The 228,687-nt window shown below is 55.8% G+C and carries 213 protein-coding genes, 3 tRNA genes, 2 rRNA genes and 3 pseudogenes (1 of these 221 only partly in view); 123 read left to right on the top strand and 98 right to left on the bottom strand.

All coding sequences use genetic code 11. The annotated features are described in order from the left end of the window. Positions 1-120 precede the first annotated feature (120 nt). From ABTW00_RS18890 to dkgB, 4 genes are all read left to right on the top strand, one after another. Positions 121-3,028, top strand: a 23S ribosomal RNA gene (locus ABTW00_RS18890). Between the two features lie 92 nt (positions 3,029-3,120). Next, positions 3,121-3,236 (top strand): 5S ribosomal RNA (rrf, locus tag ABTW00_RS18885). A gap of 192 nt (positions 3,237-3,428) precedes the next feature. After that, positions 3,429-3,505, top strand: a tRNA-Asp gene (locus ABTW00_RS18880). Positions 3,506-3,669: 164 nt separating this feature from the next. Beyond that, entirely contained in the window at positions 3,670-4,473 is an 804-nt protein-coding gene (gene dkgB / locus ABTW00_RS18875; RefSeq protein ID WP_433636862.1) for a 2,5-didehydrogluconate reductase DkgB, read from the top strand. Between the two features lie 86 nt (positions 4,474-4,559). On the opposite strand, the gene yafC is transcribed toward dkgB, so the two are convergent. Then, on the bottom strand, positions 4,560-5,453 hold the full coding sequence (gene yafC / locus ABTW00_RS18870) for a DNA-binding transcriptional regulator YafC (protein ID WP_433636860.1): 894 nt from the start codon (positions 5,451-5,453) through the stop codon (positions 4,560-4,562). Positions 5,454-5,557: 104 nt separating this feature from the next. Here yafC and ABTW00_RS18865 point away from each other — a divergent pair, with 104 nt between their 5' ends. Next, entirely contained in the window at positions 5,558-6,733 is a 1,176-nt protein-coding gene (locus ABTW00_RS18865) for an MFS transporter (RefSeq protein WP_433636857.1), read from the top strand. A gap of 142 nt (positions 6,734-6,875) precedes the next feature. Beyond that, the gene (locus ABTW00_RS18860; RefSeq protein ID WP_433636854.1) at positions 6,876-7,670 is read left to right on the top strand and encodes an endonuclease/exonuclease/phosphatase family protein; all 795 of its coding nucleotides are present in this window, start codon (positions 6,876-6,878) and stop codon (positions 7,668-7,670) included. A 56-nt stretch (positions 7,671-7,726) separates the two neighbouring features. Here ABTW00_RS18860 and mltD read toward each other — a convergent pair whose 3' ends face one another. Continuing rightward, entirely contained in the window at positions 7,727-9,088 is a 1,362-nt protein-coding gene (gene mltD, locus ABTW00_RS18855) for a murein transglycosylase D (protein WP_065357899.1), read from the bottom strand. A 71-nt stretch (positions 9,089-9,159) separates the two neighbouring features. Continuing rightward, on the bottom strand, positions 9,160-9,915 hold the full coding sequence (gloB, locus tag ABTW00_RS18850) for a hydroxyacylglutathione hydrolase (protein ID WP_064547639.1): 756 nt from the start codon (positions 9,913-9,915) through the stop codon (positions 9,160-9,162). A gap of 30 nt (positions 9,916-9,945) precedes the next feature. Here gloB and ABTW00_RS18845 point away from each other — a divergent pair, with 30 nt between their 5' ends. After that, positions 9,946-10,671, top strand: coding sequence for a class I SAM-dependent methyltransferase (locus tag ABTW00_RS18845; RefSeq protein ID WP_064547641.1), 726 nt, complete (start codon positions 9,946-9,948; stop codon positions 10,669-10,671). Here the strand turns inward: ABTW00_RS18845 and rnhA are convergent. Continuing rightward, on the bottom strand, positions 10,668-11,246 hold the full coding sequence (gene rnhA / locus ABTW00_RS18840; protein ID WP_164092403.1) for a ribonuclease HI: 579 nt from the start codon (positions 11,244-11,246) through the stop codon (positions 10,668-10,670). The two genes, ABTW00_RS18845 and rnhA, sit on opposite strands and share 4 nt — an antisense overlap. Between rnhA and dnaQ the strand changes: the two genes are divergently transcribed. Both dnaQ and ABTW00_RS18830 read left to right on the top strand, forming a co-directional pair. After that, positions 11,200-11,931, top strand: a complete 732-nt coding sequence (gene dnaQ, locus ABTW00_RS18835) for a DNA polymerase III subunit epsilon (RefSeq protein ID WP_064547680.1) — start codon at positions 11,200-11,202, stop codon at positions 11,929-11,931. The genes rnhA and dnaQ overlap by 47 nt on opposite strands. Before the next feature lie 129 nt (positions 11,932-12,060). After that, a tRNA-Asp gene (locus ABTW00_RS18830) sits at positions 12,061-12,137 on the top strand. Between the two features lie 88 nt (positions 12,138-12,225). Here ABTW00_RS18830 and ABTW00_RS18825 read toward each other — a convergent pair. Together ABTW00_RS18825 and fadE are read right to left on the bottom strand one after the other, a co-directional pair. Then, on the bottom strand, positions 12,226-12,996 hold the full coding sequence (locus ABTW00_RS18825; RefSeq protein WP_271447774.1) for an amidohydrolase: 771 nt from the start codon (positions 12,994-12,996) through the stop codon (positions 12,226-12,228). Positions 12,997-13,126: 130 nt separating this feature from the next. After that, positions 13,127-15,571, bottom strand: a complete 2,445-nt coding sequence (gene fadE, locus ABTW00_RS18820; RefSeq protein WP_065357897.1) for an acyl-CoA dehydrogenase FadE — start codon at positions 15,569-15,571, stop codon at positions 13,127-13,129. Positions 15,572-15,809: 238 nt separating this feature from the next. On the opposite strand from fadE, the gene lpcA reads away from it, so the two are divergent. Beyond that, positions 15,810-16,391 (top strand): D-sedoheptulose 7-phosphate isomerase, encoded by a 582-nt coding sequence (gene lpcA, locus ABTW00_RS18815; RefSeq protein WP_065357896.1) that lies wholly within the window; start codon positions 15,810-15,812, stop codon positions 16,389-16,391. A gap of 41 nt (positions 16,392-16,432) precedes the next feature. Next, positions 16,433-17,200 carry a class II glutamine amidotransferase gene (locus tag ABTW00_RS18810; RefSeq protein WP_064547651.1) on the top strand — a complete coding sequence of 256 codons (768 nt, stop codon included), beginning with the start codon at positions 16,433-16,435 and terminating at the stop codon, positions 17,198-17,200. Here the strand turns inward: ABTW00_RS18810 and dpaA are convergent. Continuing rightward, a complete protein-coding gene (dpaA, locus tag ABTW00_RS18805; RefSeq protein ID WP_064547653.1) occupies positions 17,171-17,911 on the bottom strand; it encodes a peptidoglycan meso-diaminopimelic acid protein amidase in 741 nt (246 codons plus the stop codon). The two genes, ABTW00_RS18810 and dpaA, sit on opposite strands and share 30 nt — an antisense overlap. 559 nt (positions 17,912-18,470) lie before the next feature. Between dpaA and ABTW00_RS18800 the strand changes: the two genes are divergently transcribed. From ABTW00_RS18800 to ABTW00_RS18760, 9 genes are all read left to right on the top strand, one after another. Then, a complete protein-coding gene (locus tag ABTW00_RS18800) occupies positions 18,471-19,814 on the top strand; it encodes a Na(+)-translocating NADH-quinone reductase subunit A (protein WP_433636847.1) in 1,344 nt (447 codons plus the stop codon). 3 nt (positions 19,815-19,817) lie between these two features. Then, entirely contained in the window at positions 19,818-21,056 is a 1,239-nt protein-coding gene (locus tag ABTW00_RS18795; protein WP_065357905.1) for an NADH:ubiquinone reductase (Na(+)-transporting) subunit B, read from the top strand. Then, positions 21,049-21,843, top strand: a complete 795-nt coding sequence (locus tag ABTW00_RS18790; protein WP_064547657.1) for a Na(+)-translocating NADH-quinone reductase subunit C — start codon at positions 21,049-21,051, stop codon at positions 21,841-21,843. Before ABTW00_RS18795 ends, ABTW00_RS18790 begins: the two co-directional genes overlap by 8 nt. Further along, positions 21,836-22,474: an NADH:ubiquinone reductase (Na(+)-transporting) subunit D gene (locus ABTW00_RS18785; protein WP_064547659.1), complete on the top strand. Its 639-nt coding sequence runs from the start codon at positions 21,836-21,838 to the stop codon at positions 22,472-22,474. Before ABTW00_RS18790 ends, ABTW00_RS18785 begins: the two co-directional genes overlap by 8 nt. A 6-nt stretch (positions 22,475-22,480) precedes the next feature. Next, positions 22,481-23,077 (top strand): NADH:ubiquinone reductase (Na(+)-transporting) subunit E, encoded by a 597-nt coding sequence (nqrE, locus tag ABTW00_RS18780; protein ID WP_064547661.1) that lies wholly within the window; start codon positions 22,481-22,483, stop codon positions 23,075-23,077. 12 nt (positions 23,078-23,089) lie between these two features. Further along, positions 23,090-24,313, top strand: a complete 1,224-nt coding sequence (gene nqrF, locus ABTW00_RS18775; RefSeq protein WP_065357895.1) for an NADH:ubiquinone reductase (Na(+)-transporting) subunit F — start codon at positions 23,090-23,092, stop codon at positions 24,311-24,313. A 2-nt stretch (positions 24,314-24,315) separates the two neighbouring features. Then, positions 24,316-24,531 carry a (Na+)-NQR maturation NqrM gene (gene nqrM / locus ABTW00_RS18770; protein ID WP_064547684.1) on the top strand — a complete coding sequence of 72 codons (216 nt, stop codon included), beginning with the start codon at positions 24,316-24,318 and terminating at the stop codon, positions 24,529-24,531. 95 nt (positions 24,532-24,626) lie between these two features. Further along, on the top strand, positions 24,627-25,682 hold the full coding sequence (gene dinB / locus ABTW00_RS18765; protein WP_064547664.1) for a DNA polymerase IV: 1,056 nt from the start codon (positions 24,627-24,629) through the stop codon (positions 25,680-25,682). 2 nt (positions 25,683-25,684) lie between these two features. Continuing rightward, positions 25,685-26,128: a GNAT family N-acetyltransferase gene (locus ABTW00_RS18760; RefSeq protein WP_433636842.1), complete on the top strand. Its 444-nt coding sequence runs from the start codon at positions 25,685-25,687 to the stop codon at positions 26,126-26,128. A gap of 69 nt (positions 26,129-26,197) precedes the next feature. Here ABTW00_RS18760 and pepD read toward each other — a convergent pair whose 3' ends face one another. Then, complete coding sequence (pepD, locus tag ABTW00_RS18755) at positions 26,198-27,655, bottom strand: cytosol nonspecific dipeptidase (RefSeq protein ID WP_433636839.1); 1,458 nt, start codon at positions 27,653-27,655, stop codon at positions 26,198-26,200. Between the two features lie 256 nt (positions 27,656-27,911). On the opposite strand from pepD, the gene gpt reads away from it, so the two are divergent. The 3 genes from gpt to crl all read left to right on the top strand — a co-directional run bounded on the left by gpt (position 27,912) and on the right by crl (position 30,180). Continuing rightward, positions 27,912-28,370: a xanthine phosphoribosyltransferase gene (gene gpt / locus ABTW00_RS18750; RefSeq protein WP_064547670.1), complete on the top strand. Its 459-nt coding sequence runs from the start codon at positions 27,912-27,914 to the stop codon at positions 28,368-28,370. 106 nt (positions 28,371-28,476) lie between these two features. Continuing rightward, positions 28,477-29,721, top strand: coding sequence for an esterase FrsA (gene frsA / locus ABTW00_RS18745; protein ID WP_433636835.1), 1,245 nt, complete (start codon positions 28,477-28,479; stop codon positions 29,719-29,721). A gap of 57 nt (positions 29,722-29,778) precedes the next feature. Next, positions 29,779-30,180 carry a sigma factor-binding protein Crl gene (gene crl, locus ABTW00_RS18740; RefSeq protein ID WP_065357890.1) on the top strand — a complete coding sequence of 134 codons (402 nt, stop codon included), beginning with the start codon at positions 29,779-29,781 and terminating at the stop codon, positions 30,178-30,180. Between the two features lie 141 nt (positions 30,181-30,321). Here crl and phoE read toward each other — a convergent pair whose 3' ends face one another. Next, on the bottom strand, positions 30,322-31,413 hold the full coding sequence (gene phoE / locus ABTW00_RS18735) for a phosphoporin PhoE (RefSeq protein WP_433636831.1): 1,092 nt from the start codon (positions 31,411-31,413) through the stop codon (positions 30,322-30,324). A gap of 287 nt (positions 31,414-31,700) precedes the next feature. Here phoE and proB point away from each other — a divergent pair, with 287 nt between their 5' ends. The 4 genes from proB (at position 31,701) to ABTW00_RS18715 (ending at position 35,584) form a co-directional block, all read left to right on the top strand. Next, positions 31,701-32,804, top strand: a complete 1,104-nt coding sequence (gene proB, locus ABTW00_RS18730) for a glutamate 5-kinase (protein ID WP_185669662.1) — start codon at positions 31,701-31,703, stop codon at positions 32,802-32,804. A 10-nt stretch (positions 32,805-32,814) separates the two neighbouring features. Beyond that, on the top strand, positions 32,815-34,065 hold the full coding sequence (gene proA, locus ABTW00_RS18725) for a glutamate-5-semialdehyde dehydrogenase (RefSeq protein ID WP_433636827.1): 1,251 nt from the start codon (positions 32,815-32,817) through the stop codon (positions 34,063-34,065). Positions 34,066-34,178: 113 nt separating this feature from the next. Beyond that, positions 34,179-34,254 (top strand) — tRNA-Thr (locus tag ABTW00_RS18720). Between the two features lie 163 nt (positions 34,255-34,417). Then, positions 34,418-35,584, top strand: coding sequence for a tyrosine-type recombinase/integrase (locus tag ABTW00_RS18715; protein WP_160180599.1), 1,167 nt, complete (start codon positions 34,418-34,420; stop codon positions 35,582-35,584). Between the two features lie 15 nt (positions 35,585-35,599). On the opposite strand, the gene drt4 is transcribed toward ABTW00_RS18715, so the two are convergent. The 4 genes from drt4 to ABTW00_RS18695 form a co-directional block, all read right to left on the bottom strand. Then, the gene (gene drt4, locus ABTW00_RS18710; RefSeq protein ID WP_433636824.1) at positions 35,600-37,216 is read right to left on the bottom strand and encodes an antiviral reverse transcriptase Drt4; all 1,617 of its coding nucleotides are present in this window, start codon (positions 37,214-37,216) and stop codon (positions 35,600-35,602) included. A gap of 504 nt (positions 37,217-37,720) precedes the next feature. After that, on the bottom strand, positions 37,721-38,287 hold the full coding sequence (locus tag ABTW00_RS18705; protein WP_433636822.1) for a phage polarity suppression protein: 567 nt from the start codon (positions 38,285-38,287) through the stop codon (positions 37,721-37,723). 15 nt (positions 38,288-38,302) lie between these two features. Then, positions 38,303-38,542 carry an ogr/Delta-like zinc finger family protein gene (locus ABTW00_RS18700; RefSeq protein ID WP_433636819.1) on the bottom strand — a complete coding sequence of 80 codons (240 nt, stop codon included), beginning with the start codon at positions 38,540-38,542 and terminating at the stop codon, positions 38,303-38,305. A 3-nt stretch (positions 38,543-38,545) separates the two neighbouring features. Continuing rightward, a complete protein-coding gene (locus ABTW00_RS18695; RefSeq protein ID WP_433636817.1) occupies positions 38,546-39,289 on the bottom strand; it encodes a capsid protein in 744 nt (247 codons plus the stop codon). A gap of 550 nt (positions 39,290-39,839) precedes the next feature. Here ABTW00_RS18695 and ABTW00_RS18690 point away from each other — a divergent pair. From ABTW00_RS18690 to ABTW00_RS18665, 6 genes are all read left to right on the top strand, one after another. Further along, complete coding sequence (locus ABTW00_RS18690; RefSeq protein ID WP_170974233.1) at positions 39,840-40,106, top strand: helix-turn-helix transcriptional regulator; 267 nt, start codon at positions 39,840-39,842, stop codon at positions 40,104-40,106. Then, positions 40,103-40,654 (top strand): host cell division inhibitor Icd-like protein, encoded by a 552-nt coding sequence (locus ABTW00_RS18685; RefSeq protein WP_433636815.1) that lies wholly within the window; start codon positions 40,103-40,105, stop codon positions 40,652-40,654. Before ABTW00_RS18690 ends, ABTW00_RS18685 begins: the two co-directional genes overlap by 4 nt. Continuing rightward, the gene (locus ABTW00_RS18680; protein WP_433636813.1) at positions 40,651-40,878 is read left to right on the top strand and encodes a hypothetical protein; all 228 of its coding nucleotides are present in this window, start codon (positions 40,651-40,653) and stop codon (positions 40,876-40,878) included. The genes ABTW00_RS18685 and ABTW00_RS18680 overlap by 4 nt, the downstream gene beginning before the upstream one ends. Next, positions 40,875-41,195, top strand: coding sequence for a DUF5375 domain-containing protein (locus ABTW00_RS18675; RefSeq protein ID WP_433636811.1), 321 nt, complete (start codon positions 40,875-40,877; stop codon positions 41,193-41,195). Before ABTW00_RS18680 ends, ABTW00_RS18675 begins: the two co-directional genes overlap by 4 nt. Before the next feature lie 14 nt (positions 41,196-41,209). Then, positions 41,210-43,543, top strand: a complete 2,334-nt coding sequence (locus ABTW00_RS18670; RefSeq protein ID WP_433636809.1) for a primase-helicase zinc-binding domain-containing protein — start codon at positions 41,210-41,212, stop codon at positions 43,541-43,543. Positions 43,544-43,651: 108 nt separating this feature from the next. Beyond that, positions 43,652-44,209 carry a hypothetical protein gene (locus tag ABTW00_RS18665; protein ID WP_433636807.1) on the top strand — a complete coding sequence of 186 codons (558 nt, stop codon included), beginning with the start codon at positions 43,652-43,654 and terminating at the stop codon, positions 44,207-44,209. A gap of 1,627 nt (positions 44,210-45,836) precedes the next feature. Here the strand turns inward: ABTW00_RS18665 and ABTW00_RS18660 are convergent. Further along, positions 45,837-46,021: pseudogene (locus ABTW00_RS18660) on the bottom strand (hypothetical protein); the annotation flags it as partial. Positions 46,022-46,162: 141 nt separating this feature from the next. Here ABTW00_RS18660 and ABTW00_RS18655 point away from each other — a divergent pair. Both ABTW00_RS18655 and ABTW00_RS18650 read left to right on the top strand, forming a co-directional pair. Further along, complete coding sequence (locus tag ABTW00_RS18655) at positions 46,163-47,134, top strand: fatty acid desaturase (protein ID WP_433636805.1); 972 nt, start codon at positions 46,163-46,165, stop codon at positions 47,132-47,134. After that, positions 47,127-47,927, top strand: a complete 801-nt coding sequence (locus tag ABTW00_RS18650; protein WP_433636803.1) for a phosphate/phosphite/phosphonate ABC transporter substrate-binding protein — start codon at positions 47,127-47,129, stop codon at positions 47,925-47,927. Before ABTW00_RS18655 ends, ABTW00_RS18650 begins: the two co-directional genes overlap by 8 nt. 4 nt (positions 47,928-47,931) lie before the next feature. Here ABTW00_RS18650 and ABTW00_RS18645 read toward each other — a convergent pair whose 3' ends face one another. The 23 genes and pseudogenes from ABTW00_RS18645 to lsrA form a co-directional block, all read right to left on the bottom strand. Beyond that, the gene (locus ABTW00_RS18645; RefSeq protein ID WP_433636801.1) at positions 47,932-49,248 is read right to left on the bottom strand and encodes an LLM class flavin-dependent oxidoreductase; all 1,317 of its coding nucleotides are present in this window, start codon (positions 49,246-49,248) and stop codon (positions 47,932-47,934) included. A gap of 54 nt (positions 49,249-49,302) precedes the next feature. Further along, entirely contained in the window at positions 49,303-50,193 is an 891-nt protein-coding gene (locus ABTW00_RS18640) for an ABC transporter substrate-binding protein (protein WP_433636799.1), read from the bottom strand. A gap of 29 nt (positions 50,194-50,222) precedes the next feature. Further along, positions 50,223-50,900, bottom strand: coding sequence for an ABC transporter permease (locus tag ABTW00_RS18635; RefSeq protein ID WP_433636797.1), 678 nt, complete (start codon positions 50,898-50,900; stop codon positions 50,223-50,225). Continuing rightward, positions 50,900-51,529, bottom strand: a complete 630-nt coding sequence (locus ABTW00_RS18630; RefSeq protein WP_433636795.1) for an ABC transporter permease — start codon at positions 51,527-51,529, stop codon at positions 50,900-50,902. The genes ABTW00_RS18635 and ABTW00_RS18630 overlap by 1 nt, the downstream gene beginning before the upstream one ends. After that, positions 51,522-52,610 carry an ABC transporter ATP-binding protein gene (locus tag ABTW00_RS18625; protein WP_433636793.1) on the bottom strand — a complete coding sequence of 363 codons (1,089 nt, stop codon included), beginning with the start codon at positions 52,608-52,610 and terminating at the stop codon, positions 51,522-51,524. The genes ABTW00_RS18630 and ABTW00_RS18625 overlap by 8 nt, the downstream gene beginning before the upstream one ends. Positions 52,611-52,870: 260 nt before the next feature. Continuing rightward, a pseudogene (locus ABTW00_RS18620) lies at positions 52,871-52,945 on the bottom strand (SAM-dependent methyltransferase); the annotation flags it as partial. 44 nt (positions 52,946-52,989) lie between these two features. Further along, positions 52,990-53,537: pseudogene (locus ABTW00_RS18615) on the bottom strand (GNAT family N-acetyltransferase). A gap of 11 nt (positions 53,538-53,548) precedes the next feature. Continuing rightward, entirely contained in the window at positions 53,549-53,806 is a 258-nt protein-coding gene (locus tag ABTW00_RS18610; RefSeq protein ID WP_433636791.1) for a YjhX family toxin, read from the bottom strand. Between the two features lie 340 nt (positions 53,807-54,146). Then, positions 54,147-54,623 carry a GNAT family N-acetyltransferase gene (locus tag ABTW00_RS18605; protein ID WP_433636789.1) on the bottom strand — a complete coding sequence of 159 codons (477 nt, stop codon included), beginning with the start codon at positions 54,621-54,623 and terminating at the stop codon, positions 54,147-54,149. Between the two features lie 142 nt (positions 54,624-54,765). After that, positions 54,766-55,548: a DeoR/GlpR family DNA-binding transcription regulator gene (locus ABTW00_RS18600; protein ID WP_433636786.1), complete on the bottom strand. Its 783-nt coding sequence runs from the start codon at positions 55,546-55,548 to the stop codon at positions 54,766-54,768. 16 nt (positions 55,549-55,564) lie between these two features. Beyond that, positions 55,565-56,197, bottom strand: a complete 633-nt coding sequence (locus ABTW00_RS18595) for a ribulose-phosphate 3 epimerase family protein (RefSeq protein ID WP_433636784.1) — start codon at positions 56,195-56,197, stop codon at positions 55,565-55,567. Positions 56,198-56,208: 11 nt separating this feature from the next. Then, positions 56,209-56,640 carry an SgcA family PTS sugar transporter subunit IIA gene (sgcA, locus tag ABTW00_RS18590; protein WP_433636781.1) on the bottom strand — a complete coding sequence of 144 codons (432 nt, stop codon included), beginning with the start codon at positions 56,638-56,640 and terminating at the stop codon, positions 56,209-56,211. A gap of 130 nt (positions 56,641-56,770) precedes the next feature. Next, on the bottom strand, positions 56,771-57,577 hold the full coding sequence (gene sgcQ / locus ABTW00_RS18585) for a BtpA family protein SgcQ (RefSeq protein WP_044710995.1): 807 nt from the start codon (positions 57,575-57,577) through the stop codon (positions 56,771-56,773). Between the two features lie 11 nt (positions 57,578-57,588). Then, a complete protein-coding gene (gene sgcC, locus ABTW00_RS18580) occupies positions 57,589-58,902 on the bottom strand; it encodes a PTS sugar transporter subunit IIC SgcC (RefSeq protein ID WP_433636777.1) in 1,314 nt (437 codons plus the stop codon). Positions 58,903-58,912: 10 nt separating this feature from the next. Further along, positions 58,913-59,191, bottom strand: coding sequence for a PTS sugar transporter subunit IIB SgcB (gene sgcB, locus ABTW00_RS18575; protein ID WP_433636774.1), 279 nt, complete (start codon positions 59,189-59,191; stop codon positions 58,913-58,915). Next, positions 59,188-60,309 carry a M42 family metallopeptidase gene (locus tag ABTW00_RS18570; protein ID WP_433636772.1) on the bottom strand — a complete coding sequence of 374 codons (1,122 nt, stop codon included), beginning with the start codon at positions 60,307-60,309 and terminating at the stop codon, positions 59,188-59,190. The genes sgcB and ABTW00_RS18570 overlap by 4 nt, the downstream gene beginning before the upstream one ends. Positions 60,310-60,711: 402 nt before the next feature. Beyond that, the gene (locus tag ABTW00_RS18565; RefSeq protein ID WP_433636770.1) at positions 60,712-61,455 is read right to left on the bottom strand and encodes an epimerase; all 744 of its coding nucleotides are present in this window, start codon (positions 61,453-61,455) and stop codon (positions 60,712-60,714) included. Positions 61,456-61,466: 11 nt separating this feature from the next. Next, positions 61,467-61,757 (bottom strand): (4S)-4-hydroxy-5-phosphonooxypentane-2,3-dione isomerase, encoded by a 291-nt coding sequence (gene lsrG / locus ABTW00_RS18560; protein ID WP_433636768.1) that lies wholly within the window; start codon positions 61,755-61,757, stop codon positions 61,467-61,469. 51 nt (positions 61,758-61,808) lie between these two features. Further along, positions 61,809-62,684 (bottom strand): 3-hydroxy-5-phosphonooxypentane-2,4-dione thiolase, encoded by an 876-nt coding sequence (lsrF, locus tag ABTW00_RS18555; RefSeq protein ID WP_286584785.1) that lies wholly within the window; start codon positions 62,682-62,684, stop codon positions 61,809-61,811. Positions 62,685-62,712: 28 nt separating this feature from the next. Continuing rightward, positions 62,713-63,735, bottom strand: a complete 1,023-nt coding sequence (lsrB, locus tag ABTW00_RS18550; protein ID WP_433636766.1) for an autoinducer 2 ABC transporter substrate-binding protein LsrB — start codon at positions 63,733-63,735, stop codon at positions 62,713-62,715. A 26-nt stretch (positions 63,736-63,761) separates the two neighbouring features. Further along, entirely contained in the window at positions 63,762-64,760 is a 999-nt protein-coding gene (gene lsrD, locus ABTW00_RS18545) for an autoinducer 2 ABC transporter permease LsrD (protein WP_433641089.1), read from the bottom strand. After that, positions 64,760-65,809: an autoinducer 2 ABC transporter permease LsrC gene (lsrC, locus tag ABTW00_RS18540; RefSeq protein WP_433636764.1), complete on the bottom strand. Its 1,050-nt coding sequence runs from the start codon at positions 65,807-65,809 to the stop codon at positions 64,760-64,762. Before lsrC ends, lsrD begins: the two co-directional genes overlap by 1 nt. Beyond that, a complete protein-coding gene (lsrA, locus tag ABTW00_RS18535; protein ID WP_433636762.1) occupies positions 65,803-67,350 on the bottom strand; it encodes an autoinducer 2 ABC transporter ATP-binding protein LsrA in 1,548 nt (515 codons plus the stop codon). The genes lsrC and lsrA overlap by 7 nt, the downstream gene beginning before the upstream one ends. A gap of 255 nt (positions 67,351-67,605) precedes the next feature. On the opposite strand from lsrA, the gene lsrR reads away from it, so the two are divergent. The 3 genes from lsrR to ABTW00_RS18520 all read left to right on the top strand — a co-directional run bounded on the left by lsrR (position 67,606) and on the right by ABTW00_RS18520 (position 70,624). Further along, entirely contained in the window at positions 67,606-68,562 is a 957-nt protein-coding gene (gene lsrR, locus ABTW00_RS18530) for a transcriptional regulator LsrR (RefSeq protein ID WP_433641087.1), read from the top strand. Positions 68,563-68,668: 106 nt separating this feature from the next. Continuing rightward, complete coding sequence (gene lsrK, locus ABTW00_RS18525; protein ID WP_433636760.1) at positions 68,669-70,261, top strand: autoinducer-2 kinase; 1,593 nt, start codon at positions 68,669-68,671, stop codon at positions 70,259-70,261. A 12-nt stretch (positions 70,262-70,273) separates the two neighbouring features. Beyond that, positions 70,274-70,624: a cupin domain-containing protein gene (locus tag ABTW00_RS18520; protein ID WP_433636758.1), complete on the top strand. Its 351-nt coding sequence runs from the start codon at positions 70,274-70,276 to the stop codon at positions 70,622-70,624. 154 nt (positions 70,625-70,778) lie between these two features. On the opposite strand, the gene ABTW00_RS18515 is transcribed toward ABTW00_RS18520, so the two are convergent. The 3 genes from ABTW00_RS18515 to ABTW00_RS18505 form a co-directional block, all read right to left on the bottom strand. Further along, positions 70,779-71,171: a VOC family protein gene (locus ABTW00_RS18515; protein ID WP_433636756.1), complete on the bottom strand. Its 393-nt coding sequence runs from the start codon at positions 71,169-71,171 to the stop codon at positions 70,779-70,781. Between the two features lie 24 nt (positions 71,172-71,195). Further along, a complete protein-coding gene (locus ABTW00_RS18510; RefSeq protein WP_433636753.1) occupies positions 71,196-72,452 on the bottom strand; it encodes an MFS transporter in 1,257 nt (418 codons plus the stop codon). A 178-nt stretch (positions 72,453-72,630) separates the two neighbouring features. Then, positions 72,631-73,203 (bottom strand): DUF1349 domain-containing protein, encoded by a 573-nt coding sequence (locus tag ABTW00_RS18505; RefSeq protein ID WP_433636751.1) that lies wholly within the window; start codon positions 73,201-73,203, stop codon positions 72,631-72,633. Between the two features lie 307 nt (positions 73,204-73,510). On the opposite strand from ABTW00_RS18505, the gene ABTW00_RS18500 reads away from it, so the two are divergent. From ABTW00_RS18500 to ABTW00_RS18485, 4 genes are all read left to right on the top strand, one after another. Next, a complete protein-coding gene (locus ABTW00_RS18500) occupies positions 73,511-74,074 on the top strand; it encodes a DUF2975 domain-containing protein (protein WP_433636749.1) in 564 nt (187 codons plus the stop codon). A 13-nt stretch (positions 74,075-74,087) separates the two neighbouring features. Next, positions 74,088-74,306: a helix-turn-helix domain-containing protein gene (locus ABTW00_RS18495; RefSeq protein WP_065358431.1), complete on the top strand. Its 219-nt coding sequence runs from the start codon at positions 74,088-74,090 to the stop codon at positions 74,304-74,306. 120 nt (positions 74,307-74,426) lie between these two features. Further along, positions 74,427-74,756 (top strand): hypothetical protein, encoded by a 330-nt coding sequence (locus tag ABTW00_RS18490; RefSeq protein WP_433636746.1) that lies wholly within the window; start codon positions 74,427-74,429, stop codon positions 74,754-74,756. 100 nt (positions 74,757-74,856) lie between these two features. Next, positions 74,857-76,287: an aspartyl protease family protein gene (locus ABTW00_RS18485; RefSeq protein ID WP_433636744.1), complete on the top strand. Its 1,431-nt coding sequence runs from the start codon at positions 74,857-74,859 to the stop codon at positions 76,285-76,287. Positions 76,288-76,447: 160 nt separating this feature from the next. Here ABTW00_RS18485 and ABTW00_RS18480 read toward each other — a convergent pair whose 3' ends face one another. Next, the gene (locus ABTW00_RS18480) at positions 76,448-76,657 is read right to left on the bottom strand and encodes a zinc ribbon domain-containing protein (protein WP_240492992.1); all 210 of its coding nucleotides are present in this window, start codon (positions 76,655-76,657) and stop codon (positions 76,448-76,450) included. A gap of 337 nt (positions 76,658-76,994) precedes the next feature. On the opposite strand from ABTW00_RS18480, the gene ABTW00_RS18475 reads away from it, so the two are divergent. Continuing rightward, positions 76,995-77,621: a DUF1062 domain-containing protein gene (locus tag ABTW00_RS18475; protein ID WP_065358427.1), complete on the top strand. Its 627-nt coding sequence runs from the start codon at positions 76,995-76,997 to the stop codon at positions 77,619-77,621. Positions 77,622-77,737: 116 nt separating this feature from the next. Here ABTW00_RS18475 and ABTW00_RS18470 read toward each other — a convergent pair whose 3' ends face one another. Then, complete coding sequence (locus ABTW00_RS18470) at positions 77,738-78,079, bottom strand: DHCW motif cupin fold protein (RefSeq protein WP_064547702.1); 342 nt, start codon at positions 78,077-78,079, stop codon at positions 77,738-77,740. A gap of 500 nt (positions 78,080-78,579) precedes the next feature. Here ABTW00_RS18470 and atzF point away from each other — a divergent pair, with 500 nt between their 5' ends. Genes atzF through urtA form a run of 4 tightly spaced genes read left to right on the top strand, consistent with a single transcriptional unit; the run spans position 78,580 to position 86,030 of the window. Next, positions 78,580-80,382: an allophanate hydrolase gene (gene atzF, locus ABTW00_RS18465; RefSeq protein WP_433636740.1), complete on the top strand. Its 1,803-nt coding sequence runs from the start codon at positions 78,580-78,582 to the stop codon at positions 80,380-80,382. Beyond that, the gene (uca, locus tag ABTW00_RS18460) at positions 80,375-84,007 is read left to right on the top strand and encodes an urea carboxylase (RefSeq protein WP_433636738.1); all 3,633 of its coding nucleotides are present in this window, start codon (positions 80,375-80,377) and stop codon (positions 84,005-84,007) included. Before atzF ends, uca begins: the two co-directional genes overlap by 8 nt. Beyond that, a complete protein-coding gene (locus ABTW00_RS18455) occupies positions 84,004-84,702 on the top strand; it encodes a GntR family transcriptional regulator (protein ID WP_065358424.1) in 699 nt (232 codons plus the stop codon). Before uca ends, ABTW00_RS18455 begins: the two co-directional genes overlap by 4 nt. Before the next feature lie 56 nt (positions 84,703-84,758). After that, the gene (gene urtA / locus ABTW00_RS18450) at positions 84,759-86,030 is read left to right on the top strand and encodes an urea ABC transporter substrate-binding protein (protein WP_064547711.1); all 1,272 of its coding nucleotides are present in this window, start codon (positions 84,759-84,761) and stop codon (positions 86,028-86,030) included. A 710-nt stretch (positions 86,031-86,740) separates the two neighbouring features. On the opposite strand, the gene iutA is transcribed toward urtA, so the two are convergent. After that, entirely contained in the window at positions 86,741-88,942 is a 2,202-nt protein-coding gene (iutA, locus tag ABTW00_RS18445; protein WP_065357996.1) for a ferric aerobactin receptor IutA, read from the bottom strand. A gap of 540 nt (positions 88,943-89,482) precedes the next feature. Between iutA and urtB the strand changes: the two genes are divergently transcribed. Genes urtB through urtE form a run of 4 tightly spaced genes read left to right on the top strand, consistent with a single transcriptional unit; the run spans position 89,483 to position 93,644 of the window. Next, the gene (gene urtB, locus ABTW00_RS18440) at positions 89,483-91,084 is read left to right on the top strand and encodes an urea ABC transporter permease subunit UrtB (protein WP_433636735.1); all 1,602 of its coding nucleotides are present in this window, start codon (positions 89,483-89,485) and stop codon (positions 91,082-91,084) included. Then, on the top strand, positions 91,084-92,160 hold the full coding sequence (gene urtC, locus ABTW00_RS18435) for an urea ABC transporter permease subunit UrtC (RefSeq protein WP_271448088.1): 1,077 nt from the start codon (positions 91,084-91,086) through the stop codon (positions 92,158-92,160). Before urtB ends, urtC begins: the two co-directional genes overlap by 1 nt. Next, entirely contained in the window at positions 92,153-92,944 is a 792-nt protein-coding gene (urtD, locus tag ABTW00_RS18430; RefSeq protein ID WP_065357998.1) for an urea ABC transporter ATP-binding protein UrtD, read from the top strand. Before urtC ends, urtD begins: the two co-directional genes overlap by 8 nt. Before the next feature lies 1 nt (position 92,945). Further along, positions 92,946-93,644, top strand: coding sequence for an urea ABC transporter ATP-binding subunit UrtE (gene urtE / locus ABTW00_RS18425; protein WP_064547719.1), 699 nt, complete (start codon positions 92,946-92,948; stop codon positions 93,642-93,644). Between the two features lie 88 nt (positions 93,645-93,732). Here urtE and ABTW00_RS18420 read toward each other — a convergent pair whose 3' ends face one another. Next, positions 93,733-94,641 (bottom strand): LysR substrate-binding domain-containing protein, encoded by a 909-nt coding sequence (locus tag ABTW00_RS18420; protein ID WP_064547721.1) that lies wholly within the window; start codon positions 94,639-94,641, stop codon positions 93,733-93,735. Positions 94,642-94,777: 136 nt separating this feature from the next. Here ABTW00_RS18420 and ABTW00_RS18415 point away from each other — a divergent pair, with 136 nt between their 5' ends. Together ABTW00_RS18415 and ABTW00_RS18410 are read left to right on the top strand one after the other, a co-directional pair. Then, complete coding sequence (locus tag ABTW00_RS18415; protein WP_433636731.1) at positions 94,778-95,974, top strand: MFS transporter; 1,197 nt, start codon at positions 94,778-94,780, stop codon at positions 95,972-95,974. 12 nt (positions 95,975-95,986) lie between these two features. Continuing rightward, positions 95,987-97,168, top strand: a complete 1,182-nt coding sequence (locus tag ABTW00_RS18410) for an amidohydrolase (RefSeq protein WP_433636729.1) — start codon at positions 95,987-95,989, stop codon at positions 97,166-97,168. A 61-nt stretch (positions 97,169-97,229) separates the two neighbouring features. Here ABTW00_RS18410 and ABTW00_RS18405 read toward each other — a convergent pair whose 3' ends face one another. Continuing rightward, the gene (locus ABTW00_RS18405) at positions 97,230-99,488 is read right to left on the bottom strand and encodes an FAD-dependent oxidoreductase (RefSeq protein ID WP_433636727.1); all 2,259 of its coding nucleotides are present in this window, start codon (positions 99,486-99,488) and stop codon (positions 97,230-97,232) included. A gap of 62 nt (positions 99,489-99,550) precedes the next feature. On the opposite strand from ABTW00_RS18405, the gene ABTW00_RS18400 reads away from it, so the two are divergent. Further along, positions 99,551-100,243 carry a hypothetical protein gene (locus tag ABTW00_RS18400; protein ID WP_064547732.1) on the top strand — a complete coding sequence of 231 codons (693 nt, stop codon included), beginning with the start codon at positions 99,551-99,553 and terminating at the stop codon, positions 100,241-100,243. Here ABTW00_RS18400 and ABTW00_RS18395 read toward each other — a convergent pair. The 3 genes from ABTW00_RS18395 to ABTW00_RS18385 all read right to left on the bottom strand — a co-directional run bounded on the left by ABTW00_RS18395 (position 100,215) and on the right by ABTW00_RS18385 (position 103,834). Next, entirely contained in the window at positions 100,215-101,546 is a 1,332-nt protein-coding gene (locus tag ABTW00_RS18395) for an MFS transporter (RefSeq protein WP_065358002.1), read from the bottom strand. The two genes, ABTW00_RS18400 and ABTW00_RS18395, sit on opposite strands and share 29 nt — an antisense overlap. A 386-nt stretch (positions 101,547-101,932) precedes the next feature. Next, positions 101,933-102,823, bottom strand: coding sequence for a dihydrodipicolinate synthase family protein (locus tag ABTW00_RS18390; protein WP_433636723.1), 891 nt, complete (start codon positions 102,821-102,823; stop codon positions 101,933-101,935). Between the two features lie 123 nt (positions 102,824-102,946). Next, complete coding sequence (locus tag ABTW00_RS18385; RefSeq protein WP_064547738.1) at positions 102,947-103,834, bottom strand: MurR/RpiR family transcriptional regulator; 888 nt, start codon at positions 103,832-103,834, stop codon at positions 102,947-102,949. Positions 103,835-104,155: 321 nt separating this feature from the next. Between ABTW00_RS18385 and ABTW00_RS18380 the strand changes: the two genes are divergently transcribed. Genes ABTW00_RS18380 through nanQ form a run of 4 tightly spaced genes read left to right on the top strand, consistent with a single transcriptional unit; the run spans position 104,156 to position 107,722 of the window. Further along, positions 104,156-105,646 (top strand): MFS transporter, encoded by a 1,491-nt coding sequence (locus ABTW00_RS18380; RefSeq protein WP_065358005.1) that lies wholly within the window; start codon positions 104,156-104,158, stop codon positions 105,644-105,646. Positions 105,647-105,696: 50 nt separating this feature from the next. Continuing rightward, positions 105,697-106,386, top strand: a complete 690-nt coding sequence (locus ABTW00_RS18375; protein ID WP_064547743.1) for an N-acetylmannosamine-6-phosphate 2-epimerase — start codon at positions 105,697-105,699, stop codon at positions 106,384-106,386. After that, positions 106,383-107,258, top strand: a complete 876-nt coding sequence (gene nanK, locus ABTW00_RS18370) for an N-acetylmannosamine kinase (protein WP_433636720.1) — start codon at positions 106,383-106,385, stop codon at positions 107,256-107,258. Before ABTW00_RS18375 ends, nanK begins: the two co-directional genes overlap by 4 nt. Continuing rightward, positions 107,255-107,722: an N-acetylneuraminate anomerase gene (nanQ, locus tag ABTW00_RS18365; protein WP_433636718.1), complete on the top strand. Its 468-nt coding sequence runs from the start codon at positions 107,255-107,257 to the stop codon at positions 107,720-107,722. The genes nanK and nanQ overlap by 4 nt, the downstream gene beginning before the upstream one ends. An 87-nt stretch (positions 107,723-107,809) precedes the next feature. Here the strand turns inward: nanQ and ABTW00_RS18360 are convergent, their stop codons facing one another. Together ABTW00_RS18360 and hpaR are read right to left on the bottom strand one after the other, a co-directional pair. After that, on the bottom strand, positions 107,810-109,078 hold the full coding sequence (locus ABTW00_RS18360; RefSeq protein WP_433636716.1) for an MFS transporter: 1,269 nt from the start codon (positions 109,076-109,078) through the stop codon (positions 107,810-107,812). Positions 109,079-109,395: 317 nt separating this feature from the next. Beyond that, positions 109,396-109,809: a homoprotocatechuate degradation operon regulator HpaR gene (gene hpaR, locus ABTW00_RS18355; protein WP_064547751.1), complete on the bottom strand. Its 414-nt coding sequence runs from the start codon at positions 109,807-109,809 to the stop codon at positions 109,396-109,398. Between the two features lie 264 nt (positions 109,810-110,073). Between hpaR and hpaG the strand changes: the two genes are divergently transcribed. From hpaG to ABTW00_RS18305, 10 genes are all read left to right on the top strand, one after another. Further along, the gene (hpaG, locus tag ABTW00_RS18350) at positions 110,074-111,351 is read left to right on the top strand and encodes a 4-hydroxyphenylacetate degradation bifunctional isomerase/decarboxylase (protein ID WP_433636713.1); all 1,278 of its coding nucleotides are present in this window, start codon (positions 110,074-110,076) and stop codon (positions 111,349-111,351) included. Then, positions 111,348-112,814: a 5-carboxymethyl-2-hydroxymuconate semialdehyde dehydrogenase gene (hpaE, locus tag ABTW00_RS18345; RefSeq protein WP_065358011.1), complete on the top strand. Its 1,467-nt coding sequence runs from the start codon at positions 111,348-111,350 to the stop codon at positions 112,812-112,814. The genes hpaG and hpaE overlap by 4 nt, the downstream gene beginning before the upstream one ends. Before the next feature lies 1 nt (position 112,815). Beyond that, a complete protein-coding gene (hpaD, locus tag ABTW00_RS18340; protein WP_065358012.1) occupies positions 112,816-113,667 on the top strand; it encodes a 3,4-dihydroxyphenylacetate 2,3-dioxygenase in 852 nt (283 codons plus the stop codon). Between the two features lie 9 nt (positions 113,668-113,676). Then, complete coding sequence (locus ABTW00_RS18335) at positions 113,677-114,057, top strand: 5-carboxymethyl-2-hydroxymuconate Delta-isomerase (protein ID WP_433636708.1); 381 nt, start codon at positions 113,677-113,679, stop codon at positions 114,055-114,057. Between the two features lie 107 nt (positions 114,058-114,164). Beyond that, positions 114,165-114,968 (top strand): 2-oxo-hept-4-ene-1,7-dioate hydratase, encoded by an 804-nt coding sequence (gene hpaH / locus ABTW00_RS18330; RefSeq protein ID WP_065358014.1) that lies wholly within the window; start codon positions 114,165-114,167, stop codon positions 114,966-114,968. Between the two features lie 14 nt (positions 114,969-114,982). Then, entirely contained in the window at positions 114,983-115,774 is a 792-nt protein-coding gene (gene hpaI / locus ABTW00_RS18325) for a 4-hydroxy-2-oxoheptanedioate aldolase (RefSeq protein WP_433641084.1), read from the top strand. Between the two features lie 113 nt (positions 115,775-115,887). Continuing rightward, entirely contained in the window at positions 115,888-117,264 is a 1,377-nt protein-coding gene (gene hpaX, locus ABTW00_RS18320; protein WP_433636706.1) for a 4-hydroxyphenylacetate permease, read from the top strand. A 12-nt stretch (positions 117,265-117,276) separates the two neighbouring features. Next, positions 117,277-118,167: a 4-hydroxyphenylacetate catabolism regulatory protein HpaA gene (gene hpaA, locus ABTW00_RS18315; RefSeq protein WP_064547754.1), complete on the top strand. Its 891-nt coding sequence runs from the start codon at positions 117,277-117,279 to the stop codon at positions 118,165-118,167. Between the two features lie 259 nt (positions 118,168-118,426). After that, complete coding sequence (hpaB, locus tag ABTW00_RS18310) at positions 118,427-119,989, top strand: 4-hydroxyphenylacetate 3-monooxygenase, oxygenase component (RefSeq protein ID WP_065358016.1); 1,563 nt, start codon at positions 118,427-118,429, stop codon at positions 119,987-119,989. Positions 119,990-120,008: 19 nt separating this feature from the next. After that, a complete protein-coding gene (locus ABTW00_RS18305; RefSeq protein ID WP_433636703.1) occupies positions 120,009-120,524 on the top strand; it encodes a 4-hydroxyphenylacetate 3-monooxygenase reductase subunit in 516 nt (171 codons plus the stop codon). Between the two features lie 71 nt (positions 120,525-120,595). On the opposite strand, the gene ABTW00_RS18300 is transcribed toward ABTW00_RS18305, so the two are convergent. Together ABTW00_RS18300 and ABTW00_RS18295 are read right to left on the bottom strand one after the other, a co-directional pair. Further along, on the bottom strand, positions 120,596-121,339 hold the full coding sequence (locus ABTW00_RS18300) for an SGNH/GDSL hydrolase family protein (protein WP_433636701.1): 744 nt from the start codon (positions 121,337-121,339) through the stop codon (positions 120,596-120,598). A 198-nt stretch (positions 121,340-121,537) separates the two neighbouring features. After that, positions 121,538-121,762: an ECs_2282 family putative zinc-binding protein gene (locus tag ABTW00_RS18295; RefSeq protein WP_164092409.1), complete on the bottom strand. Its 225-nt coding sequence runs from the start codon at positions 121,760-121,762 to the stop codon at positions 121,538-121,540. Positions 121,763-121,917: 155 nt separating this feature from the next. Here ABTW00_RS18295 and ABTW00_RS18290 point away from each other — a divergent pair, with 155 nt between their 5' ends. Next, positions 121,918-123,222, top strand: coding sequence for a sensor domain-containing diguanylate cyclase (locus tag ABTW00_RS18290; RefSeq protein ID WP_433636699.1), 1,305 nt, complete (start codon positions 121,918-121,920; stop codon positions 123,220-123,222). Here ABTW00_RS18290 and ABTW00_RS18285 read toward each other — a convergent pair whose 3' ends face one another. Continuing rightward, positions 123,223-124,428: a multidrug effflux MFS transporter gene (locus tag ABTW00_RS18285; protein WP_064547764.1), complete on the bottom strand. Its 1,206-nt coding sequence runs from the start codon at positions 124,426-124,428 to the stop codon at positions 123,223-123,225. Positions 124,429-124,616: 188 nt separating this feature from the next. Here ABTW00_RS18285 and ABTW00_RS18280 point away from each other — a divergent pair, with 188 nt between their 5' ends. From ABTW00_RS18280 to tauD, 7 genes are all read left to right on the top strand, one after another. Continuing rightward, the gene (locus tag ABTW00_RS18280) at positions 124,617-125,738 is read left to right on the top strand and encodes a cupin domain-containing protein (RefSeq protein ID WP_065358020.1); all 1,122 of its coding nucleotides are present in this window, start codon (positions 124,617-124,619) and stop codon (positions 125,736-125,738) included. Between the two features lie 325 nt (positions 125,739-126,063). Next, positions 126,064-127,473: an S-methylmethionine permease gene (gene mmuP / locus ABTW00_RS18275; protein ID WP_065358021.1), complete on the top strand. Its 1,410-nt coding sequence runs from the start codon at positions 126,064-126,066 to the stop codon at positions 127,471-127,473. Continuing rightward, positions 127,460-128,392, top strand: a complete 933-nt coding sequence (gene mmuM / locus ABTW00_RS18270) for a homocysteine S-methyltransferase (RefSeq protein WP_065358022.1) — start codon at positions 127,460-127,462, stop codon at positions 128,390-128,392. The genes mmuP and mmuM overlap by 14 nt, the downstream gene beginning before the upstream one ends. Positions 128,393-128,640: 248 nt before the next feature. Continuing rightward, positions 128,641-129,606 (top strand): taurine ABC transporter substrate-binding protein, encoded by a 966-nt coding sequence (gene tauA / locus ABTW00_RS18265; RefSeq protein ID WP_065358023.1) that lies wholly within the window; start codon positions 128,641-128,643, stop codon positions 129,604-129,606. Positions 129,607-129,616: 10 nt separating this feature from the next. Beyond that, entirely contained in the window at positions 129,617-130,384 is a 768-nt protein-coding gene (tauB, locus tag ABTW00_RS18260; RefSeq protein WP_065358024.1) for a taurine ABC transporter ATP-binding subunit, read from the top strand. Further along, positions 130,381-131,208, top strand: coding sequence for a taurine ABC transporter permease TauC (tauC, locus tag ABTW00_RS18255; protein ID WP_271447576.1), 828 nt, complete (start codon positions 130,381-130,383; stop codon positions 131,206-131,208). Before tauB ends, tauC begins: the two co-directional genes overlap by 4 nt. Further along, entirely contained in the window at positions 131,205-132,056 is an 852-nt protein-coding gene (tauD, locus tag ABTW00_RS18250; protein ID WP_065358026.1) for a taurine dioxygenase, read from the top strand. The genes tauC and tauD overlap by 4 nt, the downstream gene beginning before the upstream one ends. 36 nt (positions 132,057-132,092) lie before the next feature. Here the strand turns inward: tauD and ABTW00_RS18245 are convergent, their stop codons facing one another. The 9 genes from ABTW00_RS18245 to hypA all read right to left on the bottom strand — a co-directional run bounded on the left by ABTW00_RS18245 (position 132,093) and on the right by hypA (position 142,491). Continuing rightward, the gene (locus ABTW00_RS18245; RefSeq protein WP_433636693.1) at positions 132,093-132,968 is read right to left on the bottom strand and encodes a [formate-C-acetyltransferase]-activating enzyme; all 876 of its coding nucleotides are present in this window, start codon (positions 132,966-132,968) and stop codon (positions 132,093-132,095) included. Next, positions 132,934-135,231: a formate C-acetyltransferase gene (locus ABTW00_RS18240; protein WP_065358028.1), complete on the bottom strand. Its 2,298-nt coding sequence runs from the start codon at positions 135,229-135,231 to the stop codon at positions 132,934-132,936. Before ABTW00_RS18240 ends, ABTW00_RS18245 begins: the two co-directional genes overlap by 35 nt. A 240-nt stretch (positions 135,232-135,471) precedes the next feature. Next, complete coding sequence (locus tag ABTW00_RS18235) at positions 135,472-136,407, bottom strand: alpha/beta hydrolase (protein ID WP_433636689.1); 936 nt, start codon at positions 136,405-136,407, stop codon at positions 135,472-135,474. Between the two features lie 203 nt (positions 136,408-136,610). After that, entirely contained in the window at positions 136,611-138,692 is a 2,082-nt protein-coding gene (flhA, locus tag ABTW00_RS18230; RefSeq protein WP_433636687.1) for a formate hydrogenlyase transcriptional activator FlhA, read from the bottom strand. A 181-nt stretch (positions 138,693-138,873) separates the two neighbouring features. After that, complete coding sequence (gene hypE, locus ABTW00_RS18225) at positions 138,874-139,884, bottom strand: hydrogenase expression/formation protein HypE (protein WP_433636685.1); 1,011 nt, start codon at positions 139,882-139,884, stop codon at positions 138,874-138,876. Beyond that, a complete protein-coding gene (gene hypD, locus ABTW00_RS18220) occupies positions 139,881-141,002 on the bottom strand; it encodes a hydrogenase formation protein HypD (protein WP_433636683.1) in 1,122 nt (373 codons plus the stop codon). Before hypD ends, hypE begins: the two co-directional genes overlap by 4 nt. Beyond that, positions 141,002-141,274 carry a HypC/HybG/HupF family hydrogenase formation chaperone gene (locus tag ABTW00_RS18215; protein ID WP_064547776.1) on the bottom strand — a complete coding sequence of 91 codons (273 nt, stop codon included), beginning with the start codon at positions 141,272-141,274 and terminating at the stop codon, positions 141,002-141,004. The genes hypD and ABTW00_RS18215 overlap by 1 nt, the downstream gene beginning before the upstream one ends. After that, the gene (gene hypB, locus ABTW00_RS18210; RefSeq protein WP_433636680.1) at positions 141,265-142,137 is read right to left on the bottom strand and encodes a hydrogenase nickel incorporation protein HypB; all 873 of its coding nucleotides are present in this window, start codon (positions 142,135-142,137) and stop codon (positions 141,265-141,267) included. The genes ABTW00_RS18215 and hypB overlap by 10 nt, the downstream gene beginning before the upstream one ends. Positions 142,138-142,140: 3 nt before the next feature. Continuing rightward, positions 142,141-142,491 carry a hydrogenase maturation nickel metallochaperone HypA gene (gene hypA / locus ABTW00_RS18205; protein ID WP_064547780.1) on the bottom strand — a complete coding sequence of 117 codons (351 nt, stop codon included), beginning with the start codon at positions 142,489-142,491 and terminating at the stop codon, positions 142,141-142,143. 215 nt (positions 142,492-142,706) lie between these two features. Here hypA and hycA point away from each other — a divergent pair, with 215 nt between their 5' ends. From hycA to hycI, 9 genes are all read left to right on the top strand, one after another. Further along, on the top strand, positions 142,707-143,174 hold the full coding sequence (gene hycA / locus ABTW00_RS18200) for a formate hydrogenlyase regulator HycA (protein ID WP_064547782.1): 468 nt from the start codon (positions 142,707-142,709) through the stop codon (positions 143,172-143,174). 83 nt (positions 143,175-143,257) lie between these two features. Then, positions 143,258-143,866: a 4Fe-4S dicluster domain-containing protein gene (locus ABTW00_RS18195; protein WP_163447245.1), complete on the top strand. Its 609-nt coding sequence runs from the start codon at positions 143,258-143,260 to the stop codon at positions 143,864-143,866. After that, positions 143,863-145,689: a formate hydrogenlyase subunit 3 gene (gene hycC, locus ABTW00_RS18190; RefSeq protein WP_433636677.1), complete on the top strand. Its 1,827-nt coding sequence runs from the start codon at positions 143,863-143,865 to the stop codon at positions 145,687-145,689. Before ABTW00_RS18195 ends, hycC begins: the two co-directional genes overlap by 4 nt. A gap of 2 nt (positions 145,690-145,691) precedes the next feature. Further along, positions 145,692-146,615: a respiratory chain complex I subunit 1 family protein gene (locus tag ABTW00_RS18185; protein WP_064547788.1), complete on the top strand. Its 924-nt coding sequence runs from the start codon at positions 145,692-145,694 to the stop codon at positions 146,613-146,615. 16 nt (positions 146,616-146,631) lie between these two features. Next, entirely contained in the window at positions 146,632-148,341 is a 1,710-nt protein-coding gene (gene hycE / locus ABTW00_RS18180) for a formate hydrogenlyase subunit HycE (protein WP_064547790.1), read from the top strand. Between the two features lie 167 nt (positions 148,342-148,508). Then, positions 148,509-149,051, top strand: a complete 543-nt coding sequence (locus ABTW00_RS18175) for a formate hydrogenlyase complex iron-sulfur subunit (RefSeq protein WP_064547792.1) — start codon at positions 148,509-148,511, stop codon at positions 149,049-149,051. Then, positions 149,051-149,818, top strand: a complete 768-nt coding sequence (locus ABTW00_RS18170; RefSeq protein WP_433636674.1) for an NADH-quinone oxidoreductase subunit B family protein — start codon at positions 149,051-149,053, stop codon at positions 149,816-149,818. Before ABTW00_RS18175 ends, ABTW00_RS18170 begins: the two co-directional genes overlap by 1 nt. Then, positions 149,815-150,225, top strand: coding sequence for a formate hydrogenlyase maturation HycH family protein (locus ABTW00_RS18165; RefSeq protein ID WP_065357866.1), 411 nt, complete (start codon positions 149,815-149,817; stop codon positions 150,223-150,225). Before ABTW00_RS18170 ends, ABTW00_RS18165 begins: the two co-directional genes overlap by 4 nt. 21 nt (positions 150,226-150,246) lie before the next feature. Continuing rightward, a complete protein-coding gene (gene hycI, locus ABTW00_RS18160) occupies positions 150,247-150,720 on the top strand; it encodes a hydrogenase maturation peptidase HycI (protein ID WP_433636672.1) in 474 nt (157 codons plus the stop codon). A 41-nt stretch (positions 150,721-150,761) separates the two neighbouring features. Here the strand turns inward: hycI and ABTW00_RS18155 are convergent, their stop codons facing one another. Further along, on the bottom strand, positions 150,762-152,468 hold the full coding sequence (locus tag ABTW00_RS18155; protein ID WP_433636670.1) for a lysophospholipid acyltransferase family protein: 1,707 nt from the start codon (positions 152,466-152,468) through the stop codon (positions 150,762-150,764). 110 nt (positions 152,469-152,578) lie between these two features. After that, positions 152,579-153,553: a porphobilinogen synthase gene (gene hemB, locus ABTW00_RS18150; RefSeq protein WP_065357864.1), complete on the bottom strand. Its 975-nt coding sequence runs from the start codon at positions 153,551-153,553 to the stop codon at positions 152,579-152,581. A 530-nt stretch (positions 153,554-154,083) separates the two neighbouring features. Between hemB and ehaB the strand changes: the two genes are divergently transcribed. Next, on the top strand, positions 154,084-157,008 hold the full coding sequence (ehaB, locus tag ABTW00_RS18145; protein ID WP_433636668.1) for an autotransporter adhesin EhaB: 2,925 nt from the start codon (positions 154,084-154,086) through the stop codon (positions 157,006-157,008). Positions 157,009-157,100: 92 nt separating this feature from the next. After that, the gene (locus tag ABTW00_RS18140) at positions 157,101-157,727 is read left to right on the top strand and encodes a helix-turn-helix domain-containing protein (protein ID WP_065357862.1); all 627 of its coding nucleotides are present in this window, start codon (positions 157,101-157,103) and stop codon (positions 157,725-157,727) included. Here ABTW00_RS18140 and ampH read toward each other — a convergent pair. Further along, positions 157,724-158,887: a D-alanyl-D-alanine-carboxypeptidase/endopeptidase AmpH gene (gene ampH / locus ABTW00_RS18135; protein WP_064547807.1), complete on the bottom strand. Its 1,164-nt coding sequence runs from the start codon at positions 158,885-158,887 to the stop codon at positions 157,724-157,726. The genes ABTW00_RS18140 and ampH overlap by 4 nt on opposite strands. 331 nt (positions 158,888-159,218) lie before the next feature. Here ampH and sbmA point away from each other — a divergent pair, with 331 nt between their 5' ends. Together sbmA and ABTW00_RS18125 are read left to right on the top strand one after the other, a co-directional pair. Further along, on the top strand, positions 159,219-160,442 hold the full coding sequence (gene sbmA, locus ABTW00_RS18130) for a peptide antibiotic transporter SbmA (protein WP_271447582.1): 1,224 nt from the start codon (positions 159,219-159,221) through the stop codon (positions 160,440-160,442). Positions 160,443-160,475: 33 nt separating this feature from the next. Further along, positions 160,476-161,582 carry a DUF1615 domain-containing protein gene (locus ABTW00_RS18125; protein ID WP_064547811.1) on the top strand — a complete coding sequence of 369 codons (1,107 nt, stop codon included), beginning with the start codon at positions 160,476-160,478 and terminating at the stop codon, positions 161,580-161,582. Here the strand turns inward: ABTW00_RS18125 and ABTW00_RS18120 are convergent. Then, positions 161,579-161,881 (bottom strand): DUF2755 family protein, encoded by a 303-nt coding sequence (locus ABTW00_RS18120; protein WP_064547813.1) that lies wholly within the window; start codon positions 161,879-161,881, stop codon positions 161,579-161,581. The two genes, ABTW00_RS18125 and ABTW00_RS18120, sit on opposite strands and share 4 nt — an antisense overlap. Before the next feature lie 249 nt (positions 161,882-162,130). Between ABTW00_RS18120 and ABTW00_RS18115 the strand changes: the two genes are divergently transcribed. After that, a complete protein-coding gene (locus ABTW00_RS18115) occupies positions 162,131-162,325 on the top strand; it encodes a DUF2754 family protein (RefSeq protein WP_065357860.1) in 195 nt (64 codons plus the stop codon). 47 nt (positions 162,326-162,372) lie between these two features. Here ABTW00_RS18115 and ddlA read toward each other — a convergent pair whose 3' ends face one another. After that, the gene (gene ddlA / locus ABTW00_RS18110; protein ID WP_065357859.1) at positions 162,373-163,473 is read right to left on the bottom strand and encodes a D-alanine--D-alanine ligase; all 1,101 of its coding nucleotides are present in this window, start codon (positions 163,471-163,473) and stop codon (positions 162,373-162,375) included. A 276-nt stretch (positions 163,474-163,749) separates the two neighbouring features. On the opposite strand from ddlA, the gene ABTW00_RS18105 reads away from it, so the two are divergent. The 4 genes from ABTW00_RS18105 to ABTW00_RS18090 all read left to right on the top strand — a co-directional run bounded on the left by ABTW00_RS18105 (position 163,750) and on the right by ABTW00_RS18090 (position 167,456). Next, positions 163,750-164,949 carry a multidrug efflux MFS transporter gene (locus ABTW00_RS18105; protein ID WP_064547818.1) on the top strand — a complete coding sequence of 400 codons (1,200 nt, stop codon included), beginning with the start codon at positions 163,750-163,752 and terminating at the stop codon, positions 164,947-164,949. A gap of 302 nt (positions 164,950-165,251) precedes the next feature. Then, positions 165,252-165,512 (top strand): sigma-S stabilization anti-adapter protein IraP, encoded by a 261-nt coding sequence (locus ABTW00_RS18100; protein ID WP_065357857.1) that lies wholly within the window; start codon positions 165,252-165,254, stop codon positions 165,510-165,512. A 100-nt stretch (positions 165,513-165,612) separates the two neighbouring features. Continuing rightward, positions 165,613-167,022, top strand: a complete 1,410-nt coding sequence (phoA, locus tag ABTW00_RS18095) for an alkaline phosphatase (RefSeq protein WP_065357856.1) — start codon at positions 165,613-165,615, stop codon at positions 167,020-167,022. Between the two features lie 98 nt (positions 167,023-167,120). Then, positions 167,121-167,456, top strand: a complete 336-nt coding sequence (locus ABTW00_RS18090) for a PsiF family protein (protein WP_064547824.1) — start codon at positions 167,121-167,123, stop codon at positions 167,454-167,456. 56 nt (positions 167,457-167,512) lie between these two features. On the opposite strand, the gene proC is transcribed toward ABTW00_RS18090, so the two are convergent. Then, on the bottom strand, positions 167,513-168,322 hold the full coding sequence (proC, locus tag ABTW00_RS18085) for a pyrroline-5-carboxylate reductase (protein WP_064547835.1): 810 nt from the start codon (positions 168,320-168,322) through the stop codon (positions 167,513-167,515). 158 nt (positions 168,323-168,480) lie between these two features. Between proC and ABTW00_RS18080 the strand changes: the two genes are divergently transcribed. The 4 genes from ABTW00_RS18080 (at position 168,481) to ppnP (ending at position 171,053) form a co-directional block, all read left to right on the top strand. After that, the gene (locus ABTW00_RS18080) at positions 168,481-168,933 is read left to right on the top strand and encodes a YaiI/YqxD family protein (protein WP_433636661.1); all 453 of its coding nucleotides are present in this window, start codon (positions 168,481-168,483) and stop codon (positions 168,931-168,933) included. Positions 168,934-169,205: 272 nt separating this feature from the next. After that, positions 169,206-169,730: a shikimate kinase AroL gene (gene aroL / locus ABTW00_RS18075; RefSeq protein ID WP_271447473.1), complete on the top strand. Its 525-nt coding sequence runs from the start codon at positions 169,206-169,208 to the stop codon at positions 169,728-169,730. Positions 169,731-170,012: 282 nt separating this feature from the next. After that, a complete protein-coding gene (locus ABTW00_RS18070; protein WP_433636658.1) occupies positions 170,013-170,690 on the top strand; it encodes an AroM family protein in 678 nt (225 codons plus the stop codon). 78 nt (positions 170,691-170,768) lie between these two features. Then, entirely contained in the window at positions 170,769-171,053 is a 285-nt protein-coding gene (gene ppnP / locus ABTW00_RS18065; protein ID WP_064547831.1) for a pyrimidine/purine nucleoside phosphorylase, read from the top strand. 44 nt (positions 171,054-171,097) lie between these two features. Here the strand turns inward: ppnP and rdgC are convergent, their stop codons facing one another. Next, positions 171,098-172,009 carry a recombination-associated protein RdgC gene (rdgC, locus tag ABTW00_RS18060; protein WP_064547833.1) on the bottom strand — a complete coding sequence of 304 codons (912 nt, stop codon included), beginning with the start codon at positions 172,007-172,009 and terminating at the stop codon, positions 171,098-171,100. An 87-nt stretch (positions 172,010-172,096) separates the two neighbouring features. On the opposite strand from rdgC, the gene mak reads away from it, so the two are divergent. Continuing rightward, positions 172,097-172,999, top strand: coding sequence for a fructokinase (mak, locus tag ABTW00_RS18055; RefSeq protein ID WP_433636654.1), 903 nt, complete (start codon positions 172,097-172,099; stop codon positions 172,997-172,999). 80 nt (positions 173,000-173,079) lie between these two features. On the opposite strand, the gene sbcC is transcribed toward mak, so the two are convergent. Both sbcC and sbcD read right to left on the bottom strand, forming a co-directional pair. Next, on the bottom strand, positions 173,080-176,220 hold the full coding sequence (sbcC, locus tag ABTW00_RS18050) for an exonuclease subunit SbcC (RefSeq protein WP_433636652.1): 3,141 nt from the start codon (positions 176,218-176,220) through the stop codon (positions 173,080-173,082). Further along, entirely contained in the window at positions 176,217-177,419 is a 1,203-nt protein-coding gene (gene sbcD / locus ABTW00_RS18045; RefSeq protein WP_433636650.1) for an exonuclease subunit SbcD, read from the bottom strand. Before sbcD ends, sbcC begins: the two co-directional genes overlap by 4 nt. 191 nt (positions 177,420-177,610) lie before the next feature. On the opposite strand from sbcD, the gene phoB reads away from it, so the two are divergent. The 5 genes from phoB (at position 177,611) to malZ (ending at position 184,798) form a co-directional block, all read left to right on the top strand. Beyond that, positions 177,611-178,300, top strand: coding sequence for a phosphate response regulator transcription factor PhoB (gene phoB / locus ABTW00_RS18040; RefSeq protein ID WP_035895131.1), 690 nt, complete (start codon positions 177,611-177,613; stop codon positions 178,298-178,300). Positions 178,301-178,321: 21 nt separating this feature from the next. Continuing rightward, a complete protein-coding gene (gene phoR, locus ABTW00_RS18035; protein WP_433636645.1) occupies positions 178,322-179,617 on the top strand; it encodes a phosphate regulon sensor histidine kinase PhoR in 1,296 nt (431 codons plus the stop codon). 409 nt (positions 179,618-180,026) lie between these two features. Continuing rightward, positions 180,027-181,346, top strand: a complete 1,320-nt coding sequence (gene brnQ, locus ABTW00_RS18030; protein ID WP_064547843.1) for a branched-chain amino acid transporter carrier protein BrnQ — start codon at positions 180,027-180,029, stop codon at positions 181,344-181,346. A gap of 127 nt (positions 181,347-181,473) precedes the next feature. After that, complete coding sequence (gene proY / locus ABTW00_RS18025; RefSeq protein ID WP_064548121.1) at positions 181,474-182,826, top strand: proline-specific permease ProY; 1,353 nt, start codon at positions 181,474-181,476, stop codon at positions 182,824-182,826. A gap of 154 nt (positions 182,827-182,980) precedes the next feature. Beyond that, the gene (malZ, locus tag ABTW00_RS18020) at positions 182,981-184,798 is read left to right on the top strand and encodes a maltodextrin glucosidase (protein WP_433641080.1); all 1,818 of its coding nucleotides are present in this window, start codon (positions 182,981-182,983) and stop codon (positions 184,796-184,798) included. On the opposite strand, the gene ABTW00_RS18015 is transcribed toward malZ, so the two are convergent. Continuing rightward, positions 184,792-185,694 (bottom strand): LysR family transcriptional regulator, encoded by a 903-nt coding sequence (locus tag ABTW00_RS18015; protein ID WP_433636643.1) that lies wholly within the window; start codon positions 185,692-185,694, stop codon positions 184,792-184,794. The two genes, malZ and ABTW00_RS18015, sit on opposite strands and share 7 nt — an antisense overlap. A 273-nt stretch (positions 185,695-185,967) precedes the next feature. Here ABTW00_RS18015 and ABTW00_RS18010 point away from each other — a divergent pair, with 273 nt between their 5' ends. Genes ABTW00_RS18010 through ABTW00_RS18000 form a run of 3 tightly spaced genes read left to right on the top strand, consistent with a single transcriptional unit; the run spans position 185,968 to position 189,099 of the window. Then, positions 185,968-186,609 (top strand): hydrolase, encoded by a 642-nt coding sequence (locus ABTW00_RS18010; protein ID WP_003021513.1) that lies wholly within the window; start codon positions 185,968-185,970, stop codon positions 186,607-186,609. Positions 186,610-186,668: 59 nt separating this feature from the next. After that, the gene (locus ABTW00_RS18005; RefSeq protein ID WP_065357845.1) at positions 186,669-187,211 is read left to right on the top strand and encodes an antibiotic biosynthesis monooxygenase; all 543 of its coding nucleotides are present in this window, start codon (positions 186,669-186,671) and stop codon (positions 187,209-187,211) included. 19 nt (positions 187,212-187,230) lie between these two features. Beyond that, positions 187,231-189,099, top strand: coding sequence for an amidohydrolase (locus ABTW00_RS18000; protein WP_433636638.1), 1,869 nt, complete (start codon positions 187,231-187,233; stop codon positions 189,097-189,099). Positions 189,100-189,168: 69 nt separating this feature from the next. On the opposite strand, the gene ABTW00_RS17995 is transcribed toward ABTW00_RS18000, so the two are convergent. Further along, positions 189,169-189,771, bottom strand: coding sequence for a peroxiredoxin (locus ABTW00_RS17995; RefSeq protein ID WP_064547849.1), 603 nt, complete (start codon positions 189,769-189,771; stop codon positions 189,169-189,171). Between the two features lie 171 nt (positions 189,772-189,942). Further along, the gene (gene acpH / locus ABTW00_RS17990) at positions 189,943-190,524 is read right to left on the bottom strand and encodes an ACP phosphodiesterase (RefSeq protein WP_064547851.1); all 582 of its coding nucleotides are present in this window, start codon (positions 190,522-190,524) and stop codon (positions 189,943-189,945) included. Between the two features lie 91 nt (positions 190,525-190,615). Between acpH and queA the strand changes: the two genes are divergently transcribed. The 7 genes from queA (at position 190,616) to ABTW00_RS17955 (ending at position 196,925) form a co-directional block, all read left to right on the top strand. Next, entirely contained in the window at positions 190,616-191,686 is a 1,071-nt protein-coding gene (gene queA / locus ABTW00_RS17985) for a tRNA preQ1(34) S-adenosylmethionine ribosyltransferase-isomerase QueA (RefSeq protein ID WP_064547853.1), read from the top strand. Positions 191,687-191,741: 55 nt separating this feature from the next. Beyond that, positions 191,742-192,869 carry a tRNA guanosine(34) transglycosylase Tgt gene (tgt, locus tag ABTW00_RS17980; RefSeq protein ID WP_433636635.1) on the top strand — a complete coding sequence of 376 codons (1,128 nt, stop codon included), beginning with the start codon at positions 191,742-191,744 and terminating at the stop codon, positions 192,867-192,869. A 22-nt stretch (positions 192,870-192,891) separates the two neighbouring features. Further along, positions 192,892-193,224, top strand: coding sequence for a preprotein translocase subunit YajC (yajC, locus tag ABTW00_RS17975; RefSeq protein ID WP_002890398.1), 333 nt, complete (start codon positions 192,892-192,894; stop codon positions 193,222-193,224). Between the two features lie 27 nt (positions 193,225-193,251). Further along, on the top strand, positions 193,252-195,099 hold the full coding sequence (gene secD, locus ABTW00_RS17970) for a protein translocase subunit SecD (protein WP_271447482.1): 1,848 nt from the start codon (positions 193,252-193,254) through the stop codon (positions 195,097-195,099). A 10-nt stretch (positions 195,100-195,109) separates the two neighbouring features. Then, complete coding sequence (secF, locus tag ABTW00_RS17965; RefSeq protein WP_064547857.1) at positions 195,110-196,081, top strand: protein translocase subunit SecF; 972 nt, start codon at positions 195,110-195,112, stop codon at positions 196,079-196,081. Between the two features lie 115 nt (positions 196,082-196,196). Next, entirely contained in the window at positions 196,197-196,544 is a 348-nt protein-coding gene (gene yajD / locus ABTW00_RS17960) for an HNH nuclease YajD (protein WP_035895149.1), read from the top strand. A gap of 291 nt (positions 196,545-196,835) precedes the next feature. After that, on the top strand, positions 196,836-196,925 hold the full coding sequence (locus ABTW00_RS17955) for a type I toxin-antitoxin system toxin Ldr family protein (RefSeq protein WP_064547859.1): 90 nt from the start codon (positions 196,836-196,838) through the stop codon (positions 196,923-196,925). A 104-nt stretch (positions 196,926-197,029) separates the two neighbouring features. Here the strand turns inward: ABTW00_RS17955 and ABTW00_RS17950 are convergent, their stop codons facing one another. Together ABTW00_RS17950 and ABTW00_RS17945 are read right to left on the bottom strand one after the other, a co-directional pair. Further along, complete coding sequence (locus ABTW00_RS17950) at positions 197,030-197,893, bottom strand: nucleoside-specific channel-forming protein Tsx (RefSeq protein WP_433636630.1); 864 nt, start codon at positions 197,891-197,893, stop codon at positions 197,030-197,032. A gap of 293 nt (positions 197,894-198,186) precedes the next feature. After that, positions 198,187-198,729, bottom strand: a complete 543-nt coding sequence (locus ABTW00_RS17945; protein WP_064547863.1) for a DUF3251 domain-containing protein — start codon at positions 198,727-198,729, stop codon at positions 198,187-198,189. A gap of 155 nt (positions 198,730-198,884) precedes the next feature. On the opposite strand from ABTW00_RS17945, the gene nrdR reads away from it, so the two are divergent. The 6 genes from nrdR (at position 198,885) to pgpA (ending at position 202,969) form a co-directional block, all read left to right on the top strand. Beyond that, the gene (nrdR, locus tag ABTW00_RS17940) at positions 198,885-199,334 is read left to right on the top strand and encodes a transcriptional regulator NrdR (RefSeq protein WP_061282153.1); all 450 of its coding nucleotides are present in this window, start codon (positions 198,885-198,887) and stop codon (positions 199,332-199,334) included. A gap of 3 nt (positions 199,335-199,337) precedes the next feature. Continuing rightward, positions 199,338-200,441, top strand: a complete 1,104-nt coding sequence (gene ribD / locus ABTW00_RS17935; RefSeq protein WP_433636626.1) for a bifunctional diaminohydroxyphosphoribosylaminopyrimidine deaminase/5-amino-6-(5-phosphoribosylamino)uracil reductase RibD — start codon at positions 199,338-199,340, stop codon at positions 200,439-200,441. 85 nt (positions 200,442-200,526) lie between these two features. After that, positions 200,527-200,997 (top strand): 6,7-dimethyl-8-ribityllumazine synthase, encoded by a 471-nt coding sequence (ribH, locus tag ABTW00_RS17930; protein ID WP_001021161.1) that lies wholly within the window; start codon positions 200,527-200,529, stop codon positions 200,995-200,997. A gap of 19 nt (positions 200,998-201,016) precedes the next feature. Then, a complete protein-coding gene (nusB, locus tag ABTW00_RS17925; RefSeq protein ID WP_064547866.1) occupies positions 201,017-201,436 on the top strand; it encodes a transcription antitermination factor NusB in 420 nt (139 codons plus the stop codon). 74 nt (positions 201,437-201,510) lie between these two features. Further along, positions 201,511-202,485: a thiamine-phosphate kinase gene (thiL, locus tag ABTW00_RS17920; RefSeq protein WP_065356896.1), complete on the top strand. Its 975-nt coding sequence runs from the start codon at positions 201,511-201,513 to the stop codon at positions 202,483-202,485. Next, positions 202,478-202,969 carry a phosphatidylglycerophosphatase A gene (gene pgpA, locus ABTW00_RS17915; RefSeq protein WP_433636623.1) on the top strand — a complete coding sequence of 164 codons (492 nt, stop codon included), beginning with the start codon at positions 202,478-202,480 and terminating at the stop codon, positions 202,967-202,969. The genes thiL and pgpA overlap by 8 nt, the downstream gene beginning before the upstream one ends. A gap of 99 nt (positions 202,970-203,068) precedes the next feature. On the opposite strand, the gene ABTW00_RS17910 is transcribed toward pgpA, so the two are convergent. The 4 genes from ABTW00_RS17910 to xseB all read right to left on the bottom strand — a co-directional run bounded on the left by ABTW00_RS17910 (position 203,069) and on the right by xseB (position 207,130). After that, positions 203,069-204,043: an aldo/keto reductase gene (locus ABTW00_RS17910; protein WP_065356894.1), complete on the bottom strand. Its 975-nt coding sequence runs from the start codon at positions 204,041-204,043 to the stop codon at positions 203,069-203,071. A 63-nt stretch (positions 204,044-204,106) separates the two neighbouring features. After that, on the bottom strand, positions 204,107-205,969 hold the full coding sequence (gene dxs, locus ABTW00_RS17905; protein WP_433636620.1) for a 1-deoxy-D-xylulose-5-phosphate synthase: 1,863 nt from the start codon (positions 205,967-205,969) through the stop codon (positions 204,107-204,109). Between the two features lie 18 nt (positions 205,970-205,987). Further along, on the bottom strand, positions 205,988-206,887 hold the full coding sequence (ispA, locus tag ABTW00_RS17900; protein WP_064547875.1) for a (2E,6E)-farnesyl diphosphate synthase: 900 nt from the start codon (positions 206,885-206,887) through the stop codon (positions 205,988-205,990). Further along, the gene (xseB, locus tag ABTW00_RS17895) at positions 206,888-207,130 is read right to left on the bottom strand and encodes an exodeoxyribonuclease VII small subunit (protein ID WP_064547877.1); all 243 of its coding nucleotides are present in this window, start codon (positions 207,128-207,130) and stop codon (positions 206,888-206,890) included. Between the two features lie 190 nt (positions 207,131-207,320). Between xseB and thiI the strand changes: the two genes are divergently transcribed. After that, positions 207,321-208,769, top strand: coding sequence for a tRNA uracil 4-sulfurtransferase ThiI (gene thiI, locus ABTW00_RS17890; RefSeq protein ID WP_433636618.1), 1,449 nt, complete (start codon positions 207,321-207,323; stop codon positions 208,767-208,769). 54 nt (positions 208,770-208,823) lie between these two features. On the opposite strand, the gene ABTW00_RS17885 is transcribed toward thiI, so the two are convergent. Genes ABTW00_RS17885 through panE form a run of 3 tightly spaced genes read right to left on the bottom strand, consistent with a single transcriptional unit; the run spans position 208,824 to position 210,821 of the window. Beyond that, on the bottom strand, positions 208,824-209,300 hold the full coding sequence (locus ABTW00_RS17885; RefSeq protein ID WP_433636616.1) for an SRPBCC family protein: 477 nt from the start codon (positions 209,298-209,300) through the stop codon (positions 208,824-208,826). Between the two features lie 53 nt (positions 209,301-209,353). Further along, on the bottom strand, positions 209,354-209,947 hold the full coding sequence (gene yajL, locus ABTW00_RS17880; RefSeq protein WP_433636614.1) for a protein deglycase YajL: 594 nt from the start codon (positions 209,945-209,947) through the stop codon (positions 209,354-209,356). Then, positions 209,910-210,821, bottom strand: a complete 912-nt coding sequence (panE, locus tag ABTW00_RS17875) for a 2-dehydropantoate 2-reductase (protein ID WP_433636612.1) — start codon at positions 210,819-210,821, stop codon at positions 209,910-209,912. The genes yajL and panE overlap by 38 nt, the downstream gene beginning before the upstream one ends. A gap of 166 nt (positions 210,822-210,987) precedes the next feature. On the opposite strand from panE, the gene ABTW00_RS17870 reads away from it, so the two are divergent. Next, a complete protein-coding gene (locus ABTW00_RS17870) occupies positions 210,988-211,479 on the top strand; it encodes a YajQ family cyclic di-GMP-binding protein (RefSeq protein WP_064547885.1) in 492 nt (163 codons plus the stop codon). 42 nt (positions 211,480-211,521) lie between these two features. Here the strand turns inward: ABTW00_RS17870 and ABTW00_RS17865 are convergent, their stop codons facing one another. The 8 genes from ABTW00_RS17865 to ABTW00_RS17830 form a co-directional block, all read right to left on the bottom strand. Further along, a complete protein-coding gene (locus ABTW00_RS17865) occupies positions 211,522-212,886 on the bottom strand; it encodes an MFS transporter (protein WP_167576502.1) in 1,365 nt (454 codons plus the stop codon). A gap of 156 nt (positions 212,887-213,042) precedes the next feature. Then, positions 213,043-214,053, bottom strand: a complete 1,011-nt coding sequence (locus ABTW00_RS17860; RefSeq protein ID WP_433636609.1) for a Gfo/Idh/MocA family protein — start codon at positions 214,051-214,053, stop codon at positions 213,043-213,045. Continuing rightward, the gene (locus tag ABTW00_RS17855) at positions 214,050-215,414 is read right to left on the bottom strand and encodes an MFS transporter (protein ID WP_065356887.1); all 1,365 of its coding nucleotides are present in this window, start codon (positions 215,412-215,414) and stop codon (positions 214,050-214,052) included. The genes ABTW00_RS17860 and ABTW00_RS17855 overlap by 4 nt, the downstream gene beginning before the upstream one ends. A 13-nt stretch (positions 215,415-215,427) precedes the next feature. Further along, entirely contained in the window at positions 215,428-216,231 is an 804-nt protein-coding gene (locus tag ABTW00_RS17850) for a sugar phosphate isomerase/epimerase family protein (protein ID WP_433636606.1), read from the bottom strand. 75 nt (positions 216,232-216,306) lie between these two features. Next, positions 216,307-218,001, bottom strand: a complete 1,695-nt coding sequence (locus ABTW00_RS17845) for an FAD-dependent oxidoreductase (RefSeq protein ID WP_433636604.1) — start codon at positions 217,999-218,001, stop codon at positions 216,307-216,309. A 10-nt stretch (positions 218,002-218,011) separates the two neighbouring features. Then, a complete protein-coding gene (locus ABTW00_RS17840; RefSeq protein ID WP_064547897.1) occupies positions 218,012-218,332 on the bottom strand; it encodes an NIPSNAP family protein in 321 nt (106 codons plus the stop codon). Continuing rightward, complete coding sequence (locus ABTW00_RS17835) at positions 218,329-220,023, bottom strand: FAD-dependent oxidoreductase (protein WP_433636602.1); 1,695 nt, start codon at positions 220,021-220,023, stop codon at positions 218,329-218,331. The genes ABTW00_RS17840 and ABTW00_RS17835 overlap by 4 nt, the downstream gene beginning before the upstream one ends. Beyond that, entirely contained in the window at positions 220,020-220,841 is an 822-nt protein-coding gene (locus ABTW00_RS17830; RefSeq protein WP_433636599.1) for a shikimate dehydrogenase family protein, read from the bottom strand. The genes ABTW00_RS17835 and ABTW00_RS17830 overlap by 4 nt, the downstream gene beginning before the upstream one ends. A 152-nt stretch (positions 220,842-220,993) precedes the next feature. On the opposite strand from ABTW00_RS17830, the gene ABTW00_RS17825 reads away from it, so the two are divergent. Continuing rightward, positions 220,994-221,752 carry an IclR family transcriptional regulator domain-containing protein gene (locus ABTW00_RS17825; protein ID WP_065356881.1) on the top strand — a complete coding sequence of 253 codons (759 nt, stop codon included), beginning with the start codon at positions 220,994-220,996 and terminating at the stop codon, positions 221,750-221,752. 76 nt (positions 221,753-221,828) lie between these two features. Here ABTW00_RS17825 and ABTW00_RS17820 read toward each other — a convergent pair whose 3' ends face one another. The 7 genes from ABTW00_RS17820 to ampG all read right to left on the bottom strand — a co-directional run. Then, positions 221,829-221,984 (bottom strand): Hok/Gef family protein, encoded by a 156-nt coding sequence (locus tag ABTW00_RS17820; protein ID WP_064547905.1) that lies wholly within the window; start codon positions 221,982-221,984, stop codon positions 221,829-221,831. 312 nt (positions 221,985-222,296) lie between these two features. Next, entirely contained in the window at positions 222,297-223,184 is an 888-nt protein-coding gene (cyoE, locus tag ABTW00_RS17815; RefSeq protein WP_064547906.1) for a heme o synthase, read from the bottom strand. Between the two features lie 11 nt (positions 223,185-223,195). Next, complete coding sequence (locus ABTW00_RS17810) at positions 223,196-223,525, bottom strand: cytochrome o ubiquinol oxidase subunit IV (RefSeq protein WP_064547908.1); 330 nt, start codon at positions 223,523-223,525, stop codon at positions 223,196-223,198. Next, a complete protein-coding gene (locus ABTW00_RS17805) occupies positions 223,525-224,136 on the bottom strand; it encodes a cytochrome o ubiquinol oxidase subunit III (protein WP_064547910.1) in 612 nt (203 codons plus the stop codon). The genes ABTW00_RS17810 and ABTW00_RS17805 overlap by 1 nt, the downstream gene beginning before the upstream one ends. Next, complete coding sequence (gene cyoB, locus ABTW00_RS17800) at positions 224,126-226,117, bottom strand: cytochrome o ubiquinol oxidase subunit I (protein ID WP_064547912.1); 1,992 nt, start codon at positions 226,115-226,117, stop codon at positions 224,126-224,128. The genes ABTW00_RS17805 and cyoB overlap by 11 nt, the downstream gene beginning before the upstream one ends. Before the next feature lie 19 nt (positions 226,118-226,136). After that, a complete protein-coding gene (cyoA, locus tag ABTW00_RS17795; RefSeq protein ID WP_064547914.1) occupies positions 226,137-227,084 on the bottom strand; it encodes a cytochrome o ubiquinol oxidase subunit II in 948 nt (315 codons plus the stop codon). A 464-nt stretch (positions 227,085-227,548) separates the two neighbouring features. Further along, positions 227,549-228,687, bottom strand: partial view of a muropeptide MFS transporter AmpG gene (gene ampG / locus ABTW00_RS17790; protein ID WP_433636595.1) — the 3' portion only. The gene runs 346 nt beyond the window's last position; the window shows 1,139 of its 1,485 coding nt (coding positions 347-1,485); its start codon lies off the right edge, out of view — the gene reads right to left on this strand; its stop codon occupies positions 227,549-227,551.

Raw genomic sequence — 228,687 nt, 5'->3', positions numbered from 1 at the left:
GGATCAAGCTGAAAATTGAAACGACACACTGTGTCTGTTCTCCGTAATAAGAACAGATAAGCGGTGTGTTCGAGTCTCTCAAATTTTCGCAATCAGAAGTGAAACATCTTCGGGTTGTGAGGTTAAGCGACTAAGCGTACACGGTGGATGCCCTGGCAGTCAGAGGCGATGAAGGACGTGCTAATCTGCGATAAGCGTCGGTAAGGTGATATGAACCGTTATAACCGGCGATTTCCGAATGGGGAAACCCAGTGTGTTTCGACACACTATCGTTAACTGAATACATAGGTTAACGAAGCGAACCGGGGGAACTGAAACATCTAAGTACCCCGAGGAAAAGAAATCAACCGAGATTCCCCCAGTAGCGGCGAGCGAACGGGGAGCAGCCCAGAGTCTGAATCAGCTTGTGTGTTAGTGGAACGGTCTGGAAAGTCCGACGGTACAGGGTGATAGTCCCGTACACCAAAATGCACAGGTTGTGAACTCGATGAGTAGGGCGGGACACGTGGTATCCTGTCTGAATATGGGGGGACCATCCTCCAAGGCTAAATACTCCTGACTGACCGATAGTGAACCAGTACCGTGAGGGAAAGGCGAAAAGAACCCCGGCGAGGGGAGTGAAAAAGAACCTGAAACCGTGTACGTACAAGCAGTGGGAGCACCCTTTGGGGTGTGACTGCGTACCTTTTGTATAATGGGTCAGCGACTTATATTCTGTAGCAAGGTTAACCGTATAGGGGAGCCGAAGGGAAACCGAGTCTTAACTGGGCGTTAAGTTGCAGGGTATAGACCCGAAACCCGGTGATCTAGCCATGGGCAGGTTGAAGGTTGGGTAACACTAACTGGAGGACCGAACCGACTAATGTTGAAAAATTAGCGGATGACTTGTGGCTGGGGGTGAAAGGCCAATCAAACCGGGAGATAGCTGGTTCTCCCCGAAAGCTATTTAGGTAGCGCCTCGTGAACTCATCTTCGGGGGTAGAGCACTGTTTCGGCTAGGGGGTCATCCCGACTTACCAACCCGATGCAAACTGCGAATACCGAAGAATGTTATCACGGGAGACACACGGCGGGTGCTAACGTCCGTCGTGAAGAGGGAAACAACCCAGACCGCCAGCTAAGGTCCCAAAGTCACAGTTAAGTGGGAAACGATGTGGGAAGGCTCAGACAGCCAGGATGTTGGCTTAGAAGCAGCCATCATTTAAAGAAAGCGTAATAGCTCACTGGTCGAGTCGGCCTGCGCGGAAGATGTAACGGGGCTAAACTGTGCACCGAAGCTGCGGCAGCGACACTATGTGTTGTTGGGTAGGGGAGCGTTCTGTAAGCCTGCGAAGGTGTCTCGTGAGGGATGCTGGAGGTATCAGAAGTGCGAATGCTGACATAAGTAACGATAATGCGGGTGAAAAACCCGCACGCCGGAAGACCAAGGGTTCCTGTCCAACGTTAATCGGGGCAGGGTGAGTCGACCCCTAAGGCGAGGCCGAAAGGCGTAGTCGATGGGAAACAGGTTAATATTCCTGTACTTGGTGTTACTGCGAAGGGGGGACGGAGAAGGCTATGTTAGCCGGGCGACGGTTGTCCCGGTTTAAGCATGTAGGCGGAGCGTTTAGGTAAATCCGGACGCTTACTAACGCTGAGGTGTGATGACGAGGCACTACGGTGCTGAAGTAACAAATGCCCTGCTTCCAGGAAAAGCCTCTAAGCATCAGGTAACATCAAATCGTACCCCAAACCGACACAGGTGGTCAGGTAGAGAATACCAAGGCGCTTGAGAGAACTCGGGTGAAGGAACTAGGCAAAATGGTGCCGTAACTTCGGGAGAAGGCACGCTGATATGTAGGTGAAGTGGTTTACCCATGGAGCTGAAATCAGTCGAAGATACCAGCTGGCTGCAACTGTTTATTAAAAACACAGCACTGTGCAAACACGAAAGTGGACGTATACGGTGTGACGCCTGCCCGGTGCCGGAAGGTTAATTGATGGGGTTAGCTGTAAGGCGAAGCTCTTGATCGAAGCCCCGGTAAACGGCGGCCGTAACTATAACGGTCCTAAGGTAGCGAAATTCCTTGTCGGGTAAGTTCCGACCTGCACGAATGGCGTAATGATGGCCAGGCTGTCTCCACCCGAGACTCAGTGAAATTGAACTCGCTGTGAAGATGCAGTGTACCCGCGGCAAGACGGAAAGACCCCGTGAACCTTTACTATAGCTTGACACTGAACACTGGTCCTTGATGTGTAGGATAGGTGGGAGGCTTTGAAGCGTGGACGCCAGTCTGCGTGGAGCCAACCTTGAAATACCACCCTTTAATGGCTGGTGTTCTAACGTAGACCCGTAATCCGGGTTGCGGACAGTGTCTGGTGGGTAGTTTGACTGGGGCGGTCTCCTCCTAAAGAGTAACGGAGGAGCACGAAGGTTAGCTAATCCTGGTCGGACATCAGGAGGTTAGTGCAAAGGCATAAGCTAGCTTGACTGCGAGAGTGACGGCTCGAGCAGGTGCGAAAGCAGGTCTTAGTGATCCGGTGGTTCTGAATGGAAGGGCCATCGCTCAACGGATAAAAGGTACTCCGGGGATAACAGGCTGATACCGCCCAAGAGTTCATATCGACGGCGGTGTTTGGCACCTCGATGTCGGCTCATCACATCCTGGGGCTGAAGTAGGTCCCAAGGGTATGGCTGTTCGCCATTTAAAGTGGTACGCGAGCTGGGTTTAGAACGTCGTGAGACAGTTCGGTCCCTATCTGCCGTGGGCGCTGGAGAATTGAGGGGGGCTGCTCCTAGTACGAGAGGACCGGAGTGGACGCATCACTGGTGTTCGGGTTGTCATGCCAATGGCATTGCCCGGTAGCTAAATGCGGAAAAGATAAGTGCTGAAAGCATCTAAGCACGAAACTTGCCCCGAGATGAGTTCTCCCTGACCCTTTAAGGGTCCTGAAGGAACGTTGAAGACGACGACGTTGATAGGCTGGGTGTGTAAGCGTAGCGATACGTTGAGCTAACCAGTACTAATGAACCGTGAGGCTTAACCTTACAACGCCGAAGATGTTTTGGCGAAGAGATGATATTCAGCTTGATTACAGATGACATTAACCGGCGAAAAGCGGGTTAATAAACAGAATTTGCCTGGCGGCTGTAGCGCGGTGGTCCCACCTGACCCCATGCCGAACTCAGAAGTGAAACGCCGTAGCGCCGATGGTAGTGTGGGGTCTCCCCATGCGAGAGTAGGGAACTGCCAGGCATCAATTTAGCAGTATGGCACTAAAATTCGGGGCAGTTCGCTACTCGACAGAGAGTAGGACAAAAGCGAAAGCTTTTGAACGTTGCAAAGCAACGGCCCGAAGGGTAAATCACGAAGTGATTTATAAACTGCCAGGCATCAAATTGCAGTAAACCGGGATGAATAATCCGGGTAGTGACAAAGAAATTCGGTGGAGCGGTAGTTCAGTCGGTTAGAATACCTGCCTGTCACGCAGGGGGTCGCGGGTTCGAGTCCCGTCCGTTCCGCCACTTATTAAGAGCCCTGAGCATTTGCTCAGGGCTTTTTTCTTTGCGTATCGTTTCATTATTGCTGTTTTAGCAAAAATCCTCTGCATTTCACGATCTTTTTCTCGATCCTCACCTTCGTCATAATGGTTCCAGTTAACCCATTTTGATAAATAAAGAGGAAAATCATGACAATCCCTGCATTTGGTCTCGGTACCTTCCGCCTGAAAGACGACGTTGTTATTGCATCTGTAAAAACCGCGCTGGAGCTTGGCTACCGTACTATCGATACCGCACAGATCTATGACAACGAAGCGGCCGTAGGCCAGGCCATTGCCGAAAGCGGCATCGCGCGTGATGAACTGTTCATCACCACCAAGATCTGGATTGAAAATCTGAGCAAAGACAAGCTGGTCGCCAGCCTCAAAGAGAGCCTACAGAAGCTGCGTATCGACTATGTTGACCTGACGCTGATCCACTGGCCGTCGCCGAACGACGCCGTGGCGGTTGAAGAGTTTATGGCTGCGCTGCTGGAAGCGAAAAAACAGGGTCTGACTCGCCAGATCGGGATCTCTAACTTCACGATTCCGCTGATGAAGCGCGCTATTGCTGCCGTAGGCGCAGAGAATATCGCCACTAACCAGATTGAGCTGTCACCGTACCTGCAAAACCGCAAAGTCGTTGATTGGGCTACTGAGCACGGTATCCATATCACTTCTTATATGACGCTGGCATACGGTAAGGCACTGAAAGATGAAGTGATTGCAGCCATCGCGAAGAAACATAATGCGACGCCTGCGCAGGTTATTCTGGCCTGGGCAATGGGTGAAGGCTATGCGGTCATTCCATCTTCTACCAAGCGTGAGAACCTGGCAAGCAACCTGCTGGCGCAGGATCTGAAATTGGATGCCGAAGATAAAAAAGCCATCGCCGCGCTGGACTGCAATGACCGCCTGGTCAGCCCGGAAGGTCTGGCTCCTGAGTGGGACTAATGACCCTTTAACCCTCTGAAGCCCTCTGGTAGCCCGGACGAAACGCTCATGTCGATTCCGGGCCTCCCAATCAGCCGTGCGATTCGTTACCGATTTTCCTTCACATACTCGCTCAGAAAATCAATAAATGCCCTGATACGGGTGCTGACTGCCCGGTCACTGTAGTAAACCGCGCTAAACGGCATCTCCACGGGCAGCCGCTTGTCGGCCAGTAGCTCAACAAACTCTCCGCTCGCAATCTCTTTATCCACCATGTAGTCCGACAGACAGGCAATACCATTGCCGTTCAAACATAGCTGTTTGATTGTTTCTCCGCTGTTGGATGTAATTTCGCAGCTGACTTCCATAAACTGCCCATCGCAGCAGTACACGGGCCACGTGTTCAGCGAAGAAGGTTCGGTGAAACCAAGGCACTGGTGCTCTTTCAAATCTGCAACGTTCTCCGGCTTGCCATGGCGGGCAATATACTCCGGGGATGCGATGATCTTACGATAGCTGTTAAACAGGGGGCGCGCACGCAGGCTGGAGTCGGTTAATGTCCCCGCCCGGATAGCAACGTCTACCTTACGCTCAATCAGGTTGATAAAGGTCTCAGACGACACCAGCGAGAGCGTCATATCTGGATAGCGTTCGCGAAACGGCTTAATCAGCGGCATCAGGAAGTGCAACATCACCGGCGTGGCCGCGTCAACCCGCAGCAGACCCCGCGGGGTATTGCGCGTATCCAGCAGCTCATTTTCTGCAGCGGCCATCTCTTGTAGCACAACCTGCATGCGGCGGAAGTAGCGTTCCCCCTCTTCGGTCAGATTAAGCTGACGTGTGGTACGGTTTAGCAGGCTCACGCCGAGCTTGGATTCCAGCTTCTTAACCGCCCGGCTCACCGCCGAGTTAGCCAGGCCCAGTTGCTCTGCTGCCCGGCTAAAACTACCGCTTTCAACCACCGCCACGAAAATGGCGATCTCTTCTGATGTTGCTCTCATTGTTGCACCTGACGCAAAATTCTATTGAGATTTTGAATATTTTTGTTATTTAAACACCCCGGCATACTACGTGTCATCTTAATACTGATGATGTGGAGTAAATTATGCCGCTGGCGCTACTTGCCTTAACGATCAGTGCCTTCGCTATTGGCACAACCGAATTTGTGATTGTCGGACTGGTTCCGACGATCGCTGAACAGCTCGCCATCTCCCTGCCTTCCGCTGGGATGCTGGTTTCCATTTATGCTCTGGGCGTGGCTATCGGCGCGCCGGTGCTCACGGCCCTGACGGGCAAATTGCCGCGCAAACAGCTGCTGCTAGCCTTGATGGTGCTGTTTACCGTCGGTAACCTGCTGGCCTGGCAGGCGCCAGGATACGCCACATTAGTTGTCGCGCGTCTGCTCACCGGTCTGGCCCACGGCGTGTTCTTTTCCATTGGCTCAACCATTGCCACCAGCCTGGTGCCAAAAGAGAAAGCCGCCTCGGCGATTGCCATTATGTTTGGTGGCCTCACCGTGGCGCTGGTCACCGGTGTGCCGCTGGGCACCTTTATCGGTCAGCACTTTGGCTGGCGCGAAACTTTCCTTGCTGTTTCTTTACTGGGCGTGATTGCGCTGATTGCCAGCGCCATACTGGTACCGGGTAATATCCCAGGTCGTGCACCAGCAAGTTTAGCCGACCAGTTGAAAGTGCTGACTCACCCGCGTCTGCTGATGATTTACGCGATTACCGCGCTGGGCTATGGCGGCGTCTTTACCGCCTTCACCTTCCTGGCACCGATGATGCAAAATCTGGCAGGCTTTACCCCGAACGCGGTCAGTTGGATCCTGTTAGGCTACGGTGTGGCGGTCGCAGTAGGGAATATCTGGGGTGGTAAACTGGCCGATAAACACGGTGCGGTACCGGCACTGAAATTTATCTTCGCCGCGCTGGCGGCGCTGCTGGTCGTCTTCCAGTTCACGGCGTCAATTCAGTATGCTGCACTGGCAACGGTATTGGTGATGGGCGTGTTCGCTTTTGGTAACGTGCCCGGTTTGCAGGTCTACGTGGTGCAGAAAGCCGAGGAGTATACGCCAGCTGCCGTTGATGTGGCATCGGGCCTGAACATCGCTGCTTTTAATGTCGGAATTGCTATCGGCTCAGTCGTGGGGGGCCAAACCGTCGAACACTATGGTCTGGCACAAACGCCGTGGATTGGCGCGCTGATTGTCGTGGGGGCGCTGCTGTTGACCGGCCTGAGTGGTCGCCTGGACAAGCCCACTCGTGTGGTGCCAGGTTAGAATTTTGTCGGTAAGCACAGGCTTACAGAAGTTCACCCAGCTTTATAACAAATAGCGTTGAAACCGCGGGCAAAAGCCCCTATAACTGAGGAACCTTCCTGGAATCAGGCGGGTTCTTTGCTTATTGAGGTTATAAAAGAAAGTGCGAAAAAACACCTACGCCATGCGCTACATTGCCGGACAGCCAGCGGAGCGGATCCTCCCGCCACCAGGCACGTATTCCGGGTTGAGCGAGGCATTATCGGTGGGTAAGCCGTTAAGCACTGAAGAGAATATTCGCATCCTGGTGTGGAATATCTTTAAGCAGCAGCGCGCTGAATGGCTGTCGGTGCTGAATAAGTACGGTAAAGATGCGCACCTGGTACTACTGCAAGAAGCGCAAACCACGCCAGAACTGGTAAAGTTTGCGACCACTAACTATCTCGCGGCCGATCAGGTTCCCGCGTTTGCGCTGCCGCATCATCCCTCCGGCGTGATGACGCTGTCCGCCGCTCAGCCCGTCTACTGTTGCCCACTGCGTGAACGCGAGCCGATTCTGCGGCTGGCGAAATCGGCGTTAGTGACCGTTTACCCACTTCCTGATTCGCGGTTGCTGATGGTCGTGAATATTCACGCCGTTAACTTTAGCCTTGGCGTTGATGTCTACAGTAAACAGCTGATGCCCATCGGCGAGCAGATTGCCCAACATCATGGCCCAGTGATCATGGCCGGGGATTTCAACGCCTGGAGTCGTCCGCGTATGAACGCGCTGTACCGTTTTGCGCGCGACATGTCGTTGCGTCCGGTACGCTTTGACGACGATCAGCGCCGCCGGGCGTTTGGTCGTCCGCTGGATTTCGTCTTCTATCGTGGGTTGAACGTGAATGACGCTTCCGTTCTGGTGACTCGCGCATCGGATCACAATCCGCTGATCGTAGAATTCAGCCCCAGCAGGTAGGGCTGAAGACATAAAAAAGGCACCGGGGGAACGGTGCCTTTTTTATTGTATGCCTGTCAGGAGTCAGGACGGTCGCTATTCTTAACAAACAGCGTGAGCTGATCGCCCGGCTGCAGGTTGCCAGCGTCACTGTTCCAGCGCATCACATCTTTGATGTTAACGCCGTGACGTTTTGCAATGCTCGACAACGAATCGCCTTTACGTACGCGGTACGTAATGCTGCTGTTATCAGCAAGACGCGCAGCGCTGCTGCCCGCACCTACCGTTAAGCTCTGACCCACTTTCAGGTTGCTACCACGCAGGTTGTTCCACTGCTGCAGGTCCTTCGTCGTCACGCCTAAGCGTGATGCGATACCCGACAGCGTGTCGCCTGAGCGAACCTGATAGCTGCGGCTGGACATCGGCGTATTGTCAGCAACCAGCGTAGGCTGGAGGTCGGCAATTTCACCGGAGGCCAGGGATTCACGCAGCTGGTCTGCATGCTTCTGTGGCACCATCACGTACTTCGGACCGCTTGCGCCGAGCGTAGAGCCTTTGACGCCAGCATTGAAGGTCTTCAGCTTGTTGACCGGCATACCAGCCATGTCTGCGAGCTGAGAGATCTCAACCGGGCTATCGAGGCGAACGCGCGCCAGCGCACGGCTTTCGTCGGTTGTTGGCAGACGAACGCCATAGCGTTTGCTGTTTTTGAGGATGTCGCTCAAAGCCAGCATCTTCGGTACGTAGACCTTAGTTTCCTGAGGCAACGGAAGAGACCAGAAGTCCGTAGGCTTACCACGGGCTTTGTTCGCTTTCATTGCTTTCATTACACGGCCTTCACCGCTGTTATACGCCGCCACGGTTAATAACCAGTCGCCGTCGAACATTTTGTTCAAACGCTGCATCATATCCAGTGCTGCCGTTGTGGAAGCAACGACGTCACGACGTGCGTCATAACTGCGGGTCTGTTTCAGACCATAATTGCGCCCTGTGCTCGGAATGATCTGCCAGATGCCTGCGGCATTGGCGCCAGACGTTGCGTGCGGGTCAAAAGCGCTCTCCACTATGGGTAGTAATACCAGTTCCATAGGCATGTTACGTTTCTTAACTTGCCCGGCTATCCAGTACATATACGGCTCTGCCCGTAAAGTTACATCGTGGAGATAGCTCTTATTTCGTAAGTACTTCTGTTTCTGTTCGCGAACCCGGGAGTTATCCGGGATTCCCATCTTTAGCTCGTCGCCAATATAAGCCCACAGGTTCTGATTCTGCATGTCGAATGTCCCATCGTCCATCCAACGTGCTTGACTTGCGAACTTACTTGCTTCCCCTTGACTAGCCGCAGAAAGGCTCTGTGCGTGCTGTTGGACGTTGCCCTGCTGTGACGCCTGGCACCCCACGAGCAGGACAGAGGCGAGTAATATCGCTTTTGCCTTCATGTGTGTGTCAATAGTTGCTTAAAAGACGACCGATAATAACGACGAACTTTCGAAAACGCAACCCGGAAGTATCAGAAGTTATCTTTCTTTGACCGTAACCATGCAAAACGCTCTTCAGATTGTAGCAATTTTGTTTCTTTGTTTATTTTATTAATTAAATCAATATCATCCGTTCTTAAAAAGAGATTAATTTGGCGCTCATTTTTCAGAGTTGTGGGGAGTGTCATTTGATTTTTTGCGCGTAACTCCTTCACTTCTCGATAGTATTCGTTAATGAACAAATCATGCGGTAAAACGCTCAGGGCGAACTTCATGTTGGAGAGCGTATATTCATGTGCGCAACAAATTAGCGTCTCTTCCGGCAGGGTGTTAATGCGCTGCAACGAGCGGTACATCTGGGCTGGCGTGCCTTCGAATAAACGTCCGCAGCCCCCGGAAAACAGGGTATCGCCGCAAAAAAGCCACGGCGCGCTGTAGAAACAGACATGTCCTAAAGTGTGCCCCGGTGTAGCGAAAACGTGAAATTCCTGGTCGAGTACGCGGATCCGATCGCCATCGGCGACAATTTTTGTCGTTCCTTTGTGACGCGTCTCTTCTGGACCGTAAACGATCAGATTCGGATAATGCCTATGCAGATCCGACACGCCGCCAACGTGATCGTTGTGGTGATGGGTTAAGAGGATCGCTTCTGGCTGCCAGCCGTTTTCGGTAATTGCCGCCAGCACCGGGGCCGCTTCACCGGGATCGACAATCAGACAGCGGCCCGTTTCATCATTAAGAACCCAGATGTAGTTGTCCTGAAACGCCGGAATACTGTTAAGATTCATTAGTTACCTCTTAAGCGTAGGGAAGGTGTGATGAAACCGGCAAGGATACCTCAAACAGTGTCAGCGCCTGTCTCGTGGGCGCAATTGCCCTGGGGTGAATATTATCGCGAGGCTATCGATCGTCAACTGAAACCCTGGCTCGGAAAGCTGTACGGCTTTCACCTGCTCAAGATCGGCAACCTGAGCGCGGAGATCAATACTGAAGCCTGCGCGATCTCCCATCAGGTCAATATCTCGCTGGAAGGCAGCCCAATGCAGGTGCTGGCCGATCCGCTGCATCTACCGTTTGCTGAGAAATCGGTCGATGCCTGCCTGCTTGCTCATACCATGCCCTGGTGTAGCGATCCGCACCGTATGCTGCGCGAGGCCGACCGCGTGTTAATCGATGATGGCTGGCTGATTATCAGCAGCTTTAATCCGGTGAGCCTGATGGGGCTGCGCAAGCTCTTTCCCGTGCTGCGTAAATCCGTCCCTTACAACAGCCGAATGTTTACCATGACCCGCCAGCTCGACTGGCTGGCGCTGCTGAATTTTGAAGTGCTGCACCAGAGCCGTTTTCAGGTGCTGCCCTGGGCGAAGCAGGGGGGCGTTATGTTGAGCACCCATTTGCCTGCGCTGGGGTGCTTGCAACTGATTGTCGCCCGAAAACGCACCATTCCGCTGACGCTGAACCCGATGCGGCAAAATAAGGCAAAAAGCCGTATCCCGCAGGCGGTCGGTGCGACCCGCCAGTACCGTAAACCGCCGGACGCTTAGGCTTCCGGCTGGTAGCCGACATCATCGTGGGTGGGTGCGGAGGCTGCCGCTCGCGCCAGCTCATCGCAGCGTTCGTTCTCCGGATGCCCGGCGTGGCCCTTCACCCATTCCCAGCGAATTTCATGCTGGCCAAGGGCCGCATCAAGCCGTTTCCAGAGATCGACATTCTTCACCGGCTTTTTATCCGCCGTCTTCCAGCCACGTTTTTTCCAGTTGTGGATCCACTGAGTGATCCCCTGGCGTACGTACTGGCTATCGGTACTCAGCACCACGGTGCACGGTTCTTTCAGCGCTTCCAGCGCGACGATCGCCGCCATCAGCTCCATCCGGTTATTGGTGGTCAGGCGATAGCCTTCATTAAAGGTTTTTTCCCGCTGGCGATAGCGTAAAATAGCGCCATAGCCGCCGGGGCCTGGGTTACCAAGGCAAGAGCCATCGGTGAAAATTTCTACCTGTTTAAGCATCTCTGGTAGACTTCCTGTATCTGCAATCGAAAGTAAAACGGCAAGTCTGACATAAATGACTGATATGAGCACTGCAATTACGCGACAGATCGTTCTGGATACCGAAACCACCGGTATGAACCAGATCGGCGCGCACTATGAAGGTCACAAGATCATTGAGATCGGTGCCGTCGAAGTAATCAACCGTCGTTTGACCGGCAACAACTTCCACGTTTATCTCAAGCCCGACCGGCTGGTGGACCCTGAAGCCTTCGGCGTTCACGGTATCGCCGACGAATTCTTGCTGGATAAACCCACCTTTGCCGAGGTTGCCGATGAGTTTCTTGACTACATCCGCGGCGCGGAGCTGGTCATCCATAACGCATCGTTCGATATCGGCTTTATGGACTATGAGTTTAGTAAGCTCAATCGCGGTATTCCAAAAACCGATACCTTTTGTAAAGTCACCGATAGTCTGGCGCTGGCGAGGAAAATGTTTCCCGGCAAGCGTAACAGCCTTGATGCGTTGTGCTCGCGCTATGAAATAGACAACACCAAGCGTACGCTGCACGGCGCGCTTCTCGATGCCCAGATCCTGGCAGACGTCTATCTGACGATGACCGGTGGGCAGACGTCGATTAAATTTGCGATGGAAGGCGAAGGGCAGCAGCAGGTAGGCGATACCGGAATTCAGCGTATTGTCCGCGCGGCGAGTAAACTGCGCGTTGTTTATGCGACCGATGAAGAGCTGATGAACCATGAATCGCGCCTTGACCTGGTACAGAAGAAAGGTGGAAGCTGCCTCTGGCGGGCATAAAACGGTTATTTTGCTGTGAAAATAAGCGTATGGGCGAATTTTGCAGCAAACGATTCAAAAACAGAGAAAAAGCGTTGACGGTTTCCGAGGGAATCCGTAATATTCGCCTCGTTCCCAAGGGAACACAGCGGAGCGGTAGTTCAGTCGGTTAGAATACCTGCCTGTCACGCAGGGGGTCGCGGGTTCGAGTCCCGTCCGTTCCGCCACTATTCAGAAAGCCCGAATCAGCAATGATTCGGGCTTTCGTCGTTTTAGCCTTCCAGATTTTTTCGGCACAACTTTGCCGTCCTTTCATTACCCTAGCGCAAACGGATCGGCATCCTGCCAGGCAGGGAAATTCTCGCGATACTCCTGGAGTTGCGACAGAGAAAGTTCCCCATCGATACGGGTAGCCAGGTGCGGCTCGGCGGTGGCAAGAATCTCGCCCTGTGGGGTGATGATACGGCTATCTCCGCGGTAGTGATGGCCGTTGCCGTCGGTTCCAACACGGTTACAGCCCGCGACGTAAGCCTGGTTCTCAATGGCGCGTGCCGTCAGCAGCGCCTGCCAGTGCAGTGAACGCGGCGCGGGCCAGTTCGCAACGTACAGCGCCAGGTCGTAGTCATTGCGGTTGCGCGACCACACCGGGAAACGCAGGTCATAGCAGACCAGCGGCAGAATGCGCCAGCCGCGCCACGTCAACACCACGCGCTGGTTACCCGCAATATAGTGGTGATGCTCATCGGCCATACGGAACAGATGGCGTTTGTCGTAGACGTGGACCTGACCTTCAGGTTCCACGAGCAGGAAACGATTGACCGCCCCCAGCGGCGTTTGCAGCGCGGCGCTGCCGGCAACCAGCGCATTGGTGCGCAGCGCCTGTTCTCGCATCCAGGCGACAACATCTTCCTCTGCCATCGACTGCTCGGCGGCTTCCATGGCAAAACCAGTCGTAAACATTTCCGGCAGTACAATCACGTCGCGCCCGACAATCTCTTCCATCTGCCGGTCAAAGTGTCGCAGGTTGGCAGGTCCGTCCATCCAGACCAGCGGTTGTTGTAAAAGGGTAATCTTCAAGCCAGGCACGTGATGAACTCCTTTATTGCAGGACGTAAATCTAACTGTAACACCTTATCAGGACGTTGCCGCGGTGGGGACCATCTGGATAAAAAAAAGCGGAGCCAGGCTCCGCTTTGGGGATAATGAATCGAAGGGATTACGCGGCTTCAACCTTGCGCACGTTGTCCGGCAGCTTTACCGGCTTGGTCGCCAGCTCGTCCGCAGCAAAATCATCAACGTTGATGCTGCGCAGACGGCTTTCTTCCGCTTTGATCAGAATGGCCGCTTCGGTCTGATCGATAAGCCCTTTTGCCAGCGCGTTACGAGCCAGTTCGTCCAGACGGGTAAACGGCAGGTTTTTGCCAATTTCTTTACAGATACGCTGGTGGATAGGGTCCGCCGCCATCACGTCAACCAGCGCTTCTTCCAGCAGACCCACCGGGTTATGTTCACTCGGGGTCAGGTACTGGCCGCGGCCAATACGAGAGCGGGTGGCGCTCGGCGTTTGCAGAATCTTCGCCACGCTGTGGTCCAGCTTATCGGACGGCGCATCATAATGACGGCCGGTCGGGAAGATGGCGACGCGCAGGGCGCCAGCGACAAAACGGTTCGGGAAGTTCTTCAGCAGATCGTCAATCGCCTGCTCTGCCTGATGAAGCGCATCCTGCACGCCCCAGTGCACCAGAGGTAAATCGGCCTCATGGCGACCTTCATCGTCATAGCGTTTCAGTACCGCAGAAGCGAGGTACAGCTGGCTCAGCACGTCGCCCAGACGCGCGGAGATACGCTCACGACGCTTCAGGCTGCCGCCCAGTACCGCCATGGAAACATCGGACAGCAGGGCCAGGTTGGCGCTTAGACGGTTCAGATGCTGGTAGTAACGTTTCGTCGCATCACGGGTCGGCGTCGAGCTGGTTAAGCCGCGAGTGACACCTAACCAGAAGCTACGCACTTTATTGCTGCCGACGTGGCCGATGTGTTTAAACAGCAGTTTGTCGAAGGCGTTAACGTCTTTGTTCTGCGCGGCGGCCATCTCTTCCAGCACGTACGGATGGCAGCGAATGGCGCCCTGGCCGAAGATCATCATGCTACGGGTCAGGATGTTCGCCCCTTCCACGGTGATGGCAATCGGCGCGCCCTGGTAAGCACGGGCCAGGAAGTTGCCTTCGCCCAGCATAATGCCTTTGCCCCCGGCGATATCCATGGCGTCAACAATGGACTGCTGGCCGCGATGGGTGCAGTGGTACTTGACGATAGCCGACAGGACCGCCGGTTTTTCACCGAGCATAATGCCGTAGGTAATCAGGGTCGCGGCGGCGTCCATCACGTAGGCGTTGCCTGCGATACGCGCCAGCGGCTCTTCAATACCTTCCATTTTACCAATGGACACTTTGAACTGACGGCGAATATGCGCGTAGGCACCGGTGGCCAGCGCGACGGATTTTACGCCGCCGGTGGAGTTCGACGGCAAGGTGATGCCGCGGCCTACGGACAGACACTCAACCAGCATACGCCAGCCCTGACCGGCCATTTTTGGCCCACCGATGATGTAATCGATTGGAACAAAGATGTCCTGACCGCGGGTTGGGCCGTTCTGGAACGGCACGTTCAGCGGGAAGTGACGACGGCCAATTTCCACGCCGGGGGTGCTGGTGGGGATCAGCGCACAGGTAATACCTAAATCTTCCGCGCCGCCCAGCAGTTTATCCGGATCGGAGAGTTTAAACGCCAGCCCCAGTACGGTAGCGATTGGGGCCAGCGTAATGTAGCGTTTGTTCCAGGTCAGGCGCATACCCAGCACCTGTTCACCCTGCCATTCGCCCATGCAGACGACGCCGGTATCCGGAATCGCACCGGCGTCAGAACCGGCTTCCGGGCTGGTGAGCGCGAAGCAGGGGATTTCCTGACCACGCGCCAGGCGCGGCAGATAATGATTTTTCTGTTCTTCAGTACCGTAGTGCTGCAACAGCTCGCCCGGCCCTAAGGAGTTCGGTACGCCGACGGTAATCGCCAGGATCCCGGAAACGCCGGAGAGCTTCTGCAGGACGCGCGCCTGAGCATAAGCGGAGAATTCCAGGCCGCCGTACTCTTTCTTAATGATCATCGCGAAGAAGCGGTGTTCTTTCAGGTACGCCCACAGCTCCGGCGGCAGATCCGCCATTTCGTGGGTGATCTGGAAATCGTTCGCCATACGGCAGGCTTCTTCAACCGGGCCATCAATAAAGGCTTGTTCTTCGGCAGTCAGTTGCGGACGCGGATAGTTGTGCAGCTTTTTCCAGTCCGGGTTGCCGCGGAACAGATCGCCTTCCCACCAGGTGGTACCGGCATCGATCGCTTCTTTTTCGGTGCGCGACATCGGCGGCATCACCTTACTGAACATGCGGAATACCGGCGCGGAAATCAGCGCTTTACGCATTGGCGTAAAGTTGAACGGCACCAGAATGATCGCCAGCGGCACCAGCAGCCACAAATTCCACAGACCCGCAGCGCCGAGCGCCGCGGTCCAGGCCAGTAAAATCAGGCTACCGAGCGTCAAACTGACGCGGTGATAGAAGAGCACACCGAGTAAAGCAATGGTTAAAACAATACTCAAAATCATCATAGAGAAATGCCCCTGTCTTGTAGGAGGTCTGACCACTTGTGATGATATGGTTGTAGTTGATGTGATTTTAATTAGCAATGTGTTTACAAAATAATTACAACACCGCTCACATTGTTGATGCTTTTTAGCGCACCAAAAATTCAAACATCTGCTGAATAGGTTGGCCCTTGCTTCTCTGCGCTGGCGCTATCCGGTACACTACTGACGACAATTTTATTAATGCTGAAGGATTATCCTCATGTACCAGGATCTTATTCGTAACGAACTGAATGAAGCGGCCGATACGCTGGCAAACTTTCTGAAAGATGAAGCCAATATCCATGCCATTCAGCGTGCAGCAGTCCTGCTGGCGGATAGCTTTAAGGCCGGTGGTAAAGTGCTTTCCTGCGGTAACGGCGGCTCTCATTGCGATGCGATGCACTTTGCCGAAGAGCTGACCGGTCGCTATCGTGAAAACCGTCCGGGCTACCCGGCGATTGCGATCTCTGACGTCAGTCATCTCTCCTGCGTGAGCAATGATTTCGGCTATGAATATGTTTTCTCTCGTTACGTTGAATCCGTGGGGCGCTCGGGCGACGTGCTGCTGGGTATTTCCACTTCTGGCAACTCAGCTAACGTGATCAAAGCGATTGAAGCGGCGCGTGCGCAAGGCATGAAGGTCATCACCCTGACCGGTAAAGACGGCGGCAAAATGGCCGGTTCTGCTGATATCGAAATTCGCGTACCGCACTTTGGTTACGCCGATCGCGTGCAGGAAATTCACATTAAAGTGATTCACATTCTGATCATGCTGATCGAAAAAGAGATGGTTAAGGCATAAGTTTCACGGGGCTTCGGCCCCGTTTGCTGTGGAGGTGTGATATGTGCGAACTGCTCGGGATGAGCGCTAATGTGCCAACCGATATTTGCTTCAGTTTCACCGGGCTCGTTCAGCGCGGTGGCGGCACCGGGCCGCATAAAGACGGCTGGGGTATCACCTTTTACGAAGGAAAAGGGTGTCGCACCTTTAAAGATCCGCAGCCCAGCTATCAGTCGCCGATTGCCAAACTGGTTCAGGATTATCCTATCAAGTCCTGCTCGGTGATCGCGCATATCCGCCAGGCGAACCGCGGCATGGTGGCGCTGGAAAATACCCATCCGTTTACCCGCGAGCTGTGGGGACGCAACTGGACCTATGCCCACAACGGGCAGCTCTCTGGCTATAAAACGCTGGAGACCGGACAATTCCGCCCGGTTGGTGAAACCGACAGCGAAAAGGCATTTTGCTGGCTGCTGCACAAGCTGACCCAGCGCTACCCGCGTACGCCCGGAAATATGCAGGCGGTGTTTAAGTATATTGCGTCACTGGCGGAAGAAATGCGCGCGAAAGGCGTGTTCAATATGCTGCTGTCTGACGGGCGTTACGTCATGGCGTTCTGCTCCACTAATCTGTACTGGATTACCCGTCGGGCGCCATTTGGCGTGGCGAAGCTACTGGATCAGGACGTGGAAATTGATTTTCAGCAGGAAACGACCGCAAACGATGTGGTGACCGTGATTGCCACCCAACCGCTGACGGGGAATGAAACCTGGCACAAGATCATGCCAGGCGAATGGCGCTTATTTTGCCTCGGGGAGCGCGTAGTTTGACGCCAGCTGCGGCTGAACCACTTCGTGGCTCAGCGGCTTGCTCACGACATAGCGGCCATCGACGACCGAAACCATCGGCGGTTTGTGCGTCTGCTGGAAGTAGTCGTAGCCCGGCTTAAGCTGCTGCCAGAAATCTTTATAATAGGAATATTTATGGCGTTCCATGTTGGCATCGGTCATGCGGAACGGATAGATGCTGACCTGGACGCTGGACTGCCCGAAGACCAGCGCGCCGGTCACGAACTGGAATATTTCATCAATACCCGAGTCGGTCATGGCATAGCAGCCAACTGATACGCAGGCCCCGTGAATCATCAGGTATTTCCCTTCATAGCCGTGCGCGCGGTCATAGGCGTTCGGGAAGCCGATATTAATCGCTTTATAGAAGCGGCTGTCTGGCTTTAATTGGCTGCGCTGTACTGAATAAAACCCTTCCGGGCTTTTGAAATCGCCCTGACGCTGCTTCGGCCCTAAGCCGCCGGAGTAGTTACAGATTTTATAGCTATCAAGGAGTTGGTAGGTTTCACCCATTTTCACATAGAGGTCGAGCGTGCGCTCTTCCTTGAAAATCTGGATGTAGACTGGGGAGCCCATCAATTGCTGCTTATATTCTTTGCTGACTGGCGTCGTCGGGCTGTTGCTGCTCATTAACCCAGCAAACGAAACGCACGGCATTAAAAGCATCGCAATAAATAATGCGATTTTGCGCATACTACTTGTTCCTTGATAAAAAATAACTACACGCCAGGAGAGGCAACAGAGAGAAAAAAGCAGACAAATCTGTTTTTTGTGCGCTCACCTTAGCACCACCGCATTTTTTCGCAAGTGGGGCGTTTGGCGTTTACAATTTCGTGTTGTATTCCTGCGGTGGGGCGGTGTGTTGTGCTGATCGCCCGCGCATGGGAAGCCTGTAAAAGAGTGTAGGATAAGCTGATGATTCGCTAGCTATCTTTGTCCGAATCCATAGCAGTTTGCGTCTCAGCTCGCAATTTAGTGGCTAGAAAAGCGGAACTGCTGCATCGACGAAGGATAAAATGGTAAACTTTCGTTACGTAATCATTCAGGCTGAAAATGGGTAAAACGGATACTCGCTGGATGATTCAGGTAGTAACTCTCTAAACAGTGTAAGAAAGGATGCTTCAGATTTTCATCATGCCTGGTGATGGAATACGATTGGCCTTCAGGCGAACCTCCTTTCTTTTGTCTCGTTAACCAAACGCTGGCCTCAGCGCTGAGTTGACGCCGTCGTTAACGGATACCTGCGAACAGTATGATTAAAATAACCAAAGGCCTCGATCTGCCTATAGCTGGATTGCCCGACCAGCAACGTATTGATGACGTTGCCGTGAGCCGCGTGGCGGTAAAAGGCGAAGAATATAACGGACTGCGTCCTTCGATGGCGGTAAAAGAGGGCGATAGGGTCGTAAAAGGGCAACTGCTCTTTGAGGACAAGAAAATTCCCGGCGTCCGTTTCACCGCGCCCGCCAGCGGTACGGTTAGCGCTATTCACCGTGGCGAACGCCGCGTCCTGCAGTCGGTAGTCATTGACGTCGATGGCGACGAGTCGTTGAGCTTTACGCCCTATCCGGCCGATGCGCTGACGACGCTGCCGCGCGAAGCGGTGGTTGCGCAGTTGGTGGAGTCCGGGCTGTGGACGGCTATGCGCACGCGCCCGTTCAGCAAAACCCCTGCGCCGGGTTCGGTACCGGCGGCGATTTTCGTGACCGCCATGGACACGAACCCGCTGTCCGCCGATCCACAGCCAATTATCCTCGCCCAGCGCGAGGCGTTTGATGCCGGCCTGACGGTGCTGACGCGTTTGACTGACGGTAAAGTCCACGTCTGTCAGAGCAGCGGCGGCAAATTAGGCGGCCACCCGCAGGGGCAGGTAACGTTCAATCAGTTCACTGGCCCGCATCCAGCAGGGTTAGTCGGTACTCACATTCATTTCCTGGAGCCGGTCAGCTTGCAAAAGCAGGTATGGCATCTGAACTACCAGGACGTGATTGCCTACGGCAAGCTGTTCCTTGACGGTGTTATCTGGACCGAGCGCATCATCGCCCTTGGTGGTCCTCAGGTGAAGCATCCTCGCCTGCTGCGTACCTGCCTGGGGGCGGATCTCGATGCCCTGCTGGTGGGAGAACTGCACGAAGGTGAAAACCGCATTTTGTCCGGCTCCGTACTTAACGGCACCAAGGCATCGGGCCCGCATGCGTTTCTTGGCCGCTTCCACCTGCAGGTGAGCGTGCTGAAAGAAGGGCGCGAAAAAGAGCTGCTTGGCTGGGTTGCGCCGGGGCGCGACAAGTTTTCGATTACCCGCACTACGCTGGGCCACTTCCTCAAGAAGAAGCTGTTTAATCTCTCGACGGATACCCACGGCGGCGAGCGTGCAATGGTGCCTATCGGCAACTACGAGCGGGTCATGCCGCTGGATATTCTGCCCACTATGCTGCTGCGCGACCTGCTGGCGGGCGATACCGACAGCGCGCAGGCATTGGGCTGTCTGGAGCTTGATGAAGAAGACCTGGCGCTTTGCACCTATGTCTGCCCAGGAAAATACGAATACGGGCCGGTGTTACGCCACGTCCTAACGCAAATTGAGCAGGAAGGCTAAGTGATGGGCTTAAAACAGCTACTGGAAAAAGTTGAGCCGCACTTCACGCAGGGCGGCAAGCTGGAAAAATACTACCCGCTATATGAAGCGACGGCGACGTTGCTCTATACGCCGGGGCATGTCACTAAGGGCGCAGCGCACGTGCGTGACGCCATCGACCTTAAGCGCATGATGATCCTCGTCTGGTTCGCCGTTTTCCCGGCGATGTTCTGGGGGATGTACAACGTCGGGCTGCAAACCATCCCGGCGCTGCACAAATTGTACGGCGCCGAACAGCTGCAGCAGGTGATTGCCAGCAACTGGCACTACAGCGTGGCGCAGGCGCTGGGCGTGAGCTTCGCGCCGGACGCCGGCTGGATCAGCATGATGATGCTGGGCGCGGTGTTCTTTGTGCCGATTTACGCCACGGTCTTTTTGGTTGGCGGTTTCTGGGAAGTGCTGTTCGCGATTGTGCGCAAGCATGAGGTGAACGAAGGTTTCTTCGTTACATCAATTTTGTTTGCGCTGATTGTCCCGCCAACCATGCCGTTATGGCAGGCGGCACTCGGCATCTCCTTTGGCGTGGTGATTGCGAAAGAGATCTTTGGCGGCACCGGCCGCAACTTCCTTAACCCAGCGCTGGCCGGGCGTGCGTTCCTGTTCTTCGCCTATCCGGCGCAAATCTCCGGCGATCTGGTCTGGACTGCCGCCGACGGTTTCTCCGGGGCGACACCGCTCTCCCAATGGGCGAGCCATGGCGGTGAAGCGCTGGTCAACGTCGTCAGCGGGCAGCCGGTGAGCTGGATGGATGCCTTTATCGGCAATATTCCGGGCTCCATCGGTGAAGTCTCCACGCTGATGATCCTGCTCGGCGGGGCGCTGATTATCTTTGGCCGCGTTGCCTCCTGGCGCATCGTGGCCGGGGTCATGGTGGGCATGATTGCCTGCGCCACGCTGTTTAACCTGATTGGTTCCGAGACCAACCCGATGTTCGCCATGCCGTGGTACTGGCACCTGGTGCTCGGTGGTTTTGCCTTCGGCATGATGTTTATGGCAACCGACCCGGTTTCCGCCTCGTTTACCGATAAAGGTAAATGGTGCTACGGCGCGCTGATTGGCGCAATGTGCGTGCTGATTCGCGTCGTCAACCCAGCTTATCCAGAAGGGATGATGTTGGCCATTCTGTTCGCCAACCTCTTTGCGCCACTGTTCGATTACCTGGTGGTGCGAGCCAATATTAAGCGGAGGAAGTCGCGTGGCTGAGAAGAAAAGTAACGATAGCATCGGCAAAACGCTGCTGGTGGTGCTGGTGCTTTGTCTGGTTTGCTCCATTGTGGTCGCCGGTTCTGCCGTTGGCCTGAAGCCGCTCCAGCAGGAGCAGCGCGCATTGGATAAGCAACGCAATATCCTGGCGGTAGCCGGCCTGATGCACGACAAAATGTCGGCAGATGAAGTGGCGGAGGTGTATACCAGCCGCGTAACGCCGCGGCTGGTGGACCTGAAAAGCGGCGCGATACTTGATGCTGACCCGGCAAAGTTTAATCCGAGCCAGGCCCTGAAGGACCCACAGCAAAGCATTGCGCTGGCCTCAAGCGAAGATCCTGCCGGTATTCGTCGCCGTAGCAACGTCGTGGAAATCTACCTCATCAAAGATGAAAAGCAGCAGGTTCAGGAGATCGTCCTGCCGGTTTACGGCAACGGCCTGTGGTCGATGATGTATGCGTTTGTGGCGCTGGACACTGACGGGCGCACCATTAAAGGCATCACTTACTACGACCAGGGAGAAACCCCGGGGCTGGGCGGCGAGATTGAAAATCCGAACTGGCGTGCGCAGTTTGTCGGTAAACGCGTCATCAACGACGAAGGCCATCCGGCGCTGAAAGTGATGAAGGGGGCTGCGCCACAGGGCGATCTGTACGCGGTGGACGGTCTATCTGGCGCGACGCTCACGGCCAACGGCGTGCAGCACAGCTTTGATTTCTGGATGGGCGAACTGGGCTTTGGCCCGTTCCTGAAACAGGTGCGTGAAGGAGGGCTGAACCATGGCTGAACAGGGTGAAATGAAAGAGATGAAACGCCTGTTGGTGGGGCCGCTTATTGCCAATAACCCGATCGCGCTCCAGGTGCTTGGCGTCTGTTCGGCGCTGGCGGTCACCACCAAACTGGAGACGGCGTTTGTGATGACCATTGCGGTCACGCTGGTGACGGCGTTTTCCAGCATGTTTATCTCGATGATTCGCCACCATATTCCTAACAGCGTACGTATCATCGTACAGATGGCGATTATTGCCTCACTGGTTATCGTGGTCGATCAACTGCTGCGCGCGTTTGCCTATGAAACGTCAAAACAGCTGTCGGTCTTCGTCGGGCTTATCATCACCAACTGTATTGTGATGGGGCGCGCGGAGGCGTTCGCGATGAAGTCGCCGCCGCTGGCAAGCTTTATGGACGGCATCGGCAACGGTCTGGGCTATGGCGCTATTCTGCTGGTTGTGGGTTTCCTGCGCGAGCTTATTGGCAGCGGCAAGCTGTTTGGCGTCACGGTGCTGGAGACGATACAGAACGGCGGCTGGTATCAGCCGAACGGCCTGTTCCTGCTCGCGCCGAGCGCGTTTTTCATTATCGGTCTGCTGATCTGGGCGCTGCGTAGCTGGAAGCCGGAACAGCAGGAAAAGGAGTAACCGATCATGGCTCACTACATTAGCCTGTTTGTCCGCGCCGTGTTCGTTGAAAACATGGCGCTGGCCTTCTTCCTCGGGATGTGTACCTTCCTCGCGGTCTCGAAGAAGGTGTCTACCGCTTTTGGCCTTGGCGTGGCGGTAACGGTCGTTCTCGGCCTTGCGGTACCGATCAACAACCTGGTCTACAACCTGGTGCTGCGCGACGGCGCGCTGGTTGACGGCGTGGATCTCAGCTTCCTCAACTTCATCACCTTTATCGGGGTGATTGCGGCGCTGGTGCAGATTCTTGAGATGATTCTCGATAAATACTTCCCGTCGTTGTATACCGCGTTGGGTATCTTCCTGCCGCTGATTGCGGTGAACTGCGCCATCTTTGGCGGCGTGTCGTTTATGGTGCAGCGTGACTATAACTTCAGTGAATCCATCGTCTACGGTTTTGGATCCGGTATCGGCTGGATGCTGGCAATCGTTGCGATGGCGGGAATTCGCGAAAAGATGAAGTATTCAAATGTGCCAGCGGGACTGCGCGGCTTAGGGATCACCTTTATCACCACCGGGCTGATGGCGTTAGGTTTTATGTCATTCTCCGGTGTGCAGCTATAAGGGCCGTTAATCATGGAAATTATACTTGGCGTAGTCATGTTTACGCTTATCGTGTTGGTGCTGTCGCTGCTGATTTTGTTTGCTAAATCGAAGCTGGTTAACGCCGGTGACGTGGTGATTGAAATCAACAACGAAGCGGATAAGCAGATCAAAACTCCGGCGGGCGACAAGCTGCTGAATACGCTGTCCAGCAACGGTATTTTTATCTCCTCCGCCTGCGGCGGCGGCGGCTCCTGCGGCCAATGCCGGGTGACGGTGAAAGAGGGCGGTGGTGAAATTCTGCCTACCGAACTGTCACACATTACCAAGCGCGAGGCCAAAGAGGGCTGCCGTCTGGCCTGTCAGGTCGCCGTGCGTCAGGACATGAAAATTGAGCTGCCGGACGAAGTCTTTGGCGTGAAAAAGTGGGAATGCGAAGTTATCTCTAACGATAACAAAGCCACTTTTATCAAAGAGCTGAAGCTGGCGATTCCCGCGGGGGAAAGCGTGCCGTTCCGCGCCGGGGGCTATATTCAGATTGAGTGCCCGCCGCATAAAGTCGCGTACGCCGACTTTGACGTGCCGGAGGAATACCGCGGCGACTGGGATAAATTCAATCTCTTCCGCTATGTCTCCGACGTGAAAGAACCGACGCTGCGCGCCTATTCAATGGCTAACTACCCGGAAGAAAAGGGCATCATTATGCTCAACGTGCGTATCGCCACGCCGCCGCCGTCTGCGCCGGATGCGCCGCCGGGGATTATGTCCTCGTATATCTGGTCGCTTAAGGCCGGTGACAAGGTGACCATTTCCGGGCCGTTCGGCGAGTTCTTCGCCAAAGACACCGACGCTGAAATGGTGTTTATCGGCGGTGGTGCAGGGATGGCGCCGATGCGTTCCCATATCTTCGATCAGCTTAAGCGTCTGCATAGCCATCGTAAAATCAGCTTCTGGTACGGCGCGCGTTCACTGCGTGAAATGTTCTATGAAGAGGAGTTTGAGCAACTGGCGCGTGATAACCCGAACTTTACCTTCCATATTGCGCTTTCTGACGCGCAGCCGGAAGATAACTGGACGGGCTACACTGGCTTTATTCATAACGTCCTGTATGAGAACTATCTGCGTGACCATCCGGCGCCGGAAGACTGTGAGTTCTATATGTGTGGGCCGCCGATGATGAACGCTGCGGTCATTAAGATGCTCAAAGAGTTAGGCGTGGAGGATGAAAACATCATGCTCGACGACTTTGGAGGCTGATGATGTTAACGGTATTTCTGGCGACGTTCTGCATTTTTGCCCTCGTGATCCTCGGCATGTCGCTGGGGTATCTGGTGAAGCGGAAAAGCCTGCAGGGCAGCTGCGGCGGCATCTCTTCGCTGGGGCTGGAAAAAGTGTGCGACTGCCCGGAACCGTGCGATGCGCGTAAAAAGCGGATGGCTCGCGAGGCACAGCGTCAGCAGAACCGCATCCTGTAGTCTCTTTCCCGCCCGGCTTTGCCGGGCGGTTTGCAACACTTCTCATTTGCCAAAGTTATGCTGTATACTTATCCAGTGGTAAGTGAGGGCTAACGATGCGCAAAATAATCCATATTGATATGGACTGCTTCTTCGCCGCGGTGGAAATGCGCGACAACCCCGCCCTGCGCGATATTCCTATCGCCATCGGCGGCAGCCGGGTGCAGCGTGGCGTCATCAGCACGGCAAACTATCCCGCGCGTAAATTCGGCGTGCGCAGTGCGATGCCAACGGCAATGGCGCTGAAGCTTTGCCCCCATCTCACGCTGCTTCCCGGGCGCTTTGAAGCCTACCGCGAAGCCTCCAACCACATTCGGGAAATTTTCTCCCGTTACACCTCGCTGATTGAACCGCTCTCGCTGGATGAAGCCTATCTGGACGTCAGCGATAGCGTGCACTGCCACGGCTCGGCCACGCTGATGGCGCAGGAAATTCGCCAGACCATCTTCAACGAGCTGGCGCTGACGGCCTCTGCGGGCGTTGCGCCGGTGAAGTTTCTGGCTAAAATCGCCTCCGATCTGAACAAACCCAACGGCCAGTTCGTTCTTACGCCCGCCGAAGTCCCGGCATTTCTGAAAACGCTGCCGCTGGCGAAAATTCCCGGCGTGGGTAAAGTCTCGGCGGCAAAACTGGAAAGCATGGGGCTACGCACCTGCGAAGACGTGCAGAACAGCGATCTTGCGATGCTGCTCAAGCGCTTTGGTAAATTCGGGCGGATCCTCTGGGAGCGTAGTCATGGGATCGACGAACGTGAGATCCACAACGATCGCCAACGCAAGTCGATCGGCGTGGAGCGTACGCTGGAAGAGGACATCCATGAATGGGTCGACTGCGAAGCCATCGTCGAGCGTCTCTACCCTGAACTCGAACGGCGGTTGGCGAAAGTCCGACCCGATCTGCGTATTGCCCGTCAGGGAATTAAACTCAAATTCAATGACTTTCAGCAGACCACCCAGGAGCACGTCTGGCCGCAGCTTAACAAAGACGATCTGATCGCTACCGCGCACAAAGCCTGGCACGAGCGGCGATCGGAACGTGGCGTACGGCTGGTTGGTTTACATGTCTCACTGCTGGATCCACAGCTGGAACGTCAGCTTCTGTTAGGAATTTAACGATGCACATTCGGGCCTATCGCGACGATGATTTCACAACCTTATGCCAGATTTTTCTGCGTGCGGTACGGGAAACCGCCAGCCAGCACTATGCCCCCGCGCAAATCGACGCCTGGGCTCAGGTGGATGAAGCTCGCTGGCGGCAAAAACTGGCGGCCTCGCGAGTGCTGGTCGCAGAAAAAGAGGGAGAAGTCGTCGGTTTTATTACCGCCGTGGATCGCTATATTGACCTGCTGTTTGTTACGCCGACGCATTCCCGACAGGGCGTTGCCAGCGCGTTGTTGGCCGAGTTGTTCGCTTTGATACCAACGGGAACATTAACGGTGGAGGCAAGTATCACTGCCAGGCCGTGTTTTGAGCGTATGGGGTTTCAGGTTATCGCAGAACAGCGGGTAGTGGCGCGTGGGGAGGCGTTTGTGAATTATCGGATGGAGAAACGCCGGTAAACTATTCCCGGCATTACGTTACATGGCCGGACTACCTGACAGGTAGACCGGCCAAGCGAGGCATAGAACTTACTTCGTCGGAATCGCTTTCAGCAGTTCCGTCAGCAACTGCCAGTACTGGCCAACGCTCTCGATATGAACCTGTTCATCCGGCGAGTGCGGCCCGGTGATGGTTGGCCCAATGGAGACCATATCCATGTTCGGATACGGTTTCTTGAACAGACCACATTCCAGACCCGCGTGGATAATCTGAATGTTCGGCACCTTGTTGAACAGGCGCTGATAGGTTTCACGCACCAGCTTCATGACCGGAGAGTTCGCGTCCGGCTGCCAGCCTGGGTAGCCGCCTTTCGGTTGGGTTTTGGCACCCGCCAGCGCACCCAGTGATTCCAGCATGCTCACCACGTAATCTTTACCGCTGTCGAGCAGGGAACGGATCAGGCAGTGAATAGTGGCGGTATCTTCCGTCATGGAAACCACGCCCACGTTGAGTGAGGTTTCGACGACGCCTTTTGCCACGTCGGAGTTACGAATCACACCGTTCGGCGTTGCGTTCAGCAACTGCGTGAATGCATCGCGAGATGCTGCGGTCAGCGCTTTACCTTCAACGGTCGTGTTTTCCAGTACCAGCGTCAGGTTCTTCTCTTTGGCAGACAGCTCGTTTTGCAGAATGCGCAGATAGGTCTCTACCAGCCCTTTCAGCGCGTCAACTTTGTCTGCCGGAATAGCGATAGCGGCGAAGGCTTCACGTGGGATCGCGTTACGCAGGGTACCGCCGGTGAAGTCAACCAGACGCAGATCCAGTTCCGCCGCGTGGGCCACCAGGAAGCGTGCCAGCAGCTTGTTGGCGTTGCCGAGGCCGAGGTGAATATCACCGCCGGAGTGGCCGCCCTTCAGGCCTTTCAGCGTCAGCTTGAAGGTCTGGAAACCGGTCGGAATAGCTTCACGGGTCAGCGGCAGGTTGCTGGTGAAGTCGATACCACCGGCGCAACCCATGTAGATTTCACCTTCTTCTTCCGAGTCGGTGTTGATCAGGATGTCGCCCTGCAGCCAGTTAGGTTGCAGACCAAACGCGCCGTCCATGCCGGTCTCTTCAGTCATGGTCAGCAGCACTTCCAGCGGGCCGTGTTCAACGGACTCATCAGACAGCACCGCCAGCGCGGAAGCCATACCGATACCGTTATCGGCACCCAGCGTGGTACCACGGGCTTTCACCCATTCACCGTCGATGTACGGCTGAATCGGGTCTTTAGCGAAGTCGTGTACGGTGTCATTGTTTTTCTGCGGCACCATATCGAGGTGAGCCTGCAGCACAACCGGTTTACGGTTTTCCATACCCGGAGTCGCGGCTTTGCGAATTAGAATGTTGCCAACCTGGTCGCGCTCGGCGTGAAGGCCTTTTTCTTTCGCCCAGCCGACGATATGCGCGGCGAGCTGCTCTTCATGATGAGAAGGGTGCGGAATAGAACAGATTTTGGCAAAAATATCCCATAAAGGCTGTGGGGATAATTGAGACAGTTCAGACACGATGAGTCTCCTTACGGCTTTCTGCAAAAGTCGCTTGCAGGTAAAGGGTTAGCATAGACATATACCACAAGCCTGGCTTGCGCGATGGGGTTGAGAATACCACTTTCTGCCCTTTCCGGTAGAACAAACCACGTAAAAAGAGCCGGGGATTCCGCTTAACACTGGTTTTTAGTGCGTCAGATCTCTATAATCTCGCGCAACCTATTTCCCCCTTGAACACTTTTTAAGCCGTATAACACAGGCTGGGACACTTCACATGAGCGAAAAATACGTCGTCACCTGGGACATGTTGCAGATTCACGCGCGCAAGCTGGCTGCACGCCTGATGCCATCTGAACAGTGGAAAGGCATCATCGCCGTTAGCCGCGGTGGTTTGGTACCGGGCGCACTGCTGGCACGTGAACTGGGCATTCGTCATGTCGACACCGTATGCATCTCCAGCTATGACCACGACAACCAGCGCGAGCTGAAAGTCCTGAAGCGCGCAGAAGGCGATGGCGAAGGCTTTATCGTGATTGACGATCTGGTCGACACCGGCGGTACGGCCGTCGCGATTCGCGAAATGTACCCAAAAGCACATTTCGTCACCATCTTCGCTAAACCGGCAGGTCGCCCGCTGGTTGACGATTATGTTGTTGATATCCCGCAGGATACCTGGATTGAACAGCCGTGGGACATGGGCGTGGTATTTGTACCGCCTATTTCTGGCCGTTAATTCAGTCAATAAATGCGCTTCCAACGCCCGGTCATGCCGGGCGTTGTTTTTTTTAATGTCCCACGCGTTACAATGGATTAAAGATCGTATCCATGGAGGTTTTGTGATGCCAGAAGCTAATCTCAGCGAAACGCTATTTAAGCCGCGTTTTAAACACCCTGAAACGTCCACGCTGGTACGCCGATTCAGTAGCGGTGAGGCTCCAAGCATGCAGTCTGCGCTGAGCGGCAGCACCGTACCGCACTGGTATCGCATGATTAATCGCCTGATGTGGATCTGGCGGGGCGTCTCGCCGCAGGAAATTCTCGATGTACAGGCACGCATCGTGATGAGTACAGCCGAACGTACCGACGATGAGCTGTACGACACCGTGGTGGGCTATCGCGGCGGCAACTGGATTTACGAGTGGTCAACGCAGGCGATGCAGTGGCAGCAGAAGGCCATGCAGGAGGAAGATGAAACCCTTAGCGGTCGTCACTGGCTGCACGCCTCTAATCTTTATAGTATTGCCGCCTATCCGCACCTGAAGGGCGACGACCTCGCCGAACAGGCTCAGGCGCTGGCTAATCGTGCTTATGAAGAGGCCGCCAAACGTCTGCCTGGATCAATGCGCGAACTGGAGTTTGCGATTCCCGGCGGCGCGCCGATTACCGGCTTCCTGCACATGCCTAAAGGCGATGGGCCGTTCCCGACGGTGCTGATGTGCGGTGGGTTAGATGGCCTGCAAAGCGACTATTACAGCCTGTACGAGCGTTACTTTGCCCCGCTCGGCATTGCGATGTTGACGGTGGACATGCCGTCGATCGGTTTTTCTTCCAAATGGAAGCTAACCCAGGACTCCAGCATGCTGCATCAGCACGTGATTAAGCAGCTGCGCGATGTTCCCTGGGTGGATCACACCCGCGTCGCGGCCTTTGGTTTCCGCTTCGGCGCTAACATCGCCGTACGTCTGGCCTATCTGGAAGCGCAGAACCTGAAGGCCGTGGCCTGCCTTGGGCCGGTGGTCCATAGCCTGCTGAGCGACCCGCTGCGTCAGGGGCGCGTGCCGGAAATGTACCTCGACGTCCTGGCCTCGCGTTTAGGCATGCACGATGCCTCTGATGAAGCGTTGCGCGTGGAGCTGAACCGCTACTCGCTGAAAACCCAGGGTTTACTGGGGCGCCGCTGCCCGACGCCGATGCTTTCCGGCTACTGGGATAACGATCCTTTCAGCCCGGAGGATGAGTCACGGCTGATCGTGTCGTCATCGGCGCAGGGCAAGCTGATGCCGATTCCGTTTAACCCGGTGTACCGTAATTTTGATAAGGCGCTGAAGGAAATTGCCGGGTGGATCAATAATAGATTTTGTTAATATATTGATAAATTCTATTGATTTGGTAAAACAGTTGCATCACTAAAGGAGATCGCAATGACGTTACCGAGTGGACACCCGAAGAGTAGATTGATCAAGAAATTCACTGCGCTTGGCCCCTATATCCGCGAAGAACAGTGCCAGGACAACCGCTTTTTTTTCGACTGCCTGGCCGTTTGCGTTAACGTAAAACCCGCGCCAGAGAAGCGTGAGTTCTGGGGCTGGTGGATGGAAATGGAAGCTGAAGAGCATCGTTTCACCTACAGCTACCAGTTCGGCCTGTTCGACAAAGAGGGAACGTGGCAGGCTGTCGCGATCAAAGACCCGGAGGTTGTCGAACGTTTGCAGCAGACGCTGCGAGGTTTCCATGAGCGGGCGAGCGAACTGCTGAAGAGCCTGGATTTGGCACTGGAGCCAGCCGACGGTTTTGCTAACGAAGCGGTGAAGCGTACGGCGTAGCGAATGCTTCATGGCGCTACGCTTATCCGGCCTACCGTTTGTTTCTTGCTGTAGGCCGGATAAGGCGAAGCCACCATCCGGCAAAGCCCAATATAAAAGGCCAGCAAACTTCGCTGGCCTTTTATATTCTTACTGATCGCGTTAGAACTGGTAGGTCATACCGACAGCAACCACGTTGTCGGTCATAATAGCCAGACGTTTGGTCACCGCATCTTCATCGATCAGGTTGATTTTATAATCAACAAATGCCGACATATTTTTGTTGAAATAGTAGGTCGCGCCGACATCAACATATTTCATCAGATCCTGATCGCCGATCCCGTTATCCAGATCTTTGCCTTTCATCTGCACGTAGCCGAGCGACGGACGCAGACCAAAATCAAACTGATATTGCGCCACCGCTTCAAAGTTTTGCGCTTTATTCGCAAAGCCCTGATCTGCGGAAACCAGACCTTTAACCGGCGTCATATTACGGGTTTCAGTATAAATCATCGCCAGGTAAATATTATTGGCGTCATATTTAACACCGGTACCCCAGGATTCGGCATTTTTACCCCCCTTCGCCAGCGATTTTGCCTGCTGTACGTTGGTACGGTCAGAGTTGGTGTACGCCGCGCTGATCGCGAAGTCGCTACCGCCGAAATCATAAGACAGAGAGGTACCGAAACCGTCGCCGTTGGCGGTGGCGTAGGTGCTACGATCGTTTTTACCCTGATATTGCAGGGTTAAATCCAGACCGTCGACCACACCGAAGAAATCGGTGTTACGGTAGGTAGCCAGGCCGCTTGAGCGCTTGGTCATGAAGTTATCGGTTTTGGCGGTAGAGTCGCCGCCGAATTCCGGGAACATATCGGTCCAGGCTTCAACATCGTACAGCGCGCCGAGGTTACGACCGTAATCAAAAGAACCAAAGTCTTTTAATTTCAGACCAGCAAAGGCCAGACGTGTTTTCTGAGAAGAAGCGCTACCGCCTTCGTCATTATTACCGGCAAATTCAGATTCCCAGCGACCATAACCGGTCAACTGATCGTTAATTTTTGTTTCGCCTTTAAAACCAAAACGCACGTAGGTTTTATCGCCATCAGCGCTGGAGTCATCGCTCATATAGTGCATTGCTTTGACTTTGCCGTAGACGTCCAGTTTATTACCATCTTTGTTATAAACTTCTGCGGCCATAGCTGAAGACGACGCAATAATACCCATCACTGTTAATGCCAGAGCTGTTTTTTGCATTTCTCAATCCCGGTTTTTTTATACTTAAAAGAGTGCTGTGAAAGACCACTGTGAAAAAACAGGAACGTTTTTATCCCGCGCGTGTTAAAAATTTATGACAAAGTTCTATTGAGTATAAAAAAGTATGATTAATTTTTTCTGTCATAAAATTGTCAACATTTGCCTCCAGGCTGTCTGATCCCGCGCAACAAAAAACCGGCTTTCTGCGCTGCCTGTTGGCAAGCGGGCTGACTCCTGTTACAACGTTTGTTTGGATCGATACTTCTTCTTTTTAACGGCAGAGAATCATGAGTGATAGTCAGACGCTGGTGGTCAAACTGGGCACCAGTGTTTTAACAGGCGGATCGCGCCGCCTGAATCGCGCGCATATTGTTGAACTGGTTCGGCAGTGCGCCCAGCTCCACGCCGCTGGGCATCGAATTGTCATCGTAACGTCAGGAGCGATTGCCGCCGGGCGTGAGCATCTGGGTTACCCTGAACTGCCCGCGACTATTGCTTCTAAACAGCTGCTTGCTGCCGTTGGCCAGAGCCGCTTAATTCAGCTGTGGGAACAGCTCTTCTCCATTTACGGTATCCACGTCGGCCAGATGCTGTTAACCCGCGCTGATATGGAAGACCGTGAGCGCTTCCTCAACGCTCGCGACACCATGCGCGCGCTGCTTGATAACAATATCGTTCCGGTGATTAACGAAAACGACGCGGTCGCCACTGCCGAGATTAAGGTGGGCGATAACGACAATCTCTCCGCGCTGGCGGCGATTCTGGCGGGTGCCGATAAACTGCTGCTGCTGACCGATCAGCAAGGGTTGTTCACTGCCGACCCGCGCAGTAACCCGGACGCCGAGCTGATTAAAGACGTCTACGGCATTGACGATGAGCTGCGTGCCGTTGCCGGCGATAGCGTGTCTGGTCTGGGTACGGGCGGCATGGGTACCAAGCTGCAGGCCGCAGACGTTGCCTGCCGTGCCGGTATCGACACCATTATTGCCGCAGGCAGCCTGCCGGGCGTGATTGGCGACGTGATGGCGAATGTCTCCGTCGGCACCCGTTTCCACGCCCAGGATACCCCACTGGAAAACCGCAAACGCTGGATCTTTGGCGCACCGCCAGCCGGTGAACTGATTGTGGATGAAGGCGCGACCTCCGCCATTCTGGAACGCGGAAGTTCATTACTTCCAAAAGGCATTAAAAACGTGACAGGCAACTTCTCGCGTGGTGAAGTAATCCGTATTCGTAGCCTTGCAGGCCGCGACATCGCTCACGGCGTAAGCCGTTACAACAGCGATGCGCTGCGCCTTATCGCCGGGCACCACTCGCAGGAAATTGACGCCATTCTCGGCTACGAGTATGGCCCGGTTGCCGTGCATCGCGACGACATGATTACCCGCTAAGGAGTTCAACATGCTGGAACAAATGGGCATTGCCGCCAGGCAGGCCTCCTATACGCTGGCGCAGTTATCCTGCCGTGAGAAAAACCGGGTTCTGGAAACTATTGCCGATCATCTGGAATCTCAGAGTGAAGAGATCCTTGTGGCTAACGCCGAAGATTTAGCCCAGGCGCGTGAAAACGGCCTGAGCGAAGCCATGCTCGATCGTCTGGCGCTGACGCCAGCGCGTCTGACGGCGATTGCCAACGACGTCCGCCAGGTCTGCGTGCTGGCCGACCCGGTAGGGCAGGTGATTGACGGCGGGCTGCTCGACAGCGGCTTACGCATCGAACGTCGCCGCGTCCCGCTGGGCGTGATTGGCGTGATTTATGAAGCCCGCCCGAACGTCACCGTTGACGTGGCGGCGCTGTGCCTGAAAACCGGCAACGCCGCTATTCTGCGCGGCGGTAAAGAGACGTATCGCACCAACGCCGCCACCGTTGGCGTGATCCAACGAGCGCTGAAAGAGTGCGGTCTGCCAGAAGCGGCCGTTCAGGCCATCGACAACCCGGATCGCGCGCTGGTGAGCGAGATGCTGCGTATGGATAAGTATATCGATATGCTGATCCCTCGCGGCGGTGCAGGACTGCACAAGCTGTGCCGTGAGCAGTCGACGATTCCGGTCATCACCGGTGGTATCGGCGTTTGTCATATTTATATTGATGACAGCGCAGAGATTGAAGCGGCGCTGAAGATTATCGTCAATGCGAAAGCCCAGCGCCCGAGCGCCTGTAATAGCGTGGAAACGCTGCTGGTGAATCAGTCCATCGCCGATCGCTTCCTGCCAGCGCTGAGCAAGCAGATGGCGGAGAGCGGCATTACGCTGCACGGCGACGACGCCGTCCTGCGCGAGCTGCAAGGCCCGGCTAAGCGGGTGCCGTTGAAGGCTGAAGAGCTTGATAATGAGTATCTGTCGTTGGATCTCAATGTGGTGCTGGTGCCGGATATTGATACCGCCATTGCACACATCCGCCAACACGGTACCCAGCACTCCGATGCGATTTTGACCCGCACCCTGAGCAACGCCAACCGTTTCATTAATGAAGTGGACTCCTCCGCGGTGTACGTTAACGCCTCCACCCGCTTCACCGACGGCGGTCAGTTCGGCCTGGGTGCCGAGGTGGCGGTGAGCACGCAAAAACTCCACGCCCGTGGCCCAATGGGCCTTGAAGCACTGACCACCTACAAGTGGATTGGCTTCGGCGACGATACTATTCGTGCGTAATTGATAGCGGGCGATGCAAAAATAGACGGTTGATTAATCTGACTATTGACGCATCGCCCGGTTAGTCTTAACCTTTTACCCCGTGATTCACGCTCGTGAACACCTCTTGCAGGGCCGATATAGCTCAGTTGGTAGAGCAGCGCATTCGTAATGCGAAGGTCGTAGGTTCGACTCCTATTATCGGCACCATCTCAACTTCCTCAAACGTCCGTATTCATCCATAAATACCCTGATTTATAAAGATTTTACTGCTTTTTAGTCCCTCGCCGTCCGTAACCATCCAGTAGAATCCGATACAGAATATGTATAGGATTGTGTATATGTTCCTGTTCGGTCTTGGATTCCTATACACATGCCTTTAAACGATATGCAGATTCGCCGCGCTAAGCCTGAAGCTAAAGCCTATACACTTGGAGATGGGCAAGGGCTGTCATTGCTTATAGAACCTAATGGAAGCAAGAGCTGGCGGTTCCGTTATCGTTTTGCCGGTAAACCCAAAATGATCTCGCTTGGTGTGTATCCGACGATCACACTTGCAGATGCCCGTTCCCGTCGTGACGATGCCCGAAAACTGGTCGCCGAAGGAAAGAATCCGAGTGAGGTTCGAAAAGAGCAGAAGATTGCTTTGCAAACCGAGTCTGAAAGCGCGTTCGAAAAGATAGCCACAGAGTGGCACCAGATGAAGTCTGCCAAATGGTCGGCAGGTTATGCGTCAGACATCATGGAAGCGTTTCAGAACGACATATTCCCTTATGTAGGCGCGAGGCCAGTTGGTGAAATTAAACCGCTGGAACTGCTTAATGTGCTGCGTAAAATTGAAAAACGCGGTGCATTGGAGAAAATGCGCAAAGTTCGGCAGCGATGTTCAGAAGTTTTTCGCTATGCCATAGCAACCGGGAGAGCTGAGTTTAATCCGGCAGCGGATCTCTCTAGCGCCCTCGAAGTTCATCAATCCAATCATTTCCCGTTCTTAAAGGCTGATGAAATACCTGATTTTCTACGCGCTTTAAACGGTTACACCGGAAGTCGGCTTGTTCTGATTGCCACGAAATTGCTGATGATTACGGGTGTAAGAACCATCGAATTACGTGCGGCCTTATGGTCAGAATTTGATCTAGATAACGCTATTTGGGAAATTCCCGCTGAAAGGATGAAAATGCGTAGGGCACACCTTGTGCCACTATCTACTCAAGCGTTAGATTTACTCAATGAACTCAAGATAATGACAGGGAACTATCGTTATGTTTTTCCGGGACGGAATGATCCAAACAAGCCTATGAGTGAGGCAAGTATCAACCAGGTAATCAAGCGTATCGGTTATAGTGGGAAGTTAACGGGGCATGGATTTAGACATACTTTATCTACGATATTACATGAAAGTGGATTTGAAAGTGCTTTAATTGAGATGCAGCTGGCTCATGTTGATAAAAATAGCATACGAGGAACTTACAATCATGCTCTATACATTGAGAAAAGGAGAGAAATGCTTCAATGGTATGCACGAAACTTAGGCCTCTGAAACGAGGCCTGAAAACTACGCCATATAATCGTTAAAGCTTACAATCTCATCCTCGTCTTCGAGAAATGGGTTGTTGATGACATGACAATATGACTCAGCTTTGGTATTATAATTTTCATCTGGCATAAAGTTAACGCCATAATTTTTCATGATGTCAAAGCATTTGTCATTATAAGGACTTGGGGCTTTATCATTAAGGAATCGCTGATAAAAAAGGAGCCAATATCTGTCTATGTCATATTCATAATCTAATTTAATAATATCTGCAACAAAACCATTGATTTCTTCTTCATATATCCCTGTGCTATCTAGCAAGCATAAGCTCAAGCAGTCACCGAAACTAATAATCATTTTTATAACATCATCATCTATATCAATGTTATTTTTGATGCAAAAATAAAGAGTCCAAGCCATACCGTCAGAGTATTTATTCTCTGCACACATTCTCAAAATCTCATTGAATTTATTCTTATACTCATCACCATCATCTAAATAAATATCTTCGATAAGAACGCCTAGATATGGAATAAGCATTGGATAATGCCATGATAAGTTAAGAAGGTAGTCATACACCTGAGTGATTGTATACTCATCTAGATTGTTTATTACCAGTGAAATAGCGTATTTTAGTATGCTCCCACCACCTACTTGAGTGTTCAACTGCACAGCATAATCTAGAAAATTAATTACTTCAGAAGAGCTTAGAGTATTCAGATTCTGATCTGTAAAACGTTTCTTTGTTGGTGAGTTTACATTAAGCAAAGAAACCCAGTTATCATTCAAAGTCCCTGGGAGATTAGTTATTTTAGTCTTGTGTAAGTTTAGTGATAATTTATACTTAGAAAGCTCCATACCAAGTAAATGTAAAAAAGACTTCGCATCATCATGTGTTTTACAATAACATGTATAGTCATCTATATAACGTCTAAATAAAAAACCATCATCCCTCAGTTTTTTGTCTACAGCGCTTAAAATAATCTCGCAAACAATACTTGAGGTTGCTGGGCCAATAGGAACACCATGTGTCTCATTCCTCTTAGCCTGACGCTGAAAATAGTCAAGCTTGTCGCTCCAGTGTTTATCTTGGTTTTTTACTTTAGTATTTAAGGCTATTTTTGCATTATTAATACCTACGACCGCCCACGGAATAGAGTGTGAGTAGATGTTGGTAAAGCAACCTGATATATCTGCGTTAACTTTAAATCGCCGTCCAAAACCATCATTCAGTTCTCTTACGGTTTTAGTTTCTGCATCCTCATAATTCATTATTATAACACGGCCATCAGTATGCATGTCTGGTTTGATCATGCTGCTTTCATTTTGTTTTATAAACCGTATTTCCTCCCAGTTATCATGTATATGCTTGGCTAATTTTGCGTACGCTTTTGGATGGATGATTGAGAGCGTTCTCGGGAAATTGTTATATCTGGTAGCGTAATACTCTATACAATCATAACCTTGTAAGCTTCTACGCCCTGATGTGTCAGATGAAACTAATTCTGCTATTTCCGGTGTGAATGTTCTGGAAGAAAAGCACGGTGGGATTTCACTTATCGAACCTTTTTGGTTGGGGAAGTAGTTATGTCTCAATAAGGCTTCATATAAATGCCGCTTTTCATCAAAAATTGCCATAAGTCCTCAGGTTAGCTAAATGATGATAAATTTCAAGAGCCATTAAATCACCATTTTCAACTAAACCCAATAAGTAAAACTCATACACACCTCACATATACCTACTTTTACCCATTTGCTAATTTATGAATCTGATGCCACACGGTTTCACTGAAAGGTTCATATTTATTGTTCGATATTGAGTATATCTGCTCCGATGCTAAGTGGTTTTATCGAAACCCGGGAAAACCCTACGTTGAGTAGTGACCTATCCTGCAGATGGGAGTTAGTTTCAAAAAATGCTGAAAATATATCATTACACTTTGGCGCGCAATGCTCTCCCCGCCACGCCTGCCCGCTTAAGAAGTCACTTTTAATGCAAGTGCATGAACCGTCTCAGGCCTCGCCGGTACTGGCGAGGTGGGGGAAATAAAATACGGGGATTTGCATGCAAAACCATGCACCTTATGGATGCATGGCTTTTTTTGGGAAAAATAGCGGAATTTTCGCGGATTTTTTCGCGTGCTACCGTGCGGCCTGTTCTGCACGTCGGCGGGTGTAAATCAGGTTCTGTGCCGGGGTGAATTTCTGGCGATTATCATCCCGCGAAGCCGCATCAGGCCTGAATCCGATGGCCGTTAAAATATCGTTGTCCTGCACGGAATAATTAATTTTTTCACCCGCGGCCAGCCACACCGACAGGGCTTCACGCAGATAATCAACCGAGTGCTGCATGGCGCTCTGTTTTACTGCGTGAAGCTGTTCGTTATACCCCATAAGTTCAGGCGCCAGCGTGGCGGCCAGCTCCGCGCCGTGCTGTTGCATAAAGTCATGGAGCCGGTTGCGGATGCTGATGTGCTGCACTTCCTCATGTGAGCGGATATAGCGACCGGCGGCCTGATTAATCTCCCATTTTTTCACGTCGATATTGTCGCGCAAATCCTGCATTCTGCGCGGGATTTGTTCGTCACCGGCAAGGAGCTGTTCACGGTATTCCCGTTCGAGGTCTGCCAGTTCGGCTTTACGTTTCAGCCAGGTGTTTTTGTTCGTCTGACAGGCCTCAAAGGCCTGCTGCAATGTCACAGTGGTCACGTGTCTCTCTCCTGATTAATGCCGGAACGGCGAGCTGTAGCAGTCCTGTACTTTACGCGGCGGCGCTGGCGTCACCGGGGCGGGGGCGGTTTTCTCCGGTGCGGCACGTATCACACCGTCAACAGACTCGATGGTGCGGAAAGTGGCCGAGCATTCGATATTGGTACACTGGTGATAACGCTGTTTGACGTTTTCCGACAGATACCGGCTGGTTCGGACATGCGCGGTCTTTTTGCAGAACGGGCAGTGAAACATAATTCAGCCCTCCGCCTGTTCAGGGTTTTTGGCTGCCAGTTCAGCGGCAAGCTTCATCCGTTTAGCGGGGCTTTTGAACAGTTCCATATCAACCCCGTTAATTACCGGACGATTCATGCCCGTTACGGACAGAACCGGCTCCTGCTCCATATCAAAATGATACAGGGCTGACTGCATATTAAGTGCATCACCCAGCTCGCGATTTACGGTCGCACGCGGCGAGGTTTCTCCGCTCATTTCCAGCGACCGTATACGCAACAGAAAGGCACGTAATAGTGCGGGGCTGATACCGGCCAGCGCCTTCTTCCACTCGCTGTTGGCGTAAGTGGTGAACGCTTTTTCATGGGCGCTGATATAAGCAGTACCGGAGGAGCATGCTCCAAGCATGGCGTGGCTTTTGTCTTTCTCCAGCTCGGTAATCAGACCGGTGAACTCATTAGCCAGTTCGCGGCTGGCGATACGTTTACTGTGTTCAGCTTTCAGTTCAGGAGTGAGGTTGCCGCGTAAAGTTCTAAAGCGGCTGCGCCAGTCCTGTTCGGCCTGTGCACTTTCACTGAGGGCGGTCTGTCGTTCCTGCTCACAACGCAGAATGGAAGCCTCAATGTCGCTGAGTTTACCCATGCTGGCCGTGTGTGCGTCTTTTGCTTCGTTAAGTGCGGCCAGCGCACCGGCAATACGTTGTTCCGCGCCTTCATCCTGTTTACTGATAACGGTCTGCATGGCTTTGATAATGAGTTCGGGTTTCATGTTCAGGCTCTCCGTGTGTTCAACCTGAAATGATTCTGACGCCTCCTGCACAACAACACGATTCATTACCGTTGTCAGAGTGCTGGCACAAACAGACCTTAAAATCAGGCTGGCCAGAGAAAGGTCGCAGGAAAATCTTACTCACCGTTTGTTTTTTTACTTATAACTATTCACCACTGTTCACCTTAAATAAAAATATAAGTAATACAGTAAGATAAAGGGTGAACAGTTGAGGGTCTGACTGTTCACCGTCTGTTCACCACTGTTCACTCATCTTCTGAACTCTCTTGGAGGTTTATATATTTTTTATTCATAAATAATGCCTTGTTAACCACTTTTGGTTGTATATGGGTGTGCCAGAATGTGCCAAAGGATACCCACGATATACCAGAACATTGTCAGAGATTGTTGCTGTATAAAAAACAGCCTGTTGTGTGGTGTAACACTACAAAATGACTTGTTGCCCTGAGGGAAAATATTCACAAAATAGAGAGCTACCCGAAGCCGGACGGACACGACCGGCACTGTATGGACATTATGAGGTAGCCCGATGCACACTGCTTTTTCTTCCCCGTTTTCTGCCCCTGCCGCGCCACTGATGCCGGTTTCTGATACCGTTCACGAACGCTTTATCCGTCTGCCCGAAGTGATGCATCTGTGCGGCCTGTCCCGCTCGACCATTTACGACCTCATCAGCCGGGAAGCCTTCCCGAAACAAATCTCCCTCGGCGGAAAAAACGTGGCGTGGGCGCAGTCTGAAATCACTGCATGGATGGCTGATCGCATTGCCGAACGTAACCGGGGCTATGACGCATGATGATGGCCGCTCAGCAAAAAGCCCCTTTTTCTGGCTTGCTTCTTTTCGCCGTTTCCAGGTATAGTTTTCCCGCTGTCGCAAAATCGGCAGCCGGGATTGGCGTCCCGTTTACAACATTGGCGACACCGGACGCGCCTTGCGTCTTTTTTTGTGTCTATGCCTCAGCGCATCCATTTTTGATCCAGAGATTTATCTGTCTATGGATCTTCCGTGTAATGGTGGCTCAGGCGGGGGCTTCTCACGAAGCGCCGGTTTCCAATGTTGCCGGTTACGCCAACCCCGTCTGGGCTACCACCAGTGAAATTGGCGTTTCCAGTGGTAGCAGTCACATGCAAACATTGGAGGTTGCCACTATGGCTACGACCCTCATCCCGTCACACCCGCAGTTTGTCTTTGTGTTTGCCGCCGTTCGTCGCGCAGACCGTAAACCCCGTATATGCATGCTCCGCACCGTTGCCGGTGACGAGCACGCCGCACGCCTTTCCCTCGTTCGCGATTACGTCCTCTCGTTCGCTGGCCGTCTGCCGGTTGCGGAGGTCCGCGCATGAGACACACCACCATTACCGCCCGTGACCTCGAATGCCTCGAGCACATGCGCAACGTCGGCCAGCTCGTCAATGAGCTGATGCAGGTGCAGGACTGCGCCACTGTTCGTCGTGACCCTGCGCAGCAGTTGCAGCTCACCTCCGTGATTTACCTCATGACCGTCCAGCTCGACGGCGTGGTCGAACGCTGCAATCAGCACTGGCTGACCGGGGAGGGCAACATATGAAAAATCCATTACCGTCCGTATTACGCGCCGCGCTGTATCGTCGCGCCGTGGCCTGCGCATGGCTGACCCTGTGCGAACGCCAGCACCGATACCCGCACCTCACCCTTGATGCGCTGGAAAGCGCCATTGCCGCCGAGCTGGAGGGCTTCTATCTGCGCCAGCACGGCGAGGAAAAAGGTCGCCAGATTGCCTGTGCACTGCTGGAAGATTTAATGGAAGCCGGACCACTCAAAGCCACGCCGTCGCTGTCCTTTCTCGGCCTGGCCGTGATGGATGAGCTTTGCGCCCGTAATATCACGTCGCCGGTACTGCACTGAGGGAGAAAACAACGATGAAAATGAACGTAACAGAAACGGTAAAACAGGCGTGCGGCCACTGGCCGAACATTCTCCCGGCACTGGGTGTGAAGGTGATTAAAAACCGCCATCAGTCCTGCCCGGTGTGTGGCGGCTCTGACCGTTTCCGCTTTGACGATAAAGAAGGGCGCGGGACGTGGTTCTGCAATCAGTGTGGCGCAGGTGACGGGCTTAAGCTGGTAGAGAAAGTGTTTGGCGTGACCCCGTCAGTGGCTGCCGGAAAGATAAACGCCGTGACCGGCAACCTGCCGCCGGTTGCCCCGGAAGTGATTGCGGCCGCAGAGGCTGAAACGGAGGCTGACCGCAAAGCGGCGACCGCGCTGGCTGTCAGGCTCATGGAGAAAACCCGACCGGACACCGGCAACGCCTACCTCACCCGCAAGGGTTTTCACGCTCTGGAATGTCTGACGCTCACCGCCATACATAAAACCGGCGGCGTGATGTTCCGCGCCGGTGATGTGGTTGTCCCGCTTTATGACGATACCGGCGCACTGGTTAACCTTCAGCTTATCAATGCAGACGGTCTCAAACGCACGCTGAAAGGCGGTCAGGTTAAAGGGGCATATCATGTCATCGAAGGGAAAAAACAAGCCGGAAAACGCCTGTGGATTGCGGAGGGTTATGCGACCGCACTCACCGTGCATCACCTGACCGGCGAAACCGTCATGGTGGCGCTGTCCTCCGTGAACCTCCTTTCTCTGGCGAGCCTTGCCCGTCACAAATACCCGGCCTGTCAGATTGTCCTCGCCGCCGACCGAGACCTTAACGGCGACGGCCAGAGTAAAGCCGCTGCAGCCGCAGATGCCTGTGAGGGCATTGTTGCCCTGCCGCCGTTGTTCGGTGACTGGAATGATGCGTTTATGCAGAAAGGTGAAGAAGCCACCCGGAAAGCCATTTATGACGCCATCCGGCCACCGGCGCAAAGTCCGTTTGATACCATGAGCGAGGCAGAATTTACCGCCATGAGCGCCAGCGACAAGGCCTTGCGGGTGCATGAGCATTACGGCGAAGCGCTGGCGGTGGATGCGAACGGCCAGCTCCTGTCCCGCTATGAAAACGGCATCTGGAAAAATATCCCTGCCGCCACTTTTTCACGGAATGTGGCTGACTTATTCCAGCGTCTGCGCGCCCCGTTCTCGTCCGGGAAAATTGCCTCGGTGGTGGAGACCCTGAAACTGATTATTCCGCAGCAGGATACACCGGCGCGCCGTCTGATTGGCTTTCGCAACGGGGTTCTCGATACCCAAAGCGGCGTATTCAGCCCGCACCATAAATCGCACTGGCTGCGCACGCTGTGCGACGTGGATTTTACCCCGCCGGTGGACGGGGAAATGCTGGAGACTCACGCGCCGAACTTCTGGCGCTGGCTCGACCGTGCGGCCGGTAAAAATCCACAAAAACGCGACGTGATTCTGGCTGCGCTGTTTATGGTGCTGGCGAACCGTTACGACTGGCAGCTCTTTCTCGAAGTCACCGGTCCCGGCGGGAGCGGCAAAAGTATTCTGGCCGAAATCGCGACCCTGCTCGCCGGGGAAGATAACGCCACGTCAGCCGATATCGACACACTGGAAGACCCGCGCAAGCGTGCCTCCCTGATTGGCTTCTCGCTTATCCGTCTGCCAGACCAGGAAAAATGGAGCGGTGACGGTGCAGGGCTTAAGGCCATCACCGGCGGCGATGCAGTCTCGGTTGATCCGAAATACCAGAACCCCTACTCAACACATATTCCGGCGGTGATTCTGGCCGTGAACAACAATCCGATGCGCTTCACCGACCGCAGCGGCGGTGTGTCACGCCGCCGGGTGATTATTCACTTCCCGGAGCAGATTGCCCCGGAGGAACGCGACCCGCAGCTCAGGGATAAAATTGCGTGCGAGCTGGCCGTTATCGTGCGCCAGCTTATGCAGAAGTTCAGCGACCCGATGGCAGCGCGCGCACTGCTCCAGTCGCAGCAGAACTCCGACGAGGCGCTCAGCATTAAGCGCGATGCTGACCCGACATTTGATTTTTGCGGCTATCTGGAAATGCTCCCGCAGACAAACGGGCTGTTTATGGGCAATGCCAGCATCATCCCGCGTAATTACCGTAAATATCTCTATCACGCGTATCTGGCCTATATGGAGGCTAATGGGTACAGGAACGTGCTCAGCCTGAAAATGTTCGGGCTGGGGCTGCCCATGATGCTGAAAGAGTACGGCCTGAATTATGAGAAACGGCACACTAAGCAGGGGATACAGACTAACCTGTCGCTGAAAGAGGAAAGCTACGGCGACTGGTTGCCGAAGTGCGATGACCCCGCCGCGGCATAACCAACCTAAGACCGGCAATAGCCGGTCTGTTACTTTAATTGCTGACATAATGATTTACGAGATGTGTATAATGGTCGAATATTTCATCTGTTTTTCGAGAGGTAGAAAATGGATTACTTTCAGACCGGTGGGCTATTAATAAATATATTAACAATGTTGGTTGCCGTTGGCTCATCATGTATTAGTTACCTTGTTTACAAAGAAAGCACCTACCCGGACGTCATTGTTTACCTTGAACAAAATAATGAAGTTAAAACTGTTTTAAATATTGTAATTAAGAATATAGGTAAAAGTGCTGCAAAGGATGTAACCTTCAGTTTTAATGAAAATATCTTCAAACAATCACTTTCTAATTGTGAGTATGGTGCGTTAACGGGGGGGGCATTGGTTTCAGGCATACCGTTCCTTGCACCAGGTTCATGCAGGATATTGAGGCTTGGAAATTTCGCTGATTCTAAGAAGATTTTAGGTGACCAAAAAATTAGAGTAACTACAACTTTCCGTAAAGCTAATAGCAAGAACCCTTTCGCAAGAAATATTACTAATGAAAGTTATATTGAATTGTTATCACTGGCTAGGGTGGATGCCTCAGATAATAGTAATGAGAAAAAGATTGCTGAAAATCTAGCCAAAATTGAGAAAGCTTTGCTTAAGATAAAAACATAACACTAACTTATCTGCGTCAGAATAGTCTTTCTTACCTGCAATTTATATTTTTCTGCCATGAAGGGTGAACAATCCACTGTTCACCCTTCACCGTATATTCACCCTGTATCACTATGAAATTATTGATAAAAAACTAAAGGTGAACAGAGTGAACAGTAAAACCTGAAAAAACTTTTTATCCTCCCCCACTCATCGCCTGACCGGGCACATCCAGAACGAGAACAAATCACAATGGTGAAGAGTCGACTGTTCACTATTCACCAACTCATCACCACCTAACCATATGATATGAAATGAGAAATAATCGAGGTGAACAGTGTGAACAGTTAAGTGTAAAAAAACTTTTTCTTACCCAGAATCAGGTTCAAAAATGAACGCTATCGCCGATGTGTATAGTGGTGTGTATAGTTTTATTTGTCGAATTTAAGTTTTCAATATAAATCAGCAGCTTATGTTTAGTTATCGGTTCCTATTATCGCACCATTTAAATCAATCAGTTCTCTCACTTTTAAGTAACCCCCGTTTTCTCTTGTGCCGTATTTGTGACACTAAAGAATGGCGATGCCTGAAAGATGTTGGCTTCCTGTGCGTCCTGTAAAAGCTAAGCGGCAGGGTAAAGAGGTGATGACCGCTAACCGATTAACCCACCATACCTTGTAGGCCGTTGGGAGATATTCCAGCGCCTGAACGATATCACTATGGCAGCTTGAGAATGTGCGTTTTTGGGTAACCGTCTATGGGATAAGGCGCCTAATCTTCCGCCAGAATACCCGGTAGAATGGTGCGGCATCACACATCCAGGCGGCGAAATGGCCTATGAACCGTCAATTGCTGCGTTGGTTGAGTCAATAGCGAAGGCTGATGGCACGTTTGCCAGGAGAGAAGAACAATTGTGATTAATTTTCGCCCGATTACCCATTCGGAACTCATAAGCAGGGGCAATGAGCCCCTGCATCATGGAGTTTCAAAATGTCACGTACACGAGCGGAGCGCCGCCACCATGAGCGCCGTATAAAGCAGAAGCGTCGCCAGTATTTTCATTTTTTTGTCGGCATGTCGCCACGTATGGTCGGAATCATTGCACGCACCCCAACATCTTGCTCTTGCCCTCTGTGTGGAAATCAGCGTGAGCATCACGGTATGAGCTGGCAGGAGATTAACGACCGCTTGCGATATACCGATTAGCAGGAGGATAAATGCACTATGACACCACCGGAGAACATTTGTAGGTACCTTAATTGGAGCTTACTAATGTCTACTTTCAATACCCGTAAAGACCGTGATTACCACGGTAAACCATTGCCACACTGGCGCGTACAGTACGCTACTCGCTGTCGTGTAAAGCATATTCACTACGCCGATCGTTATGGAGACAATGCGCCCCGAGTAAACTACAGCAAGAATCCGGGTTACTGGAACAACTTATATACGACCCGCCGACGTCGCGCTGATGATCGCGCCCTGGCGCATGCTGTAGTCACTGGCGCAGCTCCTGATAGTCTGATTTGGTTGCCAAATAATCGGCCCATGGAATATTACTGGTAAACCTCAAACCCGCTGCGGCGGGTTTTTTATCCCTGGATTAACACCGCCTCTTATTGAGGTGGTCAGCAGCAGATATTGGCTTTTAAATGTGCCTAAGCATCTTTTTGCATCGCGAAAATTGAGCGCATATTTCCCATTTTAAAATGTCCTCAAAATCGGCGCTGCTTAGAGCTGGTGCGAAGTACAACATATCCCTCGCCAATGTCCGGCGACGCTGAAGGCGTTCGCCTGGCGTTTCTTCAACGTCGTAATTTCAGAGTCTATTATCATCCGGCGGCTAATCTGATGTTACAGCGGTGCTGCCCCAGTTTTTCTGGCAAAGCATAGCGATTTAAGTTCTTTGTTATTTCAGGCGTTATCCCGGATCTTCATGCCATATATACACTGGCGGAAAGGGCGTCTGAAGGAATGGGTAAACGAAACTCCCTCTATTTGCACCAACAACAACGAGAACATATTCACCAGCTTTCAACCAGCATCCTGTGGCGCAGCGAACTCCCGACCTGGATAATAATGATGGCCATTTATGGCGGCTGGTTTGCGACCCTGGCGAACTGGCAGGCCTTGGGCTTATATCCCGCCACCATGCTGCTTATCGGGTTTACCGCCTGGTACATGTCGCTACAGCATGAGTTGATCCACGGACATCCCACCCGCTTCCCCCGGCTGAACCAGCTTTTTGGCACGCTGCCGCTGGCGGTCTGGTATCCGTATGGCCTGTACCGCGACTCCCATCTGGCGCATCACCGTAATGACCACCTTACCATACCGGTGGACGATCCTGAGTCTTATTACTTTAGCGATGAAAGCTGGGCGCGGTTTCGCCCGTGGCAGAAGCGGGTGATTCATCTGCGTAATACCTTTATCGGACGGCTGTTGCTGGCGCCGCTGATAGATATCGCGCAGACGCTGGGCAGTGCCGTGTCCGCCTTTCACCGCATGCAGGTTGCCGCCATGCTGATGTGGCTCACCCACGTGGCCTTACTCGCCGTGCTTTTTGGCTGGATGTCGCACCTCGGCTTCTCGCCTGTGTGGTTTGTTGTGGCGGTGAGTTACCCCGCGCTGGCGCTGACCAAAGTGCGATCTTTTTTTGAGCACCGGGCGGCGGACGATCCGCTGGCGCGTTCGGTCATCAACGAGGCCGGACTATTCTGGCGGGTTCTGTTTTTGAATCTTAACTATCATTCTGTACATCACGATCTGCCGGGCGTGCCCTGGTACGGGCTGAAGGCGATTTATCTGCACAATCGCGATGCCTATCAGCAGCGCAACCACGGTTTTCTGGTGAAGGGATACGGCGAATGGTTACGCCATTTCTGGGGGAAAGCGGTGGACGTGACGGTGCATCCGGGGATCGATAAAGGAGACGGTCATGGGTGATCCGCTGGCATTCCCGATGTATGCCGTTAATCGCCACGACACCGATGCCCTGTGGCTGGCGGTTCAGAAACTGCTGGTTGCCCGGGGCGTGCCGGTAGAAAGCCTCACGCCAGCGTTGCCGCAGGAGGCGCTGGTGGCACACTGGCAAAACCCGCAGTTGCTCCTGAGCCAGACCTGCGGCTACCCACTTGTGACGCAGCTTTGGGACGTTCAGGTGGTTGGTTGTTTTCACTACACCGCGCCGGGCTGCGAGAACATCTATTACCGCAGCGTGCTGGTGGCGCGTGAAGAGGATAAACAGCAAACCTTTGCTGATTTTCGCGGCCGAGCGGTGGTGTGCAATTCCACAGATTCGCAGTCAGGTTACAACGTACTCATGAAAATGGTGACACCTCTGGCGGTGAACGGGCGTTTTTTCTCGCGCGTTGCCCTGAGCGGCAGCCATCGTCAGTCGCTTCATGACGTGAAGCGCGGTGAAGGAGATATTGCGGCCATCGACTGCGTTACCTGGGCGTTATTACAACGTCATGAACCCGCGTTACTGGACGGACTGGCGATTATCGACCAAAGCCCGCTGGCGCCTGGATTACCGCTTATCACCGCCGGGAAAACCTCTCCCGACACGCTGGCTGCGCTGCGCGAGGCGCTTCATACGCTGGTGAGTGCGCCGGAATACCGGGAAATTTGTGCCGCGCTGCTGATAGGCGGGTTTAGCGAGGTGACGCGCGAGCCTTATTCGCGGTTACTGGACTGGCGCAAGGCGGCGCAAACAGCCGGTGTTACCCGGCTGTAGCTCTTCAGGCAAAGTGGTTTTTGGCCAGCGGAAGGCCGAGTTTTTCCCGCAGGGTACCCGCCGCATATTCGGCTTTCATCACCCCTTTAGCTTTGAGAATAGGGACAACCTGTTCCACGAAGCGATCAAAATCCCCCGGCAACTGCGGGAACATCAGGTTAAAGCCGTCTACTGCTCCGGAAAGATAGATGTCCGCCAGCGTGTCGGCAACTTCCTGCGCACTGCCAATAACCAGCCAGCTGTCGGAGCTTTGCAGCAGCAGACGCCCCAGCTCCAGAATGGTCAGGGCGGGGTCGTAATCCCGGATGAGCTGCAGTACGGTGCGAATACCGTCGAAGTTGGCTTCGTCCGGCAGCGGCGGCAGCGGTTTATCGTAGGGATAAGGGCTCAGATCCAGCTTCAGATAAGCCGACAGCAGATCGATAGCCATCCGATCGCTCATCAGCTGCGCGTTAAGCTGCTGGCGCTCGGCTTTTTCGGCTTCGGAATTCACCACCACCGGCAACACCCCGGCGATGATTTTAAAGGCTTCAGGCGAACGCCCGAGCGCTTTCAGGCGCTGATTCATCTCTTCGCGGTAGGCTTTTCCCTGCTCGATGGACTTGATAAACACAAAGTGCATATCCGCCTTGCTGGCGGCGAGTTGCTTACCGGCTTCGGAAGAGCCTGCCTGCACAAGAACAGGATGTCCCTGCGGAGGACGTGGCACGTTGAGCGGGCCACGCACCTTAAAGAAATCGCCGTGATGGTTAAGATGATGCACTTTGTCTTCATCGGCAAACAGCCCGCGCGGTTTATCAAACAGGAGCGCGCCATCTTCCCATGAGTCCCACAGATGGGTGACCACATCGATAAACTCCCCGGCGCGCTGGTAACGATTACCGTGCTGCGGGATCTGATCCAGACCGAAATTGGCGGCTTCTTCTTCCAGCCAGGAGGTCACAATATTCCAGCTTGCGCGCCCGTTACTCAGGAAATCGAGCGAGGCGAAATAGCGCGCCAGATTATAGGGTTCGGTGTAAGACGTTGAAGCCGTTGCCATCAGGCCAATATTGTCCGTCACGGCCGCCAGCGCCGAGAGTAGCGTCAGCGGTTCAAGCCGGGCATTGGCGTAATGGGCAAGGCCGCTGTCCCAGATCCCGGTATGGTCGGCAATGAACAGGGCATCAAGCGTGGCGGCTTCGGCCTTGCGCGCAAGGGCGGTGTAGTAGTTGAGGGTGAAAATCTCGTGCTCGGGGGCGTCCGGATGACGCCATGAGAACCGGTAATCACCCTGTGGATTGAAAAAGAACAGGTTCAGGATCATGGTGTTGTGCGACATTGTGGGGCCCGTGTCAGGTTGTGGCCGATCCCTGGCCATTAATAATTAAAAGCGTTAAAGATTGGCGTTGACCCATTGTTCTGCCACGGCAGCAGGATCTTTGTGCTGGAGGTCGACCTGCTTGTTGAGCTCGACCAGGGCGGTGTTATCCAGCTTGTGAGACACCTTATTGAGGATGTCGTCGATTTTTGGCGTTAGCGCCGCTTTGCGTACCAGCGGAACAACGTTCTGGCTTGGCTGTTCGTGTTTATCATCTTCCAGTACCACCCAGTCCTCTTTGGCGAGCGAGCCCTGGGTGGACACCACCGTTGCCACATCAATTTTGCCGGAGTTCAGCGCCAGGCGGGACAGCGGCCCGCCCATGTCGAGGGATTTCACCTCTTTAAACTCCAGGCCGTAGACGCGCTTCAGGCCCGGCAAACCGAGGGCGCGAACCGGAAACTCCGGCGGGCCGCCGATCACCAGCTCGTGTGCAACAGGCGTCAGATCGGAGAGTTTGGTTAAGCCATATTTTTTGGCCGTTTCGGCGCGGACGGCCCAGGCCGTGACCGAGCTGGCGGAAGAGGGGGTGAGCAGCGTGAATTCTGCCGGCAGCACTTTTGCCAGCCCGGCGCTGACGTCGCTCTGGGTGGTCGCCAGGGTTTTCGTGTCATAATAATTCAGCAGCGCGCCGAGATATTCCGGGACAATATCTATTTCACCGCTTTTCAGGGCCGGAATAATAATTTCGCGGTTACCCAGATTAAGCCGCGTTTTAACATCAATATTATTTTTCTTTAATGCGCTGGCGTAAATATTGGCAAGAATTGAGCTTTCGGTAAAGTTTGCCCCGCCAATGGTGACGGTTTCCGCCAGGGTGGTAAAACTTAAGCTGAATAATCCTGCCGCCAGAAGGGATAACTTAAATCCACGGCGGTTAAACGCTTGCCATAATGATTGCTTCATAGTGCCTCTTTTTTTGCAGGTGGTTTTTATCATGATTCCGTTATTGCGGGTGCGGCCTTTGACTGAAATAACACATTGTTGATAAGTGAAAATATCCCCTCGCAGGCAAGTGCCAGCAGCGTCACCACAAGGGAGCCGGAAATGACCTGCGGTATATCGCGCTGCCCAAGGCCATCAATCAGGAAGCGGCCCAGCCCGCCCAGCCCGGCATAGGCGGCGACCACCGCCGTGGCGATAAGCTGCAACAGCGCGGTGCGAATGCCAGCAAAGATCAACGGCATCGCCAGCGGGATACGCAGCTGCCACAGGCTTTGTACAGGCGTCATGCCAAGCGCGGTGGCGGCGTCGCAAAGGGTGCGGTCTGCGTGGTAAATCCCGACCCAGGTATTGGTCAGGATCGGCGGGACAGACAAAGCGATTAGCGCAAGAAACACCGGCACATCATTGAAACCAAACAGAATAATGCACAATAAAATCAGGCCAAGGGACGGGATCGCCCGGCCTATGTTGAACAGGTTGATGACCAGAAAAGCCCCTTTGCGCCAGTAGCCCAGCGCCACTCCCAGCGGTAATGCAATGGCTGAGGCGATGACCATGCTCACCAGCACATACCAGAGATGCTCGCGCAAGCGCAGCAGGATCCCCGTATCGCTGAGCCAGTGGTCCGGCTGAGTTAACCAGTGCCAGGTTGCGGTTAAGATGTCCATTAGCGTGCCCACGGCGTAACCCAATAGCCCAGACGCGCTATCAGAGAGTCAAAAATAAACGACAGCACCAGGCTCAGTACCACGCTCACCACGATCGGCGTCAGGAAATCCTGGTTAAAGCCCGACAGCAGCAGTTGCCCAAGACCGCCCTGACCAATCAGCGCCGTGACCGTGACCAACCCCACTAGCGTGACCGAGGCAATACGCAGCCCGGCAAACAAAGACGGGAGAATCAGGTGCAGCTCAACGTCAACAAACCGGTACCAGCGTGTGTAGCCTAACGCGCGGGCGGATTCGAGCACGTCCGACGGCAGTTTCTCTATCCCGGCGACCACGTTACGTAGCAGGATAAGCAATGAATAGAGCGTTAAGCCGATCACTGACGTGGTGAGCGACAGGCCGGTAAATGGGATCAACAGAATAAACAGCGCCAGTGAGGGGATGGTAAACAGCACCCCGCACAGACCAAGCAGCGCCGGAGCCGATGCGGGCCAGCGCAGGGTCAGGCCAATCAATACCCCGGTGAGCGCCGTACCGAAAAAGAGCGATACCGCCACCAGCAGCGTGTGCTGCCAGAGTAGGGCGGCAATCGGCCCCTGATTATCCGCAATCCATTGCCAGTCAATCATAGCGGCGAACATCTACATGCCCGTCCAGCACGCGCTGGAGCAGCCCGTGGGAAATACTGCCCTGATATTGACCGTCTCCGTTGACGTGCACCAGTACTCCACCCGGCGCATCCAGAAGTGCGCTGTAGGCGAAACGCAGGGAGTGAAGCGCCTTCAGGGTGAGTGAAACGGGCAGGGTGGTGCGCCGCTCTGGGTCGAGCCAGTACAGCGGACGCAGCTGTTTATCGAGCACCAGCCGCAACGGGCTGGCAACCACCGGATGCTGGCTGGAAATAGGGGTTAATTCCTCGTCCACCAGGGGAACATCGTGACGTGGAAGCTGCCCAACCTGAAGCCTGGCAAGGCGTTTTAAGTTGGGCTCAGGCCCGATGAATCGCGCCACGAACTCGCTGGCCGGCTGGGCGAGGATACTATCGGGCGTATCAAACTGAGCCAGGACGCCGCCTTCCTGAAAGATGGCAATTTTATCGCCCAGGCGAATGGCTTCATTAATGTCATGGGTGACGAGCACGATAGTTTTGTGCAGTCGCTGCTGGAGTTGCAACAGTTCGTCCTGGAGCTTTTCCCGCACGACCGGGTCGATGGCCGCAAAGGGTTCATCCATTAACAGAATCGGGGGATCGGCCGCCAGCGCGCGGGCAATCGCCACCCGCCCTTGCTGCCCGCCTGAAAGCTGGTGGGGGTAGCGCGCAAGCAGGCTCGGGTCGAGGGACATGATCTCAACCAGTTCATCAATACGCGCCTGAATATGCTTTTTATTCCAGCCAAGCAGGCGTGGAACGGTGGCGATATTCTGAGAAACGGTCCGGTGCGGAAATAAGGCTGCACTTTGCATCACAAAACCGATTTTTCGCCGCACCTGAATAATATCGGCATCGGCTATTTTAATACCCTGAACATAAACCGAACCGGCATCCGGGATATCCAGTTGATTAATCATACGTAATATAGTGGTTTTCCCGCAGCCGCTGGGGCCAACGAATGTGCAGAATTCACCTTCATTGATAACGATATTTAATTTGCCGATCGCGGCGTGCGTACTGCCAGGGTACGTTTTGTTTATGTTTTCAAGTCTTATCATATGAAACAATAGCGCCCTGAAATTATTGCGTTTATATCAAACACAAATTACAGAGGCGATGAACAGGGCGCAAATATGATATTTGCATTTGTATTGCAGGTATTTCGATTTTGGTCATGGGGGATACAATAATAATGCGGACACCGAGGTCAGCGCACCCGTTTAAGTGCCACGCGCTTTTTAACTAAAGGGCGGCACAGTTTTCTGGCTGTGCCGCCTGCGTCATGCTATCGCGCCATTAACGCGAATACACCCCAGCCATAGTATTCCCGCGTGAACGGGTTGTGAATGCGGTGCTCACTTTCACTAATTGTAAAAATACGTGGAATATCCATGAGTTAATTCCTGTTATTGGGTAAAGCCTTCAGGAAATGGCTATTCACGCCAGTGCTCCGGTTTCATCAGGGCCTGCGCACACTGGATGTGGCCGGTAACGTTACCTGGCTGAGCGGTGAGTGATTGCACCATCCAGCAGGCTTTGTGTTCCTCCGGAATGGGATAAGGTGCTGGATATCCTTTGTCTTCGGCACAGGGTTCGAATCCATGTTTGGGATAATAGGTGGCATGGCCGAGAACAAAAACCTTCTGGCAGCCCATCAACCTCAGATGCTCGATGCCAGTACGTATCAACAGTCCCCCGACGCCCATACCCTGGTATTCAGGAATGACCGCCAGGGGAGCAAGGATATGCATCAGAGGTGAATCCGTTGCGCCCCTGAATGTGGCCCGGGTAAATAAAATATGCCCGATGGCTTTGCCTTCATGTCGGGCCAGCAGGGATAATGCAGGGCGCGCGCTTTCATCCTTAAGTAAAGAGGCCACTAAATCGGCTTCTTTGCTGAAGCCAAAGGCGCGGGTTTCGACTTCCTGGATATCACTGGCATCACTTTCATTAGTGATATCTAAAGTGAAGTGGTTTGCTGTCATAGATATTCTCCTTAGCGATTATCGAGCTGAGCGCGAACGTTGTGCAGCCCGGTGGTGTTGATCCGGTAGGGCTGACCATTGACGGATTTGATCAGTTTTTTGGTTTTGAGTTTTTTGAAGGTAGCGAGGGTACAGTCGGTGAGTAACAGCCCTTCGCGGGTGTAGCATTCAACGGCGGTGACGCGGCCTGATGCATCGCGGACGTGCGCGATTCGGCCACCTTTGGCGAGAACGTGTAAGGTACGTTGTTCCTGACGGGATAAATTCATACTGGAAAACCTGTTTAATCATCATGTGCAAAACGTGCAAACACACAGCGGTGTCTGCATTCGATTTCGGCGCATTGATAATCAGTCCGGCCTGAAAAGGTCGGGGAGCTGATTATCGGATGATTACATTCTCCAGCATCAAAGCCTCGGGTTGAGTTGAAAGGTATTTACGGAGCGAATAGTAACACGTAGTTTTAGCAGGGATATATTTCAGTCGAAAAAGTGTGATGTACTTCGGAAATCGAACGCCAGCCCATTTACTGCAAAAATCAGATGAAACTGACGAATGCATGTTGTCGTGCCCCCAGATATGGCCGCATCGGCTTTTCCCCTCTGGAGGTTATTCTCCTTTTGTTAAATCCAGAACATAAATATGCTCACCCTCTTCGATGCCTGAAAAATGGAAGCCAGTCCTGAGAAGTAATTTTATTGAAGGGGTATTTTCCGGATCCACACCGGCTTTGATGAGTGAAAAACCGTTCTCTTTTATCCAGCCGATGGTGGCGGTAATGGCTTCAAATGCATATCCCTGGCGAGCATAAGCGGGGCTGATGGTATAGCCGAGCCAAAATACATCGCATTGCTGACGTAAATAGATATCACCCATCAAAACCTGCGTCCGCTTGTTGACGATGGCTAATTGTATGCCCTGAGTAAGCGTAAGAACGCCCAGCAATGATGATTCATAGTCCTCTTTTGTTAGCCCCTTAAACCCCTGATATTTCATCCATTCAGCATCATTGCGATACACCATAAAACTATCGATTTCGTGTGGCTGAAATGGCCGAATGATGCACCCTGGCGATATTATTTGCATAAGACTTCCTGTTAAATGATTCATCTGCCCCGGTCTCAGCGACCACAAAAGCCACCGCCTGACGGCTACTCTCTGATTATGTCCGATGCGTTGCCGCTTTCATACTGGTGCTCAGTTTTACCGAGTCGAACTAACCTGCTTATCACTTTATTGAGTGAGGCAGAAACAGCTGACATCCGGCTCGCTGATAACGCTGCGCAATCGTCTCTGATAATCCGCTGTCGCTGATAATCGTCTTAATGCACGACAATGTTGCTACCGCATGCGGCTCAACGGCATCAAATTTTGAGTGATCGGCCAGGAGAATAACTTCACGCGAGCGTTGAATAATCCGTGTTTTCACGCCGACCTCAAACATGGTGGCATTGGTGATCCCCGTTTCCAGCGAGAGTGCATCGCAGGAGATAAATGCGCGTTCTACTGAAAAAGCATTAATCATCTCCAGGGCAAGGCTTTCACCTACGGAAAAGTAGCCCGGTCGGATGAGACCGCCAATGATATAGCTCTCAACATGCGGAAAACACCCCAATTCATTGGCGATTTTGATGTCGTTACAAATGACTTTCACCCGCACATCGGCCAGGCATTTTGCCAGTTCGAGACATGTTGAACCGGAGTCGAGAAAAAAGCAGTCGCCTTCTTTAATCAGGCTGCGGGCAAGGGCGGCTATTTCTCTTTTCGCCTCCGATTGTAACGTTCGCTTCACGTCGAAAACGTACTCTTTATCATCGGAGCTGTCGTCGAAGTCGAGGCAGCCGTGGCCGCGGATCATGCCTGGGTATTGGCTGGCGATATATTGAAAATCACGACGGACGGTCGCCTCCGCATAGCCGAAGAGTTCCATGGCCTGCTGTGTGGAGAGATGGCGATGTTGCCACAGGTAGTGCAGCATCTGTTTGATACGGTCAGGTCTCTGTTGGCTCATCGGAAGAAATCTCCTCTTACAGGGCAGCGAATTGAGCTAAGGTCGTACGATAGTCAGACGAAGAGAACAGAGCGCGACCAATGACGATATGTTGCGCTCCAGCAGTCGCCAGCTGCTGTGCTGCTGCCAGCGTAATTCCGCCGTCTGCCCAGCATTCTGCTTGAGGAAAAAGTTCACGTACTTTTTTTATCTTTTCGCACATCAACGGAATAAAACGTTGATCTTGACCATCTGGCTCGCTGGTCATCACCATCACTGCATCCAGCTGTAATGCCAGATACCGGTATGCGTCAAGCGGCGTGGCCGGGTTTAGCGCGAGCCCCGCTCGTGCGCCGGTTCGGCGGATTTCAGCTAACGTTTCTGAGGGATATTCCAGCGTTTCTGCATGAACGAAGATCCACGCGGGTCTGATTTCCGACAGCATGTCAAACCAGCGTTGTGGCCGGGCAACCATGAAATGAAAGGACAGTGGATGGTGCGTTTGCCGTGCAACGGCCTGCACCGTTTTCATCCCAAAGGTAATGTTAGGAATGAAGCTGCTGTCTTCAATATCCAGATGCACGGACCCCATATCGACATCGTTTAATGCCGCCAGCTCATGTCCATAGCGCAGAGGATTGGCAGAGGCGAGAGAAGGGTGCAGAATCATGGGGACCTCCGTTAACCTGATACCAGCGCAAACAATCTATCGTCGGTCCTTGCGTCACGCACCGCCGCTAGCCGTTGCGGGGAGTCAATAAACTGGCTGATGCGCTGAATCGTCAGAATATGCGCGTTGGCATCCGTGGCGCTCACGCAAAATAGCAGCCAGACTGGATCGCACTCCTCGTGACCAAAAGCAACGGGCGTGCTTAGCGTCGTTATGCTGACCTGATTAAAGTTTGCCCCTTGTTCTGGCCGGGCATGAGGTAATGCGATACCCGGGGCGATAAGATAATAAGGCCCCCAGTTAAGGGTATTTTCGATGATACCGTTAACGTAGCCTGGCTGCGCAGCGCCAAAAGCGATCAGCGGGCGGGTCGCGATCTCGATGGCCTGCTGCCAGTCTGCGGCTTCACGCTGTGCCTGTACCCATTTAAGATCGTTAATCATCCGTAGTTGACTCCTTGCCGATTCGGGTTACTCTGACAGCGATCCCCACCGATACTTTTGGCGAAGGCGGTAGGGATCGCAGAAGGGCTATAGCTTTCTGCCGGGGATAAGCGCTCTGCTTATCCCCATCTTATTGGCGTATATGATGTACTTTCTCCATAAACTGGCTGACTCGCGCCTGGTCAACGAAATTGGCAAAAACACCGTCTTTTTTAAACGTGGTGGCTGTCACACAGCCGTCGGCGATGCTGAGCTGTTCCTCAACGTTTTCCAGACAGACGCCCGTGTTAGCCAATACTACCGTATCAGGCACCGTTTCTTTGACCCGTTTCAATAGCGCGCTGTCGGTACGTGCCCCGGCGGTCAGGCCAGAAACGCAGAGCGCATCAGGGTGGTTGTTAAAGACCGTCGATTTAGCAATCGAACAGATATCGCGATTACCCAGATAGACGGCAGCTTCAGGGACGATATTGAATAACGTTTTTACTCCGCCTGCGCCAATGCGATGCTGATGACGAATGGTTTCGCCGACGTTCGTGTCCCAGACGCCGAAATCGCTGGCGTAGGCGCCGGTGAATATTTCGCGGATAAATTTAGCGCCGGTGGCCATCGCCAGGTCGAATGAGGCGACGGGATCCCACAGCACATTGACGCCAAATGGAATGCGGATATCATTCATCAATTGCCCGATGATTCTCGCCATTGCCGCCGTCGTTTCCGGACGCACCTTCGTGAGATAAGGAAGGCTAAACTCGTTGGAGAACATGACGGCATCCACTCCTCCGTTTTGGAGCGCTATCAGATCGTCACCGGCTTTATCAATAACCCAGTTCATCCCCTTTTGCGGATCAAAACCCGGGTCGCCAGGCAATGCGCGTATATGGCACATAGCGATGACGGCTTTTTCCGTTCCAATAACTTCTTTCAGCCAACTCATTAAAGTACTCCTTATTCTGATAGTTCACGTTTACGTAAGAACAGGACGACACTGCCGACAATACCGACCGCCACGACAACGCCAATAATGCCAAGCGACATCAGTTCGGAAATCGACCAGCCGAACATATTGCCCACGGACAATGCCGAGATTTGCGCACTTTCACCGGCAAAGCTGAAACCGCCTTTAAGCGCCATTTCGGTGAAATAAGGCGCGAACTGGGTGGCGATCAGCAGGACGGTAATCATCACGATGACCCCGCTTATCAGCGTGCGGATCAGGTCTCCACGGTGGATAACCGTCGCCATACAGATAAAGAACGGAGCGACCGGCAGGTCTGCGAGGGGTAACACTTTGTTGCCCGGTAAAATACTGGCCAGAATTAACATAATGGGAATCAGTAGTAGGCCAACGGCAATGGTGGTTGGGTGGCCCAGCGTCACTGCGGTATCCAGACCGATGTAAACTTCACGCCCTTTGAAATACTTCTGGAAGAACTTTCTTGCGCCGTCGGAGATGGGCATTAGGCCTTCAACAATCAGGCGGATCATGCGCGGAAACAGCACCATGATTGCCGCAACGGTAATCATCAGACTGGCGCAGCCTTTAAAACCTTGCCCCGCCGCAAGGCCAAAAATCAGGCCGAGTACTACGCCGATAATCACCGGATCGCCGACCATGCCGTAGCGTTTCTGGATCTCCTGAGCATCAATGTTGCGTCCCTTCATGAACGGGATTTTTTCATAGATAGCATCCAGTAGAACGAACAAGGGTACCGAGCTGGAGCCGTAGCCTTGCGGTATCGAAATACCTTCCAGCCCGACGATGCTTTGTACTCGTTTCGCCGTCCAGTCGGCCATCTTTAACGAGAGCGCCGCGTGGCAGATTGCCCCCAGCACACCGTAAATCAGGCTGCCGGTCATCAACTGGACCACCGTACCCGTAATGGCGTAGTGCCAGTAATTATAGATATCGACGTTCATCGTTTTGGTCAGACGGGTGACCAGCATGGCGACATTGAGCAGAAAAATCACCGGGATAATCATGGCGCCGATGGCCGTCGCATACCCAACGCCGGAGGCGGGGCCGGCGCCAACGTCAAAGACATGCAGGGTCAGGCCAAAGCGTTCAATCATGACTTTGATAGGGGGACTGAGGCTGTCGATCGCCATGACGATCACCAGCCCCATACCGACAAAACCGATCCCGACCGTTACCCCTGCCTTAATCGCCTGCAGCCAGGGGATGCGGAAGATAAGGCCAATCACGATCATGATGATGGGGACAAAAACGGTACCGCCGAGAGACAGGATGTAATCAAACATAATGCCTCCTTTATTGGGTTAACAGAGCCTTGATTTGTTGTTTTAACGTGTCGTCATTGATCCCTGTGAGCAGGGCGGCGCCGTTAAGCGTAGGGACGCCATAATCACTGTTGGTTCGCATGGAGGTCACAATAAGGTCCATGCCGTTACAGTTCAGTGGGATCTCATTCAGACAGCACTGGGCGGTGGTGGCCGCAATGCCTTGTTCAGTCAGAAATTCTTGAAGTTTGTGTGCAATCATGGTTGAGGTCGACATGCCGGTACCGCATGCCACAAGGATCTTTTTCATAATGGATGTGCCTCTTGTGTAGCGCCTGAATCAGGCTCAACGGGAAAATGCGCTGCTGGCATACCTGCCAGAGCGGTCAATAAGCGGATGCAGTCAGTCAAATCACGCAGGCTGGCAACCTCCGCTGGAGAATGGGTATAGCGACAAGGAATGGAAAGACTGGCGCAGGGAATACCATCCTGCTCAACCTGGATATAACCTGTTTCTGTTATCACGCCGGGTGCCACTTCACGCTGCACCGGAACGTTGTGTTCAAGCGCCGTCTGTTCCAGCATCCGTATCAGGCGAGGGGGCGTGATTAATCCCGCCAGCGTTCCCCGACCATGGTAGTTCAGGCAGGTGATACCCACGCCCTGATTAACCCTGACCTCTGAATAATCGTGTAAGTCAGGGGTGTCGCACGATGGCGTGATATCAATACCAATCGCCAGATCGGGTTTTACACGGCGTAATACGGGAACAATGCCGCGGATATTAAATTCTTCCTGTACCGAAGCCACCAGATACACGGCGATATCAAGCTCTGCGGTACTGATAGCATCCGCTACGCCGAGCAGGGCAGTACAGCCCAGGCGATCGTCAAGCGCTTTACTGCACACCAGATCGTTTGCCAGGAGTTGGGGCGGGTTATACAGCGTGATAGGCGTCCCCACCTGAATGCCCATCCGTATGGCGTCATCTTTGTCTTTGGCACCGATATCAATCCACAGTTTATCGACGGAAGGCGACTGCGTGCGTTCGTCGCCTTTGGCAAAGTGGTATGACTTAATGCCGATACATCCCATGACCGGCCCGTTGTCCCCGGCGAGGGTGACGACGGAACCCGACATCGTGACCTGCGCAGGGCCGCCTACGCGCTCAAAGCGCAAAAATCCAGACGGCTCTATTTTGCGCACCATAAAACCGACCTCATCCATATGCGCAAAAAACATCAGCCGCAGCGCATCGGGCTTATCACTGCCGTAGCGGGCGACGACATTTCCTAATCGATCTCTCCAGACTTCTTTCGCGTGACGCTTGAATTCACGCAGCATGATTTCAGCAACGGGGTTTTCGTGTCCTGAAATCGCGTTGTACTGCAAAAGCGAGAACAGCGTTTCCTGCACAGAAAATGACATAGCTATCTCCGTAGAACGTAAAACAATCACTCGTTGAGCGTTTTATAGGCGCAGAATGGTCGGGTAATTGTGAGAGAGCTCACGTGAAATAGCGCAAAGCTGAATAAATAAAAAATAATGTGAGCCTGGTGGAATAAAAGCGCTCAAGGTTTGTGAAAGTTACGGGCGGAGGAGAGCAGTCAGTATGTTGAAATAAAGAGGATGAATAAAACGCGTGAAAGGTTTATGCCTTTCAGTGCGCTATTTTCTCGTGACGAATAGCTTCAAATGGGGGCTTATAAGGGCCCTAAGTTCCCTGGTTATCGTGCTCAGGATTGTGCGCTGCCATTACCGTGTTGTTGACGTGATGATCTTAAAAGGGCCTGTCAGCGCACAATCTGCGGGTATGGTTATCGTTGAACATTATTTAGCTGAATGGATCGTAGTGAGCCAGCGGGAGATATTGTCCGCCAGCGCATCGTTCCTGAAGAGTGCGCTGCCGGAGACCACACGATCAACGCCGCTGGCGATTATCTCCGGAAGTTCCTCCAGGTTTAGCGAACCATCAACCACCAGCAAAGTGGAGTCTCGCTTACCCGCTGCATTGAGTAATGCGACCACCTGGGCGATGCGTCTCAGTAATGCAGACCTGCTGAGCTTACTACCATAGCCAGGGTTTACTGCCAGAATTTGAACGATTTCAACGTCTTCAATGACCGGCAGAATGTGTTCCAGCGGCGTTGCCGGACACAGACTAATCCCGCGTAAAATCGGCATCGTACCGCCGGATACTTCTGCTTTTTGTTCACCCAGCCAATGGAGCATATGGTGCAGATGAGGCGTATTTTCCACCTGTAACGTGACGCAGTGTGCTCCTGCCTTTACGCTGGCCTGCACGACAGGCCAGGGGTTATCCACCATAAGATGGACATCCTTGATCATATGCTGCGGCAATTGCGCGATAGCCCAGGGGCCGACGGTGAACTGAGGGCAAAAATGCCCGTCCATCAGATCCAGGTGAAGAACGGGTTGTTCAAGCGTGCGAAGATGTTGCAGATACTCCCCGAGTTTGAGCCACTGACCGGCAAGGATGCCGATGCTTAACGGGTAGCGCTTCATCAACGATACGCACTCTGTGCGATTCAAACCGGCAAACGGACGGTTCATTTTTGAGTTCCTTATGGCATCAATCCATTGAAGACGCGTTTTTTTCGCGGACAGCTCATCAGCGATTCCAGTTTTTCTACGCAGGCAAGGTAGTGGGGCGTGGTTTTATGGAACGCAACGGCCGCTTCATCTTTATAGGCTTCATAAATATAGAAGCGGCTCTCAACCTCCGGATCCTGCAAGACGTCAAAACGCAGGTTTCCTTCTTCCTGCACCGAGCCCAGGTGATTCAGGCGAAATACGTCGATAAATTCGGCGATTTTATCTTCGTGGACGTTAATTTCCACCAGAGTGACATGCATACCGTTCTCCTTAAAAAACGCATGGGCCCGCCTGGCAGGCCCATGGCTTTGTTAGTTTTTCTCGCTCAGATAGAGTTCATACGCGCGGTCAGCCGTTTCATTGCGATGCACCACGGCGTGAACGGCCTTCATCATGGCGACAGGGTGATCGGACTGGAAGATGTTACGTCCCATATCGACGCCGGATGCTCCCTGATCGATCGCCTGCCAGCACATCTCAAGCGCTTCACGTTCAGGCAGTTTTTTCCCCCCTGCAATCACAATGGGGACCGGACAACCGGCGGCAATGCGCTCAAAACCTTTATCGACGTAGTAGGTCTTGATGATCTGTGCCCCCATCTCTGCGGCGATACGGGTGGCGAGTGAGAAGTAGCGCTGATCGCGCACCATATCTTTCCCCACGCCCGTTACCGCCATTGTCGGCATGCCGACTTTGATGCCGGCATCGATCAACTGGATGATATTTTTGATCGACTGATGCTCGTACTCGCTGCCGATATACACCTGTGCCGCGACGGCGCAACTGTTGAGGCGAACGGCATCATCCATCGAGAGCGCGACCGCCTCGTTGCTTAACTCGGTGAGAATCGAATTTGCGCCAGAGGCGCGCAGGACCACCGGTTTGTTCGTGGCGGGAGGGACGACACTGCGCAGGATACCGCGTGTACACATCAGCACATCGGCGAGCGGGAACAGGGGGGCGATATTGATATCGATACGTTCCAGCCCCGTCGTCGGCCCCTGAAAATAGCCGTGGTCAAACGCGAGCATGACCGTTCTTCCCGTCTCAGGATTAAAAATGCGCGACAGTCGGGACTGCATCCCCCAGTCAAGTGCGCCGCACCCCTTAAGCGTATAGGGGGTATTGCGTTGCGGCGTATCGGTATGGAAATCCTTACCATCTTTGATGTCATCTAAATCAGCCATTTTTTACTCCACGTTTACGGAAGGAAAATCAGAAATCGTATTTATCGATATTCTCTTTGGTGAACACCACGCGTTCCGGCAGCAGCACAATGCCATTGCCCTTCGCCTCGTAGCTGTAGCCCTGTACGCTATTTGGTGAGACTTCAACCTGGCCTACACCCGGAATCTCCAGCTTGTCGCCGGTGTTCATATCCCCTTTTTTCAGCAACGCATCGGCCACGTACACGGAGATCTTGCCCTGCTGAACCACGTCCCAGAGACCAAACTCTTTCACCGTGCCGCGTTCAACATATGGACGCATCACGTTTGGCGTACTGAATCCGACGATCGCCACGTTGGTGTTTTTCAGGTTTTCTGCGGCTTGAGCGGCGGCGGGAAGCGCGTTGGCATCCGGCGCGATGATGACGTCAAGATCGCTATAAGCTTTAATGATGCCTTCTGCGGTTTGCAGCGATTTCGTGGCATCGTTATAGCCAAACTGCGTGGTGACGACTTCCCATTGCGGATGATCTTTGGCGATTTTGTCTTTGGCTTCTTTCACCCACTGGTTCTGATCGGTCACCGTTGGGCTCGAGTAGAAGAAGGCGACTTTGGCTTTCTCTTTTTTGACCTGATTTGCGGCCATATCGACCAACATGCCGCCTAACTGGGCTGGAGTGCCCTGATTGATGTAGTACGAGCGGCATTCCGGTTTGGTGTCCGAATCCCAGGTCAATACCTTCACGCCGCGTTGCATCGCGCGTTTTAACGCCGGGCATAAGCCATCCGGTGAAACGGCGGAAACCACAATGGCGTTAAATCCCTGGTTAACGAAGTTATTGATGAGCTGAACCTGGCCAGATACGCTGGGCTCCGTTGGGCCGTCATACGTGACATCAACCCCCAGTTCTTTACCGGCTTCCAGGGCGCCGTTACCGCCACTGGTAAAAAATCCCACGCCAACCAGTTTCGGGATAAATGCGATTCGCTCAGCGGCATAAGCGTTGAGGGTGAATGCCGCCAGGCTAAGGGTACTGATTACAGCAATTTTTTTAATGCTCTGAATAGTCATGTACTTTTCCTTTAAGGCTATGGGTTTCAGGCCTGCCGAACCGCGCGACGGCGTGCCATCCAGTCTTTGATTTGCTGACGATGCAGGCTGATGGAACGACCTACGACAACGACAATAAGTAATGCGCCGGAGAGGGCGCTGGATACCTGATTAGGCACGCCAGCCATCTGCAACCCTTGCTGCAGATAGCCCACTAACAGCGCGGCGATAGCGGTACCTAGGATTGACCCGGACCCGCCGTAGATATTGGCGCCGCCCAGAACAACTGCCGTGATAGCGGGCATCAGGAAAGAGGCGCCCAGATCGGAACGCGCCGAGCCGAAGTAAGAAACCAGCAGCACGGCTGCGATCGCCGAGGCAAAGCCGGTCATCGCATACAGTGCGTACAACGTCCGGTTTACCGGGATAGCGCTATACAGCGCCACGCGCGGGCTTTGCCCAATCAGGAAGACATTTCGTCCGGCGTGGGTTCGGTGCATGAGCAACCAGAAAAAAAGCACGCTGACGAGAAAGAAGAGCAGGGGGATGGGTAAGCCCAGCACATCAAGGTTGGCAAAATCGACGAAGCCTTGAGGGAAACCGCCGATACCCTCATAACCGGTCGCCCCGGCCATCCCTGAAAGCAGCAATGCGCTGCCGCCAAACAGATACAACGTCCCCAGGGTAATAACTAAAGGGTTTACGCCCGTGTAGATAATCAGCCCGGCGTTGATCAGCCCGCATACCGCTCCCAGCGCGAGCGTCAGGATAATAGCCAGCGGCAGCGGCACGCCGCCCTGGAACATGACCCCCAGCGCAATGGCGCAAAGCCCCATTGTCGATCCAAAGGAGATATCAATTCCGCCGCTGACGATGACCATGGTTAAGGGCAGAGCGACAATGCCAATGCAGATAAAGTCGCTGGTGCTGAACAGCAGTACGTTCAGATCCAATAGGCGCGGATTCAGGGTGCCGAACCCCAGAATCTCAATGACCAGTAGCGCGGCGAGCGCCAGTTCCCAGCCGTATCGATGTAAACGAGTCATCATGCAACCTCACGTTTTTTGGCGGTGTTCACAGTATCCGCCGTGCTTTTTGCCGACGGACGCGGCTGGGATGGCGGAGTGAAACGGGCATATTTTTGCCTGCGGATATTCCGCTCCAGCGCACAACGTAGTCGGCCGTCAAAAACCAGCACCGCCAGCAGAACCAGACCCGCAATAAAGTCATTCCACCACGCTGGGATGCGCAGCAGGACCAGTACGCTGTCGATTTGAGTCAGGAAATAGGCGCCGAGCACGGCACCAATGATGGTTCCGGAACCGCCCAGCAGGCTGATTCCACCCAGTACGCAGGCGGCAATGGCTTTCATTTCCAGCCCGGTTCCAGTTTGATTAGGGATAAAACCAATCTGCGAGGCAAAGACGATTCCGGCTAATGCCGCCATACAGCCGTTGAGCGAGAAGGCCAGAATACGGATAGCTTCGGTACGCACGCCAAGCTGCCGCGCACCCTGCAAATTATCCCCGGTGGCATAAAAACAGCGACCAAATGCCGTTTTGGCCAGCAGCCAGGCCATCAGCAGCATCAGCAGCAGGGTCAGCCAGCCGATGGCGGAGATCCCGAGGAAAACCGGGGCAGAGAGCTGCTTAAGTTGTGCCGGCAAACCTTCAATCCATTTACCGCCTGTCCACAACAGCATGACGCCGCGATACAGGCCCAGCGTGCCCAGCGTGGCGACAATCGCCGGGATCTTCAGCCAGGCGACCAGCACGCCATTGATAAATCCCGCCAGCAGCCCCAGCAGCAGCGTCGCCACGCAGGCCACAGGTAGGGGATATCCCGCGTTCAGCAGCAGCCCCAGAAGCACGGCGCACATCCCGGTGATTGAGCCAACCGACACGTCGATGTTACGAGTCAACATGACCAGCGTCGCGCCAATCGCGAGCAGGATGAGGATTTGGGCGCTGCTGAAAATCATCGTTAGCGTTTGCACGTTGAGATACTGGCTGTCGAGCATCCCGGGTAGAACAAACAACAGCAGCACGGCCAGCAGTGCGGTTGCTTCGCGGTTATTCTGGATAAATTTCAGCATGGCGCCTCCCCGGAGAGTGGTGTAGTCCCTGACCTGCGATCGCCGAAAGCGACGTGCATGATGGTGTCGACATTAATCTCGTCGCCCTGTAGAGCCTCGCTGCCCGTTTCTCCCTGGTGCATGACGTAAACGCGATCGGCCATTTGCTCGATCTCCTCCAGATCGGAAGAGATGAACAGGACGGCAACGTTCTGAGCGGCGATACTGCGGAGCAACTGATAGATATCGTTACGGGCAGAAACGTCCACACCGCGCGTCGGCTCATCCACAATCAGCACCTGGGGTGAGGCCTCGAGACATTTGGCGATCAGAATTTTTTGTTGATTACCGCCTGAGAGCGTGCGAGCAGGCTGTTCGGGATCGTTCAGTTTGATATTGAGCGCACGACGATAGCGTTCTAGCGTGGCGCTATCTTTGGCCGGATTGGCCCAAAAACCGCTGTGGTTATGGGTCAATGCGCAAACATTCCATGCCAGCGAGGCATCCAGATTCAGCCCTGACGATTGCCGATCTTCCGGCAAATAGACCAGACCTTGTTGCAGGCGCTCGCGTGTGGAAAGCGTGGAGATATCTTTGTCGCCAAGTACGACGCGTCCGCCCCGTAGAGGTCGTAGCCCGTAAAGCGTTTCGGCAAGTTCGGTGCGCCCGGCGCCAACCAGACCTGCCAGACCTAAAATTTCCCCGGCACGAACCTCAAAACTGACGTTCATGAATCCTTCTCCGGTCACATTCTCGAGGCTTAACACCGGTGCGCCCGTCTCGTGCTGCGGACGGTTACCGGGCAGCTCCAGCCACAGTTTCTGTGTCGCACTGAGCGAATTTGAGCGTGAAGCCGGCGTGATGGCCTGGATAATCTCGTCCGTGCTCAGGTCTGCTGTTTTACCGGATAGCGCAATGATTCCGTCCCGCATCACGCTAATGTAATCCGCAATCTGGCGTATTTCTGGCAGCTTATGAGAGATAAAGACGATCCCTACACCGCTGTTCAGCAACTCACGCAGACGGCTGAACAAGCGCTCCGTTTCCGCAGGAGTGAGGGAAGCTGTGGGTTCATCAAGGATCAAAATTCGCGAATCGCGCATTAGCCCGCGCATGATTTCAACCATTTGTCGGTCGGCGACATCCAGTAAACCTGCGGGACTGTTAATCTCAAACTGACAGCCCAGTGCGCTCAGCATGGCGCTCATTTTGGGCATTGAGCTCTGGTGTTTGGGCAAACCAAACAGGATGTTCTCTTTTACCGTCAGGCTGGGGAAGAGTAGCGGCTCCTGCGGCACAAGGTAGATCCCCAACTGATGCGCCAGGATCGGCGTCAATTTTGTACAGCGGGAACCTTCAATCTCAATGCTTCCGCTATCCGCCGGGGTAATGCCAGCGATGATTTTCATCAGCGTGGATTTCCCGGCGCCATTCCCTCCCAGCAGCGCATGGACCTCGCCTTTACGCAAGACAAAGTCAATACCTTTCAGTACATTGACGCCAGAATACTGCTTACAAATAGATTGTGCGCTGAGCAGGGGGGCGATCTTTTCGAGACTCATTTATGTGCTACCTCCGTTCGGCCTGGGTAGAATCAGGTTGAACAAATGTATTGAGCGATTCTAATTGTTCATAACCTTATGGCCTAACTGCTCATAAATCCGACGAATAGATCACGTTTTATGCTAAAATGATCCTGAAATTTAAATGTGTTCAAGTTAAAGCCACTAAAATGTGGGTTTAATCACAGTTATTAATGACTGATGAATGAACAATTGTGTTCAGAAATTAGATATGTTCAAAGTGAAGACAGAATGATGACTATTAATGACCCGATGATGTCCGAGCAAGGGATGTGTGAAGAAGAGCTGGTGGCACGCATTGCGTGGTTCTATTACCACGATGGTATGACGCAAAGCGATATCAGCAACAGGCTGGGACTGACGCGGCTTAAGGTGTCGCGGCTGCTGGAGAAGGGGCATCAGTCCGGGATTATTCGCGTCCAGATTAATTCTCGCTTTGAAGGCTGTCTGGAATATGAAACTGAATTACGTCGCCGCTTTGATCTGCACAATGTGCGGGTCATTCCAGGGTTCCCCGGAGCCGATGCGTGCGTACGCCTGGGGATTGGCGCTGCGCATATGCTGATGGAGTCACTCCAGCCGCAGCAGATTCTGGCAGCGGGCTTCGGCGAGGCAACCATGAATACCTTAAAACGGCTCAGCGGGTTTATCTCCGCTCAGCAAATCCGCCTGGTGACGCTGTCGGGCGGTGTTGGACCTTATATGACCGGGATTGGGCAACTCAACGCGGCCTGTCCGGTCAGTATTATTCCGGCTCCGCTTCGCGCCTCTTCGGCTGAGATTGCCCGGACCTTAAAAAATGAAAACAGCGTTCAGGATGTCCTGCTGGCAGCCCAGGCTGCCGATGCGGCGATTGTGGGTATCGGCGCAATCAACCAGAAAGAGGAGGCCACCATTATTCGCTCAGGTTATATCACTCAGGGGGAACAGCTGATGATTGGCCGTAAAGGCGCCGTGGGCGACATTCTGGGCTACTTCTTCGATAGCGAAGGGCAGGTGATTCCGGATATGAAGATTCACGATGAACTTATTGGATTAACCCTCAATACCCTGAAGACGATCCCGACGGTGATCGGCGTCGCCGGGGGCGTGAATAAAGCGGAAGCGATCGCTGCGGCAATGAAAGGGGGTTATATCAACGCATTGGTCACAGACCAGGAAACTGCCGCCGCTATTGTCAGCGGGCAGTAATGCGTATCTGCCGTGCAGTCGTGCGGCAGGGAGTCACAGAATTTCCGTTTGTACCGTGGAGACAGCATTGACGAACTGATAACTAAAATAAGCCGAGGACAAAACGATGGCCCGACTCTGTACCCTCTCTGAATCAGCACATTACCTGATGGCACTGGACGCCGGAACCGGAAGCGTCCGCGCCGTGATTTTCGACCTGGAAGGCAAACAAATCGCGGTGGGACAATCGGAATGGCGGCACCTTGCTGTTCCGGATGTTCCCGGCTCGATGGAGTTCGATCTGGGAAAAAACTGGCAACTGGTCTGTGAATGTATCCGTCAGGCACTGCATATCGCCGGGATTGCGCCGGAAGCGATTGCTGCTGTCTCTGCCTGTTCGATGCGTGAAGGCATTGTGGTTTATGACGCAGAGGGAACGCCCGTCTGGGCCTGCGCAAACGTGGATGCCAGAGCGGCGCGGGAAGTCAGCGAACTGAAGGAGATCCACGACTATACCTTTGAAAGCGAGGTTTATCGTAGTACCGGTCAGACGCTGGCGTTGAGTGCGATTCCACGTCTGCTCTGGTTGGCACATCATCGTTCGGATATCTATCGTCGCGCCTCGACGGTCACGATGATCAGCGACTGGATGGCCTATATGCTCAGCGGTGAGCTGGCGGTGGATCCTTCCAATGCGGGAACAACGGGCCTGTTAGATCTCAAAACGCGCGACTGGAAGCCGTCATTGTTGCAGATGGCCGGACTACGGTCAGATATTCTCTCCCCGGTCAAAGAGACCGGAACGTTACTGGGAAAAGTGACCGTCCAGGCCGCCGAACAGTGTGGGCTGAGAGCGGGTACGCCGGTGGTGGTGGGGGGCGGAGATGTTCAGTTGGGATGCCTCGGTCTTGGGGTTGTACGCCCGGCGCAAACTGCCGTACTGGGGGGAACATTCTGGCAGCAGGTGGTGAATTTACCTGCGCCGATTGTGGATCCTGAAATGAACGTTCGCGTGAATCCGCACGTTATTCCGGGAATGGTACAAACCGAATCCATCAGCTTCTTTACCGGTCTGACGATGCGCTGGTTCCGCGATGCTTTCTGTGCTGAAGAAAAGCTGATTGCTGAGCGTCTGGGCGTAGACACCTACACGCTTCTGGAAGAGATGGCTTCCCGGGTACCGGCCGGCGCATGGGGCGTCATGCCCATTTTCTCCGATCGGATGCGCTTCAAGAGCTGGTATCACGCTGCCCCTTCATTCATCAACCTGTCCATCGATCCTGAAAAATGTAATAAAGCCACGCTGTTTCGTGCGCTGGAAGAGAATGCGGCCATTGTGTCGACCTGCAATTTGCAGCAAATCGCCGATTTTACCGGGATCCATCCGACTTCGCTGGTGTTTGCCGGGGGAGGCTCGAAGGGCAAACTCTGGAGCCAGATTCTGGCGGATGTTTCAGGGCTGACGGTCAACGTGCCGGTTGTCAAAGAAGCCACGGCGCTGGGCTGTGCCATTGCAGCCGGCGTCGGAGCGGGGATCTGGTCATCCATGGCTGAGACCGGCGAACGGTTGGTGCGCTGGGAACGGGAGCATGTACCTGACAGGGCGAAGCACGAGCTTTATCAGGAATCGCGCGCGAAATGGCAGGCGGTATATCAGGAGCAGCTAGGTCTGGTCGATCACGGGTTGACGACCTCTTTGTGGAAAGCGCCTGGTTTATAACAGGAGAGGGTGATGATTAAATCGAATGAAGCGCAGCATGAGTACCGTTTTGGTGACAGTGGCCCGAAATACCTCATTCGCGGTCCGGTGTGCGACATGGGCGTTGTCATGCTCCAGCCCGGTCAGTCTTTTCCCAACCATCGTCACATCGAAGCCTGTGAAATTTTTTATACTCTGGCTGGCGAAGTGACGCTTTACCTGAACGGTGAGGCCCACACGTTAGGCTCGGGGGATGTTCTACACTGCGATCCCGGTGACGCGCATTTTCTGGTGAACAGAGGTGAGGTGCCGTGGAAAGGCGTTTTTGTTAAATCGCCGCATATCCCGGGCGACAGTCATCCGGTTGAGCCGACGACCTATTAGTCCTGGATATTTTATCCATGACAGGCAGATTGGGGCAGGGATAGGACTTTCCTTGCTCCCTTTCCCAAATGTGGAGGCCGTCAGGCCCTGTCAACGTGAAGGGCCTTTGGCATAGGGCTATCGCGATATTGACCGCCACGGTTTAGCGGCCCACTCAGCCTCCAAAATCGTAATACACAAATGCGAGCTTATTCCCGTCCGGATCGCGGACATACGCACTGTGGAATTCTTGCCCGTATTGCGGCCTGTGTCCCGGTGCGCCTTCGTCCGTACCGCCAAGATTGAGCGCCAGTGCGTAGAGTTGCTGGATATGTTCAAACGAGCGGGCATTCAGCGCCACCATCGTGCCATTCCCAACTCCAGCAGGCTGCCTGTCAAAGGGGGTACCCACGCACAGCCCGGTGGTATGGTTATTGTTGAATGTTCCCCAGGATGCCCCTTCTTCATTCCGGCCCGCCTTTGGATGCCCGAGCAATTCCATCAACGGATCGTAGAACTTTATGGCACGCTGGAGATCGTTAGTTCCCAGCATCACGTAAGAAAACATATCTCCTCCTGACTCTCTTTTGCATTATTGCTCCTGATAACTCGCAGGCGATACAGGCTGACCCTGATATTGCCTGCGCAGTTTCAGCAGTCGGGAAACCAGTATGATGACGGCTATACCGGCCAGCAGCGCCGCGCAGTGAAAAGCTATCCTGCCGCCGGCATGGAAGTAGATCCAGCGGGTTGCCTCAATGGAAAGCGCAAAGGCGCTCAGCGCCATAATATTCAGCGTGGCAGACACGGTGCCTTTTGGCAGGTTATGAGAAAAGAGTGTAAAACGAAACAGTACAGGGTAGAGCAGCCCAATGCCCAGGGCATAAAGGCTCGTCCCCAGTATTGACCACAGCCAGACGTGTGGCCATAGCAGGTTGCCGATCAGCAACGTGAGCAGGCCAACAAGCTGTATTGGGATGGTACCCCAGATAAAGCGGGGTGAAGTGGGGTCCTTGATAAAATTCGCGACGATCGCGCTGGCGATGATGATCCCACTAAATACAGGTACCTGTGTCCAGGCATAGGTATCGGGGGACATTCCACCATGCTCAATCAGGATAACGGGGGAGAGCGCCACCCAGGTGATAATTGGCAGGTTGCCAAATGCGACGGCCAACGAACCGGTCAGCACCACGGGGTGGCGAAATGCCGCGATGAAATCGCTTAACACCTCACCGGGCTTAAATCCCCGTCCCTGAGAGATAACGGTTTCCGGCATTTTGAATAGCAATAAGGACCACGCGACCAGCCCCAAAACGCCAATGAGGGTAAAGAGCCATTTCCAGTGCATGAATGCCATCAGCCCTGCGCCCGCTACCGGACCGATAACTGGCGCGAGCAGAACAATAGAGGTCAGGGCGGCCATAATCCTGATGGAATCCGTTTCTCCAAACGCTTCCTGAATCGAGACGTAACCGACGGTTGAGATAAAACAGATGCTTGTGCCCTGAATAAAGCGGGCAACGAAGTACTGTTCGATTGAGGTGACAAACAGCATGCTCAGGCAGGCGATGGCAAAAATCAGCGCGCCGGTCAACAGCACAGGCCGACGGCCAATACGGTCGGAAAGGGGGCCCAGCAGCCATTGTAGCGCCAGACCACCGACCATGTACAAACTGACGGATGCGGGGGCTAGCGTTACATCCGCCTGTAGCTCATTGATAATATTGATGATACCAGGCTGAATGAGATCCGTTGTCAGGTAGGCTGAAAAATCATAAATCATCATCGCGAGCGGAAACAGCATAACGCTGCCGTACTGCAGTAAACGCCGGGGTGTGCTGTTCATGTGGGGCTCCGGTCAATATCTTGTCCTGTGTTTTAGTATCTCTTTATTCATTCAACTAATGTTAAACGGACATAATTTAACCATTGGTTTTGTATGGTTACTGTGACTTAGTCGCAATGTAGACGAACTTCAACGGACAGCCGCTGCCTTTGCAATGGCTGTCCGTTGCGGCTAAAGATCAGCTGAGATCGTGAAGTGCTTTATCCATGGCGGGGGTGAGACTGAGGTCAATAAACTCCACGGCCAAACCGCGGCGTTCAGGCGTGCAGCACATCACGCCAACTTTTACCGGCCCGGAGGGGAAGTGGCACAGACGAAGCAAAGGCCAGCACAGCCCATCTGATGAGTACTGCAACCGTAACCCGTCTTTCTTACGGGTCAGGCGAAGCCAAAATTCTCGTGGATCGCCCGGGAAGATTCCGGTTGCCCAGTCGGATTTCTGTAATGTCAGTACGCTTCCTATCGCTGGCGCACCATCATTGTATTCAATCCCGGCCTTGAGCCAGTGTTGCTCATCCAACATAAGCATCAGCCCCGCCTGGTCATAGAGCGTACTGAAATCAGCGCGAATTTTAACCTGAAACGTAAAATCATCCGCCACGTCAGTGGCGAAGATATGACCTGAAAAACGCTCAAATCCGTACCAGGTATGGCGCCAGAAATCGGTATGGTTATCGGTGATTACCGATAGGGCGTTGTTTTCGTAGCGCCATGTCGCGGGCTCATTTATCCATTCAAACTTGCTACGCATCATTCCTCTCCTTTTGTCTGGCATGCATCATGACAATCTCTTTTAAACATTCAGTATCATCTCAAATCTGGCTGTCGGTCAGCCCCACTGAACGCTGAGGGTGTTCCGTGAACTCGGCGACAACAAATCGGTTCCCTCCTCTACTCTCTTCTGATAGGCAGAAATGTCTTACTTGTAACGTATTGAAATATCTATGTATTTTTAAAATCCACGATCTTTTTTAAAGTAAAACAATAAAAAATTATCGTTTTATTTTAATTTTGTGTATTCTTTGAACTATACCACAATGCAGACTCACAGAGGTTCTATGTCCACTGATGCACTGGCGCAGCTCAGCCAAAGAATGGTCTCGTTCACCATGATGCTGTTGATTGCCGTTGTTTTAATCAATTCGCTCGTCCTGTTCTTTCCTGCATTATCCTTTTCGGATGAGTTACGTGGGATAAGACTATCGCTTTACGATCAGAGGCTTTCTGCCCTTAATGTCAGCCTGCGAACCTTGCCATGGTGGCAGGCTGCTGGCGTCGGCGTAATCAGCTTATTGGTTATGGCTCCACTTTGTTACAGCCTGTATCAACTCCGCTCTTTGTTTAAAGCTTATGCCCAGCGGAATTATTTCTCAGCCAGTTCTGCACGGTATATGAGCCGAGTCGGCGGTTCACTGGGGGTCTGGACGGTCATGAACCTGCTTGCCGATCCTGTTATCAGTTACTGGTTGACGTTGCTTAATCCTCCCGGCGAGCGTGAAATATTATTCGGGTTTGAACTACAACACATAATCTGGATTTTTATTTCTCTGTGCGTGATGGCAGTGGCTAAAATACTGGAAAAGGCAAGCGTTCTGTACGAAGAAAACAAACTCTTCCTGTGAGGCGATAACTGTTATGGCAATCATTGTTAAGCTGGATGTATTACTCGCCGCACGGAAGGTGAAGTCAAAGGAACTTGCTGATGCGATTGGTATTACGGAACAGAATCTCTCGTTAATTAAGCAAGGGAAAATTAAAGGTTTTCGCTTTTCAACCCTGGATGCACTGTGCAAATATCTTGATTGTCAGCCCGGCGATCTCTTTAGCTATATTCCAGTGAAAGAGGATGAATAAAATAGACGGGTGACATTCACTATAGCATAGCCCTTTTGCCTACCGGAAAAACACCGCTGTCTGCGGCGGTGTTGCTATAAGACACGCTTCTTTTGGCAAAATACATAAAGGAAAATATTTATGAAAGGAACTGTACTGACTATTCTGTTTATTCTTATCCTCAATAGCGCGGCCATCGCGTCACCGCGAGACGATCGTCCGGGAAAAGTAAATCACCATTCTGATATTCAGAAAGAGCGTAAAGGCAACTCTGGACATCGCTCTCCTGTTTACCATTCTGTGTCGAAACCGCCCAAAGACAAGCATATTCACAGAACCCAAAAAATGAAGTCAGGAGGCTCTAATCTGTATATTGTCGATGACGTTTATAATCATCGCTATAAAAACGAATATTACCAGATTATATCGCCTTATGAGGATATAGAAATACTGAATTACAGCGAGCGATGATATTTTACCCCCATGGACTTCAGCGCTATAAGGACGGACTAAATACCTCTTTTATTCTTACGCATTCTGTTACTAAATTCTTCTGAAGGGAGTATCTACCATGCTTACAAGGCTATTGGCACTTTCATTATTTTTCTCTTTTATTCCTGTTATCACTCTTGCGGCTGAAAAGGGGGGGAATACGCTACAGGTCGAGAACTCCACGACAAATAGTCCTGATGCACGGCTGGATCGTGGTGATTATGTAAATATAATTTCATCGAAGGCGAGTCGTCTCTCAAAGGAACCCTCAAATAACGCCCTGCGTTGGGATGTCGTGCAGGATGAACTTGCGGTAGGCAATTTAGGTAAAGTCGAAAAATATCTCGAGCCTTTATTAAGCGATCCGCTTTATAAGAATGATGCGCTCTATACACTGGGGACAACTCGTTATTTGCAGGGCGACTACGTACAGGCGGAAACACTTTTCCGAAAGAGTGCCAGGGAACTGAGAAGTCGCATCAAACAACTTTATGTTTACTACCAAACAGGTCAGTATTCGAAGGCGAAAGAATTGTTCGATGATGAGCAGCTGAAATCGCTCAGTCAGAATGATATCGCTCTGTTGAGTCTGATGAATTCCTTCGGCAGTGCCCAGCCTTACAGACCTGAATGGAAATCTGAGAAGGCTATTCTTCCATTCATCTCGATGAATCATTTGCCAATAGTCTCTGTCAGGGTGAACGGACAACCTATCAATGTCTTCATTGATACGGGCGCTGATTTATTTGTTCTCAAATCTGAAATGGCGAAGAGACTGGGGCTGAAATCGCAGGCAAGTTTCACGGGGACTTATGCTGGCGGCAAGACAGCGGAAACGCATTACTCCAGATTACAGACGTTGGGTCTGGGAGACGTCACATTACATGATGTTCCTGTTGATATTGCAGATTTCCCTCAATCATGGTTTTTCACGGATGAAAAAACGGGGCAAAAAATAGATGTAGACGGCATTTTATCCACGGGGGTGTTCCATCAGTTTCTCACGACGATGGATTATCCTGAGCGACAGGTGGTGCTGATGCCCAGAAATAAAGCCAGTCAACGTGAAGTTGCTGAAGACGGTGGCATAAATATTCCCTTTATCCTGGAGGGTACGCATTTCATGATAGTTAAAGGCGCAGTTAACGGTAAGGAGGGCATGACTTTTTTCCTCGACTCAGGTCTTGACGATCCGGATGCTTCGATTTTGTTGCAGAAAGAAGCGCTGAACTACGCCGGAGTAAAATTGCAGGATGGGGAACGCTATATACTGGATGATGACAAAGGAGGGCTGGGGGGAGGCGGTTTTGCCGTAACCCGTCTGTCGATCGACAGTGTTTCTGTCGGCGCTTTAAATCAGAAGGGGTTAATCGGGCTTTATGGACTCTTACCGGAAGCGCTCTATTTCACCGAATCCGGGATGATTCTCGATGGTTTCATCAGTCATCAGTTCTTAAAACACTATAAATGGACCATTGATTTTGACTCTATGCTGATGACATTCCAGTAATGGAAAACGTCAGTTCCGATCTGGTTGGCATTCATGCCAACCAGATCTTCAAATGCTGCAAGCGGTATGGGGACGGTTCGCGAACGGCGGTACTCCCAGGCGAGGACGCCGAGCCGCAGTGATTTCTGGGTAAAAAGACGATGGAAGCGGGAAAACTGGCTTACTCGTCCGCTTTATGCGCCCAGGCGGGCATTGCCGTCAGGTAGCGTTTTGCCCGCTTGCGCGATTCTTCTTCGCCCACCTTTTGCCAGGAATCGAGAAAAGCCGCCAGACCGGAAACGGCCTCATCCCATGATTTGAGATGACCATCGCTATCGCTGCAGTATGCACAGTATTTATCGCTACTCCCCTGTGCATCAGGTGCGGACATCGGCATTCCGCAGGCCTGACAAAACCGTTCGTGCTGTGTCATATCGCGCTCCTTGTGTTATTGGATTGTCTATAAAATATACAAAATTGATGTGCCGTGTTTAATGTGTCAGATCAATAGAACAACCCATAACCATCATGAATATTGATTGAACTCATATACCCAATAATTGCCGTTTTGGTAGTCTCGCTATATCTCTTTGCTCACCGACAGGATTGCATCGTTGGAAATCTTTTTTTAACCCTCTGAAAAATATCTCTTAAATATTTTTCATACATCAACATTCATGGTCCGTTCAGTACGGATCCGGTTTTGTATGGGTTAAAAAAGGTATGTTATGAAAGTTACATGGACCGTCATGCCCGTGGGTTTTCAGCGCATTGCGAAACGCTGTCCTTCATGTGCAATTAAACGGGACTTCACGCCTTCGGGAGCATTTCGGGTCAATTCACAAAAAAAGAAGCTCGATGTGTGGCTCATTTATAAATGTACGCACTGTGATTACACCTGGAATATCTCACTTTTTTCGCGGGTGCACGTCAGCAAAATTGACCGTCAGCTTCATCACCGACTGATGAGCAACGATGCCGCGACGGTGCAGCGCTTTGCCTGTGATGTTGCAACGCTGAAGCAAAACAACGCCGAGTTATCGGGTCGGCCTGATTTTCACATTCGGGAGCGATGGCCGCTCAGCATGACAACTCCCCGGTGGGTTCACGTTAGCGTCAGGATCTCTCACCCTTTTCAGGTTAGCCTTCTGTCCATTTTGCAAAAACAGCTCAAGCTGAGCGCAGGTGAAATCCGGAGAAGGGTCGAGGCTGGGCAGATAAGCGGCGTTACGATGAAAATGCTTAAATCGCGAAAGCTGAAGGCAACGGAATATCAGTTCCAGCTCTCAGTGGAAACGTTTTATGCCCGGCGAAGGATCGTTCTGACACGTGGTGAAAACAGGAGGCTCTGCTAACGCTCCGTACAGGGAAAGCGAAATTCGTTGTTCCATGAATCATCGGATAGTGGATGATTCATGATAAATAGTTAAGCCCGGCCTTTTTCCAGGCCGGGCTTAATCTGTTTATCGGCTTAATCCACAATGAAAAGTTTTGCCCCCGTTGTGGTTCGGGATTGATGTGGCTCCGCATTATCGCCCACCTGATAGCTCATTCCCGCTTTCAACACAAATTGACGCCCATCCTCAAGGGTTGTTTCCAGTTCGCCTTCAATACACAAAAGAATATGTCCTTTCTGGCACCAGTGATCGGCAAGATAGCCAGGGCTATAGTCAACCATGCGAACGCGGATTTTATTGGCTTCGTGACCAAAAAACTGGGTACGCCAGTAGGCCATGCCTGTTTCTCCCGGATGCTCTGTGACTTCTATCTCATTCCAGTTTGTGGTGCTGAAAGCAAAGGCATCGGTCTTCATATTGTCGCTTCTCTGAGGGGGAATACGGGTCTGGAATTAGACTATGTGCATAACAAAAAATTAACAATTGAATATTTCTCACTATCAAGGCCGGCCTCAGAACCGGCCAAACCAGGAAACTATTGTGTTGTGGCACACTTTCCCTTCACATCCCCGATAAATGCAGCCACGGTATCCTGCATGATGTTGTTCGTGTTGGCCCGGTTGATCGTCATTTATTTTATCTATTACGATGAAAGGCCATATCCCATCGTTAATCCATAGTCATAGTAATGACACTTCGCTTATTCTCATAAATAATTATTTTAGCTATTTATTCTATTATTTGTTTTTGCTATGACCATTGCACCGATACTGTACGAAAATGCGCTTTTACGGTGCGTGAAAATATCTGGTGAAATAGCTGGTTTTATTTTAATTCAATATAAAACAATATATTAAATATCTGGCATAGGCCTTGCTAATTGAATTCCATCTTGTATACCAACAGGGATTCAACGATGGCTTTTATGACCGGAAAAACGCTGGCAGGCTGGCGTCAGCACATCAGGCAAAATAGCAATACGGTGTTCGCATTATTACAGGCGCATATTCAGTCGTTGGCGACCGACGATAACGCATGGTTAACGATCGCCAACGACGCCCAGCTAAGCGCGCAGCTAGACGCATTAATGCCCATCTACCGCAACAATCCTGAGGCGTTGCCGTTATTCGGTATTCCTTTTGCGGTCAAAGATAACGTTGATGTCGCAGGTTGGCCGACCACCGCAGCTTGTCCGGCGTTTGCCTATGTGGCAGAGGAAGATGCCACAGCGGTGGCCCGTCTGAAAGCCGCCGGGGCCATCGTGATTGGCAAAACCAATCTGGACCAGTTTGCCACCGGGCTGGTGGGCACGCGTTCACCGTACGGCGCGGTGGTGAACAGTTTTAACGCCGACTACGTCAGCGGCGGATCCAGCTCCGGCTCCGCTTCCGTGGTGGCGCGCGGTCTGGTGCCGTTTGCCTTCGGCACCGATACCGCCGGTTCCGGGCGCGTACCTGCCGGGTTCAACAATATCGTCGGGCTAAAGCCGACCAAAGGCTGGCTGTCGGCGAAGGGCGTGGTACCCGCCTGTCGTCTGAACGACACGCTGTCGGTGTTTGCGCTGACGGTGGAAGATGCATTCGCCATCGCCACGGTGGCGGGCGGTGACGATGCTCAGGATGCCTATTCCCGCACGCATCCCGCGACCACACCCGCCGCGATGCCGTCCAGCCCTGTATTTGCGATCCCGGAAATGCTGAATTTCTTCGGTGATACCGAGGCGCAGACGGCCTGGGAGCTGGCGCTGGATGCTTTGCATGACAGCGGCGCGACGCTAAAACCGATCGACTTCAGCGCCTTTTCGCAACTGGCGGAACAACTGTATCAGGGGCCGTGGGTGGCCGAACGCACGGCGGCCGTCGGCGAAATGCTCCAGCACCCCGAACGGATGGACCCGACCGTCCACGCGATTATCGCCGCCGGGCTGAACTACAGCGCGGTGGACGCCTTCAGAGCGGAATACCTGCGCGCCGAACTGGCGCAAAAAATTCAGCGCGCGTTAGGCGAGGTGGATGCGCTGGTTGTGCCAACCTCGCCGACGATCCATACCCTCGAAGAGATGAAGCAGGAGCCGGTGCGCTTCAACTCGCAGTTTGGCACCTACACCAATTTCACCAACCTGGCGGATCTCAGCGCGCTGGCGTTGCCCGCGCCTTTTCGCGCCGACGGCCTGCCTGCGGGCATCACGCTGATTGCCCCCGCGTGGCACGACCGCGCGCTGGCGGATTTTGGCCTGCGCTGGCAGCAACAGCTGGCGCTGCCGATGGGGGCCACCGGGCAGCCTCTCGCTCCGGACGTGGGCACGCTGCCGGTCTCTTCCCGGCACGTGCGCGTGGCCGTGGTCGGCGCGCATCTGCGCGGTATGCCGCTCAACTTCCAGCTCACCGCTCGCCGGGCGGTATTTGTCGAAGCGACCCATACCGCACCGTGTTACCGGCTGTACGCGCTGGCTAATACTCAGCCGCAGAAGCCGGGTATTGCCCGTGCGGCCAGCGGCGCGGCGATCGAGGTGGAATTGTGGGATATCCCGCTGGCGCGATTCGGGGAGTTTGTCGCTGAAATCCCGGCACCGCTGGGCATTGGCTCGCTGGAGCTAAGCGATGGTCGTTGGGTGAAAGGCTTTATCTGTGAACCGGCGGCGCTTAACGATGCCGCGGACATTACCGAATTTAAGGGCTGGCGTCACTGGATTGCCCGCAAGGAGAATCACCATGTTTAACACCGTCCTGATTGCTAACCGTGGCGAAATCGCCTGCCGTGCTATCCGCACCCTGAAACGTCTGGGGATCACCAGCGTAGCGGTTTACTCCGACGCTGATAAAAATGCCGAGCACGTCAAGCTGGCCGATATTGCGCTGGCGCTGGGCGGCGAGAAGGCGAGAGACAGCTACCTGAAAATCGACAGCATTATCCAGGCGGCGCGCGAAAGCGGCGCGCAGGCTATCTGGCCGGGTTACGGTTTTCTCTCCGAGAGCCTGCCGTTTGCCGACGCCTGCGAACAAGCGGGCATCGTCTTTATCGGTCCCACCGCGCAGCAGATTGGCGAATTTGGTCTTAAACACCGCGCCCGTGAGCTGGCGGCGCAAGCCGGTGTACCGATGACGCCGGGCACCGGGCTGCTGAACTCGCTCGATGAAGCGCTGGCTGCGGCGCAGCGGGTAGGCTATCCGGTGATGCTAAAAAGTACCGCGGGCGGCGGCGGTATTGGCCTGACGCGCTGCGCCGACGCCGAGGCGCTGGCGCAGGGCTGGGAGAGCGTGCGCCGTCTGGGCGAACAGTTCTTCAGCGACGCGGGCGTGTTTGTTGAACGCTGCATTGACCGTGCGCGTCATATCGAGGTGCAGATTTTTGGTGACGGTAACGGCAACGTGGTGGCGCTTGGCGAGCGCGACTGTTCGTTGCAGCGGCGCAACCAGAAGGTTGTTGAAGAGACGCCCGCGCCGAATCTGCCTGCCGCCACCCGTGCGGCGCTGCTCGATGCCGCCGTAAAGCTCGGCAAGCTGGTGAACTATCGTAGCGCCGGGACGGTGGAGTTTATCTACGATGCCGGGCAAGACGCCTTCTACTTTCTCGAAGTGAATACCCGTTTGCAGGTCGAACATCCGGTGACCGAATGTGTGACCGAGCTGGATCTGGTGGAGTGCATGCTGCGCGTGGCGGCGGGGGAAGCGCTCGACTGGGCGCGTCTGGCGAAAGCGCCACAGGGGGCGTCTATTGAAGTGCGTATCTATGCCGAAAACCCGCTGAAAAACTTCCAGCCAAGCCCCGGCGTGCTGACGGAAGTGGTGTTCCCGGACGACGTGCGTATTGATACCGGCGTGGCCACCGGCAGTGAAGTGTCGGCATTTTATGACCCGATGATCGCGAAACTTATCGTCCACGCCGACACCCGCGAAGCCGCGCTGAGCAAACTGCATGCCGCGCTGAACGCCACGCGTCTGCACGGCATCGTCACCAACCTTGACTACCTGCGTCAGATTACCGCCAGCGAGGCCTTTATCAGCGGCACCGCGTGGACGCGGATGCTGGATAGCGTGGTGGCGCGCTCATCGGTGATTGAGGTGCTGCAGCCCGGCACCTGGAGCAGCGTACAGGATTATCCTGGCCGCCAGGGTTACTGGGATATTGGCGTACCGCCGTCAGGGCCGATGGACGATTTTGCTTTCCGCCTTGCTAACCGCATTGTCGGCAACCACGAATCGGCGGCGGGGCTGGAATTCACCCTGCAAGGGCCGGTGTTGCAATTTCACTGCGATGCGCTGATTGCGCTGACCGGGGCCGACTGCCAGGCGCAGCTCGATGGCGAAGCGGTCGCGCTGTGGCAACCGGTGGCGGTCAAGGCCGGACAAACGCTGGCGCTGGGCCGTGCGCAGAACGGATGCCGCGCCTATCTGGCGGTACGTAACGGCCTCGACGTGCCGGAATATCTCGGCAGCCGTTCCACCTTCGCGCTTGGCCAGTTCGGCGGCCACGCCGGGCGGACGCTCAAGGTCGCCGATCAGCTGCCGATCTCACGTCCGGAATTAGCCGCCTGCACCACGCCTGCACCCATTAGCGAAGCCAAAGCGTTGTCGCCTGCGCTGATTCCTGCCTACGGCGAAGTCTGGCGCATCGGCGTGCTTTACGGGCCGCACGGCGCGCCGGATTTCTTCACCCAGGAATCCATCGACGAGTTCTTTGCCAGCGATTGGCAGGTGCACTACAACTCTAACCGCCTCGGCGTGCGGCTGGTAGGGCCGAAACCAAGCTGGACCCGGCCAAACGGCGGTGAAGCAGGGCTGCATCCGTCCAACGTCCATGACTGTGAATATGCCATTGGCGCAATTAACTTCACCGGGGACTTCCCGGTGATCCTCACCCGCGACGGCCCCAGCCTCGGCGGATTTGTCTGCCCGGTGACGATCGCCAAAGCCGAATTGTGGAAAGTGGGGCAGGTGAAGCCGGGCGATCGTATTCGCTTTTACCCGATGAGCGTGGAAGACGCGGTGGCGCGCGAGAAGGCAATGGATCGCAGCATTGAGACGCTGCAAACCAGCGTGCTGCCAACGTTTGCCATGCCGTCGCTGGCCGACCGCGACGGTGTATCCGCCGCAAGCCTGGTGTCACTGCCGGCCACCTTCACTACGCCCGCCATCGTCTACCGCCAGGCGGGGGACAATTACATCCTGATTGAGTACGGCGAAAATGTGCTGGATCTGGCGCTACGCCTGCGCGTTCACGTGCTGATGGCCCATCTGCGTGAACGGGCTCACCCCGGTATTAAAGAGCTGTCACCCGGCGTGCGCTCGCTGCAGGTGCGCTACGACAGCCGCGAGATTGGTCAGCAGGCGTTGGTAACGCTGTTGCTGGAGCTGGAAACGCGCATTGGCGACGTCAGCCAGATGACGGTGCCATCGCGCATTGTGCACCTGCCGATGGCCTTTGAAGACAGCGCCACGCTTGATGCCGTCAGCCGCTATGCCGATACCGTATGTGCCCGCGCGCCGTGGCTGCCGAATAACGTCGATTTTATCCAGCGTATCAATGGATTGCCGAGCCGGGAAGCGGTGAGGGAGACGATTTTCGACGCCAGCTATCTGATCCTCGGGCTTGGCGATGTTTACCTCGGTGCGCCGTGCGCGGTGCCGGTGGACCCGCGCCACCGCCTGCTTAGCTCCAAGTACAACCCGGCGCGCACTTTCACCGCCGAAGGCACCGTAGGGATCGGCGGGATGTACATGTGCATCTACGGCATGGACTCCCCCGGCGGCTACCAGCTGGTGGGGCGTACGCTGCCTATCTGGAACAAATTCCTGAAAAACGAACAGTTCAGCGCGGGCGAACCCTGGCTGCTGCGCTTCTTCGATCAGGTGCGCTTCTATCCGGTCAGCGAGAACGAGCTGGACGGGTTGCGCGAAGATTTCCGCGAAGGCCGCGCGGCGATTCGCATTGAAGAGACGGTCTTCGACTTCCCGGCGCATCTGCGCTTCCTCGAAGAACATGCCGATGACATTGCCCGCTTCCGTCAGCACCAGTCGACGGCATTTGACGCCGAGGTTGAGCGCTGGCAGCGCGATGAACAGCAGCCCGTAAGCGAAAGCCAGATGCCGGTGGCTGAGGTCGCGGTTGACGAGGAGGCGCTGCCCGTCACCGCCGACATGAACGGCAATATCTGGAAAGTGCTGGTTAACCCGGGCGATACGGTCGACGCGGGGCAGACCTTAATCATCGTCGAAGCCATGAAGATGGAGCTGGCCATTCACGCGCCGCAGGCGGGGGTGGTGAAACGCATCGGCTGCCAGCCAGGCCGTCCGGTTAGCCCCGGCGACGTGCTGCTGTGGCTGGAAGAGAGGAGCGCCGCATGACGGAAAGCAACGGCAAAAAACGCCAGGCCGGGCTCGCGGAGCGCATCTACCAGGCGCTGAAAAACGATATTTTTGATTTCCGTCTGATGCCCGGCGAGCACTTTAGTGAAAACGAAATTTCCGAGCGAATGGCGGCCAGCCGCACGCCGGTACGTCAGGCATTGTTCTGGCTGGAGCACGAAGGCTATGTGCAGGTGTACTCGCGCAGCGGCTGGCAGGTGAAACCGTTCGATTTCACCTACTTCGAAGCGCTGTACGACTTTCGCATCGTGCTGGAAATGGAGGCGGTGAAGCGCCTGTGCGCTCTTCCTGCCGAGGCTCGCCACGAGCACCTGGCGCCGCTGCTGGCTTTCTGGTGCGAAGCGCCGCGTATGGCGCCGGGTAAGGCGCTGTCACGGCAGGATGAAGCCTTCCACACCGCGCTGGTACGCGCCACCGGCAACAGCGAGATGGCCCGCGTCCACGTTGAGTTGACCGAGAAAATGCGCATCATCCGCCACCTCGATTTTACCCGCGAGGATCGGGTGGACGCGACCTACAGCGAACATGCGCTGGTGCTTCAGGCGATTTCGCAGCAACAGACGGAAGAGGCGCAGCGGATCCTCACTGCGCACATTTCCCAGAGTAAAGCCGAGGTCCGAAAAATAACCTTACACCGGCTGCAGCAGGCACGTTTACAACCCGTTTCACCTTAGGCCCATCGCTGGATGGGGAAACCGTTATTACTCAATATCATTTAGGGGTTTTGGTCATGAAAAGACGTTCTTTACTGAAAGCATTTGCCCTGTCAGCCACCTTTTTGAGCATGGGCTTCTCTTTGCAGGCATACGCAGCAGACACCATTAAAGTGGGGATCATGCACTCCCTGTCGGGCACCATGGCGATTTCGGAAACGCCGTTGAAAGACGTGGCGCTGATGACCATTGATGAAATCAACGCCAAAGGCGGCGTGCTGGGCAAAAAGCTGGAACCGGTGGTGGTGGATCCGGCTTCTAACTGGCCGCTGTTCGCCGAAAAGGCGCGCCAGCTTATAAGCCAGGACAAGGCTGCAGTGGTATTCGGCTGCTGGACGTCGGTATCGCGTAAATCGGTACTGCCGGTGTTTGAAGAGCTGAACGGCCTGCTGTTCTACCCGGTACAGTACGAAGGTGAAGAGATGTCGCCGAACGTGTTTTATACCGGCGCGGCGCCAAACCAGCAGGCGATTCCGGCGGTGGAATACATGATGAGTGAAGACGGCGGCAGCGCGAAGCGCTTCTTCCTGCTCGGCACCGACTATGTTTATCCGCGCACTACCAATAAAATCCTGCGCGCCTTCCTGCATTCCAAAGGCGTTCAGGATAAAGACATCGAAGAGGTTTACACCCCGTTTGGCTATAGCGACTATCAGACCATCGTCGCCAACATCAAGAAATTCTCCGCGGGTGGTAAAACGGCGGTCATCTCCACCATCAACGGCGACTCCAACGTACCGTTCTACAAAGAGCTGGCGAACCAGGGTATCAAAGCCACTGACGTACCGGTGGTGGCGTTCTCGGTGGGCGAAGAAGAGCTACGCGGCATTGATACTAAACCGCTGGTAGGACATCTGGCGGCGTGGAACTACTTTGAGTCCGTTAGCAACCCGGTGAACGAGAAGTTTGTGGCTGACTATCGCGCTTACGCTAAAGCGCACAAGCTGCCGAACGCCGATAGCGTGGTGACCAACGACCCAATGGAAGCCACCTACGTGGGCATCCATATGTGGGCGCAGGCGGTCGAGAAGGCGGGGACCACCGACGTGGATAAAGTGCGCGCCGCGATGGCGGGGCAAACCTTCAACGCGCCAGACGGCTTTACGCTGACCATGGATGCGACCAACCACCACCTGCACAAACCGGTGATGATTGGGGAAATTGAAGAAAACGGTCAGTTTAACGTGGTGTGGAACACCGATAAGCCGGTGCGCGCCCAGCCGTGGAGCCCGTATATTCCGGGGAATGATAAGAAGCCGGATACGCCGGTGAAAACGGGCGGGAAGTAAGGTTTAGTCGTGGCGGGGGACAACCAGGTACTTGTCAGTAAGGTGAAAGGTTCCGTTCACTTTACGTTGGGTGGAATATGACGTTCTATCACCGGTGAACGGGCCAAGGGGGGCGGCCGCGCCCCCCTTGACAATCCCCGCGGTCCCGCGGGGAAATCGGTGCTTCGCACTACGCTCACCTACGAACTCCAGCCTGCGGCACGGCGAAACTCGACATCCTGTCTCGGTTCGCCTCAGTCCGCCATCCATGGCGGCCTGACCTTGTCTTCCATTCTCCGGTTCGCCGATTTCCAGCGGGGACTCATCGGTTTCAGTAGCCCTGGTTTTTGCTGTTAACTAAAAGACCGCACTGGTGTTGGTGGCGTCTAAATCGCCGAAGCGTTCCCTGAAGGCCGGGGCAGCCCACAGGGATGTGGGCTGAGGGCGCGGCTTTACAGGGATGTTACCTCGCGCCCGACCCGAAGCCGGAAGGGATAAGCTGAGGGAACCGCGAAGCGGCGATTTTGCCGCCAGAGCCCGGGGGTGCAGGGGGCGGCGGCGATTGGCCGCCCCTTGCGCGCTCCCTGCGCCCGCGCAGTTTATATGGCTAGGGTTGGATGGGAGCGCAACGAAGTGATAAACCCAAATGTCTCTCCTCTAATGGATAACTGTCGCCACGAACTTGTGTATAGGAAACAGTGTTAAGGGAAATACATAGCACGATGCGAACATTAGAACAGCACCGAATAGTTCAACCCAAACGTCCGCCCGCGACCTTTGTAGTCATACAGTGACGCCGGGCCGTAGCCTGGGCTGTAGTACATTGGCGCGCGCTGCCCCCATACCGTGGTGTAGTCGCGGTCGAAGAGGTTTTCAATGCTGAAGCTCAGCTTGCCCACCGGTAACGCATAGCTGCCGAGCAGGTCGAGGGTGGTGTAGCCATCAATCTGATTTCCGGCTTCGTCGCGCAGTTTAAATGATGTCGTGCTCTGTACGCGCAGGCTCCATGGCTCCGGCGCCCAGCCAATATAGGCGGTGGCTTTCGACGGGCTGGCGACCTTCACGTCGTACTTCTCCCATTTACCGTCCACCTTCGACTCGGTTTTCAGCACGTTGAAGTTCCCCCCGGCGCTCCAGTCGGTATCCGGAATAAAGTAGTCCACCGCGCCTTCTACGCCATAAATGCGGCGCTTGTCGTCCACCACGCTAATCGTCAAATCGTCATTAACCACGACGTTCTTATCGGACAGGGAATAATAGGCCGCAATCTGCGTCCGCAGATTGTCGCCGGTGTAACGCCAGCCAAGCTCATAGGAGTTGACCTTGATCCCTTCCAGTTTGCTGCCGTCGACGCTAACGCTGTTGGTCAACGCGCGATGGCCGTTGACGGCTGTAGCATAATTACCGCGACCGTAGTATTTCCCCGGATCGGGCAGTTCCACGCCCTGAGAGAAGTTAAACCACGTCTGCTGACGCTCGGTGAGGTGCATGAGTAGCCCAGCGTTAAACAGGAAGTTGTCGTAGTCGGTGGAGCCTCCAGGGATGGCGTCCGCGGATTTCACCGTCCCGGCGGCGATCTGCTGCTGCACCGCATAGCCAACAAAATCATCAACTTTGTTCTCGGTATACTGATAGCGCACGCCGCCGCTCAGGGTGAAGATGTCGTTGATGTCGTAGCTGGATTGCAGGAAGGCGGCCAGATTGCTGATGTCGTAATCCGGATAGCGACCCGTGGTGTAAATTCGCTGGTTATTCATCCCACCAGACGCGCTGGCTTTAGGCAGGTCGAAGAACATCTGGTTGGAGGTAAAGCGTTCGTGATCGGCGTCGAGGCCGTAGGTTAACTGCCAGCCGTCCAGCGGCGAACTGTTCAGCGTTAACTTAGCGCCATACTGGTTCGTGTCCTGCTGTGAGGAGGATAAGGCGGTCACTTTGTGCTGCTTGTTCACGCTTGGGAAGGGGTAAAACAGCAGAGACTCATCGCGATAGTAAACCTGGCCAACCAGCTCCTGCCCGAGGAAGTCGCTGTTGGAGTATTGCAGGCTAATCAGATGACGCTCGGTGCCTGGAATACGGTCGGAGTTCAGCCCGCTGCTGACGTACGGTTTGCTGCTCCCGGAAATGGCCGAGAAATCTTTCCCCAGGTTCAGTCCGTAGTCATCGTCGCCCTGGCTCTTATAGTATTGCGTCACCAGCTGCAGCTGCTGGGTTTCATCAATATTCAGCGTCCCGGTACCCATCACATCCAGACGGTCGGAGTACTGCAGGCCGGTCTGCGTATTATCCAGCAGGGTGGCATCGCCGTTGCCATCATACCAGCCGCCGAATTTCTGATAGGCCACCGACAGACGCCCGGCGATATGGTCATTGCCGCCGGAGACGGCGCTGGCAATACGTTCATCGTGATCTTTGCTGCTGTTAAAGCCGCTTTTGGTCCCCGCTTCAAACTCCACCTGGGTTTCCGGCTGGCCTTTTTTGGTCACGATATTGATAAGACCGCCGGTACTGCCGCCGCCGTACAGCGACGTCGCGCCGGAGATCACCTCAATATGTTCAATGTTAAACGGGTCGATGGAATCAAGCTGGCGGGAGTCGGTGCGCGACGAGTTCAGGCGTACGCCGTCAATCAACACCACCAGCGGACGGCCTCGTACGTTCATGCCGTAGTTGGTGCGGCTCTGGCTGCTGACATCAAGGCCGGGAATCAGCTGGGCCAGCGCGTCTTTGAGTTCTTTGCCGCCCTGAATCTGCTGCTCCAGCTCGGCGTTTTCGATAACCCAGGTGGTCTGCGCCATCTCCGCCACCGTACGGTTGCTACGGTTGGCGGAGATCACCATGTTTTCGTCATCGGTCGTTTGCGCTACGGCGGGTGCCATCATGGCGAGAAGTAAGGGGTTAAGCGCCCAGAGAGTATGCTTTTTGGTCATCATCATCATTCCTGCGCACGGGCCGATAACGGTCGGCCCAAACATGCGTTCAGTGAGTTAAATAAGCAGCACAGCGCTGCGGTTTTCCCGGATATCGCTTGCGCCGCAAGTCCCGACGGCGATCTCCTGAGATGAGATTCATCACGCCTGAAGTAAGGCCTGCGCCCAATGCGAGAAGGGGGTTGGCGTGATAATGAGAATTTTGCAGATAATGTTTCTCATTATCAATATTTGTATCAAGTTTTGTTAAATTATTTTTATGTGTTTGAGAGCGAAGGACGGGATTCTGGGGGCGCTGAGCGGAGAAATAACCTTTAAAAAAATAAGTTATTATTTATCAGTAATTATTTTGATGAAGCGAATTGGGTATTTCATCTTCTTATAATTATCTGCGCTATTACCGTGCGTGAATGTGCTTTTTCGGTGCGGGTTAATTGTTTGGAAATCACTTAAATTTATTTTTATTTATTTTAAAACAAATGCTTATGTATTTGGCATAAGCCTTGCTAAATGAATTCCATCTTGTATACCAACAGGAATTCAACGATGAAATTAATAGTGAGAAAAACGCTGGCAGCACTATTTCCGGCTTTCGCTTTTCTCTTATTCAGTTGCCTGACGATGAGTGCTCCCGTGCGGGCCAGCGCTGTGGCCGATTACGGGCAGGCCAGCCGCAGCGAGCAGGCGCTGCTGCTCCAGCGCTGGGCCGCCGATCCGCAGCCTTCGCGTCTGCCGCTGCTGGAAGCGCTCAGACATGAGTCGGTGGTCAGTGACGCCCAGGGCCATTTGTTCAATGAACAGAGCGGCAAACTGGTGCCGCTCGAAGGTGAGGCCGCACCGACGGGCAATACCAAAAAAGTGTTTATGAACAACCGCATTCGTGGGCTGGTGGCCAGCGCGCTGGCATCACATCAGCTGGTGAGCGAGGACGATAAGGTGCGTCTGAACGCGGCGCTGACGCTGCAAAATAGCGCCCAGCAGGATCAGCTGCCGATGCTGACTCAGCGTCTGACGGCCGAACAGGACGACCGCGTCCATACCGCGCTGGCCATTGCCGTCGCCAACCTCCAGCTCTCTGATAGCCGCGCCGAGCAGCGTCTGCAGGCGGTGAAACTGCTGGGCGAGGCCAGCGATCCACAGGTGCAGGCTAGCCTTAGCCGTTTGACGCAGGCGCAAAACGAACCGGATGCCAGGGTGCGTGCGGCGGCGGCGGACAGCCTCAAGCAGGTGCAGCAGCGCCTGAAGTGGGGAGACTGGCTGGGTCAGGCGTTTAGCGGCATTTCGCTGGGCTCAATCCTGCTGCTCGCCGCGCTGGGACTGGCGATCACCTACGGCCTGCTGGGCGTCATCAATATGGCTCACGGTGAAATGCTGATGCTGGGCGCGTATTCCACCTGGCTGGTGCAGGACGCCTTCCAGCACTTGGCCCCGGAGTGGCTGGCGCTTTACCCGCTGGTGGCGCTGCCGGTCGCGTTTTTTATCACCGCGGCGGTGGGGATGGCGCTGGAGCGCACCATTATTCGTCACCTTTACGGGCGTCCTCTGGAGACGCTGCTGGCAACCTGGGGCATCAGCCTGATGCTGATCCAACTGGTGCGCGTGCTGTTTGGCACCCAGAACCTGGAAGTAGCGAACCCGGCCTGGCTGTCGGGCGGCTGGAACGCGTTGCCGAACCTGGTACTGCCGTACAACCGTATTGCGGTGATTCTGTTTGTGGTTGGCGTGCTGGCGCTGACCTGGCTGCTGCTCAATAAAACCCGCCTGGGGATGAACGTACGCGCGGTCACGCAAAATCGCCGCATGGCCGACTGTTGCGGCGTACCGACCGGGCGCGTCGATATGCTGGCATTCGGTTTGGGGTCCGGCATCGCCGGGCTGGGCGGGGTGGCACTGTCGCAGCTGGGCAACGTCGGCCCGGAGCTGGGTCAGGGGTACATCATCGACTCTTTCCTCGTCGTGGTCACCGGCGGCGTGGGACAGCTGGCGGGCACCGTGGCCGCGGCGCTGGGGCTTGGCGTGCTTAACAAAGTGCTGGAGCCGCAGATTGGCGCGGTGCTGGGCAAAATAGCCATTCTGGTCTTGATCGTGCTGTTTATTCAGAAACGGCCGCAAGGATTGTTCGCATTCAAAGGGCGGGTAATTGACTGATGAGCCAACCTATTACGTTAACGATCGCCCGCCGCGCGCCGCGTCTTACCGGCTCGCTGGCGGCGCTGGTACTGGTGGCGCTGCTGGTGCTGCCTTTCTTCGCGCTGTTGCCTGCGACACATCCGCTGGCTATCTCAACCTACACGCTGACGCTCATTGGCAAGATCCTATGCTACGCGGTGGTGGCGGTGGCGCTGGATCTGGTATGGGGCTACGCCGGATTGCTGTCGTTGGGCCATGGTCTGTTTTTCGCGCTGGGCGGTTATGCGATGGGCATGTACCTGATGCGTCAGGCGGCGGGCGATGGCCTACCGGCCTTTATGTCTTTTCTGTCGTGGAGCGAGCTGCCCTGGTTCTGGGCGGGCACCCAGCATTTCGCGTGGGCGCTGTGCCTGATTATTCTCGTGCCGGGTCTGCTGGCGCTGGTGTTTGGCTACTTTGCTTTTCGCTCGCGAATTAAAGATGTCTACTTCTCCATCATGACGCAGGCGCTGACCTACGCCGGAATGCTGCTGTTTTTCCGCAATGAAACCGGGTTTGGCGGCAATAACGGTTTTACCGGTTTTACCACGCTTCTGGGCTTCCCGGTCTCCGCCACCGGTACGCGGGTGGCGCTGTTTGTCGCTACGGTTCTGCTGCTGGCCGGTTCGCTGGCCATCGGCCTGTTGCTCACCCGCAGCAAGTTTGGCCGCGTGCTCACCGCCGTGCGCGATGCGGAAAATCGCCTGATGTTCTGCGGCTATGACCCGAAAGGTTTCAAGCTGTTCATCTGGACGCTCTCCGCCGTGCTGTGCGGGCTGGCGGGGGCGCTGTACGTGCCGCAGGTGGGGATTATCAACCCTAGCGAAATGTCGCCGACCAACTCGATTGAAGCCGCCATCTGGGTGGCGCTCGGTGGGCGCGGCACGCTGATTGGCCCGATTCTCGGCGCGGGGATCGTCAACGGCGCAAAAAGCTACTTCACCGTCGCCTTCCCGGACTTCTGGCTCTTTTTCCTCGGCCTGATGTTTATCCTCGTCACGCTGTTCCTGCCGCGCGGCGTGATTGGCCTGCTTAAACGGAGGAAGCATGACTGATTCACTGTTTACCCAACCGCATCTTCAGGATCGCTATCGCGATACCACCGATCCGGTGCTGGAGCTGAACAACATCAATGTCACTTTTGATGCTTTTCGCGCGCTGACCAACCTGTCGCTGAAGATTGGCGTCGGCGAGCTGCGCTGCGTGATTGGCCCCAACGGCGCGGGGAAAACCACGCTGATGGACGTGATTACCGGTAAAACGCGGCCAGACAGCGGCACGGTGACCTACGACCAGAATATCGACCTGATGGGGATGTCATCGGTGGAGATTGCCCGCGCCGGGATTGGGCGTAAATTCCAGAAGCCGACGGTGTTTGAAGCGCTGAGCGTGACGGAAAACCTCGAAATCGCCCTGAAGATGGATAAATCGGTATGGACCTGCCTGCGGGCCAAACTCACCGGCATCCAGCGGGATCGCATTGACGAGGTGCTGGAGCTGCTGCGGCTGACCGCGCATCGCCATCGCCCGTCCGGGCTGCTTTCTCATGGGCAAAAGCAGTTTTTAGAAATCGGCATGCTGCTGGTGCAGGAGCCGCATCTGCTGCTGCTGGACGAACCTGCTGCCGGGCTGACCGATGCGGAAACCGATTATATCGCCGAGCTATTTCGCACGCTTGCCGGTAAGCACTCGTTGATGGTGGTGGAACACGACATGGGCTTTGTGGAAACCATTGCCGACCACGTCACCGTCCTGCATCAGGGGCAGGTGCTGGCGGAAGGCTCGCTGCGTGAAGTGCAGGCCAACGAGCAGGTTATCGACGTTTATCTGGGGCGCTGATATGTTACAGGTTAATGATTTAAATCAGTATTACGGCGGCAGCCACATCTTGCGCGGCCTCTCTTTCGACACCACGCCCGGCGAAATCACCTGTCTGCTGGGGCGCAACGGCGTGGGCAAGACCACGCTGCTGAAGTGCCTGATGGGGCTGATTCCGGCAAAGTCCGGCACCATCCACTGGCAGGGTAAGCTGATTAACGCCAGTAAACCGCATCAGCGGGTGCAGCAGGGCATTGCCTACGTGCCGCAGGGGCGCGAGATTTTCCCGCGTCTGACGGTTGAAGAGAACCTGCTGATGGGGCTGTCGCGTTTTTCTGGATCGCAGGCCAAAAGCGTACCGGAAGAGATCTACGCGCTGTTTCCGGTGCTGCGCGAAATGAAGCAGCGACGCGGCGGCGATCTCTCCGGCGGCCAACAGCAGCAGTTGGCCATCGGTCGGGCGCTGGCGTGTAAGCCCCAATTACTGATCCTTGATGAACCTACTGAGGGGATCCAACCGTCGGTGATCAAAGAGATCGGCGCGGTAATCCGCAGCCTGGCCAATCGCGGTGACATGGCGATCCTGCTGGTGGAACAGTTTTATGATTTTGCCGCTGAACTGGCGGATCAGTATCTGGTGATGTCGCGCGGTACGATTATTCAACGTGGGCGGGGTGAAGAGATGGAAGCGCAGGGCGTGCGGCAGTTAGTCGCCATATAACGGTGGGATGGCCGGAGTGGGCCGGATAAGGCCACGCCGCCATCCGGCAATGGCGCCGAATTGCCTGATGGCGCTTCGCTTATCAGGCCTACCAGCTATACCCCTGACACGCCTGGCGCAGCCGTGACAAAAACTGCTGGGCGTTGGCCGTCAGCGCCGATTTCTGCGACCAGACGGCACAATACTGTGCGGCAGGTAGGGTCGAAACGGGCAGGGTGACGATTTTGCCTTCCAGCTGTAGCGGCTGGCTCATGGCGCGGGCGACGATGGTCAGGTAGTCCGATTCCAGCACCATATTCAGCCCGGTGATCACCGAATCAGTACGCAGTGGCGCAATCGCCAGTTGGCGGTAGAACGGCGTCAGCTCGTTCTGCAACTGCTGGTAGTAGCCCATGGGTGATTCCGGCAACAGCCACTTTGCCCGGCGTAGGGCCATTAAATCACTCTCGTTGGCCAGCGGATGACCGCATCGCGCCACCACACAGAACGGCGCGGTAAACAGCGGCTCAATCATTACCCCCTCTGGTGGGCTCATCGGGTCGACTGAGCCGACGGCCAGATCGATCTCGCCGTTACGCACGCCGGGCAGCAGCGATGAGAGTTGCCCTTCTTTGAGCGTGAGCGCCACCTGCGGCAGCGCCTGCTTAAAGGCGTCGGCGACCGCCGGAAAAACCGTCAGCGCAATCAGCGATGAGTAGCCAATGGTCAGCCGACCGTGGGTAGCGTGGTTAATCTGCTCGACCTCGTCGGCGGCGCGGCGCAATTCTTCCAGCACCCACTCTGCGCGCTGCGAAAAGGCGCAGCCCGCTTCGGTCAGGGTGATGCCTTCCTTGCTGCGTAATAAAAGTTGCGTGCCCAGGGTTTGCTCCAGCTCACGTAACGTACGGCTAAGGGCGGGCTGAGACTGCCCCAGCTCGCGCGCCGCCGCACGAATGCTGCCGCTACGCGCCACCTGCTTTAGCGCCTGTAAATGGCTCACCTTAGGTAAATATTTCACCGTTTACCCCTATCAGAAAAAAGCATCACCTATAGAAAAATTACATCTTCCCGCCCTGTGGGTAAAGCGCCAGGATACGTAGGGGCAATCGTCCTCACACAACACCTATCCCATGAGACACCAGGCGGAAAAAATAATGAAAAGTCAGTCTCAAATGATCTTTTTGCTGTTTATTGGCTACGTATTTGTCTACATCGACAAAACCGTCACCGGATTTGCGCTGCTGCCGATTGAAAAAGAGTTCGGTCTGAACGCGGAACAGTTGGGCTACATTACGGGGATTTTCTTCCTCGCCTATTCGCTGTTTCAGGTCCCCGCTGGCTGGCTGAATGACCGTATTGGCTATAAAACGATGTTGGTGCTGTCGCTGGCGGCACTGGGTATTTTCGCCCTCTGCTTCGGCGCGCTGGGGGCTAGCTTCGGCCTGCTGCTGCTGTTCCGTTTCCTGGCGGGAGTAGGACATTCCGGCTACCCCTGTTCATGCGCAAAAGCGGTCGTCAGCAATTTCAGCGTGGAAAAGCGCACTTTCGCCCAGTCGATTTTGCTCTCTTCCGCCGGGCTGGCGATGACTATCGGGCCGATTATTGCGGTGAACGCGCTGGCGCTGCTCGGCTGGCATACCTCATTTACCGTACTGGGTGCGATTGTGTGCGTCATTGCCGCGCTGATTGCCCTACGCGTACCGCGCCAGCAGAGGACGGCACGCGACGTACAGAAAAAGTCTGTTTCCGGTGCCGCGCTGTGGCGCAATCCGACGGTCATTCTGCTGTTTCTGTCTATTTTCTGCGTCAACATTCCGAGCTATGGCCTGATGGCATGGCTGCCCAAATTCTTCGTACAGCATATGGGGATGTCGCTGTCCGCCTCCGGTTATGTGGTCGCCGCCGGAGGGCTGGGTATCTGGATCTCCTCGTTGGGTACCGGCTGGCTGGTCGGGAAATATTTCCTCAACCGCGAACCGCTGGTGATTGCCATTAGCGCCTTGCTCAGCGCCATCGCCATTTTCGCCATCTTCCACGCCGCCACCCCGCTGACCGCCAGTCTGCTACTGTTTGTCGGAGAGGTGTTCTTGATGGCGACATTTGTGACCGCCTTTACGCTGCCGATGAAGCGCCTGCCCGAAAATATGATGGGCTCAGCGATTGGCCTGATTAACACCGGCGGTACCTTGGGCGGCTTTGTCTCACCGATCGTGATTGGCTACCTGGTGGAGAACACCCACGGTTACGTCAGCGCGTTTATATTTCTTTCACTGGCGATGGTTTGCTCCGCTCTGGCGGTGCTGCCGCTGATGAAGCGCCGTACCGTCGCCAGCCTGCCCGTTACCGATTAAAAGGAGTCTCTGATGAACCACGCCACTGAACAGCTGATTAGCACCGCCGCCGAAGAGGCGTTGCGCTGGCGTCGTCATATTCACGCGCATCCGGATTTATCGTTCCAGGAGAAGCCGACGGCGGATTACATCGCTCGCGAGCTGTCAGCGTTTGCCGGGCTGGAGATAAGCCGACCGCTGGAAAACAGCGTGATTGCGGTGCTCCATGGCGCGCATCCGGGGCCGATGTGGGCGCTGCGTGCGGATATTGACGCGCTGCCGCTCCAGGAAGAGAGCGGGGAGAGCTTCTGCTCAACCGTTCCCGGCGTGATGCACGCCTGCGGCCACGACGCGCACGCGGCGATGCTGATGGGGGCGGTCAAAGTGCTGTGTCAGCTGCGCGACCAGCTGCACGGCAGCATTAAGTTTATCTTCCAGCCCGCTGAAGAAGTGCCGCCGGGCGGCGCGCGTGAGCTGGTGGAATTAGGCGTCGTTGATGATGTAGAGCATATTTTTGGTCTGCACGTTTTCCCGACCAGCCCGGTGGGGGTGATCGCCTTGAAAGAGGGCGCTTATGTGGCGTCCAGCGACAATTTTGATATCACCATTCGCGGCAAGGGCGGCCACGGGTCGATGCCGCAGCACTGTATCGATCCGGTGACCATTGGCGCCGAGATGGTTGGCGCATTGCAGCAGATCGTGGCGCGCAATATCGATCCCGGCACCGCACCAGTGCTCACTATCGCCACCTTCCAGGCCGGCGACAGTTATAACGTCATTCCCGACAGCGCGCGCCTGGCAGGCACGCTGCGTACTCATAATCAGCAGGTGCGTGAAACGGTGCCGGCACTGATGTCGCGCATTGTTAACGGTATTGCCGCTGCCCACGGCGCGAGCTGCGATATTCAGTGGCAGAAAGGTTATGCCGTGGGCAATAACCACGAGGTGACCAATGCGATTGCCCGTGAGGCGATTGGCCGTCATTTCCCGGCGGGCACGCTGAAGCTGGAGGAGAAAGCGCTGTTCGGCAGCGAAGATTTCTCTTCCTATCAGGAGAAAATTCCGGGGACGTTCCTGTTTATTGGCTGCGGTAATAAAGAGAAAGGGGCGACGTGGAATGTGCACAACCCGCATTTCCGCATTGATGAAGATGCGCTGGCGGTCGGGATTAAAACGCATATTGCGCTGGTAAGCCAGCTGTTGAACGACGAGTAAACCATTCCCTCACCCTCTCCCAACGGGAGAGGGGACCGTTTTGTGCGGTTTGGGGGCAGGGTTATTGGATGTTAAGTGAATAGACGGCGGGCACGCCGCCGGCCGATTTCACCAGCTCAAGGGTGATTTTTGACACCGCCAGCGGCGTCTCCAGCGTGTGCTGGCACACCGAGTGACGGTTGTCGTTCACTTCGGCAATCAGCGTCTCATCCGCCCACAGCCGATAGTGGGTGGTGCAATGCGGCGTGACCGCCTCTGCGTGGCCCATCTGCACGGTTTCCATCGCGTTATCAAAGTCATTATCCAGCATCAGCGTCAGCGACTGCACGGTCTGCGGCGTGTCCCAATGCCAGGTCAGGCGCGGCGCGCCGTCGTCCAGCGCGGGCGCCCAGCCGTTAATCTGCTGTTCCGGACGCAGGCGGCCGTTCAGCAGGTTCTGCACGTTGTAGCAACGCAGCGGCGTGGCGAACTGGAGCGCGGGCATGACCTGGTGCGGGCGACGGCGTGGCACCCAGAAATCAAACGCCTCGACGCCGTAATCCCCATCTACCACCTGACGCGGTTGTTTGGCCACGCGGGCGTTCTGGCTGTTGAATACCGTCATGATACCCGGCAGCGCAACGTCGCTTAGCGCTATCTCCACCTCGCTGTTGCGCTCGAAGGCGATAAACAGATAGCGGTCAACGTCGCTCTGCCAGCCAAACTCCACGAGATATTCCCCGGCTTCCTGCACCGTTAACGTCCGTTCGTCGAGCAGGGTATCGGCACAATAGTTGGCGGACTTCTGGCTGCTCAACAGGCTGACGTGCACCGGCTGTGCGCTGGCGGCGCGCAGGGTAAAGCGCAGAGCCGGCAGCGATTCACCGGCTTTGACCGGCAGCAGCAGCGCCATGCGTTCTTCCAGCGCCATCCAGCGGCCGCTGGCGGGAAGGGCGGTCAGCGCCAGTTCGCTGCTGGCGCTCACGCGTGCGCCGCGGGCCGGGTCGCGCAGATGCTGACGTGGAATGTAACAACCGGTTTGCTGGAGATGCTGCTGTAGCTTGTCGATGTGTTTGGCTTCCGCCAGCTGCGGTGCGCTGAGCTGATGCTGCTGACAGAGCGCGGCCGCGCGGCCCACCACTTCACCGAGCAGACCGCAGGTACACATTACGCGGGCGCTGCCGAAGGCGACATGAGAAGCGGAAATCAGGCGGCCGGTCAGGAACAGGTTATCCAGTGAACGGCTGTAGAGGCTGCGGTACGGAATCGTGTAGGTGCCTTTGCTGTGGAACTGACGACAGCCGTCGTGCTGGCTGTAGACGCCATCCGCCGGGTGCAGGTCGATAGACCAGCCGCCATAGCCCACCGCATCGTAGTGGTCGCGCTGCTCGATGATGTCCTGCTGGCACAGCAGATGGTCGCCGATAAAGCGGCGGCTCTCACGCTTGCCGGGAATCGAACCGACCCACTCGATGGTCAGGTTCTCGGCTTCCGGGAATTCACCGGAGTTTTTAATGTAGTTCCACACGCCCCAGACAATCTTCCACAGCTCCCATTTGATCTGCTCGCTGTCGTGGATGGTATCAAGACGTCCGCCCCATTCCAGCCACCATAAATCGCAGCCGTTGAGCGTTGAAGTCAGGCGCTTGTAGCGCGGGATAGCTTCAATATCCTGCAACGCGAAAGAAGGTGGGACAAACTTCACCGGCCCGCTGCTTTTGCGGGTGTAGAAATAGATAGAGTGGCCGAGCTTGTGGCCGAAGTTATCGCCGGGGGCCATTTTTTCGCCCAGTTCTTCCGCGTCTTCCGCGCCGACGCGGTACTCTGCGCCCGCCAGATGGCCCAGCACGCCGTCGCCGGTAGCGTCGCAGAACTGCGCGGCCTGAATGTGATAGAAGGTTTCATTGACGGCGTTAAAGCCGGTGGCTTCGGTAATGCGCTGGCCTTCGCGCTCAACGGCGTAAATGGCGGTGTTCAGCAGCAGAGTGAGGTTCTTTTCGCGCTGCGCTAAATCCAGCAGCAGCAGGTCGAACATCATCGGGTTGCCTTCTTTATTGCGCCACAGGTTCTCTTCGAGAATCTCGCCCATAATGCCGCCTTCGCGCGACCAGCGGTTATTGTTACCCATGTGCGACGTTGCGCCGTTGGCCCACAGGCGCACTTCGCTGGAGGCGTTGCCGCCAAGCACCGGACGGTCCTGCACCAGCACGACCTGCAAACCGTCGCGGGCGGCAGCGAGCGCGGCACATAGCCCGGCCAGGCCGCCGCCGGCGACCAGCAGATCGGCACGCAGGGTCTGGTGGGGAAAATCACGTTCATGGGTTTGCTGGAAAATTTGCATAAATTGTAATTCCTGCCTTTCTGGCGATAAAATAATAGTCTTTAAAAAAACGGGATCCCGCTATGTCGTCTCAACCTAATCAAAGCCTTATCGACGGTATTCGCTGCCTGCAGTATCTGGTGTCCAGCGATCGGGCTATCGGTTGTCGCGAGCTGGCGCGGCTGATGGGCATTAACCCCACCCGCGTGAACCGTCTGCTGATGACCATGGCGGCCATCGGCTTAACCACCCAGGACGAGCAGCGTCGCTATCTGCCTGGGCCCGGTATTCACGCGCTGGCCGCACAGGCGATCCGCGGTTCAACGCTGTTTTCAAAAGCCCTCCCGCTGCTGGAAACCTACGCCCCGAAAGATATCGTGGTGGCGATGGGCGTCCTGTGGGAGGACCAGGTTATCTACATCTTCCACTCCCGCCCCGGCAGCCATATCAGCCAGGCGCTGGCGGGTTTTCACATGATGCCGGCCTGCGAGTCGGTCATCGGTATTGCGCTGCTCGCGGCCGAAGGCGACGAGGTACTGGCACAGCGCTTTAGCGCGGAAGAGGTTGCGCGTATTGCGCCTTATCTTCAGCAGCAGCGTCAGCTGGGCCACGTGGTCTGGCCGCACGATGACGGCGAAGTCTCTCTCGCCCAGCCGATTCAGTTCGGTTCACACAAGGCGGCGCTGGCTTTTGCGGGGATGTATGACCCCACCCCGGAACAGACCGCCGCGCGGCTGGCCGAACTCATCACGCTTTGCGACCGACTGACGGCGTAGCCTTGTCGCTGTCGAGGTCAATCTTGCCGACCACGAACAGATAAGAGCAGATCCCCAGACAGGCCAGTACGGCGATAAAACCGAGCGCTGGGGCGAAGTTATGTCCGTCGATCAGCGCGCCGATGGCGATCGGTACGACGATCGAAGAGAGCGCGCCGGTAAAGTTGAAGACGCCGCCCGCCAGACCAATCAGATGACGCGGCGCGAGGGCTGTCACGAACACCCAGGTGATCGTCGCCAGACCGTTGCCAAAGAAGGCGATGGACATAAACAGGATGATCAGCGTGGGGTCATCGGTGTAGTTGGCGCCAAGGATAAACAGCGTCAGCGCCATCCCCAGAATGACCGGTGCTTTACGGGCGAAGCTGGCAGACACGCCGCGACGAATCAGACGGTCCGATACAAACCCCGCCAGCAGCACGCCGACGAAGGCCGCGAGGTAAGGGACGGAGGCGACGTAGCCGGATTTAATAAAGTCCATATGGCGATATTGCACCAGATAGGTCGGGAACCAGGTCAGGAAGAACCAGAAGGTGGCCGAAATGGTGAACTGGCCAAAGTAGATGCCAATCAGCTTACGGCTTTTAAACATCAGCCCCAGATCCTGCCAGCTGAACGGACGCTTAGCGGCGTTCTCGCGGCTTTCCATGACCGCGCCGCCTTCGCGCAGGTGATCCAGTTCGGCTTTCGATACCGTTTTGTGATCCAGCGGATCGCGGTAGACGCAGTACCACAACACGCCCCAAATCATCCCTGCTACGCCGGTAATCAGAAACAGCCCGCGCCAGCCGAAGAGATCCTGGATGTGAAACAGCACCGGCGTCATCAGCGCCATGCCGACAAACTGGGCGGAAGAGTAAATACCGATCGCCGTGGCGCGTTCCTGCTCCGGGAACCAGCTGGAGATCACGCGGTTGTTTGACGGCATCACGGGGGCTTCAAACGCGCCGACGCCCAGACGCAGGCCAACCAGCGCGCCAAAGCTGCTGGCGACAGCGTGCAGCGCGGTAATCAACGACCAGATAAACAGCCCCACGCCGTAGACCAGGCGAGAGCCGAGACGGTCGATCAGAAATCCGCCTGGGATCTGCAATGCGGCGTAGATCCAGCCGAACGCGGAGAAGATAAGCCCCATCTGGAGCGGGGTAAACTGCAGCTCGCCGGACATCTGCGTCGCCGCGACCGAGAGGTTCGTTCGGTCCATGTAGTTGATAATAATATTAATAAACACCAGGCCTAGCACAAAGAAGCGTACCCGGCCGGTCGAGCGGGCGGCAGATCTTGTTATCGGTTGTTCTGACATAGAGGTGTTCTCATCATTTTAAGGTTTAAAAGGTAAGAGGCGTCATAGGATTGTTGTTAGTGTTTCTTTTATAGAAACACATAGCCGGATGCAAAGTGAGATGTAAAGAAGTGTGATCTGTCTTGTATTTGTACAGCAATGAAATCGGTTTCAGGTGCTGGGACGGAGTGCGGCCCCTCACCCTAACACTCTCCCAAAAGGGGGAGGGGACTGTACGGTGCGATTGGTGGGATTCATGCAGGGTTTTGCCCTCTCCTGAAAGGGGAGAGGACTGTACGGTAGAGTTGGTGGGCTTAATGCAGGGTTTTCTCCCTCTCCCTTTCAGGGAGAGGGCCGGGGTGAGGGTTCAGCGTGCACGGCCTCCGCACAGGCGATGACCGTAACCGTTAAAGAAACTCCGCCGCACGGAATTTTGCCAGCGCGTCCTGCTTTTGTTCCGCCGTCATCGGGCGGAGCGGACGGCGCGGGTCGCCCACGTCGATACCGTGCAGCTGCATGGCCAGCTTCCCGGCCGCCACGCCGCCGTACTGCACCAGCACGCGAATGATGGCGATCACTTTGTCCATGCAGGCCGCCACGTCCTGGTGATTGCCCTGATTAAAGCTGTCGATCAGACGGAGATAGAGCGGCGCGGCGTAGTTGTAGGTACTGCCTACTGCACCTATCGCTCCGCAGGCGAGCCCCGCCGGCAAAAATTCGTCCACGCCGAAGGGGATATCGAACTGGCCGTTGTTAACGCGCAGACAACGCTGGAACTCGTACATGTCGCTGGAGTTAAACTTCATACCGGACAGATTCGGGATTTTATCGGCTGCGGCAATCAGGAACTGTTCCATATCGAGGCTTAGCCCGGACATGCCCGAATGATAGTAGTAGAACCCCTTCGACGGCGCGGCTGCGGCGTTGAGTCGGCAATATTCGACCAGATCGTCGACGCTGGAAGGTTTAAAGAAGCAGGGGCCAATCACCGAGGTGGCGAAAATATCTAACGTCTCCGCGTGACGGCTCAGCTCCAGCGAGTCGGCGATGCTCAGCGCGCCAGTATGGAGCGTAATGCTGAGCTTGCCGTGGCTGGCCGCGACCCAGCGCTCGGCGATCTTTTTACGTTCAGCAACGGAGCAGTGGATGCCCTCGCCGGTGGTGCCAAGAACATACACGCCCTTCACGCCCTGGCCAATAAGATGCTCGGCAATCTGGTCAATGACCGGATAGTTCACTTCACCGTGGCCGTCGAAAGGGGTGTGCGGCGCAGCGATAAGACCTGTTAGCTTTTCCATGTAAACCTCAAGTGGTGTTTTTCTTCTTAACTAAAAGTTAAAATGAAGCATAACTCCACTTTGCGGACAAATGATACCCATAGGGAAAAACGAGAGTATCAGAGTGTGATCGGTCGCACTAAATTAGGCCTGACGAGGAACCGTTAAGGCGTCCATGGTGCGCAGTTTATTGGCCTTCGCCTGTTCCGGATCTTTCTGCACCAGCAGGGTGTAGATGAGATCCAGCACGAACAGCTGCGCGGTCTTGGTTCCGATGGAGTCACCCTGCAGACGCCCCTGTCGATTACCATTAATCAGCGTGAAATCAGCGACTTTGCTCAGCGGAGAGCCCAGGTTATGGGTCAGCGCGACGGTGGTCGCGCCCGCTTCTTTGGCAAGGTGCAGCGCATGGGTGGTTTCCGGGGAGTGGCCTGAGTGGCTGATGCCGACGGCGACATCGCCCGGTTTAAGCAGGGACGCCTGCATGTACATAAAGTGATTGTTGGTGAGCGCATCCACGCGCATACCGATACGCATCAGCTTATGCTTCATATCTTCGGCGGTAACGCCGGACGCGCCCACGCCAAAAATATAGGCGCTGTTGCAGGCGTGCAGCGCATCGACAACCTGTTCGACCTGGCGCATATCCAGCAGATTCAGCGTTTCGGACAGCACGTTGGCAATCGCGCCTTGCAGCTTCAGACCAATAGTGTGGGCGTCATCGTTTTCCACCACTTCCGCATCCAGCAGCGTGCTGCTGTCATCGCTGTCGACCATCGCCAGCTCAATGGCCAGCTCCATTTTGAAATTCTGAAAGCCCTTATAGCCCAGTAGGCGGCAGAAACGGATCACCGACGCTTCGCCGGCGTTGATCTCATGTGAAAGATCGGCGATGGAAAGCTGCGTCACCTTATGGGGTGAAGTCATGATGTAGTTGGCAATGCGCTGCCCAACGCGGGTCAGACTGCTCTGCATCGCCCCCAAAGTATCAAGTATTTTTCCGGCCTTAACCGGTGAGTTCGGACTCTCCATTGCTTCCTGCTCTTCACGCTGACTGAGTGGGTAATGATGGGGCAGCGCCTGCGGTCAGGCAAGAAAATCGGTGTAAAAACCGTGTAATAGCCGCCATTTTGCGCGCACCTGCGCCGATGGCGACGGCATGTTGTGATGCAGATCGATTTTTTAGCCTCCGTCATGCTTACCTCTATGACGTTGTTCACACATTTCAGTCTGTGCTCTTGTGGTGTTTTTCTTCTTGTAAAATTATTAAATGGAGTTTTGCTTCATTTGAGTGTGTCGCACTCACTCTTTAGGCACATAGGTATTGCAATTTGCTCATCACAGGAGAGCAACATGAGTGGAATTACAAAAGCCATTCCATGGTACAAACACCTTAATAAATCCCAGTGGCGGGCTTTCTCAGCCGCATGGCTTGGCTATTTGCTTGATGGTTTTGATTTTGTCTTAATTGCCCTGGTATTAACGGAAGTACAGAGCGAGTTCCAGCTCACCACCGTACAGGCGGCGAGTATTATTTCCGCGGCGTTTATTTCGCGCTGGTTGGGCGGATTGCTGCTGGGGGCGATGGGCGATCGCTACGGTCGTCGGCTGTCGATGGTCACCAGTATTATTCTTTTCTCCGTCGGTACGCTGGCCTGCGGCCTGGCGCCGGGTTACACATCAATGTTTATCGCCCGTATGGTTATCGGGATGGGGATGGCGGGGGAGTACGGTTCCAGCGCAACCTATGTGATTGAAAGCTGGCCAAAACATCTCCGTAATAAAGCCAGCGGCTTCCTGATTTCCGGCTTTTCCGTCGGCGCGGTGGTGGCGGCACAGGTCTACAGTCTGATCGTTCCTCTGTGGGGCTGGCGCGCGCTGTTTTTCATTGGCATTCTGCCGATTATTTTTGCGCTGTGGCTGCGGAAAAATATCCCGGAAACGGAAGACTGGAAAGAGCGTCAGGCGAATAAAACGCCGGTGCGCACGATGGTCGACATTCTTTATCGCGGCAAGCTGCGGCTGATGAATATCGCGATGAGCTGCGCCGCGATCGCCGCCCTATGGTTCTGCTTTGCGGGCAACCTGCATAACCCGGCGATCGTACTGCTGCTGGCGCTGGTGTGTACGGTGATTTTTGTCAGCTTCATGGTGCAAAGCAGCGGCAAACGCTGGCCGACCGGCGTGATGCTGATGGTGGTGGTGCTGTTTGCTTTCCTCTATTCCTGGCCGATTCAGGCGCTGCTGCCGACCTACCTCAAAAGCGAGCTGGGCTATAACCCGGCGACCGTAGCGCAGGTGCTGTTCTTTAGCGGCTTTGGCGCTGCGGTGGGCTGCATTGTCGGCGGCTTCCTCGGCGACTGGCTGGGAACGCGCAAAGCCTATGTTTACAGCCTGTTAGCCTCGCAGATTCTGATTATCCCGGTATTCGCCATTGGCGGTTCCAGCATCTGGGGTCTGGGTATCCTGCTGTTCTTCCAGCAGATGCTAGGCCAGGGCATTGCCGGCATTCTGCCGAAGCTGATCGGCGGCTATTTCGATACCGACCAGCGTGCGGCAGGCCTCGGCTTTACCTACAACGTCGGGGCGCTGGGCGGAGCGGCGGCGCCGGTGATTGGCGCGCTGGTCGCACAGCATCTCAGCCTTGGCTCCGCGTTGGGGTCGCTCTCCTTTGGTTTAACGTTCGTCGTGATTCTGCTGATTGGTCTTGATATGCCGTCTCGCGTACAGCGCTGGATTCGTCCGGAAGCACTGCGCACGCATGATGCCATCGACGGTAAGCCGTTTAGCGGCGCGCTGACCCGCCAGACAGACAAATCGGTTCCCGTTTGCGGTAAGCATTAATTACAGGCGCCCGGACGCGCCGGGCGCAAATTGAAGTTAAGGATGTACTTATGTCGTTGTTAGAGAATCTGGATGCAAGCATTCAACAGCAGGGTGGGCTTATCGTTTCTTGCCAGCCGGTCCCCGGCAGCCCGTTAGATAAACCGGATATCGTGGCGGCGATGGCGCTGGCGGCGGTACAGGCGGGGGCCGTGGCGGTCCGCATCGAAGGCATTGAAAACCTGAAGGCGACGCGCGCGCTGATTAGCGTTCCGATTATTGGTATTGTAAAGCGCGACCTCACTGATTCACCGGTACGCATTACCCCCTACCTTGAGGACGTGGACGCGCTGGTGCAGGCCGGTGCCGACATTATTGCTTTCGACGGCACCGAACGCGCTCGCCCGGTGGCCGTCGCGGAAATCATTGCCCGGATTCATCATCACCAGCGTCTGGCGATGGCAGACTGCTCTTCGCAGCAGGATGCGGCATTTTGTCACCGCCTTGGCGCGGATATTATCGGCACCACGCTTTCCGGCTATACCACCGATGTTGTGCCGCAGGAGCCCGATCTGGCGCTGGTGGCGGCGTTAAGCGCTAAAGGCTACCGCGTGATTGCCGAAGGGCGCTATAACTCGCCGGCACTCGCCGCACAGGCCATGCGGCACGGTGCCTGGTCGGTCACCGTCGGTTCGGCGATTACGCGCCTTGAGCATATTTGCCAGTGGTATCGTGACGCGATCGTGGAGGAAGCGGTATGAGCACGCTGGCGATTGATATCGGCGGCACCAAGCTCGCTGCGGCACTTATCGATCCTCAACAGCAGCTCATCGACCGCCACGTTTTACCAACGCCCGCCAGCCGCACGCCGGAGGCGCTACGTGAGGCGCTGCGCTCGCTGGTTGCGCCATTTGCCGGGCAGGCACAGCGCGTGGCGGTAGCCTCAACCGGCATCATCCGTCACGGCATTCTCACGGCCCTTAACCCGGATAATCTTGGCGGCCTGGCGCAGTTTCCGCTGGTGGATACCCTCGCTCAGCTTACCGGGCTGCCCTGTCTGGCGGTGAATGATGCGCAGGCAGCTGCGTGGGCGGAATATCGCGCGCTGCCGGGCGATATTCGCGATATGGCGTTTATCACGGTGTCGACGGGCGTCGGCGGCGGCATCATCAGTCATGGCAAGCTGCTTACCGGTCGTCAGGGGATGGCGGGGCATATCGGACATACGCTGGCCGACCCGCACGGGCCGCTTTGCGGCTGCGGGCGTCGCGGTTGCGTGGAGGCGATTGCCTCTGGACGCGGAATTAGTGCGCAGGCGGTTGACGCTCTCCACGGCATGACCGCAAAAGAAATCTATGCGCTGCACCAGCAGGGGCATCCGCAGGCGACGTCTCTGATTGAGCGGTCGGCCCAAACCGTGGCGCGACTGATTGCCGATCTGAAAGCCGGCTATGACTGCGAATGCGTGGTTCTCGGCGGCAGCGTCGGTCTGGCAGACGGTTATTTATCCCTGGTCGCCGGGTATCTGGCGCGAGAACCGGCGGCCTATCACACGCATCTTGTCGCCGCCCATCATCAGCATGACGCGGGGTTACTCGGCGCGGCAATGCTGGCAGAAGAGGACATCATATGATTATTGGCGATATTCGTTGCCCTGAGCGTACCGGATTACCTTCACCGCTGCTGGCGGCACTGACGCTGGCCCTGAAGGCGGATCCGCAACGCTGTGAACCGGGCTGTCACGTTTTGCAGGGGGACGATATTTTTATGAACGTGATGCAGTTTATGACGCAACCTGCGCACGCTAAGCGGGCCGAGCTGCACGCGGAATATATTGATGTGCAGATCCTGCTCGCCGGAGAAGAGCGCATTGATTTTGGGCTTGTTGACAGTGCTCGTGAGTGCGATGAATGGCACCGCGAAGACGATTACCAACTGTGTGATGAGATTGCCGGGCAGCAGTCCATCACGCTGCAGGCGGGAATGTTTGCGGTATTTTTCCCCGGTGAGCCGCATAAACCGGGCATTCAGGGAGAGACGCCTGCCGAGATAAAGAAAGCGGTGGTGAAAGTGCATCGACAGCTGCTTGAGAGGTAGGCTTTCGAACCCGCCCGGGGTTGGCTAGCGCCTCGCCCGGGCTACCGTTCATGTAGCCCGGCCTGGCGAAGCGCCGCCGGGGGGCTGTCAGCTGACCGGGTTCACTTCCAGCTCGGGTTCCGGCGAACGCAGCAGCGCCCACAGAATAATCGCCCCAACCACGTCAAACACTGCCAGCACGGCAAACAGTGGGCTAAAGCCTAATGTGTCTGCCAGCGCGCCAACCACCAGGGCGAATAAGGTGCTGGCGGTCCATGCCGCCATGCCGGTAAAACCGTTGGCGGTGGCCACTTCGCCCGGATCGAACATATCGGAAGAGAGGGTTATAAGCGCGCCAGACAGTGACTGATGAGCGAAACCGCCAACGCACAGCAGCGCAATGGCGACGAACGGGCTGCTGAAGAGGCCTACCATGCCCGGCAGGATCATCAGCGCCGCGCCCATGGTGACAACCAGCTTACGTGAAACCACAATATTGACGCCAAAGACACGCTGGAAGATCCCCGGCAGATAGCCGCCGATGATGCAGCCCATATCGGCGAACAGCATGGGGATCCAGGCGAACATGGCGATATCTTTCAGGTTGAAGCCGTAGGTGTGCACCATAAACAGCGGAATCCATGCGTTGAAGGTCCCCCACGCCGGTTCCGCCAGGAAACGCGGCAGGGCAATGCCCCAGAATTTACGCTGTTTCAGCAACTGGCCGATGTGTACTTTATCGACCGTTTTTTTCTCTGGCTGGCCTTCGGTGATGTAGTTGTACTCTTCTTTGCTCAGTTTTTTGCACTGGCCCGGTCGGGTATAGACCAGGTACCATCCCAGCGCCCAAACAACACTGGCAATCCCGACGATCACGAACGCCAGACGCCAGCTGTGAATGTAAATCGCCCATGCCACCATCGGCGGCGCAATGATGGCCCCCATCGAGGAACCGACGTTGAAGTAGCCCACGGCGACGGAACGTTCGTGATCCGGGAACCATTCGGTGACCGATTTCAGCCCTGCGGGGATCATCGCGCTCTCGGCAAAACCACCTAAGCCACGACACAGCGCCAGGCCTTGCCAGCTGTTGGTGAAGGCGGCACCAATGCAGAAGATGCCCCACAGCGCGCCAAACAGGGTATAACCCACTTTGGTGCCCAGCGTATCAAGCACATAGCCCGCGATGGGCTGAGCAATGGTGTAGCAGGCGGAAAACGTCGCCACGATCCAGGAATACTGCTGAGTAGTGACATGAAGATCGCTCTGAAGCGTCGGCGCAGCGGCCGAAATAGTATTGCGGGTTAAATAGCATAAAATCGTGCCAAGCGTGACAAGAACCACCATAAACCAGCGCGTATGACCAGTAGTGCGCATAAAACGTTCCTTTACTTCTTAGGATATGAGACGGCCTGCGGGGTGAACAGGCACAACTGCGGTCATACAGAGAGAAGATAAATCGCCAGCCATACGCAGAGCGTTGGCGGCACACAGCGGTCCTTTTATGAGAATTAGTGAATCCGTGTCACATTTTTTATGGATATTAAACCTGTGTTTCATAAAATTATGTGATCTGATTCAAAAATATCAGGATGGCGTACCACTTAAGTGTATCGGGGTAATTAATGACGTAATGAACCGTTAAGGGAGGTTTCATTCTGCCCGAATTGCTGTGAAAACAGGCAGATAATGGGTTATTTGTTGAGGGTAATAAACTCGTGTAGCAACGCCGTCAGCTGTTTCATCTTCTCAGGCGTGAACTTCTGTTCGATTTCTAAGTAGGCCTCTTCCACTTTCGCCTGCGCGCGCTCGTACAGCGCGTACCCCTCTTTGGTGAGCGAGACATAAAGTTTACGCTGATCGTTGACCGGCTTCAGGCGTAACACCAGCCCATCTCGCTCCATGCGCGTCAAAATCCCGGTCAGGCTGGGCCGGAGAATACAGGTGGCGGCGGCCAGATCGTGAAAGTCCATTGAGGGATTGTCGACCAGCACGCGAACAATCCGCCACTGCTGCTCCGTCAGATTATGCTGCTTCACGATAGGCCGAAAATAGGTCATCGCCACTTCCCGCGCCTGCATCAGGGCGATGGTTAAAGAATCGTGCATTCTGCCTCCTGCCACTTCTCATCATTAATATATGAACAATATAGCAATGTTGCTTTTATCAACAGCATATTTTTGATTAAACCTGGTAGTTCTGAAACTGATTTTTATTAATTCATTGATTATAAATATTTATTTTTAATTTGTGTAAAATTATTGTTAATCGAGTCACAAAAAAATTACTTGTGTTTGCTAAATGAACAGCGGAGGAATAAAACAGATCATTAATATATTAACGAAATAAATGCTGTCTCTAAGGAGCTGTAAATGAAAGGTACCGTTTTCGCCGTGGCGCTCAACCACCGCAGCCAGCTTGATGCCTGGCGCGACGCGTTCGAGCAGGCCCCCTACAAGGCACCGCCTAAAACCGCCGTCTGGTTTATCAAACCGCACAATACCGTTACCGAAGGCGGCCAGCCGATCCCATTCCCGGAGGGGGAAACGGTATTCAGCGGCGCGACGGTGGCGCTGGTGGTGGGTAAAACGGCCCGTAAAGTTGGCGTGGAAGAGGCGGCGGATTATATCGCCGGTTACGCGCTGGCGAACGAAGTCAGCCTGCCGGAAGAGAGCTTCTACCGTCCGGCGATTAAAGCCAAATGCCGTGACGGCTTCTGCCCGCTGGGCGACGTGGTGAGCGTTGATAACGTCGACAACCTGACCATCATCACCGAAATCAACGGCCGTCACGCCGACCAGTGGAGCACCGCCGACCTCACGCGCAATGCCGCCGAGCTGCTGAGCGCCCTGAGCGATTTCGCCACTCTGAATCCGGGCGATACCATTCTGATGGGCACCCCGCACAACCGCGTGGCGCTGCGCCCCGGCGACCAGGTGCGCGTGCTGGCGGAAGGCTTCCCGCCGCTGGAAAACCCGGTGGTTGCCGAAGCGGACGCTCGTCCGGCGCCACGTCCGTACGACCACGGCACCCTGTTCGCGCTGGGGCTGAACTACGCCGACCACGCCAGCGAGCTGGACTTCAAGCCGCCGGAGGAGCCGCTGGTGTTTATCAAAGCCCCGAACACTCTTACCGGCGATAACCAGACTTCGGTACGCCCGGACAACGTCGAGTACATGCACTACGAATCGGAGCTGGTGGTGGTGATTGGCAAAACCGCGCGCAAGGTCAGTGAAGCTGAGGCGATGGACTATGTCGCGGGCTACACGGTCTGCAACGACTACGCCATTCGCGACTACCTGGAAAACTACTACCGCCCGAACCTGCGGGTAAAAAGCCGCGACGGGCTGACCCCCATTTCCGCCAATATCGTGCCGAAAGCGGCGATTCCCGACCCGCACAACTTAACCCTGCGCACCTGGGTCAACGGCGAGCTGCGTCAGGAAGGCACTACCGCCGATCTGATCTTTAGCGTGCCGTTCCTGGTCTCTTATCTGAGCCAATTTATGACGTTACAACCAGGCGACATGATCGCCACCGGCACGCCGAAAGGGCTGTCCGACGTGGTGCCGGGCGATGAAGTGGTGGTGGAAGTCGAGGGCGTGGGTCGCCTGGTGAACCGGATTGTCAGCGAGGAGTCTGCAAAATGAAAAAGATTAACCATTGGATTAACGGCAAAAACGTTGCCGGTCAGGACTATTTCCACACCACCAACCCGGCGACCGGTGAAGTGCTGGCGGAAGTGGCCTCCGGCGGCGAAGCGGAGGTGAACCAGGCGGTGGCTGCGGCGAAAGAGGCTTTCCCGAAGTGGGCCAATCTGCCGATGAAAGAGCGCGCGCGCCTGATGCGTCGTCTGGGCGACCTGATTGACCAGAACGTACCGGAAATTGCGGCGATGGAAACCGCCGACACCGGCCTGCCGATTCACCAGACCAAAAACGTGCTGATCCCACGCGCCTCGCATAACTTCGAGTTTTTCGCCGAAGTGTGCCAGCAGATGAACGGCAAAACCTACCCGGTCGACGACAAGATGCTCAACTACACCCTTGTGCAGCCGGTGGGCGTGTGCGCGCTGGTGTCGCCGTGGAACGTACCGTTTATGACCGCCACCTGGAAGGTCGCGCCGTGTCTGGCGCTGGGCAACACCGCGGTGCTGAAAATGTCCGAACTGTCGCCGTTAACCGCCGACCGTCTGGGCGAGCTGGCGCTGGAGGCGGGCATTCCGCCAGGGGTGCTGAACGTGGTGCAGGGCTATGGCGCGACGGCGGGCGATGCGCTGGTACGCCATCACGACGTGCGCGCGGTCTCCTTTACCGGCGGCACCGCCACCGGGCGCAACATCATGAAAAACGCCGGGCTGAAAAAGTATTCAATGGAGCTGGGCGGTAAATCGCCGGTGCTGATTTTTGAAGATGCCGACATAGAACGGGCGCTGGACGCCGCGCTGTTCACCATCTTCTCCATCAACGGTGAACGTTGCACCGCCGGTTCGCGCATCTTTATCCAGCAGAGCATCTACCCGGAGTTTGTTAAACGCTTTGCCGAGCGCGCTAACCGCCTGCGCGTCGGCGACCCGAACGACCCGAACACACAAGTCGGCGCGCTGATTAGCCAGCAGCATTGGGAAAAGGTCTCCGGCTATATCCGCCTTGGCATTGAAGAGGGCGCGACCCTGCTGGCCGGCGGCCCGGAAAAGCCGACCGACCTGCCTGCACACCTTAAGAACGGCAACTTCCTGCGTCCAACCGTGCTGGCGGACGTCGATAACCGCATGCGCGTGGCGCAGGAAGAGATTTTTGGCCCGGTCGCCTGCCTGCTGCCGTTCAAAGACGAAGCGGAAGGGCTGCGTCTGGCCAACGACGTCGAGTACGGTCTGGCTTCCTATATCTGGACCCAGGACATCAGCAAAGTGCTGCGTCTGGCACGCGGCATCGAGGCCGGGATGGTGTTCGTCAACACCCAGAACGTGCGCGACCTGCGCCAGCCGTTCGGCGGCGTGAAGGCCTCCGGTACCGGGCGTGAAGGCGGCGAGTACAGCTTTGAAGTGTTCGCGGAGATGAAGAACGTCTGCATCTCAATGGGCGATCACCCGATTCCTAAGTGGGGAGTGTGATATGGGCAAGCTTGCGTTAGCGGCAAAAATTACTCACGTGCCATCGATGTACCTCTCTGAAATTCCGGGGAAAAACTTTGGCTGCCGTCAGGCGGCGATTGATGGGCATAAAGAGATCGGCCAGCGCTGCCGCGAGATGGGCGTCGACACCATTATCGTGTTCGATACCCACTGGCTGGTGAACAGCGCCTACCACATTAACTGCGCGGAAAGCTTTAAGGGTATCTACACCAGCAACGAGCTGCCGCATTTTATTCGCGACATGACCTACGACTATGACGGCAACCCCGAGCTGGGCCAACTGATTGCCGACGAAGCCGTGGCGATGGGCGTGCGCGCCAAAGCGCACAACATTCCAAGCCTGAAGCTGGAGTACGGCACGCTGGTGCCGATGCGCTATATGAACGCCGACAAGCACTTCAAGGTGGTCTCCATCTCGGCGTTCTGCACCGTGCATGATTTTGCCGACAGCCGCAGGCTGGGTGAAGCCATTTTGAAAGCCATCGAGAAATACGACGGCACCGTGGCGGTGTTCGCCAGCGGCTCGCTGTCACACCGCTTTATTGACGACCAGCGTGCGGAAGAGGGGATGAACAGCTACACCCGCGAGTTCGACCACCAGATGGACGAACGCGTGGTCAAGCTGTGGCGCGAGGGCAAGTTCAAGGAGTTCTGCACCATGCTGCCGGAGTACGCCGACTACTGCTACGGCGAAGGCAACATGCACGACACCGTGATGCTGCTGGGAATGTTGGGCTGGGATAAGTACGACGGCAAGGTGGAGTTTATCACCGACCTGTTCGCCAGCTCCGGCACCGGGCAGGTGAACGCCGTATTCCCGCTGCCTGCGTGAGGATTAACCATGCCGCACTTTATTGCTGAATGTACCACCAACATCCGCGAGCAGGCTGATTTACCGGGCCTGTTCAGCAAGGTGAACGAGGCGCTGGCCGCCACCGGGATTTTCCCCATCGGCGGCATCCGCAGCCGCGTCCACTGGCTGGATACCTGGCAGATGGCCGACGGTAAACACGACTACGCGTTCGTACATATGACGCTGAAAATCGGCACCGGGCGCAGTCTGGAAAGTCGTCAGGAAGTGGGCGAAATGCTGTTCGGGCTGATTAAAGCCCACTTCGCCACGCTGATAGAGAGCCGCTATCTGGCGCTGTCGTTTGAGATTGACGAGCTACACCCGACGCTGAATTACAAACAGAACAACGTGCACGCGTTATTTAAATAATGTGCAAATTGCCCGGTGGCGCTGTGCTTACCGGGCCTACACCGGCCATGAATGGTAGGCCGGATAAGCGAAGCGCCATCCGGCAATACAATGCCACAGGAATCACTATGCTCGATAAACAGACCCGTACCCTGATTGCCCAGCGGCTCAATCAGGCTGAAAAACAGCGTGAGCAGATTCGTGCCGTCTCGCTGGATTACCCGGACATCACCATCGAAGACGCCTACGCCGTGCAGCGCGAATGGGTTGAGATGAAGATTGCCGAAGGGCGTACCCTCAAAGGCCACAAAATCGGCCTGACCTCAAAAGCGATGCAGGCCAGCTCGCAGATTAACGAACCGGACTACGGCGCGCTGCTCGACGACATGTTCTTCCACGACGGCAGCGAGATTCCAACCGACCGCTTTATCGTGCCGCGCATTGAAGTGGAGCTGGCGTTCGTGCTGGCAAAACCGCTGCGCGGACCGAACTGCACGCTGTTTGATGTCTATAACGCCACCGATTACGTGATCCCGGCGCTGGAGCTGATTGACGCCCGCAGCCACAACGTGGACCCGGAAACCCAGCGCCCGCGCAAGGTGTTTGACACCATCTCCGATAACGCGGCTAACGCCGGGGTGATCCTCGGCGGTCGCCCGATTAAGCCCGATGAACTGGACCTGCGCTGGATCTCCGCGCTGCTGTATCGCAACGGCGTGATTGAAGAGACCGGCGTTGCCGCAGGCGTGCTCAACCACCCGGCGAACGGCGTGGCGTGGCTGGCGAACAAGCTGGCGCCGTACGACGTTCAGCTGGAAGCGGGGCAGATTATCCTCGGCGGCTCGTTCACCCGTCCGGTTCCGGCGCGTAAGGGCGACACCTTCCACGTCGACTACGGCAACATGGGCGCGATTACCTGCCGGTTCGTATAAAGGAAAAAACGATGATGAAGAACAGTTTTAAAGACGCGCTGAAGGCAGGCCAGCCGCAGATTGGCCTGTGGCTGGGGCTCTCCAGCAGCTACAGCGCCGAACTGCTGGCTGGGGCGGGCTTCGATTGGCTGCTGATTGACGGCGAACATGCGCCGAACAACGTCCAGACCGTGCTGACCCAACTGCAGGCGATCGCGCCTTACCCAAGCCAGCCGGTGGTGCGTCCGTCATGGAATGACGCGGTACAGATTAAGCAACTGCTGGACGTTGGCACGCAAACGCTGCTGGTGCCGATGGTGCAAAACGCCGACGAAGCGCGGGCCGCCGTGTCCGCAACCCGCTATCCGCCGCAGGGGATTCGCGGCGTAGGCAGCGCGCTGGCGCGGGCGTCACGCTGGAATCGCATTCCGGATTATCTCCACCATGCCAACGACGCCATGTGCGTGCTGGTGCAGATTGAAACCCGAGAAGCGCTGAATAATCTGGCGCAGATCCTCGATGTTGACGGCGTGGACGGCGTGTTTATCGGCCCGGCGGATCTCAGCGCCGATATGGGCTTTGCCGGCAATCCGCAGCACCCGGAAGTGCAGGCGGCGATTGAACAGGCCATCGTGCAGATTCGTGCAGCGGGGAAAGCGCCGGGCATTCTGATGGCGAATGAACAGCTGGCGAAGCGTTATCTGGAACTGGGGGCGCTGTTTGTCGCCGTCGGCGTCGATACCACCCTGCTGGCGCGCGGCGCGGAAGCGCTGGCGGCGCGGTTTGGCGCGGAGAAAACCTCGCTGGGTTCGTCCGGCGTGTATTAACGCGTGCCGGATGGCGCTGCGCTTATCCGGCCTACCTGTAGGCCCGACAAGCGAAGCGCCCCGGGCAACAGCGCAGCTTCACCCTACGCAAATTCCCATCAGAGGAAAGGACAATGAGCGACACATCACCTGCAATTCCGGAGCAACTCAACCCGGCCGACCAGCACAAGCGGCTGACGGCGGGCCAACAATCGGTTATCAACAAACTGTTTCGTCGTCTGGTTCTGTTTTTGTTTGTGCTGTTTATCTTCTCATTCTTAGACCGTATCAATATCGGCTTCGCCGGGTTGACAATGGGGGCGGATCTCGGCCTCAACGCCACCATGTTCGGCCTTGCCACCACGCTGTTTTACGCCACCTACGTGATTTTCGGCATCCCCAGCAACATCATGCTGAGCATCGTCGGCGCGCGGCGCTGGATTGCCACCATTATGGTGCTCTGGGGCATTGCCTCCACCGCGACCATGTTCGCCGTCGGGCCGAAAAGTCTGTACGTGCTGCGCATGCTGGTGGGCATCACCGAAGCCGGGTTCCTGCCGGGGATTCTGCTGTACTTAACCTACTGGTTCCCGGCGTTTTTCCGCGCCCGCGCCAACGCCCTGTTTATGATTGCCATGCCGGTGACCACTGCTCTGGGCTCGATTGTCTCGGGCTATATTCTGTCGATGGACGGCCTGCTCAACATGCACGGCTGGCAGTGGCTGTTCCTACTGGAAGGCTTCCCGGCGGTGCTGCTCGGCGTGATGGTCTGGTACTGGCTCGACGACTCCCCGGCGAAAGCCAAATGGCTGACCGACGAGGATAAAAAGTGCTTACAGGAGATGATGGATAACGATCGCCTGACGTTGGTGCAGCCGGAAGGGGCCATTAGCCATAGCGCCATGCAGCAGCGCAGCCTGTGGCGCGAAGTGTTTACGCCGATCGTCCTGATGTACACGCTGGCCTACTTCTGTCTGACCAACACCTTAAGCGCCATCAGCATCTGGACGCCGCAGATCCTCAAGAGCTTTAACGAGGACAGCAGCAACATCACCATCGGCCTGCTGGCGGCGGTTCCGCAAGTGTGTACCATCCTCGGTATGATTTACTGGAGCCGCCATTCCGATAAATATCAGGAGCGTAAGCACCACACGGCGCTGCCGTTCCTGTTTGCCGCCGCCGGCTGGCTGCTGGCCTCGGCAACCAACCATAGCCTGATCCAACTGCTGGGGATCGTGATGGCCTCGACGGGCTCATTCAGCGCGATGGCGATCTTCTGGACCACGCCGGATCAATCCATCAGCCTGCGCGCTCGCGCGATCGGTATTGCTGTGATCAACGCTACCGGCAACATCGGATCGGCGCTGAGTCCGTTTATGATCGGCTGGCTGAAAGATGTGACCGGCAGCTTTAACAGCGGATTGTGGTTTGTCGCGGCGCTGCTGGTACTGGGTGCGGTCATTATCTGGGTGATTCCGATGAAATCTTCGCGCCCGCGCGCTACGCCGTAAGGAGGCGCCGTTATGTGCCAGCGTGCGATTACCAATATCGACATCAGCACCGAGTATGAGGAGAGCCTCGGCAGCAAGGACGTGCACTATCAATCGTTCGCCCGCATGGCGGCGTTTTTTGGCCGCGATATGCAGGCGCATCGCCACGATCAGTTTTTCCAGATGCACTTTCTTGATACCGGGCAGATTGAGCTGCAGCTCGACGATCACCGCTATTCGGTGCAGGCACCGCTGTTTGTGCTGACGCCGCCGTCGGTACCGCATGCGTTTATCACCGAGTCGGACAGCGACGGTCACGTGTTGACGGTGCGGGAGGATTTGGTCTGGCCGCTGCTGGAGGTGCTGTATCCCGGCACCCGCGAGGCGTTTGGCCTGCCGGGAATGTGCCTGTCGCTGGCGGATAAACCCGACGAACTGGCGGCGCTGGCGCACTACTGGCGGTTGATTCAGCGCGAGTCTACCTCTGAACTGCCGGGGCGCGAGCATACGCTGGTGCTGTTGGCGCAGGCGGTGTTCACCCTTCTGCTGCGTAACGCGCCGCTCGACGACCACGCAGCCAGCGGCGTGCGCGGCGAGCTGAAGCTGTTCCAGCGCTTTAACCAGATGATTGATAACCACTATCACCGCCACTGGACGGTGCCGGACTACGCCAGCGAGCTGCATCTGACCGAATCCCGGCTGACGGATATCTGCCGCCGGTTTGCCAACCGTCCGCCGAAAAAGCTGATTTTCGACAGACAGTTGCGTGAGGCCAAGCGGCTGCTGCTGTTTTCCGACAGCGCGGTGAGCGAGATTGCGTGGCAGCTTGGTTTTAAGGACCCGGCCTATTTTGCCCGCTTTTTTAATCGGTTAGTGGGATGTTCGCCGAGCGCGTTTCGCGCGCAGAAAGTCCCGGTGTCGTGATTTTCCCCTCACCCTAACCCTCTGGGGAAAGGGCCGGGGTGAGGGGCCATCGCGCACCAACCCTTACGTAGCCCGGCCAGGCGAAGCGCCGCCGGGAACGGCACTAAACCCTACCCCGATCACAGAACCGCCCCCCGCCTGAAAAGTACCAGCCGTTGACCCAAAAGTCTCTTCACCGCCTGCGTTTTAAACGCTTCAATTACGAAACAAGAGAAAAACATAAATTTAACAAATCCGATAGATACTGGAGTGTACCCGAATGAAACCTGAAGATTTCCGCGCAGACACCAAACGCCCGTTAACCGGTGAAGAGTACCTGAAAAGCCTGCAGGATGGCCGTGAGATCTATATCTACGGCGAGCGCGTCAAGGATGTCACCACCCATCCCGCCTTCCGCAACGCCGCGGCTTCCGTCGGCCAGCTGTACGATGCGCTGCACAAACCGGAAATGCAGGACAAGCTGTGCTGGGGTACCGATACCGGCAGCGGCGGCTACACCCACAAATTCTTCCGCGTGGCGAAAAGTGCCGACGACCTGCGCCAGCAGCGCGACGCCATCGCCGAGTGGTCACGTCTCTCCTACGGCTGGATGGGGCGCACCCCGGACTACAAAGCGGCGTTCGGCAGCGCGCTGGGCGCGAACCCGGCGTTCTACGGCCAGTTCGAGCAGAACGCCCGCCACTGGTACTCGCGCATTCAGGAAACCGGGCTGTACTTCAACCACGCCATCGTCAACCCGCCCATCGACCGTCATAAGCCGGCGGATGAAGTGAAAGACGTCTACATCAAACTGGAAAAAGAGACCGACGCCGGGATTATTGTGAGCGGCGCGAAGGTGGTGGCCACCAACTCGGCGCTGACCCACTACAACATGATTGGCTTCGGTTCCGCGCAGGTGATGGGCGAAAACCCGGACTTTGCGCTGATGTTCGTCGCACCGATGGATGCCGAAGGCGTGAAGCTGATTTCCCGCGCCTCCTACGAGCTGGTGGCCGGCGCAACCGGCTCCCCGTACGACTATCCGCTCTCCAGCCGCTTTGACGAGAACGATGCGATTCTGGTGATGGATAAGGTGCTGATCCCCTGGGAGAACGTCCTTATCTACCGCGATTTCGATCGCTGTCGTCGCTGGACGATGGAAGGCGGCTTTGCCCGTATGTACCCACTACAGGCGTGCGTGCGTCTGGCGGTGAAGCTCGACTTCATTACCGGCCTGCTGAAGAAATCGCTGGAGTGTACCGGTACCTCTGAGTTCCGCGGCGTGCAGGCGGATCTCGGCGAAGTGGTGGCGTGGCGCAACATGTTCTGGGCGCTGAGCGACTCCATGTGTTCTGAAGCGACCCCGTGGGTTAACGGCGCCTACCTGCCGGACCACGCGGCGCTGCAAACCTACCGCGTGATGGCGCCGATGGCCTACGCCAAAATCAAAAATATCATTGAACGTAACGTGACCAGCGGCCTGATCTACCTGCCGTCGAGCGCCCGCGACCTGAACAATCCGCAGATCGACCAGTACCTGGCGAAATACGTGCGCGGCTCCAACGGCATGGATCACGTTGAACGTATCAAGATCTTAAAACTGATGTGGGATGCGATCGGCAGCGAGTTCGGCGGTCGCCACGAGCTGTATGAAATTAACTACTCCGGTAGCCAGGATGAGATCCGCCTGCAGTGTCTGCGCCAGGCCCAGACCTCCGGCAACATGGACAAAATGATGGCGATGGTCGATCGCTGCCTGTCTGAGTACGACCAGAACGGCTGGACGGTGCCACACCTGCACAACAACGCTGATATTAATCTGCTGGATAAGCTGCTGAAGTAATTGGCAGCGGGAGGTCACAATGCAATTAGATGAACAACGTCTGCGTTTTCGCGATGCTATGGCCAGCCTGTCGGCCGCCGTTAACGTCGTCACTACCGAAGGGGAAGCGGGCCGCTGCGGCATCACCGCCACCGCCGTCTGCTCGGTCACGGACTCGCCGCCGTCGGTGATGGTCTGTATTAACGCCAACAGCGCTATGAACCCGGTGTTCCAGGGCAACGGCAAGCTGTGCATCAACGTGCTCAACCATGAACAGGAAATCATGGCGCGTCACTTTGCCGGTATGACCGGTATGGCCATGGACGAGCGCTTTAATCTCGCAGGCTGGCAGCGCGGCGCGCTGGGGCAGCCGGTGCTAAAGGCGGCGTTGGCATGTCTGGAAGGTAAGATACGCCAGGTGCAGACTATCGGTAGCCATCTGGTCTATCTGGTGGAGGTTCAGCATATTGCGTTGGCGGAAGAAGAGGGGCACGGGCTTATCTATTTCAAACGCCGTTTCCATCCGGTGATGATGGAAGCGGAAGTACTGGCTTAAGCGCTCTTCAATTCTCTAAGCCCCATCGGGCAGATCAGGATCGATTGCCCGATGGCGGCGCCGCCAATCAATCATTGTGAGTCGGAAGGCGTGTACCCGTCCACCTTCGACAGTGTCGCCTGAACGGCACTTTCCGCCAGCGGGGTCATCACCCGATAGCCTTCCGCGTTGGGGTGCAGACCATCATCAGAGTAGCGGGCAATCAGTTTGCCGGAGGCATCCGTCATTGGCGTGGCGTAATCCAGCCAGACAAAGCCTTGCGCCGTACACCAGCTTTTCAGCCAGTGATTCAGCGCGATCAGGCGCTCACGCGGGCGCTGGGCGTAAAGATCCTGCGAGTCAGGATTGGCGTCATGTACCGGAAGCACCGACGATATCACCACCCGAATACCGTGTAGCGTGGTCAGTTCGGTCAGCGTCATGATGTTCTCTTCGATATCCAGATTGCTCACCGGGCCGGTATTGCCTGCGATATCGTTGGTACCTGCGAGGATCACCACCACCTGCGGGCGCAGGTTCAGCACGTCCTGGCGAAAGCGTACCAGCATCTGCGCGGTGGTTTGCCCGCCAATACCGCGGTTGATGTAGTTTTTTCCCGGAAAGCTCTGGGCTAAATCCCAGCCGTCGGTAATGGAGTCACCGAAGAAAACGACCTGCGGGTCACGGTCCTGCTGAAGCAGGGCCTCGTTGTGCGAGCGATAGCGGCTGCGTTGACCGTAGTCATCGCTGTAGAAAGCGGCCTGGCGGCTGCGGTAGTCGTCGAGTCCAGGAAACCCGGTTCCGGGGATGAGAGCAGTAATCAGCGGCTGTGACACGATGTGTCTCTCCTTGCCGTAGTGAATGGTGAAACCACGTTAGCAAACGTCGATTTTTTGCGCTATCACTTCCGTGTGCGTAAGGCTCTGAATACGGACCAGAAAAATAGATTAGGGAAATGAAGGAAAATAAATAAATAGGGCTACAGGGATGAGGTCTAATATTTTCCTGTGATAAGGGAGGCAAAATTTACCCGGCTATTTATTTCCTTGAGACGACGAGTTTTTTAATTGAAATAAGGCTTCGTTAATCATTTCTTCGGCTTTTTGACGGGCGAATTTGATAAGCGCGTCTTTACTGAAGGGCGCGCCGCAGGCGTGACAGGTTAACGGATATTGATCTTCCGCGTTTTTTATTTTCTCAATGTCGGTTATTTCAGTCATACCGGCACATTTTGGACACAAATATTGAATTGCAATCACGGGCACGGCTCCTTTATCTTTGGTATAAAATAGTGCAGCCGCACAAATCGTCAAAGCCTTCCGGGCTATTAAATAACAGGTCATTTTGTTTTGGTTGATAAAGTGGTTAAAAAAGCACCGCTTTGTCAGGCCGATCGCACCAAAGGAGAGGGTGAATGACAATGGAGAAGCCGTTCGTACAGAAAGACCCGATGGATTCCGGCAGGCTGGCCGATCTCCTCAACCATAACACCGATTGGGTGTGGGAAGTGGACACGCAGGGGCGCTACGTCTGGTCCTCAGAAGTGGTGATGCGCCTGCTCGGCTACTCGGCTGAAGAGGTGCTTGGCCGTACGCCGTTTGATTTTATGGCGCCTGGCGAGGCCGAACGGCTGGAGAGCACCTTCCGCGAGGTACTCTCATCGCATAAACCTTTCTCCGGCCTGATTAACCGCAACCTGCGGGCAGACGGTCGTGCGGTGATCCTCGAAACCAGCGGTATTCCGCTGTTCGATGAAAACGGCCAACTGACCGGCTATCGCGGTACCGATCGGGATATCTCCCAGCTCGGCGAGCGGGTGCTGCAGCTGGAATCTATCTACCAGAACACGCCGCTGGCGTTGTGCGTGATTGATCGTCACGGCATGTTAACGAAAGCTAACAAGGCGATGGGTGAACTGCTGGGGCAGCCAGAGGAAAAGCTGGTGGGGCAGTTTCTCAAAACGCTGATGCCGGAATGGCACCTGCTGTTCCAGCAGGATTTCATGCTGCTTGACGGCGGTGAAGAGATTGCCAGCAAAGAGCTGTTTCTCTACGGTCGCTATTTCTACATTAAGCCTATGGCGGTGTACGATGCGGGCGGCAACGTGGCGGGTATTTCTTCGGCGTGGATGGACATCACCGACCGCAAGCTGGCTGAACAGCAGCTTGCCCACGCCAACCAGACATTATTGCAGTATGCCGAACGCGACCATCTTACCGGCCTGTTCAACCGTCGCTACATGGATGACCGTCTGAGCTATGAAATTACCCGCGCGCAGCGCGAGGGCACGCCGCTGTCTTTGTGCATGGCGGATATCGACTTCTTTAAACGCTACAATGACACCTATGGTCACCCGGCGGGCGACCAGGTGCTGCGCGCCGTGGCAGATGCGTTGAGAGGCGGTCTGCGCCCGGGCGATAGCGTGAGCCGCTACGGCGGTGAAGAGTTTCTGGTGATACTGCCGGACACCAGCGCGGAAGGCGCATTGGCGGTGGCTGAACGCCTGCGCGAGCGGGTAATGGCGCTGGAGATTGTGCATGAAACCAACCCCATCGGCAGCGTGCTGACCATCAGTTTGGGCGTGATGACCTGGGATTCGCCGCTGTCGGTGTGTAGCATCCAAAGCGTTACGGATATCGCCGCTGAGCTTATCAGCTGCAGCGATGCGGCGCTGTACCGGGCAAAACAGCAGGGGCGCAACCGCGTGGTCAGCGCCTGATTATGCCACGGCCCTGGCGCGCGTCGTCAGGGCAATCGCGGTACTGATGAGGGTAAACAGCGCCATAATCCACGCCATTGTCCACGGCGTCCCGTCGCTGAGCGTTGCCAGCAGCAATGACGAGATAATCCCGCTGCCGTACTGCAATGCGCCAATCAGCGCTGAGGCGGAGCCCGCGACGTTCGGCGCGGCGTCCAGCGCGGCGGCAGTCGAGGTGGCGGCGATAATCCCATTCATCGAAAACAGTACGAACACTGACACCACGATCAGCAGCAGGCCCCCAATCTGCCAGCGGGCGCCAATCGCCAACACGATAGCCGCCGCGCCCGCCACCAACAGCGATATTTTTAGCAGCGTCTCCAGCGGATAGCGGTGGACGATTCGGCGGTTGACCACGCTCATGAGCATGACGCCGACAACGTTCAGCGCGAATAGCCAGCCGTAGTGCTGCGGATCGACGCCAAAGTAGCTGATATAGACGAACGGCGACCCGGCGATAAACGCGTAGGCGGCCACGTAAAAGCTCGTCAGGCACAGGGTGTAGCGCATAAAGGCGACGTTGGTTAACAGCAGGCCGTAGTTCTTAAACACGCCGCCCAGCGACGCTTTGACGCGCTTCTCTTCCGGCAGCGTTTCCGGTAGCCAGAAGAGAGTGAAGAACATCAGTACGCCAATCGCCGCCAGCAGCCAGAAAATGACGTGCCAGCTGGCGAACACAATGATCTGTCCACCGAGTAGCGGCCCGGCAATGGGAGCGATGGCCATCATCAGAATCAGCGTCGAGAGCATTTGCGCGGCGCGGGTGCGGCTGAACAGATCACGGATCATCGCGCGCGCCAGCATGGGGCCGGTACAAGCCCCCAGCGCCTGGAATACACGCCAGAAGACAATCTGCTCAATATTGCGCGAGAGCGCGCAGCCGATCGAGCCGATAATAAACAACCCAAGGCCGATAAACAGCGGCAATCGACGGCCAAAACGGTCGCTTAGCGGCCCCCAGATCAGTTGGGCAATGCAAAAGCCGACTAAAAAACCGGTAATCGTGAGTTCGACGTTGCCGTGTAAATCGCGCGCCATCATCGGCATGGCGGGAAGATAAATATCGGTTGAGAGCGAGGTAAAAGCCATTAAGGCACTGAGGATGACAACAAAAAGCAGGCCATGCTGACCTTTGGCGGGTGTCTTCCGCGTCGGAGTACCAGTCATATTGATCCGTTCGGGAGTGTTGAAAGGCCGATAGAATATATTGATTTTATGAACGGATAATTAGGCAAAATGGTAAGACGTTATGAATTCTATTCATCAGTGTACATCCGCAATTGATTCATCACAAAGCGGACGGCGGGTAGCCCTCTTTATAATCGAGCCTACCCCTCTACTGATGGTATAAAAACATGGCTTATCAACTCAACCTTAACTGGCCGGAGTTTCTGGAGAAATACTGGCAGAAACAACCGGTGGTCCTGAAAAACGCGTTCCCGAATTTTGTCGACCCGATTACGCCTGATGAACTGGCTGGTCTGGCGATGGAGATGGAAGTTGACAGCCGTCTGGTGAGCCACGTCGACGGTAAGTGGCAGGCGAGCAACGGCCCGTTTGAGGATTTTGACCATCTGGGGGAAAAGAACTGGTCGCTGCTGGCGCAGGCGGTGAACCACTGGCATGAACCTGCCGCCGAGCTGGTGCGTCCGTTCCGCGTGCTGCCGGACTGGCGTCTGGATGACCTGATGATCTCCTTCTCGGTACCGGGCGGCGGCGTAGGCCCGCATATCGACCCGTATGACGTCTTTATCATTCAGGGGATGGGCCGCCGCCGCTGGCGCGTGGGCGATGCGCTGCCGTTAAAACAGCACTGCCCGCATCCGGCGCTGCTGCACGTTGAGCCGTTTACGCCGATTATCGAAGTGGAAATGAACCCGGGCGATATCCTCTACATTCCGCCAGGATTCCCGCACGATGGCTATACCTATGAAAATACGCTGAACTATTCCGTCGGCTTCCGTGGCCCGAACGGTCGCGAGTTGATCAGCAGCTTCGCCGACTACGTGCTGGAGAACGATCTGGGCGAGAAGTACTACACCGACCCGGATCTCACCTGCCGTGAACATGCGGGTAAGGTGGAAGAGCACGAGCTGGAGCGTCTGCGCATGATGATGATCGACATGATCCGTCAGCCGAACGATTTCAAACAGTGGTTCGGCAGCTTTGCCAGTACGCCACGCCACGAGCTGGATATTGCCCCGGCGGAGCCGCCGTTCGAACCGGAAGAAGTGCTTGCTGCGCTGGAAGATGGGGAAACCCTGCGCCGCCTCAATGGATTACGGGTACTGAACGTGGGCGAGAGCTTCTTTATCAACAGCGAGAAGCTGGAGACCTGCGAACCGCAGGCGGCTGACGCGCTGTGCCGCTATACCGAGCTGGATAAATCCCGTTTTGGCGAGGCGCTGCGAAATCCGGCATTTGTCGCGGAACTGACGGCACTGATTAACCAGGGATACTGGTTCTTCGACGAGTAAGTTTCTGCGGTGGGTGAGGGGCGCGCTGCACCCTCACCCCGGCCCTCTCCCTGGAAGGGACAGGGAGCAAACCCGCGCCATACCCACCAACTGCACCATTCGATCCCCTCGCCCTTGAAGAGAGAGGGAAAAAACCGGCACCTTCCTTACCGACATCACCGCTCGATTCCCTCGCCCCTTTGGGGAGAGGCCCAGGGTGAGGGGAACAAGCCGCATCCCTCTCTCATTCCTGCGGATCCCCCACCGCTTTGCAATTGGTTAACAATCGTTGTATAACCTTCTCTTCATTTGGATGTTTAGATGTCCATACGTTTAGAAGGTAATAATGCAAAACACAACACAACAACAAGGTGGGCAACTTAAGCGCACCATGAAAACCCGCCACCTGGTGATGCTGTCGCTGGGCGGCGTTATTGGCACAGGGCTCTTTTTCAATACCGGCTATATCATCTCCACCACCGGCGCGGCGGGCACGTTGCTGGCCTATTTGATCGGCGCGCTGGTGGTCTGGCTGGTGATGCAGTGCCTCGGCGAACTGTCGGTGGCGATGCCGGAAACCGGTGCTTTCCACGTTTATGCGGCACGTTATCTTGGCCCGGCAACCGGCTACACCGTGGCGTGGCTCTACTGGCTGACGTGGACGGTGGCGCTGGGGTCGAGCTTTACCGCCGCCGGGTTCTGTATGCAGTACTGGTTCCCGCAGGTGCCGGTGTGGATCTGGTGCCTGTTTTTCTGCGTGCTGATTTTCGGCCTTAACGTCATCTCAACCCGCTTCTTCGCCGAAGGAGAGTTCTGGTTCTCGCTGGTGAAGGTCATTACCATCATCGCCTTTATTATTCTGGGCGGCGCGGCCATCTTCGGGTTTATCCCCATGCAGGACGGCTCGCCGGCGCCGGGGCTGCGCAATATTACCGCCGAAGGCTGGTTCCCGCACGGTGGGCTGCCGATTCTGATGACCATGGTGGCGGTGAACTTTGCCTTCTCCGGCACCGAGCTTATCGGCATTGCCGCCGGTGAAACCGAGAATCCGCACAAGGTGATCCCGGTCGCCATTCGGACCACCATCGCACGGCTGATTATTTTCTTTATCGGCACCGTTTTCGTGCTGGCGGCGCTGATCCCGATGCAGCAGGCGGGCGTCGAAAAAAGCCCGTTCGTCCTCGTCTTTGAAAAGGTCGGAATTCCGTACGCGGCGGACATTTTTAACTTCGTGATCCTGACGGCGATTCTGTCGGCGGCCAACTCCGGGCTTTACGCTTCCGGTCGTATGCTGTGGTCGCTGTCCAACGAGCGTACGTTGCCGCGCTGCTTCTCGCAGCTGACGAAAAACGGCGTGCCGCTGGTGGCGTTATCGGTGAGCATGCTTGGCGGCTTGCTGGCGCTGTTCTCCAGTATCGTCGCTCCGGATACCGTTTTTGTGGCGCTGTCGGCCATTTCCGGCTTTGCGGTGGTTGCGGTGTGGATAAGTATTTGTGCCTCGCACTTCGTCTTCCGCCGTCGTCATCTCCAGCAGGGCAAAGCGCTGAGCGAGCTGCACTACCGCGCGCCGTGGTATCCGTTGGTACCGGTGCTTGGCTTCGTGCTGTGCCTGGTGGCCTGCGTGGGGCTGGCTTTTGACCCGTCGCAGCGTATCGCTCTGTGGTGCGGGATTCCGTTCGTGGCGCTGTGCTATGGCGCCTATTTCTTAACGCGTTCGCGCCAGACCCAACAGGAGCCGCAGCATGTCGCAGAATAATCCTTTAACCGCCATCCTGAGCGATCGTCCCTTCGTATTACTCGATGGGGCGATGGCCACCGAACTGGAGGCGCGCGGCTGCGACCTGGCCGACAGCCTGTGGTCGGCCAAAGTGCTGATGGAAAATCCGCAGCTGATTTACGACGTACACCTCGACTATTTTCGTGCCGGGGCGCAGGTGGCGATCACCGCCAGCTATCAGGCCACGCCGGACGGTTTTGCCGCCCGCGGGCTGGATGAAACGCAGTCGCGGGCGCTGATTATTAAAAGCGTCGAGCTGGCGCGTCAGGCGCGAGATGCGTATCGCGCAGAAAACCCAGCGGCCCACGGGCTGCTGATTGCCGGTTCCGTAGGGCCCTACGGCGCGTACCTGGCGGATGGCTCGGAGTATCGCGGCGACTACCAGCGCAGCGCGCAGGTATTCCAGGATTTCCACCGTCCGCGCGTTGAAGCGTTGCTGGATGGCGGGGTCGATCTGCTGGCCTGTGAAACCCTGCCGTCGTTTGATGAAATTCGTGCGCTGGCGCAGTTGCTCACCGGGTATCCGGCGGCGCAGGCGTGGTTCTCGTTTACGCTGCGTGATGCCCGGCATCTGAGCGACGGCACGCCGCTGCGCGACGTGCTGGCGCTGCTGGCGGATTACCCGCAGATTCTGGCGGTGGGGATTAACTGCATTGCGCTGGAAAATACCGTCGAGGCGCTGGAGTATCTGCACAGCCTGACCCCGCTGCCGCTGGTGGTCTATCCGAACTCGGGCGAGCACTACGACGCGGTGAGTAAAACCTGGCATCACCACGGCGAAGCCTGCGCCACGCTGGAAGGCTATCTGCCGCAGTGGCTGGCCGCCGGAGCGAAGCTGATTGGCGGCTGCTGCCGCACGACGCCGAAGGATATTGCGGCGCTGAAGGCGCACTGCTGATTCAGCATCCGCGCGGATCGCCTGTAGGCCGGATAAGCGAAGCGCCATCCGGCAGTTCGGCGCACATTGCCGGATGGCGCTTCGCTTATCCGGCCTACAACGTCCTCCGGGAAATCCCATTTTAAAACTATCTTTTGCCACTTTTTTTCTAAAAACAAATTGGCATTAACCAGCACTTTTAATTCCTTTATCAAACCCCCTCGCGCCGGAAATACTGCTCACATAACAAGACATGGGAGCAGGACATTATGGCAATCGCATCGCGTTTCACCGTTATCGCCGCCGCGCTGGCGCTGTTGGCTTTCCAGGCTCAGGCCGTGGACGTCACTATCGCCTATCAAACTTCCGCTGAACCCGCCAAAGTGGCGCAGGCGGATAAAACCTTCGAAAAACTGAGCGGCGCGAAGCCTGACTGGCGTAAGTTCGACAGCGGCGCGAGCATCGTGCGTGCGCTGGCTTCCGGCGACGTGCAGATTGGCAACATCGGATCCAGCCCGCTGGCGGTGGCCGCCAGTCAGCAGGTGCCGATTGAAGTCTTCCTGCTGGCCTCGCAGCTCGGCAACTCTGAGGCGCTGGTGGTGAAAAAGGCCATCACTAAGCCAGAAGACCTGATTGGCAAACGCATTGCCGTACCGTTTATCTCCACCACCCACTACAGCCTTCTGGCCGCGCTCAAACACTGGGGCATCAAGCCGGGTCAGGTACAGATTATCAACCTGCAGCCGCCGGCGATTATTGCCGCCTGGCAGCGTGGCGACATAGACGGCGCCTACGTGTGGGCGCCAGCGGTGAATGCGCTGGAAAAAGATGGCACCGTGCTGACCGACTCCTCAAAAGTAGGCGAATGGGGCGCACCGACGCTGGACGTCTGGGTGGTGCGTAAAGATTTTGCCGAACAGCATCCTGAGGTGGTGAAGGCATTTGCGAAAAGCGCGCTTGACGCTCAGCGCGGATATATCGATAACCCGGATAAATGGCTGGCGCAGCCCGACAACATCAGCAAGCTGGCGCGTCTGAGCGGCGTGCCGGAAGCGGACGTGCCGGGGCTGGTGAAGGGCAATACCTACCTCACCGCCGAACAGCAGGCGCAGGCGCTGAATGGCCCGGTGAATAAGGCGATTGTTGATACCGCGCAGTTCCTCAAAGAGCAGGGCAAAGTACCGGCAGTCGCGACCGATTACAGCCAGTACGTTACCGACCGCTTTGTGAAGTAAGGAGGCCATGATGCTGCAAATCTCGCATCTGTCCGCTGACTACGGTGGTAAACCGGCGCTGGCGGATATCAGTCTCACGCTGGACAGCGGTGAACTGTTGGTGGTGCTGGGGCCGTCCGGCTGCGGTAAGACCACGCTGTTGAACCTGATTGCCGGATTCGTGCCGTATCAGCACGGCAGCATCATCCTCGACGGAAAACGCGTTGACGGGCCGGGCGCCGATCGCGGCGTGGTCTTCCAGAATGAAGGGCTGCTGCCGTGGCGCAACGTGCAGGATAACGTCGCGCTGGGGCTACAGCTCGCGGGCATCAGCAAGTCTGAGCGTCGGGAAACCGCCGCGCAGATGCTGAAGAAAGTTGGCCTTGAAGGCGCGGAAAAGCGCTTTATCTGGCAGCTTTCCGGCGGTCAGCGCCAGCGGGTGGGCATTGCTCGCGCGCTGGCGGCCAATCCACAGCTGTTGCTGTTGGATGAGCCGTTCGGCGCGCTTGACGCGTTTACCCGCGAACAAATGCAGACGTTGCTGCTGAAGCTGTGGCATGAGACGGGTAAGAAAGTGTTGCTGATCACTCACGACATTGAAGAGGCGATATTTATGGCTACCGAGCTGGTTTTGCTGTCGCCGGGGCCGGGCCGCGTGCAGGAACGTCTGTCGCTGGACTTCGCCCGTCGTTTTGTCGCCGGGGAATCCTGCCGCAGCATTAAGTCCGACCCGCGCTTTATTGCCCAGCGCGAGTATGTGCTGAGCCGGGTGTTCGAACAACGGGAGGCCTTCTCATGAGCGTGGTGATTAATGATAAACCGCGTCCGCGTACATCGAAGCTGCGTTGGCCATTGTCACGCCATCTGACGCTGAGCCTGACGACGCTGGCGGCGCTGCTGGCTATCTGGTGGGCGGTGGCGGCGTTAGCGCTGATTAGCCCGCTGTTTCTGCCTTCGCCAGCCCAGGTGCTGAATAAGCTACTGACCATCGCCAGCCCGCAGGGCTTTATGGACGCGACGCTGTGGCAGCATCTGGCGGCGAGCCTCGGGCGTATTCTTGTCGCGCTGCTGGCGGCGACGCTCGTCGGGATCCCGGTGGGGATTGCGATGGGCCTGAGTCCGACGGTACGCGGCATCCTTGATCCGATTATTGAACTGTATCGCCCGGTGCCGCCGCTGGCCTATCTGCCGCTGATGGTTATCTGGTTTGGCATTGGCGAAACCTCGAAAATATTACTGATTTATCTGGCGATTTTCGCCCCGGTTGCCATGTCGGCGCTGGCAGGGGTGAAAAGCGCGCAACAGGTACGTATTCGCGCCGCGCAGTCGCTGGGCGCCAGCCGCGCTCAGGTGCTGTGGCTGGTGATTTTACCCGGCGCGCTGCCGGAGATTTTAACCGGCCTGCGCATTGGTTTAGGCGTGGGTTGGTCGACGCTGGTGGCCGCCGAGCTTATCGCCGCCACCCGTGGTTTAGGTTTTATGGTGCAGTCCGCCGGGGAGTTTTTAGCTACCGACGTGGTGCTGGCGGGCATTGCGGTGATCGCAATTATCGCTTTTGGTCTGGAACTCGGTCTGCGTGCGCTTCAGCGTCGCCTGACCCCCTGGCATGGAGAAGTACAATGAGTGAACGTCTGGCGATTACCCCTCTCGGGCCGTACATCGGCGCGCAGGTGTCTGGCGCGGATCTGACCCGCCCGCTGAGCGACAATCAGTTCGAACAGCTATACCACGCGGTGTTGCGCCATCAGGTGGTCTTCCTGCGCGAACAGTTGATTACCCCCGAGCAGCAGCGCGCGCTGGCCCAGCGCTTTGGCGATCTGCATATTCATCCGGTGTATCCGCATGCGCCGGGCGTGGAAGAAATTATTGTGCTGGACACCCACGACAATAATCCGCCGGATAACGACAACTGGCACACCGACGTGACCTTTATCGACACGCCGCCCGCCGGGGCGATTCTGGCGGCGAAAGAGCTGCCGTCAACCGGCGGCGACACCCTGTGGACCAGCGGGATTGCCGCCTATGAGGCGCTCTCCGAGCCGTTTAAAGCGCTGCTGAGCGGCCTGCATGCCGAGCACGATTTCCGTAAATCGTTCCAGGAATACAAATATCGTAAAACCGAGGAAGAGCATCAGCGCTGGCGGGAAGCGGTGGCGAAGCACCCGCCGCTGCTGCATCCGGTGGTGCGTACCCACCCGGTGACCGGTAAGCAGGCGCTGTTCGTCAACGAAGGGTTTACCACGCGGATTGTCGACGTGACCGAGAAAGAGAGTGAGGCGCTGCTGAGCTATCTGTTTGCCCACGTGACTAAACCGGAATTTCAGGTGCGCTGGCGCTGGCAGCCGAACGACGTGGCGATTTGGGATAACCGGGTGACGCAGCACTACGCCAACGCCGATTATCTGCCGCAGCGACGGATTATGCACCGGGCGACGATTCTGGGGGATAAGCCGTTTTATCGCGCGTCATAACACGTGAAGCACCGGCCTGGCCGGTGCTTCGTCGGTTTATCCGCCAATGACAACCCGATAGCCGGCCCGTTCAACCATCGCCTGAATGGGCGCTATCTCCTCAGCCTCTGGCGTGTGAATGCCCGCCATGCTCCACGCGCGATCCAGCAGCGCATACTTCGGCTCACCGTACTGATGGAAGGGCAGTAAATGCACCTCATCCACCGGCAGCGGCGCCAGGAACGCCAGAATCTGCGCCACGTTCTCCAGGTTAAGGGTAAAGCCGGGAATCAGCGGCAGGCGTGGAATGACCTTAATGCCTTCGCTCACCAGCAGACGGAAGTTCTCCAGCACGCGCGGTTGGTTCATGTTCAGCACGGTGCGGGCCCGTTCTGCATCCATGATTTTCAGGTCGAACAGCACTTCATCACACTCTCTTGCCAGCGGCAGCAGACGGCGCGGCGCGGTATCGCCTGCGGTTTCAATCGCCGTGCGGATACCCCACTGTTTTAGACGCTGTAGCAGGCGAGCGGCGAATTCGGCCTGCATCAGCACTTCACCGCCGGAGAGCGTCACGCCGCCGCCCGACGCGCGAAAGAACACTTCGTCTTTGAGCACCTCGCGTTCAAGTTCTTCCAGCGTCACGTCGCGGCCAATATTTTCCCACGCGCCGGAAGGGCACTCTTCAGCGTCCTGCATGCAGGTGGCGCAGTGCAGGCATTTGCTTTCCCGGCGCACGGTTTCAATCCTGGGCGACATCGACTCCGGATTCGCGCACCACGGGCAGGTGTGCGGGCAGCCTTTGAAAAAGACCACCGTGCGGATACCCTGCCCATCATTGAGCGAATAGCGCTGGATGTTGAAAATGCGCGCCGTGTCGGCGCGCGTCTCAATCACCTCACAGCTGATGCGCGGTGCGGCGGATAATGTCATCCTGAATCTCCTTCGACAGCTCGACAAAGAAGGCGCTGTAGCCCGCCACGCGGACAACCAGCCCGGCGAAGTCCTGCGGCCGCTGCTGGGCTTCGCGCAGCGTCTCGGCGTTCACCACGTTGAACTGAATATGCTGCAATTTCAGTTTGGTAAAGGCGTGGAGGAAATCCGCCAGCTTGTTGAGGCCGCTTTCACCTTCCAGCGTGGCTGGGGTGAATTTGACATTCAGCAGCGTGCCGTTGGAGAGCAGGTAGTTATCCAGCTTGCTGACCGATTTCAGCACCGCCGTTGGCCCCTGTGCGTCCTGGCCGACCATCGGCGATAGCCCGCCGTCCGCCAGCTGTTCACCGGCGAAACGTCCGTCTGGCGTCGCGCCCACGACCGACCCCAGCGGCACGTGCGCGGAAACGGTATAGGAGCCAGGCGTAAACTGGCCGCCGCGCGGGTTGCGGTATTTTTCCACCTCTTTGCAGTAAAAACGCAGCAGATCGGCGCTGATATTATCAACATCATCGATGTCGTTGCCGTACTTCTCGAAGCGATTGATTAACCGGGCGCGAACTTTTTCCCCTTCCGGCGTGGCGAAGTTGGCTTTCAGCACCGCCAGCAGTTCATCAAAGCTCATACGCTGCTGGTCAAACACCATGCCTTTAAGGGCGTGCAGTGAGTCGCTGAGGTTGGCGATGCCAATGCCCTGCACCCCGGAAAAGTTGTAGCGGGCGCCGCCAGCGGTGATGTCTTTGCCCTTTTCGATACAGTCTTCGACAAACGAAGAGAGCAGCGGCACCGGCGCCCAGTCGCGGTGGCCGATATCGCAAATGTTGCTGCCTTCAACCATCAGTTGAATGTAGTGGCGAATTTTGTCGCGAATGCTTGCCAGCAGGCCGTCATAGGTGATTTGTTCATCGCCTTCATGCTCATGCATGACGATTTCCATCACTTTCAGCAGGTTGAACATGGCGATGTCGTGCAGCCCGTAGGTCCGGCCTGGAATTGACAGCTCGACGCAGCCCACCACCGCGTAGTCGCGCGCGTCTTCCAGCGACACGCCGCGGTTAAGGAACGCCGGCACCACCACTTCATCGTTGAAGATCTGCGGAATGCCGGTGCCGAGGCGCACGGTTTCGGCGGTTTTGCGCAGGAACGGGCGGTCGATCAGTTCGTTGACCCGCACACCGAGGTTCGGCTGCGGCAGGCGCACGTTCTGGTAGGCATCCAGACAGGTAAAGGAGAGCACGTTCACCGCGCTGCGGCCATTTTCGGTTAACCCGCCGAGCAGGGCGGTGTAGCCGGTCGGGAAGCCGGCAAAATAGCGGGCGCTGCTGGTGGATCGCAACAGGACGATGTCGTTGCATTTCACCCACAGCGACTCCAGCAGCTCCTGCATAAGCGCGGGATCGTCACCGTGATTCAGCGAAGCCTGCCAGAACGGCAGCATGTACTGGTCAAAGCGTCCCAGCGAGATGGAGCTGGCATTCGATTCGTACTGCAAAATGATGTTCATGTACCAGAACAGCTGGCAGGCCTGGCGGAAGTTTTCCGGTTTATGTGCGGCATTATGACGAGAGATCGTGGCAATGGCTTCCAGCTCCCGACGGCGCTGCGGGTCGCTGCACTGCGCGGCCATTGTCTCTGCGAGGGCAGCGTAACGCAGAATGTGACGCTGTGAGGCTTCCAGCAGAATCAGCACCGCGCGATAAAAATCATTATCCGGCTGCTGGCGCAGGTGACCACGCATCTCGTTGACCAGCGCGTCGAGGCCATTATTCAGCAGGCGCGGGTAGTCGATAATGATATGTCCCTGGCCTTTGTCGGTCTGGTTGACGCTGAAAATTTGCGTGCTCACGGCCGCCTTCACCTCGTCCGTCATCTGGGCGTTGATGAAGTCTTTCATCGAGCGCTTTTCCCAGTATGGGAACAGTTCTTCGCGGTACAGGCGCTTGTCGTCATCGCTGATGTTGAAGCGATCCTGCGGGCGGGTGGGGAACTGATCTAACTCTTTGAGCAGCCAGTAAGGATCCATCTCTGGCGACATGATCCCGGCACGCGGTTTGATGGTGCGGTTGCCGGCAATCAGTTCATCGTCGCGGATGCTGATGGCGACCTTATCGAGAATATGCGCGGTGGCTTTCGCGCGACGGAGGATAACCGGCTCGCCTTCGGTCTGGCGGTGGCTTTCGGTGTACAGCACGGCGCGTTCAAGGGAAATTTCGCGCGGGTTGGCAAAGAGGGCGTCTTTCAGGCGCTGGATACGATTAGTCATTTTGCGGGCTCCTCGGGAGATTAACCTGACGTTTCTTATGGCTTCTACGTTAGGCAAATGCGGCAAGGCGAGACAGAAGAGAATGGGGTGATTTACTGGATTATTGTGATCAAAAAGGAAAAATGAGATCTCAATTTTGTCTGGGTGATAAACACGATTGCCGGATGGCGGCTTCGCCTTATCCGGCCTACAGGACCGCGCAGGCTGTAGGCCTGATAAGCGCAGCGCCATCAGGCGCGGCTAACGCAGCGACGCAATCCAGTTCATCGCCAGTTCCGGCCAGGCGGCGGCGGGCAGACCTTTGGCGCCGCGAATACCAAACCCGTGCTTGCCTTCGGCAAACAGATGCAGTTCGGTTGGCACCTTGTGCGCACGCAGGGCGTTGAACATCACCAGCGAGTTATCGACCGGCACCGACGGGTCGTCCACCGCGTGCATCAGGAAGGTTGGTGGCGTCTGGTTGGTGACGTTCAGCTCTGGGGAATAGTGATTGATCTGCTCGGCGCTGGGCATGTCGCCAATCAGCGCTTTCCGCGATCCGGGATGGGCAATGGCCTTATCCATTGAAATGACCGGATAGCCGAGCACCACGAAATCAGGTCGCGCGCTCTGCTTATCGACGTCATCTATCGGGGCATAAACCGTCTCGCTATAGCGAGTCTCAAGGCTGGCTGCGACATGCCCACCGGCGGAGAAACCCATCACGCCAATTTTGTGTGGATCAATCTGCCATTCGGCGGCGCGGGCGCGCAGAGTGCGCAGCGCCCGTTGAGCGTCGGCGAGCGGCGCATTGGCCCCTTCGGCGTGACCGTCGGCGGGCATTCGGTATGTCATGACGAACAGGGTGTAGCCTTTGGCGTTAAACGGCGCGGCTAAATCACTGCCTTCTTTATCCAGCACCACTCGCTGGTACGAGCCGCCGGGCGTGACCAGCAGCGCCGCGCCGTTCGGATGTTCTGGCGCATAAACGGTGATTTCCGGCGCGCGGATGCCGGTGACCGCGCGGTCGGGCAGGGTGGGATCGTTGCTGCGTTCGACCAGCGCGTAGCTGACCGGGCTGTTTTTAGCACCAGGCGCTTCGCCGCCGGGCCAAATGGTAAATGCAGGCAGGGCGGCGAAGGCCGTCTGCGCGGAGAATAATAGGGCAAGGGTAGCGGACAGAGGTAAGCGAATCATAAGCGTCTCCCGGAGAAAACGCTTGTTTATCATTCATTAAGACTGCAGAACGCGAAATGATTCACAAAATGGTGTTTCATAAAATAAGAAACGATGGGGAGTGGGAGATTTTATATTCTGCCCGCCCCCTCACCCTGACCCTCTCCCCACAGGGGAGAGGGGACCGAATAGCGCCGTCTGGGGGAGCGACGCCGGGGGCGGTGTTACATCAGCGCATCTTTATCGATGCCCAGACGCTTCATGCGCGACAGCAGCGTGGTGCGCTTCAGCCCGAGACGCTGTGCGGCGCCTTTGGCCCCGGCGACCACGCCGTTGGTCTCTTTCAGTACCCGAACAATCAGCTGGTATTCGTCTTCGCCGTCTTTCGCCGCTTCGGCCACCGGGGCCGGTTGTGGCTCATCGCCCGCGAACGCCAGCTCCGGCATCGATAGCTGTAACACGCTGCCGCGGGTCAGCAGCACCGCGCGTTCAATCACGTTTTCCAGTTCACGTACGTTGCCTGGCCACTCCATCTGGCTCAGCGTGCGCAGCGTTTCCGCCGGAATGCTGTCGATATTGCGCCCCAGACGGCGGGCGATTTTAAAGGTGAAGGCCTTCACCAGCAGCGGAATATCTTCCGGACGCTCGCGCAGCGGCGGCAGGTGGATCGGGAAAACGTTGAGGCGGTAGTAGAGATCGCTACGGAATTCGCGATCGAGCACCATCTGTTTGAGATCGCGGTTGGTGGCGGCGATCAGGCGCACGTCGGTCTGGATCAGTTTGTTGCTGCCCAGACGTTCAAATTCCTGCTCCTGCAACACGCGCAGCAGTTTCGGCTGCAGTTCCAGCGGCATATCGCCCACTTCGTCAAGGAACAGCGAGCTTTTATCCGCCAGTTCGAAGCGACCAATGCGCTGGGCGCTGGCACCGGTAAACGCGCCGCGCTCGTGGCCGAAGAGGTCGCTTTCCAGCAGGCCCGCCGGCATTGCCGCGCAGTTCATTTTCACCATCCGGCGGTTATTACGGCCGCTCAGATTATGGATGGCGCGGGCAATCAGCTCTTTACCGGTGCCGGTTTCGCCGAGGATCAGCACCGTACTGTCGCTTGGGGCGACCATCTCAACCTGCTTGAGGACGTTGAACATCGCTTCGCTGCGGCCAATGATTTCGCCAAACTCGCCGTCAACGTTGTTGAGCTGTTCGGTCAGCGCCAGGTTTTCATCCACCAGACGCTCTTTCAGACGATGGATTTCCTGATAAGCGAGGGCGTTATCCACGGCGATGGAGACGCGTTCGGCAATCTGTTTAAGCAGCTTGAGGTTAGCGGCGCAGAACACCTTTTCATCGCACTGGGCAAGCTTCAGCACGCCAAGCATCTGGTCGCCGGACATCAGCGGCAGCAGGCACAGCGTCTGGATTTTATCATCCCACATCTCAAACAGCTGGCGCTCGTACGGAGCGAGTTTGTCCTGCTCGTTGAGGTTGAGCATCAGCATTTCTTTGCTTTTGAACACCCGCTCGGTCAGCGTGCCGGACTCGTTCACTTCGCTCTGATCGTGCACCGGGTCGTTAACGTCGATGTAGTGCGTGGAGTAGATATTCAGTTTGCCCTTGCGGTTGCTGCGCAGCACCACGCTGATCGCGTCGATATTGAAGTAGTAGTGGATCTCTTTCGCCACCGCGCTAACCAGCTCGTCCATATCGAGACGCGACAGGACGGCGTTGGTGATAGCGACCAGAATGCGGAAGTTATCGCGCTCGCGGCACAGCAGATCGTAATCGACGTTATTGGTCACCCGGCTTTGAATTTGCTCGGTCACCACGGCGACGATCTGCGTGAAAATATGCAGACGCTGATACTCTTTCTCGGTCCACGGACGGTCGTCCTGGCGGATAAATTCGCAGCCGCCAAAAATGCGCCCTTCCGCCGCCAGCGGCAGCAGACAATAGTGGCCAAACGGCTGATACAGCTCGCTGGCTGCCAGTTGCGGCCAGGCTTCGCTGAACTCAGCATAGCTACAGTGGAGCGCGTCGGGACGAGAGAGCAGGCGTCGGACCGGGCCGTTTGCCAGCAGGTTATCGTCTTCATAAGCGATTGGCTGACCGGCTTCACGCGTGGCGTGATAGCCCGCGCGGTGGTTTCCCGGCTGTAGCAGGACGATCGCCGCGCTGTCAGCCAGCGAGGACTGTTTCGCCAGCTGCGCCAGCGTTTCGCTCAGCGCCGCCAGATCGGGCTGTTGGAGAAGAGTCCGGGTAATATCGAACAGCCCTTGCTGACCGAGATCGCCCATCGGTGTATACGACATGTCACTTGCCCATAAAAGCACCGCGCTGGGTGCGATAACTAATAATAATAAATTTTCAGTTGTAGGCCGGATAAGCGAAGCGCCATCCGGCAGAATTCGCGAAAATTGCCGGATGGCGGCGTAAACGCCTTATCCAGCCTACATCTAACATCAACGTCCTAAGTTACGCGTATTTCAGACGTTAACAAATTCGCGGAAGCGGCTCGGCGTGAGGGAGGTCTAGCGTACGTTTTACGCCGTATAATCCGGCAACGCGCACTCCCCGGCGTTCGGTCACTTCGCCAATGATAGCGGCATTGCTGCCTAAAGGATGGGCGCGCAGTGCGGCCAGCACTTCTTCGGCAGCGTCGCGGCTGACGCCAATCACCAGTTTACCTTCATTGGCAAAGTTAAGCGCGTCAAGCCCCAATAATTCGCACACGCCGCGCACGGCGTCTTTGAGCGGCAGATGCTGCTCCTGAATTTCGACGCCAAAGCCGCAGCTGGCGGCAAACTCGTGGGCCACCGCGTTGACGCCGCCGCGGGTGGCATCGCGCAGCGCTTTGACGCCGGCAATCGGCCGCAGCGCTTGAATCAGCGGCGTGAGCACCGCGCAGTCGCTTTGCAGTTCGCCATCGAGGCCCAGCTGTTCACGCAGATTAAGGATGGTTGCGCCGTGGTCGCCCAGAGTGCCGCTGACAATCAGCACGTCGCCCGGCGTCAGCGTTGCCGCGCCCCAATGAATGTCGGCGGGAATCGCGCCCATCCCGGCGGTGTTGATAAACAGTTTATCCGCCGCGCCGCGACCGACGACCTTGGTATCGCCGGTGACGATTGCGATGTCTGCCGCTTTGGCCGTTTCAGCCATGGTGTTAACCACCGCTTCCAGCGTCTCCAGCGGCAAACCCTCTTCGATAATAAACCCGCAGGAGAGATAACGGGGGACCGCGCCGCTGACCGCCACGTCGTTGGCGGTGCCGCATACCGCCAGCTTGCCGATATTGCCGCCGGGGAAGAACAGCGGGTCAATCACATAGCTGTCGGTGGAAAACGCGAGGCGGTCGCCGTGCGCGGTCAATGACGCCAGCGACAGGCGCGCCTGATCTTCTTGCTCGGCGAGCCAGGGGTTGGCGAAAGCCTTCATAAACAGGCTGTCGATGAGCTGCTGCATCGCCAGGCCGCCGCTGCCGTGGGCTAACTGGATAGTGTTCATGCTTCGGACTCCTGACTGCGATATTGATACCAGGCGGCGCACGCCCCTTCGGACGAGACCATCAGCGCGCCGAACGCGCTTTGCGGATTACAGGTTGCGCCAAACAGCGGGCACTGGTGCGGTTTACAGCGGCCGGTAAGCACGTCGCCGCAGCGGGCGCGCGGGTCGTCGCAGACGCGCTGCGGCTGCGGCTTAAAGTGGGTTTCGGCGTCAAAACGTTGATAGTCGTTGGTCAGCTGTACGCCAGAATCGTTGATTAATCCCAGGCCGCGCCATTCGCTGTCGCCCTTGACCGTAAATACCTCGGCAATCGCTTTTTGCGCCAGCGCGTTGCCGTCGTCCGGCACCACGCGGCGATACTGGTTCTCGACGCGGCTCTCTTCGGCAATTTTCTGCTCTACCAGCATATTAACGCCCTGAAGCAGGTCCACCGGCTCGAAACCGGCGACCACCAGCGGGCGATGATAGTCGCTGGCGATAAAGCCGTAAGCGTGAGTGCCAATCACCATGCTGACATGACCCGGCGCGAGAAACGCGTCGATGCCGTTATCCGGCTGATCCAGCAGGCTGCGCAAGGTTGGAATCAGCGTGATGTGCTGGCAGAAAAAGAAGAAATTCTCGACGTTCTGCGCCTTCGCCTGCTGCAGCGTAATGGCGGTGGTCGGCATGGTGGTTTCAAAGCCGAGACCAAAGAACACCACTTTGCGCGCCGGATTCTGCTGCGCCAGCTTGAGGGCGTCCATTGGCGAATAGACGATACGAATATCCGCGCCGCGTGATTTGGCCTGCATCAGCGAGCCGTTTTTCCCCGGCACGCGCATGGCATCGCCGAAGGTGCAGAAAATCACCTCCGGATGGCTGGCAATTTCAATACAGGTGTCGATGCGTCCCATCGGCAACACGCAGACCGGGCAGCCCGGCCCGTGGATAAATTCGATGTTCTCCGGCAGCAGCTGGTCGAGACCGAATTTAAAAATCGCATGCGTGTGGCCGCCGCACACTTCCATGATGCGCAGTGGGCGTTCGGCGGTATAAGCCAGATGTTGTGCGCGGTTTTTCAGGTGGGCAATCAGCTGCATCACCTGTTCCGGCGCGCGGTACTCATCAACAAAACGCATTACCGTTCCTCGCCAAAGAGCAGGGCGCCAACGTCCGGCTCCACTTCAAACATATTTTCCAGCGCCGCGAGGGTGTCGCGCGCCTCTTCCTCATTGATGACGCTCATGGCAAAGCCGACGTGCACCAGCACCCATTGGCCGATGCGCGATTCGCCGTTCTCATCCACCGCGCCGACCAGCGTCAGGTCGACGTCGCGCTTGATCCCGCAGACGTCCACTTTTGCCTGCACGCCGTCAATGGCGGAAATTTGTCCCGGAATGCCTATGCACATCGCTGCGTCTCCAGCCAGTTTAGCCAGGTGTCCATGCCTTCTCCGCTGGTGGCGGAAATGAGGATGATTTCAATCTCCGGGTTCACTTCGCGAGCGCAGGCCAGGCACTTCTCAACGTCGAAGTTGAGGTACGGCAGCAGGTCGACCTTGTTGAGCAGCATCACCGAGGCGGCGGCGAACATATGCGGATATTTCAGCGGCTTGTCTTCACCTTCGGTGACCGACAGCACCGCAACCTTATGGCGCTCGCCAAGGTCGAAGCTCGCCGGACACACCAGGTTACCGACGTTCTCAATAAACAGAATGCCGTTGCTCTCAAGCGGCAGGCGTGGCGCGGCGTCGGCAATCATCTGCGCGTCGAGGTGGCAGCCTTTGCCGGTATTGACCTGAATCGCCGGGGTGCCGGTGGCGCGAATGCGCGCGGCGTCGTTGACCGTCTGCTGGTCGCCTTCAATCACGGCGCAGGAGACGCGGTCTTTCAGGCGCATCAGGGTTTCGGTGAGCAGGGTGGTTTTACCGGAACCGGGGCTGGAGACCAGATTCAGTACCAGCTGTTCGCGGGCGGCAAAGCGCGCGCGGTTGCGGGCGGCAATCTGGTTGTTTTTATCCAGCACGTCGATTTCAACTTCCAGCATCCGGCGCTGGCTCATGCCCGGCGCGTGGGTGCCTGCTTCGCCATGGCCGTAGTGCAAGTCGCCGTTGTCGGCGGCCTGAGGCTGGAATGCTTGGGTTCTGACGCCGGTAATCGACAGGGCCGGACGGCCTGCCGGTGCGAAGGGGGCGCTGCGGAACAGTGAATGCGGATTACGTTCATCGCCCTCTATATAGAGGTTGCCTTCGGCACAACCACAGGTGGTACACATACTTTACTCCTGATCAATTTCAATTCGCTGAATCTGTAAACCGTCGTCGGCGACGATGCGCAGGTTGTCGCTATTGCACTGTGGGCAACGGCGGACGTGTACCGACACGAGCTGGACGTACTGCTGGCAGGATTCACACCAGCACTCCGCCTCCTGCTCTTCGACGTGGAGTTTACAGCCTTCAGCCAGCGTGCCGCGGCACACCAGATCAAAACAAAAGGTCATTGCGCTCGTCTCTACACAAGAAAAAGCGCCGACCTTGATCCAGACGCCAGTGACGCGCTTGGCGCCGTTCTGTATCGCCTGTTGTTCAACAATTTCCAGCGCCCGCTGGCAGAGCGTGATTTCGTGCATAACGCCTCCCGTTTCTCTTAACTCGCAGACGTAATGCAATAACGATGCCAGAGATGTAAAAGCGTCGCGAAAGACTGTCGATGACGATGTCACCCTGACGAAATGACATGTCGTTAGCGGCATGTCATTTCCATAAAATAAATAAAAATCAATGCATTAAAAATATGGCATGAAATGTGCTTAGGAGGCTTGTTTCTATTAACCGGGTAACCGACATGACTATTTGGGAAATTAGCGAGAAGGCTGACTACATCGCCGATCGTCACCGCCGCCATCAGGATCAATGGCGTGTGTACTGTAACTCTCTGGTTCAAGGGATCACATTGTCAAAAGCGCGTCTGCATCACGCGATGAACTGCGCACCGGAGAAAGAGCTGAGCTTCGTGCTGTTCGAACACTTCGTGGTTTCCGTCAGCCTGTCAGGCGGCTTTAACAGCCACACCGTTGAGTACTACGTGGAAACGCGGGATGGCCTGAATAAAGAGTGCGTTGCACGCGCCGAGCTGAACGCCAGCGGCTTTATTGATGGCACCATCAATATCCGCGATCGCGAGCAGGTGCTGGAACACTACCTGGAAAAAATTTCGCCGGTATACGACACCCTGTATGCGGCCCTGGAGAGCGACAGCCCGGTTAATTTTGGCGGCCTGGCGCAGCAATCTCATCAGGCTTCCATCGCCTGAATTATCGGTGTGTCGACGGGTGTCGAAATGACACCTGCTCTGCATGATTTCGTCAAAAATGACTGTCACCTGAGGAAGACCTGGTGAATCGTTTTGTAATTGCTGACTCTACCCTCTGTATCGGTTGCCGCACCTGCGAAGCAGCCTGCTCGGAAACGCATCGCCACCATGGCCTGCAATCGATGCCGCGGCTCAGAGTAATGCTCAATGAAAAAGAATCCGCGCCACAGCTGTGCCACCAATGTGAAGACGCGCCATGCGCCGGGGTATGCCCGGTCAATGCCATTAACCGCGTCGATGGCGTCGTACAGCTCAATGAAAGCCTGTGCGTCAGCTGCAAACTGTGCGGCATTGCCTGCCCGTTTGGGGCGATTGAATTTTCCGGCAGCCGTCCTCTGGATATCCCGGCGAACGCTAATACGCCGAAAGCGCTGCCTGCTCCGCCGGCACCGGCTCGCGTCAGTACGCTGCTCGACTGGGTTCCAGGCGTGCGCGCCATCGCGGTGAAATGCGATCTGTGTCATTTCGATGAGGAAGGCCCGGCCTGTATCCGCACCTGCCCGACGAAAGCACTGCATCTGGTCAACAACATGGACATCGCCCGCGTCAGCAAACGCAAGCGCGAGCTGACCTTCCACACCGATTTAGGCGATCTGTCGCTGTTTCAGGCGCAACAAGGAGAGGCGAAATGAGCGTGATGACCTTAATCAATAGCGCGGTGGCGTGGTTTGCCTTCGCCGCGGTGCTCTCCTTTTTGCTGTCGTTTAAAAAATCCCTTAGCGGGTTTGTCGCCGGGATTGGCGGCGCGCTGGGCAGCGTTTGTGCGCTGCTGGCCGGGGTGCAGGTGCTGATTCACGCCTTTCCGGTGATGGGCCATCTTTCGCTGGTGCACTACAGCGTGCTGGTCACGCCGCTGAACGCGGTCTGGCTGATTGCGCTGGGCCTGTGCGGGCTGTTTGTCAGCCTCTATAACATTGACTGGCATCGCCACCCGAAGGTGAAAAATAACGGTCTGCTGGTGAATGTTCTGCTGGCGGCGGCTGTCTGTGCGATTGTCGCCAGCAGCTTCGGCTCGCTGGTGGTGATGGCGGAAATTATGGCGCTGTGCGGCGCGTTCCTTACCGGCTGCGCCTCTTCCGGCAAACTGTGGTTTGCCCTGGGCCGTCTGGGCACGATTCTGCTGGCGGTTGCCTGCCTGCTGCTGTGGCAGCGTTACGGCACGCTGGATCTGGTGCTGCTGAACGAACGTGCTCAGCAGCTGCCGGTCGGTTCTGACATTTGGGTGCTGTGCGTGCTGGGCTTTGGCCTGTTGGCAGGCATTATCCCGCTGCACGGCTGGGTGCCTTCGGCGCATGCCAATGCCAGCGCACCGGCCGCCGCGCTGTTTTCTACCGTTGTGATGAAAGTGGGGCTGCTCGGCATTCTCACCGTCTCGCTGCTGGGCGATGCGCAGCCTCTGTGGTGGGGGATTGCTCTGTTAGTGCTGGGGATGATCACCGCGTTTGTCGGCGGGCTGTACGCGCTGATGGAGCACAACATTCAGCGCCTGCTGGCGTACCACACTCTGGAAAACATCGGCATTATCCTGCTGGGTCTGGGCGTTGGCGTCACCGGTCTGGCGCTGCAACAGCCGGTAATGGTCGCGTTGGGTCTGGTCGGTGGTCTGTACCATCTGCTTAACCACAGCCTGTTTAAAACCACGCTGTTCCTCGGCGCGGGTGCGGTCTGGTTCCGTACCGGCCATCGCGACATCGAAAAGCTGGGCGGGATTGGCAAGCGTATGCCGATGATCTCGCTGGCCATGCTGGTGGGCCTGATGGCGATGGCCGCGCTGCCGCCGCTGAACGGCTTTGCCGGTGAGTGGGTTATCTATCAGTCCTTCTTCAAGCTGAGCACCAGCGGCGTGTTTATTGGTCGCCTGCTTGGGCCGCTGCTGGCCGTAGGCCTGGCGATTACCGGCGCGCTGGCGGTGATGTGTATGGCAAAAGTCTACGGTGTCACCTTCCTTGGCGCGCCGCGCACCCAGGAGGCTGAAAACGCCTGCTGTGCGCCGCTGCTGATGGCGGTGAGCACCGTCGTGATGGCGCTGCTGTGCATCGTGGGCGGCGTTGCTGCACCGTGGCTGCTGCCGCTGCTGAGTACCGCCGTGCCGCTGCCGATGGCCACCGCGCATACCGTGGTTTCCCAGCCGATGATTACCCTGCTGCTGATTGCCTGCCCGCTGCTGCCGTTCATCATTCTGGCGCTGCTCAAAGGCAATCGCCTGCCAAGCCGTTCTCGCGGCGCGGCGTGGGTCTGTGGCTACGACCACGAACAGTCAATGGTGATTACCGCGCACGGTTTTGCGATGCCGGTGAAACAAGCCTTTGCCCCGGTACTCAAACTGCGTAAATGGCTCAACCCGGTCTCTTTGGTACCGGGCTGGCAGAATGCGGCGGCGGCGCCGCTGCTGCAACGTCTGGCGCTGGTTGAACTGGCGGTGCTGGTCGTGATTGTCATCTCTCGAGGAGCCTGAACATGACGGTCTTATTTGCTTTATTGCAGGCGCTGGTGCTGTTCGCCGTCGCGCCGCTGCTCTCCGGTATTACCCGCGTGCTGCGCGCACGGTTGCATAACCGTCGCGGGCCGGGCGTGATGCAGGAGTATCGCGACATCATCAAACTGCTGGGCCGTCAGAGCATTGGCCCGGACGCTTCCGGCTGGGTCTTCCGTCTGACGCCGTTTGTGATGGTTGGCGTAATGCTGACCATCGCCACCGCGCTGCCGGTGGTGACCGTAGCCTCGCCGCTGCCGGGTCTGGGTGACCTGATTACCCTGATCTATCTGTTTGCTGTTGCGCGTTTCTTCTTCGCGATTGCCGGTCTCGACACCGGTAGCCCGTTTACCGCCATTGGCGCCAGCCGTGAAGCGATGCTCGGCGTGCTGGTGGAGCCGATTCTGCTGCTCGGCCTGTGGGTCGCCGCGCTGGTGGCCGGTTCAACGCACATCAGCAATATCACCGACACCCTTTACCATTGGCCGGTCAGCCGCAGCATTCCGCTGGCGCTGGCCTTCTGCGCCTGTGCCTTCGCCACCTTTATCGAAATGGGCAAACTGCCGTTCGACTTAGCGGAAGCGGAGCAGGAGCTGCAGGAAGGCCCGCTCTCCGAGTACAGCGGCAGCGGCTTCGGCGTGCTGAAGTGGGGCATCAGCCTGAAACAGCTGGTGGTGCTGCAGATGTTCGTTGGCGTCTTTATCCCGTGGGGCCAGATGACCAGCTTTAGCATCGGTGGCCTGGTGATTGCCGTGATTGCCGCCATCGTCAAGCTGGTGGTCGGCGTGCTGATTATCGCCCTGTTCGAAAACAGCATGGCGCGTCTGCGTCTGGATATTACCGGTCGTATCACCTGGACCGGGTTCGGTTTAGCCTTTTTAGCCTTCGTCTCCTTGCTGGTGGCGTGATAAGAGAGTTTTGAGCATGTCTGAAGAAAAAGTGGGTCAACACTACCTCGCTGCGCTGCACCAGGCCTTCCCGGGCGTGGTGCTGGACGAAGCCTGGCAGACCAAAGACCAGTTAACGATTACCGTGAAGGTGAACTACCTGCCGGAAGTCGTCGAGTTTCTTTACTACCAGCAGGGCGGCTGGCTGTCGGTGCTGTTCGGCAACGACGAACGTAAACTGAACGGACACTATGCGGTCTACTACGTGCTGTCGATGGAAAAAGGCACCAAGTGCTGGATCACCGTGCGCGTCGAAGTTGACCCTAATACCCTGGAATACCCGTCCGTTACGCCGCGCGTTCCGGCGGCGGTGTGGGGCGAGCGCGAAGTACGCGATATGTACGGCCTGCGCCCGGTGGGGCTGCCGGATGAACGTCGTCTGGTGCTGCCGGATGATTGGCCGGACGAGCTGTACCCGCTGCGTAAAGACAGCATGGACTATCGTCAGCGCCCGGCACCGACCACCGATGCCGAAACCTACGAGTTCATCAACGAACTGGGCAGCAAGAAAAACAACGTAGTGCCGATTGGCCCGCTGCACGTCACCTCCGATGAACCGGGCCACTTCCGTCTGTTCGTTGACGGCGAGAACATCATCGACGCCGACTACCGTCTGTTCTATGTCCACCGCGGCATGGAGAAACTGGCGGAAACCCGTATGGGTTACAACGAAGTAACCTTCCTGTCGGACCGCGTGTGCGGCATCTGCGGCTTTGCTCACAGCACCGCCTACACCACCTCCGTTGAGAACGCGATGGGTATCGTGGTGCCGGAACGTGCGCAGATGATCCGTGCGATTCTGCTGGAAGTGGAGCGTCTGCACTCGCATCTGCTGAACCTTGGCCTGGCGTGTCACTTCACCGGTTTCGACTCCGGCTTTATGCAGTTCTTCCGCGTTCGTGAAGCCTCCATGAAAATGGCGGAAATCCTTACCGGCGCGCGTAAAACCTACGGTCTGAACCTGATCGGCGGCATCCGTCGCGACTTCCTGAAAGACGACATGATCCAGACCCGTCAGCTGGCGCAGCAGATGCGTCGCGACGTGCAGGATCTGGTAGATATTCTGCTGAGCACCCCGAACATGGAACAGCGTACCGTGGGTATCGGCCGCCTGGATCCGGAAATCGCCCGTGACTTCAGCAACGTCGGCCCAATGGTTCGCGCCAGCGGGCATGCCCGCGACACCCGCGCCGATCACCCGTTTGTGGGCTACGGTCTGCTGCCGATGGAAGTGCACAGCGAGCAGGGCTGCGACGTTATTTCGCGCCTGAAAGTACGTATCAACGAAGTGTTCACCGCGCTGAACATGATCGACTACGGCCTCGATAACCTGCCCGGCGGCGAGCTTGCGGTAGAAGGTTTCACCTACATTCCGCACCGCTTCGCGCTGGGCTTCTCTGAAGCGCCGCGCGGTGACGATATTCACTGGAGCATGACCGGCGACAACCAGAAGCTGTATCGCTGGCGCTGCCGCGCGGCGACCTACGCCAACTGGCCAACTCTGCGCTATATGCTGCGCGGTAACACCGTTTCCGATGCGCCGCTGATCATCGGCAGCCTCGACCCTTGCTACTCCTGTACCGACCGTATGACCGTGGTCGACGTGCGTAAGAAGAAGAGCAAGGTCGTGCCGTACAAAGAGCTTGAGCGCTACAGCATCGAGCGTAAGAACTCGCCGCTGAAATAATTGGGGCACTGCGTGGGGGTTCCCCTCACCCCGACCCTCTCCCCAAAGGGGCGGGGGGAAGGGCAGATCGCGTTCGGGCTGACCGACAACGCCGTTCTGCCCCCTCTCCCTTCCAGGGAGAGGGCTAGGGTGAGGGTAAAAACACCGCACGCAATCCGGGAGCAACTATGTTTACCTTTATTAAAAAAGTCATCAAAACCGGCACGACGACATCGTCCTACCCGCTGGAGCCGATGCCGGTGGATAAAAACTTCCGCGGCAAGCCGGAACACAATCCGCAGCAGTGCATCGGCTGCGCGGCGTGCGTTAACGCCTGCCCGTCGAACGCGCTGACGGTGGAAACCGATCGCGCCGCTAATCAGCTGGCGTGGCAGTTCAACCTCGGTCGTTGCATCTTCTGCGGCCGCTGCGAAGAAGTGTGCCCGACGGCGGCGATTAAGCTGTCGCAGGAGTACGAGCTAGCGGTGTGGAAAAAAGAAGATTTCCTCCAGCAGTCGCGCTTTGATATCTGCAACTGCCGCGTGTGTAACCGTCCGTTTGCAGTGCAAAAAGAGATTGATTACGCCATTGCGCTGCTCAAGCACAACGGTGACAGCCGCGCGGAAAACCACCGCGAAAGCTTTGAGACCTGCCCGGAATGTAAGCGTCAGAAATGTTTGGTGCCTTCCGACCGTATTGACATGACTCGCCACATGAATGAGGCCATCTGATGAGCAACTTAATAGGGCCACGCGACGATAACGGCATGCCGGTGCCGATGACGGTAGAGGAATCTATCGCCAGCATGAAAGCGTCGCTGCTGAAAAACATCAAGCGTTCAGCCTACGTTTATCGCGTGGACTGCGGCGGCTGTAACGGCTGCGAGATTGAAATTTTTGCGACGCTTTCACCGCTGTTCGACGCCGAACGTTTTGGCATTAAGGTGGTGCCGTCACCGCGTCATGCCGACATTCTACTGTTCACCGGCGCGGTCACCCGCGCCATGCGTTCGCCGGCGCTGCGCGCCTGGCAGTCCGCGCCGGACCCGAAAATCTGTATCTCCTACGGCGCCTGCGGCAATAGCGGCGGTATCTTCCACGACCTGTACTGCGTCTGGGGCGGTACCGATAAAATCGTGCCGGTGGACGTTTACATTCCCGGCTGCCCGCCGACGCCTGCGGCGACGCTGTACGGCTTTGCTATGGCGCTGGGTCTGCTGGAGCAGAAAATCCACGCCCGCGCGCCGAGTGAACTGGACGCGCAGCCGACAGAAATTCTGCATCCGGACATGGTCCAGCCGCTGCGCGTGCAGGTTGACCGCGCCGCGCGCCGCCTGGCGGGCTACCGCTACGGTCGTCAGATTGCCGACGACTATATGCTGCATCTGAACCAGGGCGATGCTCAGGTTCAGCAGTGGCTGGCAACGGAAAACGATCCGCGTCTGACGGAAATCGTCACGCAGCTTAACCACGTAGTAGAAGAGGCACGTATTCGATGAGCGAACAGGTGGTGTTCAGTCAACTGAGCCGTAAATTTATTGATGAGAACGATGCTACGCCTTCCGAGGCGCAGCAGGTCGTCTATTACAGCCTGGCGATTGGCCACCACCTCGGGGTCATCGACTGCCTCGAAGCCGCGCTGACCTGCCCGTGGGATGAATATCTGGCGTGGATTGCTACGCTTGAAGCGGACAGCACGGCGCGGCGCAAGATGGAAGGCGTGCCGAAATACGGTGAGATTGTTATCGACAGCAACCATGTGTCGATGCTGGCGAACGCGTTTGATAAAGCGCGCGCGTCACAAACGCCGCAGCAAAAAGAGTGGAGCCAGGCGATGCTCAATATGCTGCACGCCATTCATCAGGAGAGCGCCATCTATCTGATGGTGCGCCGCCTGCGCGACTGATTTTACGATTGAGGAATGACCATGACTGACGTTTTACTCTGTGTCGGCAATAGCATGATGGGCGATGATGGCGCTGGCCCACTGTTGGCAGAAATGTGTGCAGCCCAGCCGAAAGGGGCGTGGGTCGTGATTGACGGCGGCAGCGCGCCGGAAAACGATATTGTGGCGATCCGCGAGCTGAATCCGGCGCGCCTGCTGATTGTTGATGCTACCGATATGGGGCTGAACCCCGGCGAGATTCGCATCATCGACCCGGACGATATCGCCGAGATGTTTATGATGACCACCCATAATATGCCGCTGAACTACCTGGTGGATCAGCTGAAAGACGACGTGGGCGAGGTGATTTTTCTCGGCATTCAGCCAGATATCGTCGGCTTCTACTATCCGATGACCGAGGCGATTAAAAACGCCGTTGAGGTGGTGTATCAACGGCTGGAAGGCTGGCAGGGCCACGGCGGTTTCACGCAACTGGAAGCAGAGGATGAGGCGTAATCCTCTCCTCATCCCAACCCCCTCCTGAGACGGAGGGGGAACTATTCATCGAGATGTGCGGCAATATAACGCTGGTAGCGATTGGCCTTCAGATAGGTTAAGTCCACCAGCACCAGCCCATCGACACAGTTATTGAAGTCCGGATCGCTGCCAAAGTCGATAAACTGCACTCCGCCTGGTTCGCAGACTTCGGAATATTGCTTGTACAGCGGCGGGATGCCGCAGCCGAGATTGCCGAGCAGCGACTTCAGGCGCGTCAGGTCTTCGCTATAATCTTCGCCGCCAAACTGCGCCAGTACGTCGGGTAACGACGCCGGGTAAGGGCGGCGCGACTCCGCCAGCGGATGCGTTGCCGGAAACCACAGGCGATAAAAAGCGACCAGCAGGTCGCGCGCCGAAGGTGGCAGCCCGCCAGAGATGGAGACCGGGCCGAACAGATAGCGGTAGTGCGGGTAGCGCGCCAGATACGCGCCGATGCCGGACCACAGGTAGTCCAGCCCGCGACGTCCCCAGTAGCGCGGCTGAATGAAGCTGCGCCCCAGCTCAATACCGTGTTGCAGAATATCGTTCATCCGCTCATCGTAGTGGAACAGACTATAGCTGTAGATGCCGTCCAGCCCGCGTTTTTCCAGCTGCATGGCGGTAGGCATAAAACGATAGGCGCCGACGATTTCCAGATCCTCTTCATCCCACAGAATCAGATGCAGATAGTCGTCGTCGTAACCGTCAACGTCGCGGCGTTTGCCGCTGCCTTCACCGACTGCGCGGAAGGCGATTTCGCGTAGCCGCCCCAGTTCGCGCAGCAATGGCGCGTCTTCCTGGCCGTTACGCTGCCATAAATAGATCATTTTCCCGTCCGCCGTGCGCCCCAGACATTCCGCCTGGCTGAGTTCACGTTTAAGCAGCGCGCGCGCCTCCGGGCGAGCAATTGCGCTTTCGGTTTTAAAGATGCCCGGCAGCCGTTTGCCTAACCGCTGCACGTGGCGATAGCAGCGGTCCGTCATTTCGCGCGGCGTGGACTGTGGATTAAACCAGGCGGACCACGAAATTTGTTCGCCAATCGTCAGCGGCAGGCTGCTGTTACGACGGCGGAACATCTGCTGCATCAGTAGCAGTAACGGCAGGTTTTGCGACACCAGCGTGCTGGTGTAAAACAGCGTACTGTTGCGCGCTTCAATCCATGCTGGCAGCAGCGGAGCGCGGTATTTCGCCGCCAGCTTGATAAAGCCGGAGTGCCATTTTTTATCGCGGATGCCGCGACGCGTCAGGCGCGACACTTCGCCCGCCGGAAAGAAAATCAGCACGCCGCCGTTTTGTAGCTGGCCGTCCATTTGCTGGAGCGCGGTTTTGGCGGTACGACCGTTGATATTGTCCACCGGAATAAACAGCGAGCTGAGCGGCTCAAGGTGCGTCAGCATCCGGTTAGTGACCACTTTGACGTCGCGGCGCACGCGGGATACGGCATAGAGTAGGGCCAGGCCGTCAAGCGTACCGGTAGGATGGTTCGCGATCATCACCAGCGGGCCTTGCTCGGGGATTTGTTCGAGACTGCGCAGCGGGATATCGCAGTGGATGTTGAGGTGTTCCAGCACCTGTTCGACGGTATCCAGCCCTTTCAGGTGACGGTGGCGTGCCGCGAACTGCTGAAACTCTTCTTCATGCAGCAGCTTTCTCAGTAGGTTTTTTTGCCAGGGGGCGGGCTTCGCCTCTGGCCACAGGTCGTCGATGACATTGTCGAGACTAAACATAGTGGCTCCTCCTCTGTCCTGCTGTGACAGTAGAAGGGGGAGATGTCGGTGAGATGGCAGTTTGGTGACGTTTTATGACAAACGCCCCGCATTGCGGGGCGTTGGGGGAATTAACGCAGAATTTTCTTCTCGGCTAAATCAAGCGCGAAATAGCTGAAGATGAGGTCTGCGCCAGCGCGTTTGATGGCGCCGAGGCTTTCCAGCACCACTTTCTCTTCGTCAATGGCGCCAGCCTGTGCGGCAAATTTAATCATCGCGTACTCGCCGCTGACCTGGTAGGCGCCGATCGGTAGCTCGGTGCGTTCACGAATATCGCGCAGGATATCGAGATAGGCGCCCGCCGGTTTGACCATCAGGCAGTCGGCGCCCTGCGCTTCGTCGAGCAGCGACTCGCGAATCGCCTCGCGGCGGTTCATTGGGTTCATCTGATAGGTTTTGCGATCGCCCTTCAGCGCGGTACCGGCCGCTTCGCGGAACGGGCCGTAGAAGGAGGAGGCAAATTTGGTGGAGTAGGACATGATCGCGGTATCGGTGAAGCCCGCCGCGTCCAGCGCCTGGCGAATAGCCTGCACCTGGCCGTCCATCGCCGCGGAAGGGGCGATAAAGTCTGCACCCGCCGCCGCCGCAACCACCGCCTGTTTGCCAAGGTTAGCCAGCGTCAGGTCGTTGTCCACGCCGTGATCGCACAGGACGCCACAGTGGCCGTGAGAGGTGTATTCGCAGAAGCAGGTATCGGACATGACGATCATTTCCGGTACGGTTTGCTTACAAATACGCGACATACGCGCCACCAGACCGTCTTCTTTCCAGGCGTCGCTGCCGGTGTCGTCGGTATGGTGAGAAATACCAAAGGTCATCACCGAGCGGATACCGGCGTTAGCAATGCGTTCAATTTCGCGCGCCAGATGCTTCTCTGGAATGCGCATCACGCCCGGCATGGCCTCGATGGCTTTGTAATCGTTGATTTCTTCTTCAACAAAGATCGGCAACACCAGGTCGTTTAAGCTCAGTGTTGTCTCTTCAAACATAGCGCGTAGCGCAGCAGATTTGCGCAGGCGACGGGGGCGATGGAGTAAGTCTGTCATGGTATGCCTGATGTTTGTGAAATAAGAGCGCTATTGTAACCGAATCAGAGGGAAGATGTTTTACTAAAGTGGTGGTTATGTGGTCTGAAGAACCAGGTACCCCAGTGAATGTCAGATGTGACTTAATAATCAGAATATATAATACCTTTCTGATTTTTATCCTTTTTAAAATATATATTGTTTATGTGGGTTTGTTTTTATTATTGATATGGTTTTTAGGTATTCCTTTGCGCATCGTTTTTAGTATGTTTTTGTTTATTTATTTGTTGGATTTAATAGCTTTTATTTATTCATTTTAATTTATCTTTATTTGTTATATATGGTTGATTTTATTGCGTTTTGATGGGGTTGTTTATTTCTTTAAATAATCGCATTTCTTTATTTATTGTGTCCGGATTCGAACTATATATGAACTGGAGTTGAACCATTTGCTATGCGCGTCGCATAATTTCCTCCGCATAGCATATAAATGTTTTATCGCAATTGTTAATTGATGGACCAACATATATATCCCTGAGGAGGGATGACAAATGCACTCCTGGAAAAAGAAACTTGTAGTATCACAATTAGCATTGGCCTGCACTTTGGCGATCGCTTCTCAGGCAAATGCTTCTACAGATATCTCTGGCACCACCTACAACACCTTCAACCATTATAACGACTCAACTTATGCTGATGGCGTTTACTATGATGGTTATGTAGGCTGGAACAACTACGAGACCGATAGCGTTTACAACGGGGACATCTACCCGGTAATCAATAATGCTACCGTCAACGGTGTGATTTCTACCTATTATCTGGATGATGGCCTTGCTACCAACACCAATGCCAACAGCCTGACCATTAAAAACAGCACTATTCACGGTATGATCACCTCTGAGTGCATGACCAACGATTGCGCAGATCGTGACGCAACGGGTTATGTTTACGACCGCCTGGCGCTGACCGTTGATAATTCGACTATCGATGATAACTACGAACATTATACTTATAATGGCACGTATACCGATGGTACTGCAGATACTCACGTTGTTGATGTCTATAACCTGGGTACCGCGATTACCCTGGACCAGGAAGTTGACCTGGTTATCCAAAATAACTCTCACGTTGCGGGTATTACCCTGACTCAGGGTTATGAGTGGAGTGACGTTGACGATAATACCGTTAGCACCGGCGTTGATAGCAGCGAAGTGTTTAATAACACGATCAACGTGACGGATTCGACTGTAACCTCTGGTTCATGGTCTGATGAAGGCACTTCCGGCTGGTTCGGTCATAACGGTAACGCAAGCGATTACGATGGCTCCAGCTATACTGCTGATGACGCTGCGATTTCTGCTATTGCGAATCCGTATGCTGATAACGCGATGCAAACCACCGTTAACCTCAGTAATTCTACTCTGAACGGCGATATCTTCTTCTCCAGCAATTTTGACGAAAACTTCTTCCCTAACGGCGCTGACAGCTATCGTGATGACGATTCAACCGTAGATACTAACGGTTGGGACGGCACAGACCGTATGGATGTTACCCTGGATAATGGCAGCAAGTGGGTCGGTGCGGCCATCTCTGCGCATCAGGTTGATACTGACGGTGATGGCGTTTACGACAGCTTTGCGGCAGGCACTGACGCCACTGCTACGCTGATTGATATTGCGGCTAACAGCCTGTGGCCATTGTCAACCTATGGAGTTGATAGTAACGATACCGCTTATGATGAAAACGGTCACGTTGTGGGCAATAGCGTCTACCAGAGCGGCCTGTTCAATGTAACTCTGAACAATGGTTCGCAGTGGGATACCACGAAAACCTCACTGATCGACACTCTGAGCATTAACAGTGGTTCCGTCGTTAATGTGGCTGATTCTAATCTGGTTTCTGACTCCATCTCTCTGACCGGTGGCTCCGCGCTTAACATCAAGGAAGACGGCCACGTTGCTACTGATGAGCTGACCATTGACAACAGTACCGTCACTATTGCCGATGATGCTGCTGCCGGTTGGGGCGTTGGCGATGCGGCACTGTATGCCAACACGATCAACGTTACTAACGGCGGTGTCCTGGATGTCGGTAACAGCACGGCGTATGCGCTGCAGACCGATATTCTCAATCTGACCAGCACCACAGACGCTAACGGTGAAGTGAATGCTGGCGTATTCGATATTCACAGCAACAATTTCGTTCTGAATGCCGATCTCACCAACGACCGTACCAACGACACCACTAAGTCTAACTATGGCTACGGTGTTATCGCGATGAACTCTGATGGTCACCTGACTCTCAACGGTAACGGCGATTCAGATACCTCTTCCGATCAGTCTGAAGTGGATAACGCTGGCGATAGCGTTGCAGCAGCGAGCGGTAACTATAAAGTTCGTATCGATAACGCCACGGGTGAAGGTTCTGTTGCTGATTACAAAGGCAAGGAGCTGATCTACGTTAACGATCAGAACAGCACCGCAACTTTCTCTGCTGCGAACAAAGCCGATCTGGGTGCTTACACCTATCAAGCTAAGCAGGTTGGCAATACGGTAGTAATGGAACAGACTCGTCTGACCGACTACGCAAATATGGCGCTGAGTATTCCTTCTGCTAACACCAACATCTGGAACCTGCAGCAGGATACCCTGAATACCCGTCTGAACGCTTCTCGTCACGGCTTCACCGACAATGGCGGCGCATGGGTGAGCTACTTCGGCGGTAGCTTCAATGGCGACAATGACGCCATTAAATACGATCAGGATGTTAACGGCATCATGGTGGGCGTGGACTCTAAAATCGACGGTAATAATGCCCAGTGGCTCGTCGGTGCAGCTGCTGGCTTCGCGAAAGGTGATATGAGCGAACGTTCAGGACAGGTCGATCAGGATAGCCAGTCTGCCTATGTCTACTCTTCTGCCCGTTTTGCGAACAACGTCTTTATTGATAGCAACCTGAGCTACTCCCGCTTCAGCAACGACTTAACCGCGACGATGAGTGATGGTACCTACGTTGATGGGGACACAACTTCTGATGCATGGGGCTTCGGTCTGAAACTGGGTTATGATTGGAAAATCAACGATGCAGGCTATGTGACCCCATACGGTGCGATTTCTGGTCTGTTCCAGTCCGGTGACAGCTACCGTCTGAGCAATAGCATGAATGTTGGCGATCAAGATTACGACAGCATGCGTTATGAGCTCGGTTTTGATGCCGGCTACACGGCGAACTTCGGCGACCAGGCAATTTCTCCGTACTTCAAACTGGCTTACGTCTATGACGACTCAAGCAACGACGCCAATATCAATGGTGACAACATCGATAACGGCGTAGAAGGTTCAGCGGTACGGGTTGGCGTGGGTAGCCAGTTCAGCTTTACCAAAAACTTCAGCGCCTACACCGGTGTGAACTACCTCGGCGGCGGCGATGTTGATCAGGATTGGGCGGCTAACGCCGGTGTGAAATACACCTGGTAATTTTCACAACACCGGGAAGGAAACTTCCCGGTGTTTGATGCTTTATTCAACGCCCGTCATGATGATGGGTTTTTTTGTAGGGATTGCAAAACATGCCTTCTTCAAGCAAGCCGCTCCGTGAGTTTTTGGCTCTTGATAAAAGACTGTCTCAAACGGGTACGTGCTTTCAGCTTGCTGCTGGGGAGCCGATCCTACCTGCCCATTACACCATAAAGGACGTCACGGTTGTCGTTCAGCAAGGCGTAGTGTCACTACATCGCCATGAAGGCCATGTACTTTGCGGCATTCTGCAAAGCCCCTCGATTTTTGGACTCGCCGCCGCCGCTAACGCAATCCGCAACGACTACACGCTGGTCGCAGAAAGTGACTGTCGCGGTTTCTATCTTCCGTCGCAGGAAACGCTCAAATGCCTGGAACGCTATCAGCTATGGCGAGAGGCGTTTTACTGGATGACATGGCAAACACGAATGCTGGAAATGCGTGATACGCAGCTTATTGGGACCAATCATTACGATCAGATTCGCTCAACGCTGCTGACGATGATTGGCTGGGATGACGATATTCGCTCGCGAATTGGTGTGCTGAACTATATCCAGCAGCGCACGCGAATATCACGCTCGGTCATTGCCGAGGTGCTTTCCGCGTTACGCAAAGGGGCATATATCGAGATGAAAAAAGGCAAACTCGTGAGTATCACGCGTTTGCCTACCCACTATTAAGAGGCGGGAATAACGCCAGGTTTGTTGCCGCTCAACTCAGTGACCAGTTCGTTGATACCGTCACTCATATTAACAAAGCGGGTTAACGGTGAACGGGTAACGACCACGAACGCGCCGACGTTAGACTGCGGAATCATCGCCATATAGGTGATAAAGCCTCCGCCACCGCCGGTTTTCTGGATAATGCCCGGACGGCCATTTTTGGGCGCCATATACACCCAGCCGAGGCCTAGCGCGTCGGCGCGGCCCGGCACGTCCATCCCGACAACGCGGGTCAGTTGATTACGCTGGTAGACCAGCGTCTGCATGCGGTCAGCCTGGCTGCTGCGGTGATAGAAGTCTGATGATAAATACTGCTGCATCCAGCGCATCATATCACCCGGCGTAGAATAAACGCCGCCGCTGCCCATTGCCGCCAGGGTGTTGTTACACGGGCTGGCCCCTTTCTCTGCCACCATCAGACGGCCGCACTGGTCCGGCGATGGTGTAAAGGTGGTGTCCTTCATGCCCAGCGGGCGAGCGATCTGCTCTTCAAACAGCTGCGGGTAGGGTTTGTGCGCGGCGTTGCCCAGCGCATCGGCCAGCAGGTCGAAGGCCAGGTTAGAGTAGCTGGCCTGCGAGCCCGGCGCAGCGTGCAGTTTTGCTGACGAGAGATAGCTCCAGCGCTGTGATTGGGTCGGCCATACGAAGACCGGACGATGCGCCGCGCCGCCAGGCTGCTCGCGCGGCAGAGAACTGGTATGCGTTGCCAGGTTCACTAAGCGAATTGGCGTGCCGTTGTAGGTCGGAACGCTCGCGCCGGGCGGTGCATATTTACTCAGCGGATCGTCGAGCTTAACCACGCCCTGATCGAGCAGTTTTACCAGCATTTCGCTGGTCATCAGCTTCGTCAGCGAGGCGATACGAATCACCGAGTCAAGCTGCGGATGCACGTTGTTGCCCGGCCGGGTTTCGCCAAAGCTGCGGAACACGCGCTGGTTGCCGTCAATCACCACCAACGCCATACCGGTCGCACCGCTACCGTAGAAGATATGGTTGGCGTAACGGTCAACAATGTCGGACGCAAACGCGGGCGCGGTAATCGGCTGTGGCTGAGCAGCCTGCGCCGAGGTCAATGACGCCACGCACAGCGCGGCAGAAAAAAGCAGACTACGTTTCAACGGAAGCATCCATGAATTGAAATGGGAGTGTAATGCGTATTTATACTAAAAATACATCGAATCGGCATCAGGCACAGCGCCATTAAACGGTATGATAGCGGGAAAAACGTAACCGGGCGTAAACGCGATGATTATTCCGCGACGTGGATGCGCACTTTTGTGATCCGACGCGTATGATAGATGCGTGGGCCGCCTGCGAACTCTGGCGGTATTTTTCGGTCTGACTGCACAGTTACATTGCCTAATACCTCTTTACGGTAAAAACGATCCGTGGCGGTATTCTGTTGTCATAGCACAACGCAGAATCATAAGAAGTTAGCAGGAGAGTACGATGTTTAAGTCTTTTTTCCCTAAGCCGGGACCCTTTTTTCTCTCGGCGTTTATTTGGGCAATGGTTGCGGTTATTTTCTGGCAGGTGGACGGCGGTAGCTGGCTATTGCGCCTGACCGGTGCAAGCAATGATGTTCCGATTAGCGCGGCACGTTTCTGGTCGCTGAACTACCTGGTGTTTTATGCCTACTATCTGGTGTGCGTTGGGCTCTTTGCCGGCTACTGGTTTATTCGCAGCCCGCACCGTTGGCAGTACTGGTCGATTCTGGGCACGGCGCTGATTATCTTTGTGACCTGGTTTATGGTGGAAGTTGGCGTGGCAATTAACGCCTGGTATGCACCCTTTTATGATCTTATTCAGGCGGCGCTGGCCTCACCAAACAAAGTATCGATTAACCAGTTCTATCAGGAAATTGGCATCTTCCTCGGTATCGCGCTTATCGCTGTCGTCATCGGCGTGTTGAATAACTTCTTCGTCAGCCACTATGTGTTCCGCTGGCGTACCGCGATGAACGAGCACTACATGACCCACTGGCAGCACCTGCGCCATATTGAAGGGGCAGCACAGCGTGTACAGGAAGACACCATGCGCTTCGCGTCGACGCTGGAAGATATGGGTACCAGCTTTATCAACGCCATCATGACCCTGATTGCCTTCCTGCCGGTTCTGGTATCGTTGTCTGCACATGTGCCGAATCTGCCGATCGTCGGCCACGTGCCGTACGGTCTGGTGATTGCGGCGATCGTCTGGTCGCTGATGGGGACCGGGCTGCTGGCGGTAGTAGGTATCAAGCTGCCGGGGCTGAACTTTAAAAACCAACGCGTTGAAGCGGCCTATCGTAAGGAACTGGTTTACGGTGAAGATGATGCCACTCGCGCCACGCCGCCGACCGTACGCGAGCTGTTCAGCGCGGTGCGCCGTAACTATTTCCGCCTTTATTTCCACTATATGTACTTCAATATTGCTCGTATTCTGTACCTGCAGGTGGACAACGTTTTCGGTTTGTTCCTGCTGTTTCCGTCGATTGTTGCCGGTACGATTACGCTCGGTCTGATGACTCAGATAACCAACGTTTTCGGCCAGGTACGCGGATCGTTCCAGTATCTGATCAGCTCCTGGACCACGCTGGTGGAGCTGATGTCTATCTACAAGCGTCTGCGCAGCTTCGAACGAGAGCTGGATAATAAAGATTTGCCGGATGAAGTCGTACAGCCGCAGAGCTAGGCGATAATCGTTTATTTTTGATAAGGATAAACCATGGCGATAGCCACAACGCGTTACCGTTCGTGTTCTCTTACCCTGCTGGCCGCCGCGCTGTTAAGCGCCTGTACCAGCCAGCAGGCACCGAAGCTGAAAGAGGGCGAAAAACCGGTCGATGTGGCAAGCGTGGTGCGGCAAAAAATGCCCGCCAGCGTGAAGGACAGAAACGCCTGGGCGCAGGCGCTGGCGAAGACTTTCGAGAGCCAGAAGCTCGCGCCGACGGAGGAGAATATCTGTTCGGTGCTGGCGGTCGCGCAACAGGAGTCGAACTATCAATCCGACCCGTCGGTGCCTAATCTGAGCAAAATCGCCTGGCAGGAGATCGATCGCCGGGCGGAGAAGATGCACATTCCCGTTTTCCTCGTACACACCGCGCTGAAAATCAACTCGCCTAATGGCAAAAGCTACAGCGAACGGCTGGATAACGTGAAAACGGAGAAACAGCTAAGCGCAATATTCGACGACTTTATCGGTATGGTGCCGATGGGGCAGAAGCTGTTTGGCTCGCTTAACCCGGTTCATACCGGCGGTCCGATGCAGGTCAGCATCGCCTTTGCCGAACAGCATCAGGATAACTACCCGTGGAAGATGGACGGCACCGTCCGCCAGGAGGTCTTTTCCCTGCGCGGTGGTCTGTGGTTCGGCACCTACCATCTGCTGAACTACCCGGCGAGCTACACGGCGCCTATCTATCGCTACGCCGACTTTAACGCCGGCTGGTACGCCAGTCGCAACGCCGCCTTCCAGTATGCGGTCAGTAAAGCAACGGGTGTGAAGCTGGCGCTGGACGGCGACGTGATTCTCTACGGCAGCGACGAGCCGGGCAGCACGGAGAAAGCGGTCAGGAAGCTGGCGGACAAGCTGTCGTTGAGCAACGCTGAGATTCACCGTCAGCTACAGAAAGGCGACAGCCAGGCATTTGAAAATACCGCGCTGTACAAAGGGGTGTATAAGATTGCCGAGCAAAAAGCGGGTAAACCGCTGGCCCGCGAGATGCTGCCGGGGATTCAGTTGGAGAGCCCGAAAATAACCCGTCAGTTGACCACGGCGTGGTTTGCTAAACGGGTTGATGAACGCCGGGCTAAATGTATGGCCCTGAACTAATCGTGATGACGCAGGCGGCGCACCAGGGAAACCACGCCAAGGATGGCGCAGCCTGCAAGGAAGGGCACCAGGCCGAACAGAGTACTCACCCCGAGGCCAATTTCCACGCGCGGGCGACCGCTATCCTGAATCTGCATCAGATGCTCATAGATACCCGGAGCGTGCAGCACCAGCGATAGCAGCTGCGCACCGACTGAAAAACACAGCAGGACGAAAAGCGCGTACGCCAGGTTGCCAGACGCGGAGGACGCCTTTTTCTTCCCACTGAACATGAGCTTTGACAAGGTAAAATCTGTCATTGGGACCTCCAGGGTAACGTGGCGACGGATTATTACGTGATACTGGGGTGAGTGTGGCAGTAGATGACGATTGTCAATATCGGATTTATGGTAAATTTTGAGCCAGAATATTCCTGGTTTTGCGATCCGATTCTGGTATTTCTCGCTTTAGCTTAACGTTAAATCCCTTTAACATTCGCTAACTGCCGTTCACACCACAGACGTCGTCGCGGGTTTATGGCATCCTGTTTTCTTTGTGATGGAGTCGCTATGAACCTGCCTGTGAAAATCCGCCGCGACTGGCACTACTACGCGTTTGCGATCGGTCTTATCTTTATTCTTAACGGAATTGTTGGCCTGCTGGGATTTGAGGCGAAGGGCTGGCAAACCTATGCCGTGGGGCTGGTGACCTGGGTGATTAGCTTCTGGCTGGCGGGGCTTATTATTCGTCGCAGGGAAGAGTAAAAGGTCAGGATTTATCGGGGCGCGTTACCGCGCCCCGAAAACATGTCTTAATCGTTCATCGACGTTTTCAGCGCCTTATCGGCCTGATGACGCTCCAGCGCGAGCTCGATCAAGCGGGTAATCAGCGACGTATAGTCCAGACCGCTGGCCTGCCACAATTTCGGATACATACTGATGTTGGTGAAACCAGGCAAGGTATTGATTTCGTTAATCACCACGTCGTTATCGGCGGTCAGGAATACATCCACGCGCGCCATACCGCTACAGCCTAACGTTTGATAAGCATCAATCGCGACATGACGGATTTTATCGTTCACTTCAGCGGAAATCGCCGCAGGAACCACCACCTTCGCGCCGTTATCGTCAATGTATTTGGTGTCGTAAGCGTAGAATTCACTGTTCAGCACGATCTCACCGCAGGTGCTGGCCTGTGGATCGTCATTGCCCAGTACTGCGCATTCGATTTCACGGCCTTTAATGCCTTGCTCCACTACGACTTTATGGTCGAATTCAAAAGCTAGCGCGACGGCTTTCGCGTACTGCTCCGCATCGTTGACCTTACTCACGCCAACCGAAGAGCCCTGATTCGCAGGCTTAACGAACAGCGGCAGACCAAGCTTCGCTTTGATCTCGTCGAAGGTGAAACTGTCGCGGTTGCGGCGCGTCAAGGTAACAAACGGCGCAATAGATAGCCCGGCGTCGCGCAGCAGGCGCTTGGTCACGTCTTTATCCATGCAGGCGGCAGAGCCCAGAACGTCGGAGCCGACAAACGGCAGGTTTGCCATGCGCAGCATCCCTTGCAGGGAACCGTCCTCGCCTAACGTGCCGTGCACAATGGGGAAAATCACATCGATGGCGTCCAACGGCTGGCCGCTTTCGGCATCAATCATTTGCTGGCGCTCACGGCCTGGAATATGGGCCAGCGTGGTCGTAGAAGGGCGCAGCGCGATACGGGCGGGGTCCTGAGCATTGAGCAGATAGTTCTGCGCATCGCTGATGTGCCACTGCCCCTGTTTATCAATGCCTAACAGCACGACGTCAAACCGCGTTTTATCGATCGCTTCTACAATATTCTTCGCGGACTGTAGGGAGACTTCGTGCTCCGCCGATTTGCCGCCAAAAACAATCCCAACCCGCAACTTTGCCATTCTCTAATTCCATCCATTCCAAACGCAAAGCACATAACATACCACGGCCGTTGCGGGCTATCTGCCTTTTCCATCTCGTTTAAGGTGAATCCGCCGCAGGTGCTAAGCATAACTCACTAATGTCTTGCGTTTTGAACGTGATATTAATCACAAAAATGGGCTTGTTGGCTGATAAAATCCTGAAATAATTGATTAAGCATCTCTGACAATACGGCGAGAGAAGCGACTTGCTAACCTGACAACTTGTTCTCGTCAATTGAAGTTAAACGCGTCGTTATGGAATCCTGGAAGGTTAACCTTATTTCCGTCTGGTTCGGCTGTTTTTTCACCGGGCTAGCGATTAGCCAGATTTTGCCTTTTTTACCGCTTTATGTGGCGCAGCTCGGCGTCACCTCGCACGAATCGCTGTCTATGTGGTCAGGCTTGACCTTCAGCGTCACCTTCCTGGTGTCAGCCATTGTATCGCCAATGTGGGGAAGCCTCGCTGACCGTAAAGGCCGCAAGCTGATGCTGCTGCGCGCATCGCTCGGGATGGCGGTGGCGATTTTATTACAGGCCTTCGCCACCAACGTCTGGCAGCTCTTTTTCCTGCGCGCCATTATGGGCTTAACCTCCGGCTATATTCCTAACGCGATGGCGCTGGTGGCCTCGCAGGTGCCGCGTGAGCGAAGCGGTTGGGCGCTGAGCACCTTATCGACGGCACAAATCACCGGGGTGATCGGTGGGCCACTGCTCGGCGGTTTTCTTGCTGACCACGTGGGGCTGCGAATGGTGTTCTTTATCACCGCCTTTCTGCTGATGGTGAGCTTCCTGGTGACGCTGTTTTTAATCAAAGAGGGCGCTCGTCCGGTGCTGGAAAAAGGCGAGAAGCTGAGCGGCAAGGCGGTATTTGCCTCACTGCCGTACCCGGGGCTGGTGATCAGCCTGTTTGTGACGACGATGGTGATTCAGCTGTGCAACGGTTCGATTAGCCCGATTCTGGCGCTGTTTATTAAATCTATGTCGCCTGACAGTACCAACATAGCCTTCTTAAGCGGCATGATTGCCGCCGTGCCCGGCGTATCGGCGCTGATTTCCGCGCCAAGGCTGGGCAAGCTCGGGGACCGTATCGGCACGGCCCGCATTTTGCTGGGCACGCTGGTCTTTGCCGTGGTGCTGTTTTTTGCTATGTCGTTTGTGACCACGCCGCTACAGCTTGGCATTCTCCGTTTTATTCTTGGCTTTGCCGATGGCGCGATGCTGCCGGCGGTACAAACGCTGTTGCTCAAATATATTAGCGAGCGTGTTACCGGGCGTATATTCGGCTATAACCAGTCGTTTATGTATCTGGGTAACGTGGCGGGGCCGCTGATTGGCGCATCCATTTCAGCAATGGCGGGATTCCGCTGGGTATTTATTGCCACCGCGGTGATTGTGCTGATTAACCTATGGCAACTGGCGGTAATGCTCCGTCGTACCCAGCCGGTTCGTCAGTAATATCATGGTCACGAGGGAAATAGCGGCACAACGTTATTTCCTTCGATTCATTCCTCTCTTATTCAAATTTGGACCATGGCTCTGCATTATTATGCGAGAGAAACGTTTCGCTGACGAAAAATGAAACTAATTCCATGATATTAATAGGGATTATATTTTTGCGGGTTTCACTTGCAGAATTGTCTGGATATTGTAATTCTATTCCTGCTTGCCAAAGGGGAATGGAACCGTATGTTTTAGCGGTCTATTTATTTTTTCAGGGCCTGCATCCAGCCCATCGCTATCCATAAGGAAAACGCGCGATGAAAAATTTCATTGCTGAATTGCTGGTAAAACTAGCTGAAAAGGAAGATGAAGCAAACGCGCTACGTATTCAGGTTGATGCGCTGGAAGTGGTGGTGACTACGCTGCTACTGCATATGAAACAGCAGCCTCAGTCCGATCTGGAAAGCAACATTACCGCCACGCTGAATAAGCTTACACCGCCGGAAGATGCTTCCGATGATCATAGCGAATTATTATATAACCATGTTAAACGGTTATTTCTGACCCCCGAAAAATAGTAGGTCTTTGCTTATTTAGCACTGTCATTAAACTGTCACGCTCTTTTCTTACAGTCTCCGTGTTTTCATTTTTTAAGTATTTATACATGGAGAAACTAACGTGAAATACCGTGCTATCGTTGCCGCATTATTACCTCTGCTGAGTCTGCCTACCGTTCACGCGGAGACATCTACCGCCGTTCTCGATAACCGTGCTGCACAAGGGGATATCACCCAGCCGGGCGGTGCTCGCCGTTTATCTGCCGATCAAACCGATGCGATTCGCGCTTCCTTAAATAATAAACAGGCCAAAAACGTTATTTTGCTGATTGGCGATGGGATGGGTGACTCTGAAATTACCGCCGCGCGTAACTACGCCGAAGGTGCGGGCGGTTATTTTAAAGGTATTGACGCGCTGCCGTTAACCGGCCAGTACACCCATTATGCGCTGAACAAAAAGACCGGTAAGCCGGACTACGTGACTGACTCCGCCGCGTCGGCCACCGCCTGGAGTACCGGCGTGAAAACCTATAACGGTGCGCTGGGCGTCGATATTCATGAAAAAGATCACCAGACGATTCTTGAGCTGGCGAAAGCAGCCGGCCTGGCGACCGGTAACGTGTCTACCGCCGAATTGCAGGATGCGACGCCTGCGGCGCAGATTTCTCATGTTACCTCGCGTAAGTGTTACGGCCCGAGCGTGACCAGCGAAAAATGCCCGACCAACGCGCTGGAAAAAGGCGGTAAAGGGTCCATTACCGAACAGCTGCTGAATGCCCGCGCGGACGTGACGCTGGGCGGCGGCGCAAAAACCTTCGCCGAAACCGCGACAGCGGGTGAATGGCAGGGGAAAACCCTGCGTGAACAGGCGCAGGCACGCGGTTATCAGTTAGTGGATAACGCCACCACGCTGGCGGCGATTACGCAGGCTAACCAGGACAAACCGTTGCTGGGGCTGTTCTCCGACGGCAATATGCCGGTTCGTTGGGAAGGACCGAAGGCCTCTTATCACGGCAACCTGGATAAGCCAGCGGTGACCTGTACGCCGAACCCGAAACGTGATGCCAGCGTGCCGACTCTGGCGCAGATGACCGACAAAGCCATCTCCCTGTTGAGCGCCAACGAAAAAGGCTTCTTCCTGCAGGTTGAAGGGGCGTCGATCGATAAACAGGATCACGCGGCGAATCCGTGCGGCCAGATTGGCGAAACGGTCGACCTGGATGAAGCGGTACAAAAAGCGCTGGAATTTGCGAAAAAAGACGGCAATACCCTGGTGATCGTCACCGCTGACCACGCGCACGCCAGCCAGATTATTCCACCGGAAACCAAAGCGCCGGGCCTGACGCAGGCATTGAACACCAAAGATGGGTCAGTGATGGTCATGAGCTACGGTAACTCGGAAGAAGAGTCGATGGAGCATACCGGCACCCAGCTGCGCATTGCGGCCTACGGCCCGCATGCCGCTAATGTGGTTGGCCTCACCGATCAGACGGATCTTTATTACACCATGAAAGCGGCCCTGGGGCTGTAATCTCGCGACCAAATCGGCGGCATTTCATTGCCGTCGATTTGGTAAAATTCCTGCCAGCGACCAGACTTACAGAGTTCTACTCACAAAAGGATGGTGCAATGAAAACAACATTACTGATTACCCTACTGTGTGGCGTGTTTGCGGCCAGCGCCGCGTCTGCGGCGACGACGGCCGCCGCGCCCGAAAAGACCCTGACGCCGCAGCAACAGCGGATGAGTAGCTGCAATCAGCAGGCGGCCGCCAAAACCCTGAAGGGGGATGAGCGCAAGACCTTTATGAGCAGTTGTCTGAAAGGGGAAGGGGCGCCTGCAGACGGCAAAGCGTTAACGCCGCAGCAGCAAAAAATGAAGGATTGTAACGCGCAGGCGGCTCAGAAGACCCTGAAGGGCGACGAACGTAAAACCTTTATGAGCACCTGTCTGAAGAAAAAGTAAGTTCACATCTTATGGCAAGCTAACCTGGCCCGGCAGCGTTTGCCGGGCCAGCGCCATCAGGACTTGCTCATCTTGTCCGATTTTTCCATGCATTTTGCCATCGCTTCGATGACCGCCGAGCGGAAGCCTTTTTCTTCCAGCACGCGTACTGCTTCAATCGTGGTGCCACCAGGCGAGCACACCATATCTTTCAGTTCACCCGGATGCTTACCGGTTTCCAGCACCATCTTCGCGGAGCCCATGACCGCCTGCGCGGCGAATTTATAGGCCTGAGCGCGCGGCATACCGCCCAGCACGGCGGCATCGGCCATGGCTTCGATAAACATAAATACATAGGCCGGTGCAGAGCCGCTAACGCCCACTACCGGGTGGATCATCGGTTCAGCAATCTCTTCTGCAGCCCCGAAGCAGCGGAAAATATTCAGCACATCGGCGATATCTTCCGGTGTGACCAGCGCGTTTGGCGTGACCGAGGTCATCCCGGCGTTGACCAGCGACGGTGTGTTCGGCATGGCGCGGACGATTTTACGATCGTGGCCCAGCGCGCGCGCCAGCTGGTCGAGGGTGATCCCTGCCGCAATGGAAACCACCAGGGAGTCTTTGTTCAGGCTGGAGGCAATGTCGCTCAGCACCTTTACCATAATTCCCGGCTTCACGGCGCCGAAGACGATATCCGCCACCTGCGCCACTTCCTGCGGGCTTTGCGCCGCGTTAATGCCGAACTCATCGCGCAGCGCGGCGACTTTATCCGGGGAAGGGGTGTAAACCCAAATCTGCCCAGGAAGCACCTGCCCGCTGGCAATCAGGCCGCCAAGAATGGCCTTTCCCATATTACCGCAGCCAATGAAGCCAATTTTCTTCTCCATCATGTCTCTCCCTCTGTCTGTTTTTTTGTAGTGTACTGTTATAGGCCATTCCCGGCGATGGGTAACGTACTTTTGTGACGCTGGCTGCACATTATTACGCCCAAAGACGTGCTTACCGTATAATCGCCCTTTAACAGCCAGCGTTAAGCGGAGTGAGTATGACGATTTGGGTGGATGCCGATGCGTGTCCGAATGTGATTAAAGAGGTGCTTTACCGCGCCGCAGACCGCACGCAGATTGAACTTGTGCTGGTGGCGAACCAGTATCTGCGCGTGCCGCCGTCGCGCTTTATCCGCGCGATGGTGGTGCCAAAAGGTTTTGACGTTGCCGACAATGAAATCGTACGGCTGTGCCAACCGGGCGATCTGGTGATTACCGCCGATATCCCTCTGGCTGCTGAAGTGCTGGAAAAGGGCGGGTCGGCGCTGAACCCGCGCGGTGAACGCTACAGCGATGCCACGATTCGCGAACGTCTGACGCTGCGAGACTTTATGGACACAATGCGCTCCAGCGGTATTCAAACCGGTGGCCCCAGCGCGCTTTCTCAGCGTGACCGCCAGCAGTTCGCCGCTGAGCTGGACAAGTGGCTGTTGGCGGTAAAACGCGGCTGACAGGATTTCTGTCGCCGGAATATGCTACCTTTGCCGCGTCGTTCAGCTTGTCAAAACAAGACCGTTTCATGTACTGTTAGCGCAACGCCTTGTGGCATTATTTTTTTACGCTTTAAAGGCAGGCGTTGACTCAATATAAAGCGGATAAAATACTCAGTCTGAATCTTTTTGTAACCTAAAGTTTACACTTACTTGCGTACTAGTTTGGTGGTATTATTCACGCTTCACATGCACGTCCCACAATTTTGCGTCATCAGGGGGAATTCCAGGTAATGACACAACCTATTTTTCTGATCGGAGCCAGAGGCTGCGGAAAAACAACAATAGGTCAAGCGCTCACCCATGCCTGCGATTTCCGTTTTGTTGATACTGACCAGGTGTTACAGCAGCGGTCAGGCATGAGCGTGGCGGATATTGTGGCGGCGGAAGGCTGGCCGGGTTTCCGCGCCAGAGAGACCGAAACGTTAATCTCCGTCACCCAGCCTGGCGCGGTTATCGCCACGGGCGGTGGAATTATCCTTGCTCCGGTGAACCGCGAATTTATGCGCCAGAACGGTGTTGTGGTTTATCTGAATGCGCCGGTTCCCGTTTTGGCACGCCGTCTGGAAGCCTTTCCAGAAGCTGACCAGCGCCCGACGCTGACCGGTAAACCCATTAGCGAAGAAGTCGCCGATGTGTTGGCTCAGCGCGATGCATTGTACCGCGAAACCGCCCATTATATCGTCGACGCTTCCGCCGCGCCGGATCGCGTGGTGACGCTGATCCTCGACGCTCTGCACCTGGCCACCGCCAGCTAGCGGAGCGCATCACTTTCTCCCCATCTCTTCCTCATGTTGTGATGAACGCTGCCGATATAACCCTTTTTATTTTGCGGTTATATCGGGCGTAAATCACATTTTTCACCTATTCTGTATGTTATAGAAAAGTTAAAATCAAAACATATCAGGAGAGTACTGGAAATAACTGGAATCTTTACATTCCACCTCCCGCGGCAGGTGCTACGCTTCTGAGCGGTATTTTTCATCCATCCAGGTGGCTATTTGTAAAGTGAGCTTTCAGAAAAGCAAAAGGTAAATAACATGAGTGCAACGATGGCGATTCTTACGATAGGGGTGGTGCCCGTCAGTGAAGTTTTGCCGCTTTTGACCGAGCACATCAGGGAAGAGCAGATCACCCACATTAGCCTGCTAGGCAAAATGAATCGTGCTGACGTCATGGAAGAGTATGCACCAGAACCCGGTGAAGAGCGCTTACTGGTTCTGCTAAATGATAACCAATTTGTTGAAGTATCCCGTCCGAAGGTGGAGTTGAGTCTCCAGGCCGTTATTGAGGTTCTGGACAACCAATCCTACGACGTCATTCTGTTACTGAATACGTTCAAATTACGCAGTATGGTGGCGCGCAATGCGATGCTGCTGGAGCCCCAGCGCATTATTCCACCGTTGGTCGCCTCTATCGTTGAGGGACACCAGGTCGGGGTGCTTGTGCCTGTTGAAGGCATTTTAAATGCCCAGCAGGAGAAGTGGCAGATGCTGCCGACTTCACCCTATTACGCGCTGGCTAACCCGAACCTCGATACCGATCAACACCTGATTTCCGCAGGCAGTTCACTGCTGGAACAGGGGGCCGACGTGCTGGTGCTGGATTCGCTCAGTTATCACCAGCGTCACCGTGACCTATTACAAAAAGCGCTGGATGTGCCTGTTTTACTGTCGAATGTGCTGGTTGCCAGACTGGCGGCAGAATTATTGTGTTAACGGGAGAATTTCGCGTGACAGGCTTCTGTTCGCCCCCCTATATTGGTCTTTTGACGATACGAGAATAAGGGCCTGTTTATGCTTCAAAGCAACGAATACTTCGACGGAAAAGTGAAATCCATTGGTTTTACCAGCAGTGACACCGGGCGTGCTAGCGTGGGCGTGATGGCGGAAGGCGAATATACCTTCGGTACCGCGCAGCCGGAAGAAATGACCGTGATTAGCGGTGCGCTGAACGTACTGTTACCGGGGGAAACTGAGTGGAAAGTCTACGCTGCCGGGGAAGTCTTCAATGTGCCGGGCCACAGCGAGTTTAACCTGCAGGTTGCTGAACCAACGTCTTATCTGTGCCGCTATCTGTAATATTTTCCCTTCCTGCTGGGCAGGAAGGGAAAACACGCTATTTATTAACGCTGCGCTTCGCCGCCTAACCCTTCCACCAGGCTCTTAATCAGCGCCGCCAGCTCGCCGGTCATCAGAATAAAGTCGGCATCGAAACGCTGGGCGTAGTCGTCACGATCGATATCTTCGTTCTGATCGCGCAGTTCATCGCAGAACTTCAGGCGCTTAATGGAACCGTCGTCGCACATCACAAACTGAATGCGCTGCTGCCAGTCGAGCGCCAGCTTGGTCACCAGCTTACCGGCTTCGATGTGTACGGCGATTTCGTCGCAGACCAGATCCTGTTTTTTCGCGCGGATCACGCCGCCGTCTTCGAGGATCGCTTTCAGTTCGGCTTCATCGAGCAGCTGGAAGCCCTGCGCCGTGGTGCCGGAGCGCACCCATTCGGTCAGCGTCAGTTCGATCGGGTTTTCCAGCGTCAGCGGTACGACCGGCAGAGAACCGAGGCTCTTACGTAACAGTGCCAGCGTATCTTCCGCTTTTTTGGCGCTGGCGCAGTCGACCATAATCAGATCGTTAACGGTGTCGATCCACATCATTGTCTGGCTGAAGCGGCTGAAAGCGCGCGGCAGCAGAGAGTGCAGCACTTCATCTTTCAGGGAATCTTTTTCGGTCTTCTTCAGCTTGCGTCCCTGATCGGCTTCCAGTTTCTGGATCTTCGCTTCCAGCGCCTGTTTAATCACCGGAGAGGGCAGGATCTTCTCTTCTTTGCGCGCGCAGATAATGATCTGACCATTCGCTGTGTGCGTCAGCGCATCGCTGTGTGAACCCATCGGCGGCACCCAGCCGGTTTTCGCCATATCCTGGCTGCCGCACGGGGTGAAGGTCATCTCAGCGAGCTGTTTTTCCATCTCTTCCGCGCGCAGCGAGATGTCGCGGCTGAGACGATAAACCATTAAATTTTTGAACCACAGCATGATAATTTCCACGGTGTTATCGTTAAATCAGCGTGCAATGATAACGAATTGTCTCTGGCCTTGCATTGTTTTAAACAGGAGTGATGAATGCGAATTGGTATCGATCTGGGTGGAACGAAAACGGAAGTTATCGCGCTGAGCGATCGCGGGGAGCAGCTCTATCGTCACCGTCTGCCGACGCCGCGTGACTACCAGCAAACCATTGAGAACATTGCGCATCTTGTCGCACTGGCCGAAGAGGCGACCGGGCAAACCGGGACGGTGGGAATGGGGATTCCTGGTTCGATTTCGCCTTATACCGGGGTGGTAAAAAACGCCAATTCAACGTGGCTCAACGGTCAACCGTTTGATAAAGATTTAAGCCGTCGTTTGAACCGTGAGGTGCGGCTGGCGAACGACGCCAACTGCCTTGCGGTGTCGGAAGCGGTAGACGGCGCGGCGGCGGGCGCGCAGACGGTGTTTGCGGTGATTATTGGTACCGGCTGCGGCGCGGGCGTGGCGATCGGCGGCCGCGCGCATATCGGCGGCAACGGCACGGCGGGTGAATGGGGGCATAATCCACTGCCGTGGATGAATGACGACGAGCTGCGCTATCGCGCGGAAGTGCCGTGCTATTGCGGTAAGCAGGGTTGCATTGAGACCTTTATTTCTGGCACCGGTTTTGCCACCGACTACCAGCGGTTAAGCGGGCGTCTATTGAAGGGCAGTGAGATTATGCGCCTGGTGGATGAAGGTGATGCGCTGGCAGAACAGGCGCTCTGTCGCTACGAGCAGCGGCTGGCAAAATCGCTGGCGCACGTGGTGAATATTCTCGACCCGGACGTGATTGTGCTGGGCGGCGGGATGAGCAACGTTGAACGGCTATACCAGACGGTACCGCAGCTGGTGAAAGAATGGGTGTTTGGCGGTGAGTGCGAAACGCCGATCCGTAAAGCGCTGCACGGGGACTCCAGCGGGGTTCGCGGGGCGGCGTGGTTGTGGCCGGCGTGATGCGTCGCTGTTGGCCGGATAAGGCGTAGCCGCCATCCGGCACTCTGCTGGAATGCCCGATGGCGCTGCGCTTATCGGGCCTACTCAACGGCAAACATTTTATCCAGTCGACTATATCCCAACCCGTTGATCTTCTTGACCTTAATCTGCACCGGAATGCGCTCTTTCATTGCTTCAACGTGGCTGATCACGCCGATGATTTTGCCGCTGGCGTTGAGCGCATCCAGCGCGTCCAGCGCGGTATCGAGCGTTTCGCTGTCGAGCGTACCGAAGCCTTCATCGAGGAACAGCGAGTCGATGCGCGTTTTATGGCTGACCAGGTCGGAGAGCGCCAGCGCCAGCGCGAGGCTGACGAGGAAGCTTTCGCCACCGGAGAGCGTGCGGGTATCGCGTACCGCGTCCGCCTGCCAGGTGTCAACCACCTCCAGTTCCAGCGCGTCGCTGACTTTACGTTGCAACAGATAGCGACCATGCAGGCGACTGAGCTGTTCGTTGGCGAGCCACACCAGATTATCCAGCGTCAGCCCCTGGGCGAATTTACGGAATTTATCCCCCTCTTTGGAGCCAATGAGCGCATTTAAATGCGCCCAGTCTTCCAGCACGGCATGGGCTTTTTCAATCTCAACGAACAGCGACTGCTGCTGCTGACGATTGTCGCTGTCCTGCTTGAGCTGCTGGCGCAGTTCGCCCTGGCGCTCGCTGTTTTCGCGTAGCTGGCGGGCAAGCTGCTGAAGCTGCTCCTGCACTTCGGCAAGGCTCAAATCGGCTGTCAGCGTTTCCGGGCGCACGGTCAAATGATGTTGCAACGCTTCCTGTACCTGTGCGGCGAGGGTTTGGCGCTGCTGGTGCTGCGTCTCCAGCGTCTGTTTAAGCTGTTCCAGACGTTGGCGCTCGCCGGCATCCAGTAGCGCATCCAGAAATGCCTGTCGGTCCAGGAAGTGCGAGGCGGAAAGCTGCTGGTCGAAGATCTGTTCCACCTGCTGAAGACGCTGATTTTCCAGTTTTTCTTGTTGCTGAAGCGTTTGCCACTGGCTTTCCAGCGACACACAGTCATGATGCGCCTGTTGCCAGCCGTCAAGCGAGGCCTGCTGGCCATCGTCGGCATTTTCGGCGGGCGGCAGGGTTTCCAGCAGCGGCTGAATCAACGCCAGCTGCTGTTGGGTGCTCTGGCTTTGCGCCTGTTGCTGTTGCCACTGGGCTATCTCGGTTTCGCGTGCCGTCAGCCAACTGTTTTCATCGCCAGCCTGCGGTTGCGACAGGCCAAAAGCCGTGAACGATTGATTAAGCGCGGCAGTACGCTGCTCCTGTTCTTCGCGTAGCTGCGTTAGCTGCGCCTCAAGCTCGCGAAGCTGCTGTTCCAGCGTCAGGCGTTGTTGGTGCTGATAACGCTGCTGTTCGGCGTCATCCTGCGCGGCCAGCCAGCCGTTGATATCGTCAGTCGGTTGCAGATCGATATGCAAATGCTGGAGAGTCTCCTGCCACTGTGAGGTAAGCGCTTGCTCCTGCTGAGAAAGCGAGGTGAGCTCGTCATTTTCTTTCTGCTGCTGCTTTTGCAGCGTCTCCTGCTGGCCACGCAGCGTCGCGCCGTTTTCGGCCAGCTGCGAAACCTCTTTTTCCAGCGCATCGCGACGTGCTTTATTGGCGTCCGGTTTTAAAGCCTGATATTCGGCCAGCGCCGGATGGCTGGTGGAACCGCACAGCGGGCACGGCGCGCCTGGCTGGAGACGCGCGCGCTCGGCTTCCAGCTTAACGATGGTGTCTTCCAAATCGCAAATGGCCTTAACGTCGGCCAACTGCTGTTTTTTCTCTTTATAGACCAGGCGAAGCTGGGTCAGTTCGGCGATTATTTTCTCCAACTGCTGCTGGCGCTGCTGCTGAGCATCCATCAGCTGCTGTCGGCGGGCGTTGAGCGGGATAAACCGTGCGTGCAGGCTGCTGAGCTGCTGGCGCTGCGGGCGCGCCGCCGCGTGTTCGGCGATTCGGGCGGCGACCTCTTCCTGCGTGAGCGTCAGCGTGGAAGGCGGTAGCTGGTTCAGCTGTGTTGCCAGCGCATTACGGCGCTGTTCTTGCGTTTGTTGCTGCGCACGTTCCCGCGTCTGCTGAGCAAATGCGCTCCGCCATCCGGTGAGCTCGCCTTGCCAGCGCTGAATATGTTCATGCGCCTGAAGCCATTGTTGCTGTTGTTGCAGCGACTGCGTGAGCGCGGCGTGCTGGCGTTCCGCGCTGTAGCGAATGCGATCTCGCAGGGTGCGTGCTGCCTGTAAGCGAGTATTCACTTGCAGAACCTGCGCGCGGGTTTTGGCCACCGTGGCGGCCTGTTCCTGCATCTGTGACCAGTGCGGGCGCAGCGCTTCAGCGGGCTGCGCGCGGCTCAGCACGGCGAGCTGCGGCTGCGCCGCTTCCAGGGTCTGCTGGGCTTCTTTCAACGCCTGCTGGGTTTTCTGCCCGTCTTGTTCCAGCTCCGTACGGCGTGACAGCCATTGCTGATGCGTGAGGGCGGTCGCCTGCTGTTGTTGCCACTGCTTTTCATCGGAAGTAAGCGCCTGCAAACTTTGCTGTAGGGACTGTTGCTGCTCTTCGCTCAGCAGCACCACACCGCTGGCCTGGGCCTGAAGCTTGTCGAGGTCATTACGCGCCTGCTTATGCTTTTCAAAGACCTGCGCGGAAATCTGGCCGTAAATTTCGGTGCCGGTCAACTCTTCCAGCAGCTCGGCGCGCTCTTTCGGTTTGGCGTTGAGGAAGGCGGCAAACTGGCCCTGTGAGAGCAACATGGAGCGGGTAAAGCGGCCATAGTCCAGCCCGCTGAGCGACGCGGTCATCTCCAGCTTGTCTTTGACCTTATCCGCCAGAATTTGCCCGTCGGCGCAGCGCGCCAGTTCGACGCGCGGTGCCTGTAAATTACCGTCCGGCTGGTTGCGCGCGCGGTTCTGGCTCCAGAAGGCGCGATAGGCGACGCCCTGTACTTCAAACTCGACTTCCGCCAGACACTCGGCGGTGTCGCGGGTCATCAGGTCATTTTGTGACTGCGAAACGGTATTGAGGCGCGGCGTCTCGTGGTACAGCGCCAGGCAGATGGCGTCCAGCAGGGTGGTTTTGCCCGCGCCGGTCGGGCCGGTGATGGCAAACAGACCGTTGCTGGCGAAAGGCTCTTGGGTGAAATCGATTTTCCACTCACCTTTGAGCGAGTTAAGATTTTTCAGGCGCAGGCTGAGAATTTTCATGGCTGTTGTTCCTCGCCAAGGCTGTTTAGCGTTTCGGTAAACAGCGTTTGCAGGCGTTGCTGCTGCGGTTCCTCAAGCGTTTCCAGCGCCAGGCGGCGTTGGAACACCTCTTCAATACTCAGCTCGCTCAGGGTTTCACGCGTCTGACTTTCCAGAATACGCTGGCGCTGCTCGCGGCTGCGGCGCACCAGCAGTACCTCGACCGGTAGATCGTCGGTGATAGCCTGGATTTTACGTTGAATATCATGCAGGTATTCGTCGCTGGTGATTTCGATATCGAGCCATGTGGTGGCCTCGGTATCGGTTTTCTCCCACGCCGCGAGCTGTGCGCTGATGCTGTCGAAATCGCCCTTAATCACCGCCAGCGCCTGCGTGATGGGGACGGTTAGCGGGGTCACTGCGGCCAGCTTGCCGTCGCTAAATGTCACCAGGTTTACGCTTTTCGCTTTGCCGGTTTCGTCAAAGCTTAACGGGAGAGGCGAGCCGCTGTAGCGGATATGCTCGCTGCCGCCGATTTTCTGCGCCCGGTGAATATGCCCCAGCGCGATGTAATCGGCTGGCGGGAAATTCTGCGCCGGGAAAGCATCCAGCGTGCCAATATAGATATCGCGCACCGCGTCGCTTTTACTGGCGCCGACGGTGGTCAGATGGCCGCTGGCGATGATCGGCAGCGGCAGGTCGCCGCGTAGCCCGCAGGCCTGTTGATACTGCTGCTGATAGTAATCGGTAATGCTGTCCAGCACCTGACGTACTTTTTCATTGCCAGAAAGCCCCGCCTGGCTGGTGATGATGTCGCGCGGACGCAGAAACGGCACCGGGCAGAACACTGCGCCGGGCGTACCGTCGCGCTGATTCAGAATAAACGGCGCATGACCCGCGCTGGCAATCACCGTGGTATTGAGGAACGACAGAATATCGCGCGATTCGTTAAGTGTCGCCACCGAGTCATGGTTGCCCGCCAGCACCACCAGATGGCAGCCCGTTTGCTGAAGATTGACCACAAAGCGGTTATACAGCTCGCGCGCGTAGCTCGGCGGCGAACCGGTATCGAAGATGTCGCCCGCGACGATAATCGCGTCTACGCGCTCCGCCTCGGCGGTGGTCAGCAGCCAGCGCAGAAAGGCATCGTGTTCGGCCGCGCGGCTCTTGCTGTAGAAGTTCTGGCCGAGGTGCCAGTCCGAGGTATGGATAATGCGCATAGCGATTCCGTAAGAAGTGACGTAAAGTTGATTATAAACATTCACCTACGCTGGGGTCGATGAGCGCGTATGGCGCGTGTCATAAACGGTTAAGCGCGATCATCAAACGGTCATGTTTATCATAAAACTGTCATAAATCTGACGCATAATGACGCCGTATATAATACTGATGTCTAAAAACAGGGCAAATAATGGCAAGACGTATTCTGGTCGTTGAAGATGAAGCGCCAATCCGCGAAATGGTCTGTTTCGTGCTGGAACAAAATGGTTTTCAGCCGGTAGAAGCGGAAGATTACGATACCGCAGTGAGTAAACTGAATGAACCCTGGCCCGACCTTATTCTGCTCGACTGGATGTTACCGGGCGGTTCGGGGCTGCAATTTATTAAGCATATCAAACGTGAAGCCTTAACCCGCGATATTCCGGTGGTGATGCTAACCGCCCGCGGTGAAGAGGAAGATCGGGTGCGTGGCCTGGAGACGGGCGCGGATGATTACATTACTAAGCCCTTCTCACCAAAAGAGCTGGTCGCGCGCATTAAAGCCGTGATGCGGCGCATTTCACCGATGGCGGTGGAAGAGGTGATCGAGATGCAGGGCCTGAGCCTTGACCCTACTTCTCATCGCGTGATGACCGGCGAAAACCCTCTCGATATGGGGCCGACCGAGTTTAAGCTATTACACTTCTTTATGACTCACCCGGAGCGCGTGTACAGCCGTGAACAACTGCTGAACCACGTCTGGGGTACCAACGTGTATGTGGAAGACCGCACCGTCGACGTTCATATTCGTCGGCTGCGTAAGGCGCTGGAGCACAGCGGCCACGATCGTATGGTGCAAACCGTTCGCGGCACGGGCTATCGTTTCTCTGCCCGATTCTAATTTTTGACAGGAGAGTGACGCGTGCTGGAACGGCTGTCATGGAAAAGGCTGGCCCTGGAGCTGCTATTATGCTGTCTCCCGGCTGTCGTACTGGGACTGATTTTTGGTTATCTGCCGTGGTTTTTACTGGCGGCAGTGACCGGCCTGCTGATCTGGCATTTCTGGAATCTGTTGCGTTTGTCGTGGTGGCTGTGGGTCGATAGAAGTATGACGCCGCCGCCGGGTCGCGGCAGCTGGGAGCCGCTGCTGTACGGGCTTAACCAGATGCAGTTGCGTAATAAAAAGCGTCGCCGCGAGCTGGGAAATCTGATTAAACGCTTTCGTAGCGGCGCCGAGTCGCTGCCAGACGCCGTGGTGTTGACCACGGAAGAAGGGGCGATCTTCTGGTGTAATGGCCTTGCCCAGCAGCTGCTGGGGCTTCGCTGGCCCGACGATAGCGGGCAAAACATCCTCAACCTGCTGCGTTACCCCGAATTTACCCAACACCTCAAAAAACGCGATTTTCTCAAGCCGCTGCATCTGGTGCTGAATAACGGTCGCCATCTGGAAATCCGCATTATGCCGTATACCGACCGTCAGCTGCTGATGGTGGCGCGCGACGTGACGCAGATGCACCAGTTGGAAGGGGCGCGGCGGAATTTCTTCGCCAACGTTAGCCATGAGCTGCGTACGCCGCTCACCGTGCTGCAAGGTTATCTGGAGATGATGCACGAGCAGGTGCTGGAAGGGAACGTGCGTGAAAAAGCGCTGCACACCATGCGCGAGCAGACCCAGCGCATGGAAGGGTTGGTCAGGCAGCTGTTAACGCTGTCGAAGATTGAAGCCTCGCCGACGCTCGCGCTGAATGAAAAAATCGACGTACCGATGATGCTGCGGGTGGTCGAGCGTGAAGCGCAGACGCTGAGCCAGCAGAAGCATCAGTTCCGCTTTGAAGTCGATGAAACGCTGAAGGTGCTGGGCAATGAGGATCAACTGCGCAGTGCGATGTCGAATCTGGTCTATAACGCCGTGAATCATACGCCGGAAGGCACGTTGATTACGGTGCGCTGGCAGCATGCGCCGCATGGGGCGCTGTTTAGTGTCGAAGATAATGGGCCGGGCATCGCGCCAGAGCACCTGCCAAGGCTCACCGAACGCTTTTATCGCGTGGATAAAGCGCGCTCCAGGCAGACCGGCGGCAGTGGGCTGGGGTTAGCGATTGTGAAACATGCCGTCAGCCACCACGACAGTCGCCTGGAAATTAGCAGTGAAGTCGGCAAGGGATCGTGCTTTAGCTTCCTGCTGCCGGAACGTTTAATTGCCAAAAACAGCGACTGATCGCCAGCTTGTCATCTTAACTTTCCACAGACCAGCCCTGGCTGGTCTGTTTGCTTTGCAGTTAAGAAAACGCTGCCTGATTAACGAACGTCTGGTTGTTTTTTGTTCGCATGATTAGCCGGATGTTTTTCTTAAATCCAGTCAATAAGTCTGGTTGTTAATTGAGTATCAATATAATCATCTGGTTTTGCGATCCCGTGTTGCTTTAAAACGTTATAAGCGTTTAAATTGGCCCCCATACGGTCGTAAACAGACTGTTTATACGCGGTAAATCAAAAAACTATTCTTATTTACTCCGCGAAGGGAGCATATCCCTCTGAGTTTATCGTTGGTTTGCTCTGTATCATTCCGCTGAATCCATTGCGATAAATTTGTTTTACAACACCACATCCACAGGCAGTAGTTACATATGACCCATCAATTAAAATCGCGTGACATCATCGCTCTGGGCTTTATGACCTTTGCGTTGTTTGTTGGCGCAGGTAACATCATTTTTCCTCCTATGGTTGGTCTGCAGGCCGGTCCTCACGTCTGGACCGCGGCGATCGGCTTCCTGATTACTGCTGTGGGTCTTCCGGTGCTGACCGTAGTCGCGCTCGCCAAAGTGGGCGGCGGCGTTGATAGCCTGAGTACGCCAATCGGCAAAGTGGCGGGTGTGCTGCTTGCCACCGTCTGCTATCTGGCGGTTGGGCCACTGTTCGCTACGCCGCGTACCGCGACCGTCTCGTTTGAAATTGGTATTGCGCCGCTGACCGGTAGCGGTGAACTGCCGCTGTTTATCTATAGCCTCATTTATTTTGCGCTGGTGATTCTGGTCTCGCTGTATCCGGGCAAGCTGCTCGATACCGTCGGCAACTTCCTGGCGCCGCTGAAAATTCTGGCGCTGATTGTGCTGGCCGTTGCGGCGGTTATCTGGCCTGCGGGCCCGATCAGCCATGCGCTGGATGCCTATGAAACCGCCGCGTTTTCTAACGGTTTCGTTAACGGCTACCTGACCATGGACACGCTTGGCGCGATGGTCTTCGGGATTGTTATCGTTAACGCCGCGCGTTCTCGCGGTGTGACGGAAGCGCGTTTACTGACTCGCTACACTATCTGGGCCGGTCTGATGGCCGGTGTCGGCTTGACGCTGCTGTATCTGGCGCTGTTCCGCCTGGGTTCTGATAGCGCGATTCTGGTCGATCAGAATGCCAACGGCGCGGCGATTCTGCATGCTTACGTTCAGCACACTTTCGGTGGTGCCGGGAGCTTCCTGCTGGCGGCGCTGATCTTCATCGCCTGTCTGGTGACCGCGGTTGGCCTGACCTGCGCTTGTGCAGAGTTTTTTGCTCAGTACCTGCCGTTCTCCTACCGTACGCTGGTGTTTATCCTTGGTTTGTTCTCAATGGCGGTATCAAATCTGGGGCTCAGCCATCTGATTCAGATTTCGATTCCGGTGCTGACGGCCATCTATCCACCGTGTATCGCACTTGTAGTACTCAGCTTTACGCGTAATTGGTGGCATAATTCGGGCCGCGTTATTGCACCACCGATGTTCATCAGCCTTGTTTTTGGTATCCTTGACGGGATTAAAGCCTCTGCGTTCGCAGACGTGCTGCCGGGGTGGGCCGCTCGTCTGCCGCTGGCCGAGCAAGGTCTGGCATGGCTGATGCCGACGGTCGTTATGGCGGTTCTGGCGATTGTCTGGGACCGTATGGCGGGTCGTCAGGTGACATCAAGCGCGCATTAATTCGCGTCGCAGAGTCAGGTGTTTTAACCACGGAACGTGATGTTCCGTGGTTTTTTATTTTGGGTACTTTCACCTAAGTCGTTCGCGGTGACGCGGGGATGATGGGTATGACATGGCACTGGAAACGATGGAAAACAACAAGCTGAAGCGCGGGTTAAGCACCCGACACATTCGCTTTATGGCCCTCGGATCGGCAATTGGTACGGGGCTGTTTTACGGCTCCGCCGACGCCATCAAGATGGCCGGGCCAAGCGTGCTGCTGGCCTATATTATCGGCGGCGTGGCCGCTTATATCATTATGCGTGCACTGGGCGAGATGTCGGTACATAACCCTGCCGCCAGCTCGTTCTCCCGCTATGCGCAGGAAAACCTCGGCCCGCTGGCGGGCTATATTACCGGCTGGACCTACTGCTTTGAGATTTTGATTGTCGCCATTGCCGACGTCACTGCGTTCGGCATCTATATGGGCGTCTGGTTCCCGGCGGTACCGCACTGGATCTGGGTGCTCAGCGTGGTGCTGATTATCTGCGCCATTAACCTGATGAGCGTGAAGGTATTTGGCGAGCTGGAGTTCTGGTTCTCCTTCTTCAAAGTCGCCACCATCATCATCATGATCGTGGCCGGTTTTGGCATCATTATCTGGGGCATCGGCAACGGCGGGCAGCCAACGGGTATTCATAATCTGTGGAGCAACGGCGGCTTCTTCAGCAACGGCTGGCTCGGCATGGTGATGTCATTGCAGATGGTGATGTTCGCCTACGGCGGTATCGAGATTATCGGTATCACCGCCGGGGAAGCGAAAGACCCGGAGAAATCCATTCCGCGCGCCATCAACTCCGTGCCGATGCGTATTCTGGTGTTCTACGTGGGGACGCTGTTCGTGATTATGTCCATCTACCCGTGGAACCAGGTGGGCACCGACGGCAGCCCGTTTGTGCTGACTTTCCAGCATATGGGGATTACCTTCGCGGCCAGTATTCTTAACTTCGTGGTGCTGACGGCATCGCTGTCGGCGATTAACTCTGATGTGTTTGGCGTCGGGCGTATGCTGCACGGCATGGCCGAGCAGGGCAGCGCGCCGAAGGTGTTTGCGAAAACCTCGCGCCGCGGTATTCCGTGGGTGACGGTGATGGTGATGACCATCGCGCTGCTGTTCGCGGTGTACCTGAACTACATCATGCCGGAAAACGTCTTCCTGGTGATCGCGTCGCTGGCCACCTTCGCCACCGTGTGGGTGTGGATTATGATTCTGCTGTCGCAGGTGGCGTTCCGTCGTCGTCTGTCGGCAGATGAAGTTAAGGCGCTGAAGTTTAAGGTGCCGGGCGGCGTCGCCACTACCATTGTGGGGCTGGTGTTCCTGGTCTTTATCATCGGCCTGATTGGCTATCACCCGGATACGCGCATCTCGCTGTACGTTGGTTTTGCGTGGATTATCCTGCTGCTGGTGGGGTGGATGTTTAAAACCCGTCGCAGTCGCTGATCATCGCGAACGTTGTTAAACCCGGCCTCGCGCCGGGTTTTTTGTTTGTGCAATCTGCGCCCCCGTCCTCCTCCCTACAAAAAAGTTTGAAAGAGGATTAGAGGGGCAGGGACGTATGGCAAGGTGTGCTCATTTTGATGATAGGGGATAGATGATGTTAAACGCCTGGCACCTTCCGGTTGCGCCCTTTATTAAGCAGCGGCAGGATAAACTGATTATCACACTGTGGCTGCGCGGCGATGACCTTCCGCAGCGGGTGACGATGCGCGCGGAAGTGGACAACGAAGAGACGACGGTGCCCATGCGCCGTAGCGGTAAATCGCCTGTAGCTGACGTTGTGCAGTGGCGTGCGGAAATCGCGCTGCATGAGGGCCAGCCGCGCCGTCGCTATGCGTTTAAGCTGCTGTGGGACGACCGCCAATTATGGTTTGCGCCAAAAGGTTTGAGCGCCTTCCCGCCGGCGAAGCTGGAACTCTTTGCCTATGATTGCCCGGACGACAGCCCGCAGTGGGTAAGCGAGCAGATTTTCTATCAGATTTTCCCCGACCGTTTCGCACGTAGCCAGAAGCGCAGCGAGCAGCAGGACAAGGTCTATCATCATCATGCCGCCGGGCACGACATCATCCTGCGCGACTGGGATGAACCATTGACCGCCGAAGCCGGCGGCTCGACCTTTTACGGCGGCGATCTCGACGGTATCAGCGAGAAGCTGCCGTACCTCAAAGCATTGGGCGTAACCGCGTTGTACCTGAACCCGGTCTTCACCGCGCCGAGCGTGCACAAGTACGATACCGAAAATTACCGGGAAGTGGATCCGCAGTTTGGCGGTAGCGATGCGTTGCTGCGCCTGCGGCACAACACGCAGCGTGAAGGCATGCGGCTGATACTTGATGGCGTCTTCAACCACAGCGGCGACACACATGAGTGGTTCGACCGACATCACCGCGGCGATAACGGCGCGTGTCATCATGCGAGCTCTCCGTGGCGGGATCGCTACAGTTTCTCTGCCGAAGGCAAGGCGCTGGACTGGTTAGGTTATTCCAGCCTACCGAAGCTTGACTATCAGTCATCAACGCTGATTGACGAAATCTACGGCGGTGAGGACAGCATTGTGCGTCACTGGCTGAAAGCGCCGTGGAGCATGGACGGCTGGCGGCTGGATGTTGTGCATATGCTCGGTGAAGCTGGGGGAGCGAAGAACAACCTCAAGCACGTTGCGGCGATAACGCAGTCGGCGAAAGCGGCACGCCCGGATGCCTTCGTTTTCGGTGAACACTTTGGTGATGCGCGGCAGTGGTTGCAGCAGGATGCGGAAGATTCGGCGATGAACTACCGCGGCTTTACCTTCCCGCTGTGGGGGTTCCTGGCCAACACTGATATTTCATACGACCCGCAGAAAATCGATGCGCAAACCTGCATGGCGTGGATGGAGGATTATCGCGCCGGACTGTCCCATCAGCAGCAGTTGCGCATGTTTAACCAGCTTGATAGCCACGATACCGCGCGCTTTAAATCGCTGCTCGGTCGCGACGCGGCGCGTCTGCCGCTGGCGGTGGTGTGGTTGTTCTGCTGGCCCGGCGTGCCGTGTATCTATTACGGCGATGAAGTGGGTCTGGATGGTAATAACGATCCCTTCTGCCGCAAGCCGTTCCCGTGGAATAAAAGCCAGCAGGACCAAACGCTGCTGGCGCTGTACCAGCGCTTAGCCGCGTTGCGTAAAGCGACGCCAGCCCTGCGCCACGGTGGATGCCAGGTACTGTACGCCGAAGGCGATGTGGTGGTATTCCTGCGCGTATTGGGCGCGGAGCGTGCGTTGGTGGCGATTAACCGCGGGGAATCCTGTGAGGTGCCGCTGCCGATATCGCCGCTGCTTGCTGTGGGGGAGTGGCTGCGCCGGGAAGGGGAAGGGCAACAGTCTGATGCCACGCTGTCTCTCCCGGCAATTTCCGCCACGGTGTGGACCGCTCATTGATACAGGCGAGTAATCTCAGCGCTGGCGAGCAGGGTTTCCCGCCACCAGCGCTGAGCTAAGCCATCGCTACCGTTACGCCATGCCATATAGGCAACATCCTTCTGGCGGAAAGAGATAACCGATTTTTCGACCAGCTCGCCGGTGCTAAGCCACGGGCTGGCGATATGTCGGGGCAGAAAACCGCAGCCGATACCGGCACGAAGCAGCATCACTTTGCTATTAAAATCATCAACGCGAATTTGCGGCTGCTCGTCCATCAGATTGGTTTGCAGCGGATGACAATAGCGCGCACTGTCGCTGATAACCACCGCGCGATGCAGGCACAGCTGTTCATTGGTTAAGACTTCCGGCACCGCGGCAAGCGGGTGATTGGGGGAAACGACGAAAACATTGTCCAGCGTGCCGAGCATATGGTAGGACCAGGCCGCAGATGTCGGCGGCTCGTTGATGGCGCCGAGTATGATATCCGCGCCGTTATGCGTCAGCTCTTCCCAGGAACCGGCCAGCGTATGGTGGGTAAAATTGAGGCGTGTTTGCCTGTTCAGCGCATAAAAGGCTTCGATATGCGGCAGCAGTGCGGCAAAAGGAAACGAGTCATCCAGCGCAATCGCCAACTCCTTCTCCCAGCCCGCGCTCAGCTGTAGCGCCTGTTTTTCCAGATCCTTTGCCGCATTCAGCAGCAGTCGCCCCTTTTCCAACACCATACGTCCGGTATCGGTGAATTTTGCCCGATGCCCGGAGCGATCGAGCAGTTCGATACTCAGATCGCTTTCCAGCTTCTGGATCATATAGCTCAGGGCGGCAGGTGTTTTAAACAGTGATTCTGCCGCAGCGGCGAAAGTGCCGTGTTTATCGATAGCGTCAAGGATCAGTAAAACGTCGAGATTAATGCGCATAAGAAAAAAATATCCTGAAAAATAAACCACTCAGTTGTAACGAATAGGAAAAAACAATGCTAGTGAATAAATTAGATGAAACCTGCGCATTTTTTTGATTCATGATGAGATACATCGTAATAAGAAAATAATACCGTCACAGGATGGTAAGTTTTCTTTAATAACTTGTTAGAAATTTCCCGCTATACTCAACAGGCTTTCTGATTCAGGATCCTGCTGCTGACGGCAGTGTAAGACCGTTGCCTTTTAACTTATTGATTAAGAAGGTGTGTTATGTCTATTCGGGAACTGATTGACCCTCAAAACTCTACGCTTATTTTTATTGACCATCAGCCGCAAATGTCTTTTGGCGTGGCAAATATCGATCGTCAAACGCTGAAAAATAATACCGTAGCGTTAGCGAAAGCCGGGAAAATATTTAATGTTCCGGTTATTTATACTTCCGTGGAAACCAAAAGTTTCAGCGGCTATATTTGGCCTGAATTGCTTGCCGTCCACCCTGATGTAAAACCTATCGAACGAACCTCAATGAACTCCTGGGAAGACGCTGCGTTTGTTAAAGCAGTGGAAGCAACCGGGCGTAAAAAGCTGATTATTTCCGCGCTGTGGACCGAAGTCTGCCTGACCTTCCCGGCCCTGATGGCGTTGGAAGCAGGCTATGAAGTGTATGTGGTGACCGACACTTCTGGCGGTACCTCCGTTGACGCTCACGAGCGTTCTATTGACCGCATGGTACAGGCTGGCGCAGTGCCGGTAACCTGGCAGCAGGTCCTGCTGGAGTACCAGCGCGACTGGTCGCGCAAAGAGACTTACGACGCGGTGATGGATCTGGTACGTGAACACAGCGGCGCTTACGGGATGGGCGTGGATTACGCTTACACCATGGTGCATGGCGCACCTGAACGTAAAGCCTAAGGTGAGGATGCCGACGGGGCTTCTCCCCGTCGGTTGGTCAGCGCAAGGAACCTATCGTCATGACGCAAAAGCACGTCACGCTGGTGATTACTCACGCCATTCGCCCTGAACACGTCGCACAATATGAAGCCTGGCTGGGCGAAATTATGCCCGTGGCGGCGAGCTACCCCGGCCATCTGGGCGCGAACGTGATTCGCCCGGTCGACGGGCAGACGGCGTGGAATATTATTATTCGCTTTGACACTCTCGAACACCTTTACGCCTGGACTCAGTCTGACGTCCGTCGCCAGCTGGTTAATGAGATTGCGCCGCTGCTCGGCGAAGGCGATCACACTGAAATTCGTACCGAACCCGCCTTCTGGTTTACGCCGCCCGCAGCGCATGTCCGCCAGCCGAAACGCTGGAAACAGTTTCTGATAACGCTGCTGGTGATTTTCCCCAGTACTAACCTGGTGCCCGCGATTACCGGCGCGCTGCTGCCTTCGTTAAAGGGAACCTTGTTGCTGCATTTTCTCAACGATGCCTGTGTGGTCGCGCTGGTGGTCTGGTTCTGGATGCCCATCGTGACCCGCCTGTTTGCCGGCTGGCTAAAAAAAGCCTGAGCTGGCCAAGGAGAACGTTATGTCACAAACAGCCACACTGATCTTAACTCAGGGGCAGATTCATACTCTGGACCCGCAACAGCCGCGCGCCGAAGCGGTGGCGATCGCCGATGGCAAAATCCTCGCCGTCGGTAGCGACGCGCAGATGTTGTCTTATGCGGGCGAAGGTACGCAGATTATCGACCTTCATGGCCACACCGTGGTGCCAGGGCTTAACGACTCGCACCTGCACTTGATTCGCGGCGGTCTGAACTACAACCTTGAACTGCGCTGGGAAGGCGTGCCGTCGCTGGCGGATGCCCTGCGGATGCTGAAAGAGCAGGCCGACCGTACGCCGTCGCCGCAGTGGGTGCGCGTTGTCGGTGGCTGGAGCGAGTTCCAGTTCGCTGAACGCCGCATGCCGACGCTGGAAGAGCTGAACGAAGCCGTGCCGGATACGCCGGTGTTTGTGCTGCACCTCTACGATCGCGCATTGCTCAACCGCGCGGCGCTGAAAGCCGTCGGCTATACCAAAGAGACGCCGGCACCGGCGGGCGGCGAGATCGTTCGCGATAACAACGGCAACCCCACCGGGATGCTGATCGCCAAACCGAACGCCATGATCCTTTACGCCACGCTGGCGAAAGGGCCGAAGCTGCCGCTGGAACAGCAGGTGAACTCTACCCGCCAGTTTATGCGCGAACTCAACCGGCTGGGCCTGACCAGCGCCATCGACGCGGGCGGCGGTTTCCAGAACTACCCGGAAGATTACGAAATTATCGAACAGCTGCATGCTAACAAGCAGATGACCATTCGTATCGCCTACAACCTGTTTACCCAGCGTCCGAAGCAGGAGCTGGACGACTTCGAGCGCTGGACCGATATGCTCAAGCCGGGGCAGGGTACGGATTTTTATCGTGCCAACGGGGCGGGGGAAATGCTGGTATTTTCGGCAGCCGATTTTGAAGACTTCCTGCAGCCGCGTCCGGATCTGCCGCCAGGAATGGAAGAGGAGCTGGAACGCGTGGTGCGCCATCTGGTCGAGCACCGCTGGCCGTTCCGCCTGCATGCTACCTATGATGAATCCATCAGCCGCATGCTCGATGTGTTTGAGAAGGTGAACCGCGATATTCCGTTTAACGGTCTGCACTGGTTCTTTGACCACGCCGAGACCATTACCGAACGCAATATCGAACGTGTGAAAGCGCTGGGGGGCGGCATCGCGGTGCAGCACCGAATGGCTTTCCAGGGGGAATACTTTGTCGATCGCTACGGGAAAGACGCGGTGAAACACACGCCGCCGGTGGCGAAGATGCTGGAGATGGAGGTGCCGGTTGGCCTCGGTACCGATGCAACGCGCGTGGCGAGCTATAACCCGTGGACGGCGCTGTACTGGCTGGTATCCGGGCGAACCGTTGGCGGGTTGGCGATGTACGACGACGAAAATCGCCTGCCGCGCGACGTGGCGCTGGAGCTGTGGACGGCGGGTAGCGCCTGGTTCTCCAGCGAGCAGGGCAAAAAAGGCCGTATTGCCGCCGGGCAACTGGCGGATCTGGTGACGCTGTCGAAGGATTACTTCAGCGTACCGGAAGAGGAGATTAAGGGGATTGAGTCAGTAATGACGATTGTCGATGGCCGCGTGGTGTATGCCGCCGGGCACTTTACCCCGCTGGCGCCGCCGCCCATTCCGGTGCTGCCGGAGTGGTCACCGGTGGTCAAAGTGCCGGGGCACTACCGTTCCGCGCCTCCGGGATCCGAGCATATCGGCGCGGTCGTGCAGATGCACCAGTGCTGCGGTAGCTGCGGTGTGCACGGGCATCAGCACGATCTGGCGCGCAAATCCGGCGTGCCGGTATCCGATGACCGTGCTTTCTGGGGCGCGCTGGGTTGTTCCTGCTTCTCGTTCTAATCTTTCGCTGACTTCGGATAACAAAAAAGGCTCGCAAAATGCGAGCCTTTTCAGCAGAACGCGAGCCGATTACAGGCTGGATACGTTCTCGCTCAGGTACTTAGCCACGCCGTCCGGAGACGCGTTCATGCCTTCTTTCCCTTTTTCCCACTGCGCCGGGCACACTTCGCCGTGCTGCTCGTGGAACTGCAGCGCATCAACCATACGCAGCATTTCGTCGATGTTACGGCCCAGCGGCAGGTCGTTAACCACCTGGTGGCGAACAACGCCGTTAGCGTCGATCAGGAAGGAGCCGCGCAGCGCAACGCCTTCGTCCGGATGTTCGATACCGTAAGCTTTCTGGATTTCGCGCTTAACGTCGGCAACCATCGCATATTTCACCGCGCCGATGCCGCCTTTGTCGACCGGCGTGTTACGCCATGCGTTGTGAACGAATTCGGAGTCAAAGGAGACGCCAACCACTTCAACGCCGCGCTTCTGGAACTCTTCGTAACGTTTGTCGAAGGCGATCAGCTCAGACGGGCAGACGAAGGTGAAGTCCATCGGCCAGAAGAACAGAACGGTGGCTTTACCCTGGGTGTGCTGTTTGAAATTGAATTTCTCAACGATTTCACCGTTGCCCAGTACCGCAGCTGCGGTGAAGTCAGGCGCTTGACGAGTAACCAGAACCATGGGGTTCTCCTTTGAATTTATAAGGTTAATGGAACGCAACGCGGGCCAGTATAGGGAGGGTAAGCGGCTAATACAAAAAGGCTTTGACGATTAATTTATTAGGTTTTACCTATCAATAATTTATTTTTTCCAAGTTTTTAAGAATAGCGCTTCCCGCGCAGAGCGCAAGGCTTACAGCGCTTTGTTTTTCGCCTGGCGCATCATTTGCGGGTAAAACTGCCAGAAGCGGGTCTCCAGGGCGGCATAGTGGGCATCGAGATCGTGCCATGAATCACGTAGCGCATCGAGTTTAGGCCGGCGGCTGGCCATGCCGTTAAGAACGCGCTGGATAAACGCCATCTCGCCATAGCGCTCAAGCCAGCGTTCCGACCACAGGTGCTCGTTCAGGGTAATAAAGCGCGCCGGAGCCTGGGGCAGAATAGTGATGACCTGCTCATGGGCATAGCGCACAAAATCGGGCAGGGCGATATCGGGTGAAATTTGCGCCCAGTGGCGGGAGAGAAAGTGGTCCCACATCACGTCAAGGGTGATTGGCGCGACCCGGCGCGTCTCGGGACGAAACCACTCGCGGGCCTCTTTCACCTGCGGCAGGTTGTCGGTCATCACGTCGATGCGGCGATGCAGATGAATACCGTCAACGATGGCGGCCGGATAGTCCTGCTGCGGGTTGCCGCGCACAAAATCGGCCAGCAGATTGCCCGACAGCGAGCTGTCGGCGAGGTGTGCGAGATGCAGGTGAGCGAGAAAATTCATGGTTTACTGTTTATCCAGAGGGGTAAGGGTTGCAGGGACGACGCACCGGCACTAGACTACCCGCCTCATTATTAAGCCCAGAGTCACAGTCATGCGCGTTGCCGATTTCTCCTTTGAACTACCTGAATCCCTGATTGCCCACTATCCACAAGCCGAGCGCAGCAGCTGTCGCTTGCTGTCGCTGGACGGGCCGACGGGCGCGCTGACGCACGGTACTTTCACCGATTTGCTCGACAAGCTCAACCCTGGCGATCTTCTGGTCTTTAACAATACCCGCGTGATCCCGGCGCGTCTGTTTGGCCGTAAAGCCAGCGGCGGCAAGATTGAAGTGCTGGTCGAGCGTATGCTGGATGATAAACGTATTCTGGCACATATTCGCGCTTCTAAAGCGCCGAAGCCGGGCGCCGAGCTGCTGCTGGGCGACGACGAAAGCATTAAAGCGACGATGGTTGCGCGCCACGACGCGCTGTTTGAAGTCGAGTTCGACGACGAGCGTAGCGTGCTGGATATTCTGAATGCGATCGGCCACATGCCGCTGCCGCCGTACATCGATCGTCCGGACGAAGACGCGGACCGCGAGCTGTATCAGACCGTGTATAGCGAAAAGCCGGGCGCGGTTGCGGCACCGACCGCGGGTCTGCACTTTGACGAACCGCTGCTGGCGAAACTGCGCGAGAAAGGCATCGAAATGGCCTTTGTGACCCTGCACGTGGGCGCAGGCACTTTCCAGCCGGTGCGCGTGGACAGCATTGAAGACCACATTATGCACTCCGAATACGCGGAAGTGCCGCAAGAGGTGGTTGATGCCGTGCTGGCGGCGAAAGCGCGCGGCAACCGCGTTGTAGCGGTCGGTACGACCTCAGTACGCTCTCTGGAAAGCGCGGCGCAGGCGGCAAAAGATGAACTGATTGCGCCGTTCTTCGGCGACACGCAGATCTTTATTTTCCCGGGTTATCAATATCAGGTGATTGATGCGCTGGTCACCAACTTCCACCTGCCGGAATCCACATTGATTATGCTGGTTTCCGCTTTTGCCGGTTATCAGCACACCATGAACGCCTATAAGGCTGCTGTAGAACAAAAATATCGCTTTTTTAGTTACGGCGATGCCATGTTTATCACGTACAATCCACAGGCTATTTCTGAGCGTGTCGGGGAATAAATCCGCGACATGAGTATTTAAAACGTCGGACTGTTTTTCTGACGCAGGAGTTAAGATGAAATTTGAACTGGACACCACAGACGGTCGCGCTCGCCGCGGCCGCCTGGTTTTCGATCGTGGCGTAGTGGAAACGCCAGCCTTTATGCCTGTCGGTACCTACGGCACCGTGAAAGGCATGACGCCGGAAGAAGTTGAAGCCACCGGCGCGCAGATTATTCTCGGCAACACTTTCCACCTGTGGCTGCGCCCGGGTCAGGAAATTATGAAGCTGCACGGCGACCTGCACGATTTCATGCAGTGGAAAGGGCCGATTCTCACCGATTCCGGCGGTTTCCAGGTCTTCAGCTTGGGCGATATCCGTAAGATCACCGAGCAGGGCGTACACTTCCGCAACCCGATCAACGGCGATCCGATTTTCCTCGATCCGGAAAAATCCATGGAGATTCAGTACGATCTCGGATCCGACATCGTGATGATCTTCGACGAATGTACGCCGTACCCGGCGGACTGGGACTACGCGAAGCGCTCCATGGAGATGTCGCTGCGCTGGGCGAAACGCAGCCGCGACCGCTTTGATGGCCTCGGTAATAAAAACGCGCTGTTCGGCATCATTCAGGGTAGCGTTTACGAAGATTTACGCGATATCTCTGTCAAAGGTCTGGTAGAGATAGGCTTTGATGGCTACGCTGTCGGCGGTTTGGCGGTCGGTGAGCCGAAGGAAGACATGCACCGCATCCTGGAGCACGTTTGCCCGCAGATCCCTGCTGACAAACCGCGTTACCTGATGGGCGTTGGCAAACCGGAAGATCTGGTTGAAGGCGTACGTCGCGGTATCGACATGTTTGACTGCGTTATGCCAACGCGTAACGCCCGTAATGGTCATCTGTTCGTGACCGACGGCGTGGTAAAAATCCGCAATGCCAAGCATAAAAGCGACACGAGCCCGCTCGACGCTGGGTGTGATTGCTACACCTGTCGCAATTATTCGCGTGCATACTTGCATCATCTTGACCGTTGCAACGAAATATTGGGCGCGCGCCTCAATACCATTCATAATCTTCGCTACTATCAGCGCTTAATGGCTGGTTTACGCAAGGCTATTGAAGAGGGTAAATTAGAGAGCTTCGTGACCGATTTTTACCAACGTCAGGGGCGACCCGTTCCACCTTTGAACGTTGATTAATTTTAATAATGAGGGAATTTGAATGAGCTTTTTTATTTCTGATGCGGTAGCGGCAACAGGTGCTCCGGCGCAGGGCAGCCCGATGTCTCTGATTCTGATGCTGGTGGTATTTGGTCTGATTTTCTACTTCATGATCCTGCGCCCACAGCAGAAGCGTACCAAAGAGCACAAGAACCTGATGAACTCCATCGCGAAAGGCGATGAAGTCCTGACCAACGGTGGTCTGGTTGGCCGTGTAACCAAAGTAGCGGAAACTGGCTACATTGCTATCGCGCTGAACGACACCACTGAAGTGGTTATCAAACGTGACTTCGTAGCTGCCGTTCTGCCGAAAGGCACCATGAAGGCGCTGTAATATTCCGTTTTCCCAAAGGGAACTGCCGTGTTAAACCGTTATCCTTTGTGGAAGTATGTCATGCTGATCGTCGTGATTGTCGTCGGTCTGCTGTATGCGCTTCCCAACCTGTATGGTGAGGATCCGGCCGTTCAAATCACTGGCGTGCGCGGCGTCGCCGCCAGTGAGCAAACGCTGATCCAGGTCCAGAAAACGTTACAAGAAGAAAAAATCACCGCTAAGTCTGTGGCACTGGAAGAGGGCGCTATTCTTGCGCGCTTCGACACCACCGACATCCAGCTGCGCGCGCGTGAAGCGCTGATGAGCGTGCTGGGTGACAAATATGTCGTGGCGCTTAACCTTGCTCCGGCAACACCGCGCTGGCTGGCTGCGATTAAAGCAGAGCCAATGAAGCTCGGTCTTGACCTGCGTGGCGGCGTTCACTTCCTGATGGAAGTGGATATGGACACCGCGTTGGGCAAATTGCAGGAACAAAACATCGACAGTCTGCGCAGCGATCTGCGTGAGAAAAACATTCCGTATTCCAACGTACGCAAAGAAGATAACTATGGTCTGAGCATCACGTTCCGCGATGCTAACGCGCGCGATCAGGCTATCGCTTATCTGACCCCGCGTCACCGCGATATGGTTATCACCAGCCAGGGCAGCACGGCGCTGCGCGCGGTTATGACCGACGCACGTCTGAGTGAAGCACGCGAATATGCGGTTCAGCAGAACATCAACATTCTGCGTAACCGTGTTAACCAACTGGGCGTGGCTGAGCCGGTGGTTCAACGCCAGGGCGCTGACCGCATCGTGGTTGAGCTGCCGGGTATCCAGGATACCGCTCGCGCGAAAGAAATTCTCGGCGCGACGGCAACCCTGGAATTCCGTCTGGTAAACACCAACGTCGATCAGGCTGCTGCCGCTTCTGGCCGTATTCCTGGTGACTCTGAGGTGAAAAACACGCGTGAAGGTCAGCCGGTTGTGCTGTACAAACGTGTGATTTTGACCGGTGACCATATCACCGACTCCACTTCAAGCCAGGATGAATACAACCAGCCGCAGGTGAACATCTCGCTGGATAGCGCGGGTGGCAACATCATGTCTAACTTCACCAAGGACAATATCGGCAAGCCGATGGCGACCCTGTTTGTGGAGTACAAAGACAGCGGTAAGAAAGACGCGAACGGTCGTGCCGTGCTGGTGAAACAGGAAGAGGTGATTAACATCGCCAATATCCAGTCTCGTCTGGGTAACAGCTTCCGTATTACCGGTATTGGTAACCCGAACGAAGCGCGTCAGCTGTCGCTGCTGCTGCGTGCGGGTGCGTTGATTGCGCCAATTCAGATTGTTGAAGAACGTACCATTGGCCCAACGCTGGGTATGCAGAACATCAAACAGGGCCTGGAAGCGTGTCTGGCCGGTCTGGTGGTCTCTATCCTGTTCATGATCTTCTTCTACAAGAAGTTCGGCCTGATTGCGACCAGCGCGCTGATCGCGAACCTGGTGCTGATTGTCGGCATTATGTCGCTGCTTCCGGGCGCGACGTTAAGTATGCCGGGGATTGCGGGGATTGTGTTAACCCTTGCGGTGGCGGTCGATGCGAACGTTCTGATCAACGAACGTATCAAAGAAGAGTTGAGCAACGGGCGTTCGGTGCAGCAGGCGATCAACGAAGGCTATGCCGGCGCGTTTAGCTCCATCTTTGATGCGAACATTACGACGCTGATTAAAGTCCTGATCCTGTATGCCGTCGGTACCGGGGCCATTAAAGGGTTCGCAATTACTACCGGTATCGGTGTAGCGACGTCAATGTTTACCGCGATTGTCGGTACGCGTGCCATCGTAAACCTGTTGTATGGCGGCAAACGCATCAACAAGCTGTCAATCTGAGGAGTGCGTTGTGGCACAGGAATATACTGTTGAACAATTGAACCACGGCCGTAAAGTCTATGACTTTATGCGCTGGGACTTCTGGGCTTTCGGCATCTCGGGTTTCCTGCTGATTGCGGCCATCATCGTGATGGGCGTACGCGGGTTTAACTGGGGTCTCGATTTCACCGGCGGTACGGTCATTGAGATCACGCTGGAAAAACCGGCTGATATGGACGTGATGCGCGATGCGCTGGAGAAAGCGGGCTTTGTTGACCCGCTGCTGCAGAACTTCGGCAGCAGCCACGACATTATGGTACGTATGCCGCCGACTGAAGGTGCAGACGGCGGGCAGGTGCTGGGTAGTAAGGTGCTGAGTGTGATTAACGAATCCACCAACCAGAACGCCGCCGTGAAACGTATCGAATTCGTCGGGCCAAGCGTGGGGGCCGATCTGGCGCAAACCGGCGCGATGGCGCTGCTGGTGGCGCTGATTTCCATCCTGGTGTACGTCGGTTTCCGCTTTGAGTGGCGACTGGCGGCGGGCGTGGTTATCGCGCTGGCGCACGACGTGATCATCACCTTAGGGATCCTGTCGTTGTTCCATATCGAGATTGACCTGACGATCGTTGCATCGCTGATGTCGGTCATCGGTTACTCGCTCAACGATAGTATCGTGGTATCGGACCGTATTCGTGAAAACTTCCGCAAAATTCGTCGCGGGACGCCTTACGAAATCTTTAACGTGTCGCTGACACAGACGCTGCACCGTACGTTGATTACCTCCGGTACGACGTTAGTGGTAATTCTGATGCTGTACCTCTTCGGTGGTCCGGTACTGGAAGGCTTCTCGCTGACGATGCTGATCGGTGTCTCCATCGGTACCGCTTCGTCTATCTACGTAGCATCGGCGCTGGCGCTGAAGCTGGGTATGAAGCGCGAGCATATGCTGCAGCAGAAAGTTGAGAAGGAAGGGGCGGATCAGCCGTCCATTCTGCCGTAAGCTGACGCTGTCAGGATGCTGATAAAAGCCGTAACGCCGTAGGGTGTTGCGGCTTTTTTATTGCGCCTTTAGACTGGGACATTCCCTTACTTTTATTACTACATACCGGGTCATTATGGCTATCATCCCTAAAAACTACGTGCGGCTGGAAAGCGGCTACCGTGAAAAAGCACTGAAACTGTTTCCGTGGGTCTGCGGGCGTTGCTCGCGTGAGTTCGTCTACTCCAACCTGCGTGAGCTGACGGTCCATCATATGGATCACGACCATACCAATAACCCGGAAGACGGTAGCAACTGGGAGTTGCTGTGCCTGTTCTGCCACGATCACGAGCACTCAAAATACACCGAGGCGGATCAGTACGGTTCGACGGTGGTCGCCGGGGAAGATGCGCAGAAAGACGTGGGCGAGGCGACCTATAACCCGTTTGCCGATCTGAAAGCGATGCTGAATAAAAAGAAATAAGCGCCGCGTGCTGTAACGCTTACATAGTCACTGAAATCTCGATCGCAAGGTCGGGATTTTTTCGTTTTAAAGTCATGTGGATAACAGCGAGAGGCGTAGAATCAGCGGCAAGCCGGGTTCACCCGGTGAGGCGCAGTGTTGCGGGGGCTTGATCCCCGGTGGCCTTGTCGCTGGAAAGAGAAAACCCCCGCACATTGTTTGGTATTCACCGGCAACATAACGGGGGCAATCCTATCTCTAGACAAGTTGAGGATAGCCGCGAACCGTTGCCATTGCAACCAAGGCGGCTGTATGACGCTCACGGAAGTTTGCATTATTGTCTGGCACGACCTGGCAGCACCAACGCTGGTCGGTATTGCGACGGGTCTGTTTTTAGGCTAGTGGCATAGTCAGAGATAAGGCGAGGTGGGCGAACCTGCCGCCCGCATGGCAGCATGCGTCCGAAACGGGCCAGAGGGAAACCTCTGGCCTTTTTGTTAGCGGGATTAGAAGTTATAACCCACGACCAGATAACCACCCCAGCCGGTTGATTTCGCGCTGAAATCACCTTCGCCCCAGTTCAGGGTATTGCCACCTTGCCACTGGCCGCCGTTATGGAAGTAACGGGCGACAACGGAGTAGTGCCAGTGATCGTAGTTTAACGCTAGCACGTGGCTGGAGGCGATGGAGTTGCTGGTACGGTTCGGTTCGTCGCCCAGATCGGAGCCCCAGTCGAAGTTGGTGAAACCAATGTAGCTCAGCTTACCACCCCACAGGTCGGTAATCGGTACAAAGTATTTCACTTTGAAGCGGTAGCCGTCCCACTCGTTTTCGTTCGCCGCACCGTAGTTCTGCCACTGGTATTTCGCATACACGTTCAGGGACAGGCCCATCGGCAGACCGGTATCGATATCGGTACCCAGACCCATGTACCAGGTGCTCTGGCGGCTGGCTTTGTTGTCACCCATATCGTAGATGTAGTTGTTGGCGAAGTACCACTCTTTGAATGGGCCGAAGCTCAGGTCTGCGCCGGTCAGCTTATCAATAGAGAAGCGCGGTTCGATTTCCATAAACAGCGGAGAACCGTCGGACCAGATACCTTTATCGTTACCGTTACCCCAGTCGAAGGTTTTCGGAATATCGATGTAGCCGTAGAAGTCTAACCAATCTTTCTTCGCAAACGCTTCATACTCGAGGTAGACGTCGTTGTTCAGCTTCGGAGAGAAGCGGGTGTGGTAGCTTCCTACCACGTTTACGCTCTGGTGCCACCAGTCAGAGACATACTGCGGCTGAGAGTCGCCTGCTGCGTTAGCAGTGAAAGATGCGGAGAGCGCCAGCGCGGCACCGGCTGCCAGTAATGTTTTTTTCATATTTATGCCACTAATAAAAAAATTCGAAAGAGAGTGATTTTTATCACCGAAGTTTTTCTAAATGTTTCGTGTTTCTGCGAGCCTATTATATGAATCCTTGCTCACGAAAATCAGTCGCACTTCACACATTTTTCAAATGCGTAATCGATTGCGTTCACGTTTGCGTAGTTTAGACGCGGCGATTGTACTGATGGGGTGAATTATTGCAAATGTTTACATACAGAAAATGTGGGCAAGAGAGGGCGCGTTGGGGCGGTGTCGGCACTGGAACGGCACAGTGCCGATAAGCGAGATTACTGCGCGTTGGCGGGTTGAACGTCGTGAATGCGTACAAAGCCCAGTTGCTCTGGCGTCACGCCGTTAAGCTGCAGTGGAATATCGACGTCGCTTGGCGCCAGCACGCTGGCCGGGGCGGAGAACAGCTGATTTTGCACGTTCACTTCCTCATACTGCTCGGTGGTGCCCTGGATCTGTCCCCATTCCACGGTGCCGGTGAAGGCCGGCAGCGGCGTGTTGGACTCGCCGGAGATGCGCAACGTTAGCGCCGTGCCCTGAGCGTTGGCGGCAACGTTACGCAATGACATGCGCAACGTGCCTATCTGGCTATCCAGGCGGGCAGGGGTATTGGCCCCCGGCAACAGATATACGCCCTTCGTCGATTTGGCGTTCAGCGCATTTTGCTGGGTGATTTTCACCGTTTCTTTGTTAAGCTGCGTCATCTCGCTGCTCAGCGCACTAATGCTTTGATGCATTTGCTTCACTTCCGACTGCTGCGCGCAGGCGCTCAGGCTGACGAGGCTTCCCAGCAGGGCAATTCTTAGGTAACGTCTTGTCATTCTGTCTGTTCCTTCTTTTCGGGATAACGCAATGGTAGCGTGCAATAGGGCTGATGGCATCGATCCATTGTCTCAAAAACATGCCGCCTTTGTTGTCTTCGCAGTTCAGGGTAAAATAGATTCCATTACACTCACCCTCATCGTCAGGACGTCATATGCACTGCCCATTCTGTTTCGCCGTAGACACTAAAGTGATTGACTCCCGTCTTGTGGGAGAAGGCTCTTCTGTTCGCCGCCGTCGGCAATGCCTGGTGTGCAACGAACGCTTCACGACCTTTGAGGTTGCGGAGCTGGTGATGCCGCGCGTGGTAAAAAGTAACGACGTGCGCGAACCGTTTAATGAAGACAAATTGCGCAGCGGCATGCTGAGAGCGCTGGAAAAGCGCCCGGTGAGCGCTGATGACGTAGAAATGGCGATTAACCACATTAAATCGCACCTGCGTGCCACCGGCGAGCGTGAAGTGCCGAGCAAACTGTTGGGGAATCTGGTGATGGAACAGCTGAAAAAGCTGGATAAAGTCGCCTATATTCGCTTTGCCTCGGTCTACCGCAGCTTTGAAGATATTAAAGAGTTTGGCGAAGAGATCGCCCGCTTACAGGATTAAGCTATGCACGATGAAATGTACATGGCGCGCGCGCTTAAACTGGCGGCGCGCGGGCGATTTACCACCCATCCGAATCCGCGCGTCGGCTGCGTGATTGTCAATCAGGGCGAAATCGTCGGCGAAGGTTTTCACTATCGCGCCGGTGAGCCGCATGCAGAAGTGCACGCGCTGCGCATGGCGGGTGAAAAAGCCAAAGGCGCAACGGCCTACGTCACGCTTGAACCGTGCAGCCACCATGGCCGTACGCCGCCCTGCTGCGATGCGTTAATTGCCGCGGGTGTCTCGCGCGTGGTTGCCGCCATGCAGGACCCGAATCCGCAGGTGGCGGGCCGCGGTCTCTATCGCCTGCAGCAGGCGGGTATTGAGGTCAGCCATGGGCTGATGATGAGCGAGGCCGAAGCGTTGAACAAAGGCTTCCTCAAGCGGATGCGCACCGGTTTTCCGTACGTGCAGCTTAAACTCGGCGCATCGCTCGACGGGCGTACGGCGATGGCCAGCGGCGAAAGCCAGTGGATTACCTCCCCGCAGGCGCGTCGCGATGTGCAGCGTCTGCGCGCCGAAAGCCACGCCATTTTAACCAGCAGCGCCACGGTGCTGGCCGACGATCCGGCGCTGACCGTGCGCTGGGGCGAACTGAGCGCTGAAACGCAGGCGCGCTACCCGCAGGAAAATCTGCGTCAGCCGCTGCGCATTGTGATTGATAGCGGCAATCGCGTGACGCCTGAGCATCGCATCGTGCATCAGCCCGGCGAAACGCTATTTGCGCGTACCGTGGAAGATACCCGCAGCTGGCCCGACGGCGTACAGACGCTGAAAGTGCCGGAGCATAACGGCCATCTCGATCTGGTGCTAATGATGATGCAGCTGGGCAAACAGCAGATTAACAGCATCTGGGTGGAGGCGGGGCCAACGCTAGCCGGCGCGCTGATTCAGGCGGGGCTGGTGGACGAGCTTATCGTCTATATCGCGCCTAAACTGTTAGGGAACGATGCGCGCGGATTATGTGTGCTGCCGGGGCTTGAGAAACTGGCCGATGCCCCCCATTTCAAATTCAACGAGATACGTCAGGTAGGGCCGGATGTCTGCCTGCATTTAACGGCTGCGTGAGGCTTTCCGAATTAGAGGAAGCAGCGCCCAGAATATTATGATAAAATCCGCCCCCCTGCGGGGCAAATGAACCCAAAGGAACAGTATGAACATTATTGAAGCTAACGTTGCTACCCCGGACGCTCGCGTCGCCATCACCATCGCGCGTTTCAACAACTTTATCAATGACAGCCTGCTGGAAGGCGCTATCGACGCCCTGAAGCGTATTGGTCAGGTTAAAGATGAAAACATCACCGTTGTTTGGGTTCCAGGTGCTTATGAACTGCCTCTGGCGGCTGGCGCACTGGCGAAAACCGGTAAATACGATGCGGTGATCGCGCTGGGTACGGTTATCCGTGGCGGTACTGCTCACTTCGAATATGTTGCTGGTGGGGCAAGCAATGGCCTGGCGCACGTCGCTCAGGACAGCGAAATCCCGGTAGCCTTTGGTGTTCTGACCACCGAAAGTATTGAACAAGCCATCGAACGCGCTGGCACAAAAGCCGGTAACAAAGGTGCTGAAGCTGCACTGACCGCGCTTGAAATGATTAATGTATTGAAAGCCATCAAGGCCTGATTTTTGTAAGGGGAAATCCGTGAAACCTGCTGCTCGTCGCCGCGCCCGTGAGTGTGCCGTCCAGGCGCTTTACTCCTGGCAGTTGTCCCAGAACGACATCGCCGATGTTGAATACCAGTTCCTGGCGGAACAAGACGTGAAAGACGTTGACGTCCTGTACTTCCGTGAACTGCTGTCCGGGGTGGCGACTAACAGCGCGTACCTCGACGGATTGATGAAGCCATACCTGTCCCGTCTGCTCGACGAGCTGGGCCAGGTGGAAAAAGCCGTACTGCGTATTGCACTGTTTGAACTGTCAAAACGTGACGATGTGCCGTACAAAGTGGCCATCAACGAAGCCATCGAGCTGGCGAAAACCTTCGGCGCTGAAGACAGCCACAAGTTTGTCAACGGCGTGCTGGATAAAGCCGCTCCTGCTATTCGTCCCCACAAAAAGTAATCTCCAGGCCGGTGCGCGGGTGGCTTAACGTCATCCCCCCGGCCTTGTTTTATCCTTCTGCTGAGGCATAACGTATGGCATGCGGCGAATTTTCCCTGATTGCCCGTTATTTTGATCGAGTACGAAACGCCCGTCTCGATGTCGACACCGGAATCGGCGACGACTGCGCGTTACTCAATATTCCCGAAAAACAGACGCTGGCTATCAGCACCGACACGCTGGTGGCGGGCAACCATTTTCTCCCTGATATCGACCCGGCCGATCTGGCCTATAAAGCGCTGGCGGTGAACGTGAGCGACCTCGCGGCCATGGGCGCGGATCCGGCGTGGCTGACGCTGGCGCTGACCCTTCCTGCGGTTGATGAAGACTGGCTGCAGGCGTTCAGCGACAGTCTGTTTGACCAATTAAGCTACTACGATATGCAGCTGATTGGCGGCGATACCACCAAAGGGCCGCTGTCGATGACGCTGGGTATTCACGGTTATGTGCCGGTAGGCCGGGCGCTGAAGCGCTCGGGCGCGAAGCCGGGCGACTGGATCTACGTTACCGGAACGCCGGGTGATAGCGCTGCCGGGCTGGCGCTGATTCTCAACCAGCTGGTGATTGATAACCCTGAAGATGCGGCGTATCTGCGTCAGCGTCATCTGCGCCCGACGCCGCGCGTGCTGCAAGGGCAGGCGCTGCGCGATCTGGCCAGTTCGGCGATCGATCTTTCCGATGGGCTGATCTCCGATTTGGGGCATATCCTTAAGGCAAGCGGCGGCCTCGGCGCGCGGATCGATTTAGATGCCATGCCATACTCCGAAGCGTTGCGTCGCCATGTTTCAACCGAGCAGGCCTGTCGTTGGGCGCTGTCCGGTGGTGAAGATTATGAGCTCTGCTTTACCGTGCCGGAGCTGAATCGCGGCGCGCTGGAAGTGGCGCTGGGCCAACTGGGTACACCGTTTACCTGCATCGGGCAGATTAGCGCCGATGTTGAAGGCATGCATTTCACACAGGATGGGAAGGCGGTCACGCTGGACTGGAAGGGGTACGATCACTTTGGCTAAGAATGATATCGCAAAAAGCCGCCTGAACTTGCGCAACCCGTGGCACCTGCTGGCAACCGGCTTCGGCAGCGGCTTGAGCCCGATTGTACCGGGAACGATGGGCTCGATTGCCGCCATTCCGTTCTGGTATCTGCTGACCTTTTTACCGCTGCAGATTTATTCGCTGGTGGTGATGTTCGGCATCAGCATCGGTGTCTACATCTGCCGTCGCACGGCGCGCGATATGGGCACGCACGATCACGGCAGCATCGTGTGGGATGAGTTTATCGGGATGTGGATTACCCTGATGGCGATCCCGGCGATGACCTGGCAGTGGGTGCTGGCGGGCTTCGTGGTGTTTCGCATTTTTGATATGTGGAAACCCTGGCCGATCCGCTGGTTTGACCGTAACGTCCACGGCGGGATGGGGATTATGATCGACGATATTGTCGCCGGGGTCATTTCGGCCGCGATATTGTATGTCGTGGGGCATCACGTCTTGTGAGGGATGACTTTCCCCCCGGAGGAGTCGGTGAAAAACCGGCTCCGTACGGTTCCCTCGCCCCTTTGGGGAGAGGGTTAGGGTGAGGGGGTCTCCTGCACCTTACTTAAACCCAACCACCGGATGCGGCTGGTACGGCGCTTCCAGCGACGCAATTTGTTCCGGCGTCAGCGTAATATCCACCGCGTTTAACAATTCATCCAACTGATCCTCGCGCGATGCGCCGATAATCGGTGCGGCAACGCCCGGTTTGCTCAACAGCCATGCCAGCGCCGTTTGCGCCCGGCTCGCCTCGACCTCTTCGGCCACGCGCTCCAGCTCGCCGGCAATCTGCTCGTCATTCTCCTCCGTCGCGCTGTACAGCGTTTGCCCGAACTCATCGGACACCAGACGTGCGGTGGTTTCGCCCCACGGTCGCGTCAGGCGTCCGCGCGCCAGCGGGCTCCATGGGATCACCGCCACGCCTTCCTGGGCACACAGCGGCAGCATCTCGCGCTCTTCTTCCCGGTAAATCAGGTTGTAGTGATCCTGCATGGTGACAAACGGTGCCCAACCGTTGGCCTTCTGTAGCGCCAGCGCGTGGGCAAACTGACGGGCATGCATGGAAGACGCGCCAATAAAGCGCGCTTTACCGGATTTCACCACCTCATCCAGCGCTGAAAGCGTCTCTTCAATTGGTGTACGGTAGTCCCAGCGGTGGATTTGCAGCAGGTCGACGTAGTCCATGCCCAGGCGGCGCAGGCTGTCATCTATTGAGCGGAGAATTTGCGCGCGGGAGAGGCCTTCTTCCAGGTCGCCGACCTGATGGTAAACCTTCGTCGCCACGACCACGTCCTCGCGGCGGGCGAAGTCGCGCAGCGCGCGGCCAACAATCTCTTCACTGCTGCCGTCAGAGTAGCTATTGGCGGTGTCGAAAAAGTTGATACCGCCTTCCAGCGCGCGTTGGATAATTGGGCGGCTGCTGTCTTCCGGCAGCGTCCAGGCGTGTTTACCCCGATCCGGCTCGCCAAAAGTCATACAGCCCAGGCAAAGACGAGAGACCCGAAGGCCGGTGTGTCCTAACGTATCGTATTGCATGATTCAGCTCCTGCTAGCGGGTAAGAGGTTTACCTTTAAGCATAGCAGGAGCCGTGGGGAGGATTATGCTAGCCAGGCCGCGATCTTCGCTTCGATGCCCGCGGCGTCGAGGCCGAGCTCGGCGTGCATCTCTTCCTGAGTACCTTGAGGAATAAAGAAATCAGGCAGGCCGATATTGAGCACCGGCACCGGCTGGCGATGCGCCATCAGCACTTCGTTCACGCCGCTGCCCGCGCCGCCCATAATGGCGTTTTCTTCCAGCGTCACCAGCGATTCGTGGCGCGCGGCCATTTCCAGAATCAGGCTTTCATCCAGCGGCTTCACAAAGCGCATGTCGACAAGGGTGGCGTTCAGCTTCGCGGCGACCACTTCAGCCTGCGCGAGCAGGGTACCAAAGTTGAGGATCGCCAGCTTTTCGCCCTCACGCTTCACCAGCCCTTTACCCAGCGGCAGTTTCTCCAGCGGTTTTAGCTCCGCACCGGTACCGCAACCACGCGGATAGCGCACCGCGCTTGGGCCGTCGCCGTAGTGATAGCCGGTATACAGCATCTGGCGGCACTCGTTTTCATCGCTTGGCGTCATGATAACCATGTCCGGGATGCAGCGCAGATAGGAGAGATCGAACGCCCCCTGGTGCGTCTGCCCGTCGGCGCCAACGATGCCCGCACGGTCGATCGCAAACAGGACCGGCAGCTTCTGAATCGCCACGTCGTGGATCACCTGATCGTAGGCGCGCTGCAGGAAAGTTGAGTAGATCGCTACGACAGGCTTATTGCCGCCAATCGCCAGCCCGGCGGCGAAGGTGACCGCATGCTGCTCGGCGATCGCCACGTCAAAATATTGATCCGGATACTTTTTCGAAAACTCGACCATGCCGGAGCCTTCGCGCATCGCCGGGGTAACCGCCATCAACTTGCTGTCTTTGGCTGCGGTTTCACACAGCCAGTCGCCAAAGATTTTGGAGTATGACGGTAGGCCGCCGCTGCTTTTTGGCAGCTTGCCGCTGGTGTGGTCAAACTTTGGCACCGCGTGGAAAGTAATCGGATCTTTCTCTGCGGGCTCATAGCCGCGGCCTTTCTTGGTCATGATATGCAGGAACTGCGGGCCTTTCAGGTCGCGCATGTTTTTTAGCGTATTGACCAGCCCCAGCACGTCGTGGCCGTCCACCGGCCCGATGTAGTTAAAGCCCAGCTCTTCAAACAGCGTGCCGGGCACCACCATGCCTTTGATATGTTCTTCGGTCCGCTTGAGCAGCTCTTTAATCGGCGGCACGCCGGAGAAGACTTTTTTACCGCCTTCACGCAGCGAGGAGTAGAGCTTTCCGGAGAGCAACTGCGCCAGATGATTGTTCAGCGCGCCGACGTTCTCGGAAATCGACATTTCGTTGTCGTTCAGCACCACCAGCATATCGGGTTTGATGTCACCCGCGTGGTTCATCGCTTCAAACGCCATTCCGGCGGTGATCGCGCCATCGCCAATCACGCAAACGGTACGACGCTGCTTGTTCTCTCTGCCTGCCGCAACGGCGACGCCGATCCCGGCGGAAATGGAGGTGGAAGAGTGGCCGACGCTCAGCACGTCGTATTCGCTCTCACCGCGCCATGGGAACGGGTGCAGGCCGCCTTTCTGGCGGATGGTGCCAATTTTGTCGCGACGGCCGGTCAGAATTTTGTGCGGATAAGCCTGGTGACCAACGTCCCAGATAAGCTGGTCGAACGGCGTGTTATAGACGTAGTGCAGCGCCACGGTGAGCTCCACCGTGCCAAGCCCGGAGGCGAAGTGTCCGCTGGAACGGCTCACGCTGTCGAGCAGGTAACGACGCAGCTCGTCGCACAGCTTCGGCAGGCTCTCTTTTGGCAGCAGGCGCAATTCCTGAGTGGAATCGACCAGCGCCAGGGTCGGGTATTTGGCAATATCAAAACTCATCTGAGACTCATTTATTGTTTATTTGTCGCGCAGGATGATGTAGTTCGCTAGCGCTTCCAGTGCTGTGGTATCCAGTGATTGTGCGGCCAGTTGCTCTAGCGACTGGCGAGCCTCAGCGATGAGGTCACTGGCTTTGTTCCGGGCTTGCTCAAGGCCCAGTAGTGCCGGATAGGTGCTCTTGCCGAGCTGCTGGTCGGCACCCTGGCGCTTTCCGAGGGTCGCAGTATCGCCCACCACATCCAGAATGTCATCCTGAACCTGGAACGCCAGACCGATGCTTTCGGCGTACTTGTCCAGCAGCGGCAGCGCCTGACGTCCCTGTTCACCCGCGCTGAGCGCCCCCAGGCGCACGGCAGCGCGAATCAACGCGCCGGTTTTATGGCGATGAATGCGTTCCAGCATTTCCAGATTAACCTGTTGCCCTTCGGCCTCCAGATCCAGCGCCTGACCTCCGCACATGCCCGCCGCGCCGCTGGCGCTTGCCAGCTCGGAGAGCATCGCCAGACGATCGCGGTCAGAGACCTCATTCATCGGCGCATCACTGAGTATAGAAAACGCCAGCGTTTGCAGCGCGTCACCGGCCAGAATGGCGCTCGCCTCACCAAATTTAATATGGCAGGTCGGCTGACCACGGCGCAGATCGTCGTCGTCCATCGCTGGCAGATCGTCGTGCATCAGCGAATAGGCGTGGATGCACTCGACCGCCGCAGCGGGAGCGTCCAGCGTGGCGATGCTCACGCCGAACATCTGCCCGGTGGCGTACACGAGGAACGGGCGCAGACGTTTACCGCCTAAGAGTGCGCCATATTGCATCGCTTCGACCAGTGGAGTGTTCTGAAACGGCAGCGGTGCGATAAAACGGCGCAGCGCGTCGTTTGCCTGGGTGACGCAGGCATCCAGCTGTTGCGAAAAATCCATTTATTCAGCGTCCGGCGTGAAAGGTGTTAAGGGAGCATCTTCGTTATCGGCCAACAGAATCTGCACGCGTTGTTCCGCCTGCTGCAGTTTGCTCTGCCCCTGACGTGCCAGCTGCACGCCGCGTTCGAATTCGTTCAGCGCCTCTTCCAGCGGCAGAGAACCGCTTTCCAGACGATTAACTATTTGCTCCAGCTCGGTTAACGCGGTTTCGAAACTGGCCGGGGCTGCATTTTTCTTTGGCATAGTGAATGTTTGGCTCTTGTTATGTCGCGACTGCGTCTATGGTAACGGAGTCTGAGTGTGAAGCAAATAACACGCAATGGTCAGCGGGATGATGGTATACTCCGCGTCCTGGACGTAGCGACCGCTGGTACGCTGCGATACATCTTTTTGCTCAAAGCCCTGTCGGGCTTGCCAACGAACCATTGCCGCCATGAAGTTTATCATTAAATTGTTCCCGGAAATCACCATCAAAAGCCAATCTGTGCGTTTGCGCTTTATTAAAATTTTAACCGGGAACATTCGTAACGTTCTTAAACACTACGATGAAACGCTCGCCGTCGTTCGTCACTGGGATCACATCGAAGTTCGCGCAAAAGATGAGAACCAGCGTCTGGTTATTCGCGACGCGCTGACGCGCATTCCGGGGATTCACCATATCCTCGAAGTGGAAGACGTGCCGTTCACCTCCCTGCACGATATTTTCGAGCAGACGCTGCCGCTGTGGCGCGAAGCGCTGGAAAATAAAACCTTCTGCGTGCGCGTTAAACGTCGCGGTAAGCACGAATTCACCTCTATTGAGGTTGAGCGTTACGTGGGCGGCGGCCTGAACCAGCACATTGAAACGGCGCGCGTGAAGTTGACCGACCCGGATGTGACCGTCAATCTCGAAATTGAGAACGATCGTCTGCTGCTGGTAAAAGGGCGTTATGAAGGTATTGGCGGTTTCCCGATTGGCACCCAGGAAGACGTGCTGTCGCTGATCTCCGGTGGTTTCGACTCCGGCGTTTCCAGCTATATGCTGATGCGTCGCGGCTGCCGCGTACACTACTGCTTCTTTAACCTTGGCGGCGCGGCGCATGAAATCGGCGTTCGTCAGGTCGCGCACTACCTGTGGAACCGCTTCGGCAGTTCGCATCGCGTGCGTTTTGTGGCGATCAACTTCGAACCGGTAGTGGGCGAAATTCTCGAGAAAGTCGACGACGGCCAGATGGGCGTGGTGCTCAAGCGTATGATGGTACGTGCGGCGTCGAAAGTGGCTGAACGCTACGGCGTGCAGGCGCTGGTGACCGGCGAAGCGCTTGGCCAGGTTTCCAGCCAGACGCTGACCAACCTGCGTCTGATCGACAACGTTTCTGATACCCTGATTCTGCGTCCGCTGATTTCGCACGATAAAGAGCACATCATCAATCTGGCGCGTGAAATCGGTACCGAAGATTTTGCCCGTACCATGCCGGAATACTGCGGTGTGATCTCAAAAAGCCCGACCATCAAAGCGGTGAAGGAGAAAATCGAAGCCGAAGAAGAGAACTTCGACTTTGCGATCCTCGACAAAGTGGTGGCAGAGGCGAACAACGTCGATATCCGCGAAATCGCCCAGCAGACTCAGCAAGAGGTGGTGGAAGTGGAAACCGTCAGCGGCTTTAGCGCCAACGACGTGATTCTTGATATCCGCTCCGTTGATGAGCAGGACGACAAACCGCTGAAAGTAGAGGGCGTAGAAGTGGCCTCGCTGCCGTTCTATAAACTCAGCACCCAGTTTGGCGACCTTGATCGCAGCAAAACCTATCTGCTGTGGTGCGAGCGTGGCGTGATGAGCCGTCTGCAGGCGCTGTATCTGCGCGAACAGGGCTTTGAAAACGTGAAGGTTTACCGTCCGTAACGAAAAGAAAAACCCGGCCAGGCCGGGTTTTTTTATATCAGGCTCACAAATGCGCTACTTGAGCGTATTGGCGAATGCTTCCAGCTGGGTAATCACGATATTCCAGCCTTCGTAAAACCCCATCTGCTCATGCTGTTTGCGCGTGGCATCATCCGGATGCAGAACCCGCGCGGTATAGCGGCAGCCGCTACCTTCATCGGCAAAGGTGACGATGGCCGTCATGGCAAACGGCGTTGTGGCCGGACGCCAGTCGGCGGTGAGCATCGTCGTCATCACCAGCCTTTCTTGCGGAACGATTTCCAGAAAACAGCCTGGATTATCGCTGCTTTCACCACCAGGCCCGTGCATTAGCGTATGAAATTCGCCGCCGGGGCGCAGGTCAAAGGCGAGCACCTCGGTGGTCCAGGGCTTGGGGCACCACCATTGGCTGAGCAGCTCCGGGTGAGTCCAGGCGCGCCAGAGTAAGGCTCTGGGCGCGTTCAGAAGACGAGAAATGGATAAGTCGCGGGTATCGGTCGCGTGTTCAGACATACTACGAACCCTCACGGTTGGGGCGAAGGACGGCCCGCCGGGCAGACCGCTTATTAAGCTTCGTAGTAATTATAGATGCCCGCAGCCATTACCAGCTGCGACGCCACTTCATACGCCTTTTCGCGCCCGACCAGCAGGTCAATAATCTTCAGGCCAAAATCAATGGATGTTCCTGGCCCCTGGCTGGTGAGGAGATTCACGCGCGGATCCCACGCGACGCGTCTATCCATCCACTGATCCGGCGGAATTTTATCTTTCAGCGCCGGGAAGCCGGTCATATTGCCGATGGGGAAAATATTATGCGGCACGAGGACGGTCGCCGCTGCCGCACAGATAGCAGCAACGATACGCCCGGAGAGATGAAACTGCCTCACCGTCTCGACCAGCAGCGGGCTGTCGCGGAAGCACTCCGCGCCCTTGATGCCGCCAGGCAGGATAATGATATCGAAATCGCCGTCCGCTACTTCCACCAGCGGGGCGTCGGCCAGCAGCTTCACGCCGCGCGAGCAGGTAATCGTCAGGTTGCCGTCGCTGGCGACGCTGGCGGTGGTGACCTGAATACCGCCACGCACTAATAAATCGATAGTGGTGACGGCTTCCATCTCTTCACTACCAGGAGCGAGGCAAATCAGTGCCGACGCGCTCATATTCACTCTCCTTACGTTTAACCAGTTCATACAGGCGGGTATTTTCCGGCACGGGGATGCCGTGCGCTCGTGCGCGTTTGAGCAGAAAACCGGTAATGTAGTCGATTTCCGTATGACGCAACGCGCGGATGTCCTGCAGCATTGATGAGATATTTTCTGCTGTCAGGTCAATCACCTGGTTCACATAAAATAACAGACTTTCCGGAGAGGTATGAAATCCTTCCCGCGTCATGGTCTGCGCAACCTCTTCACAGATAAGGGCAATGTGCTCCTGATGGCCGCGCAGATCGCCGTTCGGGCAGTTCATCAGCGCGGTAAGCGGATTAATCACGCAGTTGACCGCCAGTTTTCGCCACATGGCGGAGTGAATATTATCGTGCCAGGCCACGTCCGGCAGGACGTTTTGCAGGGTTTCCGCCAGCTGGCTGTAGTCGGCATTGTAGCGTTTGGCCGGGCCGATATGGGTGGTGCCGTTGGCCACATGAACGATCACGTTCCCGTCGCGCCGCGCGGCCTGCGTGGTGGCGCCGAGCAGAATCGGCTGCTTGAGGTCGTTCAGCTCCAGCAGAGTGCCCATACCGTTATGAATCAGTAAAATAGGCGTGGTTTGCGGGAGGCGTGAGGCGAGCGCTCTGACCGCATCGGAAACTTGCCAGGCCTTGAGTGTGACCAGCAGTAAATCGCTTTGCGCCAGAAAATCGGGATCGTTGGCCGTCAACGATTGGTTAAACTCACTGCCGTCCAGCTCTATCAGATTGACGCTACAGTAGGGCTGAGGTACACGTAGCCATCCTTGTACTTCAAATCCTTTTTTGTAGAGCGCCGTCATCCATAGCTGACCCAGCGCGCCACATCCCAATACTGTTATTTTCAAACATCCTCCTTACCACACCAGATGCTGCTGGTATGTCATACTTCACGCTGATTACCCGAATGAGTGTGAGTATAGCGCTATCCACTGAGCTTCCGGGGATAACAAGTTGAGTTATGCCGCGTTGCAGGTATTATGCAACGCAAAAGAAACTAAGGGAGGGGAAAAGATGCCATCTTTCGATATTGTCTCTGAAGTCGATCTTCAGGAAGCGCGCAACGGCGTGGATAACGCGGCCCGTGAGGTTGAATCGCGTTTCGATTTTCGCGGTGTAGAGGCGAAAATTGAGCTGAATGAAGCCAATAAAACCATTAAGGTGCTGAGCGAGTCTGATTTCCAGGTGAACCAGCTGCTGGATATCCTGCGCGCTAAGCTGCTGAAGCGCGGTATTGAAGGCGCGTCTCTCGATGTGCCGGAAGAGTTTGTCCACAGCGGTAAAACCTGGTTTGTCGAAGCTAAGCTGAAGCAGGGCATTGAAAGCGCGGTGCAGAAGAAAATCGTCAAGCTGATTAAAGACAGCAAGCTGAAGGTGCAGGCGCAAATTCAGGGCGAAGAGATTCGAGTGACCGGGAAATCCCGCGATGATTTGCAGTCCGTGATGGCGCTGGTGCGCGGTGGCGATCTCGGCCAGCCGTTCCAGTTTAAAAACTTCCGCGATTAACGGCGAAAGTACGGCCCACACCGTGGTGTGGGCCGATGCCGTTTAATGGGCGGCAATCACCTGTTCGACTTCAAAGCGGTTAGTGACTTTGCTGTCGATTTTCACGTAGGCCGAGTGTTCATCGGCTACCACCAGCACTTCTTTCACCCCGTCCGTCGCCAGCAGGCGTTCACGTAGCGCATCGTCCGCGGCAACGTCTTTCGGTATCTCGACGCGCAGGCTGCTGACGTACTGCGGTTCCTGCATGGTCATCGAGACCAGCAGCCAGACCGTCGCCAGCAGCGCGCCGGCGAGGAACACCGTTTGTGAATCAAACAGGCCGTCAATCCAGCCGCCGAGCGAGCCGCCAATGGCGACGCCTAAGAACTGGCTGGTGGAATAAATGCCCATTGCCGTGCCTTTATAGCCCGCCGGCGCCTCTTTGCTGATAAGCGACGGCAGCAGCGCTTCCATCAGGTTAAAGGCGAGGAAGAAAATCTGCACGCCCGCCACCAGCTCCCAAAAATAGTTTCCGGAGCCCCAGAGTACAATTTCAGCAATCAACAGCAGGGCAATGCACAGCACAAACACGCGCTTCATGCGGCGCTTTACTTCCGCGTAGATGATAAACGGCACCACCGCGATAAACGACACCACCATGGTCACCAGGTAAATTTTCCAGTGCTCGGCGGCCGGAAAGCCCGCCGACTCTAGCTGCCCCGGCAGGGCGACAAAGGTGGACATCAGCAGAATGTGCAGACACATGATGCCGAAATTGAGCTTCAGCAGCCTGGGCTCCATCAGCACCTTGCTGAAGCAACCCTTGACCATGCCGGACTCGCGGTTGAGCACGTGGTTTTTACTGTCCGGTACGACCCACAGCGTGAGCAGAATACCCAGTGTTGCCAGCCCGGCAATCATCCAGAACAGGGCGTGCAGGCCGAGTTTATGCGTAATTATCGGCCCCAGCACCATCGCAATGGCGAAGGTCACGCCGAAGCTGACGCCGATAAACGCCATCGCTTTGGTGCGGTTTTGTTCGCGGGTCAGGTCAGAAAGCAGCGCCATCACCGCGGCGGCAATCGCCCCGGAGCCTTGTAAGGCGCGGCCAAGAATAATGCCCCAGATGGAGTCGGACATCGCGGCAATCACGCTGCCCAGCACAAAAATCGCCAGTCCGCCGACGATCAGCGGTTTGCGGCCAACGCGGTCCGAAATCAGCCCGAAGGGAATCTGAAACACCGCCTGTGCCAGGCCATAAATGCCAATCGCCAGGCCGATTAACGCCTCGCTGGCGCCCTGCAATGCCATGCCGTATGTGGTCAGAACCGGAAGGACCATAAACATACCGAGCATACGCAAAGAAAATACGGTCCCTAAACCCCAGGTGGCGCGTAACTCACCCGGTGTCATTTTGTAATCGTTCATTCCCACCTCTATATAAAAGCTGGGAGTAGTGTAGTGCGGGGAGAGGGAAGGGTAAACAGAGGGTTAATTAACAAATATTACATTATTGAATCATTTGTGCGGAATAGCAGCATGAATGATAACCCGGCGGCGTGGAGCCACCGGGTCAGGCTCCGGTCAGGCCGCCTGCTGGCGGATTGCGTCGATTATCTCCAGCGAGCGTAACGCATCCGCCGCATCAATGATTGGCGTCGCTTCTCCGCGAATCACCTGTAGGAAATGACGTAGCTGCAAAATAAACGGATCGATGGGCTCGACGGCCAGCGTCTCCTGCAACAGCGGGGCATGCCAGCCGCTCTGCTCGCCGTAGCGCCACCAGCGCATCTGCGGAACCGCCAGCGCGCCCTTGCTGCCGGAAATCAGATAGCAGTTTTCCGGGGTATGCGCGTAGACTGCGTTCTCTGCCGAGTTCATCTCCCAGCTCCACGGGCTGACGCCGCAGTCGCTCAGCACCGCGCTGCCCAGTGCGCCGCAGGCGAAGCGCAGGTTGACCACCGCGCTGTCTTCGTTGGCGAAGCCGCGCCTGGCGTTGCTGGTCATCGCCTGAACATCGTCGATCTCGCCCAGCAGATAACGCAGCAGATCGATATCGTGCACCAGATTTACCAGCAGAGGCCCGGCCCCCGGTTCTCGTCGCCAGGCAACATCGAAGTAGTCGTCCGGTTTTTGCAGGATCCAGTGCGCTGATACGGCAACGATCTGACCCAGCTCACCGCTGTCGATAAGCGACTTTGCCGCCACCGTCAACGCATTGTGCCGACGATGATGGCCGACCAGCACCGGGACGCCGTGCTGCGTTGCCGCGTCCACCAGTTCTCGTGCACGCGCCGGAGACTCGGCGACCGGTTTCTCAACCAGCACCGGGATCCCCCGCTCCACGCAGGCAATGGCGCACGGCACGTGCAGAGTGTTCGGCGTCGCGTTAATCACGCCCTGCGGCCTGGCCTGATCCAGCATATCGTGAATGTCGGCATACCACGCCACGCCGAGTGATTTTGCCAGCGCCTGCGCCTGTGGCGACGGATCGGCCAGGGCGACCAGCTCGGCCTGCGGCGTTTGATTGATAACCTCAATATGTTTACGTCCGATGGCACCCGCGCCAATGACGGCAAGACGAATACGATTCATGATGGGCTCCGCAGCGTGGTAGGGAGAGATGAGCGAGCGTCGACCGGGCCTGCCGCCCAGTACCCTTTAGCGGCCAGACCGAGGACGGTCAATGCCGCCGGAATGCCGAGGATCAGGAACACCGATTTAAAATCGAGCCCCAGCGCCAGCATTTCGGCCCCAGCGAAGGCGCTAAGAATGGCGCCGATGCGGCCAACGCCGTGCATCCAACTGGATCCGGTAGCGCGGGCCTGCGTGGGATAGAAGCGAGCGGAAAGGGCGTTCATCCCGGTATTCGCGCCGTTCAAACATGCGCCGCTAACGAAGGCCAGCAGGCACAGTAGCGGGAAATTCACTCCCGCGTAGCCAATCGCCATGGTGAATAATCCGCCCACGGCGAAAATGACGCCCAGCGCCCGATGCGGGTCAATTCGGTCCATCAGCCAGCCGGCAAACAGTGAACCGACGGTGCCGCCCGCCTGATAAATGGCGGTCATGATTGCGGCCTGACTGACGGTCAGGCCAATCTCTTTTACTAGCGTTGGCAACCAGCTGCCGAGGATATAGACCAGGAACAGCCCCATGAAGTAGACCAGCCAAAGCATCAGCGAACCGAACAGGTACTCGCGCGACAGCACAATGCGCATGGCGCTGCTTTTGATCGGCTGCTGCGGCAAAATAAATTGCACGTTTTCACTCACCTGACCGGGGTAAAAACGCTGAAGGATGGCGTGGATCCGCTCGGCGGGCGCCTGCTTGATCACCAGAAAACGCGCGGACTCCGGCAACTTCCAGATAAGAATAGGGGCAAACAGCAGCGGCAGTACGCCACCCAGCGCCATCAGCGAGTGCCAGCCAAACTGTGGGATGAGCCATGATGCGGCAAACCCGCCAATGGCGGCACCGAAGGTGAAACCGCAGAAAATAACGGTGATGATAAACGAGCGTTTGCGCTCAGGGGCGTATTCCGACACCAGCGTGCTCATGTTTGGCATCGCCGCGCCCAGCCCAAGCCCGGTCATAAAGCGGAAAAAGATCATCTGCTCAATGTTCTGGGAAAACGCCGTCGCCACGGTCCAGAAACCGAAGAAAAAGACGCTGTTAATGATGATTTTCTTACGCCCCAACCAATCTGCGAGCGGGCCGGAGAAAAGCGCGCCTAGCGCAAGGCCGATCAGCGCGGTACTGATGACAAAGCCCAGCTCGTGGTTACTGACGCCCCACTCTTGTTTGAGCGTGGGGGCGATAAAACCCATGATGGCGATATCGAAACCGTCCAGCGCGATGACGCAAAAACCAAGGAAAATAACCAGCTTCTGGTAGCGGCTGAGCGGGTTGGAATTGATTAACTCTCTGACATCCAGGCGTTGTGTCTGTGACATAGCGTACTCCTGTTTACAGGAAGGATTGTGCCGCGTTAAACAGCAGCGCTGCGCGTTGTTGGGCCGGTAGAGCTCCCTTAGCTCCGTCCAGCGGGACTTCCAGCGAAATCGGCAGCGTGGGCGGTAAGGCCGCCAGCAGGCCGCGCAAATCCAGCTCGCCTTCTCCCGGGACCCGGCGTGCGCAGCGGGCCTGGTAAATCAGTTCTCCGGTGTCTGTGGGCATTCGCGCCGGGGCATCGCACAGCTGCATGTAGTTCAGCTGCTGTGGCGCCAGCGCACGCAACGCGTCCAGTGACTCACCCGCGCGCCAGAAATGGATGGCATCGACCAGGATGCCAACGTTGTGCTGTCCGCTGGCGGCAATCAGCTTCTGCGCGGAGGCGAGCGTCGGAAGATAGGTCCACGGCATCGGCTCCAGGTTCATGGTCAGGCCGTAGGCTTCTCCGGCCTGCGCCAGCCGGGCAAGGTTGTCCGCGCAGCGGTGCAGGTTATCGTCATTGCCGGCCACCAGCACCTGTTGAGCCTCCAGTCGGGCGGCGGTTTCGAGGAACGGACGCAGCGCATCAAGGTTGAAGTCCGGCGTCAGGCGCACAATCTCCACGTCGGAAACGCGTATCCCGGTATCGCGTAGCGCGGCCAGGGTTTCGCGTACCGTCGGCGTATCGCCGAGCATGTCGTAGTCAGGGTCATCAGGCGTTGCGGGCAGCAGACGAATGCCCACGTGGCTATAGCCGGTGAGCGCGGCGATACGCACGTGTTCCGGCGGTGAAACGTCCAGCACGGTGAGTGCTGCTAGCGAGAGGGAACGCATATTCATACAGACTCCAGTACAGTTGCAGGTAAGATTTTTAGTTATGTTTGGCGCCTTTCCCAGGCTAAATGCGTAATTTTTTTAAGATGTTATGTTTGCGGCCAGGTTTTTTCCCACCAGATAACCAAAGGTCATGGCAGGGCCAAGCGTGATGCCGCCGCTGGGGTAGAACCCCTGCATCACGCTCGACATATCGTTACCCACGGCAAATAATCCGGGAATCGGCTGTTGTTCCGCGTCCAGCACGCGCGCCTGTTCATCGGTTTTCAGTCCGCTGAAGGAACCGAGCGAGCCGGGAAGAATTCGCACCGCGTAATACGGTGCCTGTTCCAGCGTACCCAGCGTCGGGCTAGGCTGGTGGCGGGCGTCGCCCTGCGCGAGGTTATAGGCAGATGCGCCGCGTTGGAAATCGTCATCGCGAGCCTGACGGGCGAAGCCGTTAAAGCGAGCGACGGTATCGCTGAGCGCTGAACCGTCGATGCCGCATTTTTGAGCCAGCTCCGCCAGCGTGTTGCCGCTTTGCAGGTAACCTGTACGCAGCCAGGCTTTTACCGGGAACGGCGTGGGGCGCGCGTGGCCGAGGCCGTAGCGGTGCAGCGCGCGGCTGTCGGCAATGAGCCACGCCGCCGGTTTTTCTCCCTCCGGCGTCGCCTTGAGCAGCGCGGCGATAAAGTCATGATACGAGTCGGCTTCATTGACAAAGCGTTTGCCGTTATCGCGCACCGCGATAAATCCCGGCTTGGCACGTTCAACGAGATGTGGAAACGCCAGCTGTATTCCGCTGGCCAGCGACACGCGGGAGACCGGTGCCCACGCCATGGGGTGCTTAAGCGAGTCGTCAAACTGCCCGCCCACGGTTTCGCCAAGACGAATGCCATCGCCCTGATTGCCCGGCGGCGCGGCGGAGAAGTGACCGTAGCCCTGCGCCGCGTGCGGCACCTGTTCGGCTAATCGCTGCTTGTCGTGCGGGAAACCGCCGCAGGCCAGCACCACCGCGCGAGCGTTAACCTGAATCTCGCCGTCATCGCTACAGAGAACGGCGCCAGTGATGCCGCTGGCGTCCTGTAATAACCGCGTCACCGGTGCGTTGAGCTGAAAACGGACGCTGGCGTCCAGCGCCGAACGCAGCAGGCGCGCCACCAGCGCGTTGCCATTCACCAGATGACGACCACGACCATAACGCAGTCGCTGCCAGCCATGACGGGCAAGGCGTCGAGCGGCATACAGCGCGGATCGCGGTGAGCGCGTCGCGTTAAAAAAGTGCGCCATATCCGCGCCGCCTGCGATGCCCATCCCGGCCAGGCTGATGGTCTCCAGCGGCGGCCGCAGCCGGTGCAACCAGTCGCCCAGCTCGCGGGCATCATAGGGTTGAGCGGTCACCGAGCGACCGCCGTTGGCGAAGCCGTGGCTATTGTGAAAATCCGGCATTTTACTGCCGGAGAGGAACTGGACGGCGGTACGGCGACGGAAAAACTCCACCATCTCCGGCCCATAGCGCAAGAAAGTCCGCAGACGCGCATCGGCCGGACGCCCCTCCATCTCGGCCTGTAGATAGGCCAGCGGCGCGGTATCATCCTCGATAATACCTTCTTCGCGGGCGAGCGGATTTTGCGGGATCCACAGCCAGCCGCCGGACCAGGCGCTGGTGCCGCCAATCGTCGACTCTTTTTCGGCTACCAGCACCCGCGCGCCGTGCAGCGCCGCGGTCACGGCGGCAGACAGCCCCGCCGCGCCGGAGCCGATAACCAGCATATCCACCTCAACGAGCCTGCTCATGCGCGACTCCTTATTGCAGCGGGGAGAAATCGGTTGGGCGCATCAGCACCGACTCCAGACGTTCAACCGCTGCCAGCTCGCGGTTTTTACGCGAAAAGGTCAGCCAGCGCTCGTCCTGCGCCATCCGCGCGCGGCGCACCAGACGGTCGTCCAGGCTTTCGTAAGCCCAGATATGAACGACCTGATTCACCACGCCGATCTCGGTGAAGAAGAAGCCAATCAGCTTGCCGAGATGCTCGGTCTGCACCGCGTAGGCGTCGCTTTTGTACAGCGCCAGCCAGTCGGCCATTTTCAGCGGGTTGATGGTGTAGGTGCGTTTTTCGTAGATCATGATGCTTCTCCTGAAGTGAGTGGGGATGTGTTGGTCATGTGCAGGGCGGCCAGATAGCCGAACGTGAGCGCCGGGCCAAGGGTAATGCCAGGGCCGGGATAGGTGCCCGCCATCATCGAATCCATATCGTTACCGACAGCGTACAGGCCACCGATAGGCTGACCCTGCTGGTTAATCACCTGCGCGTCGGCGGTGGTGACCAGCCCGCGCGAGGTGCCTAAATCGCCGGTAAAGAGTTTGATGGCATAAAACGGCGCGCTTAATAGCGGCGCGTTACAAGGGTTTGGGCTATGCGCCGCATCGCCCATGGCGCGGTTATAGCTGTTTCCACCCTTGTGAAATTGCGGGTCGCTGCCGTTGGTGGCGTCGCGGTTATAGCGGGCGACGGTGTGTTCAAGCTGCTGCGGGTCAAGGCCTAACTGCTGCGCCAGTTCGCCCAGACTCTGCGCCTGATGCAGATAACCGGCGCTCACCAGCGCGTCGTTGTTGACCGGTGCCGGGCGCGCCAGCCCCAGGCCATAGCGCTTCATTGCCTGGGCATCGCAGAGCAGATAGCAGGGGGCGTTCTCCGGCTGCTGCTGCATGGCGCTGGCGAAATGATGGTAGGAATTGGATTCATTGACGAAGCGTACGCCGCGCTGGTTGACGGCAATCACGCCCGGCTTGGCGCGGTCGGTCACCAGATGCGGGAAACGCTCCTCGCTGCCGTCCGGACGGCGCAGTACGGAAACCGGCGCCCAGAAAAAGTTCGACGGCAGGTCGGCACCCTGGCGTGCATCCACGCCCAGCCCCAGCTGAAACGCTGCCCCGTCGTTCGTCGCGGGCGACATGGTGTAGTGTTGCTGAGTAGCGGGGCGGAACTGCGGTGCAATACGCCCGGCGGCGAAACCACCGGCCGCCAGCACGACGCCGCGGCGCGCGTGCAGGGTGATTGATTGACCATCGCGCTCAATTTCCACGCCGGTCACGCGGCCATTCTGTTCCGTCAACGATTTCACCGTGACGTTCAGTTTCAGCGTCAGCCCTTTGCGTAGCGCCAGCGTGGCCATACGGGCAATCAGCGCGTTGCCCATTGCCAGACGGGTACCACGGTGATGGCGCAGGCGATCTCGACCGTAGCGCAGTAACAGTTTGGTGCAGTGGCGGAACGAGCGCCACGAGCGACGCATATCGAGAAAATGCTGAATATCGACGCGGTTCACCATCATACCGCCAAACAGCAGCATTCCCGGCGGCGGCGAGCGTAAGGTGGTGAAATGCTCGCCCAACTCGCGACCATCATACTCCACCACTTCCAGCGCGCGGCCTACGTCGACCGCGCCGGGTTCATCCGGGTAGTAGTCCGGCGACAGCGGGCGCAGGCTGTATTTCACCGCGCCTTCCTGCTCGAGAAAAGCCAGCGCTTCGCGACCGGCATTAACGAAGGCCTCAACCATCTCAGGACGATAGTTCGCCTCACCGATGATGGTACGCAGGTAGGTTTTCATCTCGTCAGGGGCCCCGCTTTTTCCTGCAGCACGGGCCTGATCGGTGTCGTTAATCCACACCGCGCCGCCAGAAATTGCCGAGGTGCCGCCAAAGTGCGGCGCTTTTTCCAGCATTAGCACGGAGAGCCCTTTGCAGCAGGCGGTGACGGCGGCGGCAAACCCCGCCGCGCCGCTGCCGATGACGATCACATCCCAGCTTTTCATGCGGCGGCCTCATGCGATGAAGGCATAGCTCCGATGAACTGACCCATGAGTTCCATCTGCGCCAGCGCCATTTCCGGGCCGGTTTGCGTGCGACATCCGCGCTCGCTGGCGAAGGCCAGTAGCGGGGTGATGACGGGGGCCGTTACGACGTCGGCGACGTGGGTGGCGGCGGTTAATGTTTCAAGCAGCGTCGGATCTAACGGCAGCGGATCGAAGCCCGCCATGCCGGCAGGGGAACCGTTGACCAGCAGATCGATCTCCGCCAGTGATGTGGGCAGGGCGGTGAGATGGACGGTTGGGAAGTGGGTGGCAAGGCGATTTTCCAGACGCTGGCGGCTGGCCTCATCGCGGTCATACAAGGCCAGGCTCTGGATACCGGCTTCACACAGCCCCCAGGCGATGGCGCTACCGACGCCGCCGCAGCCGGAAAGCAGGACACGTTTGCCCGCAGGCTGGAAACCATGCGCCTGTGCGGCGCGCTGGAAGCCGACACCGTCTAACATGTCGCCCTCTAAACGCCCGTCCGCCAACTTACGCACCACGTTAACCGCATTCAGATGGCGGGCGCGGGGGGTCAGGGTATCCAGCAATCCAGCGACGCGCTGTTTATGGGGAACGGTAACCAGAATACCGCTCATGTTGTGCCAGCCGCGCAGGGCGTTCAGATAGTCGGCAACCGCTTCCGGCGCGATATCGACAGGGATCATGACCTTGTCCAGATTCTGACTGGCAAAGTAGTGGTTAAAGTTTTCCGGTGATTTCACCTGGGTAATGGGATGTCCGATAACGGCGACGACCTGAGTAAATCCGCTGACCATAACTCACCTCACTTGTTAACAAACTGTTGCTTGAGTATTTCAATGGATGCGGTGAGCGACAACGCAGAATTCGGACAGGTTGGTTGTTAATCGCACCGACAGTGCGATAATCGCAGTAATTGACTCCCTATGTTGCAAAAGTGTGAACAACTATGCAAAACGAGATTCATCAACGCGACCTGATCGTGGGGTTGCAAAAGGGGCTGGCGCTAATCCAGCTTTTCTCAAAGGCAAACCCGCGCTTAACGGTGCCGCAAGCGGCGAAGATGAGCGGGCTGACGCAAAGCGCCGCCCGCCGTTTTTTTCTGACGCTGGTGCATGATGGTTATCTGGCTACCGACGGACGTTATTACTGGTTAACGGCGAAAAACCTCCGCCTGGGGCAGGCGTACGTCGATTCTGCCCAGTTCCCGCGCATGGTGCGGCCGATCGTCGAGTACGTCGCCAGCCGCACCGAGGAACATGCGTCCGTTGGGGTCATTGATGATAACGAGCTGGTCTATATCGCCCGCAGCAAGCATACGCCGTTTAACTCAACCTCTGTGCGGCTTGGTGAACGAGTACCGATTCACTGCACCGCGGGCGGTCGTCTGTGGTTAGCCTCGTTGCCGGAAGCGGAATGTGAGGCTGTGTTGCAGCGTGTGACCCGCGAGCAGCGAACGCCTTACACGGTGACGGATGTACCGACGTTGATGGAGCGTATCGCGCAGGTTCGTCGTCAGGGGTATGCGACCATCGAGCAGGAGTTTGAGATTGGCATGCTGGTGATTGCGGTACCGCTAGCCGATAGGGAAGGGCTGTACTGGGGAGCGCTGAGTTTGACCAGCCATCAGTCGCGCACGTCGCTGGAGGCATTGTGTCGGGATCATCTTGATTTGCTGTATAGCGCACAGGCGATGCTGGTGGGCTAGGCAGGTGAAAAAATTGGGTGCGTTGAGAATACCTGGCAACATCAAGAGTGGCGGGGATGACTCCCCGCCGGGTCTCTTACTTAACAGATTCGTAGGCTGTGAAGACGGCGACCTCCGTATGACCGCTGCGAATACGGACCGCGCAAAGATCTTTGCGCGTGACCAGCACCGACAACACGACGGTAATACAGAGGACGATCAGGGCAACAATCACTACCTTGTTCCGCTTCATAGCCTACTTCTCCTTGACCCGAAGGTCGGTAAGAGGCTAACCTAATGTTGCTACGCATTTAGGGGCCTCAGATTAATGTTAAGCGTCTTGCCGGACGCTGAATGTTATCTGGGGCTTTTGTCTATCTGCCTTTCACATCATGCTCAAGACAAATAGTCTCAAGCACCCGCCGCGATTTTATACCTCTTCCCCTTGAATGAGCCGCTTAAACGCCAGCCTCGCCAATATTTAGGAAAACATCAATATCGGGCACTTTTCTTCAGGTAATAAAAAACCCCGCCGAAGCGAGGTTTTTTTGTCAGACCGTGTGTCTTACCAGACGTAAGTCAGCAGGCTCTGTGAGTTAGGCACCATAAAGTCCACGGACATCATCACAGACAGCGCGGTAATGGCAATGATCGAGAAACCGAACAGCTTGCGCGCCCAGACCTTATCATCTTCCACTTTGTAACCGCGCAGCGCCATACCGAGCCACCAGACGCTCACTGCCGCTGCAACAACCAAGTATTTATACCCGGCGTAGCCGCCCAGAGAGAGCATCAATGTGGCCAGCGCAAACGCTACGATATACACCGTGATGTGGTTCTTCGCCACGGCAATGCCTTTCACTACCGGCAGAACCGGAATGTTCGCTGCCTGATAATCCTTGAAGCGGAAAATCGCGATAGCGTAGGAGTGAGGCATCTGCCACAGGCTGAAAATGGCCAGCAGAATTAACGCGCCGCTGTCGAAATCACCCGTGACCGCGCAGTAGCCAATCACCGGCGGCGCAGCGCCGGAGAGAGAACCAATCAGCGTGCCGTAAACGGAGTGGCGCTTCATGTACAGGCTGTAAACGCCGACATAAACCACGAACCCCATCACCCCCAGCCAGCAGGCGAGGGGATTGGCGCCGAACCACAGCAGCATGAAGCCAGCGAGACCCAGCAAGGTGGCGTAGACCAGCGACGTTTTTGGCGCAATCAGTCCCTTAACCAGCACTCGGTTCTTCGTACGTTCCATCTTACGGTCGATGTCACGATCGATGTAGTTGTTGAAAACACAACCCGAGGCGACCACCAGAGACACGCCGATCAGCGTCCAGGCGAACAGCGGATAATCGATGTGGCCCTTGGAGGCCAGCAGGAAACCGCCGATCACGGAGATCAGGTTGCCAAAAATGATGCCAGGCTTCGTTACTTGCAGGTATCGCTTAAACATACTCGCCGCTCTTAGTGAACCATCATGTTGTAGTTCAGGTTCCACATAATCCAGATGGAGCCTACCACCACGATGGCAATGATTATCACGGTAAAGACAAACGCGGTCATGTTCCAGCCTTCGTCAGACTTGCTGTTCATGTGCAGGAAGTACACCAGGTGTACGACGATCTGCACAACAGCGGTCACCAGAATGGTGCCGAGAATTGCCGCATGCGACGCGCTACCGGTCATTACCATCCAGAACGGGATCACCGTCAGGATGATCGACAGGATGAAACCTGTCATGTACGACTTCACGCTGCCGTGGGATGCGCCGCTGTGATCGTTAGAATGACTCATTACATCGCCCCCATCAGGTAAACAACGGAGAATACACAGATCCATACGACGTCCAGGAAGTGCCAGAACAGGCTCAGGCACAGAATACGCGTACGGTTAGTGCTGGTCAGGCCGCGGCGGGAAATCTGCACCATCAGCACCGCCATCCAGATAAGACCGGAGGTGACGTGCAGACCGTGAGTCCCGACCAGCGCAAAGAACGCCGACAGGAAGCCGCTGCGATCCGGGCCCATACCTTCAACAATCAGGTGATGGAATTCATAGATTTCCATCGCGATGAACCCGGCACCAAACAGGAAGGTGAGGGCGAGCCAGGAAACCACCTGGCTCTTGTTGTTTTTGTACATGGCGATAGCCGCCATGCCGTAGGTGATGGAGCTGAACAGCAGCAGTGCGGTTTCTACCAGCACGAACGGCAGTTCGAAGATATCTTTACCGGTTGGGCCGCCCGCCGTGCCGTTCACCAGAACGGCATAGGTGGCAAACAGCGTGGCGAAGATAATGCAGTCGCTCATCAGGTAGATCCAGAAACCGAAGACTTTCATCGGCCCTGTATCGTGATGCCCGTGTTCATGCGCGTGGGCGTTGTGCGCGAGAGTATCAGTTGCCATTTTTCAGCCCTGCCTTAGAAATCTCATCGAAATGCTGATTTTCCAGTTTTTCGACTTCCGCAACCGGCACGTAGTAATCCACGTCCTCGTCAAAGCTTTTGATAATCCAGGTGATCAGGATGCCAGCGAAGCCGACAATTGCCATCCACCAGATATGCCAGATCATGGCGAAACCAAACACCGTAGCGAAGGCGGCAATCACGATGCCCGCACCGCTGTTTTTCGGCATATGAATTTCTTCATACTGTGTTGGCTGCTTGTACGCTTCGCCTTTCTCTTTCATTTCCCAGAATGCATCGCGTTCGTGAATCTGCGGCACAATGGCAAAGTTATAGAACGGAGGCGGGGAAGAGGTTGCCCACTCCAGCGTACGGCCGCCCCATGGGTCACCGGTCAGGTCACGGTTCTGCTCGCGGTCGCGAATAGACACGTAGAACTGAATCAGCTGGCACAGGATACCGCAGGCAATCAGCGCAGCACCGCATGCGGCAATCACCAGCATCGGGTGGAACTGCGGATCAATTTGCTGGCTCAGGCGACGGGTCATACCCATGAAGCCCAGCACGTACAGCGGCATAAACGCGACGAAGAAGCCGATGATCCAGAACCAGAAGGCGCGTTTGCCCCAGGTCTCGTTCAGGGTGAAGCCAAAGGCTTTCGGCCACCAGTAGGTCAGACCGGCGAAGCAACCAAATACCACACCGCCGATGATCACGTTATGGAAGTGCGCAATCAGGAACAGGCTGTTGTGCAGTACGAAGTCTGCGCCCGGCACCGCCAGCAGAACGCCGGTCATACCGCCGACCGAGAAGGTCACGATAAAGCCGATGGTCCACAGCATCGCAGAGTTGAAGACGATGCGGCCCTGATACATGGTGAACAGCCAGTTGAAGATCTTCACCCCGGTCGGGATGGCGATAATCATCGTGGTAATACCGAAGAAGGCGTTAACGTTCGCGCCGGCACCCATGGTGAAGAAGTGGTGCAGCCAAACGATGAACGACAGGATGGTAATACACACGGTCGCCCACACCAGCGAGGTGTAGCCAAACAGGCGTTTACGCGAGAAGGTTGCCGCAACTTCAGAGAACACACCGAATACCGGCAGAACCAGGATATACACTTCCGGATGGCCCCAGGCCCAAATCAGGTTGATGTACATCATCATGTTGCCGCCCATATCGTTGGTAAAGAAATGGGTGCCCAGATAGCGATCCAGGGTCAGCAGCGCGATGGTAACCGTCAGAATTGGGAAGGAGGCGATAATCAGGATGTTGGCGCACAAAGATGCCCAGGTAAATACCGGCATCTTGAACATCGTCATTCCTGGCGCACGCATCTTGATGATGGTCACGAAGAAGTTAATACCGGTCAGAGTGGTACCAATACCGGAGAGCTGCAGCGCCCAAATCCAGTAATCGACCCCTACGCCCGGACTGTACTCAATTCCCGAAAGCGGCGGATAGGCCAGCCAGCCGGTCTGAGCGAATTCACCTACACCCAGCGACAGGTTAACCAGAACCACACCGACAACGGTGAACCAGAAGCTCAGGTTGTTCAGGAACGGGAACGCCACGTCGCGCGCGCCGATCTGTAACGGAACCACCAGGTTCATCAGACCGATAACGAACGGCATCGCCACGAAGAAGATCATGATAACGCCGTGAGCGGTAAAGATCTGGTCGTAGTGATGAGGCGGCAGGAAGCCTGCTTCCCCGGCGGAGGCCAGCACCTGCTGGCTACGCATCATAATGGCATCGGCAAAGCCACGCAGCAGCATGACGATAGCGACGATGACATACATGATGCCGAGTTTTTTGTGGTCGACGGAGGTCAGCCACTCGTTCCATAGATAGGACCACTTACCGAAGTAAGTGATGGCCGCCAGGAGAGCAAGTCCCCCGACGATAATGGCAGCCACCGTAACCACGATAATGGGTTCGTGGTAGGGCACTGCATCCAGTGTCAGTTTTCCGAACATCGTATTCTTCCTCGGCCCCTTAGTGAGCGGATTCCGCGTGGCTCATGTCCATGCCTTCCATTCCTTCGTGCGATGCGTGTTCGCCTTCCGGTTTAGACATGTTCATGCTCTTGCCGTGATCCATGAATTTGCTGGTCACTGCTTTAAACAAATCAGGTTTCACGCTGGAGAAGTACTCCACCTTGTTGTATTCGCTCGGTGCAGCCACTTTCTCGAATGCCGCCATGTCGTCCATGGTGTTCGGAGATTGTTTCGCTTTAGCGACCCACTGATCGAATGTGGCACGATCCGGCGTAGCAATGGCTTTGAACTTCATACCAGAGAAGCCCGGGCCGCTATAGCTTGCTGAGATACCGTCGTAGGTACCCGCTTCGTTAGCGATAAGATGCAGGTTAGTCTGCATGCCGGCCATGGCGTAAATCTGGCTGCCCAGACGCGGGATAAAGAAGGAGTTCATCACGGAGTTGGAGGTCACTTTGAACTGCACCGGTACGTTCGCCGGGAAAGCGATTTCGTTAACGGTAGCAATGCCCTGCTCCGGGTAGATGAAGAACCATTTCCAGTCCATGGAAACCACTTCAATGGTGATTGGTTTCTCGTCATGAACCAGCGGTTTGCTCGGTTCTAAAGAGTGAGTGGTTTTCCAGGTCAGAACGGCGAGGAAGATGATGATAAGAATTGGCACGGTCCAGACCACAGCTTCCACTTTGTTGGAGTGTGACCAGTTCGGGCTATACTTCGCATCTTTATTGCTCGCACGATACTTCCAGGCGAAACCAACAGCCATCAAGACGGCCGGTATCACGACGATCATCATCAGGCCGAAGGCCGTCAGAATCAGCGAACGCTGCTCCAGTCCAATCTGTCCTTTGGGGTCAAGTAGTGCAGAATCGCAGCCACTGAGTAATACAGTGCCGGCGATTAATGACAACCATCCCAAGTTTTTATTGTATTTCCTGAGTCTCATGTAACGACCTCAATTCCACGGGGTGTTGGTGGCGTTTAAAGTGTGTGGGCATTTTACGGGAAGGTTACATTACTGTAAACATCATTGGGGCTCTGTCAGTTATGTGTTACCGGGTTCTGCCGTGCTTGTCACAGATGTTGCCAAATGTGTCTATTTTTCAGGCGGAATGCCCATCTGACGGGCGTTATAACGAAAGGGGGGATAGGGGCGGGGTTAAGATGGCAATTGGTATAACCATTGCCAAAAATATACAATTAATTAACAAATAATCATCAAATAAAAGACAATTAAAAAACGAAAATTTAATTGGTCCGATGCTGAATCGGTTAAAGAAATAAAGCCTGTTTTAATCGTTCCAGTAATTTCCAGAATTCTAAAGCGCACAAAAGCGCAAATAAAAAATTTGATATACGATGCGTGAGTTATTATTACGCGTAGTGATTACAACGGATATGTCGCATTTTTTACTTATTTACCGGAACCGACGTTTTGCGCAGAGCCAGATAGTCCAGCAGGCAGCCGAAAACGATGCCAACAAAGGCAATCAGAACCCCCGCTTCCAGCACCCGTGCTGACCACGGTAATACGGAGAAATTCAGCGCATCGCTGATTAACATCAGCAGCCAGATGCCCAGCAGAACAACACCCACTAACAGCAGACGCAGCGCCAGACGATAGCCGCCGCTGTAGGCCGTGCGTGGCATAAACTGCTCGGTTTGCTGGGTATACTCCAGCGTTCGTCGGCAGACGAGCAGCAAGAAGATTCCCGGCACGGCGGCGACCACGGAGAAAAGATAGAAGGTTGGCCAGCCGTGGGCTTCAACGAACCAACCGGCAATTGGCCCCACGTACACGCGACCTACGGCAGAGAGTGCCGACAGTAGGGCAAACTGGGTGGCGGAAAACGACTTATTGCATAACGTCATCAGCAACGCGACGAACGCCGCTGTGCCCATGCCGCCGCACAGGTTTTCAAAGAACACCGCCGCCGCCATGGAATAGAGATGTTTGTCGGTTACCGACAGCATCCAGTAACCGGCGTTGGAGACGCCTTGCAAAATACCGAAAATGAGCAGCGCGCGGAACAACGTCAGGCGTTGCATCAGCACGCCGCCGTACAGCGCACCGACGATGGTCGCAAATAAGCCAAGGGTTTTGTTGACCATACCAACCTGGCCTGCGTCAAAGCCGACGCCGCGAATCAGGAAGGTGGTGGTCAGGCTCATGGCGAAGGCATCGCCGAGTTTGTACATTACAATCAGCAGCAGAATCAGCCACGCGTTATTGCGGCTAAAGAAATCTTTTAACGGCGCAACCACCGCTTGCTCAAGGCTTTTAGGCACCGGAATAACATCGCTTGGTTCCGGTGCCAGCAGCGTGGCGATAATACAGGGCACCAGTAGCGCGGCCATTAACCAGTACATGCCCTGCCAGCCTAGCCACTTATCGGCAAGCCACAGCGCTAAACCGCCGGAAACCAGCATTCCCAGTCGATAGCCCAGCACGCTAATCGCCGCGCCGGCCCCGCGCTCTTCGGCGGGCAGCACGTCGGTTTTCCAGGCGTCGAAGACGATATCCTGTGAAGCAGAGCAGAAGGCGATGA

The sequence above is a fragment of the Kluyvera georgiana genome (assembly GCF_050990895.1).
Classification (GTDB): Bacteria; Pseudomonadota; Gammaproteobacteria; order Enterobacterales; family Enterobacteriaceae; genus Kluyvera; species Kluyvera georgiana.
This window is presented reverse-complemented; position numbering and strand designations above follow the sequence as displayed.

What these genes read in the sequence shown, in the direction of transcription:
- ABTW00_RS18100 (WP_065357857.1), top strand. Translation starts at nt 165,252, where the DNA reads ATGAAAAATTTCATTGCTGAATTGCTGGTAAAACTAGCTGAAAAGGAA.
- nrdR (WP_061282153.1), top strand. Translation starts at nt 198,885, where the DNA reads ATGCACTGCCCATTCTGTTTCGCCGTAGACACTAAAGTGATTGACTCC.
- ABTW00_RS18090 (WP_064547824.1), top strand. Translation starts at nt 167,121, where the DNA reads ATGAAAACAACATTACTGATTACCCTACTGTGTGGCGTGTTTGCGGCC.
- proY (WP_064548121.1), top strand. Translation starts at nt 181,474, where the DNA reads ATGGAAAACAACAAGCTGAAGCGCGGGTTAAGCACCCGACACATTCGC.
- nanK (WP_433636720.1), top strand. Translation starts at nt 106,383, where the DNA reads ATGAGCACGCTGGCGATTGATATCGGCGGCACCAAGCTCGCTGCGGCA.
- hpaX (WP_433636706.1), top strand. Translation starts at nt 115,888, where the DNA reads ATGAGCGACACATCACCTGCAATTCCGGAGCAACTCAACCCGGCCGAC.
- ABTW00_RS18000 (WP_433636638.1), top strand. Translation starts at nt 187,231, where the DNA reads ATGTCACAAACAGCCACACTGATCTTAACTCAGGGGCAGATTCATACT.
- lsrC (WP_433636764.1), bottom strand. Translation starts at nt 65,809, where the DNA reads ATGCTGAAATTTATCCAGAATAACCGCGAAGCAACCGCACTGCTGGCC.
- drt4 (WP_433636824.1), bottom strand. Translation starts at nt 37,216, where the DNA reads ATGGCAATTTTTGATGAAAAGCGGCATTTATATGAAGCCTTATTGAGA.
- cyoA (WP_064547914.1), bottom strand. Translation starts at nt 227,084, where the DNA reads ATGAGACTCAGGAAATACAATAAAAACTTGGGATGGTTGTCATTAATC.
- ABTW00_RS18215 (WP_064547776.1), bottom strand. Translation starts at nt 141,274, where the DNA reads ATGTGCATAGGCATTCCGGGACAAATTTCCGCCATTGACGGCGTGCAG.
- tauB (WP_065358024.1), top strand. Translation starts at nt 129,617, where the DNA reads ATGCTGCAAATCTCGCATCTGTCCGCTGACTACGGTGGTAAACCGGCG.
- ABTW00_RS17820 (WP_064547905.1), bottom strand. Translation starts at nt 221,984, where the DNA reads ATGAAGCGGAACAAGGTAGTGATTGTTGCCCTGATCGTCCTCTGTATT.
- ABTW00_RS18165 (WP_065357866.1), top strand. Translation starts at nt 149,815, where the DNA reads ATGAGCGAACAGGTGGTGTTCAGTCAACTGAGCCGTAAATTTATTGAT.
- hycE (WP_064547790.1), top strand. Translation starts at nt 146,632, where the DNA reads ATGTCTGAAGAAAAAGTGGGTCAACACTACCTCGCTGCGCTGCACCAG.
- hpaI (WP_433641084.1), top strand. Translation starts at nt 114,983, where the DNA reads ATGAAGAACAGTTTTAAAGACGCGCTGAAGGCAGGCCAGCCGCAGATT.
- ribH (WP_001021161.1), top strand. Translation starts at nt 200,527, where the DNA reads ATGAACATTATTGAAGCTAACGTTGCTACCCCGGACGCTCGCGTCGCC.
- nqrF (WP_065357895.1), top strand. Translation starts at nt 23,090, where the DNA reads ATGGAAATTATACTTGGCGTAGTCATGTTTACGCTTATCGTGTTGGTG.
- ABTW00_RS17805 (WP_064547910.1), bottom strand. Translation starts at nt 224,136, where the DNA reads ATGGCAACTGATACTCTCGCGCACAACGCCCACGCGCATGAACACGGG.
- urtB (WP_433636735.1), top strand. Translation starts at nt 89,483, where the DNA reads ATGAAATTAATAGTGAGAAAAACGCTGGCAGCACTATTTCCGGCTTTC.
- ABTW00_RS17865 (WP_167576502.1), bottom strand. Translation starts at nt 212,886, where the DNA reads ATGAACGATTACAAAATGACACCGGGTGAGTTACGCGCCACCTGGGGT.
- ABTW00_RS18505 (WP_433636751.1), bottom strand. Translation starts at nt 73,203, where the DNA reads ATGCGTAGCAAGTTTGAATGGATAAATGAGCCCGCGACATGGCGCTAC.
- ABTW00_RS18490 (WP_433636746.1), top strand. Translation starts at nt 74,427, where the DNA reads ATGAAAGGAACTGTACTGACTATTCTGTTTATTCTTATCCTCAATAGC.
- ABTW00_RS18695 (WP_433636817.1), bottom strand. Translation starts at nt 39,289, where the DNA reads ATGAAACCCGAACTCATTATCAAAGCCATGCAGACCGTTATCAGTAAA.
- ABTW00_RS18515 (WP_433636756.1), bottom strand. Translation starts at nt 71,171, where the DNA reads ATGTTTTCTTACGTGATGCTGGGAACTAACGATCTCCAGCGTGCCATA.
- hpaH (WP_065358014.1), top strand. Translation starts at nt 114,165, where the DNA reads ATGCTCGATAAACAGACCCGTACCCTGATTGCCCAGCGGCTCAATCAG.
- proB (WP_185669662.1), top strand. Translation starts at nt 31,701, where the DNA reads ATGAGTGATAGTCAGACGCTGGTGGTCAAACTGGGCACCAGTGTTTTA.
- ABTW00_RS17825 (WP_065356881.1), top strand. Translation starts at nt 220,994, where the DNA reads ATGCAAAACGAGATTCATCAACGCGACCTGATCGTGGGGTTGCAAAAG.
- ABTW00_RS18390 (WP_433636723.1), bottom strand. Translation starts at nt 102,823, where the DNA reads ATGGAAAAGCTAACAGGTCTTATCGCTGCGCCGCACACCCCTTTCGAC.
- ABTW00_RS18655 (WP_433636805.1), top strand. Translation starts at nt 46,163, where the DNA reads ATGGGTAAACGAAACTCCCTCTATTTGCACCAACAACAACGAGAACAT.
- fadE (WP_065357897.1), bottom strand. Translation starts at nt 15,571, where the DNA reads ATGATGATTTTGAGTATTGTTTTAACCATTGCTTTACTCGGTGTGCTC.
- nqrE (WP_064547661.1), top strand. Translation starts at nt 22,481, where the DNA reads ATGGCTCACTACATTAGCCTGTTTGTCCGCGCCGTGTTCGTTGAAAAC.
- sbmA (WP_271447582.1), top strand. Translation starts at nt 159,219, where the DNA reads ATGTTTAAGTCTTTTTTCCCTAAGCCGGGACCCTTTTTTCTCTCGGCG.
- ispA (WP_064547875.1), bottom strand. Translation starts at nt 206,887, where the DNA reads ATGGATTTTTCGCAACAGCTGGATGCCTGCGTCACCCAGGCAAACGAC.
- hycI (WP_433636672.1), top strand. Translation starts at nt 150,247, where the DNA reads ATGACTGACGTTTTACTCTGTGTCGGCAATAGCATGATGGGCGATGAT.
- ABTW00_RS18670 (WP_433636809.1), top strand. Translation starts at nt 41,210, where the DNA reads ATGAAAATGAACGTAACAGAAACGGTAAAACAGGCGTGCGGCCACTGG.
- ABTW00_RS18235 (WP_433636689.1), bottom strand. Translation starts at nt 136,407, where the DNA reads ATGATTCGCTTACCTCTGTCCGCTACCCTTGCCCTATTATTCTCCGCG.
- urtD (WP_065357998.1), top strand. Translation starts at nt 92,153, where the DNA reads ATGACTGATTCACTGTTTACCCAACCGCATCTTCAGGATCGCTATCGC.
- ABTW00_RS18605 (WP_433636789.1), bottom strand. Translation starts at nt 54,623, where the DNA reads ATGCAAATAATATCGCCAGGGTGCATCATTCGGCCATTTCAGCCACAC.
- hypA (WP_064547780.1), bottom strand. Translation starts at nt 142,491, where the DNA reads ATGCACGAAATCACGCTCTGCCAGCGGGCGCTGGAAATTGTTGAACAA.
- ABTW00_RS18610 (WP_433636791.1), bottom strand. Translation starts at nt 53,806, where the DNA reads ATGAATTTATCCCGTCAGGAACAACGTACCTTACACGTTCTCGCCAAA.
- ABTW00_RS18510 (WP_433636753.1), bottom strand. Translation starts at nt 72,452, where the DNA reads ATGAACAGCACACCCCGGCGTTTACTGCAGTACGGCAGCGTTATGCTG.
- hpaA (WP_064547754.1), top strand. Translation starts at nt 117,277, where the DNA reads ATGTGCCAGCGTGCGATTACCAATATCGACATCAGCACCGAGTATGAG.
- ABTW00_RS18305 (WP_433636703.1), top strand. Translation starts at nt 120,009, where the DNA reads ATGCAATTAGATGAACAACGTCTGCGTTTTCGCGATGCTATGGCCAGC.
- ABTW00_RS18485 (WP_433636744.1), top strand. Translation starts at nt 74,857, where the DNA reads ATGCTTACAAGGCTATTGGCACTTTCATTATTTTTCTCTTTTATTCCT.
- lsrA (WP_433636762.1), bottom strand. Translation starts at nt 67,350, where the DNA reads ATGAGTCTCGAAAAGATCGCCCCCCTGCTCAGCGCACAATCTATTTGT.
- hemB (WP_065357864.1), bottom strand. Translation starts at nt 153,553, where the DNA reads ATGACAGACTTACTCCATCGCCCCCGTCGCCTGCGCAAATCTGCTGCG.
- phoB (WP_035895131.1), top strand. Translation starts at nt 177,611, where the DNA reads ATGGCAAGACGTATTCTGGTCGTTGAAGATGAAGCGCCAATCCGCGAA.
- ABTW00_RS18470 (WP_064547702.1), bottom strand. Translation starts at nt 78,079, where the DNA reads ATGAAGACCGATGCCTTTGCTTTCAGCACCACAAACTGGAATGAGATA.
- tauD (WP_065358026.1), top strand. Translation starts at nt 131,205, where the DNA reads ATGAGTGAACGTCTGGCGATTACCCCTCTCGGGCCGTACATCGGCGCG.
- ABTW00_RS18685 (WP_433636815.1), top strand. Translation starts at nt 40,103, where the DNA reads ATGATGATGGCCGCTCAGCAAAAAGCCCCTTTTTCTGGCTTGCTTCTT.
- ABTW00_RS18380 (WP_065358005.1), top strand. Translation starts at nt 104,156, where the DNA reads ATGAGTGGAATTACAAAAGCCATTCCATGGTACAAACACCTTAATAAA.
- hycA (WP_064547782.1), top strand. Translation starts at nt 142,707, where the DNA reads ATGACTATTTGGGAAATTAGCGAGAAGGCTGACTACATCGCCGATCGT.
- ppnP (WP_064547831.1), top strand. Translation starts at nt 170,769, where the DNA reads ATGCTTCAAAGCAACGAATACTTCGACGGAAAAGTGAAATCCATTGGT.
- ABTW00_RS18715 (WP_160180599.1), top strand. Translation starts at nt 34,418, where the DNA reads ATGCCTTTAAACGATATGCAGATTCGCCGCGCTAAGCCTGAAGCTAAA.
- ABTW00_RS17885 (WP_433636616.1), bottom strand. Translation starts at nt 209,300, where the DNA reads ATGTCTGAACACGCGACCGATACCCGCGACTTATCCATTTCTCGTCTT.
- sgcC (WP_433636777.1), bottom strand. Translation starts at nt 58,902, where the DNA reads ATGTTTGATTACATCCTGTCTCTCGGCGGTACCGTTTTTGTCCCCATC.
- dkgB (WP_433636862.1), top strand. Translation starts at nt 3,670, where the DNA reads ATGACAATCCCTGCATTTGGTCTCGGTACCTTCCGCCTGAAAGACGAC.
- ABTW00_RS18865 (WP_433636857.1), top strand. Translation starts at nt 5,558, where the DNA reads ATGCCGCTGGCGCTACTTGCCTTAACGATCAGTGCCTTCGCTATTGGC.
- ABTW00_RS18015 (WP_433636643.1), bottom strand. Translation starts at nt 185,694, where the DNA reads ATGCGCATTAATCTCGACGTTTTACTGATCCTTGACGCTATCGATAAA.
- dxs (WP_433636620.1), bottom strand. Translation starts at nt 205,969, where the DNA reads ATGAGTTTTGATATTGCCAAATACCCGACCCTGGCGCTGGTCGATTCC.
- lsrF (WP_286584785.1), bottom strand. Translation starts at nt 62,684, where the DNA reads ATGGCTGATTTAGATGACATCAAAGATGGTAAGGATTTCCATACCGAT.
- flhA (WP_433636687.1), bottom strand. Translation starts at nt 138,692, where the DNA reads ATGTCGTATACACCGATGGGCGATCTCGGTCAGCAAGGGCTGTTCGAT.
- lsrG (WP_433636768.1), bottom strand. Translation starts at nt 61,757, where the DNA reads ATGCATGTCACTCTGGTGGAAATTAACGTCCACGAAGATAAAATCGCC.
- ABTW00_RS18570 (WP_433636772.1), bottom strand. Translation starts at nt 60,309, where the DNA reads ATGTCATTTTCTGTGCAGGAAACGCTGTTCTCGCTTTTGCAGTACAAC.
- ABTW00_RS17810 (WP_064547908.1), bottom strand. Translation starts at nt 223,525, where the DNA reads ATGAGTCATTCTAACGATCACAGCGGCGCATCCCACGGCAGCGTGAAG.
- uca (WP_433636738.1), top strand. Translation starts at nt 80,375, where the DNA reads ATGTTTAACACCGTCCTGATTGCTAACCGTGGCGAAATCGCCTGCCGT.
- thiI (WP_433636618.1), top strand. Translation starts at nt 207,321, where the DNA reads ATGAAGTTTATCATTAAATTGTTCCCGGAAATCACCATCAAAAGCCAA.
- iutA (WP_065357996.1), bottom strand. Translation starts at nt 88,942, where the DNA reads ATGATGATGACCAAAAAGCATACTCTCTGGGCGCTTAACCCCTTACTT.
- sbcC (WP_433636652.1), bottom strand. Translation starts at nt 176,220, where the DNA reads ATGAAAATTCTCAGCCTGCGCCTGAAAAATCTTAACTCGCTCAAAGGT.
- ABTW00_RS17850 (WP_433636606.1), bottom strand. Translation starts at nt 216,231, where the DNA reads ATGAATATGCGTTCCCTCTCGCTAGCAGCACTCACCGTGCTGGACGTT.
- ABTW00_RS18455 (WP_065358424.1), top strand. Translation starts at nt 84,004, where the DNA reads ATGACGGAAAGCAACGGCAAAAAACGCCAGGCCGGGCTCGCGGAGCGC.
- ABTW00_RS18155 (WP_433636670.1), bottom strand. Translation starts at nt 152,468, where the DNA reads ATGTTTAGTCTCGACAATGTCATCGACGACCTGTGGCCAGAGGCGAAG.
- lsrD (WP_433641089.1), bottom strand. Translation starts at nt 64,760, where the DNA reads ATGACTCGTTTACATCGATACGGCTGGGAACTGGCGCTCGCCGCGCTA.
- thiL (WP_065356896.1), top strand. Translation starts at nt 201,511, where the DNA reads ATGGCATGCGGCGAATTTTCCCTGATTGCCCGTTATTTTGATCGAGTA.
- nanQ (WP_433636718.1), top strand. Translation starts at nt 107,255, where the DNA reads ATGATTATTGGCGATATTCGTTGCCCTGAGCGTACCGGATTACCTTCA.
- ABTW00_RS18400 (WP_064547732.1), top strand. Translation starts at nt 99,551, where the DNA reads ATGTCGTCTCAACCTAATCAAAGCCTTATCGACGGTATTCGCTGCCTG.
- brnQ (WP_064547843.1), top strand. Translation starts at nt 180,027, where the DNA reads ATGACCCATCAATTAAAATCGCGTGACATCATCGCTCTGGGCTTTATG.
- ABTW00_RS18175 (WP_064547792.1), top strand. Translation starts at nt 148,509, where the DNA reads ATGTTTACCTTTATTAAAAAAGTCATCAAAACCGGCACGACGACATCG.
- ribD (WP_433636626.1), top strand. Translation starts at nt 199,338, where the DNA reads ATGCACGATGAAATGTACATGGCGCGCGCGCTTAAACTGGCGGCGCGC.
- ABTW00_RS18680 (WP_433636813.1), top strand. Translation starts at nt 40,651, where the DNA reads ATGAGACACACCACCATTACCGCCCGTGACCTCGAATGCCTCGAGCAC.
- ABTW00_RS18080 (WP_433636661.1), top strand. Translation starts at nt 168,481, where the DNA reads ATGACGATTTGGGTGGATGCCGATGCGTGTCCGAATGTGATTAAAGAG.
- proA (WP_433636827.1), top strand. Translation starts at nt 32,815, where the DNA reads ATGCTGGAACAAATGGGCATTGCCGCCAGGCAGGCCTCCTATACGCTG.
- ABTW00_RS18010 (WP_003021513.1), top strand. Translation starts at nt 185,968, where the DNA reads ATGTCTATTCGGGAACTGATTGACCCTCAAAACTCTACGCTTATTTTT.
- urtC (WP_271448088.1), top strand. Translation starts at nt 91,084, where the DNA reads ATGAGCCAACCTATTACGTTAACGATCGCCCGCCGCGCGCCGCGTCTT.
- atzF (WP_433636740.1), top strand. Translation starts at nt 78,580, where the DNA reads ATGGCTTTTATGACCGGAAAAACGCTGGCAGGCTGGCGTCAGCACATC.
- mltD (WP_065357899.1), bottom strand. Translation starts at nt 9,088, where the DNA reads ATGAAGGCAAAAGCGATATTACTCGCCTCTGTCCTGCTCGTGGGGTGC.
- ABTW00_RS18375 (WP_064547743.1), top strand. Translation starts at nt 105,697, where the DNA reads ATGTCGTTGTTAGAGAATCTGGATGCAAGCATTCAACAGCAGGGTGGG.
- ABTW00_RS18785 (WP_064547659.1), top strand. Translation starts at nt 21,836, where the DNA reads ATGGCTGAACAGGGTGAAATGAAAGAGATGAAACGCCTGTTGGTGGGG.
- gpt (WP_064547670.1), top strand. Translation starts at nt 27,912, where the DNA reads ATGAGCGAAAAATACGTCGTCACCTGGGACATGTTGCAGATTCACGCG.
- dnaQ (WP_064547680.1), top strand. Translation starts at nt 11,200, where the DNA reads ATGAGCACTGCAATTACGCGACAGATCGTTCTGGATACCGAAACCACC.
- mmuM (WP_065358022.1), top strand. Translation starts at nt 127,460, where the DNA reads ATGTCGCAGAATAATCCTTTAACCGCCATCCTGAGCGATCGTCCCTTC.
- ABTW00_RS18395 (WP_065358002.1), bottom strand. Translation starts at nt 101,546, where the DNA reads ATGTCAGAACAACCGATAACAAGATCTGCCGCCCGCTCGACCGGCCGG.
- cyoB (WP_064547912.1), bottom strand. Translation starts at nt 226,117, where the DNA reads ATGTTCGGAAAACTGACACTGGATGCAGTGCCCTACCACGAACCCATT.
- phoE (WP_433636831.1), bottom strand. Translation starts at nt 31,413, where the DNA reads ATGCAAAAAACAGCTCTGGCATTAACAGTGATGGGTATTATTGCGTCG.
- nqrM (WP_064547684.1), top strand. Translation starts at nt 24,316, where the DNA reads ATGTTAACGGTATTTCTGGCGACGTTCTGCATTTTTGCCCTCGTGATC.
- ABTW00_RS18245 (WP_433636693.1), bottom strand. Translation starts at nt 132,968, where the DNA reads ATGACATTATCCGCCGCACCGCGCATCAGCTGTGAGGTGATTGAGACG.
- ABTW00_RS17845 (WP_433636604.1), bottom strand. Translation starts at nt 218,001, where the DNA reads ATGAGCAGGCTCGTTGAGGTGGATATGCTGGTTATCGGCTCCGGCGCG.
- ABTW00_RS17945 (WP_064547863.1), bottom strand. Translation starts at nt 198,729, where the DNA reads ATGACAAGACGTTACCTAAGAATTGCCCTGCTGGGAAGCCTCGTCAGC.
- ABTW00_RS18360 (WP_433636716.1), bottom strand. Translation starts at nt 109,078, where the DNA reads ATGCGCACTACTGGTCATACGCGCTGGTTTATGGTGGTTCTTGTCACG.
- urtA (WP_064547711.1), top strand. Translation starts at nt 84,759, where the DNA reads ATGAAAAGACGTTCTTTACTGAAAGCATTTGCCCTGTCAGCCACCTTT.
- ABTW00_RS18405 (WP_433636727.1), bottom strand. Translation starts at nt 99,488, where the DNA reads ATGCAAATTTTCCAGCAAACCCATGAACGTGATTTTCCCCACCAGACC.
- frsA (WP_433636835.1), top strand. Translation starts at nt 28,477, where the DNA reads ATGCCAGAAGCTAATCTCAGCGAAACGCTATTTAAGCCGCGTTTTAAA.
- ABTW00_RS18475 (WP_065358427.1), top strand. Translation starts at nt 76,995, where the DNA reads ATGAAAGTTACATGGACCGTCATGCCCGTGGGTTTTCAGCGCATTGCG.
- ABTW00_RS17955 (WP_064547859.1), top strand. Translation starts at nt 196,836, where the DNA reads ATGACGCTCACGGAAGTTTGCATTATTGTCTGGCACGACCTGGCAGCA.
- ABTW00_RS18810 (WP_064547651.1), top strand. Translation starts at nt 16,433, where the DNA reads ATGTGCGAACTGCTCGGGATGAGCGCTAATGTGCCAACCGATATTTGC.
- yajC (WP_002890398.1), top strand. Translation starts at nt 192,892, where the DNA reads ATGAGCTTTTTTATTTCTGATGCGGTAGCGGCAACAGGTGCTCCGGCG.
- mmuP (WP_065358021.1), top strand. Translation starts at nt 126,064, where the DNA reads ATGCAAAACACAACACAACAACAAGGTGGGCAACTTAAGCGCACCATG.
- hpaD (WP_065358012.1), top strand. Translation starts at nt 112,816, where the DNA reads ATGGGCAAGCTTGCGTTAGCGGCAAAAATTACTCACGTGCCATCGATG.
- hypD (WP_433636683.1), bottom strand. Translation starts at nt 141,002, where the DNA reads ATGCGTTTTGTTGATGAGTACCGCGCGCCGGAACAGGTGATGCAGCTG.
- gloB (WP_064547639.1), bottom strand. Translation starts at nt 9,915, where the DNA reads ATGAATCTTAACAGTATTCCGGCGTTTCAGGACAACTACATCTGGGTT.
- xseB (WP_064547877.1), bottom strand. Translation starts at nt 207,130, where the DNA reads ATGCCAAAGAAAAATGCAGCCCCGGCCAGTTTCGAAACCGCGTTAACC.
- sgcQ (WP_044710995.1), bottom strand. Translation starts at nt 57,577, where the DNA reads ATGAGTTGGCTGAAAGAAGTTATTGGAACGGAAAAAGCCGTCATCGCT.
- ABTW00_RS18845 (WP_064547641.1), top strand. Translation starts at nt 9,946, where the DNA reads ATGAAACCGGCAAGGATACCTCAAACAGTGTCAGCGCCTGTCTCGTGG.
- sbcD (WP_433636650.1), bottom strand. Translation starts at nt 177,419, where the DNA reads ATGCGCATTATCCATACCTCGGACTGGCACCTCGGCCAGAACTTCTAC.
- urtE (WP_064547719.1), top strand. Translation starts at nt 92,946, where the DNA reads ATGTTACAGGTTAATGATTTAAATCAGTATTACGGCGGCAGCCACATC.
- lsrK (WP_433636760.1), top strand. Translation starts at nt 68,669, where the DNA reads ATGGCCCGACTCTGTACCCTCTCTGAATCAGCACATTACCTGATGGCA.
- queA (WP_064547853.1), top strand. Translation starts at nt 190,616, where the DNA reads ATGCGCGTTGCCGATTTCTCCTTTGAACTACCTGAATCCCTGATTGCC.
- ABTW00_RS18290 (WP_433636699.1), top strand. Translation starts at nt 121,918, where the DNA reads ATGACAATGGAGAAGCCGTTCGTACAGAAAGACCCGATGGATTCCGGC.
- ABTW00_RS17855 (WP_065356887.1), bottom strand. Translation starts at nt 215,414, where the DNA reads ATGTCACAGACACAACGCCTGGATGTCAGAGAGTTAATCAATTCCAAC.
- dinB (WP_064547664.1), top strand. Translation starts at nt 24,627, where the DNA reads ATGCGCAAAATAATCCATATTGATATGGACTGCTTCTTCGCCGCGGTG.
- ABTW00_RS18495 (WP_065358431.1), top strand. Translation starts at nt 74,088, where the DNA reads ATGGCAATCATTGTTAAGCTGGATGTATTACTCGCCGCACGGAAGGTG.
- ddlA (WP_065357859.1), bottom strand. Translation starts at nt 163,473, where the DNA reads ATGGCAAAGTTGCGGGTTGGGATTGTTTTTGGCGGCAAATCGGCGGAG.
- cyoE (WP_064547906.1), bottom strand. Translation starts at nt 223,184, where the DNA reads ATGTTTAAGCGATACCTGCAAGTAACGAAGCCTGGCATCATTTTTGGC.
- hpaG (WP_433636713.1), top strand. Translation starts at nt 110,074, where the DNA reads ATGAAAGGTACCGTTTTCGCCGTGGCGCTCAACCACCGCAGCCAGCTT.
- tauC (WP_271447576.1), top strand. Translation starts at nt 130,381, where the DNA reads ATGAGCGTGGTGATTAATGATAAACCGCGTCCGCGTACATCGAAGCTG.
- hpaB (WP_065358016.1), top strand. Translation starts at nt 118,427, where the DNA reads ATGAAACCTGAAGATTTCCGCGCAGACACCAAACGCCCGTTAACCGGT.
- ABTW00_RS18170 (WP_433636674.1), top strand. Translation starts at nt 149,051, where the DNA reads ATGAGCAACTTAATAGGGCCACGCGACGATAACGGCATGCCGGTGCCG.
- ABTW00_RS18665 (WP_433636807.1), top strand. Translation starts at nt 43,652, where the DNA reads ATGGATTACTTTCAGACCGGTGGGCTATTAATAAATATATTAACAATG.
- dpaA (WP_064547653.1), bottom strand. Translation starts at nt 17,911, where the DNA reads ATGCGCAAAATCGCATTATTTATTGCGATGCTTTTAATGCCGTGCGTT.
- ABTW00_RS18595 (WP_433636784.1), bottom strand. Translation starts at nt 56,197, where the DNA reads ATGATTCTGCACCCTTCTCTCGCCTCTGCCAATCCTCTGCGCTATGGA.
- ABTW00_RS18500 (WP_433636749.1), top strand. Translation starts at nt 73,511, where the DNA reads ATGTCCACTGATGCACTGGCGCAGCTCAGCCAAAGAATGGTCTCGTTC.
- yajL (WP_433636614.1), bottom strand. Translation starts at nt 209,947, where the DNA reads ATGAGCGCGTCGGCACTGATTTGCCTCGCTCCTGGTAGTGAAGAGATG.
- ABTW00_RS17860 (WP_433636609.1), bottom strand. Translation starts at nt 214,053, where the DNA reads ATGAATCGTATTCGTCTTGCCGTCATTGGCGCGGGTGCCATCGGACGT.
- sgcA (WP_433636781.1), bottom strand. Translation starts at nt 56,640, where the DNA reads ATGATTAACGATCTTAAATGGGTACAGGCACAGCGTGAAGCCGCAGAC.
- lsrR (WP_433641087.1), top strand. Translation starts at nt 67,606, where the DNA reads ATGACTATTAATGACCCGATGATGTCCGAGCAAGGGATGTGTGAAGAA.
- ABTW00_RS18640 (WP_433636799.1), bottom strand. Translation starts at nt 50,193, where the DNA reads ATGAAGCAATCATTATGGCAAGCGTTTAACCGCCGTGGATTTAAGTTA.
- ABTW00_RS18120 (WP_064547813.1), bottom strand. Translation starts at nt 161,881, where the DNA reads ATGACAGATTTTACCTTGTCAAAGCTCATGTTCAGTGGGAAGAAAAAG.
- ABTW00_RS18625 (WP_433636793.1), bottom strand. Translation starts at nt 52,610, where the DNA reads ATGATAAGACTTGAAAACATAAACAAAACGTACCCTGGCAGTACGCAC.
- ABTW00_RS18795 (WP_065357905.1), top strand. Translation starts at nt 19,818, where the DNA reads ATGGGCTTAAAACAGCTACTGGAAAAAGTTGAGCCGCACTTCACGCAG.
- hpaE (WP_065358011.1), top strand. Translation starts at nt 111,348, where the DNA reads ATGAAAAAGATTAACCATTGGATTAACGGCAAAAACGTTGCCGGTCAG.
- ABTW00_RS18800 (WP_433636847.1), top strand. Translation starts at nt 18,471, where the DNA reads ATGATTAAAATAACCAAAGGCCTCGATCTGCCTATAGCTGGATTGCCC.
- tgt (WP_433636635.1), top strand. Translation starts at nt 191,742, where the DNA reads ATGAAATTTGAACTGGACACCACAGACGGTCGCGCTCGCCGCGGCCGC.
- ABTW00_RS18125 (WP_064547811.1), top strand. Translation starts at nt 160,476, where the DNA reads ATGGCGATAGCCACAACGCGTTACCGTTCGTGTTCTCTTACCCTGCTG.
- ABTW00_RS18240 (WP_065358028.1), bottom strand. Translation starts at nt 135,231, where the DNA reads ATGACTAATCGTATCCAGCGCCTGAAAGACGCCCTCTTTGCCAACCCG.
- ABTW00_RS17830 (WP_433636599.1), bottom strand. Translation starts at nt 220,841, where the DNA reads ATGGTCAGCGGATTTACTCAGGTCGTCGCCGTTATCGGACATCCCATT.
- mak (WP_433636654.1), top strand. Translation starts at nt 172,097, where the DNA reads ATGCGAATTGGTATCGATCTGGGTGGAACGAAAACGGAAGTTATCGCG.
- aroL (WP_271447473.1), top strand. Translation starts at nt 169,206, where the DNA reads ATGACACAACCTATTTTTCTGATCGGAGCCAGAGGCTGCGGAAAAACA.
- ABTW00_RS18115 (WP_065357860.1), top strand. Translation starts at nt 162,131, where the DNA reads ATGAACCTGCCTGTGAAAATCCGCCGCGACTGGCACTACTACGCGTTT.
- malZ (WP_433641080.1), top strand. Translation starts at nt 182,981, where the DNA reads ATGTTAAACGCCTGGCACCTTCCGGTTGCGCCCTTTATTAAGCAGCGG.
- lpcA (WP_065357896.1), top strand. Translation starts at nt 15,810, where the DNA reads ATGTACCAGGATCTTATTCGTAACGAACTGAATGAAGCGGCCGATACG.
- ABTW00_RS17840 (WP_064547897.1), bottom strand. Translation starts at nt 218,332, where the DNA reads ATGATCTACGAAAAACGCACCTACACCATCAACCCGCTGAAAATGGCC.
- ABTW00_RS18140 (WP_065357862.1), top strand. Translation starts at nt 157,101, where the DNA reads ATGCCTTCTTCAAGCAAGCCGCTCCGTGAGTTTTTGGCTCTTGATAAA.
- ABTW00_RS18600 (WP_433636786.1), bottom strand. Translation starts at nt 55,548, where the DNA reads ATGAGCCAACAGAGACCTGACCGTATCAAACAGATGCTGCACTACCTG.
- sgcB (WP_433636774.1), bottom strand. Translation starts at nt 59,191, where the DNA reads ATGAAAAAGATCCTTGTGGCATGCGGTACCGGCATGTCGACCTCAACC.
- yafC (WP_433636860.1), bottom strand. Translation starts at nt 5,453, where the DNA reads ATGAGAGCAACATCAGAAGAGATCGCCATTTTCGTGGCGGTGGTTGAA.
- lsrB (WP_433636766.1), bottom strand. Translation starts at nt 63,735, where the DNA reads ATGACTATTCAGAGCATTAAAAAAATTGCTGTAATCAGTACCCTTAGC.
- ABTW00_RS18760 (WP_433636842.1), top strand. Translation starts at nt 25,685, where the DNA reads ATGCACATTCGGGCCTATCGCGACGATGATTTCACAACCTTATGCCAG.
- ABTW00_RS18070 (WP_433636658.1), top strand. Translation starts at nt 170,013, where the DNA reads ATGAGTGCAACGATGGCGATTCTTACGATAGGGGTGGTGCCCGTCAGT.
- ABTW00_RS18675 (WP_433636811.1), top strand. Translation starts at nt 40,875, where the DNA reads ATGAAAAATCCATTACCGTCCGTATTACGCGCCGCGCTGTATCGTCGC.
- ABTW00_RS17950 (WP_433636630.1), bottom strand. Translation starts at nt 197,893, where the DNA reads ATGAAAAAAACATTACTGGCAGCCGGTGCCGCGCTGGCGCTCTCCGCA.
- ABTW00_RS18285 (WP_064547764.1), bottom strand. Translation starts at nt 124,428, where the DNA reads ATGACTGGTACTCCGACGCGGAAGACACCCGCCAAAGGTCAGCATGGC.
- ABTW00_RS18650 (WP_433636803.1), top strand. Translation starts at nt 47,127, where the DNA reads ATGGGTGATCCGCTGGCATTCCCGATGTATGCCGTTAATCGCCACGAC.
- ABTW00_RS18700 (WP_433636819.1), bottom strand. Translation starts at nt 38,542, where the DNA reads ATGTTTCACTGCCCGTTCTGCAAAAAGACCGCGCATGTCCGAACCAGC.
- yajD (WP_035895149.1), top strand. Translation starts at nt 196,197, where the DNA reads ATGGCTATCATCCCTAAAAACTACGTGCGGCTGGAAAGCGGCTACCGT.
- tauA (WP_065358023.1), top strand. Translation starts at nt 128,641, where the DNA reads ATGGCAATCGCATCGCGTTTCACCGTTATCGCCGCCGCGCTGGCGCTG.
- crl (WP_065357890.1), top strand. Translation starts at nt 29,779, where the DNA reads ATGACGTTACCGAGTGGACACCCGAAGAGTAGATTGATCAAGAAATTC.
- ehaB (WP_433636668.1), top strand. Translation starts at nt 154,084, where the DNA reads ATGCACTCCTGGAAAAAGAAACTTGTAGTATCACAATTAGCATTGGCC.
- ABTW00_RS18630 (WP_433636795.1), bottom strand. Translation starts at nt 51,529, where the DNA reads ATGATTGACTGGCAATGGATTGCGGATAATCAGGGGCCGATTGCCGCC.
- ABTW00_RS17870 (WP_064547885.1), top strand. Translation starts at nt 210,988, where the DNA reads ATGCCATCTTTCGATATTGTCTCTGAAGTCGATCTTCAGGAAGCGCGC.
- proC (WP_064547835.1), bottom strand. Translation starts at nt 168,322, where the DNA reads ATGGAGAAGAAAATTGGCTTCATTGGCTGCGGTAATATGGGAAAGGCC.
- ABTW00_RS18280 (WP_065358020.1), top strand. Translation starts at nt 124,617, where the DNA reads ATGGCTTATCAACTCAACCTTAACTGGCCGGAGTTTCTGGAGAAATAC.
- ABTW00_RS18415 (WP_433636731.1), top strand. Translation starts at nt 94,778, where the DNA reads ATGAAAAGTCAGTCTCAAATGATCTTTTTGCTGTTTATTGGCTACGTA.
- ABTW00_RS18335 (WP_433636708.1), top strand. Translation starts at nt 113,677, where the DNA reads ATGCCGCACTTTATTGCTGAATGTACCACCAACATCCGCGAGCAGGCT.
- ABTW00_RS18520 (WP_433636758.1), top strand. Translation starts at nt 70,274, where the DNA reads ATGATTAAATCGAATGAAGCGCAGCATGAGTACCGTTTTGGTGACAGT.
- ABTW00_RS18185 (WP_064547788.1), top strand. Translation starts at nt 145,692, where the DNA reads ATGACGGTCTTATTTGCTTTATTGCAGGCGCTGGTGCTGTTCGCCGTC.
- ABTW00_RS18410 (WP_433636729.1), top strand. Translation starts at nt 95,987, where the DNA reads ATGAACCACGCCACTGAACAGCTGATTAGCACCGCCGCCGAAGAGGCG.
- ABTW00_RS18385 (WP_064547738.1), bottom strand. Translation starts at nt 103,834, where the DNA reads ATGGAGAGTCCGAACTCACCGGTTAAGGCCGGAAAAATACTTGATACT.
- hypB (WP_433636680.1), bottom strand. Translation starts at nt 142,137, where the DNA reads ATGTGTACCACCTGTGGTTGTGCCGAAGGCAACCTCTATATAGAGGGC.
- ABTW00_RS18690 (WP_170974233.1), top strand. Translation starts at nt 39,840, where the DNA reads ATGCACACTGCTTTTTCTTCCCCGTTTTCTGCCCCTGCCGCGCCACTG.
- hpaR (WP_064547751.1), bottom strand. Translation starts at nt 109,809, where the DNA reads ATGCACGATTCTTTAACCATCGCCCTGATGCAGGCGCGGGAAGTGGCG.
- ABTW00_RS18105 (WP_064547818.1), top strand. Translation starts at nt 163,750, where the DNA reads ATGGAATCCTGGAAGGTTAACCTTATTTCCGTCTGGTTCGGCTGTTTT.
- ABTW00_RS18635 (WP_433636797.1), bottom strand. Translation starts at nt 50,900, where the DNA reads ATGGACATCTTAACCGCAACCTGGCACTGGTTAACTCAGCCGGACCAC.
- acpH (WP_064547851.1), bottom strand. Translation starts at nt 190,524, where the DNA reads ATGAATTTTCTCGCTCACCTGCATCTCGCACACCTCGCCGACAGCTCG.
- hypE (WP_433636685.1), bottom strand. Translation starts at nt 139,884, where the DNA reads ATGAACACTATCCAGTTAGCCCACGGCAGCGGCGGCCTGGCGATGCAG.
- ABTW00_RS17835 (WP_433636602.1), bottom strand. Translation starts at nt 220,023, where the DNA reads ATGAAAAGCTGGGATGTGATCGTCATCGGCAGCGGCGCGGCGGGGTTT.
- ABTW00_RS17995 (WP_064547849.1), bottom strand. Translation starts at nt 189,771, where the DNA reads ATGGTTCTGGTTACTCGTCAAGCGCCTGACTTCACCGCAGCTGCGGTA.
- rdgC (WP_064547833.1), bottom strand. Translation starts at nt 172,009, where the DNA reads ATGCTGTGGTTCAAAAATTTAATGGTTTATCGTCTCAGCCGCGACATC.
- ABTW00_RS18645 (WP_433636801.1), bottom strand. Translation starts at nt 49,248, where the DNA reads ATGTCGCACAACACCATGATCCTGAACCTGTTCTTTTTCAATCCACAG.
- ABTW00_RS18005 (WP_065357845.1), top strand. Translation starts at nt 186,669, where the DNA reads ATGACGCAAAAGCACGTCACGCTGGTGATTACTCACGCCATTCGCCCT.
- ABTW00_RS17910 (WP_065356894.1), bottom strand. Translation starts at nt 204,043, where the DNA reads ATGCAATACGATACGTTAGGACACACCGGCCTTCGGGTCTCTCGTCTT.
- hycC (WP_433636677.1), top strand. Translation starts at nt 143,863, where the DNA reads ATGAGCGTGATGACCTTAATCAATAGCGCGGTGGCGTGGTTTGCCTTC.
- ABTW00_RS18565 (WP_433636770.1), bottom strand. Translation starts at nt 61,455, where the DNA reads ATGAACCGTCCGTTTGCCGGTTTGAATCGCACAGAGTGCGTATCGTTG.
- ABTW00_RS18480 (WP_240492992.1), bottom strand. Translation starts at nt 76,657, where the DNA reads ATGTCCGCACCTGATGCACAGGGGAGTAGCGATAAATACTGTGCATAC.